At 43.3% G+C, this 229,521-nt stretch carries 181 protein-coding genes, 4 tRNA genes and 1 pseudogene (1 of these 186 cut by a window edge); 165 read left to right on the forward strand and 21 right to left on the reverse strand.

The annotated features are described in order from the left end of the window. The 45 genes from mtaB to BLV86_RS00675 form a co-directional block, all read left to right on the forward strand. Window positions 1-1,183, forward strand: the 3' portion of a protein-coding gene (gene mtaB / locus BLV86_RS00455; RefSeq protein ID WP_090814731.1) for a tRNA (N(6)-L-threonylcarbamoyladenosine(37)-C(2))-methylthiotransferase MtaB. The gene continues 380 nt to the left of window position 1, outside the view; 1,183 of the gene's 1,563 nt are visible here — the last part of the coding sequence; the start codon falls outside the window, past its left edge; its stop codon occupies window positions 1,181-1,183. 41 nt (window positions 1,184-1,224) lie between these two features. Beyond that, window positions 1,225-1,488, forward strand: a complete 264-nt coding sequence (locus BLV86_RS00460; RefSeq protein ID WP_090814732.1) for an IreB family regulatory phosphoprotein — start codon at window positions 1,225-1,227, stop codon at window positions 1,486-1,488. A 183-nt stretch (window positions 1,489-1,671) separates the two neighbouring features. Further along, window positions 1,672-2,085: a Holliday junction resolvase RuvX gene (ruvX, locus tag BLV86_RS00465; protein ID WP_242873200.1), complete on the forward strand. Its 414-nt coding sequence runs from the start codon at window positions 1,672-1,674 to the stop codon at window positions 2,083-2,085. 39 nt (window positions 2,086-2,124) lie between these two features. Next, complete coding sequence (locus tag BLV86_RS00470) at window positions 2,125-2,388, forward strand: DUF1292 domain-containing protein (RefSeq protein ID WP_029200620.1); 264 nt, start codon at window positions 2,125-2,127, stop codon at window positions 2,386-2,388. Between the two features lie 286 nt (window positions 2,389-2,674). Beyond that, complete coding sequence (locus tag BLV86_RS00475; protein ID WP_442950754.1) at window positions 2,675-4,288, forward strand: ribonuclease J; 1,614 nt, start codon at window positions 2,675-2,677, stop codon at window positions 4,286-4,288. 3 nt (window positions 4,289-4,291) lie between these two features. Then, window positions 4,292-4,858, forward strand: a complete 567-nt coding sequence (locus BLV86_RS00480) for an endolytic transglycosylase MltG (protein ID WP_049962227.1) — start codon at window positions 4,292-4,294, stop codon at window positions 4,856-4,858. A 107-nt stretch (window positions 4,859-4,965) separates the two neighbouring features. Then, window positions 4,966-5,616, forward strand: a complete 651-nt coding sequence (locus BLV86_RS00485; RefSeq protein WP_031548386.1) for an O-methyltransferase — start codon at window positions 4,966-4,968, stop codon at window positions 5,614-5,616. A gap of 31 nt (window positions 5,617-5,647) precedes the next feature. Further along, window positions 5,648-6,901, forward strand: a complete 1,254-nt coding sequence (locus BLV86_RS00490; RefSeq protein WP_090814734.1) for a peptidase U32 family protein — start codon at window positions 5,648-5,650, stop codon at window positions 6,899-6,901. A gap of 74 nt (window positions 6,902-6,975) precedes the next feature. Next, window positions 6,976-7,827, forward strand: a complete 852-nt coding sequence (locus tag BLV86_RS00495) for a YdcF family protein (protein WP_049962228.1) — start codon at window positions 6,976-6,978, stop codon at window positions 7,825-7,827. Window positions 7,828-7,920: 93 nt separating this feature from the next. After that, complete coding sequence (locus BLV86_RS00500; RefSeq protein WP_090814735.1) at window positions 7,921-10,890, forward strand: insulinase family protein; 2,970 nt, start codon at window positions 7,921-7,923, stop codon at window positions 10,888-10,890. 15 nt (window positions 10,891-10,905) lie between these two features. After that, complete coding sequence (gene era, locus BLV86_RS00505) at window positions 10,906-11,814, forward strand: GTPase Era (RefSeq protein ID WP_031548394.1); 909 nt, start codon at window positions 10,906-10,908, stop codon at window positions 11,812-11,814. A 32-nt stretch (window positions 11,815-11,846) separates the two neighbouring features. Then, window positions 11,847-12,494, forward strand: coding sequence for a DNA repair protein RecO (recO, locus tag BLV86_RS00510; RefSeq protein WP_090814736.1), 648 nt, complete (start codon window positions 11,847-11,849; stop codon window positions 12,492-12,494). A 188-nt stretch (window positions 12,495-12,682) separates the two neighbouring features. Further along, window positions 12,683-14,077: a glycine--tRNA ligase gene (locus tag BLV86_RS00515; RefSeq protein ID WP_031548398.1), complete on the forward strand. Its 1,395-nt coding sequence runs from the start codon at window positions 12,683-12,685 to the stop codon at window positions 14,075-14,077. A gap of 174 nt (window positions 14,078-14,251) precedes the next feature. Further along, complete coding sequence (locus BLV86_RS00520) at window positions 14,252-15,301, forward strand: sensor histidine kinase (protein WP_031548400.1); 1,050 nt, start codon at window positions 14,252-14,254, stop codon at window positions 15,299-15,301. After that, the gene (locus tag BLV86_RS00525) at window positions 15,302-16,003 is read left to right on the forward strand and encodes a response regulator transcription factor (protein ID WP_031548402.1); all 702 of its coding nucleotides are present in this window, start codon (window positions 15,302-15,304) and stop codon (window positions 16,001-16,003) included. Between the two features lie 333 nt (window positions 16,004-16,336). Continuing rightward, window positions 16,337-18,979, forward strand: a complete 2,643-nt coding sequence (gene ppdK / locus BLV86_RS00530; protein WP_090814737.1) for a pyruvate, phosphate dikinase — start codon at window positions 16,337-16,339, stop codon at window positions 18,977-18,979. A gap of 164 nt (window positions 18,980-19,143) precedes the next feature. Next, the gene (locus tag BLV86_RS00535; RefSeq protein WP_031550091.1) at window positions 19,144-19,881 is read left to right on the forward strand and encodes a hypothetical protein; all 738 of its coding nucleotides are present in this window, start codon (window positions 19,144-19,146) and stop codon (window positions 19,879-19,881) included. A gap of 496 nt (window positions 19,882-20,377) precedes the next feature. Beyond that, complete coding sequence (locus BLV86_RS00540; RefSeq protein WP_278308761.1) at window positions 20,378-21,109, forward strand: Rpn family recombination-promoting nuclease/putative transposase; 732 nt, start codon at window positions 20,378-20,380, stop codon at window positions 21,107-21,109. A 274-nt stretch (window positions 21,110-21,383) separates the two neighbouring features. Next, a complete protein-coding gene (locus BLV86_RS00545; RefSeq protein WP_090814866.1) occupies window positions 21,384-22,766 on the forward strand; it encodes a TrkH family potassium uptake protein in 1,383 nt (460 codons plus the stop codon). Between the two features lie 205 nt (window positions 22,767-22,971). After that, window positions 22,972-23,391, forward strand: coding sequence for a potassium channel family protein (locus BLV86_RS00550; RefSeq protein ID WP_090814739.1), 420 nt, complete (start codon window positions 22,972-22,974; stop codon window positions 23,389-23,391). Between the two features lie 477 nt (window positions 23,392-23,868). Continuing rightward, window positions 23,869-25,188, forward strand: coding sequence for a M18 family aminopeptidase (locus BLV86_RS00555; RefSeq protein WP_090814740.1), 1,320 nt, complete (start codon window positions 23,869-23,871; stop codon window positions 25,186-25,188). A gap of 280 nt (window positions 25,189-25,468) precedes the next feature. After that, window positions 25,469-26,896 carry an amino acid permease gene (locus tag BLV86_RS00560; protein ID WP_090814741.1) on the forward strand — a complete coding sequence of 476 codons (1,428 nt, stop codon included), beginning with the start codon at window positions 25,469-25,471 and terminating at the stop codon, window positions 26,894-26,896. 326 nt (window positions 26,897-27,222) lie between these two features. Then, the gene (locus tag BLV86_RS00565) at window positions 27,223-28,608 is read left to right on the forward strand and encodes an ABC transporter substrate-binding protein (protein WP_031550074.1); all 1,386 of its coding nucleotides are present in this window, start codon (window positions 27,223-27,225) and stop codon (window positions 28,606-28,608) included. A 66-nt stretch (window positions 28,609-28,674) separates the two neighbouring features. Beyond that, window positions 28,675-29,577, forward strand: a complete 903-nt coding sequence (locus BLV86_RS00570; RefSeq protein ID WP_031550071.1) for a carbohydrate ABC transporter permease — start codon at window positions 28,675-28,677, stop codon at window positions 29,575-29,577. Beyond that, window positions 29,570-30,415 carry a carbohydrate ABC transporter permease gene (locus BLV86_RS00575; RefSeq protein ID WP_330386183.1) on the forward strand — a complete coding sequence of 282 codons (846 nt, stop codon included), beginning with the start codon at window positions 29,570-29,572 and terminating at the stop codon, window positions 30,413-30,415. The genes BLV86_RS00570 and BLV86_RS00575 overlap by 8 nt, the downstream gene beginning before the upstream one ends. Before the next feature lie 129 nt (window positions 30,416-30,544). Next, the gene (locus BLV86_RS00580; protein ID WP_090814742.1) at window positions 30,545-33,640 is read left to right on the forward strand and encodes a beta-galactosidase, LacZ type; all 3,096 of its coding nucleotides are present in this window, start codon (window positions 30,545-30,547) and stop codon (window positions 33,638-33,640) included. A gap of 165 nt (window positions 33,641-33,805) precedes the next feature. Continuing rightward, window positions 33,806-34,756 (forward strand): helix-turn-helix domain-containing protein, encoded by a 951-nt coding sequence (locus tag BLV86_RS00585; RefSeq protein ID WP_090814743.1) that lies wholly within the window; start codon window positions 33,806-33,808, stop codon window positions 34,754-34,756. A 500-nt stretch (window positions 34,757-35,256) separates the two neighbouring features. Next, a complete protein-coding gene (locus BLV86_RS00590) occupies window positions 35,257-36,318 on the forward strand; it encodes a TAXI family TRAP transporter solute-binding subunit (RefSeq protein ID WP_090814744.1) in 1,062 nt (353 codons plus the stop codon). Continuing rightward, complete coding sequence (locus tag BLV86_RS00595; RefSeq protein ID WP_090814745.1) at window positions 36,318-36,827, forward strand: DUF1850 domain-containing protein; 510 nt, start codon at window positions 36,318-36,320, stop codon at window positions 36,825-36,827. Before BLV86_RS00590 ends, BLV86_RS00595 begins: the two co-directional genes overlap by 1 nt. Window positions 36,828-36,852: 25 nt before the next feature. Then, window positions 36,853-38,826 carry a TRAP transporter permease gene (locus BLV86_RS00600; RefSeq protein ID WP_242840071.1) on the forward strand — a complete coding sequence of 658 codons (1,974 nt, stop codon included), beginning with the start codon at window positions 36,853-36,855 and terminating at the stop codon, window positions 38,824-38,826. Window positions 38,827-39,088: 262 nt separating this feature from the next. Further along, window positions 39,089-39,895 (forward strand): indole-3-glycerol phosphate synthase TrpC, encoded by an 807-nt coding sequence (gene trpC, locus BLV86_RS00605; protein ID WP_090814746.1) that lies wholly within the window; start codon window positions 39,089-39,091, stop codon window positions 39,893-39,895. A 536-nt stretch (window positions 39,896-40,431) separates the two neighbouring features. Next, window positions 40,432-41,457: an anthranilate phosphoribosyltransferase gene (gene trpD, locus BLV86_RS00610; RefSeq protein ID WP_090814747.1), complete on the forward strand. Its 1,026-nt coding sequence runs from the start codon at window positions 40,432-40,434 to the stop codon at window positions 41,455-41,457. A 32-nt stretch (window positions 41,458-41,489) separates the two neighbouring features. Continuing rightward, window positions 41,490-42,164, forward strand: a complete 675-nt coding sequence (locus BLV86_RS00615; protein ID WP_090814748.1) for a phosphoribosylanthranilate isomerase — start codon at window positions 41,490-41,492, stop codon at window positions 42,162-42,164. Between the two features lie 143 nt (window positions 42,165-42,307). Next, entirely contained in the window at window positions 42,308-43,498 is a 1,191-nt protein-coding gene (trpB, locus tag BLV86_RS00620) for a tryptophan synthase subunit beta (RefSeq protein ID WP_090814749.1), read from the forward strand. Further along, window positions 43,495-44,271 (forward strand): tryptophan synthase subunit alpha, encoded by a 777-nt coding sequence (trpA, locus tag BLV86_RS00625; RefSeq protein ID WP_090814750.1) that lies wholly within the window; start codon window positions 43,495-43,497, stop codon window positions 44,269-44,271. Before trpB ends, trpA begins: the two co-directional genes overlap by 4 nt. 198 nt (window positions 44,272-44,469) lie before the next feature. Then, a complete protein-coding gene (locus BLV86_RS00630) occupies window positions 44,470-44,862 on the forward strand; it encodes a pyridoxamine 5'-phosphate oxidase family protein (RefSeq protein WP_031550035.1) in 393 nt (130 codons plus the stop codon). Between the two features lie 274 nt (window positions 44,863-45,136). Next, entirely contained in the window at window positions 45,137-45,901 is a 765-nt protein-coding gene (locus BLV86_RS00635) for an enhanced serine sensitivity protein SseB C-terminal domain-containing protein (protein WP_031550029.1), read from the forward strand. A gap of 102 nt (window positions 45,902-46,003) precedes the next feature. After that, window positions 46,004-46,150, forward strand: coding sequence for a six-cysteine ranthipeptide SCIFF (gene scfA / locus BLV86_RS00640; protein ID WP_081828078.1), 147 nt, complete (start codon window positions 46,004-46,006; stop codon window positions 46,148-46,150). Between the two features lie 221 nt (window positions 46,151-46,371). Beyond that, entirely contained in the window at window positions 46,372-47,781 is a 1,410-nt protein-coding gene (scfB, locus tag BLV86_RS00645) for a thioether cross-link-forming SCIFF peptide maturase (protein ID WP_090814751.1), read from the forward strand. Further along, window positions 47,756-49,654 (forward strand): aminotransferase class I/II-fold pyridoxal phosphate-dependent enzyme, encoded by a 1,899-nt coding sequence (locus BLV86_RS18425; protein ID WP_090814752.1) that lies wholly within the window; start codon window positions 47,756-47,758, stop codon window positions 49,652-49,654. Before scfB ends, BLV86_RS18425 begins: the two co-directional genes overlap by 26 nt. A 693-nt stretch (window positions 49,655-50,347) precedes the next feature. After that, the gene (locus tag BLV86_RS00655; protein ID WP_031550019.1) at window positions 50,348-51,571 is read left to right on the forward strand and encodes an NAD(P)-dependent oxidoreductase; all 1,224 of its coding nucleotides are present in this window, start codon (window positions 50,348-50,350) and stop codon (window positions 51,569-51,571) included. A gap of 409 nt (window positions 51,572-51,980) precedes the next feature. After that, entirely contained in the window at window positions 51,981-52,721 is a 741-nt protein-coding gene (locus BLV86_RS00660; protein ID WP_090814753.1) for a DeoR/GlpR family DNA-binding transcription regulator, read from the forward strand. Window positions 52,722-52,724: 3 nt separating this feature from the next. Further along, window positions 52,725-53,648: a 1-phosphofructokinase gene (pfkB, locus tag BLV86_RS00665; RefSeq protein WP_029201975.1), complete on the forward strand. Its 924-nt coding sequence runs from the start codon at window positions 52,725-52,727 to the stop codon at window positions 53,646-53,648. A 19-nt stretch (window positions 53,649-53,667) separates the two neighbouring features. After that, a complete protein-coding gene (locus BLV86_RS00670) occupies window positions 53,668-55,704 on the forward strand; it encodes a PTS fructose transporter subunit IIABC (protein WP_090814754.1) in 2,037 nt (678 codons plus the stop codon). Window positions 55,705-56,285: 581 nt separating this feature from the next. Beyond that, the gene (locus BLV86_RS00675) at window positions 56,286-56,513 is read left to right on the forward strand and encodes a hypothetical protein (protein ID WP_029201977.1); all 228 of its coding nucleotides are present in this window, start codon (window positions 56,286-56,288) and stop codon (window positions 56,511-56,513) included. A gap of 65 nt (window positions 56,514-56,578) precedes the next feature. Here the strand turns inward: BLV86_RS00675 and BLV86_RS00680 are convergent, their stop codons facing one another. After that, entirely contained in the window at window positions 56,579-57,199 is a 621-nt protein-coding gene (locus BLV86_RS00680) for a nucleoside/nucleotide kinase family protein (RefSeq protein ID WP_090814756.1), read from the reverse strand. An 89-nt stretch (window positions 57,200-57,288) separates the two neighbouring features. Between BLV86_RS00680 and BLV86_RS00685 the strand changes: the two genes are divergently transcribed. The 3 genes from BLV86_RS00685 (at window position 57,289) to BLV86_RS00695 (ending at window position 61,793) form a co-directional block, all read left to right on the forward strand. Beyond that, window positions 57,289-59,463, forward strand: coding sequence for a Tex family protein (locus tag BLV86_RS00685; protein ID WP_090814757.1), 2,175 nt, complete (start codon window positions 57,289-57,291; stop codon window positions 59,461-59,463). 1 nt (window position 59,464) lies between these two features. Next, window positions 59,465-61,204, forward strand: a complete 1,740-nt coding sequence (locus BLV86_RS00690; protein ID WP_090814758.1) for an ABC-F family ATP-binding cassette domain-containing protein — start codon at window positions 59,465-59,467, stop codon at window positions 61,202-61,204. A gap of 160 nt (window positions 61,205-61,364) precedes the next feature. Continuing rightward, entirely contained in the window at window positions 61,365-61,793 is a 429-nt protein-coding gene (locus BLV86_RS00695; RefSeq protein WP_090814759.1) for a DUF3237 family protein, read from the forward strand. 133 nt (window positions 61,794-61,926) lie between these two features. Here BLV86_RS00695 and BLV86_RS00700 read toward each other — a convergent pair whose 3' ends face one another. After that, on the reverse strand, window positions 61,927-62,835 hold the full coding sequence (locus BLV86_RS00700) for a LysR family transcriptional regulator (protein ID WP_090814760.1): 909 nt from the start codon (window positions 62,833-62,835) through the stop codon (window positions 61,927-61,929). 192 nt (window positions 62,836-63,027) lie between these two features. Here BLV86_RS00700 and BLV86_RS00705 point away from each other — a divergent pair, with 192 nt between their 5' ends. Beyond that, entirely contained in the window at window positions 63,028-64,551 is a 1,524-nt protein-coding gene (locus BLV86_RS00705) for a UxaA family hydrolase (protein ID WP_090814761.1), read from the forward strand. A gap of 190 nt (window positions 64,552-64,741) precedes the next feature. On the opposite strand, the gene BLV86_RS00710 is transcribed toward BLV86_RS00705, so the two are convergent. Then, window positions 64,742-65,671 carry a LysR family transcriptional regulator gene (locus tag BLV86_RS00710; RefSeq protein ID WP_031549987.1) on the reverse strand — a complete coding sequence of 310 codons (930 nt, stop codon included), beginning with the start codon at window positions 65,669-65,671 and terminating at the stop codon, window positions 64,742-64,744. 457 nt (window positions 65,672-66,128) lie between these two features. Here BLV86_RS00710 and BLV86_RS00715 point away from each other — a divergent pair, with 457 nt between their 5' ends. The 6 genes from BLV86_RS00715 to BLV86_RS00740 all read left to right on the forward strand — a co-directional run bounded on the left by BLV86_RS00715 (window position 66,129) and on the right by BLV86_RS00740 (window position 73,674). Then, on the forward strand, window positions 66,129-67,460 hold the full coding sequence (locus tag BLV86_RS00715) for an enolase C-terminal domain-like protein (RefSeq protein WP_090814762.1): 1,332 nt from the start codon (window positions 66,129-66,131) through the stop codon (window positions 67,458-67,460). A 130-nt stretch (window positions 67,461-67,590) separates the two neighbouring features. After that, window positions 67,591-68,736, forward strand: a complete 1,146-nt coding sequence (locus BLV86_RS00720) for a type 2 periplasmic-binding domain-containing protein (protein ID WP_090814763.1) — start codon at window positions 67,591-67,593, stop codon at window positions 68,734-68,736. A gap of 117 nt (window positions 68,737-68,853) precedes the next feature. Then, window positions 68,854-69,291: a tripartite tricarboxylate transporter TctB family protein gene (locus BLV86_RS00725; RefSeq protein ID WP_031549982.1), complete on the forward strand. Its 438-nt coding sequence runs from the start codon at window positions 68,854-68,856 to the stop codon at window positions 69,289-69,291. Between the two features lie 14 nt (window positions 69,292-69,305). Next, window positions 69,306-70,781, forward strand: coding sequence for a tripartite tricarboxylate transporter permease (locus BLV86_RS00730; protein WP_090814764.1), 1,476 nt, complete (start codon window positions 69,306-69,308; stop codon window positions 70,779-70,781). A 339-nt stretch (window positions 70,782-71,120) separates the two neighbouring features. After that, window positions 71,121-72,104: a hypothetical protein gene (locus tag BLV86_RS00735; RefSeq protein WP_090814765.1), complete on the forward strand. Its 984-nt coding sequence runs from the start codon at window positions 71,121-71,123 to the stop codon at window positions 72,102-72,104. A gap of 220 nt (window positions 72,105-72,324) precedes the next feature. Further along, complete coding sequence (locus tag BLV86_RS00740; protein WP_090814766.1) at window positions 72,325-73,674, forward strand: enolase C-terminal domain-like protein; 1,350 nt, start codon at window positions 72,325-72,327, stop codon at window positions 73,672-73,674. Between the two features lie 177 nt (window positions 73,675-73,851). Here BLV86_RS00740 and BLV86_RS00745 read toward each other — a convergent pair whose 3' ends face one another. Then, the gene (locus tag BLV86_RS00745; protein ID WP_090814767.1) at window positions 73,852-74,424 is read right to left on the reverse strand and encodes a hypothetical protein; all 573 of its coding nucleotides are present in this window, start codon (window positions 74,422-74,424) and stop codon (window positions 73,852-73,854) included. Between the two features lie 190 nt (window positions 74,425-74,614). Here BLV86_RS00745 and BLV86_RS00750 point away from each other — a divergent pair, with 190 nt between their 5' ends. Next, window positions 74,615-75,550: a phosphatase PAP2 family protein gene (locus BLV86_RS00750; RefSeq protein WP_090814768.1), complete on the forward strand. Its 936-nt coding sequence runs from the start codon at window positions 74,615-74,617 to the stop codon at window positions 75,548-75,550. Window positions 75,551-75,788: 238 nt separating this feature from the next. Next, entirely contained in the window at window positions 75,789-77,048 is a 1,260-nt protein-coding gene (locus tag BLV86_RS00755) for a 6-phosphofructokinase (protein WP_031549974.1), read from the forward strand. A gap of 163 nt (window positions 77,049-77,211) precedes the next feature. Here the strand turns inward: BLV86_RS00755 and BLV86_RS00760 are convergent, their stop codons facing one another. After that, window positions 77,212-78,141 (reverse strand): LysR family transcriptional regulator, encoded by a 930-nt coding sequence (locus BLV86_RS00760; protein ID WP_090814769.1) that lies wholly within the window; start codon window positions 78,139-78,141, stop codon window positions 77,212-77,214. Between the two features lie 411 nt (window positions 78,142-78,552). Between BLV86_RS00760 and BLV86_RS00765 the strand changes: the two genes are divergently transcribed. The 7 genes from BLV86_RS00765 (at window position 78,553) to BLV86_RS00795 (ending at window position 86,243) form a co-directional block, all read left to right on the forward strand. Continuing rightward, the gene (locus BLV86_RS00765; protein ID WP_031549972.1) at window positions 78,553-79,548 is read left to right on the forward strand and encodes a Bug family tripartite tricarboxylate transporter substrate binding protein; all 996 of its coding nucleotides are present in this window, start codon (window positions 78,553-78,555) and stop codon (window positions 79,546-79,548) included. 144 nt (window positions 79,549-79,692) lie between these two features. After that, window positions 79,693-80,151: a tripartite tricarboxylate transporter TctB family protein gene (locus tag BLV86_RS00770; protein WP_090814770.1), complete on the forward strand. Its 459-nt coding sequence runs from the start codon at window positions 79,693-79,695 to the stop codon at window positions 80,149-80,151. 13 nt (window positions 80,152-80,164) lie between these two features. Beyond that, the gene (locus tag BLV86_RS00775; RefSeq protein WP_090814771.1) at window positions 80,165-81,655 is read left to right on the forward strand and encodes a tripartite tricarboxylate transporter permease; all 1,491 of its coding nucleotides are present in this window, start codon (window positions 80,165-80,167) and stop codon (window positions 81,653-81,655) included. Window positions 81,656-81,679: 24 nt separating this feature from the next. Further along, entirely contained in the window at window positions 81,680-82,516 is an 837-nt protein-coding gene (locus BLV86_RS00780) for an MBL fold metallo-hydrolase (protein ID WP_090814772.1), read from the forward strand. Between the two features lie 738 nt (window positions 82,517-83,254). After that, window positions 83,255-84,142, forward strand: coding sequence for a 2-hydroxy-3-oxopropionate reductase (garR, locus tag BLV86_RS00785; protein WP_090814773.1), 888 nt, complete (start codon window positions 83,255-83,257; stop codon window positions 84,140-84,142). A gap of 67 nt (window positions 84,143-84,209) precedes the next feature. Further along, the gene (locus tag BLV86_RS00790) at window positions 84,210-85,109 is read left to right on the forward strand and encodes a dihydrodipicolinate synthase family protein (RefSeq protein WP_090814774.1); all 900 of its coding nucleotides are present in this window, start codon (window positions 84,210-84,212) and stop codon (window positions 85,107-85,109) included. Window positions 85,110-85,388: 279 nt separating this feature from the next. Next, window positions 85,389-86,243, forward strand: coding sequence for an aldo/keto reductase (locus BLV86_RS00795; protein WP_090814775.1), 855 nt, complete (start codon window positions 85,389-85,391; stop codon window positions 86,241-86,243). A 79-nt stretch (window positions 86,244-86,322) separates the two neighbouring features. Here BLV86_RS00795 and BLV86_RS00800 read toward each other — a convergent pair whose 3' ends face one another. The 3 genes from BLV86_RS00800 to BLV86_RS00810 all read right to left on the reverse strand — a co-directional run bounded on the left by BLV86_RS00800 (window position 86,323) and on the right by BLV86_RS00810 (window position 89,343). Then, window positions 86,323-87,045: a hypothetical protein gene (locus BLV86_RS00800; RefSeq protein ID WP_049962317.1), complete on the reverse strand. Its 723-nt coding sequence runs from the start codon at window positions 87,043-87,045 to the stop codon at window positions 86,323-86,325. 320 nt (window positions 87,046-87,365) lie between these two features. Continuing rightward, complete coding sequence (locus BLV86_RS00805) at window positions 87,366-88,496, reverse strand: transglutaminase domain-containing protein (protein WP_031549954.1); 1,131 nt, start codon at window positions 88,494-88,496, stop codon at window positions 87,366-87,368. Window positions 88,497-88,620: 124 nt separating this feature from the next. Then, on the reverse strand, window positions 88,621-89,343 hold the full coding sequence (locus BLV86_RS00810; RefSeq protein ID WP_090814776.1) for a hypothetical protein: 723 nt from the start codon (window positions 89,341-89,343) through the stop codon (window positions 88,621-88,623). Between the two features lie 168 nt (window positions 89,344-89,511). Here BLV86_RS00810 and BLV86_RS00815 point away from each other — a divergent pair, with 168 nt between their 5' ends. The 11 genes from BLV86_RS00815 (at window position 89,512) to BLV86_RS00860 (ending at window position 99,410) form a co-directional block, all read left to right on the forward strand. Continuing rightward, window positions 89,512-89,892, forward strand: a complete 381-nt coding sequence (locus BLV86_RS00815; RefSeq protein WP_090814777.1) for a hypothetical protein — start codon at window positions 89,512-89,514, stop codon at window positions 89,890-89,892. 347 nt (window positions 89,893-90,239) lie between these two features. Continuing rightward, on the forward strand, window positions 90,240-90,443 hold the full coding sequence (locus BLV86_RS00820; protein ID WP_090814778.1) for a helix-turn-helix domain-containing protein: 204 nt from the start codon (window positions 90,240-90,242) through the stop codon (window positions 90,441-90,443). Between the two features lie 102 nt (window positions 90,444-90,545). Continuing rightward, complete coding sequence (locus BLV86_RS00825; RefSeq protein WP_090814779.1) at window positions 90,546-91,151, forward strand: hypothetical protein; 606 nt, start codon at window positions 90,546-90,548, stop codon at window positions 91,149-91,151. An 83-nt stretch (window positions 91,152-91,234) separates the two neighbouring features. Next, entirely contained in the window at window positions 91,235-94,042 is a 2,808-nt protein-coding gene (locus BLV86_RS00830) for a DUF4268 domain-containing protein (RefSeq protein WP_090814780.1), read from the forward strand. Window positions 94,043-94,120: 78 nt separating this feature from the next. Beyond that, window positions 94,121-94,285: a KOW domain-containing RNA-binding protein gene (locus tag BLV86_RS17695; protein ID WP_175456406.1), complete on the forward strand. Its 165-nt coding sequence runs from the start codon at window positions 94,121-94,123 to the stop codon at window positions 94,283-94,285. 16 nt (window positions 94,286-94,301) lie between these two features. Further along, complete coding sequence (locus tag BLV86_RS00835) at window positions 94,302-95,048, forward strand: MmcQ/YjbR family DNA-binding protein (RefSeq protein ID WP_090814781.1); 747 nt, start codon at window positions 94,302-94,304, stop codon at window positions 95,046-95,048. Between the two features lie 22 nt (window positions 95,049-95,070). After that, the gene (locus tag BLV86_RS00840; RefSeq protein WP_090814867.1) at window positions 95,071-95,667 is read left to right on the forward strand and encodes a DUF1349 domain-containing protein; all 597 of its coding nucleotides are present in this window, start codon (window positions 95,071-95,073) and stop codon (window positions 95,665-95,667) included. Between the two features lie 22 nt (window positions 95,668-95,689). Then, entirely contained in the window at window positions 95,690-96,238 is a 549-nt protein-coding gene (locus tag BLV86_RS18185; protein ID WP_242873202.1) for a DUF4298 domain-containing protein, read from the forward strand. Further along, a complete protein-coding gene (locus tag BLV86_RS00850) occupies window positions 96,222-96,680 on the forward strand; it encodes a GNAT family N-acetyltransferase (RefSeq protein WP_090814782.1) in 459 nt (152 codons plus the stop codon). The genes BLV86_RS18185 and BLV86_RS00850 overlap by 17 nt, the downstream gene beginning before the upstream one ends. Before the next feature lie 3 nt (window positions 96,681-96,683). After that, the gene (locus BLV86_RS00855; protein ID WP_090814783.1) at window positions 96,684-98,138 is read left to right on the forward strand and encodes an ATP-binding protein; all 1,455 of its coding nucleotides are present in this window, start codon (window positions 96,684-96,686) and stop codon (window positions 98,136-98,138) included. 306 nt (window positions 98,139-98,444) lie between these two features. Next, window positions 98,445-99,410: a LysR family transcriptional regulator gene (locus tag BLV86_RS00860; RefSeq protein WP_175456407.1), complete on the forward strand. Its 966-nt coding sequence runs from the start codon at window positions 98,445-98,447 to the stop codon at window positions 99,408-99,410. 151 nt (window positions 99,411-99,561) lie between these two features. On the opposite strand, the gene BLV86_RS00865 is transcribed toward BLV86_RS00860, so the two are convergent. After that, the gene (locus BLV86_RS00865; RefSeq protein WP_090814785.1) at window positions 99,562-100,545 is read right to left on the reverse strand and encodes a LysR family transcriptional regulator; all 984 of its coding nucleotides are present in this window, start codon (window positions 100,543-100,545) and stop codon (window positions 99,562-99,564) included. A 329-nt stretch (window positions 100,546-100,874) separates the two neighbouring features. On the opposite strand from BLV86_RS00865, the gene BLV86_RS00870 reads away from it, so the two are divergent. The 8 genes from BLV86_RS00870 to BLV86_RS00905 all read left to right on the forward strand — a co-directional run bounded on the left by BLV86_RS00870 (window position 100,875) and on the right by BLV86_RS00905 (window position 110,261). After that, window positions 100,875-102,008: a Bug family tripartite tricarboxylate transporter substrate binding protein gene (locus BLV86_RS00870; RefSeq protein WP_090814786.1), complete on the forward strand. Its 1,134-nt coding sequence runs from the start codon at window positions 100,875-100,877 to the stop codon at window positions 102,006-102,008. Between the two features lie 102 nt (window positions 102,009-102,110). Further along, window positions 102,111-102,596 (forward strand): tripartite tricarboxylate transporter TctB family protein, encoded by a 486-nt coding sequence (locus BLV86_RS00875; RefSeq protein WP_031549938.1) that lies wholly within the window; start codon window positions 102,111-102,113, stop codon window positions 102,594-102,596. Between the two features lie 99 nt (window positions 102,597-102,695). After that, window positions 102,696-104,216: a tripartite tricarboxylate transporter permease gene (locus tag BLV86_RS00880; protein WP_090814787.1), complete on the forward strand. Its 1,521-nt coding sequence runs from the start codon at window positions 102,696-102,698 to the stop codon at window positions 104,214-104,216. A 77-nt stretch (window positions 104,217-104,293) separates the two neighbouring features. Then, the gene (locus BLV86_RS00885) at window positions 104,294-105,226 is read left to right on the forward strand and encodes an alpha/beta hydrolase (RefSeq protein ID WP_090814788.1); all 933 of its coding nucleotides are present in this window, start codon (window positions 104,294-104,296) and stop codon (window positions 105,224-105,226) included. Window positions 105,227-105,377: 151 nt separating this feature from the next. Beyond that, window positions 105,378-107,024, forward strand: a complete 1,647-nt coding sequence (locus BLV86_RS00890) for a PrpR N-terminal domain-containing protein (RefSeq protein WP_090814789.1) — start codon at window positions 105,378-105,380, stop codon at window positions 107,022-107,024. A 401-nt stretch (window positions 107,025-107,425) separates the two neighbouring features. Next, window positions 107,426-108,316, forward strand: coding sequence for a 2-hydroxy-3-oxopropionate reductase (garR, locus tag BLV86_RS00895; protein ID WP_090814790.1), 891 nt, complete (start codon window positions 107,426-107,428; stop codon window positions 108,314-108,316). A gap of 251 nt (window positions 108,317-108,567) precedes the next feature. Further along, window positions 108,568-108,996 carry a PPC domain-containing DNA-binding protein gene (locus BLV86_RS00900; RefSeq protein WP_090814791.1) on the forward strand — a complete coding sequence of 143 codons (429 nt, stop codon included), beginning with the start codon at window positions 108,568-108,570 and terminating at the stop codon, window positions 108,994-108,996. 119 nt (window positions 108,997-109,115) lie between these two features. Beyond that, window positions 109,116-110,261, forward strand: a complete 1,146-nt coding sequence (locus tag BLV86_RS00905; RefSeq protein ID WP_090814792.1) for a glycerate kinase family protein — start codon at window positions 109,116-109,118, stop codon at window positions 110,259-110,261. Window positions 110,262-110,480: 219 nt separating this feature from the next. Here BLV86_RS00905 and BLV86_RS00910 read toward each other — a convergent pair whose 3' ends face one another. Beyond that, on the reverse strand, window positions 110,481-111,545 hold the full coding sequence (locus BLV86_RS00910; protein WP_090814793.1) for an ATP-binding protein: 1,065 nt from the start codon (window positions 111,543-111,545) through the stop codon (window positions 110,481-110,483). Window positions 111,546-111,744: 199 nt separating this feature from the next. On the opposite strand from BLV86_RS00910, the pseudogene BLV86_RS00915 reads away from it, so the two are divergent. The 4 genes and pseudogenes from BLV86_RS00915 to BLV86_RS00930 all read left to right on the forward strand — a co-directional run. Continuing rightward, window positions 111,745-112,095, forward strand: a pseudogene (locus BLV86_RS00915) (L-rhamnose isomerase); the annotation flags it as partial. Between the two features lie 141 nt (window positions 112,096-112,236). Continuing rightward, window positions 112,237-112,539: a nucleotidyltransferase family protein gene (locus BLV86_RS00920; RefSeq protein ID WP_090814794.1), complete on the forward strand. Its 303-nt coding sequence runs from the start codon at window positions 112,237-112,239 to the stop codon at window positions 112,537-112,539. After that, window positions 112,536-112,874 (forward strand): HepT-like ribonuclease domain-containing protein, encoded by a 339-nt coding sequence (locus BLV86_RS00925; protein ID WP_090814795.1) that lies wholly within the window; start codon window positions 112,536-112,538, stop codon window positions 112,872-112,874. The genes BLV86_RS00920 and BLV86_RS00925 overlap by 4 nt, the downstream gene beginning before the upstream one ends. 417 nt (window positions 112,875-113,291) lie before the next feature. Continuing rightward, on the forward strand, window positions 113,292-114,953 hold the full coding sequence (locus BLV86_RS00930; protein WP_090814796.1) for a tetratricopeptide repeat protein: 1,662 nt from the start codon (window positions 113,292-113,294) through the stop codon (window positions 114,951-114,953). A gap of 144 nt (window positions 114,954-115,097) precedes the next feature. Here the strand turns inward: BLV86_RS00930 and BLV86_RS18190 are convergent, their stop codons facing one another. Continuing rightward, entirely contained in the window at window positions 115,098-115,604 is a 507-nt protein-coding gene (locus BLV86_RS18190; protein ID WP_090814797.1) for a hypothetical protein, read from the reverse strand. Window positions 115,605-115,896: 292 nt separating this feature from the next. On the opposite strand from BLV86_RS18190, the gene BLV86_RS00940 reads away from it, so the two are divergent. The 6 genes from BLV86_RS00940 (at window position 115,897) to BLV86_RS00965 (ending at window position 123,094) form a co-directional block, all read left to right on the forward strand. Next, window positions 115,897-116,925: a hypothetical protein gene (locus tag BLV86_RS00940; protein ID WP_090814798.1), complete on the forward strand. Its 1,029-nt coding sequence runs from the start codon at window positions 115,897-115,899 to the stop codon at window positions 116,923-116,925. A gap of 358 nt (window positions 116,926-117,283) precedes the next feature. Continuing rightward, a complete protein-coding gene (locus BLV86_RS00945; protein WP_090814869.1) occupies window positions 117,284-118,648 on the forward strand; it encodes an ABC transporter substrate-binding protein in 1,365 nt (454 codons plus the stop codon). 131 nt (window positions 118,649-118,779) lie between these two features. Continuing rightward, on the forward strand, window positions 118,780-119,631 hold the full coding sequence (locus tag BLV86_RS00950; RefSeq protein ID WP_090814799.1) for a carbohydrate ABC transporter permease: 852 nt from the start codon (window positions 118,780-118,782) through the stop codon (window positions 119,629-119,631). Further along, the gene (locus tag BLV86_RS00955) at window positions 119,631-120,503 is read left to right on the forward strand and encodes a carbohydrate ABC transporter permease (RefSeq protein ID WP_090814800.1); all 873 of its coding nucleotides are present in this window, start codon (window positions 119,631-119,633) and stop codon (window positions 120,501-120,503) included. The genes BLV86_RS00950 and BLV86_RS00955 overlap by 1 nt, the downstream gene beginning before the upstream one ends. Before the next feature lie 23 nt (window positions 120,504-120,526). Then, window positions 120,527-122,047 (forward strand): 4-alpha-glucanotransferase, encoded by a 1,521-nt coding sequence (gene malQ / locus BLV86_RS00960; protein WP_090814801.1) that lies wholly within the window; start codon window positions 120,527-120,529, stop codon window positions 122,045-122,047. Window positions 122,048-122,053: 6 nt separating this feature from the next. Next, window positions 122,054-123,094, forward strand: coding sequence for a LacI family DNA-binding transcriptional regulator (locus BLV86_RS00965; RefSeq protein WP_090814802.1), 1,041 nt, complete (start codon window positions 122,054-122,056; stop codon window positions 123,092-123,094). A gap of 79 nt (window positions 123,095-123,173) precedes the next feature. Here BLV86_RS00965 and BLV86_RS00970 read toward each other — a convergent pair whose 3' ends face one another. Further along, window positions 123,174-123,755, reverse strand: coding sequence for an ECF transporter S component (locus BLV86_RS00970; RefSeq protein WP_090814803.1), 582 nt, complete (start codon window positions 123,753-123,755; stop codon window positions 123,174-123,176). 348 nt (window positions 123,756-124,103) lie between these two features. Here BLV86_RS00970 and BLV86_RS00975 point away from each other — a divergent pair, with 348 nt between their 5' ends. Together BLV86_RS00975 and addA are read left to right on the forward strand one after the other, a co-directional pair. Then, window positions 124,104-127,595 carry a PD-(D/E)XK nuclease family protein gene (locus BLV86_RS00975; protein ID WP_090814804.1) on the forward strand — a complete coding sequence of 1,164 codons (3,492 nt, stop codon included), beginning with the start codon at window positions 124,104-124,106 and terminating at the stop codon, window positions 127,593-127,595. Further along, complete coding sequence (gene addA / locus BLV86_RS00980; protein WP_090814805.1) at window positions 127,579-131,478, forward strand: helicase-exonuclease AddAB subunit AddA; 3,900 nt, start codon at window positions 127,579-127,581, stop codon at window positions 131,476-131,478. Before BLV86_RS00975 ends, addA begins: the two co-directional genes overlap by 17 nt. 188 nt (window positions 131,479-131,666) lie before the next feature. Here the strand turns inward: addA and BLV86_RS00985 are convergent, their stop codons facing one another. Continuing rightward, complete coding sequence (locus BLV86_RS00985; protein WP_090814806.1) at window positions 131,667-132,311, reverse strand: hypothetical protein; 645 nt, start codon at window positions 132,309-132,311, stop codon at window positions 131,667-131,669. A gap of 332 nt (window positions 132,312-132,643) precedes the next feature. On the opposite strand from BLV86_RS00985, the gene BLV86_RS00990 reads away from it, so the two are divergent. Further along, a complete protein-coding gene (locus tag BLV86_RS00990) occupies window positions 132,644-133,861 on the forward strand; it encodes an iron-containing alcohol dehydrogenase (RefSeq protein ID WP_031549900.1) in 1,218 nt (405 codons plus the stop codon). 159 nt (window positions 133,862-134,020) lie between these two features. Here BLV86_RS00990 and mgtE read toward each other — a convergent pair whose 3' ends face one another. After that, on the reverse strand, window positions 134,021-135,649 hold the full coding sequence (gene mgtE, locus BLV86_RS00995; protein ID WP_242873203.1) for a magnesium transporter: 1,629 nt from the start codon (window positions 135,647-135,649) through the stop codon (window positions 134,021-134,023). A gap of 534 nt (window positions 135,650-136,183) precedes the next feature. Here mgtE and BLV86_RS01000 point away from each other — a divergent pair. From BLV86_RS01000 to tgt, 9 genes are all read left to right on the forward strand, one after another. Continuing rightward, the gene (locus tag BLV86_RS01000) at window positions 136,184-137,065 is read left to right on the forward strand and encodes a sulfide/dihydroorotate dehydrogenase-like FAD/NAD-binding protein (RefSeq protein WP_031549896.1); all 882 of its coding nucleotides are present in this window, start codon (window positions 136,184-136,186) and stop codon (window positions 137,063-137,065) included. A gap of 15 nt (window positions 137,066-137,080) precedes the next feature. Continuing rightward, window positions 137,081-138,472: an NADPH-dependent glutamate synthase gene (gene gltA, locus BLV86_RS01005; RefSeq protein ID WP_090814807.1), complete on the forward strand. Its 1,392-nt coding sequence runs from the start codon at window positions 137,081-137,083 to the stop codon at window positions 138,470-138,472. Window positions 138,473-138,733: 261 nt separating this feature from the next. Beyond that, window positions 138,734-140,506, forward strand: coding sequence for a methyl-accepting chemotaxis protein (locus tag BLV86_RS01010; protein WP_031549885.1), 1,773 nt, complete (start codon window positions 138,734-138,736; stop codon window positions 140,504-140,506). Window positions 140,507-140,640: 134 nt separating this feature from the next. Continuing rightward, window positions 140,641-141,246: a manganese efflux pump MntP gene (locus tag BLV86_RS01015; RefSeq protein WP_090814808.1), complete on the forward strand. Its 606-nt coding sequence runs from the start codon at window positions 140,641-140,643 to the stop codon at window positions 141,244-141,246. Between the two features lie 88 nt (window positions 141,247-141,334). Then, window positions 141,335-142,240, forward strand: coding sequence for an AraC family transcriptional regulator (locus BLV86_RS01020; RefSeq protein ID WP_090814809.1), 906 nt, complete (start codon window positions 141,335-141,337; stop codon window positions 142,238-142,240). A gap of 6 nt (window positions 142,241-142,246) precedes the next feature. Continuing rightward, entirely contained in the window at window positions 142,247-143,332 is a 1,086-nt protein-coding gene (gene pdxR, locus BLV86_RS01025; RefSeq protein ID WP_090814810.1) for a MocR-like pyridoxine biosynthesis transcription factor PdxR, read from the forward strand. Window positions 143,333-143,355: 23 nt separating this feature from the next. Further along, a complete protein-coding gene (locus BLV86_RS01030; RefSeq protein WP_090814811.1) occupies window positions 143,356-143,880 on the forward strand; it encodes a signal peptidase II in 525 nt (174 codons plus the stop codon). Window positions 143,881-144,121: 241 nt separating this feature from the next. Further along, window positions 144,122-146,311, forward strand: coding sequence for a protein translocase subunit SecD (gene secD / locus BLV86_RS01035; protein ID WP_090814812.1), 2,190 nt, complete (start codon window positions 144,122-144,124; stop codon window positions 146,309-146,311). Window positions 146,312-146,531: 220 nt separating this feature from the next. Then, a complete protein-coding gene (gene tgt, locus BLV86_RS01040; protein WP_029200838.1) occupies window positions 146,532-147,713 on the forward strand; it encodes a tRNA guanosine(34) transglycosylase Tgt in 1,182 nt (393 codons plus the stop codon). A gap of 351 nt (window positions 147,714-148,064) precedes the next feature. Here tgt and BLV86_RS01045 read toward each other — a convergent pair whose 3' ends face one another. Continuing rightward, a complete protein-coding gene (locus BLV86_RS01045) occupies window positions 148,065-148,850 on the reverse strand; it encodes a type III pantothenate kinase (protein WP_090814813.1) in 786 nt (261 codons plus the stop codon). A gap of 341 nt (window positions 148,851-149,191) precedes the next feature. On the opposite strand from BLV86_RS01045, the gene BLV86_RS01050 reads away from it, so the two are divergent. From BLV86_RS01050 to BLV86_RS01140, 18 genes are all read left to right on the forward strand, one after another. Continuing rightward, entirely contained in the window at window positions 149,192-150,079 is an 888-nt protein-coding gene (locus BLV86_RS01050) for a helix-turn-helix transcriptional regulator (RefSeq protein ID WP_031549862.1), read from the forward strand. A gap of 7 nt (window positions 150,080-150,086) precedes the next feature. Beyond that, window positions 150,087-150,359: a type II toxin-antitoxin system HicB family antitoxin gene (locus BLV86_RS01055; RefSeq protein ID WP_029200835.1), complete on the forward strand. Its 273-nt coding sequence runs from the start codon at window positions 150,087-150,089 to the stop codon at window positions 150,357-150,359. Window positions 150,360-150,939: 580 nt separating this feature from the next. Further along, window positions 150,940-151,662 carry a dihydroorotate dehydrogenase electron transfer subunit gene (locus BLV86_RS01065; RefSeq protein ID WP_090814815.1) on the forward strand — a complete coding sequence of 241 codons (723 nt, stop codon included), beginning with the start codon at window positions 150,940-150,942 and terminating at the stop codon, window positions 151,660-151,662. Continuing rightward, entirely contained in the window at window positions 151,656-152,567 is a 912-nt protein-coding gene (locus tag BLV86_RS01070; protein ID WP_090814816.1) for a dihydroorotate dehydrogenase, read from the forward strand. Before BLV86_RS01065 ends, BLV86_RS01070 begins: the two co-directional genes overlap by 7 nt. A gap of 13 nt (window positions 152,568-152,580) precedes the next feature. Beyond that, on the forward strand, window positions 152,581-153,279 hold the full coding sequence (gene pyrF, locus BLV86_RS01075) for an orotidine-5'-phosphate decarboxylase (RefSeq protein ID WP_090814817.1): 699 nt from the start codon (window positions 152,581-152,583) through the stop codon (window positions 153,277-153,279). A gap of 61 nt (window positions 153,280-153,340) precedes the next feature. Then, a complete protein-coding gene (gene pyrE, locus BLV86_RS01080; RefSeq protein WP_090814818.1) occupies window positions 153,341-153,976 on the forward strand; it encodes an orotate phosphoribosyltransferase in 636 nt (211 codons plus the stop codon). Between the two features lie 210 nt (window positions 153,977-154,186). Next, on the forward strand, window positions 154,187-155,113 hold the full coding sequence (gene pyrB / locus BLV86_RS01085; protein ID WP_031549850.1) for an aspartate carbamoyltransferase: 927 nt from the start codon (window positions 154,187-154,189) through the stop codon (window positions 155,111-155,113). An 11-nt stretch (window positions 155,114-155,124) separates the two neighbouring features. After that, a complete protein-coding gene (locus BLV86_RS01090; RefSeq protein WP_090814819.1) occupies window positions 155,125-155,556 on the forward strand; it encodes an aspartate carbamoyltransferase regulatory subunit in 432 nt (143 codons plus the stop codon). Window positions 155,557-155,714: 158 nt separating this feature from the next. After that, entirely contained in the window at window positions 155,715-156,380 is a 666-nt protein-coding gene (locus BLV86_RS01095; RefSeq protein WP_090814820.1) for an HAD family hydrolase, read from the forward strand. 171 nt (window positions 156,381-156,551) lie between these two features. Beyond that, on the forward strand, window positions 156,552-157,355 hold the full coding sequence (locus tag BLV86_RS01100; RefSeq protein ID WP_090814821.1) for a Cof-type HAD-IIB family hydrolase: 804 nt from the start codon (window positions 156,552-156,554) through the stop codon (window positions 157,353-157,355). A gap of 156 nt (window positions 157,356-157,511) precedes the next feature. After that, complete coding sequence (locus BLV86_RS01105; RefSeq protein WP_090814822.1) at window positions 157,512-159,335, forward strand: aminopeptidase P family protein; 1,824 nt, start codon at window positions 157,512-157,514, stop codon at window positions 159,333-159,335. A 150-nt stretch (window positions 159,336-159,485) separates the two neighbouring features. Further along, window positions 159,486-160,724 carry an alanyl-tRNA editing protein gene (locus BLV86_RS01110; RefSeq protein ID WP_090814823.1) on the forward strand — a complete coding sequence of 413 codons (1,239 nt, stop codon included), beginning with the start codon at window positions 159,486-159,488 and terminating at the stop codon, window positions 160,722-160,724. 393 nt (window positions 160,725-161,117) lie between these two features. Then, window positions 161,118-162,104 carry a diaminopimelate dehydrogenase gene (locus BLV86_RS01115; RefSeq protein WP_031549838.1) on the forward strand — a complete coding sequence of 329 codons (987 nt, stop codon included), beginning with the start codon at window positions 161,118-161,120 and terminating at the stop codon, window positions 162,102-162,104. Between the two features lie 73 nt (window positions 162,105-162,177). Continuing rightward, window positions 162,178-163,296: a hypothetical protein gene (locus tag BLV86_RS01120; RefSeq protein WP_090814824.1), complete on the forward strand. Its 1,119-nt coding sequence runs from the start codon at window positions 162,178-162,180 to the stop codon at window positions 163,294-163,296. 83 nt (window positions 163,297-163,379) lie between these two features. Then, a complete protein-coding gene (locus BLV86_RS01125; RefSeq protein WP_090814871.1) occupies window positions 163,380-164,288 on the forward strand; it encodes a LysR family transcriptional regulator in 909 nt (302 codons plus the stop codon). A 73-nt stretch (window positions 164,289-164,361) separates the two neighbouring features. After that, a complete protein-coding gene (locus BLV86_RS01130; protein WP_090814825.1) occupies window positions 164,362-164,781 on the forward strand; it encodes a PTS sugar transporter subunit IIB in 420 nt (139 codons plus the stop codon). A gap of 250 nt (window positions 164,782-165,031) precedes the next feature. Next, on the forward strand, window positions 165,032-168,283 hold the full coding sequence (ileS, locus tag BLV86_RS01135) for an isoleucine--tRNA ligase (protein ID WP_031549831.1): 3,252 nt from the start codon (window positions 165,032-165,034) through the stop codon (window positions 168,281-168,283). A 94-nt stretch (window positions 168,284-168,377) separates the two neighbouring features. Next, window positions 168,378-170,834, forward strand: coding sequence for a glycogen/starch/alpha-glucan phosphorylase (locus BLV86_RS01140; RefSeq protein WP_090814826.1), 2,457 nt, complete (start codon window positions 168,378-168,380; stop codon window positions 170,832-170,834). A 48-nt stretch (window positions 170,835-170,882) separates the two neighbouring features. Here the strand turns inward: BLV86_RS01140 and BLV86_RS01145 are convergent, their stop codons facing one another. Then, complete coding sequence (locus BLV86_RS01145) at window positions 170,883-171,788, reverse strand: GNAT family N-acetyltransferase (protein ID WP_090814827.1); 906 nt, start codon at window positions 171,786-171,788, stop codon at window positions 170,883-170,885. An 89-nt stretch (window positions 171,789-171,877) separates the two neighbouring features. Here BLV86_RS01145 and BLV86_RS17700 point away from each other — a divergent pair, with 89 nt between their 5' ends. The 24 genes from BLV86_RS17700 to BLV86_RS01265 all read left to right on the forward strand — a co-directional run bounded on the left by BLV86_RS17700 (window position 171,878) and on the right by BLV86_RS01265 (window position 198,786). Beyond that, window positions 171,878-172,027 (forward strand): hypothetical protein, encoded by a 150-nt coding sequence (locus BLV86_RS17700; RefSeq protein WP_029199935.1) that lies wholly within the window; start codon window positions 171,878-171,880, stop codon window positions 172,025-172,027. Window positions 172,028-172,029: 2 nt separating this feature from the next. Then, window positions 172,030-172,533, forward strand: a complete 504-nt coding sequence (locus BLV86_RS01150; RefSeq protein ID WP_031549825.1) for a VanZ family protein — start codon at window positions 172,030-172,032, stop codon at window positions 172,531-172,533. Further along, entirely contained in the window at window positions 172,533-172,853 is a 321-nt protein-coding gene (locus BLV86_RS01155) for a hypothetical protein (protein ID WP_031549823.1), read from the forward strand. Before BLV86_RS01150 ends, BLV86_RS01155 begins: the two co-directional genes overlap by 1 nt. 6 nt (window positions 172,854-172,859) lie before the next feature. After that, window positions 172,860-174,947, forward strand: a complete 2,088-nt coding sequence (locus tag BLV86_RS01160) for an aminopeptidase (protein WP_090814828.1) — start codon at window positions 172,860-172,862, stop codon at window positions 174,945-174,947. After that, entirely contained in the window at window positions 174,928-175,836 is a 909-nt protein-coding gene (locus tag BLV86_RS01165) for a DNA glycosylase (RefSeq protein WP_090814829.1), read from the forward strand. Before BLV86_RS01160 ends, BLV86_RS01165 begins: the two co-directional genes overlap by 20 nt. Then, the gene (locus tag BLV86_RS01170) at window positions 175,833-177,380 is read left to right on the forward strand and encodes a D-alanyl-D-alanine carboxypeptidase family protein (RefSeq protein WP_090814830.1); all 1,548 of its coding nucleotides are present in this window, start codon (window positions 175,833-175,835) and stop codon (window positions 177,378-177,380) included. The genes BLV86_RS01165 and BLV86_RS01170 overlap by 4 nt, the downstream gene beginning before the upstream one ends. Window positions 177,381-178,022: 642 nt before the next feature. Continuing rightward, a complete protein-coding gene (locus tag BLV86_RS01175; protein ID WP_090814831.1) occupies window positions 178,023-179,216 on the forward strand; it encodes an ABC transporter substrate-binding protein in 1,194 nt (397 codons plus the stop codon). A gap of 256 nt (window positions 179,217-179,472) precedes the next feature. Beyond that, window positions 179,473-180,354 carry a branched-chain amino acid ABC transporter permease gene (locus BLV86_RS01180; RefSeq protein WP_090814832.1) on the forward strand — a complete coding sequence of 294 codons (882 nt, stop codon included), beginning with the start codon at window positions 179,473-179,475 and terminating at the stop codon, window positions 180,352-180,354. Between the two features lie 25 nt (window positions 180,355-180,379). After that, a complete protein-coding gene (locus BLV86_RS01185; RefSeq protein WP_090814872.1) occupies window positions 180,380-181,471 on the forward strand; it encodes a branched-chain amino acid ABC transporter permease in 1,092 nt (363 codons plus the stop codon). Continuing rightward, window positions 181,471-182,250 (forward strand): ABC transporter ATP-binding protein, encoded by a 780-nt coding sequence (locus BLV86_RS01190; RefSeq protein ID WP_090814833.1) that lies wholly within the window; start codon window positions 181,471-181,473, stop codon window positions 182,248-182,250. Before BLV86_RS01185 ends, BLV86_RS01190 begins: the two co-directional genes overlap by 1 nt. After that, window positions 182,243-182,950 carry an ABC transporter ATP-binding protein gene (locus BLV86_RS01195; RefSeq protein ID WP_090814834.1) on the forward strand — a complete coding sequence of 236 codons (708 nt, stop codon included), beginning with the start codon at window positions 182,243-182,245 and terminating at the stop codon, window positions 182,948-182,950. Before BLV86_RS01190 ends, BLV86_RS01195 begins: the two co-directional genes overlap by 8 nt. 294 nt (window positions 182,951-183,244) lie before the next feature. Then, entirely contained in the window at window positions 183,245-184,708 is a 1,464-nt protein-coding gene (locus BLV86_RS01200; protein WP_242873206.1) for a GGDEF domain-containing protein, read from the forward strand. Window positions 184,709-184,883: 175 nt separating this feature from the next. Continuing rightward, window positions 184,884-185,720, forward strand: a complete 837-nt coding sequence (dapF, locus tag BLV86_RS01205) for a diaminopimelate epimerase (protein WP_090814836.1) — start codon at window positions 184,884-184,886, stop codon at window positions 185,718-185,720. 354 nt (window positions 185,721-186,074) lie between these two features. Next, complete coding sequence (locus BLV86_RS01215) at window positions 186,075-187,184, forward strand: carbamoyl phosphate synthase small subunit (protein WP_090814838.1); 1,110 nt, start codon at window positions 186,075-186,077, stop codon at window positions 187,182-187,184. Between the two features lie 4 nt (window positions 187,185-187,188). Beyond that, on the forward strand, window positions 187,189-190,404 hold the full coding sequence (carB, locus tag BLV86_RS01220) for a carbamoyl-phosphate synthase large subunit (protein ID WP_090814839.1): 3,216 nt from the start codon (window positions 187,189-187,191) through the stop codon (window positions 190,402-190,404). Window positions 190,405-190,480: 76 nt separating this feature from the next. Next, window positions 190,481-191,416, forward strand: coding sequence for a carbamate kinase (gene arcC, locus BLV86_RS01225; RefSeq protein ID WP_090814840.1), 936 nt, complete (start codon window positions 190,481-190,483; stop codon window positions 191,414-191,416). Window positions 191,417-191,565: 149 nt separating this feature from the next. Further along, window positions 191,566-192,585: a glycosyltransferase family 2 protein gene (locus BLV86_RS01230; protein WP_090814841.1), complete on the forward strand. Its 1,020-nt coding sequence runs from the start codon at window positions 191,566-191,568 to the stop codon at window positions 192,583-192,585. Between the two features lie 243 nt (window positions 192,586-192,828). Further along, window positions 192,829-192,901 (forward strand) — tRNA-Val (locus BLV86_RS01235). A 55-nt stretch (window positions 192,902-192,956) separates the two neighbouring features. Further along, window positions 192,957-193,030 (forward strand) — tRNA-Met (locus BLV86_RS01240). Window positions 193,031-193,188: 158 nt separating this feature from the next. Then, window positions 193,189-193,274, forward strand: a tRNA-Ser gene (locus BLV86_RS01245). Between the two features lie 153 nt (window positions 193,275-193,427). Continuing rightward, complete coding sequence (locus tag BLV86_RS01250; RefSeq protein WP_090814842.1) at window positions 193,428-197,156, forward strand: EAL domain-containing protein; 3,729 nt, start codon at window positions 193,428-193,430, stop codon at window positions 197,154-197,156. Between the two features lie 229 nt (window positions 197,157-197,385). After that, entirely contained in the window at window positions 197,386-197,583 is a 198-nt protein-coding gene (locus tag BLV86_RS01255; protein ID WP_090814843.1) for a hypothetical protein, read from the forward strand. 231 nt (window positions 197,584-197,814) lie between these two features. Continuing rightward, window positions 197,815-198,138: a hypothetical protein gene (locus BLV86_RS01260; RefSeq protein WP_029199951.1), complete on the forward strand. Its 324-nt coding sequence runs from the start codon at window positions 197,815-197,817 to the stop codon at window positions 198,136-198,138. Between the two features lie 84 nt (window positions 198,139-198,222). Then, window positions 198,223-198,786, forward strand: coding sequence for a DUF5662 family protein (locus tag BLV86_RS01265; RefSeq protein WP_090814844.1), 564 nt, complete (start codon window positions 198,223-198,225; stop codon window positions 198,784-198,786). A 122-nt stretch (window positions 198,787-198,908) separates the two neighbouring features. On the opposite strand, the gene BLV86_RS01270 is transcribed toward BLV86_RS01265, so the two are convergent. After that, a tRNA-Arg gene (locus BLV86_RS01270) sits at window positions 198,909-198,982 on the reverse strand. Between the two features lie 227 nt (window positions 198,983-199,209). Continuing rightward, window positions 199,210-199,620 (reverse strand): RrF2 family transcriptional regulator, encoded by a 411-nt coding sequence (locus BLV86_RS01275; RefSeq protein WP_090814845.1) that lies wholly within the window; start codon window positions 199,618-199,620, stop codon window positions 199,210-199,212. A 390-nt stretch (window positions 199,621-200,010) separates the two neighbouring features. Here BLV86_RS01275 and pflB point away from each other — a divergent pair, with 390 nt between their 5' ends. The 3 genes from pflB to BLV86_RS01290 all read left to right on the forward strand — a co-directional run bounded on the left by pflB (window position 200,011) and on the right by BLV86_RS01290 (window position 205,166). After that, on the forward strand, window positions 200,011-202,257 hold the full coding sequence (gene pflB, locus BLV86_RS01280; protein ID WP_090814846.1) for a formate C-acetyltransferase: 2,247 nt from the start codon (window positions 200,011-200,013) through the stop codon (window positions 202,255-202,257). A gap of 164 nt (window positions 202,258-202,421) precedes the next feature. After that, window positions 202,422-203,159, forward strand: a complete 738-nt coding sequence (pflA, locus tag BLV86_RS01285) for a pyruvate formate-lyase-activating protein (protein WP_090814847.1) — start codon at window positions 202,422-202,424, stop codon at window positions 203,157-203,159. A gap of 447 nt (window positions 203,160-203,606) precedes the next feature. Then, window positions 203,607-205,166 (forward strand): helicase HerA-like domain-containing protein, encoded by a 1,560-nt coding sequence (locus BLV86_RS01290; RefSeq protein WP_242873204.1) that lies wholly within the window; start codon window positions 203,607-203,609, stop codon window positions 205,164-205,166. Between the two features lie 67 nt (window positions 205,167-205,233). On the opposite strand, the gene BLV86_RS01295 is transcribed toward BLV86_RS01290, so the two are convergent. Beyond that, window positions 205,234-206,100, reverse strand: a complete 867-nt coding sequence (locus BLV86_RS01295) for a CPBP family intramembrane glutamic endopeptidase (RefSeq protein WP_031549778.1) — start codon at window positions 206,098-206,100, stop codon at window positions 205,234-205,236. A 118-nt stretch (window positions 206,101-206,218) separates the two neighbouring features. Between BLV86_RS01295 and recJ the strand changes: the two genes are divergently transcribed. Together recJ and glyA are read left to right on the forward strand one after the other, a co-directional pair. Further along, window positions 206,219-207,970: a single-stranded-DNA-specific exonuclease RecJ gene (recJ, locus tag BLV86_RS01300; RefSeq protein WP_090814848.1), complete on the forward strand. Its 1,752-nt coding sequence runs from the start codon at window positions 206,219-206,221 to the stop codon at window positions 207,968-207,970. 25 nt (window positions 207,971-207,995) lie between these two features. Beyond that, entirely contained in the window at window positions 207,996-209,249 is a 1,254-nt protein-coding gene (gene glyA, locus BLV86_RS01305; RefSeq protein WP_090814849.1) for a serine hydroxymethyltransferase, read from the forward strand. A 316-nt stretch (window positions 209,250-209,565) separates the two neighbouring features. Here glyA and BLV86_RS01310 read toward each other — a convergent pair whose 3' ends face one another. Continuing rightward, window positions 209,566-213,948, reverse strand: a complete 4,383-nt coding sequence (locus BLV86_RS01310) for a 2-hydroxyacyl-CoA dehydratase (protein ID WP_090814850.1) — start codon at window positions 213,946-213,948, stop codon at window positions 209,566-209,568. A gap of 387 nt (window positions 213,949-214,335) precedes the next feature. Here BLV86_RS01310 and BLV86_RS01315 point away from each other — a divergent pair, with 387 nt between their 5' ends. The 12 genes from BLV86_RS01315 to BLV86_RS01380 all read left to right on the forward strand — a co-directional run bounded on the left by BLV86_RS01315 (window position 214,336) and on the right by BLV86_RS01380 (window position 228,063). Next, window positions 214,336-214,986: a rhomboid family intramembrane serine protease gene (locus tag BLV86_RS01315; RefSeq protein ID WP_031549771.1), complete on the forward strand. Its 651-nt coding sequence runs from the start codon at window positions 214,336-214,338 to the stop codon at window positions 214,984-214,986. 19 nt (window positions 214,987-215,005) lie between these two features. Then, window positions 215,006-216,436 carry a pyruvate kinase gene (gene pyk / locus BLV86_RS01320; RefSeq protein ID WP_090814851.1) on the forward strand — a complete coding sequence of 477 codons (1,431 nt, stop codon included), beginning with the start codon at window positions 215,006-215,008 and terminating at the stop codon, window positions 216,434-216,436. 118 nt (window positions 216,437-216,554) lie between these two features. Beyond that, a complete protein-coding gene (locus BLV86_RS01325; RefSeq protein WP_090814852.1) occupies window positions 216,555-217,820 on the forward strand; it encodes a diaminopimelate decarboxylase in 1,266 nt (421 codons plus the stop codon). A gap of 362 nt (window positions 217,821-218,182) precedes the next feature. Then, on the forward strand, window positions 218,183-219,454 hold the full coding sequence (gene hisS / locus BLV86_RS01330; RefSeq protein ID WP_090814853.1) for a histidine--tRNA ligase: 1,272 nt from the start codon (window positions 218,183-218,185) through the stop codon (window positions 219,452-219,454). Window positions 219,455-219,671: 217 nt separating this feature from the next. Then, on the forward strand, window positions 219,672-221,492 hold the full coding sequence (gene aspS / locus BLV86_RS01335) for an aspartate--tRNA ligase (protein ID WP_090814854.1): 1,821 nt from the start codon (window positions 219,672-219,674) through the stop codon (window positions 221,490-221,492). Between the two features lie 215 nt (window positions 221,493-221,707). Further along, complete coding sequence (locus BLV86_RS01340; RefSeq protein WP_090814855.1) at window positions 221,708-222,346, forward strand: HAAS signaling domain-containing protein; 639 nt, start codon at window positions 221,708-221,710, stop codon at window positions 222,344-222,346. A 78-nt stretch (window positions 222,347-222,424) separates the two neighbouring features. Then, window positions 222,425-223,621 (forward strand): THUMP domain-containing class I SAM-dependent RNA methyltransferase, encoded by a 1,197-nt coding sequence (locus BLV86_RS01345; RefSeq protein WP_090814856.1) that lies wholly within the window; start codon window positions 222,425-222,427, stop codon window positions 223,619-223,621. A gap of 322 nt (window positions 223,622-223,943) precedes the next feature. Continuing rightward, on the forward strand, window positions 223,944-224,882 hold the full coding sequence (locus tag BLV86_RS01355) for an aldo/keto reductase (RefSeq protein WP_090814857.1): 939 nt from the start codon (window positions 223,944-223,946) through the stop codon (window positions 224,880-224,882). 505 nt (window positions 224,883-225,387) lie between these two features. Continuing rightward, window positions 225,388-226,002, forward strand: coding sequence for a TetR/AcrR family transcriptional regulator (locus tag BLV86_RS01365; RefSeq protein ID WP_036613090.1), 615 nt, complete (start codon window positions 225,388-225,390; stop codon window positions 226,000-226,002). Between the two features lie 123 nt (window positions 226,003-226,125). Next, window positions 226,126-226,455: a putative quinol monooxygenase gene (locus BLV86_RS01370; RefSeq protein WP_031549754.1), complete on the forward strand. Its 330-nt coding sequence runs from the start codon at window positions 226,126-226,128 to the stop codon at window positions 226,453-226,455. A gap of 104 nt (window positions 226,456-226,559) precedes the next feature. Then, entirely contained in the window at window positions 226,560-227,276 is a 717-nt protein-coding gene (locus BLV86_RS01375; RefSeq protein WP_175456409.1) for a flavodoxin, read from the forward strand. Between the two features lie 22 nt (window positions 227,277-227,298). Further along, window positions 227,299-228,063 carry a carboxymuconolactone decarboxylase family protein gene (locus tag BLV86_RS01380; protein WP_090814859.1) on the forward strand — a complete coding sequence of 255 codons (765 nt, stop codon included), beginning with the start codon at window positions 227,299-227,301 and terminating at the stop codon, window positions 228,061-228,063. 77 nt (window positions 228,064-228,140) lie between these two features. Here the strand turns inward: BLV86_RS01380 and BLV86_RS01385 are convergent, their stop codons facing one another. Beyond that, window positions 228,141-228,899 carry a nucleoside/nucleotide kinase family protein gene (locus BLV86_RS01385; RefSeq protein WP_090814860.1) on the reverse strand — a complete coding sequence of 253 codons (759 nt, stop codon included), beginning with the start codon at window positions 228,897-228,899 and terminating at the stop codon, window positions 228,141-228,143. Window positions 228,900-228,999: 100 nt separating this feature from the next. Between BLV86_RS01385 and BLV86_RS01390 the strand changes: the two genes are divergently transcribed. Next, the coding region (locus BLV86_RS01390; RefSeq protein WP_090814861.1) for a GDSL-type esterase/lipase family protein at window positions 229,000-229,521 on the forward strand (522 nt) is incomplete at its 3' end.

Below are 229,521 nucleotides of genomic sequence, written 5' to 3' on the forward strand. Positions count from 1 at the left end.
AGCAGATGAAGAAGGTTCATTTAACAACGGACAGGAAGATGAGTCTGTGACAATTGAAACGACAGGAAATAACATTGGCGGAAGTGAAGAGAGTTTTTCTAAAGGAGGGTTCACAGAAACAGTTTCTGTGGAGACTGCAGAAAGTAATTCAGAAAGGCGGAATTTTAAAAGCAGAACCTCCTGCTATGTAAAAGATATTTTAAAGGATCAAAGCTACGAGGATCTGAGAGCCGGTGAGATAGAGGATAACGGCAGAGTATTTTTGAAGGTTCAGGATGGCTGCAACCAGTATTGTTCCTATTGCATCATCCCATATGTACGTGGACGCATAAGATCCAGGTCTGTCGAAAGCACAGTGAAGGAAGTTGCGGATTTTGCAAAAAGAGGCTATCACGAGATAGTACTTACGGGTATCCATCTTTCTTCTTATGGTCTTGATTTTGATAATGCCAATTATGAATTTGCCATGGAAAACGATGTGCCTTCGGAACACCTTTTGGAGCTTATAAGAAGTGTGGCCAATGTTCCCGGCATCAACAGGGTGAGACTCGGAAGTCTTGAGCCACGCATAATTACCGAAGCTTTTATTGAAGAACTGAAAAAAATCCCTGAGGTATGTCCTCATTTTCATCTGTCTCTTCAAAGCGGCTGTGACCGTACACTTAAGGCTATGAACAGACATTATGACACTGCTGCCTTCAGACATTCTGTTGAGCTTATAAGAAAGGCATGGGATGATGCGGCTGTAACGACAGATGTGATCGTGGGATTTCCCGGAGAGACGGAAGAAGATTTCAGAGAGTCCTATGATTTCATAGATGAAACAGGATTTTATGAGCTGCATGTTTTTAAGTACAGTAGACGTCAGGGAACTGTTGCTGACAAAATGAAGGATCAGGTTCCCGATAAGATAAAGTCGGAACGCTCCGAAAAGCTTATCAGACTGGATGAGACAAAATCCGAAGTCTTCAGACGAAGCTTTTTAGACAAAGAATCCGAAATCATACCGGAGGATATCATTACCTTTGGCGGAAAAAAATATCTGAGGGGTTACAACAAAAGTTATGTTAGATTCATGGTACCGCTTACAAGTAATGCTGAAGGAACGGGTAAAATAGGACAAATAATCAGGGTGCAGGGCCAAGAATTATGTGAGACATGCGTACTTGCATTGATTTTGTAAATGGTATAGAATTAACTAAGTTATTAAAAGGACGTGACAATATGAACGATTTAGGCAGTACACAGATTATCAGACCGATGCAGGAATACGATTTGGATGTTACGGAGGTTCTGGCCCGTGTCTATGAGGCGCTTACGGAAAAGGGCTATAATCCCATAAATCAGATTGTAGGTTACATTATGTCCGGTGATCCTACTTATATCACAAGCCACAAGGGCGCAAGAAGCCTTATCATGAAGGTCGAGCGTGATGAGATCCTTGAAGAGCTTATGAAGACATATGTTGAGGCAAAGCTCAGCAAGTAATTTTGTGTGTCTATGAAGAGTCTGTCCGTGCCGGCAGACTCTTTTATATTTCTGCCCACGGTTTTGATCGTGGGAGTTTCATGTAAGCAATTTTAAACATTAGTGATATAGGAGCCAATTAGATCTGCGTCTGTATGTCAGAGATAAACGGCGGAAAAAATGCGTTTATATAGGAGATTTTCATTGAGAATTCTGGGACTGGATTACGGATCAAAAACAGTTGGTGTTGCCATGACCGACCCTATGGGTATAACGGTACAGCCTTTTAAGACTATACTTAGAGACAGGGAATCGAAACTCAGGAAAACCCTGTCGGAGATACAAAAAATCGTTTCGGACTATGATGTGGAAAAAATCGTAGTCGGTCTTCCGCTGAATATGGATGATACTGAGGGAGAGCGAGCTCTCCGGACCAGGGACTTTGTGGAAATGCTTAAGCTGAGGGTCACGGTTCCGGTGGAGTTCACCGATGAACGTCTCACCACTATGGAGGCAGCGGAGATACTCGATGAAAGCGGCATAAAGAGATCCGAACAGAAAAGGGTTATCGACCAGGTTGCCGCACAGTTGATTCTGGAACAATATCTGAGAGGTTAAAAGCCTCTCTGTGTAATATACAGAAGTTAGGAGTACAACATGGAAAATACTATCCGGTTAAAATCCGAGGATGGAACACTCGAACTTGAAATCCTTGAGGAGACTACTGTACAGGGGGTTAATTATATCCTTGTGACGGATGCTCCCGAAGGTGAAGATGGTGAGTGCTATGTCATGAAAGATGTATCAGGACCCGAGGATGCAGAAGCAGATTATGAGTTTGTCGATGACAAGGAGTCTGAGGCAGTGATGCAGATTTTTTCTGCACTTCTGGAAGGAGAAGGTATAACTATTGAGAAGTAATAAAAACAAAGAGGATATGGATATGCTCGAAACAGCAGTTAAGGAAAACGATGAACAGGCTGTTACATTGGAAAAGGGCGAAAAGCGTAAAAGAAAGCCGGCAAGCCACACCAAAAAAACTGAAAAAATTGAAAAAATAGAAAAAACAGAAAAAACAGCTGAAACAGAGGCTGCTGTAAAGGAACACAAAACAACAAACCACAGGAGAAAAAAGCAGAAATCTGACAGCTCAGTTCCGAATGGCAAGATCAGAATCATCCCTCTCGGAGGTCTTGACCAGATCGGCATGAATATCACAGCATTTGAAACGGAAGACAGCATCATGATCGTTGACTGCGGTCTTGCTTTCCCTTCAGGTGATATGCTGGGTATCGATCTTGTTATTCCTGATATCACTTATCTGAAGAATAATATTTCAAAGGTAAAGGGTTTTGTTATCACTCACGGACATGAAGACCATATCGGAGCACTTCCCTATGTTCTTCAGCAGATCAAAGTTCCCGTGTTCGGTACAAGACTTACCATGGCTCTCATTGAGAATAAGCTTAAAGAAAACGGTCTTGACCAGATCATAGAAATGAATGTTGTTCCCTTCGGAGGAATCATTGATTTCGGAGACATAAAAGTTGAGTTTGTAAAAACCAATCACTCTATACAGGATGCGGCAGCATTGGCCATCTTCACACCTGCGGGAACCATAGTTCATACGGGAGATTTTAAGGTGGATTATACGCCGGTTTTCGGTGATCCTATCGACCTTCAGCGTTTTGCCGAGCTTGGAAGATCCGGAGTTCTTGCAATGATGTCCGACTCCACCAATGCCGTAAAGCCGGGTTCCACCATGTCGGAACGTTCGGTAGGAGTTACTCTGGACAGGATATTCGCAGAGCACAGAGAGAACCGTATAATCGTTGCAACATTTGCATCTAATGTTGACCGTGTACAGCAGATCATAAACATGGCTTCCAAGTATGGAAGAAAGGTAGTGGTTGAGGGACGATCCATGGTTAATGTCATTACCGTGGCATCAGAGCTTAATTACATCGATATCCCAGAGGGAACTCTCATTGATATCGATCAGCTCAGAAACTATCCCGATGAACAGACTGTGCTTATCACTACAGGTTCACAGGGCGAGTCCATGGCGGCATTAAGCCGTATGGCCAGCGGAATGCACCGGAAGGTACGCATTAAGCCCAATGATGTTGTTGTGCTTTCTTCACATCCTATTCCTGGTAATGAGAAGGCAGTAGACAAGGTGGTCAATGAGTTATGCATGCTTCATGCCAAGGTCATCCTTCAGGATACCCACGTTTCGGGACATGCCTGCGCAGATGATCTGAAGCTTCTGTTCTCACTTGTAAGACCTGAATATTCCATACCTGTTCATGGTGAGTATCATCACCGTATGGCTGCGGCCAGAATAGCGGAACAGATCGGTGTTCAAAAGGAAAAGTGCCTCCTTATAGAAAACGGAGACGTGCTTGAGCTTTCCATGAAGGATGGCAAGAGCAAATCAGAGATAAAAGAGCATGTTCAGGCCGGAGGAGTTTTCGTTGACGGACTCGGAGTCGGAGATGTAGGTAATATCGTTTTGAGAGATCGTCAGAATCTTGCCCAGAACGGTATCATCGTAGTTGTTCTTACTCTAGAAAAGTATTCCGGACATCTTCTTGCAGGACCGGATCTTGTGTCACGAGGCTTTGTTTATGTCCGTGAATCAGAGGATCTTATGGAAGAGGCAAGGGTACATGTTCAGGATGCGGTTGATGACTGTCTCGTACGTCATGTCAATGACTGGGGCAAGATCAAGAACATTATCAAGGATTCCCTCAGCGATTTTCTTTGGAAGCGCATCAAGAGAAATCCTGTTATCCTTCCCATCATAATGGAGGTTTGATAAATGGGTCACAGAGATACCTTGGAGCGGGTAACAAGCTTTGTGGTTGGGCTCGCCTGGCGTGTCATATTGATAGCACTTTTAGTATATGGTCTGACCAACGGCATAAGAATGGCCTACAGCTATGGCCATGGTCTCATGTATGACCATGCAATGGCAGTTGATGGAGCTCCTGAGGAAGAGTTTGTTATAAGTGAAGGTCAGAGTTCTGAGGAAATCGCAGAAGCACTTTTGAAAAAGAAGTTTATTGATAATGCTGATGCTTTTAAGGTTCAGTCGCTCCTTTATGAGGCTAAGTACGTACCCGGCACCTATAGCATCTCAAGGTCTATGACCACATCGGAGATTATCCGGCATCTGACTCAGGAAGGTGCAAAGTATCAGGAATTGCAGGATAAGAATCTTATGGATCTGGAAGCCACTACGGCTGCCGAAGAGATAGAGACGGATGCCAACGGAGTTGAAGTTATCGGAGGTTCCGATGATGAAAACATGATAGCTCAGGATGCTGCCAATGCAGCCTTCGAGTCACAGCTGGCTGAAAGCGCTGCTGCAGCTGCAGGACAATAAGGCGGATAATGATGCTATTATGAATTAAACCTGATTTAAGTCCTGCGGATTGCGGGTTTTACGCTTTTACGCCGGACCAGTAAAGAATTACCAGAGGAAGTGAAGCTTTGATCGTAAACGAAAAACTTGTGAATTATATACATTCACTTGAACCTGATCGGAGTGAGCTTCTGGAAAATGTGAGAAAAGAAGCGCTTGCGGCGGAAATCCCCATCATAAGGGATGAAACGGCGGCGCTTCTTAAATGTTTCATAACTATGCTCCGGCCGAAAAAAATCCTTGAGATAGGCACGGCTGTCGGCTATTCTGCCCTGACCATGGCAGAGGTGCAGCCTTCGGACGGAAGCATTATCACAGTGGAAAACTATGAGCCGAGAGTTAAAGAAGCAGGTAAAAACATTTCCGGAAGCATATACAGAGACAGGATCAGACTTATCAATGATGACGCCGGCAAAGTAATCAAAAGTTTTGCGGAAAACGGCGAAAAATTTGATTTTATATTTATGGATGCCGCAAAAGCCCAGTACATAATATGGCTTCCGGATATCATAAAGATGCTGCCAAAGGGCGCGGTTCTTTTCAGCGACAACATCCTTCAGGATGGCCGTATCATAGAAAGCCGGTATCAGGTGGAAAGGCGGGACCGTACCATCCACAGCCGGATGAGAGAATATCTTTTTGAGCTGAAGCATAACGAACTGCTGGAAACTGCCATACTCACGGATGGAGATGGCATTTCCATAAGTGTAAGACGCTAAGGTTAATAAATGAGGAGAGGATTGAAAAATAATGTTAAAGGAAACTGAACTGCTGATCCCCGCAGGATCACTTGAGGTACTTAAAACTGCCGTGAACTATGGAGCAAATGCTGTATATCTCGGCGGAGAGGCTTTCGGACTTCGTGCCAATGCCAAGAACTTTACTCTTGATGAGATCCGTGAGGGTGTTGCATTTGCACACGAAAGAAATGTAAAAGTGTTTGTAACCGCAAACATCCTGGCGCATAATGGAGATATGGAAGGTGTCAGGGAGTACTTTGAGGAACTTGCCACAACAGGTATCGATGCAGTTCTTATTGCAGATCCCGGAGTATTTATGATCGCAAAGGAGGTTCTGCCGGATTCCATAGAGCTTCATATCTCAACTCAGGCAAACAATACCAATTATGAAACCTTCCTTTTCTGGTGGAAGCTTGGGGCAAAGCGTGTGGTATGTGCAAGAGAGCTGAGCCTTAAGGAGATCAAAGAGATAAGACAGCATATTCCTGAGGAGCTGGACATCGAGGCATTTATCCATGGTGCTATGTGTATGTCATATTCGGGAAGATGCATGCTCAGCAATTATTTCACGGGAAGAGACGCCAACAGAGGAGAGTGTACACATCCCTGCCGTTGGAAGTACAATATAGTTGAAGAGACTAGACCGGGACAGTATTTCCCGATTTATGAAAATGAGAGAGGCACATTCATTTTCAACTCAAAGGATCTCTGTATGATCGAGCATGTGCCTGAGCTTATAGATGCAGGCATTGATTCCCTTAAGATCGAGGGAAGAATGAAGACGGCTCTTTATGTCGCTACCGTTGCCAGAACCTATCGCAAGGCTCTTGACGATCTTAAGGAAAGCGAAGAGAAGTACAGAGCCAATATGGAGTGGTACAAGTCTGAAATAGCAAAGTGTACCTACCGCGAGTTCACTACAGGCTTCTATTACGGAAAACCTTCTGCCGATGACCATATCTATGATAACAATACTTATGTGACAGGTTCTGTTTATCTCGGAACCATAAAGCGCAGCGATGTGGAAGGCTGGAGCTATCTCGAGCAGAAGAACAAGTTCTCCGTGGGAGAGATGATAGAGATAATGAAGCCGAACGGTGAGGATATCCCTATCGAAGTACTTGAAATCCGTGACGCAGAGACCGACGTACCTCAGGATTCCTGCCCTCATGCATGCCAGCAGATCAAAGTGAGATTTTCGATAGCGCCTGAAGCCGGAGACATTATCAGAAAAACGACTCCGGAGAAACAGGACGTGGAGTAAAGCCTGATCCGGGGAAATCTGACTTCATATCTTGCGGAGGGGCTCCAAAACAGCCTTAAAAGGTAAAACATCTTATGGAACTAATCTTTGTAGCAATAGGAATAGCTTCGCTTGCATACGTATTCCTGATATTTGTTGAATACGGCCTGACCTCTTTTATGTGGTTCTGGCCGTTATTTGCGTTGCTGAATTTCATTATGTTTTTCATGGTGAGATATGTCAGAAAGAAGTTTAAGGAAAAAAAGGAAATTCCTTTGAGACCCTTTGTATTCTTCTTTGCTACTTACGGTTTCTCTGTTGCAATTCTCCTCACCATACTTACGGTGATTTTTTCAAATGCGCACACCAGGGCGCAGGGGAACCTTGATTACGTGATAGTCGTAGGAACAAATCTCGTCGATAACAAGATTTCCAAATCTCTGGAAAGAAGACTGGATAAGGCAATAGAATACGCCAGAGAAAATCCCAATACGGTTTTTGTATTGTCGGGAGGCAGAAGTGAGTATGGAAGAAATACGGAAGCTACTGTTATGTATCATTACATGATAAATGCAGGAATACCCGACAAAAACCTTCTGCTGGAATTCTATTCGGATTCCACTCAGGAAAAGATAGGGTTCTCATTAAGAACTATTTATCAGGATCATGATCAAAAACTCATTGCCGATAAGGCGAGTCATCATAATGAACCTTTTGTAAGACAAAACCAAAAAAGAGATGATATAATTGTTGGAGTGGATCGTCCTTTGTCCATAGGTATCATAACCTCGGATTTTAATTTGTTCCGTGCAAAGGAGATTGCTAAAAAATATGGCGTTATGGATGCCTGCCCTATGGCCGCAAAGACAGATGAAATGATGCTTGTTCATCTCGCGGTCAGGGAAGCAGTTGCTCTGTTTAAAGACAGACTGGTGGGTAATATTTAAACCGCTGAATAAGCCTAAGGTAATGCACAGGACTCATTACCCCCCCGGTATTCCGGGACAGATAGGTTTTATATAAGAGAGGAGAAAGGCTTGATGAAGAATTATGAGCTGATAGAGAAGAAAAGAATCGAAGAACTTTCGACGGACGCCTGCATATACAGACACAAAAAAAGTGGTGCGCGGATATTCACAATGAAAAACACTGATGATAACAAGGTATTCGGCATTGCATTCCGTACACCGGCAGAGGACAGCACAGGTGTAGCACACATCACGGAGCATTCTGTTCTTTGCGGATCTGATAAATTCCCGCTGAAGGATCCTTTTGTTGAGCTTGCCAAGGGTTCCCTCAATACATTTTTAAATGCCATGACCTATCCGGATAAAACGGTATATCCCATCGCTTCAAGAAATGATAAGGATTTCGATAATCTCATGGATGTTTACATGGATGCGGTATTCCATCCGAATTCTGTTAAGGACCCACGCATCATGATGCAGGAGGGATGGCATTATGAAATGCAGGATGAGAAAGATGACCTCATCTATAACGGTGTTGTTTACAACGAGATGAAGGGCGTTTTTTCTAATCCCGAATCTGTGCTTGAGCGTTATATCATGCATGCTCTTTTCCCGGATACAACTTATGGTAATGAATCCGGCGGAGATCCTGTGAATATCCCGGACCTTACCTTTGAGGATTTCAAAGCATTCCATGCCCGTTTCTATCATCCTTCCAATTCATACATTTTCCTGTATGGCGATATGGATATGGAGAAGAAGCTTGAGTGGCTTGATAAAGCATATCTTTCTGAGTACACAGCCATCGAGCCTAACTCAGACATTGCTGCACAGAAGCCATTCGACAAGATGCAGGAGGAAGAGATTTCCTATTCTGTGGGTGAAAATGAACCTCTTGAGAAAAATACATATCTTTCCTGGAATGTAGTAGTGGATGCTCTGGACAGCAAGTCAAACCTTGCTCTCGACATCCTGGATTATGCACTTCTTTCTTCTCCGGGAGCTCCCCTTAAACAGGCACTTATCGAAGCAGGTATAGGAGAAGACATCTTCGGAGGTTTCCAGGACGGAATCAAACAGCCATACTTCTCCGTGACTGCCAAGGGAACCGACAAGAAGGATAAGAAAAAATTCCTGGAGATAATAGAGAGGACTTTAAAGAAGCTTGTAAAAGAGGGCCTTGATAAGAAGACATTACTGGCTGCCATAAATCATGACGAATTCCAGTACAGAGAGGCTGATTACGGACGTACCCCAAAGGGACTTGTATACAGCCTTACATCACTTGATACCTGGCTCTATGGCGGAAAGCCCTGGGATTATCTTTTCTGTGAGAAGTACTATAAAGAGCTTAGAAAGGATGTTGAAGAAGGTTATTTCGAGAAACTTATCGAGAAGTATCTTCTTGGAAATAAACATTCGGCCCTGGTTATCTGTAAGCCTGAAAGAGGTCTTACGGAAAAACGTGAGGAGGAGTTAAAGAAAAAGCTGGCAGCCGTTAAGGCAAAGATGTCAAAGGAAGAGATCAAAAAGTGTGTTTCCGATACAAAGATGCTCAAGGAGTACCAGGAGGAGCCCACAAGTGAAGAGAATCTTGAGAAGCTACCGCTCTTAAGCATTAGCGATATCGATAAAAAGGCAGAAACCTTCAGCTGGAAGGAGACACGGCTTTCCGATACACTTCTTATCGGTACCGAGCTTGAAACAAGAGGTATTGCTTATCTCAGATTCAATTTCAATACAGCCTGCCTCACAGAAGAGGAGCTTCCATACGCAGGATTTTTGAAGACAGTTCTCGGCTATATGGATACCGAAAAACATACTTATCAGGATCTGACCTCTGATATCCTTTTAAACACCGGAGGCATCAACTTTGATGCAAGTGCTTATCCCAATATCAGTAAGTATGGCTACTACACAGGTATCTTCAGTATCGATGTGAAGCTTTTGTATGACGGTTTCCCGTTCGGCCTCGATATAGTTGATGAGATAGTTCATACAACAAAATTCGAAGATGATAAGAGGATGCAGGAGATCCTGAACGAGGCCCGTTCAAGAGAAAGAATGAAGGTTGAAGGCTCAAGCCACAGCTATGCCGTTAACAGGGCAACCTCATATTTTTCCGCAACCGGAAGATATGCGGACCTTACCGGAGGCATAAGCTACTACCGTTTCATCAACAGAATATCCGATGAGTTTAAGAAGGATAAAAAGGCGCTTCAGAAGAAGTTGAGAGATGTTGCCTGCAAGCTCTTCAGACCTGAAAATATGTTTATATCACTTGCCTGCGAGAAAGAGGGTAATGATGCCTTCGCAAAGGAATTCCCTAAGTTCAAAAAGAACTTTGAGCAGGGCATCCGGAAGCTGGAAGAGAAGGCAGGAAAGCTTGATAAAGGTTTCAAACCATACAAGGCTTCAGCCGGAAAGGCTTTGCCGCAGCTTACACTCAGCGGTAATCTCAATGAAGGCTTCAAGACTCCTTCACAGGTTAACTATGTCGGCAGATCAGGACTTTATGATACAAAGAAGCATCCTTATACAGGTGCCCTTAAGGTACTTAAGGTGATACTGAATTATCAGTATCTGTGGCTCAATCTTCGTGTCAAAGGCGGAGCCTACGGATGTATGTCAGGTTTCGGAAGATCAGGTGAAGGATACTTTGTATCCTACAGAGATCCTCATCTTAAGGAAACTCTGGATATTTATGAGGGCATACCTAAGTTCATTAAGGAGTTCAAAACTTCGGAAAGAGATATGACAAAGTACATCATAGGCGCTATTTCCGAGCTTGATACACCGAGGACAAATTCCGCAAAGGCTGCATTGACCTTAAGTGCCTTCCTGTCTCATGTAACCAATGACATGCTTCAGGAGGAGAGAGACCAGATCCTTGCAACAAGCGAGGCAAAGATCAATGCACTCTCAGATTACGCAAAGGAGATCCTTGAAAAGGGTGCGGCATGTACCGTTGGAAACAACAAGCTTATTGAGGACAATAAGGATAAGTTCTACACCACAGAGGAACTCTTTAAGCAAAACTAATTTAATGGGAAATATATGAAAGATAAAAAGATAAAAACCGGTTTCGTGGCCCTGGTTGGAAGACCGAATGTTGGCAAGTCTACACTTATGAATCATGTCATAGGTCAGAAGATCGCCATAGTCTCCAACAAGCCACAGACCACCAGAGGCAGGATACAGACGGTCTATGACGATGACCGCGGACAGATCATTTTCCTGGATACTCCGGGCATACATAAAGCAAAAAACAAGCTTGGGGAGTACATGGACAATGTTGCCGAAAATACACTTAAGGATGTGGATGTCATCGTCTGGCTGGTGGAACCGACAACCTATATTGGAGCAGGCGAACAGCATATAGCTGAGGTTATCAAAAACTCAGGGAAACCCAAGATACTTGTGGTGAACAAGATAGACACCATGAAGGACAAGCCTGAGGAGCTTGAAGCTGCCATAGAAAAATATAAAACTCTGATGGACTTTGCGGAGATAGTTCCCCTGTCTGCATCAAGAGCCGAAAACATTGACGGTTTTAAGAATGCAGTTTTCAAGTACCTGCCTGAGGGACCGAGATATTATGACAGGGATACTGTTACGGATCAGTCTATGCGTGAGATCGCAGCTGAGCTTATCCGGGAACAGGCGCTCCGCAAGTTAAATGATGAGGTGCCTCATGGCATAGCGGTTCTCATCGACCAGATGCATCAGAGACAGGACGGCCTCTGGGACATAAAAGCCACTATAGTATGCGAGAGAGATGCCCATAAAGGCATTATCATCGGAAAGGGCGGTTCAATGCTTAAACGTATAGGCACAGGCGCCCGTATCCAGATCGAAAAAATGGTGGACGACAAGGTCAACCTCCAGCTTTTTGTCAAAGTGCGAAAGGACTGGAGAGATTCGGACACATTCCTGAAAAACTACGGCTACAAGGATGAAACGTAATTCCGGACCGGAAACGGTTCTCAGGAGAAAATATGCGTGATGAATTAGAACTTCACGGGGTGGTGCTGAGCTCGGCACCATCCCGTGACTTTGATAAAAGACTATCTGTACTTACAAATGAACAGGGAAAGATCACTGTCTGGGCGGCGGGGGCAAAAAAACCGGGATCCAGGTTTATGGCAGCCACCAGAAACTTCGTTTTCGGGACATTTGCCCTGACTGAAGGGAAAAGCGGTTACAACCTTAGGGACATCAAAGTGAATAATTACTTTGAGGAGATAGCAACGGATCTCGTTAATGCCTGCTACGGCTCCTATGTGCTGGAATTTGCGGACTACCTTGCCCAGGAAAATCTGGAGGCCGCGGAAATGGTGAACCTTATCTTCCTATCGTTAAAGGCCATACTGAATCCAAACCTTGACAACGAACTGGTGAGAAGAATCTACGAACTCAGGCTCCTGTATATAAGCGGCGAGTACACCGAGGAACCGCCGTTCCCATGCTCCCAGGCCTGTGCCTTTGCCTGGCAGTATGTTCTGTCAACGCCCATCATGAAGCTTTATACCTTCACACTTAAGCCGGAAGTTTTCGAGGAGTTTGCTTCCAATGTTGACGCCCTTCTCGGTGATGTGATGCCTCATAACTTCAGGTCGTTGGAGATATTGAAGACACTCAGATGAGGATTGTATCGGTCGAGAAAGACAGGACAGGGCCAGATGCCCTCTGGCTCTGTCCGCCATTTCACAGCGGAACGGTTTCGATTTCGCTGGATTTTTTCGGTTCCAGGTTGTATAGTGAAAAACAGCGCAGAAGCGTGAAACTAAATACTTTATTCTTAGCCGCACTCCGGCGGCAGAAAGAGGAAAAAATGGCAAAAGAATACACAATGGACACTATCGTTTCCCTTGCAAAGTCAAGAGGATTTGTTTATCCGGGCTCCGAGATCTACGGCGGACTTGCCAACACATGGGATTATGGAAATCTCGGTGTTGAGTTAAAGAACAACGTTAAGAAAGCCTGGTGGAAGAAGTTCATTCAGGAGTCAAAGTACAATGTCGGAATCGACTGTGCTATCCTTATGAACCCTCAGACCTGGATCGCTTCAGGACATCTTGCATCCTTCTCTGATCCTCTTATGGATTGTAAGGAATGCCACGAGAGATTCCGTGCAGACAAGATCATCGAGGATTTCGCAGCTGAGAACGCACTTGAGCTTGAAGGCTCAGTTGACGGCTGGTCAAACGAAGAGATGGAGAAATTCATCGAGGATCACAAGGTAGCATGTCCTACATGTGGTAAGCATAACTTTACAGGTATCCGTCAGTTCAACCTCATGTTCAAGACCTTCCAGGGTGTAACAGAGGATGCAAAGAACGCAGTTTATCTCCGTCCCGAGACAGCACAGGGTATCTTCGTAAACTTTAAGAATGTACAGAGAACTTCACGTAAGAAGCTTCCTTTCGGTATCGGACAGATCGGTAAGTCATTCCGTAATGAGATCACACCGGGTAACTTCACATTCCGTACAAGAGAGTTTGAGCAGATGGAGCTTGAGTTCTTCTGTAAGCCTGACACAGATCTTGAGTGGTTTGCATACTGGAAACAGTTCTGCCAGGACTGGCTCCTGAGCCTTGGCATGCCTAAGGAAATGCTTCGCGCAAGAGACCATGAGAAGGAAGAGCTCAGCTTCTACTCAAAGGCAACAACAGACCTTGAGTTCCTTTTCCCGTTTGGATGGGGCGAGCTTTGGGGTATCGCTGACAGAACCGATTATGACCTTGGACGTCATCAGGAGGTTTCAGGTCAGGATATGACATATTTTGATGATGAGACAAATGAGCATTATGTTCCTTATGTTGTAGAGCCTTCACTTGGAGCTGACCGTGTAACTCTTGCATTCCTTTGCGCAGCATATGATGTAGAGGAGCTTGAGGGCGGTGATGAGAGAACAGTCCTTCACTTCCATCCGGCACTTGCACCTGTAAAGATCGGTATCCTTCCTCTTTCAAAGAAGCTTGCCGAGGGTGCACAGGCTATCAATGATGAGCTTAGTAAGTACTGGAATGTTGAGTACGATGACAGAGGAAACATTGGAAAGAGATACAGAAGACAGGATGAGATCGGTACACCTTACTGTGTAACCTATGATTTCGATTCAGAGAATGATCACTGTGTTACTATCCGTGAGAGAGATTCCATGAAGCAGGAGCGTATCGCCATCGATCAGCTTAAGAGCTATTTCGAAGAGAAGCTTGCATTCTGATAAAAAATTGATTATAGCCTAACAGTTCAGCCGGTGGATCGTGGTCCATCGGCTGAACTTCTGCATCAAAGTAAAAAACTTCCGACATTATTAATATGTTGGGAGTTTTTTTCTATATAATAGTTATGTTATAATTAGGTTAGATTTATAAATTATTGGGTAGAGGAATACAGCATGAAACATGTCGGACTGATGGGACGGGTGGCAGTAAGCTTTTGCATAAGTACTATCCTTCCTCTGATACTCATGTATCTTATGTTCAGAGGTTATACCACCATGAGCATGAACGTGATGATACTAATAATTGCCGGACTCTTTTTTATATGCTGGATCTATATGGGTATCGTAAAACCCGTGGATGAACTGAAGGCGGCAGCCAAAAAGATAGAATCAGGAGATTTGGATTTCACCCTTGAAGCTGAGACCAATGATGAATTTGGCGAGCTGATGCAAGCCTTTGATGAGATGCGCATGAGGCTCAAGGAAACACAGGAAGAGAAGATACGTAATGACAATGCCAACCGCGAGCTGATCTCAAACATTGCCCATGATCTGAAAACGCCGCTTACTGCTATAAAAGGTTATTCGGAAGGTATCCTGGACGGTGTTGCTCAAAGTCAGGAGATGCAAAGGAAGTATATTCAGACCATAAATATAAAAGCTAATGATATGGACCGCCTTATTGATGAGTTAAGGTACTACGTTAAGGTCGAGTCCAATAAAATACCATATGATTTCCAACATATGCCGGTTCAGGATTATTTTCAGGATTGTGCTGATGAAATAGGGCTTGACATGGAATCCCAGGAGATCAAATTTACTTTTGAGAACAAAGTATCCAGGGACGTCGAAATGATAGCTGATCCTGAGCAGCTCAGAAAGGTCATCAACAATATCGTTTCAAATTCCGTGAAATATATGGATAAGGATGAGAAAAAGATCGAACTGATACTTGAAGATGCCGGGGATTTTATACAGGTAAGTCTGAGCGATAACGGAAAGGGAATAGCAAAGACGGATTTGCCATATATATTCCAGAGATTTTTCAGAGCAGACAGCTCCAGAAATTCCATGAAAGGTGGATCCGGTATAGGATTATCCATTGTCAAAAAGATAGTTGAAGATAGCGGGGGACGCATATGGGCGACTTCTGTTGAGGGAGAAGGTACCACCATAAATTTTGTTTTAAGGAAATATATCCGCAGTATGCAGGAGGTTATTTAAATGGATGATGATAAAAGAAAGATTCTCATAGTTGAAGATGAACAGTCCATTGCCGAACTGGAGAGAGATTACCTTGAGCTTTCCGGCTTCACGGTAACCATTACAAATGACGGAGATATCGGCCTTGAAAAAGCGCTTGGCGAAGAATTCGATCTCATTATTCTCGACCTTATGCTGCCGGGAAAAGATGGATTTGAAGTCTGCAAAGAAGTCAGATCGGTTAAAGATATCCCCATAATCATCGTTTCCGCAAAAAAGGATGACATTGACAAGATACGTGGACTGGGGCTTGGTGCCGATGATTATATGACCAAGCCGTTTTCGGCATCAGAGCTTGTGGCCAGGGTCAAGGCGCATCTTGCAAGATATGAAAGACTTATAGGTAACGGAAAGGAAGGAAATGATCTCATCGAGATCCGTGGGCTTAAGATAGACCCTTCTGCAAGACGTGTATGGGTTGGCAATGAAGAAAAGACCTTTACCACTAAAGAGTTTGATCTTTTGTTTTTCCTTGCTTCACATCCCAATCATGTCTACACAAAGGCGGAGCTTTTTAAGGAAATATGGAAAATGGACTCAGTGGGAGACATTGCAACCGTAACAGTGCATATCAAAAAGATAAGGGAAAAGATCGAAATGGACTCCGCAAAACCTCAGTATATAGAAACCATATGGGGCGTTGGATACAGGTTTAAGGTGTAAACATTGCGCGTTAGTGTGATATAAGTTTCGGATGATTTTACGTTTTCCGGTTTGTAATAATGAAAAAGCCTTGGAAATTCTTTGATTTTTCTTAGAATTTCCAAGGCTTGTTTTATTTATAGAAAATTAATACAAAATGTAACCGTTTTCATTCAAATGTTTTCTTTACTAAGAAAAATTAGTCGAGTATAATCTCAATGGTGATTTTCCCGACTGTACGGGATAAATCAAGATAGCTTTTTGTAGAGGTTATCCTATACATACTGGCACTTAAAGGGTAACTCTTTATAAAAGACATATAAATACAAACAAGTAATATTAGGAGGATCAGTAATGGCTAAAAAATGGGTCTACACCTTCAAAGAAGGTAACATGTCCATGAGAAACTTACTTGGAGGTAAGGGTGCAAACCTTGCAGAGATGACAGAGATCGGACTTCCGGTTCCACAGGGTTTCACTATCACAACAGAGGCTTGTACTCAGTACTATGAGGATGGTCGTAAAATAAACGACGAAATCATGGGCCAGGCTATGGAAGGCGTAGCATGGATGGAGAAGGAGAACGGTAAGAAGTTTGGTGATCTCCAGAATCCTCTTTTAGTATCAGTTCGTTCAGGTGCTCGTGCATCTATGCCGGGTATGATGGATACAATCCTTAACCTTGGTCTTAATGACGAAGTAGTTGCAGCTATGATCAAGGGCAATCCTGATCCTGCATTCGAGCGTTTCGTATATGATTCATATCGTCGTTTCATCCAGATGTTCTCAGACGTTGTTATGGAAGTTGGTAAGAAGTATTTCGAGCAGCTTATCGACAAGATGAAAGAGCAGAAGGGTGTTAAGTTCGACGTTGACCTTACAGCAGCTGACCTTAAGGAGCTTGCAGAGCAGTTCAAGGCTGAGTATAAGAATCAGCTTGGAAAGGACTTCCCTTCAGATCCTGTAGAGCAGTTAAAGCTCGCTATCGAGGCTGTATTCCGTTCATGGGATAACCCACGTGCTAACGTATATCGTCGTGATAACGATATTCCTTATTCATGGGGAACAGCTGTAAACGTTATGCCGATGGTATTCGGTAACCTTAACAACCAGTCAGGTACAGGTGTTGCATTCACACGTGACCCGGCTACAGGTGAGAACAAGCTTATGGGTGAGTTCCTTATCAATGCTCAGGGCGAGGACGTAGTTGCCGGTGTTCGTACACCTATGCCTATCGCACAGATGGAGCAGGAGTTCCCTGAGGCTTATGCTGAGTTCATCAAGGTTTGTGAGACTCTTGAGAACCACTATCATGACATGCAGGATATGGAGTTCACTGTTGAGAACAAGAAGCTCTACATGCTCCAGTGCCGTAACGGTAAGAGAACAGCTCCTGCAGCTCTTAAGATCGCATGTGATCTTGTAGACGAGGGACATAAGACACCTGAAGAGGCTGTTGCTATGATCGATCCTCGTAACCTTGATACACTTCTTCACCCTCAGTTCGATGCTACTGCTCTTAAGGCTGCAACACCACTTGGAAAGGGACTTGGTGCTTCTCCGGGAGCTGCTTGCGGTAAGATCGTATTCACAGCTGATGATGCTGTAGAGTGGGCTGCAAGAGGAGAGAAGGTTGTACTTGTAAGACTTGAGACTTCACCTGAGGATATCACAGGTATGAAGGCTGCTCAGGGTATCCTTACAGTTCGTGGTGGTATGACATCACACGCTGCCGTTGTTGCCCGTGGTATGGGTGAGTGCTGCGTATCAGGATGTGGCGACATCGTTATGGATGAGGAGAACAAGAAGTTCACTCTCGGCGGCAAGGAGTTCCACGAGGGAGATTTCATTTCTATCGATGGTACAACAGGTAATATCTATGACGGACAGATCAAGACTGTAGATGCTCAGATCGCAGGCGAGTTCGGACGTATCATGGCTTGGGCTGATCAGTTCAGAAAGCTTAAGGTTCGTACAAATGCTGATACACCTGCTGACGCTAAGAAGGCCAGAGAGCTCGGTGCTGAGGGTATCGGTCTCTGCCGTACAGAGCACATGTTCTTTGAGGAGAGCAGAATTGCTGCATTCCGTGAGATGATCTGCTCAGATACAGAGGAAGAGAGAGAAGTTGCTCTTGATAAGATCCTTCCTTACCAGCAGGGAGATTTCAAGGCTCTTTATGAGGCTCTTGAGGGTTGCCCTGTAACAATCAGATTCCTTGATCCGCCTCTTCACGAGTTCGTTCCTACAGAGGCTGCTGATATCGAGAAGCTTGCAAAGGCTAAGAATAAGTCAGTAGAGGAAATCAGAAACATCTGCGAGTCACTCCATGAGTTCAACCCTATGATGGGTCACAGAGGATGCCGTCTCGCTGTTACATATCCTTCAATTGCAAAGATGCAGACAAAGGCTGTAATCCGTGCAGCTCTTGAGGTTCAGAAGGAGCATCCGGACTGGAATGTTAAGCCTGAGATCATGATCCCGCTTGTATGTGAGGTCAAGGAGCTTAAGTATGTTAAGGATATCGTTGTTGCTACTGCTGATGCTGAAATCGCAGCTGCAGGTGCTAAGCTCGAATATGAGGTTGGTACAATGATCGAGATTCCTAGAGCAGCTCTTACTGCTGATGAGATCGCTAAGGAAGCTGATTTCTTCTGCTTCGGTACAAACGACCTTACTCAGATGACATATGGATTCTCTCGTGATGATGCAGGTAAGTTCCTTAATGCTTACTATGATGCAAAGATCTTTGAGGCTGATCCGTTTGCTAAGCTTGACCAGACTGGTGTTGGTAAGCTTATGGAGATGTCTCTTAAGCTTGGAAAGCCGGTTAACCCTAAGCTTCACGTAGGTATCTGCGGTGAGCACGGCGGCGATCCTTCATCTGTTGAGTTCTGCCACAAGATCGGTCTTGATTATGTATCATGTTCACCGTTCCGTGTACCTGTTGCACGTCTTGCTGCAGCTCAGGCTCAGATAAGCAATCCAAGGGATTGATAGGAATTTAGCCGAAAAGGCTTTGTGTAAAGCCGGGAATCTAGGATTCCCGGCTTCTTTTATATCGCAGGGGTTTTGTGAGTGATATTTTTGAAGGATGCCGATAGAGTCCTGCATTGTGAGAGGAAAAATTAATCTTCCTGCTCAATTTATAGGAGTTTAGAATGGTTGGATTTTTATCTGATAAATATATAAGAACTGCAAAAACATTATTTTTCCTGTTTATGTTCATGCTGATGTTTGATTTTATAGCAAAAGCAGATACCATATATCAGGTTACACCAGAGTCGGATCTACAGGAGATTATCGATTCCTGTAATGACAGCGAACAAAATAAGGTGATCATATATATGCATTCCGGAATCTATAAACCTTTTTCGGCCATATCTTCAATGGGAATGCCGGAACGATACATAAGCTTTATAGGTCTTTCGGATGGCGTGGAGATTCTCAGTGAAAGCGGGCTTTATAAAAATCCTGCTGCAGATCTAAGGCTAAATGGTAGAGTGGAAAATATTCGATTTATAGCAAGCCATCCTGATGGAGAGCTTAATGTAGAGGACAAGGGTGCTTATGCCGTACATGCGGACTACGGCTCCCAGCATACTGTATTTTCTGACTGTACATTTATTTCTTATCAAGCTTCTGCCGTAGGTATGGGACTTACCTATGACAGTGAAATGATATTTAAAGACTGTCATTTTATCAACAGAGCAACGGCAAAGTTCGGCAGCTATTGGAGAATGGGAGCCATACTTGCCCATACACCTGAGTTGGAATCCGGCACATCAGGAGCGAAGCTGACTCTTGAACACTGTATATATGAGTATCCCGGGGAATCATACGCCGGAGTTATAGTTTCGGAACTGAATGGAAGTGAAGTGGATTTTAAGGAGATATAACAGCTATTTTGCTGCAGTTCAGGCTAGGATTAACAATCACAGACAGTAGTATATATAAAGTTACGCATTTTCGCGCCGGGGGTATGTCCCTGGCGCTTTTTGTGTTTCCCGGAAGAAAAAATGTGTCCTCATGTTAACGGAACATATTGGCTACCGGACGATAAAATGCGTCTTCATGCCAACGGCTCACGGCGTTGAAAGTACACTCCGAGAAAAATGTCCGACAGTGTCTGAACACTTACATTTTTGCAATAATAATCCAGTATGAATTTTTGCTATAGTATTGACAGAAATTAATATAACATGTATGATTTCACACGAATATTCAAAAGCCCCATATCTATGGGCGAAAAGATTTGAACTATCTTAGTTTCAATTATCTATATTTATATCTTTAAAGATATCCCTAATTTTATTTTTTGATCAGGAGTTTATTAAACAATCTTTTAATAAACGCTTTTGATTTTGATGCTATACTAAAACTATATGAAAGATCATAAAGGATAAAGAACTTCTTTCTGAACTCATCAGATGTATATTGCCGGAAATAAAGTTTACGGATCTAAAGATAGATGGTCAGAAGACGATTGAGATAGGCCCGGATTTACATGGTGTAAGGTTTGATGTCTTTGCAACTATGGAAGAAGGGAGGATAGTGGACATCGAGCTGCAGGTTCTTAATACCGGAAATCTTCCGAAAAGGATACGTTACTATGTGTCCATGGCAGACATGCAGATGCTGGAGAAAGGCGTAGTGTATGATGAACTTGTGGAGTCCTATGTAGTGATGATCTGTCTGTTTGACCTTTACGGTGAAAGCAGACATATGTATACATTTACCAACCGCTGCAAAGAAAATCCGGAACTGGAAATGGGCGATGGAACTACCAGGATAGTTCTAAATGCAACCGGAACAAAGGATGATATAAGTCCGAAGTTAAAGGCATTTCTCAGTTATGTTGCAGGAAATGCGGTAGAAGATGAATATGTGAAAAAACTTGATGAAGCAGTGCAAAGGGCAAGGAAAAACAAGAAATGGAGGAGAGAATATATGGTTATCAACATGAGAGATTTAGAACAACAGGCGATGGGGGCTAAGCGAAGAGATCGTGAGAAGATTGCAGAAATGCTTCAGGATGGCAAAACTCCGGAAGAGATAGCATCTTTCTGCAAGTATCCCATGAAGCTTATCAAGGAAGTACAGAATAGTATGATGTCAGTGAAATAATACTGGGAATTGAACATTCGAAAATTGCAGTATTATTATGAATCATTCAGTATATGTTCATAACAAGAGTAAAATAAAACGAAAAAGACAACCATGTTATTCTGTGACTGCACAGAGAATATGGTTGTCTCTTTGCGTTATATAGTTAAAACTGATCCTGACTGATGTTATAATTAATGAGTCAATGACTGATCAGCGCGAGTAATTTTATGATTGTGGGTATGTTGTGGGTATGAAGGAAATGAATGAGGGGAATAAAAGTGTAAGTGATTTTATGAAAAAGAAGGGAAAGAAGGGACGGAAACCGGAACTTAGTACGACGCAGATGATTTCGCTGAGTTTTTTGTCGGCGATTCTGGTGGGGGCGGCGCTTTTGATGCTTCCATGCTCAACGGTGCCGGGAGAAGAGACGGATTTTCTCACGGCGCTGTTTACTGCTACTACTTCTGTTTGTGTTACGGGGCTTGTTGTGGTTGATACATTTTCTCACTGGACACTGTTTGGGCAGATTGTGATCATGCTGCTGATACAGGTGGGTGGCATAGGTGTTGTGTGTCTTTCAGCAGTGCTTTTGATACTTATTCATAAGAGATTGTCTCTTAAAACCAGGGTGCTGATGATGGATTCCTTTAACCTTGACTCCATAAAAGGAGTTGCCGGTTTTTGCCAGAGAGTGGTTAGAGATATATTCATCGTTGAGGGCATCGGAGCGATTTTGTCGGCGTTTGTGTTTGTGCCGGAGTTTGGCAATACCAAGGGCATATATGTCTCGATTTTTCATTCGATTTCTGCCTTCTGTAATGCGGGTATCGATGTTATAGGGCCTGACAGTTTGTGCAGATATTCGGGGAATTATTTTATTTTGTTTGTCACCATGATGCTGATTGTTCTCGGTGGACTTGGCTTTGTGGTTTGGTTTGATGTAGCCAATGCTGTGGGTGCATTTTTCTCAAAGGCTGAGGGAAGGAAGCGATTCAGGCTTCATGAACAGACTAAGCTGGTGCTTGCATTGACGGCGGTGCTTATTGTGAGTGGGGCAATGCTTACATTTCTGGCAGAAATGGATAATCCGGCGACGATGCAGAGTATGAGCCTGGGAGCAAAGATATGGAACAGCTTCTTCCAGTCCGTGACTTTCAGAACTGCGGGTTTTATGACAGTGTCCCAGAAAGGTCTCAGAGAGGTTACGGCTCTTTTTGGACTGATGTATATGTTCATCGGAGGATCACCTATGGGAACCGCGGGCGGCGTAAAGACTGTGACATTCTTTGCACTTATGCTTTATGCCATCAGTTTCCTTAGGGATCGTGAAAAGCCGGTGGTTTTCAACAGATCATTTTCCATAGAAACCATTCGTAAAGCGGTTGCCATCATTCTTATCAGTTTTCTTGTGACGTCGCTTCTCAGTATCATGTTAATGTTTACGGATCACGGAATACTCATGACGGATGCGCTTTTTGAAACCTTCAGTGCGACGGCGACAGTGGGTCTTTCCAGAAATCTTACATCGACTCTCACTCCGGCAGGAAGAATGATCATTATCACTGCGATGTATCTCGGAAGGATCGGGCCTATATCTCTCGTGATGTTCTTCAGAGGACAAAAGGCTAAGAAGAATCTTCTGATCAGTGCAGAGGGCAAATACTACATGGGATGATAAAGTTTTGTAAGTAAAATGTTTAATGGAAATTCTATTTTCCGGATTCCTGACTGTGTTCTCTCGTTACATAAGGGAATGTCTAGAGCCGGCTAGATGTGAATCTGTCTGTCAGATTTTAAGCATCCAATAACAGCGCAAATAGATGAGGAGTTCATTAATCATTTTTTTAATCTAAGAATTTGATTACTAGGGGAGGAAAAATATGTCAGAGAAAAAAACACTTTCGATTGCGGTATTGGGACTTGGGAGATTCGGTAAATTTACAGCCAGGGAGCTTTTTGAAAATGGTGTGGAGCTTCTTATCGCCGATAAGAGTGAAGAGGTGGTTAACCAGCTGTCGGATATAGCTGAGGTCGCTGTTGCCTGTGATCTTTCGGATCCGGATGCAGTTGAGAAGCTGGGTCTCGGCAACATGGATGTTGTAATAGTGTGTATGGGAAGTAGTATGGATCCAAGCATAATGTGTATCATGGTGGCCAAAGAGCAGGGAGTACATAAGGTTATAGCAAAAGCAGGTTCCGAGCGCATGGGTAAGGTGCTTAAAAAAATAGGTGCGGATGAGATAGTATATCCGGAGAAGACCATGGCACAGCTCACTGTCACAAAAGTTCTTTCAAAATAGTTAAAAAAACCAAAGGACATTACAGACGTCTGATATTGTATACAGAAGGTTAAAAAAACACCCGTTAATCAATACTTTTTTGGTGATAATGTTTATCGCCGATTTAAAGCGTTGATTGACGGGTGTCTTTTTTACGCGGACAGATGTATTCTCTGAAAGAATAAAAGACATAATGAAAGGTTATCAAATGTATTAAAAAGGTTTATGAATTGCCGGAAACATTATGATTGCAATCGGTTGAGGAACATTTAACGAAATGGTATAATCTGCGGGCATGCTAAATATTGACATAAATTATATTAAATTAATATTTGAAATATCTTTATAGGTTCAATTTCAGAAGTCGCTCAGATTTGTATATCTGTTTTTCGGATAAAACGGCAAAGCGCATGTGTTTATATATGAGCTGATCAGATTGACATCAGTGTGTCAGATATAAACGGCTGAAAACCTACGTTAATAGATGGGGAGAAACAAATGAATTTTGATAATGTGAATAAAGAGCTCATAGCTTTCCTTGATAGCAGTCCAAATGCTTTTTATGCAGTAAGCAATATGTGTAAGACTCTTGAGGATGCCGGACTCATACGTTTATATGAAGGAAAACCATGGGAGCTTGAGGCAGGAAAAGGCTACTACGTAACAAGAAATGATTCAGCTGTAATTGCATTCCGCATTCCAAAGAAGGATTACACGGGTTTTCAGATGATGGCAAGTCACTGTGATTCACCGGTGTTTAAGATCAAGACCAATGCTGAGATTACCATAGATAAGCAGTATGTGAAGCTCAATGTCGAAAAGTACGGCGGAATGATATGCGCACCCTGGCTGGACAGACCGCTTTCTGTTGCGGGCCGCATAATTGTCCGCACAGAAGAGGGCATCGAGACCAGACTTGTAAACATTGATCGTGATCTCATGATCATTCCTAATCTTGCCATCCACATGAATCGCGAGGTAAATGATGGATACAAATTTAATGCTCAGGTTGATATGCTTCCGCTTTTCTGCGAGAAAGGCGAGGAGTCGGATGTATTCATTAAAATGATAGCAGAAGAGGCAGGGGTAAAAGCCGAAGATATTCTTGATACAGACCTTTTCCTTTACAACCGCATGAAGGGCACGATGCTGGGACTTAACAACGAGTTCGTGGCAAGCGGCAGACTTGATGATCTTCAGTGTGCTTACGCCTCACTTCAGGGCTTCCTTAAGGCAGAACCTAAAGATTCTGTTGCGGTTCACTGTGTATATGATAACGAAGAAGTTGGTTCAGGAACCAAACAGGGCGCAGCCGGAACCTTCCTTAAAGATACGCTTCGCCGCATTAACAGTTCATGCGGTAAATCAGAAGAGGAGTATCTCATGAGTATCGCTTCAAGCTTCCTTGTATCAGCTGATAATGCTCATGCCGTGCATCCCAACCACCCTGAAAAGTCAGATCCGACAAATCGTCCTTACCTCAATAATGGAATTGTTATTAAGTACAGCGCAAATCAGAAATACACAACAGATGCGGTTTCGGGTGCGGTAATGCGTGCTATCTGTAATGAGGCGAAGGTTCCTTTCCAGATATTTACAAACCGTTCCGACATGCTTGGGGGTTCCACCCTCGGAAACATTTCCCAGAGCCAGGTTGCATTAAATACAGTTGATATAGGACTTCCTCAGCTTGCCATGCATTCACCTTACGAGACTGCAGGCGCAAAGGATACAGCATATCTTATAGAAGCTGCAAGAGTTCTGTTTTCATCGACAATGGAAGGAACCGGTGACGGAAAGTACAGGCTTTTATTCTGACTAAAGCAGCCGAAGTTCTGTTCTCTTCGACCATGGAAGGAACGGGAGGCAGGGACTATAGGTTTGAATTCTGATTGGAGACACGGTTTTTCGTTGGGGGAATAGGTTACTTAATCGAAAAACCATGAATCAAGAGATGTTCATGTTTCGGTGAACTTACAGAAGGGGATGTGATCCGGAGTCAGGGCATCTTGATTTTCCAGACATATCATGTTTGGAAAAATAAAAATAAAAAGCAAAGTATGAATCAGCTTTGCGGCTATGAAAAGGAGAGTTTATTATGGATTCAAAACGTATCACTTGGACGACTCTCGCATTCATGGCGTTTTCAACAGTATGGGGATTTGGAAACGTTCTGAATGGTTTCGTCTACTTCAATGGTATCCAGGTTATTTTCAGCTGGATTCTCATGTTCGCACTTTACTTCATCCCTTATGCACTTATGGTTGGTGAACTTGGTTCAGCCTTCAAAGAGTCCGGCGGCGGAGTCAGCTCATGGATTCTCAAGACCACAGGTCCTAAGCTTGCTTACTATGCAGGCTGGACATACTGGGCATGCCACATCACATACATCGCCAGCAAGTCTTCAGGCGGACTTAAGGCTCTCAGCTGGGCAGTATTCCGTAATGCTGAGACCTACGATACATTCCCGACCATCGGTGTTCAGCTCATTACATTTGCAGTACTTCTTTTCTTCTGCTGGGTTGCCAGCCGTGGTCTTAACCCGTTAAAGAAGCTTGCAACCATCGCAGGAACAAGTATGTTTGTAATGTCTATCCTTTACATCATCATGATCTTCACTGCACGTGCAATCAATCCGGGTGCTGATTATGTATCTATGGATTTCAGCATGAAGAACCTTATTCCTCAGTTTGATGTAAAGTATTTCACATCACTTTCTATCCTTGTATTCGCAGTTGGCGGATGCGAGAAGATTTCTCCTTATGTAAATAAGGTTGAGAACCCAAGCAAGGGCTTCCCGAGAGCAATGATCACACTTGCCATCATGGTTGTGGTTTGTGCTATCCTTGGAACCATCGCTATGGGTATGATGTTTGATCCTGTAGCAATCAATGAGAACTTCAATGCATATGTTTCAAACGGTTCTTACTGGGCATTCCAGAAGCTTGGTGCTTACTATGGTATCGGTGATTCACTTCTCATCATCTATGCTGTATGTAACATGGTAGGCCAGCTTTCAACACTTGTTATCAGTATCGATGCACCGCTTCGTATGCTTCTTGATAATGAAGATGCTAAGGAGTTTATCCCTACAGCTCTTCTTAAGAAGAATGATGCAGGCGCATATATCAATGGTATCAAGATGGTAGCTGTTCTTTCAGGTGCTATCATTCTTATTCAGTCTTTCGTTCCGGGTGCTGCCGCAGTTCTTAAACAGCTTACAAAGCTTAATTCTGTATGTATGCCTATGAGATACCTTTGGGTATTTGCTGCATACATTGCCCTTCGCAAGGCGGGAGCAAAGTACAATCCTGAATATCGTTTTGTCAAGAACAACACTCTCGCACTTGTTGCGGGTGGATGGTGCTTCTTCGTAACAGCAGCCTGCTGCTTACTCGGTGTTTATGACACAGATCCATTTACAATGGCTCTTAATATCATCACACCTTGCGTACTTACAGCACTTGGCGTAATTCTTCCTATCATTAAGAAGAATGAAAAGGTTCATGCAGTAAAAACTGCATAAATAGTCAAAAACAACCACATAACATTCAAAAATGACTATAACCATAAGCTGTCCTGAAAAGGGCAGCTTTTTTAATGCTTTAAAGCGAGGAACCGGCTTAAAAATGCATCGTATTTTGTTAAAAATGCATCAATAACAACTTTCTGTTTATTAGTACAGACGTCAAAAAACAGCTTTTTCAACTATCACCTAAATCATGGTCGAAAATGAATATATTATAGGCAAAATCGTGAACATTTCTGCATTGTTTACTGTTAAAATACACATAGTTAAAGCAATCGACCCCAAAAAACAATAAAGATTGCACAAATTGGAGGAAAATATTTATGAAGAAGAGAATAGTATCTGCTATTATGGCCGGAACAATGGTTGCTTCACTTGCAGCCTGCAGTCCATCACCTGAGGCACCTGCAACATCTGCTGAGACAAAAGCTGCCGGTGAAACAAAAGCTGCCGCCGAGACACAGGCTGCCGCTGAAACACAGGCTACTGAAGCTGCATCAGAGGATGCCAATACACTTACAGTTTACGCATGGGACAAGAACTTCAACATCCCTGCACTTAAGGCAGCTGAGGCTGATTATCAGAAGAATGTAAATCCTGATTTCAAGCTTAACATCGTTGAGCAGTCACAGTCATCTGATGTTGAAAATGCAGTAACACTTGCAGGTTCAGCCGGAGACTACAGCACACTTCCTGATATCGTTCTTTTCCAGGATCACTACTTCAAGAAGTATGTAACTGATTTCCCTGAGGCATGGGCAAGCTTTGAAGGCGCAGATATTAACTGGGATGATTTCGGAGCAGAGAAGCTTTCATATTCAACCATCGACGGCGTTCATTACGGTATGCCTGTAGACAACGGAACAGTTATATTCGCTTACAGAACAGATCTTCTTGAGCAGGCAGGATATACAATCGATGATATGAAGGGCATCTCATGGGATGAGTGGATCGAGATTGGTAAGAAGGTTTACGACACAACAGGCAAGTATCTTCTTTCCATGGATGGTGACGGAAACGATCTCCCTTACATGATGCTCCAGGCTGAAGGTGTTTCACAGTTCAAGGATGGAGACATTAACCTTTCAGAGAATGAGACTTTCAAGAAGATAATAGATGTTATCGTGAGAGGTGCTAAGGAGAATGTCATCTACCTTGCAAACGACTGGTCAGATTACACAGATCAGACAATCGTTGGAGACATGGTTGCCGGTGTTATGAATGGTAACTGGATCATCCCTACAATTGAGCAGGTAGGCGATAACAGCGGAAAGTGGGAGATCACAAGCATGCCTACTCTTGAAGGAAACGGCAAAGAGGGCTTCGCTTCAAACGGTGGTTCTTCACTTTACATCACATCAAACTGCCAGAACCTCGAGCTTGCTCAGGACTTCCTTGGAAAGACCTTCGGTGCAGGATCTACAGAAACCTATGATGCAGCTCTTAAGAACGGTGGCGTTATCACATGTTCAGCTAAGGCCGGTCAGTCTGCAGTTTACAATGAAGGAATTGAGTACTTCAACAACACACCTGTTTATGCAGAGATCGTTAAGATGAGCGCTAATGTTCCTGTAGTAGAGCAGAGTGATTATCACTATCCTACACGTACACAGGTTGCAGCTGCTATCCAGAACATCATCAATGGTGCTGATGCAGATGCTTCAATAAAGGATGCTGAAGATCAGGTTAGATTTGCAATGCAGGGTTAATCCCTTATTGGGCGGGGAGAAATGATACCTCCCCGCCCTTATTTTATCAAAAAAAGGAGTACTTTTATGAACACAAACAGTAAAGAAACCAGTGTTCTTGCCAAGCAGCATAGAGCAGGATGGTTTTTCCTGCTTCCGGCAACGATACTGATCTTCGTATTAAATTTTTATCCGATGTTCCAGGCCTTCATCATTTCTTTAAAGAAGGGATCACCGGCCGCATTACAGTGGACGACACCGATTTTCAATAACTATACCCGTATGCTGCAGGATAAGCTGTTTATCCGTTCAGTAGGTAATACCTTCCTTTATCTTCTGATACAGGTCCCTATCATGCTGGTACTTGCAATACTGCTTGCACAGCTTCTGAATAATAAGGATTTAAAATTCCGTGGACTTTTCCGTACAATGGTATTCCTGCCTTGCGCAACATCACTTGTTTCATATGCATTGATTTTTAAATCTCTATTTGCCACTCAGGGACTTATCAATTCAGTTCTTGTAAATTTAGGTATCTTCAAGGAGAACTTCAACTTCCTGGGAACTCCCTGGTCAGCAAAGATGGTTATCATCATCGCGCTTATCTGGAGATGGACCGGATACAACATGGTTTTCTATCTGGCAGGTCTTCAGAATATCGAGTATTCGGTTTATGAAGCCGCGAAGATTGACGGCGCCAACGGATGGGAAACCTTCTGGGGTATCACAGTTCCTCTTTTAAGACCTGTCATCGTAATGACATTTATCATGTCCATCAACGGTACACTGCAGCTCTTTGACGAGTCTATGAACCTTACCGGCGGCGGACCTGCAAACTCCACAATTACCATGTCTCATTATATTTACAACAACTCCTTTGGACAGGGTGTAGGTAACTTCGGTTATTCCTCAGCATTAAGCTTCATCGTATTTATAATGGTTGCTGTTCTTGCATTTATCAATCTGAAAGTAGGTGACAAACGTGACTGATACTAAAATAATAAAAGCAAATTCTTCTGCTATACAGAAACGTCTGATACCAACATATATCTTTCTTGTCTTTTGGTGCCTTTTCTCAGTGTTTCCTCTTTACTGGATGATCACTGCTGCCACCAATGCCTCCATCGAGGTTGCAAGAGGTAAGATTGTGTTCGGAACATACGCGGCAACAAACTTTAAGAATCTTCTTGCTGCAGAGCCGCTCTTTAAGTCCCTTGCCAATTCCTTTAAATATTCTATAGTTCAGACAGTACTCTGCCTCTTTATCTGTTCACTGGCAGGCTATGGTTTTGAGCTTTACCACGACAAGGCAAAGGATAAGCTTTTCGGAATACTGCTTCTTGCGATGATGGTACCTCAGGTAGCAACCATGATACCTCTTTTCCGTATGGTATCTGATGCTCACCTCCTTAACACAGTATGGGCTTTCATACTTCCTTCTATCTCAACACCGTTTATGATCATGATGTTCAGACAGAACTCAAGAAACTTCCCGGTAGATATCATGGAGGCTGCAAGACTGGATGGATTGTCAGAGTTTGCTATTTTCTTCCGCATGTATCTTCCGGTAATGAAATCAACCTATGCCGCAGCTGCAGTTATCAGCTTTATGAATGCATGGAACTCATATATGTGGCCAAAGGTTGTAATGAATACCGATACAAGTGCCATGAATATGCCGATGCTTATAGCTAACCTTGCAGCCGGTTATACAGTTGATTACGGTACACTTATGATGGGCGTTCTTTTCTGTTCAGTACCGACTATGATCATTTTCTTCATTCTGCAGAAGCAGTTTGCAGAGGGTATCACAGGATCTGTTAAATAAGTATTAAGTAAGAAAGAACTTATATGTAAGACCATGCACAAGGATGCAGTCTTTGAGTATGGAACTTATAAATTAAATGTCAGGGTTCTCCGGTAGGAGGACTCAGACATATAAAGAGGACAGAAGTATATGGAAAAATTCAATTACGACATTGTAAAGGATCCAAAGATATTTAAGATAAATGTTCTTCCCGCTGCTTCAGATCATGTAGCTTACAGAACAGAAGAGGAGCTTTTGAGAAAAGAGTCCGGGTTCAGACATTCCCTTAACGGATTATGGAAGTTTTCCTACGCCAAAAATTACGGAAGTGCCATTCCGGGATTTTTCGAGGAGGATTATGATGCAAAAAGCTGGGACGATATACGCGTTCCCGCACATATCCAGATGGAAGGATATGATATCCCGGCTTATGTAAATACCCAGTATCCCTGGGACGGAAGAGAAGAAATTGATCCCGGAGAAATTCCTGAGGCATTCAATCCTGTAGGAAGTTATGTAAAGTACTTTACAGTGCCTAATGGTTTTAAAGGAAAGCCTCTCTACATATCATTTCAGGGAGTAGAATCAGGCTTTGCCCTTTGGCTTAATGGAAAATTCGTTGGCTACAGTGAAGACAGTTTTACTGCAAGTGATTTTGAACTTACACCTTTTATAAAGGAAGGTGAAAACAAGCTTTCTGTTCAGGTGTTTAAATGGACTGCTTCAAGCTGGCTGGAGGATCAGGATTTTTATCGCTTCTCCGGAATTTACAGGGATGTTTATCTTTATACAGTGCCTGAAGTTCATGTATATGATCTTAAGGTAAGGGCACTTTTGGACGATACCTTCACCAGAGGAACACTGGAGATTACATTAGACCTTGGTAAAGCAGGAGGTTCAACAGAATATGTGCTTACCTATAAGGGTGAGGATGTACTTAAAGGAGCAGTGAAAAATGCTGCCGGAAATCTTCAGATCAACGGAAATGTTTCGAAGCCGGCATTATGGTCAGCCGAGAATCCTGCACTTTACAGGCTTAAGCTGATACTTAAGGATGACAACGGAGACGTTAAGGAAGTTGTCGAACAGGCAGTGGGATTCCGGCGTTTTGAAATGGTTGACGGCATCATGATGCTGAACGGAAAGCGCATCGTATTTAACGGCGTCAACAGGCATGAGTTCTACACAGATAAGGGCAGAGCCGGTGTCACTCTTGAAGATGTAAGAGAAGATGTTATCGCCATGAAGCGTAACAATATCAATGCCGTAAGAACTTCTCATTATCAGAATGCTTCATATATTTACAGCCTTTGTGATGAGTATGGTCTTTATATGATCGCTGAGAACAATATGGAGACTCACGGTGTATGGGATATGATCGCAAGAGGCCAGAAGCCTTTGGACTACGCACTTCCAGGCAACAGAGAAGAGTATGTTCCCATGCTTACAGACCGTATAAACAGTACCTACCAGCTTGACAAGAACCATCCGTCGGTTCTTATCTGGTCCATCGGTAATGAATCCTTTGGTGGAAGAGTACCGTTAAAGATGGCTGATCAGTTCAGGGCACTGGATCATGAAAGACTTGTGCATTATGAAGGCGTGGATCATGACCCGAGATATCCGGAAACTACGGATATGTACAGTCAGATGTATACATCGGCAGAAAACATTGAAAAGTTCCTGAAGACTCATACAGACAAGCCGTTCATTCTTTGCGAGTATACACATTCCATGGGTAATTCCAACGGAGACATGTTTAAGTATATCGAGCTTTCCGACAGGGAGCCGAGGTATCAGGGCGGTTTTATCTGGGATTATGTTGACCAGTCTCTGAGACGCAAAAACCGCTTTGGTGAAGAGTATCAGGCATATGGCGGTGACTGCGGCGAAAGACCTAATGACTATGAGTTCAGCGGCAACGGTATCATGGACGGAACCCGTCATGAATATAAGGGCAAGATGCAGGAAGTGCGTTTCAACTTCCAGACTCTGAGAATCAAGATTCAGGATGGAAAGATCAATGTCTTCAACAGAAATCTTTTCACTGACGCAGATGCATTTGACTGTCATGTGACTTTGAGTAAATACGGCGAAGAGCTTATAAGAAAAGATATGGCAGTGACTGTTCAGCCGCTTACCGAAAAGAGCTTTGATCTGCCTTTTGCTATTCCGGAAGAAGCCGGAGAGTACACAGTGGATGTTTCATTTACTCTGAAGGACGATACACTTTATGCAAAGAGGGGGCATGAAGTTGCTTATGGTCAGGGAGTAGTAAGGATTAATGCTGAGGAAATTGAAAAACAGCATGAGCTGTCGCTTAAGAAACCATTTAAGGTTATCAGAGGATCGGTGAATGTAGGAGTAAAGGGTGAGAACTTTGACATTCTTATCTCAACTCTTAAAGGTGGTATCACTTCCTATCGTTACGGCGGGAAGGAAATGATAGGTGTTGTTCCGAGACCAAATTTCTGGAGAGCACCAACTGCCAATGATGAGGGTAATCAGATGCCTGGTAGATATGGAGTATGGAAGCTGGCAAGTCTTTATCAGACCACAACACCGAAGAAATTATGTGAAGACAAAGAAATGCTTTCTGAGGTTATGGCATATCCTGTGGTTGAAGAGCTTGAGGACCGTGTCAATGTGACATTTAAACATTGGCTGTTCCCGTTGGAGAAGGATTGTTTTGTGACTGTAACCTACAGTGTATTCGGAGACGGAACCTGCAGAGTAACAATGAGCTATGAGCCTTCAGCTGCGAAGGAGCTTCCACCGATGCCTGAGTTCGGTTTCATGATGAAACTTGATGCAGATTATGATAGAATCTGTTTCTATGGAAACGGTCCGGAAGAAAACTACTGTGACAGAAATGCAGGCTCAAGACTGGGAGTGTACAGAACTACTGCCGGGGATTCCATGGCACCATATCTTGTTCCTCAGGAAACCGGAAATCATACAGCCGTGAGATGGGCTGCAGTGACTGACAGATCAGGTAGAGGAATGAGCTTCCGTTCAATGGACCTTGATGGTATGGAGTTTTCTGCAATTCCATTCACACCGGAGCAGTTGGAGGAGGCAAGACATCCCTATGAGCTCCCGAGAGTTATGAATACTGTAGTAAGATGCTCAATGAAGCAGATGGGTATCGCAGGAGATGATTCATGGGGAGCAATGACCCATGAGGAGTTCCTGCTTGACAATAAGAATCCATTGACATTCAGCTTCGAATTCAAAGGTATTTGACGGATATCATCCGGGTTTTAAGGGCAGGTTTCTTTAGTGGAAACCTGCCCTTTTTCTGGATTTGATTCGATTAATAATGATCAGAGATTTTTCAGGTATGGACTCCGGTAATTTACAAAGTTTAAATATCCTGAATTATATGATTACAGAAAGGAAATATCCTGTATGTCAAAGAAGAAACAGGAAATGCAATACAGATATTATGAAATGCCTGAGGACTCCTATGTACTTGCGCTTACGGGTCAGTCCTGGGTGAGAAAATACGGAGACGGAATTCCTTATCTCCACTTTCATAATTACCTTGAGATCGGAGTATGCCATAAGGGAACGGGAGAGATGGTTTATGAAAATACCGTTTACCGTTTTGAACCCGGGTGTTTTACGCTGATACCTCCAAATTATCCGCATACCACCAATTCCGATCCCGGAACCTTTGGCTTTTGGGAATATCTTTTTGTTGACTGTGAAGGACTGATCAAGCTTATGTTTTCAAAAAATGAAGATAAAGCACGGGCAGCCCTGGACGAACTTTACAGGAGACCCTACTTTTTCAAGTCCGGTGATGGGGAAGCTCTCATGAAGGATATATCTTCTATATTTGAAGAGCAGAATGAGAGAAAGAATCTTTATAAGCAAAAGAGTGATGCTTATCTGGTGGATCTGCTTATCAATATCATACGTATGAATGAGACCTCGGCTGAATCCGAGCAGGTTGAGAATGATGCCTTTAAGGATGAACCCGGAGATATGGAGAGACTGACTCCGGCCATAGATTACATTAAGGCTCATTTTATGGAGGAGATATACATAGGAAAGCTTGCTGAGCTTTGCGCATTATCTGAAACACACTTCAGACGCCTGTTTAATGATAACCTGCACCTTTCTCCTCTGGAATATGTCAATTCCATACGTATCCACGAGGCCTGCAAGGAACTGAGAACCTCGGACAAACCTATACGTACCGTGGCCTATGAGACAGGCTTTACATCGATGTCGACTTTCCAGAGAAACTTCATGAAATTTGTGGGAATGACTACACATGAATGGAGAAATCATCCCGAGAATTATGAGTATAAGCTGCAGAAGTATAAGATCAGCACATATGAGGGATGGTGAAACACAGGGAATATCAGACATAACCAAACCGAAAGACTTAAATCAAAAAAAGTTCTTGTATTACGTTTCTGTAGTATAAGAACTTTTTATTTTACCCATAATTTTGAATGTAATAAGCCTGAAAATATGATAAAATGTATCAATATAGCGGTTAATCACGGTTTTGATTTCCGGATGGTATTAACTGTTTAGGGGAACATCAATATAGTTTGTACCCAGAGATAAACAAAGGGGTTGAATGAGGGAATTAAAGGACATATGGACATGCGTCCTTTAATTAAAATGCTCATAAACATGCATATATTCACGATTAGTGCATAGAAATACGATTTATGCAAGAAATGCGTGAAATATATGCATTTTTTATGCAAATAAAAACAGGTTGACAAAACACATTGCGGGTTTTATCATTTTAATCAATACCTAAGGCAAAGGTTATGAAAAATCTGTATTTCATAACACACAATATATAGTTTGCCTTCAGAGAGGGAGAAATTATTATGAAGAAGTTATTATCTTTAGTAATGACAGGTGTTCTCGCAGTCAGTGCTTTAACAGCATGTGGTTCTTCAGGTTCTACAGCAGGAACTCAGGCTGCAGGTGGTGAGACTACTGCTGCAGCTGCTGCAGCTTCTGCAGAGACCGCTGCTGCCGGCGCAGCTTCAACCGGAAACTCCGGAGAAGAGGTTGTATTCGGTACAGGTGGAACAACCGGTACCTACTATGCAGTAGGTGGTGTGATGGCAACAGTTCTGAATCCTCTTATGCAGAATTCTCATCTCACTGTTACATCAACCGGTGCTTCAAAGGCAAACATCCAGCTTATCGATGACGGTGATGCAAACCTCGCAATCGTTCAGAACGACGTTATGTCTTATGCTCACGAAGGAACAGACCTTTTCGCTGACGAAGGCGCTTATGAGACATTCGCACCTGTTGCTGGTCTTTATGATGAAACAGTTCAGATCATCACATGTACCGACGATATCAAGACAGTAGCAGATCTTAAGGGCAAGACAGTATCCGTTGGTGATGCAGGTTCAGGTGTTGAGTTCAACGCACGCCAGATCCTCGATGCTTACGGCATTAGCTTTGATGACATCAAGGTTGTTAATGCTTCCTTCGGTGATTCAGCAGATTCCCTTAAGGATGAGAAGATCGATGCAGCATTTATCGTTGCAGGTGCTCCTACAACAGCAGTTGTTGATCTTTCAACAACAAAGGCAGTACACCTTGTAGAGCTTGATGACGATCATATCAAGACACTTCAGGACAAGTACAGCTTCTATACACCGACTACAATTCCCGGCGGCACATACACAGGTGTTGATGCAGATGCCAAGACAGTTTCCGTAAGAGCAACAATCATTGCTTCAACAAAGCTTTCTGAGGATGTTGTTTACGAGATGCTCAAGACTATGTTCGACAATAAGGATGCTCTTGCTGCAGGTCATGCAAAGTTCGAGCTTCTTAATCTTGAAGATGCAACAAAGGGAATCACAATCCCATTCCATCCGGGTGCTAAGAAGTATTATGAAGAGCAGGGTATCACAGTTGACTGATGAAAAATCAGTTTATAAATCATAAGAAGATCTTAGTGGCGGTGATTGCTTTATTAGCGGTTACCGCTACCGTTGTTATTTATATTCAATTGGTGGGAATCGGAGTTCTGGCTGTTTCCGATGCATCGGATGGCAAAGTTTACGGAATGTATCCGGTAAGGGTTGGAGATACCTTCAGCATTGGATTTATCCATTCTGTAAACAAGAGCCCGCTCATTGATTATTATGAAATAAAGGCTGACGGGATATATGTGGAGAAAACTGTTTATTACGGTTTTGGTGCCGGAGTCCAGACGGAACTTTCAGAGGGTGAGAAACTAGAGTACGGGCAGGATGGAAGTATGATAGTTTCAGGTTTCGATAAGAAGATACCGGATCTCACTTATTTTGTGGGAACGGTTTCGGATCATACATTAAAGATCAATGACGGAAAAGACATTAGCCTCAGAGATCTTTGCGGCAGAAATTCACGGGTCAGATTTTCATATATGAAGTGGAAGTTTTTTTAAACCGATGGGAATGGAGGACACAACTTTGGAAGAAAAAACAAACAACACAACAAAAGATGCGGGTGTGAACAGTATCCCGCAGGGCGGACAATCTGCCGAGGCGCAGGCAGTTGTCGATGAGATCATGAAAAAGTATGACCGTGAGTCAAATGTAAGACCCTGGAAGGGCGTTTACGACAAGGTCATCAAGGGGCTTCTTGCAGCATTCTCTCTTTTTATGATCTACATGAATCTTTTTGCGGTGTGGGATGAGCGTATCAGACGTCCTTTATTCGTTGGTATAGTTATCTTATTCATTTTCATACTGTATCCTTCAGGTAAAAACCATCTGAAGCCACAGAAGCAGAACCACATACCGTTTTATGATCTGATCCTTGCGGTGGCAGGTTCCTTCAGCTTTTTCTATTTTGTAATTAACAATCGCGAGATTATCAATCATGCGACCCGTATCAACCAGACAGAAATCATCCTCGGTGTTATCGGAATCATAGTTCTTGCCGAGTGCTGTCGAAGAGTTACAGGTATTCCTATCGTTGTTGTAGCCGCGCTTTTTGTGGTTTATGCATTCAGTACAGGAGCTTCCTTACGTAAGATAGTTTACAACCTGTTCTACACTACTACAGGTGTTATAGGAACTCCTATAGGAGTATGCAGTACCTACATCGTACTGTTTATCATATTCGGTGCATTCCTTGAAGCAACAGGTATTTCCGAGTTCTTTATCCAGTGTGCCAATGCTTTGGCCGGTTCAGCAACCGGCGGTCCCGCAAAGGTATCCGTTATTTCAAGTGCTCTTTGTGGTATGGTTTCAGGATCTTCTGTTGGTAATACAGTTACCACAGGTTCAGTTACCATCCCTATGATGAAAGAAACCGGATTCCCGGGAGAGTTCGCAGGTGCGGTTGAGGCAGCTTCCTCAACAGGAGGACAGATCATGCCGCCTATCATGGGTGCAGCTGCATTCCTTATGGCAGAGATGATCGGTGTGCCGTATTCCAATATCGTTGTGAGAGCCATTCTTCCTGCGATACTTTACTTCACCGGTATCTTCCTTATGGTTCATCTCCGTGCCAAGAGACTTGGTCTCAAGGGAATTCCAAAGGAAGATCTTCCTAAGTGGAAGGTGCTTCTCCCAAGAATTTACCTTCTGATACCTATCATTGCGCTGATCTATCTTATCTGTGCCGGATATACCATGAGCCGTGCAGCCATCATTGCCACCATACTTTGCGTTGTTGTAAGTATGTTTGACAAGGATCATCGTATGTCTCCGAAGGATATGTTCAATGCTCTTGTAACAGGTGCGAAGAATACATTGTCAATTGCGGCAGCCTGCGGTATCGCCGGAATCATTGCCGGAGTTGTTACCATGACAGGACTTGGTCAGGTATTCATCACAGCCATAGTGGGAGTATCACACGGAAACCTTCTGATAGCCCTTTTCCTTACCATGATCTGCTGTATCATTCTGGGAATGGGTGTACCTACAACAGCAACCTACATCATCATGGCAACAACATGTGCGCCGATCCTTACAACAGGTATGGGACTTAATGCATTAAGTGCAAACATGTTCGTATTCTACTTTGGTATCGTTGCGGATATCACACCGCCTGTTGCACTTGCAGCTTATGCGGGTTCCGCTATCGCAAAGGCTGATCCTATGAAGACAGCTATCAATGCGACGAGACTTGCAATTGGAGCATTCCTTGTTCCGTATATCTTTTCACTTAACCCGGCAATGCTGCTTATCGACACAGATGCCATAGGAGTTGTGATGATCGTTATCACCAGCTTCCTCGGAATGTTCGCGATTTCTGCATCGCTTGAGGGTTACACTGTTAAGCCTATCAACATGGTAGTACGTATATTGCTTGCCGTTGCAGGTCTTATGATGCTTTATCCCGGAACCCTGACCGATGTTATCGGTATCGGAACCATCGCTGTTATCATGGCTGTTGATGTGATGCAGACCAAAAAGCAGAAGGCACAAGCATAAGAAGAAATCGACTGATGTCATATGAACCGATCGACACACGAGTGTCGGTCGGTTTTTTTGATTCTGTTTTCTGATAAAAAACTATCCCTTTTTTAGATACCGACTAAAGAAGCAGTCATTCTGCTCCCTTTTTTGTGCCTGAATGAGGATTTTTTGTTATATCTGCTAGTCATTTTTGATAGATTACAAGCATAACTCCCTGTGATACGATGTGAGTAGTGGAATTATGTATAGTTATGACTATATAGGGGAGAGAACGAAAATGACTAATATTCTGGAGGATATTGCTGCCTACACTTATAAGCGAGTGGATAAGGCAAAAAGGTTAGTGTCGTTGGAGGAAATGAAAAGAAGAGCGGAGGCTATGGATCCCAATACCGGTTTTCCTTTTGAAAAGATATTAAGGGAACCCGGAATGAGTTTCATATGTGAATGCAAAAAAGCGTCACCTTCAAAAGGAATCATTGCAATGGATTTTCCGTATCTCAAGATCGCATACGAGTATGAAAAGGCAGGAGCTGCTGCAATCTCGGTACTTACGGAGCCCAAATGGTTTAAGGGCAGCAATGAGTATCTCAGACAGATTGCAGAGACCGTGAAGCTTCCTTGTCTCAGGAAGGATTTTGTGATCGATCCTTACATGATTTATGAGGCGAAAGTTCTGGGGGCAAAGGTTGTTCTTCTCATATGTGCATTGCTTGATGAGGAGAAACTAAAATCCTACATTGAGATTGCTGACAGCCTGGGATTATCTGCTATCGTTGAAGCTCATGATGAGCAGGAGATCCGGAAGGCTGTGAATGCCGGAGCAAGAATAATCGGAGTTAATAACAGAAACCTGAAGGACTTCACAGTAGACATCCACAACAGCATTAACCTTAGAAAATGTGTGCCGGAGGATATACTTTTTATTGCCGAGAGCGGTATAACCTGTCATGAAGATATCCTTGAGCTGGAAGCGGGTAATGTTAACGGCGTGCTTATCGGCGAAACACTCATGAGGGCGGCCGACAAGAAGGCTATGCTGGACGAACTCAGATTCGGTATACTTCGGGAGCAGGCAGTCTGATTAGTCTGTTAAGTGCTAAAATGTGTTGTATATGGCTGGATATCTTTTTGAAGTAATACTGAAGATTTGAAAACTGATATTTAAGTTATTTTAGTTATAATTTTTCGGTATTTTTAAGTTGCCTGATAAGAATTGACATTTAGTGTCAAAAGATTTATCGTAAATCTAAAGTTAATAAATTAAACCGTTGAGGCGGAGATTAAACTATGTATGCTCCCACAGAGAGTCGGCGATGGTGAGAATCCGGCGAAAAACAGCATGGCAAATGGACCGCTAAGGGCACAATGAAAAGCATCGATGTTAAGATGCTGAGTATCCTGTGACGTGAGACATACGTTAGTTGTCGGAGATATGAAGGTATCTCGCAAAGCGCACGAGTCATGTCGTGAAACAGGGTGGCACCGCGAATTATTCGTCCCTGGCAGAACCATATTTTATTATGGTTCTGCCAGGGACTTTTTATATTTACGGAAGACATAAAGCGCAGCGTGAGATCAGGATTTTCAAAAGAGGAAGAACCTCGGAGGGAGAACAAAATGATCAGAAATGCAATCGACAAAATAGCAACATTAAAGGGTGACCTGACCTATGAAGAGGCTTACACAGTTATGACTGAGATCATGACAGGTCAGACAACACCTACGCAGAACGCGGCATTTTTAGCTGCACTTTCAACCAAGTCCACTAAGGCTGAGACTATAGATGAGATTTCAGGCTGTGCGGCTGCTATGAGAGAGCAGGCAACCAAGGTTCCACATCCGGGCATGGAGGTTCTTGAAATAGTGGGAACCGGAGGAGACGGAGCTCATAGTTTTAATATTTCCACCACAGCTGCTATGGTCATAGCCGCAGCGGGAATAAAAGTTGCAAAGCATGGTAACAGAGCGGCATCTTCACTTTCCGGTACAGCTGACTGCCAGGAGGCTTTGGGAGTAAATATCCAGCAGGATGTGGAAAAGGCACAGGAGCTTCTGAAGGATGTAGGCATTTGCTTCCTCTTCGCACAGAAGTATCACTCAGCTATGAAATATGTGGGACCTATCAGAAAAGAGCTTGGCTTCCGTACAGTTTTCAATATTCTGGGACCCCTCACAAATCCTGCAAATCCGGATATGTTCCTCCTTGGAGTATATGACGAATACCTGGTTGAACCGGTGGCAAAGGTTCTTGATAAGCTTGGGGTAAAGAGAGCATTTGTGGTTTACGGTCAGGACAAGATGGATGAGATTTCCGCTTCGGCACCCACCACACTTTGCGAGCTTAAGAACGGTTACTACAGAACCACTGTTATCAAGCCGGAGGACTTTGGACTTGTAAGAGGTACCAAGGATGAACTTGTGGGAGGAACTCCTGCGGAGAATGCATTGATCACAAGAAAGATTTTAAGCGGAGACATTCAGGGCACCAAGAGAAATGCAGTACTGCTCAATGCCGGAGCTTCAATATATCTTGGCGGTAAGGCAGACAGCATTGAAGAGGGCGTAAAGAAGGCAGCGGAGCTTATCGACAGTGGAGCAGCTTTAAAGAAACTGGAAGAGTATATCATCGCAAGTAATGCTTAATTTATCCCCGTTTCGAAGAATTTGGAGTTGTTATGACAAAGATCAAGATCTGCGGTCTGAGAAGACCTGAGGATATCGAAACAGTAAATAAATATCATCCCGAATATGTGGGCTTCGTATTTTATAAAAAGAGCAAACGCTATGTGACGGAAGAAGAGGCTGAGAAGCTCAGAGCCCTTCTTGATGAAAAGATAATTTCTGTAGGAGTTTTCGTTAATGCTGATAAAGCTGAAATATTGAGGCTGATGCGAAAGGGAATCATCACAGTGGCACAGCTTCACGGAAATGAATCCGAGGATTATATAAGAGAGCTAAAGGAAGAACTTAGTAAGCCAGGAAAATTTCCTGAAGAAAAAGAATATAGGACCGATGGTGAAATCATCAAGGCATTTGTATTTAAATGTCCTGAGGCTGTATCAGAGATTATAAGTCGTACCTCTGAAATCCTGAAGGAAGCTGAAATGAGTTCCGCGGATTATATTCTGTTTGATAACGGATATGGCTCGGGGGAAGCATTTGACTGGAGTATACTCAGGGATTTTAAAAAACCGTATTTCCTGGCCGGAGGACTTAATCCGGAAAATGTTTCGGAAGCCATAGAAAAGCTGAAGCCCTATGCAGTGGATGTCAGCTCCGGAGTGGAAACTGATGGCTTTAAGGATGCTGAAAAGATCAGGGCATTTATAGATAATGTCAGGAAGCATTGAGTTTAAGCAAACCAAAAGATGACCTATAAGAAAACAGGAAGCCAAATCATGTTGATTATATAGAAAACTCAAATTGAGTATTGAAGAATCAATCAGAAATAATTGGGCATGTACCGGTTGATAAAGAAAAAAGAGGAGAAAAAATGAATCAGAGCAATGGAAGATTTGGTGTTCATGGTGGGCAGTACATACCTGAAACACTTATGAACGCAGTAATAGAACTTGAGGAAGCCTACAACAAATATAAGGACGACCCTGAGTTTAACAGGGAGCTTATCGAGCTTTACAATGAGTATGCAAACCGTCCGTCGAGACTTTACTACGCAAAGCGAATGACCGAGGATCTTGGCGGTGCGAAGATTTACTTAAAGAGAGAGGATCTCAACCATACCGGTGCCCACAAGATCAACAACTGTCTCGGACAGGCGCTGCTTGCAAAGAAGATGGGAAAGACCCGCCTTATCGCTGAAACCGGTGCAGGCCAGCACGGAGTGGCAACGGCAACTGTTGCGGCACTTCTTGACATGGAGTGTGTGGTTTTTATGGGTAAAGAGGATATGGAGCGCCAGGCTCTCAATGTCTACAAAATGCGCCTTCTAGGTTCAGAGGTTGTGCCGGTGACAACAGGTACCGGTACTCTCAAGGATGCAGTTTCACAGGCCATGCGTGAATGGACTTCAAGAATTGAGGATACACACTATTGTCTCGGATCCGTAATGGGACCTCATCCCTTCCCGACTATAGTACGTGATTTTCAGGCGGTTATCTCAAGAGAGATAAAGGAGCAGATGCTTGAAAAGGAGGGCAGGCTTCCGGATGTGGTTGTAGCCTGCGTAGGAGGCGGCTCCAATGCCATCGGTACTTTCTATCATTTTATCGATGACAAAGATGTAAAGCTTATAGGCTGTGAAGCTGCGGGCAGAGGCATTGACACCTTTGAAACGGCAGCTACCATCAATACCGGACGTCTCGGCATTTTCCACGGTATGAAGTCCTATTTCTGCCAGAATGAGTACGGTCAGATCGCACCGGTTTATTCTATTTCCGCAGGACTTGATTATCCGGGAATAGGACCTGAGCACGCTTATCTTCATGACATCGGAAGAGCACAGTATGTAGCGATTACGGATGATGAGGCGGTGGAGGCATTTGAATATCTTTCAAAGCTGGAGGGAATCATTCCTGCCATTGAGTCATCACATGCCCTGGCTTATGTTAAGAAGCTGGCGCCAACCATGTCAAAGGATCAGATCATAGTTGTAACTGTTTCCGGAAGAGGAGACAAGGACTGTGCAGCCATCGCACGTTACAGAGGGGAGGTAATTTCAGAATGAGCAGGATCACAGATGCATTTAAAGAGCATAAGGCATTTATACCGTTTATTACATGTGGGGATCCGGATCTGGAGACCACAAGAAGATGCGTACTTGAGATGGTGAAAAACGGAGCAGATATCATCGAGCTTGGAATACCTTTTTCAGATCCTACTGCTGAGGGACCGGTTATTATGGAGGCGGACAACAGAGCGCTCTCAGGCGGCGCCACCACAGACCGTATCTTTGAATTCACGAAAGAACTTCGCAAGGAAACGGAAGTTCCCTTCATCTATATGACTTATGCTAATGTTGTTTTCTCCTACGGAATCGAAAAATTCATAAAGGAAGCTTCCGATTCAGGTGTCAGCGGCATTATCCTTCCGGATGTGCCCTATGAGGAGAGGGGAGAATTTGAGGAGGTCTGCGATAAATATGAGGTGGAGTTTATTTCCATGATCGCACCTACTTCCCAGGACAGAATCAAGATGATTGCTAAGGATGCAAAGGGATATATATACGTGGTTTCCTCCCTTGGAGTTACAGGTTCAAGATCAAGCATTACCACAGATATAGGATCCATGGTGAAGCTTGTAAAGGAATGTACAGACATCCCTTGCGCTGTGGGCTTCGGTATTTCCAATGCCGACCAGGCGGAGGCAATGGCAAAGGTAAGTGACGGCGCCATCGTGGGATCCGCTATTGTAAAGATAATTGCTGAACACGGCAAGGATGCGCCGGAGAAGGTGGGAGCATTTGTGAAGGAACTGGCTCAGGCGGTGCACGAGGCGTGATAATGTAAATAACCTATAAGGTGAAAAGCAATGGGATTATGGAAAAATACTGATTCCGTTGCTTTTTTTTGACCAAAGAGTTGTATAATGGAGTAAGTTAATGAACAAAGAATAAAGGTTGACTGACCGGTTGAGAGTTCTTCGTTCAAATGTGAAAAAGTATGTTATGGAAAAACGTGACTAATGGAAAGGAAAAATATGCAGAGAGCAGAAAAGTTTTTAAAGGAAGCGGGAACCTATTATCTTGCAACAGTTGAGGGAGATCAGCCAAGAGTAAGACCCTTCGGAACAGCAAACATTTTCGATGGAAAGCTGTACATCCAGACAGGAAAGAAGAAGGACGTTTCAAAGCAGATTCACATCAATCCAAAGGTTGAGCTTTGCGCTTTCAAGGATGGCACCTGGCTTAGAATAGCCGGCGAGCTTGTTTCTGATGACAGACGTGAGGCAAAGCAGGCAATGCTTGATGCATATCCCTCACTTCAGGGCATGTATTCAGCTGATGATGACAACACAGAGGTACTCTACCTCAAGGATGCAACAGCAACCTACTGCTCATTTACAGCTGCACCGGAAGTTGAAAAGTTTTGATTTTATAAAGCAATGAAAAGCCGTTTGCGGTCGAGAGGTCGTCAGCCGGCTTTTTTTTAAGAGGCTGAATAACTATTTAAGTTCAGCCGGGAACTGCCCTATTTATGTCCCGGCTGAATTGCTATGAATGACCACTTGTGGGTTTCTCTTTGCAGAATAATCCCTTATCGACAGCAAAGTCAATCTATGGTAAAATACCTCGGTATCTTATGCAAAAACTAGCGGATGCGGAGTGCAGGATGTAAGCATTCGCCTAAACCAGGAGGTTTTATATATGGCAGATTATGCAGAGAGAGCCAATGAAAAGTTCGTTGAGGCTATCACTAAGATCAAAGAATCACAGGGCGAAGATAAAGAAGCAAATCAGGCTGTAACAGACATGCTTTTGGATGGGACAGCGCAGTTCCTTATGCCGGTAATGATCACAGATGAGCCGGAGAAGGAAAGAAAGCTTCTTTACGGAGTTGTTTCCATGAAGGACAAGCAGCCTTACTACATGATGTTCACAAGCAGACAGAAGCTTAAAGAGTGGAACAAAGAAGGCAGAAAGATAAAGACAGTTACCCATAACTTTGAGGAAGCTGCAAACAAGGCTTTTGGGGATCCAAGAATTTTCGGATTTGTAGTAAATCCCGGCAGCGATAATTTCATCATTGCACGTTCGGTTATTTCAGAGCTTCTTTCAAAGCTGAACGGCAAGGCATTCGACCTTGAGGGCGAGAAGTCCAGGGAAGACGAGGATGTAACATTCCAGGATGTTCGTGAGGATGAGGTAACAGCGGAACTTAAGGCTGCACTTACAGAAGCCTGCAAGAAAAACCATAATATCATAAAGGTTTTCTTCAGAGATATGATCAGAAAGGGACATCTTGATTATGTTCTTATCATTGACCATATCGGACCTATGGATGTAACCTTCCCTCAGATAATGGAGGTTTGCAAGGCACATTCACATGGAAGAAGTGTGGCACTCCTTTCAGCAAAAGCACCTATCGCACCTAAGGCAATCAAGGGAGTAGAACCATTTTTCATGAAATAATACATTGATGAAATGTGTTTTCCTTGACAAAGGTATAGTTTGACTAGTAATATTTTTCTATATACTTTATTATAAGTAATCACTTAAGAAAGAGGTGTTAATATGAAGCATATCATGACATTAGATACCAGAGACATGAAGAGATCAGAAGAGAAGGGCGGATGCGGTGAGTGCCAGACATCTTGCCAGTCAGCTTGCAAGACAAGCTGCGGTATTGCTAACCAGCAGTGCGAGAACGAGAACGCTTAATTTTCAGATTCGCAAAGCCGAGGCGATTGAAGCCCCGGCTCTTTTGATGTATAAAGCCCGGATAAAAGCATTTGCAAACTGAACACTTGCAGATTCTGACAATGCTATGCATTGAATAAGCCGGTGTTTGTAGTCTTATGATGAAGGAACTATATAGATCTGAGCCTGAATGTCAGATGATATTGTTCCAAACACAGTATTTATAGGAGATTTAGAATTTAATGATTCACCAGTATAAAATGAACGGTTACAACATTGTCCTTGATATTTACAGCGCAAGCGTACATGTAACCGATGATCTTGCATATGATGCCATCAAGCTTTTGGATGAAGGTAAGTCTGAAGATGAAGCCAGAGCTTTGCTTAAGACCATGCATCCTTTAGCTTCTGAGGAAGACATCGATGATACTTTTTCAGATATCCGGGAGTTAAAGGACAACGGCAAGCTTTTCACTGAGGATGTTTATGAAAAGGCTGCCGGCTATTTGAAAAAGCAGACAACGGTTGTAAAAGCACTTTGTCTTCTGGTGGCACATACCTGTAACCTTAACTGCAGCTATTGCTTCGCTTCCCAGGGAAAGTTTAAGGGCGATGAAGGGCTTATGAGTTTCGAGACAGCCAAGAGGGCGATTGATTTCCTTGTTGAGAATTCAGGAAAGCGTCGTAACCTTGAGGTTGACTTCTTCGGCGGAGAGCCTCTTGTGAACTTCGAAGTCTGCAAGAAGACTGTTGAGTATGCGAGATCCATCGAGAAGCAGCACAACAAGAATTTCCGTTTCACTCTTACAACCAACGGTGTCAATGTTACTGACGAGGTTATCGAGTGGGCCAACAAGGAGTGCTACAACGTGGTACTTTCTCTCGACGGCCGCAAGGAGGTTAATGACAGATTCCGCGTGAACCTTGCCGGAAAGGGCTCCTATGACCGCATCGTTCCGAACTTCCAGAAGTTTGTTAAGGCAAGAGGCGACAAGAACTACTACATGAGAGGCACCTTCTCCCACTTCAATACCGATTTCACCAATGACATCTTCCACATGGCAGATGACCTTGGTTTCACTGAGCTTTCCATGGAGCCTGTTGTTACGGATCCTTCAAGCCCAAGTGCTCTTACAGAGGAAGATCTTCCGGTTCTTTACGAGCAGTACGAGCTTCTTGCAAAGGATATGATCCGCAGAGAGAAGGATGGCAAGCCGATAACATTCTACCACTACATGATAGACCTTGAGCATGGCCCGTGTATCTACAAGAGAGTATCCGGCTGCGGTTCAGGAACAGAGTACATGGCTGTAACTGCCTGGGGCGATCTTTATCCATGCCACCAGTTTGTAAACGATCCTGAGTACAAGCTTGGTAATGTCTTCGACGGCGTAGATCGTCAGGACCTTGTAAGTGTATTTAAGGAGTGCAATGTTTATTCCCGCCCCGAGTGCAGAAAGTGCTGGGCAAGAATGTACTGTGCAGGCGGATGTTCCGCAAATGCGCTCCACGCAACAGGAGATATTAAGGGTGTATACGAGTACGGCTGCAAGCTGTTCCGTAAGCGTATGGAATGTGCACTTATGCTGAAGATTGCTGAAGCAGAGATGATGCAGGAGCAGAAGAATGGAGAAGAGACAGAATCTGTATAAGGATCTATGTCAATATCTTGAAAAGGGGTTGTATCCCTTTCATATGCCCGGGCACAAGAGGAATGTGGAGATACCCGGGGTTTCCGTGAAGGATACGGAGCTTGACCGGGTCGTCAAGGTGTCTGATCAGGAAACCTTTAATTCTCGTGTTCGAACAGAGAATAATACAGTTTCAGACATCCTGGGAATCACATCGGGTAAGCGTAAAGAAGAACTATCGGATTTCGGAAGAAATCCGATTTCTTTTGATCTGACCGAAGTGCAGGGGACTGATGATCTCCATCATCCTGAAGGCATCCTGAAGGCATCCATGGAGCGTACAGCCCGGGTTTTCGGTGCAGACAGAACCTGGTATATGGTTAACGGCAGTACCTGCGGAAATCTTACGGGTATAAGCAGCATCTGCCCTTTGAACGGAGAACTGATCGTGGCGAGAAATTGCCATAGGTCAGTTTTTCATGCATTAGAGCTTAGAAACATAACGCCACATTGGCTTTATCCCGGATATGATGAGGAATTCGGTATACTTACTGATATATCACCGGAGTCTGTGAAGGAGCTTTTGGATAAATATCCCGAAAGTCGGGGAGTAGTCATTACCAGTCCCACCTACGAGGGTGTAGTGTCAGACATTAAAGCTATAGCTGATATTTGTCATAGCCACGGAGTTCCTCTTTTTGTGGACGAAGCCCACGGAGCACATTTTGGACTTGTGGAGTCTGCAGGCTTCCCAAACAGCGCCATAAGGAGTGGCGCAGACCTGGTGGTCCAGTCAGCTCATAAAACACTCATAGGACTTAATCAGACAGCGTTTCTGCACATGAAAAGTGAGCTTGTAAATCCGAAACTGATCGAACGAAACCTGGATATTTTCGAAACTTCTTCGCCCTCATATATACTGATGCTGTCCCTGGATGCCTGCACGGAAATGATCATGGAAAAAGGTGAAGAAGTATTCGACCGATGGTCACGAATGCTTGATGATTTTGATGAAAAAATAAAGGGACTAAAACATTTCAAAGTCCTTTGTCACGAAGATGAAAAACTCAGACATATCGAAGCTCTTTGTCACAGAGATGACCGGTTGAACGATCATGATTTCTTTTCTTTCGATAAAAGCAAGATACTCATAAATTTTAGTGACACACATTTTTCCGGAGATAGTCTTACAGAACTTTTTCGTGAGAAGTATCATTTTGAATTCGAAATGCAGCAAGGTAAAAACCTTCTCGCCATGACCGGCCCCGGCGACGAAGAAGCTGCCATTATTCGACTTGCGAAAGCATTAAAAGAACTGGATAGGGAAGAAGACGATTTCAGGCAGAAATTTCATGGTTTAAAACATGAACGCGGAAAAAGGATCGAAAATGAATGTAAGCAGAAACATTATGAATTAAACCAAAAAGGCGGAATAGAAAATGAATATAGTTATAAACATGGTAGTATATCGGATTCTGAAGCAAATTCTTCAACCTGTTTGCTGACGGGGTCTCATGAGGATTCTTCTACCTGTTTACCGACATGTTCACATGAAGATCCTTCTACCTTTTGTCCGACAGTTTCTGAATCGAACTCAGAATTTTCCTGGCTTACAGTATCAGAACAGGTCATCACCCTGCAACAAGCAACTGAGGTAGAATCTGAGGAGATTTCATTTCCAAACGCCGTAAACAGAATTTCAGCGGAATATGTTTATTGCTACCCGCCGGGTATACCCATTATAGTTCCGGGGGAAAGATTGACAGCAGAGAAGATAGATAGAATTAAAAATTTTAGCCGGAAAGGATATGAACTGCATCACACAGGATCATCAAAGAGCCAAGGTGTTATTTATTGCACAAAAGATCAACAGGATAAGAGTTTTTCTTCATAAGTCAAAAATATCGAGCTCCGGGCTTGACTTCATATCCGATAATATCCGATATGGGTCAAGCCCGGAGCTTAATATTGTTGACTTTAAATCCAGTAATGACCGATATGGGTCAAGCCCGGATGGTAATGTTTTTGACTTCAAACCCAGTAATGACCGATATGGGTCAAGCCCGGATGGTAATGTTTTTGACTTCAAACCCGGTAATGACCGATATGGGTCAAGCCCGGATGGTAATGTTTTTGACTTCAAACCCAGTAATAACTTATAAGAGTCAAACTCGGAGCTAGATATTGTTGACCTCATTTCAAGATATCCTCTGTGGAGTCATACGTCGAGTTTATCAGAATGATTCATGATTTTAAAATCAATAATCTGGGTCAAATTTGCAGACTAAAATAGAAAACCCAGAGCCTTTTAGGGGTTAAGATGTGATTTTTTCGCCATGGTGTCTCTTTTCAAAATGAATGCCTGCCGGCTTGTTCTAGTCTGATTTTGATCCATCACAGATTTATTTCAAATATGAATAGATCATCATCTACTCTGCCGCCTGCTTGTCCCGCCTTGTATTAAAACCAAAAATCAATGTCAATAAATTAACTTTTGTTGACTATGACTCCCTTTGTGATTAAGGTTATCTACGAACATAAAAAAGTAGAAAAGATTTAACGTTTAATGTAAAGGGAGGAGATATTTATGGCTGTACATGTTTTAGACGAAGCTAAGCGTTGCCTTCAGTGCAAGAACCCACGTTGTCGTACCGGTTGCCCTATCAACACAAATATTCCGGAGATGATCAGACTTCTCAAGGAAGAGCAGATGATGGACGCTGCGGTAATGCTTTTCAATAACAACCCGCTTTCAATCGTATGTTCACTGGTATGCGATCATGAGAAACAGTGCGAAGGTCACTGTGTTCGCGGAATCAAGGAAACTCCGGTTCATATCTCCGCTATAGAGAATTACATTTCAGACTCCTGCTTCGAGCGCATCAAGCTTGAGAAGAAGCCATACAACGGCAAGAAGGTTGCAGTTATCGGTGGAGGCCCTGCAGGAATCACCATCGCAGTTCTTCTGGCACAGAAGGGTTATAAGATCACTATCTTCGAGGGTCGTGAGAAGCTCGGTGGTGTCATGAGATACGGTATTCCTGAGTTCCGTCTTCCTAGAACAATACTTGACAGATATGCAAAGAGACTTCATGAGCTCGGAATTCTGTTCCGTCCCAACTACAACATCGGTGGCTCAACCAGCATAAAGGATCTTTTTGCTGATGGATATAAGTCGGTATTTATCGGAACCGGTGCATGGCGTCCCAAGCACCTTCGTATTCCCGGTGAGTCCTTTGGTAATGTAGCCTACGCTATCAATTACCTCAACAATCCTGATGTTTACTACATCGGAGAGACTGTTGCCATCATCGGTGCCGGTAATGCAGCTATGGATGCAGCCCGCACAGCTATCCGTAAGGGCGCAAGAAATGTTACTGTTTATGTAAGAAGAGATACAGCTTCTGCATCACCCAAGGAGCTTGAGTATGCAAAGCTTGACGGAGTTAAGTTTGAGTACTGCCAGTCACCTCTCGAGATAAAGGATGATTGCATTGTCATGGCTCCTGTTACCTATGATGAGGAGGGCAAGGGTACCGTACATGAAGATCAGGCTGTTGAAGTTCCCTGTGATTTCGTTATCATCTCTGTTTCCCAGGTTCCGAAGGATCGCCTGGTAACAAGAGATCAGGAACTCAAGCTTAATGATAAGGGAACTCTTCAGACCGATGAGAACGGTGAGACAACGATGCCCGGTGTATTTGCTTCAGGTGATGTTGTTACCGGTGCAAAGACAGTAGTTGCAGCTGTAAATGTATCAAAGCAGATTGCAGAGGACATGGATAAATATATGCAGGGACTTCCTGACTGAGGAAAGAAATAATTTGGTCGGTACCGTGCATGACAGAAACAAAGGGTGTTGATTTGAAATACCTTTAGTCAACTGTCTTTATTTCAAAATATATCAGTTGAATTTAATTCCTGCGAGGAGGGGCAAATGCCTCTCCTTTTTCAATGCAATAAAAACAAATTGTGAATGTACAAACACCCATTAAATCCACTTTGTTAATCTTTCGTCAAATTGCACAAAAACACGTACAATTTTTCGTTAGCGGAACTGAGCGAAAATGATTGATGATGACCGAGTGCGTGATTTATAATAACCTCAGTTGAACGAAGTTGAACGAAAATCAATCAAACAGTATAGAGTCGGATGACCTGAAATCCATATAACATAAATAAAGATTTACAGGTTTTCAGATAAGAATGGAGGTGAAAAAATGCTGGCCGAGGAAAGATTTGTGAGGATTCTTTCCGTGGTGGATTCGGCGGGAACAGCTACTATTGCTGAACTGATGGAACAATTGAACGTGTCAGAATCGACCATCAAAAGAGATCTGTCACTGCTTGACAAGGACGGACTTTTGAAACGCGTTCGTGGAGGTGCAACCAGTCTTAAGGGTTCACTTTTTACCCATGACGACAGCGTAAGCAACAGAATGGAGCTTAATGTTGACGCCAAACAAAAGGTGGGAGCCTATGCTGCATCACTAATCACCGACAATGATTTCGTCTACATTGACGCAGGAACAACTACTGCAAGAATGCTTCCTTATCTTACTAACCGGAGCAGCATTTATGTAACGAATTCACTTCCTCTTGCGATGCAGCTTTCGGCAAATGGTTTCAGAGTCTCTATCTTAGGAGGAGAGTTCAAGAACCTGACTGAAGCGATAGTTGGCGAGGAAGCCATCGAATCACTTCTTAAGTACAACTTTACAAAAGGTTTTTTCGGAGCCAATGGCGTAAGCCTTGACAAGGGCTTTACAACACCGGAACTGAAAGAAGCAATGGTCAAACGTGCTGCCATGCGCCAGTGCAGAACTTCTTATGTACTGTGTGACAAAAGCAAATTTGACAACATTGCATCCATCACCTTCGGAACCTTTGAAAGTGCAACGGTAATAACCGATCATGCACCGAAAAAATATAAAGACAAAAAGAATGTTATGGAGGTATAAGCAGTGATCTATACGGTTACTTTTAATCCGTCTCTGGACTACATAGTTTCGGTAGAGGACTTCAAGGTTGGAATGACCAACCGGACCAACACCGAGTTAATGTTCCCGGGCGGCAAGGGCATCAATGTTTCCATGGTTCTTCAGAATCTGGGACTTGAGAGTATGGCCCTGGGATTTATGGCAGGCTTTACAGGTCGTGAGATCGAGAGACTTCTGGCAGTTAAAAATGTCAAGTCCGATTTCATTGAGGTAGCAAGCGGTATTTCCAGAATCAATGTTAAGCTCCGCAGCAACGAAGAGTCGGAGATAAACGGTATGGGACCGGCCATCGGAAAGGATGAGATCGACAAACTTTACAAGCAGCTGGATAAGCTTACAGAGGGAGACATCCTTGTACTCGCCGGAAGCATTCCTTCGGTAATGCCGGAGTCAATGTACAGCGATATCATGGATTACTTAAAGGAAAAGAACCTGAAGATAGTTGTTGATGCAACTAGAGATCTTCTTGTTAATGTTCTTAAGTATCATCCGTTCCTCATCAAACCCAATAATCATGAGCTTGGTGAGATATTTGGAGTAACTCTCAGCAAGAAGGAAGAAGTCATTCCTTATGCTAAGAAGATACAGGAAATGGGAGCAAGAAATGTTCTTATTTCCATGGCGGGAGAGGGCGCAGTTCTCGTTACCGAAACAGGCGAGATTTACCAAAGCAACCCGCCAAAGGGCAAAGTTAAAAATTCCGTTGGAGCAGGAGATTCAATGGTTGCGGGATTCCTGGCAGGATATCTCCACAGCGGAAACTATGAAGAGGCATTCTACATGGGTGTCTGCACCGGAAGTGCTTCTGCTTTTTCCGACAATCTGGCAACAAAGGAAGAAGTAAGAGAGCTATTAAAGCAATTCAACAAAGAGTCATATATAAGTTGAAGGAGAAGGAGTGTAAAAAATGAGAGTAAGAGATTTATTGTCCCCGTCATGCATTGATCTTAACGGAATAGCATCAAGCAAGACAAATGCCATCGAGAAGATGGTTGACCTTATGGAGAAGCGCGGAAACCTCACAGACAAAGAGGTTTACAAGAAGGGCGTTTTCGCACGTGAAGAGGAGTCAACAACAGGAATCGGCGAAGGAATCGCTATTCCTCACTGCAAGTCTGATTCTGTTAAGGAGCCCGGTCTTGCTGCAATGGTTCTTCCTGAGGGAGTTGAATATGATGCCCTTGACGGAGAACCTGTTAATCTGATTTTCCTTATCGCTGCACCAAACACTAAGGATAATGTTCACCTCGATGTTCTTTCACGTCTTTCTACACTACTTATGGATGAGAAATTCGTAAGCGATCTTCGTGCTGCAAAGAGCCCTGAGGAGTTCCTCAATATTATTGAAAAGGCTGAGGATGCCAAGGATGCAGAGGAAGCTGCAAAGGCTTCCGCAGCTGCACCAAGCGATGGTTATGAGGTTCTTGCAGTTACTTCCTGTCCTACAGGTATAGCTCATACATATATGGCAGCTGAGGCTCTTGAAAAGGCCGGCAAGGAAATGGGTGTTAAGATCAAGGTTGAGACACGAGGCAGCGGCGGAGCTAAGAATGTGGTCACAGCTGATGAGATAAAGGCAGCAAAGGCTATCATCATTGCGGCTGACGCTAAGGTTCCGGTTGACCGTTTTGCAGGAAAGCCTGTTCTTGAAGCTCACGTTGCAGAGGGAATCAATAAGCCTAAGGAGCTTATCAATAAGGCTCTCAGTGGAACAGTTCCTGTATTCTCGGGTTCAGGCGCATCAGAGAACGAGGCTTCAGATAAGGCACAGGGTAATGCAGGACATCAGGCTTATAAGCATCTTATGAGCGGTGTTTCACACATGCTTCCGTTCGTTATCGGCGGCGGTATCCTTGTGGCTATCGCATTCCTTGTGGATACTCTTGCAGGATATGGAGCAACAGCAGGCGGAAGCTTCGGTTCGGCTACACCTCTTGCAGCATTCCTGAAGTATGTCGGCGGACAGGCAATGGGTCTCATGATCCCTGTTCTTGCAGGTTACATAGCTTACTCTATCGCTGATCGTCCTGGTCTTGCGGTTGGTTTCACAGGTGGTATGCTTGCCGCTTCCGGTAATGCAGCCATCGGCGGATATATGGATACCTGGACAAATCTCGGAAGCAATGGTGACGGATTCAGTCAGTTTATTTCAAAGTTTGCATTTTCAGCAGACGGTGTAAATACTGTATCAGGTTTCCTTGGTGCTATCGTAATCGGTTTCATTTCAGGTTATGTTGTAAACTGGCTTAAGAAGTCAACAGAGAAACTTCCTCAGTCACTTGCTGGTATCCGTCCGATCCTCATCTATCCACTTTGCGGTGTATTTATCGTAGGTGTACTGATGTGCTTCATTTTCAACCCTATCATTGGTTTCATCAATACAGCTCTTTCAGCAGCTCTTAATGGTATCTATGCAAGCGGTCAGATCTGGCTTTTAGGTCTTCTCCTTGGTGCGATGATGGCTATCGATATGGGTGGTCCTATCAACAAGGCAGCATATGTTTTCGGTTCAGGTATGCTTGCTCAGGCAGCTGTTGATCCTTCACTTGAGAGCGCAGCATTTATCTCCATGGCAGCAGTTATGGCCGGTGGTATGGTTCCTCCTGTAGGTATCGCACTTGCATGTAAGCTTTTCCCTAAGAAGTTCACAGCAGCAGAAAAGTCATCATGGATCTCAAATATCATCATGGGTGCTTCATTCATTACAGAGGGTGCTATCCCGTTTGCAGCTGCTGATCCGGGACATGTTATCCCTGCAACTATGGCAGGCGCAGGTGTTGCCGGACTTCTTTCAGCTCTTTTCGGATGCACACTCAGAGCTCCTCACGGCGGAATCTTCGTTTTCGCAACAGTAGGTAATCCTGTAATGTACATCGTTGCATGGCTTGCTGGTTCTGCAGTGACATGTGCACTTCTTGGAATCCTTAAGAAGGATGCAGAATAATAACAATCTGAATTTACATATTGGCCCCGGGAGTTTTGGCTCTCGGGGCTTTTGAAATGGGACAGAAAATGCAAGGGATGCGTGACGGCCCACGAGATTGAAAGTACAGCCTCACAGACATGTTCGCCCAGTATGCACAGGTGTGTGCATACTGATCGGACATGTCCGCGAGTCTGTTCTTTCAACTCGCAAGCCTAGTCACACATCCCTTGCATTTTCTTCACGTTTCGATAGCCCATGAAGAATGTGCAAGAGTAACTTCTACATTTGTTGATTGTTGGTCAAAATAAGTACCCACCGGGGGCGGTTCTCGCCGGCGAAAACCGTCCCCGGTGAAATTTCTATGTACATTTTTTTGTTTGGGTGATTGGTTATTATTCTTTTGTAAGTAAAAACAAACAGGAATTTGCGGAACGGGTATTCACGGAACAAATATTTCGGGAACGAATGTTTACAAAACGTTTGTACAGTGTTATACTGTGGATGTTGTCAGAGGGATGGCATCGGGTTTTGCAGATTGGAGGCTTTCGGGAGTGGGTACTGAAGGCGGATGTTTAAAAAAACATAAGGGGGATCATGACATGAGAATCAATATCAGAACATTTCAGTTTGTAGTTGGATTTTTATTAGTGCTGGGCCTTATAGCATCTCTTTGTGAGTTCAGGGAAGTCAGATATCTTGGATATGGGATAAGTCTTGGAAGTGTTTATCTTTTTTATCAGATTGACAGGGAGATAGAACGTCAGCGTCACAGGGCTAGATATTACAGACGCATTTATAAGCTGGTGGAGCAGAAGCTTTATTCATAAGAGACATTAAAAAAGTGATGCGCTTGGTGTAGGAAACAATACACTTTGCGCATCACTTATTAATTTCAATTATTCCAGTCTATATAGACATCGGAGTTTTCGGAGGTTTTGTTTTTCTCGAAGTATTCATTTTCTCTTGGGATCCAGAGATCTCTGAATTTGGACATCATTTCGGGGTCATCGCCTATACGGGTTGTAATATTGGTCATCTGACTCTCGGGATCGATGTCGCAGAAGATTTTTAACTGGTAGGGTTCTCCAAAGTAGGGATGCAGGCTGTAGGAACCTTCTACGATATTGATGCGTTTATGTTTTATGACCTGTTCTTTTTCTTTTTCGATTTTCATAGTCTTGCAGTTAAAAGGACGGTAGACCACATCATCGCCGTACCACAAGGGGATAAGTACTTCTTCACGGAATCTTTCGTAATCTACATTTCCGCCGATTTCAGACATGCGCTCCGGTGTGCGCTGAGATTCCTGCAGGAAGAAATCATCCATGTGGAAGACATTGGCATCATACTTTCCGGCCAGGAAGGCAGATAGTCTTGTTTTTCCACTGCCGGAACGGCCGTCGATGGCGATAAGGATCACTTCTTCATCCATATATTCTTCATCATTCAGAAGATCATCTATGGCTTCAATAGCGGGGGCAAAGCGGCGTTCTTTTATATCGATAGTATTCATATGTTCTCCTTACTCTTATGTTTCTTTTATGCCTTCTATCATGATATAATATACGGGATTTTTTAAAAAGCTTTTATATGGAGATTTATATGGATATTGTTGAAATCATTACTAAAGAACTTGGAATCAAAAAGACACAGACTGAAGCTGTGATCAAGCTTATAGACGAGGGGAATACCATCCCTTTCATTGCACGTTATCGTAAGGAAGCAACCGGTGCAATGCACGATGATGTTCTCCGTACTTTTGATGAACGTTTAAAATATCTCCGTAATCTTGAAGATAGAAAAAATACTATTCTGGCTTCCATTGAGGAGCAGGGAAAGCTCACTGATGAATTAAGAAAGCAGATCGACGAAGCTGAGACTGCTGTTAAACTGGAGGATATTTATCGTCCTTACAAGCCGAAGCGTCGTACAAGAGCAATGATTGCAAAGGAAAGAGGTCTTGAGCCTCTGGCTGTATTCATATTCTCAGGTAAATCATCTGTTCCTGTTACGGAAGAAGCCCTTAAGTATGTGAATGAGGAAAAGGAAGTTCCGGATGCTAAGGCAGCAATTGCCGGGGCTGAAGACATTATCGCAGAAACTCTGGCGGACAGTGCCAGCCTCAGAGAGTGGATACGTAAAAAGACCTATGCCGAAGGCCTCATAGTGTCTGCTGCAAAGACCAAGGCTCAGGCTGAAGAAAAAACTGTATATGACAACTATTATGATTATCAGGAACCCATTAAAAAGATTCCGGGCCATCGTATCCTTGCTCTTAACAGAGGTGAAAGTGAAAAGATTCTTACAGTCAAGATCGAGGCTCCGGAGGAGGAGATAATCAGTTTCATGAAGCGCCATATAGGTGCCGGAAGGAATAAGGAAACAACACCTTATCTTGAAGAGACAGCAATAGATGCATATAAGAGACTGATCAGTCCGTCAATTGAAACAGAGATACGAAATGATCTTACCGAAAAGGCTGAGGACGGAGCTATAAAGGTATTCGGTGAGAACCTTGGCCAGCTTCTCATGCAGCCGCCTATAATCGGAAAGACTGTTCTCGGATGGGATCCTGCTTTCAGAACCGGCTGTAAGATTTCGGTTGTTGATCCCACCGGAAAGGTGCTTGATACAACAGTTATATTCCCTACAGCACCTCAGAATAAGGTAGCTGAGGCTATGCACGTTATCGAAGGACTTATCCGTAAGTATAATGTTGATATCATTTCTCTCGGAAACGGAACAGCCTCCAGAGAATCAGAGCAGATCATAGCTGATTTCATAAAGAAGAGTAAGCTGCCTGTGAAGTATGTGATCGTAAACGAAGCCGGAGCTTCAGTTTATTCCGCATCAAAGCTTGCTACAGAAGAGTTCCCGAATTTTGACGTTGGACAGAGATCCGCAACCTCCATGGCGAGACGTTTACAGGATCCTCTGGCAGAGCTTGTTAAGATCGATCCCAAGTCCATCGGTGTCGGCCAGTATCAGCATGATATGAACCAGTCAAAGCTTGGAGAGCAGCTCGGAAACGTTGTGGAAGACTGTGTTAACAAGGTAGGTGTAGATGTCAATACAGCTTCATTCTCACTCCTTGAGTATGTTTCAGGTGTAAACAAGAATATCGCAAAGAATATCGTTGCATATCGTGAAGAGAACGGTGCTTTCACCTCCAGAAAAGATCTTCTGAAGGTTCCCAAGCTTGGACCAAAAGCCTATGAGCAGTGTGCAGGTTTCCTCCGCATCCGTGACGGAGAGGATGTCCTGGATATGACTTCGGTTCATCCGGAGAGTTACGAAGCAGCAAAAGAGCTTTTGAAGCTTTTGGGATTTACTGCCGAAGACGTTAAGAATGGTAATACCAGAGACATTGAGAAAAAACTCAAAGAGGCAAAGGCATCCATACCCGAGCTTGCAAAGAAAATGAGCGTCGGAGAATATACACTTCAGGATATAGTAAAGGAACTTGCAAAACCCGGACGTGATCCCCGTGAGGATGTACCGGCTCCTGTATTAAGATCCGATGTCCTTGATTTTGATGACCTCACCCCCGGAATGGTACTTGCCGGAACAGTCCGTAACGTCATCGACTTCGGTGCCTTTGTAGATATCGGAGTTCACCAGGACGGCCTCGTACATATCTCCCAGATCGCCGACAAATTCGTCAAGCACCCCCTTGACGTAGTGAAGGTTGGAGACATCGTAAATGTAAAAGTCCTTTCCGTTGACAAGGATCGGAAAAAGATATCCCTTTCCATGAAAGGCGTGCCGCAGAAATAATATGATACTTAATATTGCCAATTTAAATAAAACCTATATAGGAAAACAGATCCTCAAAGGCGTAACCTTCCATCTTGAGGACAAAGAAAAAGCGGCGATTGTCGGAATCAACGGTTCCGGCAAGACGACGCTTATTCGTTGTATATTGGGAGTGGAGGAACCTGACGATTCCGAAACTGTCATTGCGTTTTCGAAAGACAAGAAAATAGGATATCTCGCTCAGCAGCATGCCGACATCGAAACCGGCGTTGACGATTTTGACACTCTCTCCGGTGGGCAGAAAACAAGAAAAAGACTGGAAGAGATACTTCAGGATAAGCCGGATCTTTTGATCCTGGATGAGCCCACAAACCATCTTGATATAGAATCCATCCAGTGGCTGGAGAAGGTACTTAAGCGTTATGACGGGGCTGTTCTTCTGGTTTCCCACGACAGATATTTCCTTGACCATGTGGTGACCAAGATCATTGACCTGGATAACGGAAAAGCCCGCATGTATAAGGGAAATTATTCAGAGTATGCTGTTAAGAAAAAGCAGATCCGTGATTCGGAACTTAAGGCTTATCTCAATCAGCAGCAGGAGATACAGCATCAGCAGGCGGTAATAGACAAGCTTAAACAGTTCAACAGAGAAAAGTCTATTAAGAGAGCAGAGTCCAGGGAGAAGGCATTGGCCAAGGTAGAGCTTCTTGATAAGCCGGTAGAGCTTGACAATGAAATGAGGCTCGCCCTTACACCAAGTGTTCAGTCAGGAAATGATGTTCTTTCAGTTAAGGATCTCAGCAAGGCATTTGATGATAAGACATTGTTCTCCAATATTTCTTTTGAAATAAAGCGTGGTGAACATGTTGCTGTGATCGGTGCAAACGGAACCGGAAAAACAACGCTGCTTAAAATTCTAAACCAGCAGGTGGATGCAGATACAGGCTCCTTTAAGCTGGGCGCCAATGTTGAGATCGGTTACTACGATCAGGAACATGCAGTACTTCATATGGATAAGACCATCTTTGATGAAATTCAGGATGAGTATCCGTATCTCAATAACACAAAGGTTCGTAATGTTCTTGCAGCTTTTCTGTTCCGTGGGGATGACGTATATAAGCGTATAGGGGATCTCAGCGGTGGTGAGCAGGGACGTGTATCACTTGCAAAGCTTATGCTGAGTAATGCCAATTTCTTGATCCTGGATGAGCCTACGAACCACCTGGATATTCAGGGTAGAGAGGTTCTGGAGGACGCCATAAACAATTACGAGGGAACTGTACTTTACGTATCGCATGACCGATATTTCATAAACAAAACTTCAAGCCGTATACTGGAGCTTTTCGAGAACCGCTTTGACAATTACATCGGAAACTATGACTACTACCTCGAAAAGAAAGAGGATGTGAGAAGATACGGAGCTGCAGGAACTGACAATGCCGACAATAAGGGTGCAGTCCCGGTTCAGCCTGTGACCGTTCAGGAATCCGAGCAGAAAACAGACTGGCTTCAGCAGAAGGAGCTCAAAAAGAATCTTCAGAGACTTGAGAGAACACTCAAATCTACAGAGGATGAGATACAGAAGCTTGAAGCAAGAAATCAGGTGCTGGATGATGAATACCAGAATCCGGATATCGCAGCGGATGTAGGAAAACTCATGGAACTCCACAAGGAGCACGAGAAGAACGATGCGAGACTGGAAGAGCTGTACGAAATCTGGGAAACAACATCGGAAGAGATTTCGGAAATAAAAGATTGATAGAAAAGAAGGCATGGGCGAAATTGAGCCCATGCCTTTGGTATAAGAAAAAATAATTGATGCAGTAGTTTCGTGACTTTTACTTTGTCTTAAGTTTGGGAGTAAAATAGCCGGGTAAAATGTAGTTCGAAGTAAAAAGATAAATAGAGAGAGGAACAAAATGGAAAAAGGCAAACTCGTGATGGAGCTTATGGTTGAAACATTCCCTGATAAAACCGTGGAGCTTGACAGTGAAATAGGCCATGTTAAGATGATACCTTTTGGAGGCACGGTCAAGAGTGATATCTTTAACGGAATCATCGAGCCCTGCGGTGTAGACACTCAGGTTACTAATCAGGCAGGTGTCAGACATATGTCCGCAAGATACATGCTTACAGGAAAAGATGCTGATGGCAATGACTGCCACATTTATCTTGAAAACAACGCATGGTTCACAAACGGAGAAAGACCAAAGCCGTGGATCAGCACTCCTAAATTCATTACAGACTCTAAAAAGCTTGCAACATATCTTCATACTAACCAGTTTATCGGAGAAGGAATGAGAGTGGAGGAAGGCCTTCGTATCCGCTATTACGAAGTGGCAAGATAAAAAATCGTAAGCGGTTCTGAAAATAGCTAAAATGATATCTGCTGTCTGCCGGAGTTGTAGAAAATCCAGGTAAAATTTAAGCCGGAGCGCATCATTATAAAATGGATGCGTTCCGGCTTAAGTTTTATGGCGTTTATTCCTTCGTCCAGAACTCCGTTACCAGATCGATGAAATCCTTTGCGGCCTTGCTAAGGTAAGCATTCTTCTGATAAGTCACGCATACTTTCCAGGTTGGCCTGAAGGGAAGTCTGAAGAACATTATACCATCAGGCTTCTGTTTCACATAATGATAAGGCAGGAGGCCGCAGGCAAGTCGTGCTTTTATCATCGAAAGAATAGTCATATTACTTGAGGTTTCGAAAAGGACGGTAGGAGCGAAACCTGCATCACGGAATATCTGATCCACCATCTTACGAATGGTGGATTCTTTGTACATCATAACAAAGGGCTCATATTGTAAAGCAGTAAGCGGAACCGTAGGATACTTGTCATCTGACTGAAGATATTCTTTACTGAGTGGATAATCCGCAGGTAAGGCGAGATATATTTCTTCCTTGAAAAGATCGATATATTCGTCAGCGGTCTTTTGCGCGTCTGTCAGAGTAACGAAGCCTATGTCCAGTTCTCCCTTATGAACGGCATCCTGCTGCTGTTTAACACTTAATTCACGAGGCTCCACGGTGAATTCAGGATACTTATCATGGAATATGGGATAAACATAGGAAAACATATCGAAGCCTCTTCCCGGAGTCATACCTACGGAGAGATAGCCATTGTGTTTATTAACCATATCGGCAATGATGGTGTAGGTCTTTTGCTTGATCCTAAGCATTTCCCTTGCATTATCCAAATATATCTGACCTTCAGGGGTTGGTGCCCAGGCAGCTTTGCTTCTGACAAAAAGGGGAGTGCCGACTTCCTTCTCCAGCTTCTGAAGCTGCTGCGATAATGCTGACTGAGTGATGAAAAGCTTCTCAGCCGCTTTTGTTATGGAGCCTTCATCGGCTATCTTGATTATATACTCAATTAATTTAGTATCCATTATCTCCTCGATGAGAGCCGTTATATCCTGATATCAGGTAAACAGATTTCAGGTAGAGCGGCCACTGATTGCAAATTAGCAAAACTTATAGAAGATTCACATTAATTAATTTTACTTATCTTATCGATGAAATTATACTTATTCTACACGGAACGAAAAGTTTTGTAAATGATAATAGATACGGAGGTTCATATGGCCAAAAGATTATGTATCCAGATAACAGAAAAGGATAATGTTGCCATTGTAATTAATGACCTGCCTAAGGGAACAGAGGTTATGCCGGGTGTTGTAACTGCGGTTGATATTCCTCAGGCACATAAAATAGCATTAAAGGAATTAAAGAAAGGTACAGAGGTTATTAGATACGGTGTCTGCCTCGGAACCACCTCAGAGGATATCCCTGTAGGCGGCTGGGTAAATGAGAAAAATCTCATTATGGCGCCGGCTCCCGATCTTGACAGCATGAAGTTTGCCACAAATATCAGGACAGATCTTCCGAAGCCCAAGCGAACTACCTGGATGGGATATAAAAATCCAAACGGTTTCTATGCAGGCACCAGAAACATTCTCGGCATTAACACCACAGTACAGTGCGTTGCCGGTGTTCTCAATGTTGCCATAAAGAAGATAAAGGCAGAAATCCTTCCCAAGTATCCTAATGTTGACGACGTTGTGGCTATCAATCATCCTTACGGCTGCGGCGTTGCCATTGATGCACCGGATGCTTACATTCCGCAGAAGATCATCAGAAATATTGCAATGCACCCGAATTTCGGCGGCGTATTCATGCTTGTGGGTCTTGGTTGTGAGAAGTTCACGGTAGACCGTTTCTGCGAGTGGTGGCCCGAGCTTAACAATAAGGATAATGTTATAGTTCTTCAGGAACACAAGGGATACCAGGCTATGATGGATGCCATCATTGAAATGGCAGAAAAGAAGCTTAAGATCCTTAACGAAAGAAAGAGAGAGGAGCTCCCGCTTTCAGACCTGCTGGTTGGTATGCAGTGCGGAGGCTCAGATGCATTCTCAGGAATCACAGCTAATCCTACAGCCGGATATGCTGCGGATCTTATAGTTTCCGGTGGCGGAACAGTTATGTTCTCCGAGGTTACCGAAGTAAGAGACGGCGTTCAGTTCATAGCTGAGAGATGTATAAACGAAGAAGTCGGTAAGAGACTTGTAGAGGAGATGAAGTGGTATGACAGCTACTTGAGAAACGGCGGTGTTGACCGTGGCGCCAATACCACACCCGGAAACAAGAAGGGTGGTCTTTCCAATATCATCGAGAAGTCCATGGGCTCCATCGCAAAGTCCGGTTCATCACCTATAGTTGAGGTGCTTTCACCCGGAGACCGTCCCACAAAGCATGGTGAGATTTTTGCCGCAACACCTGCGTCAGATCTTGTATGCGGACCTTCACAGCTTGCATCCGGAATGGGGCTTGAAGTATTCATGACAGGCCGCGGCACACCTTACGGTCTTGCTGCTGCACCTGTAATCAAGCTTTGCTCCAGAAACGAGATGAAGGATCAGTGGTTCGATATCATTGATTTCAATGCAGGCCCCGCTGCAGTTGGTGACAAGACCATCGCAGAGCAGGGCGAAGAACTTCTGGATTTCATCCTGGATGTTGCATCAGGAATCAAGAAGCCTTACACCGAGCAGTATGGTTTTGCTAATGACCTCTGCGTATTCAATCCGGCTCCAATAACCTGATTATAAAATATATAAGCCCATCGATGCTTATGTGCCGACCTCCAATTGTTAGATTTTGGTCTGACATTTTGGGGTAGGTACTAAGCATTGATGGGCTATTTTAGTATTGAAATCGATACTCGGGTAAAGTATTTGCTTAAACGGAGCCGAGACAGGTATTGTAAAATCGAGTATAGTTAACTATATTAAATTAATTCGACTGAATCGGTATAAGATGTTCTTTCCAATATTGCTTCGATAGTTTAATGAATTCTTTCTCAGCATCTGTAAGGTAGGAACCCTTACGGGTGGCTATACACAAATCCCAGGAGGGGTGGCTTGGGAGAGCGAAGCATTTATATTTATCACTCTCAGTATCTGCATAATACCTTGGAATGATAGCACAGCATAGTGAAGTCTCAACGAGGGAAGTAATGCTGGCTGTATTGTTGGTTTCCATCATTATGGAAGGTATAAATCCGCTGCGACTGAAAATGTCATCCACTATCTGACGGTTACTGGATTTAGAAGACATAAGAGTAAAAGGTTCGTACTCAAGGGATTTTAGATTAATGATAGGAAGTTGCCCGTCAACGCATATGTAATCGTAACATATAGGATGCACAGAAGGGACCAAAACAACCATTTCTTCTTTACCAATTAATGTATAATCAAAATTACCACGCTGATCGTATCTGAGTGTCACGAAGCCTATGTCGATGTCACCGTTCTTTAGTGCTTCTCTTTGTTTATATACTCCCATTTCTATTGGTGTAAAAATAAGATTTGAAAATTTTGAGTGAAGTTCAGGATAAATGGAGGTAAACATACGGATACCTCTTCCTGTTGTGAGTCCTATTTTCAGGTCGGATTCACCGGCATTTGTGATATCATGGATTTTTTTGTAGGTTTCCCGCTTTATCAGTAAAGCCTTTTTGGCTCCCTCCAGATAAATCTTCCCGGCTTCTGTAGGATGCCAGTCAGTCCTTGAACGGAAGAAAAGCTGGGTTCCAAGGTCCTTTTCTAACTTTAGTAATTGCTGATTAAGTGCTGACTGTGAAATGAACAAATTCTTGGCAGCTCTTGTAATATTCTCTTCTTTTTCGATTTCCACAATATATTCGCAAATTCTGAAATCCATACTATTCTCCTCTATTAATGCTGCTTTTGGGAGCTTTAATATCTGACATAAAGTTGCAGAGCTAATTGGCTTCTATACTGATGCAAGTTTTTCGCTGTTTATAGCCGTCATTCAGATGTCAATCTGTACGATAAAAACCCGGTTACGTTTATTGATTTGACAGACCGGGATCCTTTAAATGAGTTTATCATTTAAGCATTATATGGTCAAAATCAAATCGGCTTTAAATAATACATAAGTAATAATAATGTCATCGAGTTAAATTTAAGTTTTTCTAATATTGTTATTAGATTAACTAATAGCAAAACTTATTGAACAAACACTATCCATAAGTATAGCTTATTGAACTATCAGTTTTTCCCGTTTTACTTAGACTTATCCATAAGTTAAACTTCAATCATAAATAAGAAAGCGCGAAACAAACGCAGAGTTTTATAGATAAACAAGGAGAGTAAAAATGATTCCAACAATTACAAAAATGGAAGTATTTCCAGTAGCAGGACACGATTGTATGGAGCTTAATCTTTCAGGAGCTCACGCACCATACTTTACAAGAAACATTGTTATCCTTACAGATTCAAATGGTGTTGAAGGTGTTGGTGAGGTTCCCGGTGGACAGAAGATCACAAATGCTCTTGAGGCAGTTAAGGATCTGGTAATCGGAACAAAGATTTCTGATTACAAAAACACTCTTAACAAGGTAAGAGCATGGCTTGATGAAAACATCAAGGATGACGTAAGAGGTCTTCAGACCTTCGATCTTCGTACAGGAGTACATGTTGTTACTGCTATCGAAGCTCCTTTCCTTGATCTTATGGGTAAATTCCTTGAGGTTCCTGCAGCATCACTTATGGGTGACGGACTTCAGAGAACATCAGTAAGATTCCTTTCTTACCTTTTCTATGTAGGAGACAGAAAAAAGACAGATCTTCCATATGAGGAAGAGCCTGATTCAGACTGTGACTGGTACAGACTCCGCCATGAGGAGGCTATGGATCCTGAGCACATTGTAGCTCTTGCAAAAGCAACTCATGAGAAATACGGTTTTGAAGATTTCAAGCTTAAGGGTGGTGTTCTTCAGCCGGATGAGGAAGTTAAGGCTGTAACAGCTATTAAAGAAGCATTCCCGAATGCAAGAGTAGACCTTGATCCTAACGGCTGCTGGAGCCTTGCAGAAGCTATCCGCGTAGCGCCTGCTCTTAAGAAGGTTCTTGCTTATGTTGAGGATCCATGTGGCGCAGAGAATGGTTTCTCAGGACGTGAGATCATGGCTGAGTTCAAGCAGGAGACAGGAATGCCGACAGCCACAAACATGATCGACACAGACTGGAGACAGATGAGACACTGCATCCAGCTTAAGAGTGTAGACATTCCTCTTGCAGATCCACACTTCTGGACAATGGAAGGTTCTGTACGTGTCGGACAGCTTTGCAATGACTTCGGTCTTATGTGGGGCTGCCACTCAAACAACCACTTCGATATCTCACTTGCAATGGTGGCACAGTGTGCAGCTGCAGTTCCCGGCAAGCTTAACGGAATCGACACACACTGGATCTGGCAGGAAGGCAGAGAGCGCCTTACAAAGAACCCTATGCAGATCGTAGGCGGATGCATTAACGATATCGACAAGACTGTGGGACTTGGAGTTGAGGTTGACCGTGATCAGATCATGAAGGCAAACAAGCTTTACATTGATAACTGTCTCGGAGCACGTGACGATGCTATCGGAATGCAGTATCTCATCCCGGGATGGAAGTTCGATAACAAGCGTCCCTGCATGGTTAGATAATCGGGGATTTAAATATTCATAATGAAATAGCTCAGATGCTGGATTGGGAAATCTGTTTCGTTGAAGACAAATGGAAACAAAGTATATTTTGACCTGAGTACAAGGTCTTGTTTATAAGGAGGATTAAACAATGAAAAAATTATTATCAGTAGTATTGGCCGGTGCTATGGCTATGAGTATTCTTGCCGGTTGCGGATCATCCGGTGGAATCCAGGTTGGTGGAGGATCTTCATCAACAGAAACCACTGCAGCCGCAGCAGCAACACAGGCAGCAGGATCCGGTGAGTCAGCAGCTCCTGCAGCGAGTGCAGATGGAGAATCATCATTAAAGGGACAGAATGTAAGAGTAGTTATCGGTTCAACATCTACATCCGGTGATTCATACATGATGGCTGATGTTGTTACAAGATATCTTTCAAAGTATATGGGCTTCAACGGTAAAGTTGATGCCATAGGAAATGCAGCAGCTCTTGAGGAGATGCAGACAGCAAAGGGCGATGGAAAGACTGTTATGATGTTCCATGATATGACATATATGTCAGTTCTTTTCGGAGCAGTTGATGAGAAATATTCTCTTGAGAATATGACAATCGGACCACGTTTCGGTCGTAACCCGGGAGCTTGTTTCGGTGCAGCAAAGGAAAGCGGATGGACATCACTTAAGGATGTAACAGAGTATCTTAAGGCAAATCCTGACAAGACTGTTTCTTTCAATATTGAAGCAGGTGGAACATCACACATTGCATTTGCAGCTTACTACCTTGATGTTAAGGCAAAAGAGGGAGATGAGGTTGCAAGCAGAATCAAGGCAATCGTTGGTGGTACAACAGCTGAGAAGCTTCAGAGACTTTGGGACAGAAATGCAGACGTAATCTATGGCGATACATCAGCATTTGAGCAGTATACACTTGACGGTGTTGAAGCACAGCTTGCTATGAATATGTTTGATTCAGGTTCAACTGTAGAAGGCGTTGATATTCAGTCTATGGCAGATGACGGTGTTGAATTTAACGGAAAGCCATTTGACTTCCCTAAGGATTTTGCAATGTACTTCCCTAAGGATACAGATGCAAACGTACTTGCTGAGTACGAAGCAGCTATGAAGAAGGTTGTAAATGATCCTGATTTCCAGGCTGATATGAAGAAGCTTTACTACACAGTTCTTTCTGAGGATGAGGTAGGCTTAGAGGCTTCACAGCAGTTCATCCTTGATAAGCGTGACATGTGTGCAGAGATCATCGCGCAGGCTCCAAACCTTGACGAAATCACAGCTTAATTGAAATTTGGGTAATGCTATAGTCGCGGTTACCTATGAGATAAAATATTGCAGAGTTGCCTTTTCACCAGCAAATAAAATATGTGAAAAGGCAACTTACATATAAGGGGAAAATATATGATAAATGTAGTTTATTCTACCGAGCACTGGATAGTTCCAAGGATCGTCATAGGTATTCTGATCGTTCTTCTTGCAGCTATCATTATAACTGAAGGACGTGCGCGGCTGGCAAAGGGTGAAGCATTTTTCACAATGCCGAAGAAGTTCTTTAAAGAAAATCCTGATTTTATAAAACTATTTGGTACACTGATCCTTTTTGCAGGTTATATCATTACTCTTGATATCATCGGATTTACACTTACCAGTATAATTTTTGTATTTCTTTTCAATATTCTTTATGCCGGAACAAGTCCTAAATCAATAGGAATCAGCCTTTTGATCGCGGTAGTGGCTTCTTTGATAGTCAGCATTGCGTTCGGTGTATTTTTCAAGATAACTCTTCCAAACGGTATGTTCACGATAACATTCGTGGATTATGGATTCACTATTTACTAAAGGAGTGGCAAACAATGATTACTAATATTTTACTTGCAGTACTTGGTGTCATTGCCGGAATCATTTTTGGTGCCATTCCGGGTATGACAGCAACTATGGCGGTAGCGGTATTCCTGCCTATGACTTATGCTTATGACCTTGTACCTGCCTTATATCTTCTTTTAGGTCTTTATGTAGGCGGTATCTCAGGCGGACTTGTACCTGCTATCCTTATCAATATTCCGGGAACTCCGTCATCAATTACAACTACATTTGACGGATATCCTATGGCGAAACGTGGCGAAGGTGAGAGAGCCCTTAAAGTAGGTATCGTTTCATCCTTCTTCGGAGGAATCATTTCTCTTCTTGCTCTTGCTCTTTTCACACCGCTTCTTTCTGCCGCTGCTTTGAAGTTTTCTGCAGTTGAAAAGTTCCTTATCATCCTTTTTGCACTTACAGTTATCGCAGCTCTTTCAAACGGACAGATGCTGAGAGGTGTATTTTCGGGATTTTTGGGAGTACTTGTTTCCCTCATTGGAATGTTCAGTGTAAACAACAATTATCGTATGGTTCCTCTTTCACTAAAGCCATACCTGTCAGACGGTTTTCAGCTCCTGCCCGTTCTTATCGGACTCTTTGCTATATCTCAGATATTTGAGGAAGCCGAAGAGGGCATGAGGTTTAAGATTGAGAAGGTTGACGGAAACAATTCCGGAACAAAGTTCTCAATGGCTGACTTTAAGGGTCAGGGTGTAAATGTTGTTCGTTCTGCATTGATCGGAACCTTTATGGGAGTACTTCCCGGTGTAGGCGGATCCGCAGCATCAATTCTTGCATATTCACAGGCCAAGAGCTGGTCAAAGCATCCGGAGCTTCTGGGTACAGGTGTTGCTGAGGGACTTGTAGCATCTGAGAGTTCAAACAATGGTCTTACAGGTGGAGCCATGATCCCGCTTCTTTCACTTGGTATCCCCGGTGACTCAACAACAGCTGTCCTTATTTCAGCATTTATGCTACAGGGTATTCAGGTTGGACCTCTGTTTATCACACAGAATACAGAAACATGGCATCAGATCCTTATTGCAATGCTTCTCTGCAACATCATAATGTTCCTTTGCATGTTCTATCCTATCAAGTGGATATCAAAGATTATTTATATCCCGAGACAGAGACTGTATCCTGTTATCATCATGATCTGTGTTGTTGGTGCTTATGCTGCAAAGAACGGAAGAATGTTTGATGTATGGTCACTTCTCTTTGCCGGTGTTGTAGGATATCTTTTCGGAAAGATCCGTATTCCAAAGACCTGCTTCCTTATCGGATTTATCCTTGGTAAGGACCTTGAGAACTATTTCATCCAGGCAGTATCCGCATCAAAGGGATCACTTCTTGTATTCTTCTCAAGACCTATCGGCTGGGTTATCTGGGTACTTATAATCGCATCCATCGTTTATGCAGTTATGGATGACCGTAAGCAGAAGGCTAGGAAAAAGGCTGAAGCAGCAGGCTGATAATGCGGACTGCAGGCTATTTGAAATAATGCCTTAGTGCATACAATTATTTAAAAATTGCTTTTGATTAATTAGGGGATGCGCTTAGGGCGTATCCCCGATTTTTTATAGACATACATGAGACCCTGCCCCGTCTTACCTTTACCAACACACCAATGTACCACTGGTTGAATTGTCACGAATCTGTTATATCAATAATCGTACAAGAAACAAAAAGTTGTTTTATTGCAGACTTTAATGAGTATAATTGATAAGTGACTGTCAGATAAGTTGATATATTCAAAAGTATGTCATTCAAAGTAGAAAAGACCGTTTTTCGGTGGGATATCAGGAGAAATAATGAAAAGAGTAAAGTTTGAAACATTAACTGATACAGTAAAAGATCTTCAGGAACAGCATAAGAGTTTTAAGTTCAGAGCCTTCGGACTTATCGGAATTCTCATTATCGCTGTAATAGCCATAATAGTAAAGAAATACTACGTGAGCTTCGGACTTCTTGTTGCTGCCGTTGCTTATCACCTTTTTTATTTGAGACCCTTTGAAAAACAGTATATATCCAACGTAAATGAAGCCAATATTCTTTTAACTGTCGGGAGGTTTCTGGGAACCGAAGAGGTAAAGAATAAAGGGACTGAACATCTGACAAGAAAGGAGCTTGAAGAGGCACAGCTTGTTCCTGTACTTCAGAGAGAGGACGGAGTATCATTCTATGAATCGGTACATGGAGAATATCATGGAATGAAGGTTACTGTTTCAGATGTAGTCATTAGCGAAGATTTTAAACTAAAGGATAACGGTACAAAGGGCAGGAACAGAGTATTCCAGAATTGCGGATGCTGGACACATATTGAGCTTCCGAAGGATACCGGTTACAATTTCAGATTATTTGAAGACAATGCCGTACCAACTGTTATGCAGCAGAAATTCTATGAAGAACAGAATAATCTGAATAAGATACCTTCCGGGGATGTTGGTCTTGCAGGAAACTATTATCTGTATGTCGGAAGCTGTGATAAAGCTGTGGGAGATACCGATGAAGATAATGCTGACAATAAAAATAATGCTATAGAAGATGAAACAACATTGACAAAATCGGAAAAAATGCCTCCTGAAAAATTTATCGTGAGATATGAAGATCTTGACAAATATACTCCCGGTAATACAGCTGTAAGTGTACGAGGTAATGTTATGGACGTTTACATTCGCAGCAGATTCCTTGCGATGGCAGTATCTACAAGTGCCGCACCTACAGAAAAGAGCATAACTTTTGATCCGTATCCGGAACTTAAAATGATTCTGGAACTTGCCGGGATTCTGAGTTAAATCATTTAAAACAAAACCCGTATATAAGAACTGCTTAATCATGTATTAGTATTAAGAGTTTTACATCGGGTTTTGTTTTTTTTATTCTAAAACTGCACAGGTATTCAGATTAGTATATTCAAAGGAATCGATGATCTCAATACATGGAGCCGACCATTTCTGCATATGTTATTCAGAAATAAACGACGATAATAATGCGTTTATAGAGGGGGTTATTACAATGACTGATTCACCAATTATTACCAAAATGCAGGTGATTCCTGTTGCGGGATATGACAGCATGATGATGACATTATCAGGTTGTCATGCGCCATGTTTTACTAGAAACTTAGTTATACTTGAGGATAATGCCGGCCATCAGGGTATCGGCGAGATTCACGGTGGCGACTACACCTGTGACTGCTTAAATGCTGTAAGACCTCTTGTAGAGGGACAGCCCATATCAAAGTATCGACAGATCCTTCAGAAAATACATAAGGCTGCAAATCCTTCTGCCGCAGATGACGGAGAGGGCATACAGACACTGGATATTTCAAAGCTTAAGTTTGTAGTAAAGAGTGAGTGGGCCATCGAGTGTGCCATGCTTGACCTTATGGGACAGTATCTCAATGTTCCCATGTGTGACCTTCTCGGAGAGGGCCAGCAGCGTAAAGAGGTTGAGATGCTTGGATATCTTTTCTATGTTTCCGACAAGAAGAAGGTTCCTGCAGGAGATATGCAGTATCTTGATGAGAGCAGCAGTCTGGATCCCTGGTTCCGTTTAAGAAGAGAAGAGATACTTACTCCCGAAAGAATCGTTGAAGAGGCAGAAGCTCTTACAGAGAAGTATGGCTTCAAGAACTTCAAGCTTAAGGGCGGAGTTCTGGCAGGCGCTGATGAAATGGAGGCCTGCAGAGCACTTAAGAAGCGTTTTCCGAATGCACGTATAAACATTGACCCGAATGGTGCATGGAGCCTTAAGGAGGCCATCGACCTTTGCAAGGATATGCATAATGTCATCACCTATATGGAGGACCCTTGCGGTCCTGAGGCAGGTTATTCAAGCCGTGAGATCATGCGTGAGTTTAAGAATGCAACACAATTCCAGGTGGCTACGAACATGATTGCTACCGACTGGCGTCAGTTCTATCACACTGTAAGTCTCAATGCCTGCGACATCATCCTTGCGGATCCTCATTTCTGGGGTTTTGACGGTGCTATCCGTATGTCACAGCTTCTGGATTCCTGGGGACTTACATGGGGTGTTCATTCAAACAATCACTTTGATATCACCCTTGCTGCATTTGCACAGGTTGGTGCTGCAGCGGTTGGTGCACCTGCTCCTCTGGATACTCACTGGATCTGGCAGGATGGCCAGAATCTCCTGTATGATACACCGCAGATCGTTGACGGTAAGCTTCAGGTTCCTGAGGCACCGGGTCTCGGAGTTCATCTCAACATGGAGAGGGTTATGGAGGCTAACAAGCTGTACAACAGTCTTCCAAGCCATGACAGAGATGATGCGAAGTCAATGCAGTATTTGATTCCCGGATGGAAATACGATCATAAGAAGCCTTGTCTTGTGAGATGATTTAGGCTTTCTAAGACGGACGAAAAAATGAGTCTTCATGATGACGGGAGTCTGTGGCTTTCCGGACGAAAAAAATGAGTCTTCATGTCAACGCCCCACTGCGTTGAAAGTACATTACGTTCAAAAATTCCGTCAGGGATGTACACTTACGTGTTCATCCCTGACGGAATTTTTTAATCAAAATGTTTTGAAAATTTCAATTTTAACTTTTTTATCTTTTACTCCGACTTTGATGTCATCTACGATGTTGGCGATTACGGACTTTGACAATTCCTCAAGGGATGCGTCAAGGTTCTTGTTTTTTATTGTGGATTTGTAGTCTTTGAGGGACCAGGAAATATCACCGGAGGATTCGTTGTAGCCGCAGTCGAAGGTTTTGACATTATCTGCATTGCCGCCTTTTGCAAAGAAACAAAAGAGGGAACCGATCTTGTCCATGATGCCGGAGTCTTCGGAGTTCTCACCGGTGGAAGAAATAGACAGGAGGTCTTTTTTTGCTTCATCCGGGAGCTCTTTTGCATCAGCCTCAAGTACTATACGGAAATTCCTGTTTTGGTTTTCTGCCCAGAACTTGGCGGTAAAATCGCCGGCATTTGCACTTACTATACCAAAGAGTTCTTCTGCCATGAGTCTCAGGTAATGACCGTTTTTATCTGATTTGGTAACGGCATTTGCAAGACCTTCAATCCTGTTCAGTGCAAGTTGAAGAGAATCACCTTTGTTGTCTACTGTGATCACGTCGGTTTTCATGGAAGCCCTCCTTTATTTAAACAATAACTTAATAACTGAATTAGATTATACCATATTGTAGTGCCAATGGTGACGGTTCTCGCCGATGAGAACCGTCACCGATGGTTTTCCAATGATTAAATGTTTATAATCTTTTGGAAATTTGTCGAAGTAAGCACATAGAATAGACCATCTATAAGGAGGGAAATCAATGGATATTCAGTATCTGTTATGGCTTCAGGAACTAAGAAATGCTTCCGGCGGAGTGTTTGATGAGTTTTTTAACGGTATTTCAAAGGTGGCGGTAGATCTGATGCCATTTTTGCCGTTTTTTATTTTCTGGTGTGTTGACAAGAAATGGGGATATAGGTTTATCACTACCTTCGGTTTGGCGGGACTTTTGAATGGAATCATCAAACTGACTGTATGTGCGTACCGTCCCTGGATACGTTCCGATCTCATAGAACCGGCGGGAGATTCCAAGGTTGCCGCCACGGGATACTCCTTTCCCAGTGGACATACTACTGAGGCGACGGCTGTATACGGAACCATTACTTTATGGCAAAAAGACGTACGCAGGTGGCTTGCCATATTGGGCGGTGTTCTTATAGCATTGACCGGTTTTTCGCGAAATTTTCTCGGTGTACATACTCCGCAGGATGTTGTTGTTGGATTTGCTTCTACATTGATCATTATTATTGCAGTTGATAAAGCTAATGAGAAAATAGATGGTGATGAAAAGAAGCTTGACGGGTTGTCCTTTATTGGTCTTTTGGTGGTTATAGCTGCATTGATTTATATCATGGTGAAGCCGTACCCCATGGATTATGTAGACGGGAAGCTTCTGGTGGATCCGGCCAAGATGATGAATGATACATTTAAGGCCTGCGGCGCATTTACCGGCTTTTTGGCAGGCAGCTATTTTGAAAGACATTTTATAAAATACGAAATACCGGAAGGGTCAAAGAATCTGCCGATTTTAGGATTCGTTGGATTCCTGATTACATATTCCTGGAAAGAGTTCTTTGCACCGGCTACAATCGTAGCTGCCCTTGGCGGTCATTGGGGACACTTTATTGCACGATTTCTAATGTGGTTTTTCGTTGTGGCTGTCTGGCCAATTGTTATAACAAAGAATGCAGATTAATGCAATTTACTGATCATAAAAGCTCAGGGACAGGTTGGCATTTGGCTGACCTGTCTTTCTGTTTGAGAAAAAAGACCGGAGTTCATGTATTGGCCTGTCAGGGCCGGGCTGATCTGTCTCTTTATCGGAGAAAATTGGAAAAAATATCCTATTATTTTTCGAAATCGATAAATTTTATGGTATAATGTACCAATAATAAGTTGCACCAGGGGAGTGCAGGAAAGGTTGGGGATACCATATGAGCAAAAAAGTAAAGAGAAATGTTATAGTTGGACAGTCCGGAGGCCCAACAGCGGCCATCAATTCATCTCTGGCAGGCGTTTTCAGAACAGCTAAGGACAGAGGTTACAATAAGGTATACGGAATGCTTCACGGTGTTCAGGGACTTTTGGAAGGAAGATACATTGATCTCTCAGATCATATCCGTACAGGTCTTGATGCAGAGCTTTTGAAAAGAACTCCATCAGCATATCTCGGATCCTGCAGATATAAGCTTCCTGATATCTATGAGAACAAGGAAGTATATGAGAAGATCTTCAAGATTCTCGAAGACCTTGAGATCGACTGCTTCATCTATATCGGTGGTAATGACTCTATGGATACCATCAAGAAACTTTCCGATTATGCAATCGTAACAGGTTCAGACGTTCGCTTTGTCGGATGTCCAAAGACTATTGATAATGATCTTGCTTTGACAGATCATACTCCGGGTTATGGTTCAGCAGCCAAGTACATCGGAACCTCTGTAAAGGAAATCATCCGTGACGGATGGAGCCTTGAGACCAGCAAGGGACAGGTAATCGTTGTTGAGATCATGGGAAGAAATGCAGGCTGGCTCACCGGTGCGGCAGCACTTTCAAAGGGTGAGGACTGTGACGGACCTGATGCTATCTATCTTCCTGAGTTACCGTTTGATGTGCCTACATTTGTTCAGAAGTGTAAAGATCTGCTTGCAAAGAAACGTTCTGTTGTAATTGCAGTATCTGAAGGAATTCATACAGCAGACGGAACCTATATCAGTGAGCTTGGAAATGCTACAGAGTATGTAGATGCATTCGGACACAAGCAGCTTACAGGAACAGCAAGATACCTCTGCAACGTTCTTTCACAGGAAATCGGCTGCAAGACACGTTCTATCGAGCTTTCAACACTTCAGAGAGCAGCAAGCCACTGCGCTTCCAGAGTTGATATTCTTGAAGCTTATGAGGTTGGCGGTGCCGCAATGAAGGCAGCAGACGAAGGCGACAGCGGAAAGATGGTTGTTATCCAGAGACTTTCCGATGATCCATATCAGGCAGGAACAGAAGTTAAGGATGTTCACAAGATCGCTAATGACGAGCGTCTCGTTCCTAGAAACTGGATCACTGCAGACGGAACATACGTAACCAATGAGTTCATCACTTATGTTCGTCCTCTTATCCAGGGTGATGTGGGAGCCGTAATGGTAGACGGAATTCCAAGACACCTTTATGTGCCTGGATATCAGGAGCTTCTGTAATAGTTTAACAAGCATTTTGACACGGTACTTGATAGTGAATATCAAGTACCGTTTTTTGACCATCGAAGCCATCAGGGACGGTTCTCGCCGGCAGGGACGATTCTCTCCGGCGAGAACCGTCCCCGATGGCTGACTGGCAGCCGCTTTCGGACTCCGCACCATTTTATACCATGATTATAGACGGACTGGAAATTACCTGCTTCCAAAGCTCGAAGAGCCGCCTTTCAGGTGTGGTGATATACGTTCCCTTCAGATAGGCCACACACCTCATCCAATTGAGATCCTCTTTTATCCGGAAGTAGACAAGAGGAAAATTCTCATTCACATAGGACTGAGGAAAGAAAGCAGGTCCCATCTGATTTATTGCCATCTTAAGCACCGTGACAGAACTGCTGGACTCAAAAAGGATTTTCGGATGGATGTTATATTCGTTGAAAACCTTATCAAGCATTCCCCGGAGCATGGTTTCATTGGAAGGCATGATGAAATTTTCATCTTTAATAAGGTTAAGGTCTATAAGAGGCAGAGTTTTCCAGCTTTCGTTTCCTGCAAGATGAGCCAGGGGATGTGAAGATGGAAGACCCAATACCACATGTTCGGGAGCTAAGTCTATATGTTCAAATGAGGAATTTAAGGGACGTTCCTTGGAATAACTCAGAAAAGCATATTCTGTTTCACGGTGAAGGAGCATCTGCTCCATTTTTGGAACTCTTGCACAGGAAAGATTTATAGTGAATTCAGGATATTCCTGATGAAACTGAGGATATATATCTGAAAATGTAGACGCACCCCTCTCCGGTGTACATGCAATTGAAATCTCTCCCACAGAGTTTTTTGCACTGTCTCGAATTATTTTATATGTATCACTTTTTATCTTTAAAACATTTTTGGCAGCATTCACATATATACGTCCTGCAAAAGTCGGAATCAGCTTATGATAGCGCCTTTCAAAAAGAGGAGTGCCCAGTTCTGCCTCCAGTTTCAGAAGCTGCTGGTTAAGTGCCGACTGTGTCATATACATTTTTTCAGCCGCTTTTGCGATACTTTCTTCGTTATAAATTGCAATGATGTTTTCTAAAGGTTTCAGATCCATTCAATTCATTTCCTTATCTTTTTAGTTTGCTTTGACATTACAAATTACATAAAAAGGTTTATGCAATTAGCTGATTCATGTCATAAGAGACATGAAAAAGAAGCAATAAATAAACATCTTGCACAAAGGCATTGATATTAATTTGTCATTAAAAACAATACATTCCCCAGGATTTTTAATACTGAATGTAAACTTAATATAATTAAGTCTTACAACCAATCCTGGTTAAGTTTTACTAAGTTTAATTTCGAAATATACTGATGTCAATAAACAAATGAAGCAGCAAGTTGTTAAAAATAACTAATCTCAGCATTACCCTAAATGCATGAGGATTCAGGGTGGTCATACAAAATGATCATCTTGAAAAGTGAAATAAATTGTTAAAGGCTTCATGGATTTCAGGAGGAGAAAATGAATAAGAAAACATTATTAACCGGCATCGTAATCGCAGCAATGTCAGCAGCACTTATGGGCTGCGGCGCTTCAGGCGGAGCTAAGGCTTCAAGCGAACTTCCAAAGAGCATCGAAGTTCAGGTACCTGCAAAGGCCGGCGGCGGAACCGATGTTATGGCAAGAACCCTTGGTCAGGAGGTTGCCGCAAAGACAGGTTCCAATGTTACTATCGTAAACAATACTGATGGTGGCGGAGTTGTTGCCATGGAGACAGTTCGTACAGCAAAGGGCGACGGAGCCAAGATCCTTCAGTATCACACATCAATGCTTATCAAGTCAGCTACAAAGGTTTATGACAAGACAGCAAATGACGACTTCAAGGTATGGGGCGTAAGCCAGGGTACAGAGAAGGGACAGTACGTTCTTGTTACTTCAGCTGATTCAGATATGAAGACAATTGAGGATTTCGTAAACAAGGGTAAGTCAGCAGAGATCAAGATGGGTATCGAGACCGGCGGAACAACACACGTTATCACAGGTCTTATGGCTAAGGCTTCAGGCGTTCAGGTTAAGTATGTTGAAGCTGGTTCAGATACAGAGAAGCTTACAGCTCTTGTCGGAAACACAATCGATGCCTGCATCGTAAACGTTAACCAGGCTAAGCAGTATGTTGAGTCAGGCAAGGCTAATGCACTCGCAGTTATCACAAACGGCGAAGAGGGCGCAAGATCTTCAGTTCTTCCTGATGTTCCTTCAATGACCGAGTCCGGAATTGACTGCTCATGGGCTTCCTACAACATTTTCGCAGGTCCTAAAGACATGAACGAGGACATTGCCAAGAAGCTTTATGATGCATATGCAGAGGCTGCAAAGGCAGATGCTGTTAACGAAGTACTCGAACCTGCAGGTATGGCAATGGAATTCCTTTCATATGAGGAAGGCCCCAAAAAGCTTGCAGAACAGCAGGCAGACATCAACTCTGTAGTTGAAGAGCTTGGACTTGTTCAGAAATAATCAAGTCACGTTATAAAGGTTCAGGCCCTGACCGGATACAGGACAAAGGTTTTGAATCGAAACATTAGCCCGCATTGCTCATATGAACCATGAGACGATGTGGGCTCTATTTATGGATAAATCGGCAATAATCAGGAGACAAAAATGAAAGTTTCAAGAGATCAGATCACAGGTGCAGTGATCGTTACATTGGGAATATTTGTGTTTGCAATGATAAGCACTTTTAAAGTTCCGTTTACAGCAAGTTATCCCGGACCGAAGGCATTACCGGGTCTGGCAGCCGTTGGTTTCGTTATCTGCGGTGCAGGCATTTTCCTGGAGGGCTGCAAGAATAAAGAGCAGAAGACCTTCCTTGTAAAAGAGGGCTGGATCAAGCTTATCATCAATATCGCTGCCATCGCTTTATACATTCTTGCGATGCAGTTTATCGGATTCTTTATTTCAACACCGATTTACCTTTACTGCCTGTCCACATGGTATGCAAAGGGTTATGTAACAAAACCGGTTTCCAGGATCATATTTTCTGCAGCCATGACACTTGTTATCTTCCTGGCTTATCAGGTTGCCTTTGGATACCAGCTGCCTATGGGCATATTCGGATAAGGAGGGATGAGAAATGGTTGAGAATGCAGGATTTATAATCACACAGGTCACAAACCCGTTTAATCTTTTGCTTTTACTTGTGGGTAATGTCATCGGCATCATCTTCGGTGCCATCCCGGGACTTAACGGAACCATGGCGGTAATGCTTTTCATGCCGCTTACCTATGGTATGGAAACAGGCCCGGCCATCATGTTCCTTCTTTCCCTCTGGATCGGCGGATGCTCCGGCGGATTCATCGGATCCGTTCTTCTGGGTATTCCGGGTTCACCTTCATCGGTTGCCACATGTTTCGACGGCCATCCCATGGCTAAGAAGGGTCAGGCAGGAAGAGCTCTTGCCATCGGTATGACAGCTTCCTTTATCGGAACCTTCTTCAGTGCCATTGCCGGTGCTTTTCTTGCGCAGTCAGTTGCAAACATTGCCTTCGCCATCGGTCCATGGGAATATTTCGGTCTCTGCTTCATGGCTATCACCATGGTGCTTGCCATCTCAAAGGGCAATATGCTGAAGGGTCTTACCAGCGCGTGTATCGGACTTCTCCTTGCATCTGTGGGTTACTCACCTATCGATGCCCAGGCAAGATTCACATTTGACAATATGTACCTTATGGGCGGTCTGGGAATGACAGTCGTACTTATCGGTATCTTCGGTGTAAGTATGATGATCCTTGCCCACGCCAAAGGCTTTGATCCGCTTCCTGAAGTAGACACAAATATGATAAAGGGAATCGGAATCAAGTTCTCTGATATTCGGGAAAATCTCGTAAACATTTGCCGTTCCTTCCTTATCGGTCTCGGAATCGGTTTCCTTCCGGGCATGGGAGCAGGTCTCTCAAACCTTGTGGCATATTCTGTTGCCAAGAACAATTCAAAGCATCCTGAAACCTTCGGAACAGGTAATCCTGAGGGCGTATGGGCATCTGAGGCTTCCAACAATGCTTCCATCGGCGGTGCCATGATTCCGATGGCAGCTCTCGGTATCCCGGGAGATTCAAGTACTGCGCTTCTTATCGGTGCACTTACTATTCACGGTCTTGAGATGGGTCCGATGGTATTTAAGAACAGTGGTCACATCGTTTACCTCATGTTCGTTGTAGTTGCGATTTGTGCGGCAGTTTGTTTCGTACTTCAGGCAATCGGAATGAGAGTATTCCCTCAGATTCTGAAGGTGCCATATCACTACATGTATCCTGCTCTTATCGTGGTTTCTCTTATCAGCGCTTACGTTGATTCTTCAAGCCTTTATAAGTGCGGAATGATGCTTTTCTTCGCAGTTATAGGATGCCTCATGGCATACGGCGGACTTCCACAGTCACCGCTTATCCTTGCATTTATCCTTGGACCTACCATGGAAAGTAACATGCTTAAGGCCTTCCAGAACACAGAGACAGTAACAACCTTCTTTACACGTCCTATTTCCTGTGTATTTAACCTTATTGCCATAGCATGTATTTTCTCACCGATACTGAAGGCGCTTTATGCGAAGTATGTGAAGAAGAATTAATAATAATGAAAGGTGGAAAGAATAATGCCATTTAGAGTTTCAAAATCTATACCTCATCCTGTGGAAACACTATGTGCGGAACCCTGGAAGCTTGCCATTGATCCCTTCCAGGTGTCACCCAGAACCTGGTATGTTGCAGGCCAGACCTGGGTTGGTGCATATATCATAGATACAGGAGCAGGCCTAATACTTCTTGATACAGGAATCGCAGAGAGCGCTTATATGTTGGTGGATTCCATTTATAAGCTTGGTCACAAGCCGACAGATATCAAGATGATACTTGTAAGTCACGCACACCTTGATCACTTTGGGGGAGCGGCTATCATGCATGCTCTTGCAGGAGCACCTATCTACATGTCAAAGGAAGACGATGAATTCATGCAGAAGGATCCGGAGGAAACTGAGCTGCCACATGATATCTGGCACGTTCAGCATATAAAGGTGGATCGACATTATGATGATAATGTTGCCATCACTCTTGGTGACATTTCCATCAGAACTCTGCTTACACCGGGTCACACCCTGGGTTGCACCAGCTTCTTCTGGGATGAGAAGAATCCTGTGACAGGTGAAACTTATACCGTAGCCATGCATGGAGGCGTTGGTGCCAATACCATGAACGATGAGTACTATAAGACAAGCAAGATGCTTACTCCGGCACACAGGGAGAGGTTCCTGAATGATGCGGAGAAGATAAAGAAGATTCATGTGGATATCGCACTTCCGTCTCATCCGAATCAGATTGAGATTCTGGATAAGGCCGGGACCTATACTCACGAGAGCCAGCCATATCTTGACGATACGGTTTGGACGGATTTCATTGATGAGAGAGTGAGACAGGTTAAGGTGCTCATGAAGTGATATGTAAGCCTTTCACACGGAGCCGGTGGATTCCACCGGCTTCTTTACGTTTCCTGGGTATCACAAAAAACCAGTCAATATGACTCAAAACATGTGATTTCCATATGGAGTCAACGACCTCAGAGCATTATCATGACCGCGCTTCAATATATTATTAATTGAGTCCATGGTATTAGGGGAGTTTCAGGACTGCAATCCAATTATATTAAAAATTGGGTCAATGATATTTGAACAGAGCCATGACCGCACTTCAATAATATTAAAAATTGAGTCAATGATATTAGGGAAGTTTCATGACCGCAATACTTATAATCCTTGGATTGAGTCAACAATGGAGAAGTGAATTTGTTGACTGCAAATTCGGCAATATCAGATGTGAGTCAATTTATGAACCTATAATTGTTGACTTCAATTTCAAATATCTTTTAGGGAGTCAAACATAGAGCTTTATAAAATCCGAACTATCAGCTGATATATAAAAAAAGTATAAACTTAGAGTATTGGGTACGATTATGAGTAATATAAATGAAATGTCATGAATACTAATGAAATGAAATGGAATGGAATGAGTTGGGATTTTTGCAATTGACGAAAGCGATATAATTGAAGATTATTTTGGCCATTTTACAAATTGAGAATAATTCGTCAATTTAATATCATGACTTTGCGAGTTGAAAATAACTCGGTTGAAAAGGGTATTAATTAAACAATCATACATTATACGAGGAGGATTTAGTAATGAAAGTTGGTTTTCTTGGACTTGGTATCATGGGACGTCCTATGGCAAAGAATCTTGTAAAGGCCGGTCACGAGCTTATGGTTTATGACTTCAACCAGGAGGCAGTAAATGATGTTGTTGCCTGTGGTGCTAAGGCCGGTACATGCGGTAAGGATCTTGCTGAGTTTGCTGACGTAGTTATCACTATGGTTCCTAACTCACCTCATGTTCGTGCAGCTGTATTTAACGAGAAGGGTCTTGCTGAGGGCTTCCGTAAGGGTGAGTCAGTTCTTATCGATATGTCATCTATCGACCCGGTTGAGTCAAAGAAGATTTCTGCTGATCTTGAGAAGATCGGTGTAGATATGCTTGATGCTCCTGTATCAGGTGGAGAGCCAAAGGCTATCGACGGAACACTTTCTGTAATGGTTGGTGGCAAGAAGGAGACATTTGACAAGTACTATGACATGCTCATGGTTATGGCAGGTTCAGTAGTTTATGTTGGACCTATCGGTTCCGGAAACGTTGCTAAGCTTGCTAACCAGATGGTTGTAGCTGCAAACATCGGTATCGTGGCAGAGGCTCTTACATTTGCAAAGAAGGCAGGAACAGATCCTGAGCTCGTATATCAGGCTATCCGCGGCGGTCTTGCAGGTTCAACAGTTCTCGATGCAAAGGCTCCTATGATGCTTGCAGGAAACTACAAGCCAGGTTTCAGAATCGATCTTCACATCAAGGATCTTACCAATGCTCTTAACGCTGCACACGCTATCAACATGCCTGTTCCTATGACAGCTCAGATGATGGAAGTTATGCAGGAGCTTAAGAACCACGATGAGGGTTCATGCGATCATGATGATATCGTTAAGTATTATGAGAGAATCTCAGGAACATCAATCGTTAAGTAAATAAATATCTAATGTCAGCCCTTTTGAAAAAACATGGGCTGACATTCTTTTAAGGAAAGGTCTATAGATGAATACAGATTTTATAAAGGGCGTAGTGGTGCCTATCATCACAGTAATCGATAAGGATGAAAAGATCGATGAGGCAGGAATGCGTAAGCAGGTTGATTATGTTATCAACGGTGGAATGCATGGAATTCTTGCTTTCGGTTCAAACGGTGAGTTCTATCAGCTCGAGGAAGACGAGATGGAGAGAGGCCTTAAGATCATGGTTGATCAGGCCGCAGGAAGAGTTCCTGTTTACTTCGGTATCGGCGCCATCAATACAAAGAAGTGCATCCGTCTTGCAAAGATGGCAGCAGCAAACGGTGCTGCATGTGTATCAATTCTTCAGCCAATGTTTCTGAAGCCTACACATGACGAGCTTTTCAATCATTTTAAGGCTATAGCTGAGGCTATTCCTGAGACTCCGGTACTCCTTTACAATAACCCGGGCCGTGTTGGCTACGGTATGACTGCTGATTTCGTAACAGAGATTGCTCATGCAGTTCCTAACATCGTTGGTATGAAGGATACTTCAGGAGATATCACTCTTACAGAGGAATGCATTCGCAGAAACCGTGATGTAAACTTCAAGGTATTCGGCGGCAAGGACACACTTCTTTTTGCATCAATGTGCGTTGGTGCAGTCGGCGGTGTATGTACAGCAGGAAACTTTATGCCTGAGCTTATCGGTGCAGTTTATGAGAAGTATGTTGCGGGCGATTTCGAGGGTTCTCGTGAGGCTCAGTTCAAGCTTAATCCTGTAAGACTTGCGATGGATAAGGCTTCATTCCCGGTTGCTGCAAAGGATATGGCTAATATCCGCGGCGAGAATGTGGGGGATCCTTACCTGCCGTCACTTCCGACAACTAATGCGGCGACACTTGATCTTTTCAAGAAGGTTATGAAGGAAGCTGGACTTATTTAAATAATACGAAAAATCAAGGGATGGGCGCCGGCCCACTCGATTGAAAAGACAGACGGTCAGTTCTGTTCGCCCACTACACACTGACGTGTGCTGTGGTCGGACAGAACTGACCGTCTGTCTTTTCAACTCGCAAGCCTTGGCACCCGTCCCTTGAATTTTCTCACGTTATGGTAAAATTTACTTGCAGATTCTGTAGTAAAAATCAATGGGTCGATTAGACATGTATCAGTATATCGGAAATTAACGGCAAAAAATATTCGTCTTTAGTGGAGGTTTGATATGAAGCACGAAGTGAAGTTAGCGAATGGGGTGACGGTGCCGGCTCTTGGGCAGGGAACCTGGTATCTGGGGGAGAACCGTTTTCAGAGAAAAAGAGAGATAGAGGGTATAAGACAGGGTGTTGAAGCGGGAATGACTCTGATTGATACTGCTGAGATGTACGGAAGCGGTGCGGCAGAGGATATGCTGGGAGAGGCTATCAGCACTCTTGACAGAAGTAAGCTGTATCTGGTTTCAAAGGTACTTCCCAATAATGCGGGCGGAAGCCGGATGCGTCAGGCTCTGAAGGGCAGTCTTTCACGTATTGGAGTCGATTATCTTGACCTTTATCTTTATCACTGGAGAGGTTCATATCCTTTGTATGAGACTGTTTCAAGACTTGAAGAGTTAAAGGCTGAGGGCCTCATTAAGGCATGGGGCGTTTCCAATTTTGATATCGATGATATGGAGGAGCTTTGGAGGATTCCTGAGGGAAGAAACTGTCTTGTAAATCAGGTTCTTTATCACACAGGTTCCAGAGGTATTGAGTTTTCACTTCTGCCCTGGATGGTAGAGCATGATGTTGCGCTTATGTCATACTGTCCGCTTGCTCAGGCGGGTTCTCTGAGACGCGGTCTTTTCCAGAACAAGACTCTTCAGGAGCTGGCAGCCAAGCATGGAGTTACTGTTCCTGAGATCATGCTTGCATGGAACATAAGAAACGGTCATACTATCGCGATTCCAAGAAGCTCAAAGCCTGAGCACACTTTATCCAATGCCAACGCTGATAGCATTGAATTAACTGCGGAAGAACTTGCTATGATCGATATGGCTTATCCGAAGCCAACACGTAAGGAATATCTGGATATGCAGTAAAAGTCATAAAGGGCCGGTATGCATCTGTGTTGAAAAAGATGCATGCCGGCACTTTGCTGCTTGTGTTAAAGTTAATTGCTTACATTAAAAAGAACAACATATAACCAGGTAATTCAGAAATGGTAATTCCAATTACACCCGTCTCGGTTCCATCGATATTAAAATATCTTTGTGTCATTATGGCGTCTTCGGAAATCCCTACCCATGCAACCTGCTTGCCATCAGATAACAATTCACCATTTGGATTGAAATAATGAGTCGCTAAAAGCTCTCCCCCTGAAGAATATAAAGATGCACAATTCCCGCTGATATCGAGCCATGCGGATATAGCTTTCTGGCTTCCGTCAGTAATACCCATGACAAATACACCTTGGTGCCTTCCCTGATAATCCCCCAAGTTAGTACTTGACGCCCGGTCTGAAGTGCTATATGCAAACGATCCGGTGCTGCTTCCGGTGTTAGCTGCTGATGCACCGTTATCAGAATAGATATCTCCTGTGCTCAGATTCTTGTGCATCACAGCACCGTTTTGTACCCAGGCGCCTGCGCTATTGATAGTATATCCGTCCGGTGTTGTGCCTCCGCCTGTCTGACAGATGCCAGCCGCATTAAAATAATAGCTCTCTGCGATTCCGTCACCGTCACTGTCTGCCCAGGCCCAGCCGTTTGTCTTGGCTGTGCCATCGTCTTGGATCCACATCCATCCTGTCTCATTGCTACCCTGCCAATTACCGGCAAATGCCGCTGTGCACATGCCGATACTCATTACTGCTGCGGCTGCGATCATAGTAAGTTTTTTCATGATTATTCCTCTTTTCTTTAATGTCAGAATCGAAAATCCCGATTCTGCCTTTTTTGAACCAAATCCCGTATGCTGCGAGGTATCAATTAATCATAAGTATACTCTTTATACGGTTTTCTTACAACGTTTGCCGTACACTTACTCAAAGATTTTTTCTGCCAGAAACTGATCATCTTTTATTGGAGATACAATATGAAACATGAAAGGGAATGCCTTATTACAAATCAAATCTGGATACTGTCTTTTATATTATGAATAGACAGTTTGGGCTGTCCGTGTAAGGGGGTCAGACCCACGTACAAAAACCTTACGGAATTTCATTAGTCATAATCATAATCGTAGTCATCATATTCAGATTCACTTTTATATGTCGCATCATATCCGCTGTACCAGCTTTTTTCCTCTATGTAATCATTGGTATAATAAACATCATACATATCACCGTCTGCTGTAGGAATATCGGCTGTTCCATGTATATCATAGCAGCTTCCTGACCAGGTATGATGAGACTCAATATTTGAGACCTGATCATCTGTGAGATTGATATAGCCTTTGTCAAGACCTTTGTAACCCTTTGTGTCATCATCAGCCCAGGTTATATCTACGTGATACCATTGTCCGTCCAGTTTAACAAGATTCCAAGCATGATTGGAATTTGATACTATGCGGGTTGAAAGACCTGCAGATTCGCATAGCTCCTGAAATGCCTCTGCATAGCCCTGACAGACGGCTTTGCCATTAACAAGAGCATTGTAAGAGCAGTAGGACAGTTTATGATTCTCGAACTTTCCTCTGTAAGCGGAATAATCATACTTACATTTCTTCTGAAGATATCTTGCGACAGCCATTTCTTTTTCGAAATCATTCATATCTGCCTTGATATTCTTTTTAAGAAAATTCTTCACAACCAGTTCTTCCTGGGCTTTCTGCTCATCTGTTACTGCAAACCTATATGAACCGGAAAAATTTGTATTCTCAGGCTGATACCATGTGTTCTTTTTCAACTGGTCGTTGTCAACGCCATCCAGATCTTCAGCAGAGTCACCGGTATATTCCTGTCTGACACCTCTGTCGTCTACATAATATCCATCAGGGGTAGTAGTGGAGGTTAACATTTTTCCGTCAGCACCCAGATAATACCAGTCACTGCCCGACTGAACCCATCCGCCAATGGCAGCGCTGCCACCGGCGTTCGGGTTAAGATAATACCATCCGTCATCTACATAGGTCCATCCGGTTTGCATGAGCCCGGTAGCGGGATCAAGATAGTACCACTTTTCATCGTCCTTAATCCAACCGGTTGCGTTTGTCAGAGTATCAGGGCTTATATAGTACCAACCGCCGTTAACATTCTGCCATCCTGTTCCTTCTGCGTGTGCAGGACAGGCAGAAATACCGGTTATGATACATAACGCAACAGATGCTGCAATTAATTTTATATTCTTTTTCATACCCTCTGTTTGAAATCTCCTTTATAAAATCTGACATTTATCTTTAATTGCTATGAATGCAAATGGAAATGTATCAAAGCAGTCATTGTGTCAAAGCTTTGCAATTAAGGATTGGGGCATATACCTATTTCATAAAACACAGCAAATGATCAATGTCTGAATCTAACAAGAGTCCTATCACTTCATATTCGGTTCCGCCTATTTCAACATATCTTTTTATCAAATAAACGTTTTTTAAGCCGGATTTCCATACGATCTGTTTACCTTTGGATGCTAAAGAGCCATCAGGATTGAAAGATACTGTTCTTACTACCTCTCCATCATAGTTGATCAGAGTTACACGATTCCCATCGATTTCGAGCCAGCCGTATAAATAGTCTATGCTTGAGTCATACAGACCATAGGAAAATTTTGCCTCGTACGTTCCCTGATAATCCTCCAGGTTCATGCTTTGCGTTAGGCCGGAATTGGCAGGAACAGGCGCTCCGGTGCTGCTTCCGGTTTTGGCTGCCGATGCACTGTTATCCGAATAGACCTCACCGGTGCCCAGATTCTTGTGCATCACCGCACCGTTTTGCACCCAGGCGCCTGTTTCATTGATCGTATATCCGTCCGGTGTCGTGCCTCCGCCTGTCAGGCAGATACCTGCCGCATCGAAATAATAACTCTCGGCAACTCCGTCACCGTCCCCATCTGCCCATGTCCAGCCGTTTGTCATGGCTGTGCCGTCGTCCCGGATCCACATCCATCCTGTCTCATTACTGCCCTGCCAGCTTCCGGCAAATGCTGATGCGCAAATGTTGATGCTCATAACTGCTGCGGCTATGATTAGTGTAAGCTTTTTCATTTTTTCTCCTTTTTCAATTGTCCGGACCAAAAATCTCGATTCATTTTTTATTATCGAAACCAAATTTCATATGCTCTAGAATAAACTATAATATTGATTGTATTCTTTATACGATTTTTTTCAACCTTTGCTGTGCAACTTCCGGCTGTAATGGGGTCAGACCCCAATGTGGAGGCAAGGCTTGTTGAGATAGCTGCGCTGAAAAAGCATATCATAAACTATTCCAAAACTAAGGACACTTATGCCGAATATCGCAAGAGCGGTTATAGCAAAAAGTTCTTTGAAGAGCACAGGAAAGCTATCACTCTTTGCAAAGCTGCAAAAGAAGCCTTTTCCAAAAACGAGGGTAAACTTCCTAAGATCAAAGAACTGAATCAGGAATACAGCGAAGTCCTTCAGGAAAAGAAAAAGACCTATGTCGAGTACCGGCAGGCAAAGCAGGATATGAAAGATATACAGATGGCAAAATACAATGTAGATCTGTTCCTCAAATTTGAGGAGCAGAAAGATCAGGCTGAAAAGCAGAAGACAACTGAACAGACTCGATAAAAATTTGGGAGATTTCATTGTGATGACACAGTGGAGTCTACCTCTTTTTTCGTTATAGACAAATGCACTCAGCGTCAGTTTATCTGATGCGTAGCTCCGAGTGATAACGAGGTTCAGGGGGATTGGGGGAATGACCACCAACAAGCAAAGACGCGCCGAGGGTCCTCGGTGCCCTGCTTGCGAAAATGAAAAAACTTAGTTGCTATAGGTCATTTTGCTGCTAAATGGAATTGTCAGAAATTAACAAGAACGTGTGAATTTTTATTTAAAACGAAGTAGTAATAGGGTATACTTATTTCAACTGTTGTTATTGATTTCGTTAGGAAACAAGCGGATAGGAGCGATGCATGGCAGTTTCATACAAAAAAATGTTTAAGCTAATGATTGACCACGACATGAAGAGGAAGGATCTCAAGGAGAAGACCGGACTTAGCTATGGTACTATTGCCAAACTTGAAAAAGGTGAAAATGTGCAGATGGAAGTGTTGGAAAAAATCTGTAAGGAGTTCAATTGTCAGCTTAGCGATATAGCAGAAATTATAAATGAATAGGTGTATTAAAGTCCGTTTTTTAGGACAACTCATAATATAGAATATTAAACATCCATAGTGAATGATATTAATGAAAATGCAACAAAATTGGTGGGATAAGCAATGGTACAGAGGATTGTTGATGATATCAGGGTGGCACTTAATCATGATTTATATTTTGTGGCACTTAGCACAGCATTAACCTTGCCGGACATATGTGGTAAGGCTGAATATCCAAACGAAACAAGTAGTAAAAAGCGTTATATAGACTGGTATAACAAAGAAATTGGTTATTACGAAAAGAACCCGAACCAGACAAACGAGGAGGAAATGCCGTATTTATCAGGAAATGTCATATATAGTCTTCGTTGCTCATTGCTCCATGAGGGAAATCCAAATGTAGATAATGTGCAGTTAACTCGAAAAAATGATTCTTTACTGATTGATCATTTTGTTCTTAAGGTAGAGAAGAAAAAAGACTTTGACATTTACTCTGATTCTAGCGGCATTTCTGATATTTTTGGTCAGCATAGACGCGAGTATACGATGAGTATTAGACGTGTATGCTTAATTATGTGTTGTGTTGCAGAAAAATACTATAAGGATAATAAAGAGAAGTTTCAATTTAATTATGAAATCCTTGATTGGGATAAGGCGACAGAACACTTGCCAAGGATTGATATGGAAGCATTTATGAGAGCTCTAGCAGATCCGGATTTAAGTAAATAGATTCCTTGCAAAGGATTCTGTTTCATTGATAGAAATAAGAAAAATATGTGATAAGTAATACTTTAAAAGGGTAAAAATGAACTATGAAGGCAGAAGACAAATCATTTTATTTTTTAGCAATTCCTAGCTATTATGATATTCCTTTTTTTCAAAGGGCTTACGTTTGGAGTGAGGATAACTGGAGTGAGCTTTTTAATAATCTTACAAGCAAGAATCAGAATCATTTTTTAGGTTCGATCATATTGAAGAATGAATTAGCAGCTGCAGGAAGTGTGGCAAGATTCTCTGTTATTGATGGACAGCAGAGGTTGACTACTTTAAGCATTTTGCTTAGAGCCTGCTATGATCATATTGTAAAGAATGCTGAAAGCTACAATTATGATGAATCTGATGTTAAGACATGTCAGGTTCAGATGGAAAGTATTCTGTTTGTGCCAGAAGGTGGTATAAAGAAAAAACTTCATGTCAAAATAAATCATTCCCACTTAGATAAAAAGGCTTTTGAAAGTGTTATTACTGGTGAGCTTGATACTGATGATAGATGGGAAAAATACATTAGTCTTGACGATGATGACACTACAAGCTCCATTATCAAAGCATATGCCTATTTTAGGGACGCGTTGGAAGATGTAAGTCAGGAGACAATTGATTATTTATGGGAGCTTCTTACCGTTGATAAAATTAAGTTCCTGGTAAATATTGATCTTGATGTAAATGATAATGAACAGGCGATATTTGATACTGTTAATTCTGCTGGGGTAAGACTTTCAAGTGCTGATACAATAAAGAACCTTTTGTACCAGAGATATGTCGAGTTATTAAGGGCAGAAGATCCCACTACAGTGGACAAAAGAGCTGTTTCCGAATATGAAGAAACATGGGTAGATGCATTTGTTTCAGATGAATCAATAAATGCCTATTGGGAAACACAACGCCAATATGGTCGTATGAAGCGAAGCAATATTGAGACTTTTCTTCATGCGTTTGCCGTTGTACAGGGATTCTTTAATCCGGCAGAAAACAATATGGCGGATTTGCCTCAGGAATACAGAAAAAAGATCTCTAAGATGGATATATCTTCGGTAGAGGCTTTTTTGAAAGAATTGCATGATTATGCGGATGTGTTTAGAGAATATTTCTCCAATGAAGATAGCTTACTCACATATGATGATTATGTAGGCCGTATTTTCAACATCTCTAATGTGCTGGAAGTATCTACATTTCATCCTTATTTATTACAGCAGTTATATTATCTTAAGAACGGAAGCATTGAAGAAGAGGATATTAGAAGTCGCTTCTTTGTTTTAGAAAAATATATTGTTTTAAATGCTATCTGCAAAGGTAGTACAAAGAACTATAACAATGAATGTTTACAGTTGGTAGATGAGAAAAAAACACCACAAGATGTATTGGAAAGCTGTCAGTACATTTCTGAAGGAAACTTTGTAAATGGATTGCGTCGTATGACCACCAACAAATTACCAACATTGCTTCTGTTCTGGGTAGAGTTGTATCAGAGAAATCTGCTTAATGTTGATATTAAGATTCTCAAGTACGAGTACACTCTTGAGCATATTATGCCGCAGAAATGGGCTCAGAATTGGTATGATGTTCCGGTTTACGATACAGATGAAAACGAAGTAGAAGATGCTGATGAGATGGAGCGTGTAAGAAGCCATGCTATTTATGAAATCGGTAATATGACTCTTCTTAATTCAAAGCTTAATACGTCTATTAGTAATGGAAACTTTACAGATAAAATTAATGGTAAGAATGGACGTAAGGGTATCAAAGATCTTGCAGATATTAGGCTTACAAGGAAGGTTATTGATAATAATACTGAATGGAATGAGCTTAAAATCTATGCCAGAACAGCAGAGCTAGAGGCAGATATTCGTAAGATATGGGATGCAGGTGAGCTTCCGGTAGAAACTATTAAAGTAGCTGCTGAGTCTGGTGGACGAAAGAAGATTCGATTTGCCTTCTGGGAAAAAGCTTTACCTGTAATACGGGAAAAGAATCAATATGAAATGTTCACCAATGTGAACCCTTCAACATCTAATACTATTTCAGGTTATTTTGGAATTGGTGGTTTTCATGTTTCGTGTACAGCCAATTACGATAAGACAAGAGTTGAGTTTATTTTAGATAAATCAGAGGCAGGACAGAATAAAAAGGCTTTTGATATGCTCCATGCAAATAAGCAGACAATTGAGGATTCATTAGGTGTCAAGCTGTCTTGGGACAGATTAGATGAGTATAAGATGTCCTGGATTTATTATTCGCTTGATGATGTTAGCATAACCAATAAAGAAGACTGGGATAAGATGGCTGCATTTTTGGGTGAATGGAGTAATAAGTTCCGCAAGGTTATTGTTCCTTATCTTGTTGATGAATTCTCGCAGGATTCTTCGGAAATAAGAAGTCCTGAAGAAATTGCCAGATTACAGAAGATTGCTGAAATACTTAGGACATGGACTGTTAAAACGGAGGCTGTAATAGACAATATTGATAAATGCAATAGAACGTGCACGAGATTTACGACAAAGACAATGTCAGAGCTATTGCCAGATATTCCAAATGCACCAAGTGGATGGAATACCGATAACCATTACTTCTATGAAATAATTAATCGTAATGGAAAAGACATTATGATTCAGCTTAGCTTAAGCTCTAGAAATGCTACAAAGGAGTTTATGGAAAAGGCTGATCGTATCAATGAAATTGTTACTATGAAGCAAGCAAAAAAAGATTGGCAATGGTGGAAAATTTTTAAAACTAAAAAGATACAGATACCAGAAGATATGGATGAAGAGACAATATTTGTAAAATTGGATGATGCGTTAAAACAAGTATTTGATTTTGAAAACAGCTTGGCAAGAAGACTATGAAAAAAGTGATGATTCAAAGAGTTTTATGAGTGAGGACTTATTATAGGCGTCGGTATTCATCAGGGAATCAATGATGCAGTGGGAAGACCTGCTCGTAAGTTCAGAATGGGTGATCATGTAAGAGTCAGATATCGTGGTCAGGAAGGAACTGTTATTGATATCAATGGGGATTTGTACATGGTGTCGTTAAGTAGTGGTGGTATCGATTCATATTCTGAAAGTCAATTGGAAATAGTCTGGTAATTAGTGGAGGTGCTGTATGGCTTCTATAAGAGCTGATGTGGAAAAATATATAAAGAAAAAATATAAAGCATCTCCGGAATATCTTTGGAATAAATATCCAAGCTTTGCGATATTCAGACATGAAGATAATCGTAAATGGTTTGCGCTTACAGCCACTATAAGCATGGATAAGTTAGGCATGGCATCATCTGAGGAAGCTGATGTTATAAATGTTAAAATTGATGATTTGATGCTGAGGGATATACTTTTGCAGCAACCGGGATTTTTTCCTGGATATCATATGAATAAGACCAGCTGGATCACAATTTTGATTGATGGCACAGTTAGTCTGGATGAAATCTGCAATATGATTGATGCCAGTTTTTTAGACACAGCATCTAAGAAGAAAAAGGATAAGTTCCGTCAGCCCAAGGAATGGTTAGTGCCTGCAAATCCCAAGTATTATGACATTGAACATGCCTTTGATGATGTGGATGAAATAGGCTGGAAGCAGGGCGCAGGGATTATAAAAGGCGATACAGTGTTTATGTATGTAGGCGCACCTGTATCTGCAATTCTCTATAAGTGTAAGGTTACAGAGGTTGATATTCCTTATGAGTATGAGGATAAGAATCTTAAGATTACGGCGCTTATGAAGATAAAACTGCAAAAGAGATACAAGCCTGAAAAGTTTACCTTTGACAGGCTGAAATCTGAGTATGGAATATATGCAGTGAGAGGTCCGAGGGGGATACCAAATAGTCTGAGCGCAGCATTGAAATAGAATGAAGCTGGAGGTTATTGAGATGATAGAGAACATGAAATGGCTCAGGGAGCCTGAGAAATATCATATAGCAGAAGACAGAATAGAGATAACTACCATGCCACATACAGACCTGTGGCAGAGAACTTATTATCATTTCAGAAATGACAATTCTCCTGTGTTTCAGATGGATTCCGATGAAAAATACTTTTCCTTTATAGTAAAAACAGATTTTAACGACAGTCATCATCGTTTTGATCAGTGTGGAATTGTCATGTATCTTGATTCAGAGAACTGGCTCAAGGCTTCCGTAGAATATGAAAACGATAAGTTCCAGCATCTTGGATCTGTTGTGACTAATCATGGGTATTCGGATTGGGCAACAACAGCCATTTCAGCTGATGTAAAAGAAATGTGGTATCGCTTTAGCAGGAGAGAGGACGACTATTGCATAGAGTGTTCTACGGATGGAGTGACTTTTTCACAGATGAGAGTATGCCATATGTGGGAAGGCGGCGGAAAGATTTCTTTTGGCATTTATGCATGCAGTCCGGAAGATTCGAGCTTCAAAGCTGTGTTTACAGATATGCAAATAACAGAGTGTGCATGGAAGGCGCATGACGGTCAGCAGCCGGATTAATATATAAAGGATTTTACGGTTTATGAGTAAGCATAAAATGGTAAATGGTAAGCTTCTTCAGATGAACAAGACCTATAAGGATCTGAAGAACCGCCAGAAGGACAAGATTGCAGGCTGGATGTATGAGGCTTACAAGAGGCAGATTAATGAAGGGCTTGGTAATGATGAAGCTTTTGCACTTGTCATGGATAAGATAAATGAGGCTCAGATCTGGGTGCCTGAATATGAAGTGGAGCAGAAGTACAACGCCATGAAGAGCCGCTTCAAGAACAGGCTGGCTGCTGAAAGTATTCCTCAGCACATCTATCAGATGGAAGCAATACTTGATACAGCGCAACAGAAAATGGATGCTCTTGAACAGAGGATTGCAGATTATAAGGAGTATCAGACAAAGATTCAGGAGCTGGAAGCCTATTATACAAGCCAGCAGTGGAAGGAGGACTTTGATCTGGACGAAGAGGGTAAGTTTCCTAAGAGACTTAAAAGAGGTGTGCTTTCAGAGGATGGCATTTACAATATGCTTGAAAGAAACAAGGAGATAATGAAGATACTGGATGGATTTGATAGTTAAGCATTTTGATGAGCTCAGTACCACGGAGCTTTATGAGATATTAAAGACAAGGTTCGAGATATTTGTCACAGAGCAGGAATGCATTTATCAGGATCTGGATGATAAGGATCAGGATGCGATTCATGTATTTTGCTGGAGCGATTCCGGGAGAGTCACAGGATGCCTTCGAGTATTTTGGAAAGATCATGATGAAGCATCCGGCATAGCTCAGATTGGAAGAGTTGTTACACTGGAGCATGGTAAAGGTATCGGAGGAAAGATTCTTCATGAAGGCATAAGGGTAGCAACTGAGCAGCTTAAGGCTAAGAAGATCTATCTGGAAGCCCAGGAATATGCCATAGGCTATTATGCGAAAGAAGGCTTTGAAGTGGTATCAGAGCCATTTATGGAAGATGGAATTCCTCATGTGAAGATGGAGAAACAAATAGAAAAGAGGATGTAGTCAATGACATTTGATTTGAAAAAGTATCTTGGTGAAGCTACTGAATATGATAAAAAAGAGAGACTTGAAGAGAAAGAACCGCTCAGCTGGCTTAAAAGTGTTGTTGCTTTTGCAAATACTGATGGTGGAGCTTTAATCTATGGTATTGCCGATGATGATACCGTAGTTGGTTTAGATGATCCGAAATATGTATCAGATAAACTAAGTGAGTTTATAAGGAATAGAGTTGATCCAAGTCCCGAAATACAGCTTTCGTTTGAAACAGTAAAGGATGAGGAAAATGCAGAGAAAGTGCTGATAATTCTGTATGTTCATGCCGGTTCTGAGACTCCGTATTTTTACAGGTATAAGGGAGAAATGTTGGCATTTACCCGTGTCGGAAATTCGAGCGTAAAAGCAGATGCAGTAACAATCCGTAGATTATCTCTTAAAGGAAGCAATAAGTCATGGGATTCACTTGTTTCGGAATACAATATGAAAGATTTTAGTTTCTCAAGGCTAAAATCTATGTATCATTCCAGAGCAGGGAAAAGTTTTGAAGATGATATGTTTCAGTCTTGGGAGATATGTAATGCCGATGGCCAGATTACGAATGCGGGACTTCTTTTATCAGATGATTGCCCAATTAAGTATAGTCGCCTTTTCTGTACTAGATGGACAGGCAATAACATGTCAGGAGGCTCGTTTAACGCAGTAGACAGTGCAGAATATCAGGGAAATGTATTAGCGCTTCTTGAAGCTGCAGAGGCATTTGTCAAGAAACACAACAACTTGAGATGGAAGAAACTTCCTAATTCTCGGATAGATTTGCCTGATTATATTGAAAGACCTATACATGAGGCATTAGTGAATGCTTTTGTACACCGTGATTATATGGAAATTGGAAGTGAGGTACATCTTGATATTTTCGATAACAGGATAGAGATTACTTCTCCTGGAGGAATGGTGGAAGGTCTTCCTATTCAGAAAAGGGATCTTTATCATATTGCTTCCAGAAGACGTAATCCTTATTTGGCTGATATTTTCCACAGGCTTCAGCTCATGGAGCGTTCTGGTAGCGGAATAAAGGAAATTATGAACGATTACAAAGCATCCGCTAACATTACTGAGGATCGTTTACCGACATTTTTCTCAGATGAGTCAGACTTTAATGTAACTTTCTGGAACCTGAATTATGGTGTTGAACAGAGTGAAAGTAAAGGAAGTAATAGAGAAGTATCGGATAAAGTATCGGATAAAGTATCGGATAAAAGTATCGGTAACGCTAATCTTAGCGATACAGAAAAACAAATACTTAGTTATATTAGTAAAAACAGTAATATTACGCAAAAAGAATTGGCTTCTCAGCTTGGAATATCAGAAATAGGAATTAGAAAGGCTATGGCACAGCTTAAGAAAAATGGAATTATTATACGTGAGGGTTCGCCTAAAAAAGGAAGTTGGAAAGTGATGAATTAATTTGACGAATGGCTAAAAGCCGGTATGCCAAAAAAAGCACGAGATGGACCTACATCCACTCGTGCTTTTTGTATTTGTAAATTCAATTTCCCACAAATATAATCAATATTGTTTTTATCAATTTTGTAAATTCAGTGGTAAGGGGGGTCAGACCCCATTGCAAAATCATTACAGATTGCGATGACATGATGGACTTTACAGAGGTCAACTTCTGTAGAGTCCTTATTTTCACAGCATAATAATTCTTGCTGTAAAATGTATTCGGCTATATGATGTATGAGATATTTACCAGTAGGGGGATTCGTTATGGATCTGAAACAGCTTGAATACATTGTTGCCATTGCGGAGACCGGGAATCTGTCTCTTGCGGCGGAGAAGATGTATATCACCCAGTCGGCACTTTCCCAGCAGCTTGCGAAGCTGAAGCAGGAGGGGGTTCCGCCTCTTTTCCGGGAAGAGAAGAAAAAGATGGTGCTGACGGATGCGGGAAAGATTTATCTTAACGGGGCACGTGCGATACTTCGTGAGGAAGCATTGGCACAGAAGAAGCTTAACAGTCTGAATGATGAAGATAAGGTGGTTTTTGATTTTTCCGTAGCCCCATATCTTCAATCGGTGGTTTATATAAATATACTTCCTAAGCTGAAAAAACAGTTTCCGAAGGTTTCTGTCAGGGTTCATACCAACAATACCATGAATACCCGTGAGGCTCTTGAGAACGGAAGCATTGACATGGCATTTATTCCGGATATATACCAGCAGAGGGATTTTTTTGACTACATTCACATCTTTAAGGATGAGCTTGTTATGATTTCCCCGGGCGGGAATGATCAGACAACGGATTTAAGTACTGATTCAGATATGGATTTTTCCGAGGCTTTTGATAAAACAGAAGCAGATGTTCGTTCAACTGCTTTTGATAAGCGTCCGTTCACTGTCCCTGCAGAGAATTCATATTTAAGAGAGCTCCCGGTCACCATCCCTGCAGAGGATTCATATTTAAGAGAAATTCTGGATAGGATATTTTCAGAGGAAAACAATATTCCGGAGATATACACAGAAACAAATGACTTTAACATTTCCCTGTCTCTGGTGAAAAACGGTGAGTGTAAGGCTGTCATTCCCAGATCTCTGGTAAATGAGGATGGACTTCGTATAGAGTCTTTCAGAGATCCCTGCTATTTTTATCTCACCGCCATACATAAAAAAACAACTGCCTCTCCGATCATTGATGCGGCAGTAAAAGAACTGAAACGTTATTTTATTGCCTGATTAAATCGAACCCGGTTTTTTAAAAGCAAGGCATATAGTTCAGGGCCGACGTACATCCATTTTGATACATTCAGCTGTTATGGATTTCAAAGATACAGCGATTTGTATTTGAAGGTATGCATGCCGGCCCTGAACTGTTTATGTACTGAACTTACATCTCAAACCCACCAAATTCATTTATTATGGCTCGTGATGTTTTGTTGAAGTAAACATTGGTGCCGGTAAGGATTTCAGACCTGACAGAATTTCTGATCATGAGATAAACAAAATAGCGTTCTGCTTCTGATAGCTGTTTTTCTTTAAGATAGAAAACTCCGTTAAATGTCTGGACAGGAGGCCAGGTGGAGAAGTAAACTCTGCCCTGTTTAGCCTTGCAGAAAGAGCGTGGCAGGAAGCCGACACCTACACCGGTCTTCAGCATTTCGTTCATCATGAGAGCATTGTTACTTCTTTGAACCACCGTAGGAGTAAAGTTGTTGCGCGCCATATATTCTTCTATATTCTTTGCATTGGTTGTGCTGGAACCCCACATAACAAACGGAGCATCTGAAAATTCTTTAATGTCTATGGTCGGAAAGTAGTTTCCTGAATCATCACTTTTTGAAGCCGCAGGATGAGAGAGGGGAACTGCCAGACACAATTGTTCGTAGCTTACGGATGCAAAAGTAAAGTCTTTTTCATCGGAGGGAGTGACAGTGCCTATAACTACATCTACCTCGGATTTCTTAGCAGCTTCTTTGAGTTCAGACATATATCCTTCTTTGGTTTTGACCTGTATGACCGGAAACCGTTCGGAAAAGGCAGGATAAATATCACTGAAAAACTGTGCGCCTCTGTAGGGCGTAAGACCGATGGTTATGGTACTTGAAGGCGCCTGGGAAAGCTGCAAAATGGAAGCATAGGTTCGCTGTTTAATGTTTATGATGTTTCTACAGGATTCGAGGTATACTTCTCCGGCATCCGTAGGTATCAGTGATTTCTGACTTTTAATGAAAAGCCGGTGTCCCAAGGTGCTTTCCATATTTGCCAGAAATTTGGAAAGCGCAGGCTGTGAGATGCCAAGCTGCGATGCTGCCTTTGAAAGGGATTTACATTCTTCTATTGTTACTAGGTAGGTACACGCCTTTATATTCATGACTATTTCTCCCTGCTGTTATACATCAGGATAATGCTTTTTCATTGTCTAATACGAATAAGATAATTAAACCAACATATCTATTATATATAACTTTTACTAATAAATCGGATAACTATTTCAAGATTGATACAAAACTTAAAAATCCCTATAATCGAACCATATTAAGAAAGGTCGCAAGACAAATCAATAAGATTTATGTATTTCTGCATAAGTATATCCTGATTTTTGAAAATTATAAACCCGCAAAATTTAAATTTAATTAAGAGGGACGGGTCTGCTCAAAAATAACCTGTACTAATGAGAAATACAGTCTGTTAGGAGGATTTATGAGAAAGAAGTTTATGGCAACAGTAATCACAGCAGCAATGGCACTTAGCTTGCTCACAGGCTGCGGATCTTCATCAAACACAGCTGCAACAACTGCAGCAAAGGCAGCCGAAACAACCGCCGCAGCAAAGCAGGAAGCAGGTAGCGAAACAACTGCCGCAGCTGCCGATACAGGATCAGCAGGAGCAGTAGATGTAAGCTCAGTTTGGCCTGATGGAACCACAGTTTATGTAGATGTTCCTGCAAAGGCAGGCGGCGGAACCGACCTTTACACACGTTATCTTACCCAGGCACTTACAGAGGTTTGTCCTAATGTTAATTTCGTAGTTACAAACTACGACACAGAAGAAGTCGGAATGCAGCATGCCAAGAACGCTCAGGCAGACGGAACAACACTTCTTACCTGCCACGGCGGTGCTGTTATCAAGTTCCTGACAGGTGCATCAGGCGTTTCCGTAAAGGATGATATGAGAGCGGTAGGTCTTCTCAATCAGGGCGGTCCACAGGCTATCATCACAAATCCCGGAGCACCTTACACAAACTTCACAGAGCTTGCTGAGTATATCAAGGCTCATCCGGGCGAGCTTACTGTAGGATGCTCACTTGGCGGAACAACACAGATCCTTTTCACTTCATTTATGGATGCACTTGTGGGTGATGCTTCACTTGTAAACTACGTACAGTGCTCATCAGAGGCTGACAAGCTTACAAACGTAGCTTCAAATGCAATCAACATTGCAAACTGCTCAATTCCTAATGCTCAGGATTATGACGCTGACGGAAAGCTTACAGTTCTCGGAACTCTCGGACCAAAAGCATCTACTCTTGAGTCTATGGGCAAGCTTCTCGGTTCAGAGCTTGATCAGAAGTTTGCTTCAACTTTAGAGCAGGGCGTAGAAACCACATGGGATTCAAACTACTATGTACTTGCTCCTGCAGGTGTTTCAGATGAAGCTGCTGAGGCTATCAACCAGGCTATCGTAAAGGCAGAAGAGCAGACTTCCTATGTTGACGGCATGAACAAGATGGCAACCTTTGCAGAGCCTGCAAATCTTGCTGATTCTCAGAAGGGTCTCGATGATGAGTGGTCAAATCTTGATGCTCTTGTAACATCAATGGGTCTCAAAAAATAATAATATTTTTTCATAGTTTTCAGTGCCCGGTATGTTGACTCTGCCGGGCACAACCTCTCTGAAAATCATCTCTAAATAAAACATTTAAAGGAGCAACCTTTTATGAAAAAACTTAACCGTACATATGTTATGGGGATTTTCATGGTGCTGTTTTCCGCATGGATCGCATTTGAGAGTGCCCACATCCCTGAATTGCTTGTTTCCAACGAGCCGGGTCCCAGACTCTTTCCGTTTATCTCTGCAATAGGCATAGCGGTATTCGCTATCCTTTCTATGGTGTTTGACGGAAAAAAGGATGAAAACAAAGAGTATCTGGATAAGGCAGGTTACACACGTCTTGCCATCATCATAGCTGAATGTCTTCTGTTCGCATTCCTTATGAACTTCATAGGTTTCTGGATCACTTCCATGGCAGGACTTTTCCTGTTCATATTCACACTAAAGGGTGAGAAGAAGTTCAATGTAATATTTTGCATCATTTTCTGCATGCTGCTGGGAAGCATTTGCTACTTTGGATTTACAAAGGGCTTCAATATCCCCCTTCCGAAGGGAACACTTTGGAGCAGCCTCGGAATCAAGATGATCTGATGCAAAAGATACAGTCTGATTACATTAGACAGAAAAACAACTCAAGTCCCGAAGAGAATTATAAAAGGGACTTAGTATTGAAATAAGGAGACATTAAAAATGGCAGATTATATGACAGCGCTTTTGACACTGCTCCAGCCCATGAACTTCATAATGATGTACTTATGTACACTGGTGGGTGCAGTTCTCGGTGCCATACCCGGACTTTCCGGAGGACTTGGTATCACACTTATACTTCCTTTGACATTTGCAATGAGCACTGAGCTCAGCTTCTCAATGCTTGTCGGTATGTATGTCGGTGGTGTTTCGGGTTCCTTTATCGCAGCGGTTCTCGTTGGAATTCCCGGTTCGGCTGCATCCATCGCAACCTGCTACGACGGTTATCCCATGACTAAAAAAGGAAAGGCTGCAAAGGCACTTTCCATCGGCATCACAGGTTCCTTCATAGGAACTTTCATTTCCATCATCGTTGCAACTCTCTGCTCCACCTACATTGCGGAGATAGCATTAAAACTGGGACCATGGGAGTATTTCAGCCTCTGCCTCATGGCCATCACCATGGTTGTAGGACTTTCAAACGGTTCGGTTTTCAAGGGTATGACAGCAGCTTTCCTTGGCCTCTGGCTTGCCTGCGTCGGGACTGATTCCGTTACAAACCAGATGAGATTTACATTCAATAACTATAACCTTTTCGGCGGTATCAATGTTGTCTGCCTCCTCATGGGAACCTTCGCTCTTCAGCAGGTGGCTACAAGTTATGCAAAGGGCAATCAGGAGATGCCAAAGGTTGACGAGGGCGCTCTCGGCGGAATCGGACTTACACTTAAGGACTTTACAGATAACATTAAGGTAATTGTGGTTTCATTGTTCATCGGTCTCTGGATCGGATTTCTTCCGGGCATGGGTTCAGGTATTTCGAACATCCTTGCATACGGTCAGGCTAAGAAAATGTCAAAGCATCCGGAGCTTTTCGGAACCGGTGTGGATGAGGGCGTATGGGCCACAGAGGTATCCAACAATGCCGGTGTCGGCGGTGCCATCATTCCGATGATATCACTTGGTATCCCCGGAGATGCCACAACCGTACTTCTTATGTCAGCCATGACCATCCATGGTCTTCAGCCGGGACCTATGTTCATAAGAACAAATCCTGTACTGGCTGATCTTATATTTGCAACTGTACTTGTTTCTGCAATCCTTATTTTTGTAACTGAGCTCCTTACAAAGAAGTATTTCCCATTGCTCCTTAAAGCACCATACCACTACCTTTACAGTGCGATCCTTATGATTGCGTTTATGGGTGCCTTTTCATCAACAACCTCCATGTTCTCGGTTTACCTTGTACTTTTCTTCGGACTGGTTGGTATAGTGATGGATTACTTTGGACTTCCCATGACTCCGCTTATGCTTGCATTTATCCTGGGCGGAAAGATAGAGAGCTACTTCAGAATGGGTGTTTCATACGGAAAGGGAGACTATTCACTTTTCTTCACAAGACCTATTTCACTTATCTTTATTCTTATAACTGTTTACAGCTTGTTTGGACCTATGATCCGGAAAGCGTTAAAAAAAAAACAGCGCAGAGAAATTAGCGAAGGCAGCATAAATTCAGAAAAATAGTATTGAGATAAAATCGATGAGACTTAGAAAGTACAGCCGGACATCGGTGACAATTTTGAAATGAAAGCAGGTATAGTATGAGAACAGTTATAGAACCGGGAAAGAAAAGAAAGAGTATCAATTTCCTGGATAGTATAGTTTATAGTGAAGTAAAGGATCTGAACGGAAATCCCATGAAGCTGGAGATGTCTGTAATGCTTCAGAACGGAAACAGTGAGATGAGATTTGCGGCAGGTATCGTAGATGAAGAGGACAAGACCCCGAAGCCCTGCATAGTTTGGGTTCCCGGCGGCGGCTACAGAGGCTGCGACAAAAATCTCATGGTGGCAGAAATGACATTTCTTGCAGACCGGGGATATGTGGTTGCATCCATTTACTACAGAAGCTCTGCAGAAGGACATATGCCGGATCAGATCATCGACGTCAAAACGGCAATAAGATTTTTAAGAGCTCATGCAGCAGAATATGAGATTGACCCGAACCGTATTGGAATCATCGGCCGCTCAGCAGGCGGACATCTGGCATCCCTTGCAGGAATGAATGTTGATGATTTCCACGGAAGCGAGTGGGCATCAGAGTCTGACGAAGTGCAGGCATGCGTTGATATGTTCGGTCCGGTAGACATTCCCTGGCTCCTTAAATTCGAGGAAAGCCTTTATAAAGCTGATCCAGCAAACTATCGTTGGGAAAATGTTGCAGCCTCCCATGGCGGAGCAGTAATGGGCGGCGAGTACAATGAAGATATGATAAAGAGAGCTGAAAAAGTGAGTTCTCCATATCTCATCAGTGATAAGATGTGTCCTATGATGATAATGCACGGAGACATTGACAAGCTGGTACCGGTAGATGTAAGTGAAGATTTTTACCAGAAGATAATTGATGCCGGTCAGGGTGACAAGGCAGACCTATATATCCTCCATAACGCCGGTCACGGAACAAAAGATTTCTTCCAGGATTCCGTCAAGGAATTGATCGCAGAGTTTTTTGATAGAAACCTGAAGAATCAATAAAACTAAAAAATTCTTTCTGCGAACAGTTTCCGGTCGGTGGACTAGGGGGACAGCCCGCAGAAAGAATTTTGTCCCGGGATTGAAACATTTCGGTATGATTGCTAAAATAGCGGAAGTGAAACATATTGAAACGAAATGAACCGGAGGAAATATGGCAAACATAACCCTGCTTGTACCAAATGATGAACTGTTCCGTCTTGCCCACGACGCTCTACAGGAAATGAAAAAGCGCCTTTTTATGATGAAGGTCATCGAAACCGAAAGCGCGGTTTCGGAAGCAAGACAGGCCATAAATCAGGGAACGGATATCATTATCGCCAGAGGTCTCCAGGCTACCATCATTAAACAGTATACGGATATTCCGGTTGTGGAGATCGTTATGACCCGGCAGGGACTCATCAACATGATCGAGAAAGCGAAGAGGGTACTTGGAAAAGAGAATCCCAATATCGCTTTAGTTATGTTCAAGAACATGACCTGTGATATGACGGGTATAGGTGAGCAATGTCATGTTCAGCTGAAGGAATATCTGGTGCAGAACCCGGAACTTCTGAAAGCAGCCGCACTTCAGGCAGTGGAAGATAAAGCTGATCTCATCATAGGCGGAAAGACCGTTCTCACCATTGCTGATAATGCAGGAATCCCGGCACTTTTTATGGCCAACACCGAGGATGCCATGAAGAATGCCATCAAAGAAGCATTCCTTCTTGCAGACACCTTTGAAAACAGCGACATACCGGCCCATGCTGTCCTTGAAAAAGGAAAATCCTCCGGTAAACGCAAAGAGCAGTTTGTGAACTTCCCCTATAAGAGCGAAAAAATGCAGGCGGCCGTGGATCTTGCAGAAAAGCTGTCAAAAACCGACTGCCCGAAGCTTATTCTTGAGCCTATAGGAAATCTACACAAGGCCTTTGTGAACGCCATGCACAACCACTCAAAACATTCACAGGAAAAGCTTGTGAGCTACGAATGCATAAAAGGACAGTCCTCATACGATGATCTTTACGGTCGTCAGGGCAGGGTTAATGATTCCCTCCGGGGCACTCTCGTCATAGACAATTTCCAATACATGGATGTTCGTTCTCAGAAGAAGCTTCTGGAGATACTTATGTTCAGGAATGTCATTCTGATAGCGAAAACCAGGAACATAAAAGCCTATCTGATACCGGAGCTTTACGCCAGACTTTCCGCCTTTTCCATAAGGATACCTTCCCTTATGGAAACCTCGGAGGACATTCCGTATCTTTCCAATATTTATATGCAGAACTGCACCGAACGTTACGGAATGTATCATGTGATGACAAAGGATGCCGAGAAAAAACTTCAGGGCTTTTACTGGCCCGGCGGCAGGATACAGCTTGAAAGTTTCATCGAAAGACTGGTGATCACCTCGGACCATAGAAGCCTGAAGGTTACCGATGTATGTGAACTTTATGAGGAACTTTATGGCGGAGACATTGGCCCTGAGGCTAATGCTGAGTCCGGAAAAATCCCGGATACGGATTACGGCCCGAGAGCGGTTCCTGATTTCAATCGTGGCATCAATTCTGAGGAGGATAAGCCATTCCGGTCATCCTCTGAAAACATGATGGAATCAGAGAACCCTTCCATGAGTTTTGGAATAGATCAGAAGGAAGCTGCGTCCGGAAACCGTACAATTACAGTCGGGGATCTGGAGAAAAACAGACTGATTAAATCCCTTAGTGACAACATGGGAAACCGTGAAAAAACAGCCGCAGAACTCGGTATCAGCAAAACCACTCTTTGGAGGAAACTCAGGAAATACGGATTACTTTAAAAAATACTAATGATCTCAGAGAGTCATCGATTTGATATGTTCCTCCCAGCTGGGACATATCGATCGATGGCTTCTTTTTAAATATAAAAACTGTATAAAGAAATGGAATGATATTTTTGTAACAGCTAAATCTATGCAAACATCTGAACTGAAATGAATCATAATAAAATATATAGAAACGCAACCTGTGCCGATTAACATTTAGCATATTTACGAAGCTTTCCTTTGTGCTAAATGCAGATTGTTTAAAAATTTCAATTCTAATAAGATATAAATCGTGCAGGGGAGAAGTTCCCGAAAGCATGGATAAATAAAACTTAAAACAGGTTTTATCAGTAGTTTAGCTATTGAAAATAATAGTTTTTTAAGCATTGAACCATATGTCGGAAAAGGAGTTTCATATGAAGATCGGATTTGTCGGACTCGGAATCATGGGTAAGCCAATGGCTAAGAATCTTGTTAAGGCAGGATACGAGGTTGTTGTTACAACACATAAGCAGGCTGTTATAGATGAATTTGTTGCAATGGGTGCTGCAGGAGCAAAGAATGCCGCAGATATCGTTAAGCAGGGATGTGAAGTTATCATCACAATGCTTCCCAACAGCCCGCAGGTACGCGAGGTTGCACTTGGCGAGGGCGGAATCGTTGAAGGCGGAAAGAGCGGAATCACAGTTCTCGATATGTCTTCCATCGATCCGGTTGAGTCACAGAAGATCTCAGCTGAGCTTGCAAAGAATGGTATCGAGCTTCTTGACTGTCCTGTTTCAGGCGGAGAGCCAAAGGCCATCGACGGAACACTTTCAGTAATGGCAGGCGGAAACAAGGAGACATTTGACAAGTATCTCCCAGTACTTAAGGCTATGGCAGCATCAGTTGTTTATGTAGGACCTATCGGTTCAGGTAATGTTGCAAAGCTTGCTAACCAGATGATCGTTGCTGCAAATATCGGTATCGTTGCAGAGGCATTAACATTTGCAAAGAAGGCCGGCACAGATCCACAGCTTGTATATCAGGCAATCCGCGGCGGTCTCGCAGGTTCAACAGTTATGGATGCAAAGGCTCCGATGATGCTTTCAGGAAACTATGAGCCGGGCTTCCGTATCAACCTTCACATCAAGGATCTGACTAATGCCTTAAACGCAGCTCATGCAATCAACATGCCGGTTCCTATGACCGCTCAGATGATGGAAGTAATGCAGGAGCTCATGAACCATGATGAAGGTGCCTGCGACCATGACGATATCGTAAGATATTATGAGCGTATGTCAGGAACTTCAATCGTAGAGAAGTAATCTCCTTTATCCTCAGTTTCATATAAAAGGATACCGTCTTTCTCCGGAAATCCGGTATCCTGCCTATAAGTCCTGCGTTGATCGTGGGACTTATAAGCGATTAAGGTATTAATCTATATTGGTCTATAGAAAATGATACATCGGAGATGAGATCGTGAGAGGTACTTGCGGTCTCTTTCTCCATATATGAAAATATTATCTAACAACTAAAAATCATTGTCGGTGATCAGATTTCAGTTAGGAGATTAAATATGGACTACAGAAAATTCGGAAGCAAGATAGTTCTCAGGATTGACCGTGGCGAAGAGGTAATGTCATCCATTATGGAGCTGTGTGAAAAAGAAAAGATATTACTGGCTTCCATAGAAGGCTTAGGTGCTGCGGACCATTTGGTCATGGGACTCTATGATGTGGGCAGGCAGGAATTTAATGAAACAAGGCTGGACATTCCGCTGGAGCTTACTTCCATAGTCGGAAGCGTTACCGAAATGGATGGGAAACCTTATCTTCATGTACATATTACAGCTGCGGATTCACAGGGACATGCCTACGGCGGTCACCTTAAGGAAGTACGTATCAGCGGAACCGCGGAGCTTTTTATCACGGTTATAGAAGGTCATGTGGGAAGAGAAAAAGACAGGATCACAGATACCGGATTGAATCTTTTCAGTTTTGACTGAACATTTAAACATCAGGGTAAAAACCGACTACAAGAGGTTTGAAATAAAAACGAAACTATCATCAGTCCTTAAAACCAACTTGAAAGAGACTGATGTTCCAATACAGGAGGACAGAACCAATGAAATTACTTTTTGCATCAGACTCATTCAAGGGAACACTTTCAAGTGACCGGACCATAGAACTTCTTACAAAGGCAGCTTACGAGGTTTTCGGAGACTGCGAAACCAGCGGCGTTCCTGTTGCTGACGGCGGTGAAGGCACCACAGAAGCTGTGGTTAAAGCCCGTAACGGAGAGATTGTTAATGTTGACGTCCACGGCCCATTAATGGAGATTGAACACGGCTTCTACGGAAGACTTTCCGATACAGAAGCTATCCTTGAAATGGCAGCAGCATCAGGACTTCCCATGGTTCCGGAAGAGAAGAGAAATCCTTTAAACACCACAACCTACGGAACCGGTGAGCTTCTCAAGGCTGCTCTCGATGCAGGCTACAAGGAGATTGCCATCGCAATAGGCGGATCAGCTACAAATGATGGCGGAATGGGATTTGCTTCAGCCCTCGGCATTAAGTTCTTCGATAAGGACGGCAACGTTCTGGAAGGAAAGGGAAGCGATCTCATAAAGGTAGAGCATATAGACATTAGCGGCCTTGATCCTAAGGTTAAGGATGCTCACTTTACAGTAATGTGTGATGTTACAAATCCTCTTTGCGGACCTGACGGTGCAACCTATACCTTCGGAAAGCAGAAGGGCGGTACTCCTGAAATTCTTGATGAACTTGAAAAGGGAATGCAGAACTACCGCGATGTGATAAAGAAGGAGTTCGGCATCGATGTAGATACCATCCAGGGATCCGGTGCAGCCGGCGGACTGGGTGCAGCTCTGAAAGTCTTCCTCAATGCAGAGATGAAGTCAGGTATTGAAACTGTTCTCGATCTTATCGACTTTGAGAATCGTCTTCAGGGAGTTGATATGGTAGTAACAGGTGAAGGACGTACAGACTGGCAGTCCTGTTTCGGTAAGGTAATGCAGGGTATCGGTGACCGTTCACAGAAGCACAATGTTCCTGTTGCTGCACTTTGCGGAAGCCTCGGACGTGACTATGACAAGATCTATGCTCACGGAATCAGTTCCATCATGACAACCGTCGACGGACCTATGCCTCTTAAGGATGCTCTTGACAATGCTGAAGACCTTTACTATAAAGGCGCGATCCGCATGTTCAGATTTATCAAAGCGGGAATGGGGATAAAAATCTCTTAGTGAAAATGCTACACCGGAGTCAATCGAGCTACAGAAACGCGGACTCCTGTATAATGAGTGGTATGCCGGTGGACCAAGGGACGGAGTTAGTGGTCCACCGGCTGAACTATTTGCTATCTGTCTTACATACAGTTTGGATTGTGAGCTTTAAACAGTTTACAAAGCTGCGGGAAAAAAACCAGAACATAAGAAAATATTCAGGTAGTTTTTCATAGAAAATTACATATCGTCATCAAAATCGTTATCGAAAGTGTTGATGATATAATCATTGAATAGAGGTAGTGTGATCTTGAGATAACCATAATCATCTCCGTTTAGGATCATTTTCTTGATTAGTCGGTCTCTATAAGGGGTGTACTTATTGTTGGTCCAACCGATACTATCCTTTATTTCTTTGGCTTTCCCGGTTTTTGAGCTTGCGACAGCGTAAAGGAACTTTTTATCCATATACGATAGTTCTGACCAGATTTTCTCATAAACATAATCTTCAAGGTACTGTCTGAATTCTGAAAGTGCCTCCTTATAATTCCCGTTATGCCTAAAAGTGAAGTAACCTAAGACCTGAAAAGCGAAAGAATATCCCAGAGTTAATTTTGCCATTTCTTTCGCCTGATCAAGGGAAACATCGAGATTGGTTTTATAGTTTTCAGCCATGGTAGCCATATTGAGAGCTTTCATTTTAATTTCAGGCGCCCTATATAAAAATGTTAAATTCTTTTCATTTCTGAGGTCATTGATATTATCAAACAGACCTGTCATCAAAAGATAAATAGGGTAATCTTCTCTGACCAGTATCTGAAAAATACTTGCAAATTCTTTCACATAATCATTGGAAATAATTTCATCAATACAGATCAATAGCTTTTTATCATGCTTTTTTAGTGCATCAAGGGTGTTTTTGATGGTTATCTGAGGGCTTGTGATTTCTTTCTGAGCATCAAGTTGTACTCCAAATCCGGCTACGGATACACCGATTCCTCGTTTCAGGAATTGAGTAAATCTGCTTTCTTTGGATAATGCATCTGCCATACTGTTAAGTAAATTTTGACTTGTACTCAGTTCCAGTACTTCCCATTCTTTTCGTGACTTAAGTTCGTTAGCTACCTCGGTCATAAACACGGTCTTACCGCATCCTCGTACACCGGTTATCATATATATCTGCTGGTTTGCCGGTTCATTGAGAAATGAGTCCAATACTTCATTTAACTCTACTAATCTAGGGATGTTTTGCGCCGGTTGTTTACCAAACATAAGAGTATAGGGGTTGTTCTTTTTGTTTATCACTTTTTATCACCTCGACTGCCGTTTATTACTTTTTATCACTTTTTGATATTTTATCACTTTTTATCACTTTTGGGAATAAGGTATGACCGTCCTTAAATCGCAAATCAGAACAGAATATAATGCTCTCATAAACGAGATTCCGATATGTATCGATCATCAGGCATCGTACTACAACTATGGAAGTAAAAGGAGATATGAGATGACAGTGGCAGAGAGATCGGAAGCAGCGAAAGAGCGATACAGCGCAGTGGGAATCGATGTAGAGAAGGCAATATAGGAAGTTTCGGAGATAACATTATCCATGCACTGCTGGCAAGGTGATGATGTAGTAGGTTTTGATTAGAAGGGACCTCTTTCAGGAGGCATTCAGACAACAGGAAACTATCCTGACAGAGCAAGAATACCGGAAGAGCTGTTCATGGATATCGAGAAGGTTCTAAGTTACGTTCCTGGAAAACATCACAAGTTAAATCTTCATGCGAGCTACGCGATTTTTGAAGAGGGTGAGTGGGCTGACAGAAACAAGATCGAGCCAAAGCATTTTGCAAAATGATAACAGTTCAGCCGGTGAACCAAGGGGAATTTTGATTTTGTAGTAGCTTTTCTTACGATTGAAAGAATCTGATTATAAACGTATAATCAAATCATAGTTATATGTGTTGTGTGGTGATTAATAATATCGGGAGAGGATATGAAAAGAGAAATATTAACATTTCAGGATATTATACGTGTCGTTGCTCCTATAGCACAAAAGTACGGAATTAGTGAGGTGTATTTGTTTGGTTCATATGCCAGAGAAGAGGCGAATTCCGAAAGCGATTTGGATTTTCTTGTTTATGGTGGAGCCGGTTTTAAATTGACTAAAATTTTTGCGTTTGCTGAAGAATTACGTAAAGCCTTGGATAAAGATGTGGATGTATTTGAAATAAATGAAGTTAATCAGGATAGTGAGTTTTATAAAACCATAATGAAAGAGAAGGTTCTTGTTGCATGAAGTATTCAGATGAACAACGCATTAAAAAGATTTATGAAAATGCTTCAAAACTAAACGAATACATTAAGAGCAATAAAGTCACCAAAGATAGATTAATGGATGATTATGCCCTACAGTGGCTTGTAACAACCCCTTTATATAATATTGGCGAACATGCATACCATATCAGTGATGATTTCAAAAATCTTCATGCGGACATAGAGTGGAATATGATAGCCGGGTTGAGACATAGACTTGTCCATGATTATGATGGAACGAATTGGAATATCATTGCAGATGTTGTTTTGGATGAAATTCCATTATTGATAGAAAAGATAAAAGAATTATCTGAATAATAATTTTAGGTTCCGGATGTAAGGTATGAAACTGTCTTATATAGATTTATTGATGGAAATATTGGGGTAAGCGAAGATAGAATCATTACTTTGCTACTTTATATGGCTACGTTTATTTGATAAATCTGTGGTTGGAGATGTTCCTGACGTAATAAGATTCACCGGAGACGGTCCACGCATGTGAGAACCGTCTCCGGTGGTCTTTTAATCCGGACAAGTTGATGCTCGTTACAATCCATCAGCGAATAATGCATTATGTCAGATTAAAAACGAAATTTTAGATGCAAATGTTAATATACATGCATACAAAAGAAAACATTCAAAATATCTCGATAGAATTTATTTGGGCGTTTTTCTTTGCGGAAATATGTATTATATTTGGAAGGTATTAACCATAAAGAGCGATCAGGGGTATGTATGGAAAAGAAATCACATTTAGTTTTAATTATTTCTATAGTGACAGTAATTCTTCTGGCAATGCTTGTCGGGATACTGGTGTATTTCAATCTTCCGGCGCAGCGCATCAGGCGAATGCTTAAGTCCGCCAATAAATACATAGCGGAAGAGAACTATGACGAAGCGATTTTGACATTGCAGAAGATGCTGGAGATAGATCCGAAGAACGAAGATCTGTACGTTCTTCTTGCAGACACATATGAAAAAAACGGCGATATCGATAAAGAGATTGAATTCCTTCAGGAAGCTGTGATTCTGATGCCGGAAAATCAGAAGATAGCGGATGTTTTGTCAGATGTAAACCCGGAGGTCACCATCTCTGAAGCTGAGGGAACATATAATAATCCGGTAAGACTGACTCTGGACGCAACGGAGAACAGTAAGATTTTTTACATAGTTTCCGGGACCGGTGTAAATGATACAAATTCTGATGAAGGTTCAGTAACCGGTAACAAAGAGAACGAATATAGTGAACCCATAACCCTTGGAAAAAACGGAAAGTACAGCATCGAGTATTATGCTGTAAGTAAAACCGGATACGAAGGTGAACACAAAACTGCTACCTATGTGATAAAGCTTGATGAAAGCAAATATCATTTCAATGAGTGGGTGGATGAGGCCGACGGAAGACATTACTATGAAGCCGATGGGTCATCTGTTACAGGATGGCAGAAGATAGGTGGATTGTGGTATCTCTTTGATAAATCAGGAGTGATGCTCACCGGCCTTCAGGAATACGAAGAAAATACCTATTATCTCGGAACTGATGGCATCATGCGTACCGGATGGCAGGAAATAAACGGAAAGAAATATTACTTCAACGATAGCGGTGCCATGCTCAGGAACCAGTGGATTGATGGCACCTATTACGTCGGTGCAGATGGCGCCATGCTGACAAATGCATACACGCCTGACGGATACTATGTAGGCGCCGACGGAAAATACATATCTGAGTCAGGGTCCGTGGCGGGGCAGACAGTGCAGTATACGCTCATTGGATATGAAGTCAATGGGTTTCCGGATTCAGTGGATAGAGCAGAAGTGAATAAAAATATCAGTGTTCATTATCTGTCTGATACGCTCTTAGAGGTGGAAATATGGGATAATGGAAATATTTCAACATTTGAATACAGTGATACGGGCTATTGGAATATTGTCCAGATAGCTGAATGTTCACTGTATTTTGAAGGAGATAAGCTTTATATTGGTGCAGACGAATCAGACTATGTATATGCCAGGGTTGGCAGTACTGCAAGCCAGGAGGGTATAAAGGAAGATGTATGGAGTGGGGAATATCATGTAGTCATACAAACCCCTGCAGACTATTCATATAATGTAGGAAGTGGTGCAGATATCATTTATGCAGATAATGAATCAGTTCATATCAAAGGGTACTTTAGAAAAACAGATTATGATGGTGGTTGGCCACCTATAGGATACCACGATAAAACATTTAAGTTTTCTGATAACTGTACTTTCTGGGTAGATGAAGGAGGAGAAGACGGACCACATCAATCAAGTAAGAGTGCTTTCATTCAAACTCTAAACAGCATTAATGGTGGTCTTGGTGCCGACATTACTGTTGAAAATGATGTTATTGTTCGAACAGAAGTCTCACCATAAGAGATATTCTTTCCGGTAAAAGTTTTCGCCTAAAATCTTTTAGTCTTAATTTATTAAATTTGTTACCATGAACCATAGTATACGAAATTAAAAAAGGCGTTTGGCACTGTGCCAAACGCCTTTTAATATCTTATTTCAGGGGGATCATTTAAAGCATTTTTTACAAGCTGTCATTCCCAAACTTTGAGCTTCATCCAGAGATACTTCTCTGGCTTTAGCCGGGTTCATGGTTCCACAGTTATTGCGTGAATGATACTTGGATCCGGTTGCGGAGAGCCATACTGTTCCGATGTTACTTTGCTCCGATTTTGACGTTGATGCAGAAGCCGAAGCATTCTGCGTTATAGATAGCTGTGCAGATAATGCCTGCGTCTGAACTGCATCGTTTACAACCCATGCACCATTAGCATCAACTAAACATCCATCCGGTGTGACAGTATTTATGAGGCAATAACCGGATTCATTGAAATAGTATCGTTCAGCTATTCCATCATTGTTGCGATCAATCCATTCCCAACCGATAGCATTGGAACCATCATCCTTCAGATAACGACTTCCAAGAGCATCTTGCTGCCACTGTCCGGCAAATGCAGATATCATCATTAGGATTGAAACCATCAATGTAACAAAAAATAATTTAAAATATTTCAAGCTTATTACCCTCCTGATCCTTATATGTAATTCAAAAAACATGACTCATTTAGTTTAATTTTACAAGTATAAATTTTTCGTGCAATAGTAGCACCATTAAAAGATTATAAACAGACCATAAAGCGCTTTGAGGTTTTAATGAGCATAGAAATGTTTACCGAGGCGGTAATATTGCTCAAGTTAATGCTCAAGTAGAAGCGTAATTAAACAAAAAAACGAAACATATGTACTCGTTTATATTGATATACAAGAACGACTGTTCTATAATATTGGCGTAGAAAGGAGTACTTATATGTCAGAAAAAAAGAGAACAGTGAGTTACACTGCATATGATAAAGCTGTAAGAATTCTTGAAACAGAATGTGATGATGCATTGCTACAGCTTGTGAATTATGTTTTTCATGAGAATTACGACAATTCAGCAAAAATCATCAGATTACGCAATCAACACTTTGCTGAGCATACAGATGGTGAAACTGAAGAACAGATTACAGATTCACACTTTAGCATCACTTTCCGCGGAATAACCAAAAAGTATCATATGGAGTGTCAGAGTAATGGATATTCCGGGAGTATGTTGATACGGATAATTCAATATGCTTTCCAAACGGCTATTGACAATGGCACCTACGAATATGATGAAATCATAATCGAGATACCACATAGTGCATTATTTGTGCTAAGAGACAAGGGTAATCCTCCTGAAAGAGTCAGATTTAGGATTATAACACCAGGCGGTGAAGTATCTTATGAGGCACCGGTTATATGTGAGGCATGGTTCGGTATTGAAGAGATGTTTGAAAACAAATTGCATTTCTTGTTACCATTCTTTGCATTTAATCTCGAAAGTCAAATGGATATCTATGAACACGACAAAGAGAAATTAAAGGAGTTTGAGGATATATATTTCGAGGTGATTGAGCGTATACATCAGCTCCCGGAGGCTGTATTGTCGCTAAGAACCAAGGGTGTTATAATCAAGGAAATGGAGAAAGTGACTCGGAGACTGAATGAAAAGAGAGAAAATGTCAGCAGGAAGGTAGGTGATATAATGAAGGACAGTACTTTGGAATGGCTTAGAGAATATGATGCGGCAGTTGCTGATGCAAAAGCTAAGATAAAGGACGAGGGAAAAGAAGAGAAACTTATTTCTCAAATATGTCGCAAACTTCGTAGGGAAAAAAGTGTAACTCAGATAGCTGATGAGCTTGAAGAGGATGAAATAAGAGTCCAGTCCATTTGTGACACTGCAGCAGAATTCGCACCTGACTATGACGAAGACAAGGTGATAAAAGCAGTGCTTAATCCTGTGGAGGATTAACACTGTATCAGACAATTCTATAGCTTATTAATTTGAATAGTACGAAGACGTTTATCACTTGTGATAGACGTCTTCGTTTCATTTGTAGGTCGTGACCACGTGCCGCACCCGGCCAGCGACGCACCCGGCCCGGGCCCGTAAGAATAGTTCACAAACCGCCCAAGGTAAATTTGTAGAAAAGTGCCGAAAATGAAAAAAGATATGGATAAATGTTGAATAAATACAACAATCGGTGTACATTGGTAACAGTGCCGGAAACGTTACCGAAACCGATTCCGGACTGAACGGCAGTCCGGCAGCAGATCTATTCCGGAGTTGGAGTTACATTGTATTCAATCAGAACAGAAAGGGAAAGCATATGAAGAAGAAATTAGTAAGTGTCCTTTTAACAGCTTCCATGGCGGCGACAGTCCTCGCCGGCTGCGGCGGCGCAAGCGCACCCACGGCTGCACCTGCAGCTCAGGAAGAAGTCAAGGAAGAGGCTTCTGCGGAAGAGAAGGAAGAAGCAGCTGCTCCTGCGGTAGAGGCAGGTGCCGGCAAGGTTTATTACCTGAACTTCAAGCCGGAAGCAGATCCGCAGTGGCAGGAACTTGCCAAAGCATATACGGAAGAGACAGGTGTTCCGGTAACCGTCGTTACGGCAGCATCCGGCGAGTATGAGACAACACTGCAGGCTGAAATGGCAAAAAGCGATGCTCCTACACTGTTCCAGGTCAATGGTCCGGTAGGTCTCAAGAACTGGGCTGATTACTGCTATGATCTTACGGGTTCCGATATCGTGAACAACCTGACAAGTGACGCTTTCGAGCTTAAGAACGAAGACGGCAGCATCGCAGGTGTCGGATATGTTATCGAGTCTTACGGCATCATCACCAACAAGACCCTTCTGGAGAAGGCCGGCTACACAGTTGACGATATCAAGAGCTTTGACGATCTGAAGAAGATCGCGGACGATATCCAGGCCCGCAAGGATGAGATCGGCGTCAAGGGCGCATTCGCTTCCACCGGTATGGATGGTTCCTCCGACTGGAGATTCAAGACCCACCTTGCAAACCTTCCCATCTATTATGAGTATCAGGCAGACGGCATTGACCAGACCGATGCCATCAAGGGCGATTTCCTTGACAACTACAAGAACGTATTCGATCTGTACATCACAGATTCCACCTGCGATCCCAAGGAACTTTCCGCAAAGACCGGCGATGACGCCCGCAATGAGTTCCTGAACGGCGAAGCGGTATTCTATCAGAATGGTTCCTGGGAGTATTCCAGCCTTGCTGAGAAGTTCACGGATGATGAGATCGCGATGATTCCGATCTACTTCGGTGTTGACGATGCGAACCAGGGCCTCTGCACAGGTACAGAGAACTACTGGTGTGTAAATGCGGAAGCATCTGATGATGACATCCAGGCAACACTTGATTTCATCAACTGGTGCACATCCTCCGAGACCGGTGCTGCATGCATGGCGAACGACATGGGCTTTGTTATTCCTTTCAAGACAGCAGTCGAGTCCCCCAACGTATTCGTAAAGCAGGACAACGAGATGACAGCCGGCGGCAAGACTCCTGTTTCATGGAACTTCACGACCATGCCTTCCGAGAACTGGAAGAACGGCGTAGGCTCTGCCCTTACTGCATATGCAGCAGGCACAGGCGACTGGGATGCAGTTGTAACGGCATTTGTTGACGGCTGGGCAACAGAGTATGCTCTGAATGAGTGATCGGAAAAACATTCGTACCATCGAATGATCTGAACTGCCCAAATAAGATCTGAACAACACGGGCGGGCAATTCTCATGGCTTGATTGCCCGCCTCTTGCCTTAAATCACGATTCATTGCGGGAGTTACAAAATGGAAAAATCAATCAGAAAATACTGGCCGGTCTTCGTGCTTCCCACCATGGCCGCCTTTACGATCGGCTTTATCTGGCCGTTTATCTGGGGCCTGTACCTGTCGCTCTGCAAGTTCCAGACCCTGAAAAAGGTCACGTTCATCGGCCTTTCCAACTATACGAAGGTCTTTGAAGATGCGACCTTCGTGCATGCATTCGGCTTCACGGCGCTTTTTACGATCGTTTCCACCCTGACCATCAATATCCTTGCATTCTTCCTGGCTATGCTCCTGACGCGCAAGGCCAGGGGAACCAACGTATTCCGTACGATCTTCTTCATGCCGAACCTGATCGGCGGTATCGTCCTGGGCTATATCTGGCAGAGTCTTCTGAACGGACTTCTGAGCAAATGGGGAATGCCCCTTCTGGCTCTTTCCGCAAAAGAAGGTTTCTGGGGCCTGGTCATTCTGATGGGATGGCAGCAGATCGGTTATATGATGATCATTTATATCGCAGGTCTTCAGAATGTCTCACCGGATCTGATTGAAGCGGCCGAGATCGACGGCGCGACCTCCTGGCAGGTACTTAAGAGCGTCAAGATCCCCATGGTCATGCCCAGTATCACGATCTGTACGTTCCTTACACTGACGAATTCCTTCAAGCTCTTCGATCAGAACCTTTCCCTTACGAATGGTGAACCGGCCAAGAACACGCAGATGCTGGCACTGAATATCTATGAGACCTATTACGCAAGAAGCGGCGCTTCCTGGAAGGGTATCGGACAGGCAAAGGCTGTTGTCTTCTTCCTGATCGTGGTCGTCATATCACTGGTACAGCTCCGCTTTACCAGATCTAAGGAGGTGCAGGTATAATGGCACAGCAAATGACGAGAGAAGAGAGCGTAAGAAGAAAACAGCAGAGCATCAACTCTGTAATCACGGTCATCCTGTCGATTGTCTGCGTGATCTGGATGTACCCAATCCTTTTGATCGTATTCAATTCTCTGAAGGTCGAATCCGCAATCAGTACGAACCGGATCTTTGAGATGCCCATAGGGAACGCGTTCAACGGATTCCAGAATTTCATATACGGCGTAACAAAGATGGACTTTATGTCCTCCTTCTGGTACAGTCTTTTTATTACAGTCTCCAGTGTTGCACTGATCATCCTGTGCTGCTCCATGTGCGCATGGTACATCTCCCGGGTGACATCAAAGTTTTCAAGCGCCGTTTACTATTTATGTGTGTTCTCCATGGTCGTACCTTTCCAGATGGTCATGTTCACGCTTTCCAAAACGGCGGATACACTGAAACTGAATACTCCTTATAATATCTGTGTGATCTATCTTGGATTCGGAGCGGGTCTTGCGGTGTTCATGTTCACCGGTTTCATGAAGTCCATGCCCCTGGAGATCGAAGAGGCGGCCATGATCGATGGCTGCAGCCCTCTGCAGATCTTCTTTAGGATCGTCATGCCGATCACCAAGCCCACGACGATTTCTACCGCTATTCTGGAGACCATGTGGGTATGGAACGACTATCTGCTGCCGACCCTGGTCCTGGATATCAAGAAATATCGTACGATCCCCATGGACATCCAGTATTTCCGCGGAAGTTACGGAAGCGTCCAGATGGGACCCATGATGGCGTGTATCGTCATCACTATCATTCCGGTCATCGTCCTGTACCTGGTCTGCCAGAAGCACATCATCGAAGGCGTCGTGGCAGGCGCAGTCAAGGGCTGATCTATTGTAAGATTGGAGTCGAAATGGAACGTAAATGCGGCGTACTGCTTCCCGTAACATCACTTCCTTCAGCGTACGGGATCGGTAGCTTTTCAAAAGAGGCATATGAATTCGTGGATTTCCTGGCAGAGGCCGGACAGACCTACTGGCAGATCCTGCCCCTCGGACAGACCGGGTACGGAGATTCTCCGTACCAGTCTTTCTCCACCTTTGCCGGCAATCCGTATTTTATCGATCCGGAGAAGCTGATCGCAGCCGGATACATTACGAAAGAAGAAGCTGATGCCGGGGACTTCGGAGACAACGACCGGTATATCGACTATGACAAGGTGTATGCGGCGAGATATCCGCTTCTTCGGAAGGCGTATCATAACAGTCCTTTTGCTCTGGAGCCGCTTCCTGTATGGCGCGGCGGAGCGTATGACGCAGACAGGGAGGCTTTTGCCGCTTTCCTTCGGGAGAACGGAGAATGGCTTTCGGATTATGCACTCTACTGTGCCGTCAAGGATCATTTCGGCTCCGTCAGCTTCATGGAATGGGACGAGGACATCCGTCTTCGAAAGCCCGAAGCCATGGAGCGATATACAGGGGAACTGGCGGATGAGATCCGTTTCTATGAGTTCCTGCAGTTTCTTTTTGTGCGTCACTGGAAGGAACTGAAAAACTATGCCAACGGCAAAGGCATCAAAATCATCGGGGATATCCCGATCTATGTTGCCTTTGATTCGGCGGATACCTGGAGTCATCCGGAACTTTTCTGCCTGGATGAAAAAGGATTTCCCACAAAGGTCGCGGGCTGCCCGCCGGATGGTTTTTCCGCGACAGGCCAGCTGTGGGGGAACCCGATCTATCGCTGGGACTACCATAAGAAGACCGGGTATGAGTGGTGGATCAAAAGGATTGAATACTGCTTCCGGCTCTATGACGTTCTGCGGATCGACCATTTCCGAGGCTTTGATGAATATTACGCCATTCCCTACGGCCATACGACGGCAGAATTGGGAAGATGGGAAAAGGGCCCCGGCTATGATCTTTTTGTAAAGATCCGGGAGGCACTGGGAGAACGGAAGATCATTGCCGAGGATCTCGGATATATGACAGAATCCGTGAGCGAGCTGGTGAAAAAGACCGGGTATCCCGGCATGAAGGTGCTGCAGTTCGCCTTTGATTCCAGAGAGGAGAGCGATTACCTGCCGCATAATTACCAGCGCAACTGCGTGGTCTATACGGGGACCCATGACAATGAGACCATGAAGGGCTGGTATGAGAATGTAAATGAAACAGACCGGCTCTTTGCAAAACGCTACATCGGAATCACCGACGAAAGGAATGTATCCTGGGATTTCATCCGTGCGGCCTTTGTGTCCGTAGCGGATACGGCGATCATTCCCATGCAGGATTACCTGAAGCTGGGAGATGAAGCCCGCATCAATACGCCTTCCACCCTGGGCGGAAACTGGGAGTGGAGGATGGACCGCGGCTCCCTGACGGAGGAACTGGCCGGGCAGATGTGCATCTTGGCGAAGACTTATGGGAGAATTTGATAAACGATGTCAGTGACGATCAAGGATATAGCAAAACAGTGCGGTGTCGGTGTTTCCACAGTATCGCGGGCACTGAACAATCATCCGGATATCAATCCGCAGACCCGGGAGATGATTATGAAGGTCATCAGGGAAACGGGCTTTGTTCCGAATGATTCCGCCAGATATTTAAAGCGCAGTGAATCCAATTCCCTGGCGCTTCTTGTAAAGGGGATCAGCAATCCATTCTTTTCCGAAATGATCCGGATCATGGAGATGGAGACGGAGAAGAGAGGATATTCCGTGATCCTCCGGCATGTATCCGCCAACGAGGATGAGGTCGCGGTCGCCTATTCCCTCGTCCGGGAAAGACGCCTTAAGGGGATCATTTTCCTGGGCGGGAATTTCACCCATGACGGAGAAGCCCTGAAGAAGCTGGGCGTTCCGTACATCTTCAGTACGATCGGTAATGTTAACGAGAACACGAATGACGATGATCTGATCGCCAATATCGCGGTCGATGATGTGGAAGCATCCAGGGAAGCCGTAGATTACCTGATCCAGCAGGGGCACCGGAATATTGCCATCGTAACAGATGCACTTCATGTCCCTTCGGTGGGACAGCTCCGTTTCCGGGGATACCGGAAGGCGCTGGAAGCCCACGGGATCCCTTACCGGGAAGAACTTGTCTACGAAGTGAACGACGGGACCGAGCATTATACCAGGCCGAACGGATACAAGGCCGCCCGCAGCCTTCTTTCGGCGCATCCCGAGATCACCGCGTTCTTCTGTATTTCGGACGTTCTGGCCTTCGGTGTCTGCCGCGCGGTAGTGGAAAGAGGCAAAAGGATCCCGCTGGATGTTTCCGTTGTCGGTTTCGACGGGATCGAGGAAGGGGATTATTACATCCCGAAGCTTACGACGGTCCGGCAGCCTGTGGAGCAGATGGCGGAGGAAACGGTAAATCTTCTGTTTGACATGATCCAGAAAAAGGCAAAGCCGAAGAACATCATTATGCCGGCGCAGCTGCTCATCAAGGAATCCAGCGGTACGGGATACCGCGGATGATCCGGACGATGTTTGCTCATATTGCGTAAAAGGGCGTGTGAAAAATGAGAAATCGTTTTTCACACGCCTTTTATTAGCTTTAATTTGCAAGCTTCAGGAAGAATCCTGACTGCTTAAGTGCCGGGCGAAGCGCCATATAAACAACTACAGAGACGATCAAAGAAATAACAGCATTGATACCGGATGAAACAAAATTGATAGTCAGTGAAAGGTCTGCGGCAGGCTTGCCGAGAATCAGGATCTTGTACCAGTAGCCGATGATGGGATCGGCGATGACATTGAACAAAAGTCCTGCTGCGGCTGCAATAGCAGAAACCCGAAGCACATATTGCTGATCGTTGCTGGAAGTGATCTTTCCAATCTTGTGAGCGATTAATCCGGTAATGAGACCGATGCATAACTTGCAGATGAGAGTCTTCGGAACAAGCGGAGCATAAACAGGATCAAAGAAATCTCCGATGCTCATACCGATTGCTCCTGCAAGACCGCCAAGGGGCCCGCCAATGATGAGCGAAGCAAGAACTACAACAGCATTTCCAAGATGAATGGAAGTCATATCTCCGCCAACCGGAATCTTGATCTGTAAAAAGGTAAATACCACATAGGATAGAGCCGCAAAAAGCGCTGCTAACGAAAGCTTGTAAGTGTTGTTCTGAATCATGACAATTTCCTCCCCATAACTTCAAATTTTGGTTCCCCTAAGTTGATATGAATTATAGAACCTGACTGACCACATTGTAATCACCAGTTTCTAAAATTATTATATAACCAGATTCCCGATTTCTTAAAACGTAATTTCTATTGTATAATGTAATCCAAAAAAATAGATCTTATAAATAGCGTGATTAGCACCCTCGCCAAGTCAGAGTTTTCATAAAGAAAATCTCTGACATTGGCGAGGGCCTAGAGCCTCTTAGGGGTCCGATTTTAGAGTTTTCCGCCGCAAGCGACTCGGCTCTGAAAGCAGTCCCCTTATGAACCCGCCCCATTTAATAAATAGGAGATCCACATGAGCCTTACCTTTGTCTTCGGTGCCACCGGCGCCGGTAAAACAGAATATATCCTGCAGTATTTCCTGAAGCACGCCCCAGAGAACCTGAAAAAGAACTGGTTCCTCATTGTGCCGGAGCAGGACACACTTGCCATGCAGAAAAACATCACGGGACACGTTCTGAATAAAGGAAACGGAATCCTGAACATAGACGTTCTAAGCTTTAACAGACTGGCTTACCGCGTATTCGAAGAGCAGAATATCCGTCTCAGCGATATGACCGTGATCGACGACATGGGAAAAGTTATGATCCTGAGAGCAGTCACGGAAGATATAAAGGACAAGCTGAAGCTCTATCAGAGAGAACTTGATAAACCGGGATTCCTGAATGAACTCAAATCCCAGATATCCGAATTCTACCAGTATCGCGTCACTCCGGATATGATCGATTCGGCAGCCGAACACACGGACTCATCCTATACAAGAAACAAGCTTCATGATCTTTCTCTTATCTATCAGGGATTCCAGGATTATATGACAGATCACGGTTACCTTACTCAGGAAGAAATCCTTGATAAGCTGTACAGAGTCATGCCGGATTCAAAGCTTTTAAAGGATTCTGTGGTTGCCTTCGACGGCTTCACAGGTTTCACTCCCATTCAGCTTAACATCCTTGAGGAGGTTCTTCCTGTAACCAAAGAGACCCTGGTGACTTGCGATGTTAGCATTGACCCCGATGACTCCATATATGACGAAAGAGGTCCGGAGGATCTTTTCTATCTTTCCCGCCAGACTGTAAAAAAACTGACAACTATAGCAAAGAAGCTTGAAGTAGAGGTCGCTCCGGCTATAGACGTGAACCGATACGACGCAAGAACCGGAGAGCCAAGATATGACGCGAGAACCGGAGAACCAAGAGACACCCAAAAACCTGCATACAGGTTTGATACAGACCACGGTCATGCCTTTGATGTTATAGAGAGAAAACTGTACAGATACGGAAACCTGGACGAAGAAAAAACAATGGCAGGTGATGCCCTTCTGATCCGTGAAGCCGCAGATGAGAGACAGGAAATTGAGGCCATAGCCACAGAAATCGAGTCCCTCATAAGAAACGGAAAAATGCGCTATCAGGATATCGGAATCATTCTGACGGAACCGGAAAGCTACAGGGATATCATTTATAAGGTGTTTTCAGAAGCAGATATCCCATACTTTTTCGATGACCCCATAAGTCTCAAGGACTCACCTTACGCGGAGATTCTCTGTTCCGCGCTTCTCGTCATCGACCAAAATTTCAGCTTTGATTCAGTCACCAGATATCTCAAGTCCCTGCCAAAGGATGACCCCGATGAAGAGCATGAAGTAGATGCCATGGACAATTTCCTTAGAAAGACCGGCAAGCGTGGCATCGGTAAATACAGTGAAACTTGGCTTGATAAAGAGGGTAATGCTGACGACATGGAACCCCTCCGTGAAAAACTTATGAGCCCGCTCATTAACCTTCATAAAAATATAAGAGGTAAAGATTCCAATGTTTCAGAGAAGATCATTTCCCTTAAAGAATTTATGGAGGAAATACATAGCAGGGATAAAGTACTTTTTCTTACCGATAAACTCAGGGCTCTCGGTGACCAGAACAGAGCGGAAGCCATTCGCGAAAGCATCGGCGCTATAGATACAGTGCTTGATCAGATGTCAAAGCTTCTTGGTGATACTTTTATGTCTTCCGGAGACTTCAAAGATATCCTGGATGCCGGCTTAAATCAGGCATCAGTTCGTGTGATTCCGGCCACTTCCGACCAGGTTGTAATCGGAGACCTTACCCGCTCCAGGTTCTCAAATCCTCTGGTATTCTTCATTGCCGGAATCACCGCGGACAGGATCCCCAAGTCGGAGAGCGACCATAAGATAATCTCCGACAGAGACCGGAAGCTGTTTGAAGAATTGGGAATCGAGCTTGCTCCCGGAAGATTGGAGGATGCTCTGATACAGCGATTTTATATATACAGGGCACTTCTTAATCCATCTGAGAGACTGATTCTCAGTTACCCCACAAAAGGCAGAGACGGAAAGGGCGTAAAACCATCAGGCCTTATCGGTGAGATCAGGAACATGTTCGCGGATTTTCGCATAGAAAAACTGAGGGGAAAGAAGAACCATATATACACAAAAAAGGAAGCCGAAAGATATGCATCAAGAGAGCTCGCGGAAACAGTTGATGCCGCAATCTCCTCCGGTAAAGATTATGAAAGGATGCTTAATTACCTAAGCATTCTTAAAAATGATGAGAATTTCCGGGAGAAGGTGGCGAAGCTCATATCGGGAGCATTTACACGATATGAAGAAACCGGACTAAAGGAAGAAGTGGCGAGGGAACTGTATGGCGATATGATTACGGATTCCTCCATCACCCGTCTTGAAGAGTACAGCCGCTGCGCCTATGCGCATTTCCTTCAGTATGGCTTAAAACTTGAAGAAAGAGAGACCTTTGAGGTACAGATGGTTGACATAGGAACTCTCTATCATGCTGCAATAGAGAAATGTTTCAGGGATGTAGAGGCTCAAAACAGAAGCATTTCCGACCTAAGTACAGAAGAACTTTACAGTCTGACTTCCGATAATGTTGAAAAGGTGGCTGAGACCTATAAATACAGCATGCTTCTCGGTACCGCAAGAAACAGATACATCATCCATAAAGCCCAAAGCATCGCCGGCACCACCATGTGGGCTCTCAGAGAGCAGCTGAGACGCGGAGATTTTTATGTAGCCGATATGGAGAAAAAATTTGAGTACGTACGTAACGGGCTTAAGCTCAGGGGACGTATCGACCGCATCGATATAGCTCAGGATGAGAGTCACGTGTATGTGAAGATAATTGATTATAAAACCGGAAGAACCGCTTTTGATCTTACAAAGGTTTATAACGGTCTTCAGCTGCAGCTTGTGACCTACCTGAGTTTCGCAATGACTGATTATAAAAACCGCTTTCCCAAAAAAGAGGTTCTGCCGGCAGCCATGCTTTACTACAGGATCCAGGATCCGGTCCTTGATTATGATCCCGGAAGAACTCCTGAAGAAAAGGAAAGACAATGGCTTAAGGAGCTTAAGCTGGACGGACTTGTCAATACAAATCCGGAGATTGTAAAGCTTCTTGACAAGGACATAGTGAAGGACTCAGAAGTTATTCCGGTCAGTATGAAACAAGGCGCTGTTGATGCCGGGAAAAAGAAAAACATCGCTTCGACAAAGCAGTTTGAGGCTTTGGAAACCTATGTTGACGAGCTTATGAAAAAGTATGCTCAGGAGATCATCTGCGGAAGGGTAGCCATCGATCCCCTGGATCTCGGTCAGGATCAGAATGCCTGCGACTGGTGCCCTTATCACAGCATTTGCAAATTTGACAAGCGTATAAACGGATTTAAATACAGAAAACAGATAGTTAAAAAACCGGAGGAAATATGGCAGGAAATAATGCCGGAGGAACAGCAGGATGAAGTGGACGAGTGATCAGCAAAAGGTTATAGATCATAAAGAAGGAAATCTGCTTGTGGCAGCGGCTGCGGGGTCCGGAAAGACCGCAGTTCTGGTTCAGCATGTCATAAACCGGATCACGGATAAGGAGGATCCGGTTTCTCTTGATGAGATGGTCATCATGACTTTTACCGATGCCGCAGCCCAGGAAATGCGGGAGCGTATAAAGCTTGCAATAGAAGCCAGGCTTCAGTTGAACCCTCATGACCCGGGTCTTATCCGCGAGGCCGGAAATATCCAGAATGCCAATATCTCCACCATTGATTCCTTCTGTAAAAAGCTGATAACCGAAAACTATGCAGCCATAAGTCTGGATCCCGGTTTCCGCATCGGGGATACCGGCGAGCTGAAGCTTTTGAAAAGTGATGTGATAGCAGAGATTCTGGAGGAGCATTATGCCATGGAGGATAATGCTGACTTCCTTAACTTCGTGGATTCCTTCGCGACGGGTAAAGGAGATTCAGGAATCGAAGACATTATCCTGAAACTCTATGAGTTTGCGGAGGCCAATCCCTGGCCTATGGAGTATCTGGATAAGTGTCTTAATGAGGAGTCCCGGGAAGACGGTGACAAGGGCTGGGAGAAGTATTATTTTAACCGGCTAAAGCAAAGAATAAAGGATGATATCGAGGCCATGGAGGATGCACTTTCAATATGCGAGGACCCGGATGGACCGGAGAGCTATATTGAGGAATTCACCTCTGAACTTAATGGCCTGGACAGATTAATGGAGGCTTCCGATATCAAGTCCCTTTATGAGGCGCTGCCTTCAGTTAACTTTGGACGACTTAAGACATCAAAAGCGGCATTGAAGGATGCGGCAAAGGGGTTGAGAGACGAAGTTAAAGAAGACATCAAAGATATGCAGAAGGAGATAGTGATACCCGATCCGGAGACCCTTACACGGATGAAAAAGGACTGCTTAAGTCATGTGACTGTTCTTATCGGAATTACGAAAGAATTCATCGAAAGATTTCAGGCAGAAAAGCTTAAGAGGCACATGCTGGATTTCGGAGATCTCGAGCATAAGGCATTGGAAATTCTATATACATGGGACGAGGAAGGAAACCGTAAGTATTCCGACATTGCCGATGATCTTGCAAAGCGATACCGGGAGATACTTGTGGATGAGTACCAGGATTCGAACTTCGTTCAGGAAACTCTTATAGAAGCTCTGTCGGCGGAACGCTTTGGAAGACCGGATGTTTTTCAGGTAGGGGATGTGAAGCAGTCCATCTACAGCTTCAGGCAGGCAAAGCCGGAGCTGTTCCTTCAGAAATATAATGATGTGAATTATCCCACCATTGAGCTAAGTCAAAACTTCCGAAGCAGAAATGAAGTTATCAGTGCCTCCAATGATGTCTTTAAGTGCGTTATGAAGGCACCTGTAGGAGGAATTGATTATACGGATAATGCTGCGCTCCACTATGGTTTTCCCAATGCAGAGTACAGTGATGAACTGAAGCCGGAGTATGAAACTGAGCTCCTAATCATGGAGAATAACAGTAAAGATGCGGAATCATCTTCTACGGAATCATCGGGTATAGAAAATTCTATGAATATGGCTGAAGCTGAGAACAAGGAAGAACTGGGAAACAAGGAAGATCCAATGAGCAAGGAAGAAGCAGAAGCGCGGATGATAGCTCACAGGATACATGAGCTTCATTTCGGTGCAGAAGAAATTCCCTACAGAGACATTGTTATCCTTACAAGGTCCCCGGGATCATGGGCGGATACCATTGTGGATGTGCTTAATGAAGAAGGCATCCCGGCATACTGCACCAGCAATGAGGGCTACTTCAATACAGTGGAAGTTGAGACTGTTCTTTCCATACTTAATGTCATAGATAATCCTGAACAGGATATAGCTCTTGCTGCTATTATGCATTCGGCTATCTATGATTTCACAAATGATGAAATGGCAGAGATAGTGGCTTCCAGAGGAACATTGCAGCCCATATACAGAGGACTTCTTGCGGAGAAAGATGAGTCGGAAAGATCGCTCCCGGAGAAGGAAATGAACCCGGAAGAACTGTGGGAGAGGGATGCGGAAATCTATGGTATATATGCTGTTTTGGACGAAAAGAAGATTTCTTCATCCGAACCCATAAGGGATGAGCTGGCCAGAAAACTCCTTTCATTTTATAAGGACATAGAAAGATACAGGCAGATGTCCGGATATCTTTCGATACATGAGATTCTTTACAGAATCTACGATGAGACCGGTTACTATAATTACGTTACAGCCATGCCCTCCGGAAACAGACGAAAGGCTAATCTTGATGCCCTTGTGGATATGGCTCTGGCCTTCGAGAAAACATCATATAAGGGTTTGTTCGATTACATCAGGTATATCGAGAAACTAAAGAAGTATGATAATGACCAGGGTGAGTCTTCGATCTATTCTGATCAGGATGACCTTGTAAGGATCATGTCTATACATAAATCAAAGGGATTACAGTTTCCGGTTGTATTTTTGTCAGGACTGGGACGAAAGTTTAATAAACAGGATCTCTATAAAAAGATTCTTGTGGATTCAGAATACGGAATAGGCTTTGATTACGTGGACCTTCAGGAAAAGGTGAAAATACCTGCATTAAAAAAGCAGGCACTGAAGCTGAAGCTTGAAACAGAACAGCTGGGAGAGGAGCTCAGAGTACTTTATGTAGGTATGACCCGTGCGGTTGATAAACTGATACTTACAGCTTGCACACTGGATTTGCAAAAACTGTTGGACAAGCATGCTGAGGCTGGAAAAAGCCTCAGTATCTCAACCATAAGCAGTGCCTCTGATTTCCTCGACTGGATCATGATGGCGGAAGGTGCAGAAAAGCTTTGTGATGATTCGGGCGCCAGAAGCATTAACGATCCTGTAAAGCTGAAGAAATACGACACAGAAATGCTTAAGAAGATAAGGGCCGAAAAGGATCAAAGCTTCACGGAGCAGCAGAAAGCCCTTATCGAGCAGATCAATAAGGTGGATCAGGAAAGCTGCGATGTAAAAGAAATACTTAAGGATTTTTCATATGTTTATCCATATAAAGAATCCACTACACTTTATCCGAAACATTCCGTTTCTGAACTTAAAGAAGTGGAGATTGAGAAGTTTGAAGAGGAGAGACAGGCTCAGGGGCTGGAGCATTGGCATATAAAAGCTGATAATTCCGACACGGAAGTGAAATACAACATTACTGATAATCATAGGTCTCCTGCTATAGATATGCAGAATGTCTACTTGGCAGATAGTCAGAATGATTTAGTTGGCAGTGCAGAGTCTGCAGGTATGCGTGAAATTTCAGATACCCCGTTGGAAACATCTGTCACTGAGGGAAAACTTTCCGCGGCAGAGAAACACTATCGGGAAAAAGCCGGAGCAGACGTTGGTGATGCCTACCACCATGCCTTTGAGAAATATGATTACAGCGATGACCCGGCTATGTTTATGGAACAGCTAAAAGAAAAGCTTCCTGAAAACGAAATCGAACTGATAAAAGAATCCCGTTTCGAAACTTTTCTTCAGTCGGAACTTGCGGAAAGATTCCGGGAGGCACAGAAAACAGATGACCTGTTCAGGGAACAACACTTCATGCTGAGACTTCCTCATAACGAACTCTTTGAAGGTAGCACAATCCCGGAAGATGTTCTGCTGCAGGGAATCATCGATGCCTTCTTCCTGGAAGAAAATGAAATCGTACTGGTGGATTATAAAACCGATCATGTCCGTGACGAAGAAACACTCATCGGACGATATAAAAAACAGCTTGACCTCTACGCCCGGGCTTTGGAATCCATCACGGGGAAAACAGTAAAGGAAAAGCTGATCTACTCAGTGATACTAGGTAAAACCATAGCGGTCTAAGCATAGCCAAGGGGAAGTGGACACGTAAAAGAGCAGAAAAAACAATTTGCGTGTCTAAACAAACCTGTTTTGAAAGAATTTGACACGTAAAAGAGCAAACAAATTGCGTGTCTAAAAAAGCTTGATTTGAAAGAAAATGACACGCAGAATAACCGGAATTGAGTTAACTGCGTGTCATATTCACTTTATCAATCAATGGGTTCCGCCTCATCATTCTTCGCGATGATGATCTCCTTTGCATAAGGCAGAGTTTCAATCCACTCGCAGAATGTGTGCCACTCATCAAGCTTGTGAGTACGGCGTGCGAAATAAATATTGATAAGAGTTTCATAATTCAGAGTAACTGTTCTCATCTGATTATAGGATGACGGAATCATCTGGATAAGATCATACCAGTCCTCTTTGTTTTTGCCCTCTTCCATATAACGGATACGGATTTTTTCGATCTCAGCGATATAATCCTTCATGATCTTTTCGGCATCAGGAGTGAGATGATCATGAGAAAAATCATCATACTCAATTGGCTTACTGTGAATCTTATGCATGGTCGAAGTTGAGTTTGCGACTGTTGCAACCTTGTATGTGTCATACTCTTTCCACCAGTAAAGAGGAGCTGTGATATCGCAGCAAACCATGATCATACGGACATATTTACGGTGATCTGAACCTGCAACACGAAGACGTTTTGCAAGTGAAAGATCGTTAGGCCCGAGAATGTAGTCGCCATTTTCGTCATAGGAGCTGTCGGAACGAGCCCATGAATTCAACGGATTACGTGCACCACGCATGGCATTCTCGAGATTCATCACAGAAGTTCTCTCAATCTTAATCATAATTACCTCTTTTCCGCATCAGAATCAAAAAATCCACAATTCTGATATATCTATTCACTATTTCTATATATTCTAACAAATTTTGAAAGAAAATGATAGGATAGTGATTTATATAACAATGATTTAAAACTAAACCTCATGTGCAATATCTTTAAATTATGACACAATTAAGATATTTTTATATGTGATTATGCACAAACTTTTGCGTGAAATTTCGTATAACAGTAAATTGTTAATTAATAGTCAACCGATAATTTCAGTGATATAATATCTGAGAACGTTAAAAAATTAACATTCGATTCTATTTATGAATTAAAAAAGGAGATAACGTCATGGCAAGATTTTGTTTACCAAGAGATTTGTATCATGGAAAAGGATCATTAGCAGAGCTCAAGAACTTCAAAGGTAAGAGAGCTATGATCTGCGTTGGTGGTGGATCAATGAAGAAGTTTGGTTTCCTTCAGAGAGCAGAAGATTATTTAAAGGAAGCAGGCTTTGAGGTTGAGATCTTCGAAGGCATCGAATCAGATCCTTCTGTTGAGACTGTTATGAGAGGTGCTGAGGCCATGGCTAAGTTCCAGCCTGACTGGATCGTTGCTATCGGTGGCGGATCACCTATTGATGCTGCAAAGGCTATGTGGATCAAGTATGAGTACCCTGACTGCACATTTGAAGATATGTGTAAGGTATTCGGCATCCCTGAGCTTCGTCACAAGGCTCATTTCTGTGCTGTATCTTCAACTTCAGGAACAGCTACAGAGGTTACAGCATTCTCTATCATCACAAACTATGCTAACGGTGTTAAGTATCCTATCGCTGATTTTGAGATCACACCTGATGTTGCCATCGTTGATCCTGATCTTGCTGAGACTATGCCTAAGAAGCTTGTTGCTCACACAGGTATGGATGCCATGACACATGCAGTTGAGGCTTATGTATCAACAGCTAACTGCGACTATACAGATCCTCTTGCTATTCATGCAATCGAGATGATTCAGGAGCATCTTGTTAAGTCTTACAATGATGATATGGCTTCACGTGATGCTATGCACAATGCTCAGTGCCTTGCAGGTATGGCATTCTCCAATGCTCTTCTCGGAATCGTACATTCCATGGCTCACAAGACAGGTGCTGCATTCGCTGATTACGGCGCACACATCATCCATGGTGCCGCAAATGCTATGTACCTTCCAAAGGTTATCGCTTTCAATGCAAAGGATGAGACTGCAAAGAAGAGATATGGCGTTATCGCTGATTATATGCATCTCGGCGGTTCCAACGATGACGAGAAGGTTGAGCTTCTTATCAAGTATCTCCGCAAGATGAATGATGATATGAACATTCCTCACTGCATCAAGAATTACGGTAAGGATTCATATCCTACAGAGCAGGGCTTTGTTCCTGAGGAAGTATTCCTTGAGAGACTTCCTAAGATCGCTGAACTTGCCATCGGCGATGCATGTACAGGATCAAATCCTCGTCAGCCGTCTCAGGAAGAGATGGAGAAGCTGCTTAAGTGCTGCTACTATGACACAGAAGTAGATTTTTAATTTTGCAGATTACTCCTAGATATTACATATTATGCAAAAATGAGTCATCCCATGGGACGGCTCATTTTTATATTTTAAAAAAAGATTATTCAGAACCGTCCCCGGTGGATAAAAAACACCGATTGAAGATCAAATAAATCCTCAATCGGTGTATGTTTTTTATGTCAAAAACGGAAGAAACAGATCCGCAAGTCCAAGGAAAATAAAGAACCCCAACACATCTGTTGCCGTTGTGACAAATATACTTGAAGCCAAAGCCGGATCCGCGTGAAGCTTATCCAGAATAAGCGGAACCAGGAATCCAAATATGCCCGAAACCATGAGGTTTCCTATCATTGCAAGGAAAATGATGACTCCGAGGAAAGCATTGCCATAAACCAGGGAAACGATGATTCCTGTAACGAGTCCTGTGGCAGCTCCGTCCACAATTCCGAGAAAAATCTCTTTGACAAAAGACTTCCAGTTTTCCTTAAAATCCACATCTCCATTTGAAAGCTCCCTGACCATTACGGACATGGTCTGGGTGCCTGCATTACCGCCCATACCTGAAACGATGGTCATGGTTGCGGAGAGGGCGACCACCTGAGCTATGGTGGATTCAAAAACTTTAACTGTAAAGGATGCAAGGAATGCTGTAAGAAGGTTTACCAAAAGCCAGGGAAGACGTAAACGCGCCGATTCCCAAAGAGTGGTATCGAGGCCTTCCTCTGCTGAAGTTCCTCCCAGGTGAGCGATATCCTCATCGTGCTCCTCATTGATGACATCGATGATATCGTCTACGGTGATGATGCCAAGAATCGATCCTTTACTTGAAACCACAGGGATTGCCTGCAGGTCGTACTTGGAAACAACCTGAGCAACCTCCTCCTGATCAACTTCCGGCTCAACTGAAACTACCTGGTCATCCATGATATCGCAAAGCTTTGTGTTTCTCGGTGAACTCAGAAGATCCCGTAAGTCAACTGTTCCCACCAGCTTTTTCAGACGATCCTCATCTGTTACATATATGGTTTCGATAACTTCTGTCTTTGGACCGATATCTCTGATGGTGTCCAAAGCCTCTGCACAGGTTCTGTCCTCACGAAGAGCGATATACTCTGTGGTCATGATACCGCCTGCACTGTCATCAGGATACTGAAGGAGAGTATGAATGATCTTTCGGTCGCCGGACTTCATACGGTTAAGAAGTCTCTTACGACGGGCGATCTCCATTTCTCCAAGGATATCAACGATATCGTCCTTTGACATGTCCTCGAACATTTCAAGGAGGGTATCATCAGGAAGGTGATCTCCGATACGCTGACGTGTATCATCGTCAGCTTCCTCCATGATCTCGGTCAGCTGTTCGGTATTAAGGAGTTCCGGGAGCTTTTCAATGTCTTCGTCATCGAGATCATCAATCTCTTCAACGAAGTCTGCCGGCTGCATGTCTTCGTAGTACTCACTGATGTCCTGTTTGTTACCTTCATCAATGAGATCTTCGAGCTCATCCTCGTCCTCATCTTCAGCAGCTGTTTCATCGAAATCGTCGGAATCAGTATGGATAAGATTACGGTCTTCATTATCCTTTTTGTTTTCGTCGGGAATGGATTCAATAAGATCAGTGAGGTTTGGCTTTGACTCTTCTGGAAACTCCGGTTCCTGATCCTCCTCCATAGCTTCTGCTTGAGCTTTCAGAAAGGCCCTTCTGCTTGCTATAGCTGCTTCATCATTTGCTACAGGAATCTCTGCATCTTTGGTTTTTCGGTCCTGAACAAGCTCTGTATCCTGGTTTTTCAGTTTGTCCATAATGCACCTCCTGTAGTTTTAGAATCATATCCGCGAAATTTAATTTTAGTTTAAAAAACCGATTTGAGCAACTTGTTTTAATTAAAAAAACTAATTGTAAATCATTGCAATACGTAGACCAGAGCCGGAGGGCATCCATTTATATGCGTTGAGCTACGGCGCTGATAAATCATAATAGGCCCCCTTAGAACCACTTGGATTCCTTTTTCCTTAGCCCCCTCGCCAAGTCAGAGTTTTCATAAGAGAAAATCTCTGACATTGGCGAGGGCCTAGTGGTTCTTAGGGGGCCTGTTATAGATTTATCCGCCGTAGCGACTCGCATATAAATGGATGCCCTCCGGCTCTTTGTTAGATACGTCCATTGTATACAGCATTTTTTTGTATTTTTTGTTAAAATCGTCACAATATTGTTAAAAATTTATTGTTAACTCGATGCAAAATGATTATAATTAGGACGTTGTGATAGGGAATTAAGTATGGAGGCTTAAAGACCATAAACTATTGCAAATTCGATAAAAACGTGTGGAGGAGATCATGTACGAAATAACCAAAGTTGAGCACTTAGTTGATAAGGACTGGCTCATGGTCGTAAAGGCACCTTTTGTTGCAAAGAAATGCGAACCCGGTCAGTTTTTGATTGTTAAGCTCGGTGAGCTTGGCGAGAGAATTCCATTAACCATTGCAGACTACGATAGAAAAGAAGGAACAATCACTATCGTATTCCAGGTAGTTGGTGCATCTACAGAGAAGATGAGCCATCTTAAGGCTGGTGACTGCTTCACAGACGTTGTGGGACCTCTCGGAAAGCCATCAGAGATGATAGATACCCCGATAGACGAGCTTAAGAAGAAGTCTATCATATTCATAGCCGGCGGTGTTGGAGCAGCTCCTGTATATCCTCAGGTTAAGTGGCTTCATGAGCATGGCGTAGAGGCAGATGTAATCCTCGGTGCAAGAAATAAGGACCTTCTTATCATGGAGGATGATCTTCGCAAGGTAGCTGCCAATGTTTACGTATGTACAGATGATGGTTCATACGGTGATAAGGGTGTCGTTACCGATATTCTTAAGAAGCTTGTTAATGAGCAGGGCAAGAAGTACACACAGTGTATCGCTATCGGACCTGTTATCATGATGAAGTTTGCGTGCCTTACAACAAAGGATCTTGGAATCCCGACTATCGTTTCCATGAACCCTATCATGATCGATGGTACCGGCATGTGCGGTGCCTGCAGACTTATCGTAGGTGATGAAGTTAAGTTCGCATGTGTTGACGGACCTGAGTTTGACGGTCATCTTGTTAACTTTGACCTTGCTATGAAGCGTCAGAGACAGTACATGGATGAAGAAGGCAGAGCTATGCTGGCATTACAGGAGGGTTCAACACACTCCGGCGGCTGCGAAGCAGATAAATAATCGGGGAGGCACAAAATGAACAATTCTATGACAAGAGTTCCTGTTCGTGAGCAGGAGCCAAAGGTAAGAGCAACAAACTTTGACGAAGTATGTCTTGGATATAATGATGAGGAAGCTAAGCTTGAGGCTGAAAGATGCTTAAATTGTAAGAATCCTCTTTGCATGAAGGGATGCCCTGTTTCTATCCATATTCCTGATTTTATCACTAAGGTTAAAGAGGGAGATATCGCAGGTGCTGCCGATGTTATCGCATTATCTTCTGCACTTCCTGCAGTTTGCGGACGTGTATGTCCTCAGGAAACACAGTGCGAGGGCAAGTGCGTAAGAGGTATCAAGGGTGAGCCGGTTTCCATCGGTAAGCTTGAGAGATATGTTGCCGACTGGGCAAGAGAGCATGATTATGTAGCTGCAAAACCGGGTGAGCCAAACGGCAAGAAGGTTGCAGTTATCGGTTCAGGTCCTGCAGGTCTTACCTGTGCGGGAGACCTTGCTAAGCTTGGATATGATGTTACTATCTTTGAGGCATTCCATCAGGCCGGAGGAGTTCTGGTTTACGGTATCCCTGAGTTCCGTCTTCCAAAGGATCGTGTAGTTCGTCCTGAAATCGAGAACGTTAAGAAACTCGGTGTTAAGATCGATACCAATGTTATCGTTGGACGTTCTCTCACAATTGATGAGCTTCTTAATGAGGAAGGCTTCGATGCAGTATTTATCGGATCAGGTGCCGGACTTCCTAAGTTCATGAACATTCCGGGTGAGACTGCAAACGGAGTATATTCAGCAAACGAGTTCCTTACACGTAACAACCTTATGAAGGCATTCCTTAAGGAAGCTGATACACCTATCAAGGTTGGCAAGAAGGTTGTAGTTGTAGGTGGCGGAAACGTAGCAATGGACGCTGCAAGAACAGCACTTCGTCTCGGAGCTGAGGTTCATGTAGTTTACAGACGTTCAGAAGAAGAGCTTCCTGCAAGAGTGGAAGAGGTTCATCACGCTAAGGAAGAGGGAATCATCTTTGATCTTCTCCAGAATCCTGTTGAGATCTATGCTGATGAGAATGACTGGGTTAAGGGCGTAAAGATCCAGAGAATGCAGCTTGGAGAGCCAGATGCATCAGGACGTAGAAGACCTGAGGCTATTCCGGGTGATGTATATGATCTTGATTGTGATATGGTTATCATGTCCCTCGGAACATCACCTAACCCTCTTATCAAGCAGACAACAGAGGGTCTTGATACAAACAAGCATGGTTGTATCATAGCTAAGGAAGAGAACGGTGAGACTTCCAAGAAGGCTGTATTTGCCGGCGGTGACGCAGTTACCGGTGCCGCAACAGTTATCCTCGCAATGGGCGCAGGAAAGGCTGCTGCAAAGGGAATTGATGATTTCCTTAACGGTAGAAGTTAAAAATCAAAAATAATTCTATAACTAATGAAGAGTGTTATCCGAAGGATAGCACTCTTTTTTGCACTACTGTAAGGAAGTACTTCCTTAAATGCAAGTATCCCCTTTTGCCATGATAAGGCAAAATTTAACAACTATTTTAATATAATGTTATTTTTATTTATATAGTGTCGATGAAGTAAATGTAATAGGTTTGAAATCCCTGTTTAACAGGGTATCAATAAGTGAATCTCAGACCAAAAATAATTTTGAAAGGAATTGATCATGGACACAAAAGGAAAGAATCTCGGCATTCACGGATTAAAATTCACAGTAATTTTATCTCTTTTTATTTCATGTCTGCTGACTGCATTAGGCGTTGCTTTATTCTCTATAATGGGAACTATAAACAATAACTCTGAACAGTCTGCGGCGTATCGCAATCGTCTTGAGGCGGACGTGATGGAAAAATTAAAGCAGGAGACTGAAATTGCCATCAGTGTCGTAGATCAGATTCACCAAAGAGAGCTTGCAGGTGCGTTTACTGAAGAAGAAGCAAAGGAATATGCTGCGGATCTGGTTCGTAATATGAAGTATGATGATGGCAGCGGCTATTTCTGGGTAGATACTTATGAAGGCGTTAACGTAGTTTTATTAGGAAGAGACACAGAAGGTCAGTCCAGATGGAATTCTGTGGATCCTAACGGAAACTATTTCATTCAGGAAATGATCGCCAATGGTAAAAAGGAAGGCGGCGGATATACAAACCTTATGTTTGCAAAGCCTAACGAGACAGAACCTCTTCCGAAAATCAACTATACCTGTGCTTATGAGCCTTATCAGTGGGTTATAGGAACCGGTGTATGGGTAGATGATCTTGATGAAGCCAGTGCAACATATATGAAGAAGTCTGCAGAGGCTATATCAAGTACCATAAGAAATATGATTATCTTTATCCTTATCTGGTTTGTGATACTTTTCGTTGCTGCCATGGCAATTGGAGGCCAGGTAGTAGGACCTATCCAAAAGGTTACAGCAGTAGCTGAAAGAATAGCTGTTGGCGACCTTGATGTTAAACTTGATATAAAATCCAAGAATGAAGTAGGTGTGCTTGCTGATTCTTTCGGGAAAACCATTGAACAGATTCAGAATTATCAGGGCTATATAGATGAAATATCCAATGCTCTTTCGGAAATTTCCGATGGCAATCTGAGAGTACAGCTTACAAAGCAGTATGTAGGTCAGTTTGCAAAAATCAAGACCAACATGGATAAGCTTATAGACCACCTTAATGCCACATTGGGAGAGATCAATTCAGCAGCGGATAATGTTAATCGTGGTGCAGAGCAGGTATCTTCCGGTGCACAGGCATTGGCACAGGGTGCTACAGAGCAGGCTTCTTCAATCCAGGAGCTTTCGGCTACCATGAATGATATATCCACTAAGGTAAAAGATACAGCAGATATGTCAAAAGCCGCTTTGGATCTTACAAGCTCTGTAAGTGACGACATGAAGACAAGCAATTCCAAGATGGAAGAGATGTCACATGCAATGGAAGAGATCGTTGAAAGATCAAATGAAATTTCAAAGATCATCAAGACTATCGATGACATCGCATTCCAGACAAATATCCTTTCTCTTAATGCTGCTATCGAGGCTGCAAGAGCCGGCCAGGCAGGAAAGGGATTTGCGGTTGTTGCTGATGAGGTAGGAAACCTTGCCAAGAAATCACAGGAGGCAGCCCAGAATACAGCAGCTCTGATCGAACAGACTATTGAGGCTGTACAGAAGGGTGGAGAGATTACTGCACAGACTGCTGATTCAATCACCTCAGTATCCAAGGGTGCAAAGAAGATTACAGATCTTGTTGATCAGATTTCTGTTGCGTCGGAAGAGCAGGCTGATGGCATCAGACAGATCACACTTGGAATCGATCAGATTTCATCAGTTGTTCAGACCAATGCAGCAACTGCCGAACAGAGTGCTGCTGCAAGTGAAGAAATGACCAGAATGGCTAAGAGCCTTAGTAATGAGGTTAACAAGTTTACGCTTGCATAATAATGAAGTAATAATTCAGCCGGGACCTGTGTCCCGGCTGTTTTTGTAGTTAATATTGACTAACATATAATAACAGTAAGATAATTTCATGACTAAAGCATTAACGAGAGTTAATAACGATCTAAGGAGTAATAATGTTTTTAACACCGGGATTTATTATAAATGGAATTATTTTGGGAATAGGACTTGCCATGGATGCATTTTCTGTTTCCATGGCCAATGGTCTTAAAGATCCACACATGAAGATCAATAAAATGTGCCGTATAGCAGGCTGTTTTGCTTTTTTTCAATGGTTCATGCCAATGATCGGATGGATCTGTGTTCATACAGTTGTATTATATTTTAAATCATTTCAGGCTTTCATACCATGGATTGCTCTTATTCTTCTTTCCTACATCGGGGGAAACATGATCTATGAAAGTATCCTGGAAGGTAAAATGTCTTCTGAAGAAGAAAATACAACTGAAGAAGATTCGATACTATCTTCAAGTACGCTTGTCATGCAAGGCATAGCCACCTCCATCGATGCTCTGTCGGTTGGCTTCACAATTTCAGAGTACCATCTTCTTGAAGCATTTATCACTGCTGTCATTATTGCCGTAACAACTTTTATCATTTGTATCATTGGTCTCAAGATAGGAAGAACAGCCGGAAGATTTCTTAAAAACAAAGCAGGTATTTTCGGAGGAGTGATACTTATAGGTATCGGATTAGAGATTTTCATAACTAATTTCTTTTAGTTTGTAATATAGCCGTTAAATTGATATGATAATATTGTCATAAAAAACAGAGTTTCTGACTTTTTTATTTCGTTGATCGGAGAACATTATGGCAATATCAGAAAATTTTGCAACAAACGATAAAAGCAGAGTGCCCATAAAAGAAGGCACAGACAGTCTTCCTATTCTTTGTTATGAAGATAACCTTGAACAGATAGAGATACCCTGGCATTGGCAGAATGCTTTTGAAATAGGCGTAGTGATGTCCGGAGAGGCTGTAATCGGTGTGGAGGCTGAAAGGTTTCTTTTAAATAAAGGCCATGGCTATTTCATTAATGCCGGAACATTAAACACCTGCATCAATAATCCGGATCACACGGGTGAATGCAGCATTCGTTCGATTGTGTTTTCACCGACACTTGTGGGGGATCCGAATGATGGCTTGTTCTATGACAACTATGCAGCGCCCATCATAACAAACAATGCGTTAAAGGGTTTTGCCCTTAATAAGGATGAGGCCTGGCAGAAGGAGATATTACGTCTCGCAGATAATTGCTGGACCAGCTGCCTTGAATGTGATGAGGCCATCGAATCCGGAGTCAGAGACATTGTGTCCCAGATGATCTTTCTTCTGTCATCACACTGTGATTCCGAGACGAGAGCGGTGTCCCCTAAAGATATGAGAGACTCGGATCGCATAAAAATGATGCTTGACTATATCGATCACCATTACAAAGAGGATATTAATATTTCTGTATTATCAGAAAATGCTGAGATCAGTGAATCTGAGACCATGAGATGTTTTCACAATATGCTCGGAACCACTCCCATTCAGTACCTGAAGAACTATAGAATTAGAAAAGCCGCTGAACTTCTCAGAATTTCAGAAGAGAAAATAGTAGACATTGCGATAGACTGTGGTTTTCAGGATATGAGTTATTTTGCAAAAACCTTTAGGGAGGCAAAGGGAATAACACCTACTGACTTCAGGGATAAGTATAAAACGAAGGTTTGATCAGTCATGGAATCAAAGACAGCTGCGTATCTAACTATATATACAAATCTAAGGCAACAGATCATAAATGGTGATTTCAAGAACGGAGACAAGCTTCCTTCAAAAAGGGTGTTTGCAGAAGCTGCCGGGACCAGTGTCATAACCGTGGAGCACGCCTATGATCTCCTTCAGGATGAAGGCTACATTGAAGCAATTCAAAGGCGTGGTTATTTTGTTACCTATACTTCAGAAGATTCTTTTCCTGTCGGTGAAGAAGCGGATATAGGTATTTTCGAAGATGGCGCTGTTACAGACAAGTATGAGGAAAGCATTGAAACCTTTTCCTTTCCTGGATTTGCAAGAACAGTCAGACATGTTTTATCAGCCTACGCAGAAAGAATTCTGGAAAAGTCTCCTAATGAAGGTTCTTTGCTGCTGAGAGAAAGCATTAGCCGATATATAAAAAGAAGCAGAGGGATACATGTAGACAGCGATCAGGTTATAGTCGGAGCAGGAGCCGAATATCTTTATGGGTTGATCGTTCAAATGCTGGGCAGGGATAAGCTCTATGGAGTGGAAGATCCTTCTTACGAAAAGATCAGAAGGATTTATGAAGCAAATGGAGCCGCTTATGATCTTTTGAAGCTGGGTTCAAGAGGGATACATACCAGTGAACTAAAGAGAACTTCAGCTCAGGTGCTCCATGTCACTCCCTTTGACAGCTACCCAAGCGGAGTTACAGCTGCGGCCGGAAAAAGACAGGAGTACATAGCCTGGGCAAAAAACAGAGGTGCCATCATAGTGGAAGACGACTATGCGTCGGAATTCTCAACTTCCACAAAATCCGAGGATACGCTGTTTTCCCTGGAGCCACTTCGTACAGTCATCTATATAAACACCTTTACCAAAACCATTTCACCATCTATCCGAATAGGCTACATGCTGCTCCCAAAGGAGCTTTCCTCGGAACTGAAAAGCAGAATCTCTTTTTATTCCTGCACAGTGCCAACCTTCGATCAGTATGTCCTTGCGGAATTCCTGAACAGCGGTGACTTCGAACGCCACATAAATCGCGTCAGAAGAAAGCGCAGACAGGCGAATAAAGTGATATAATATTAGAAAAAGGGAGGGAAATCATGGGATTATTTAAGAATTTAAAGGCGACGCACTTCTTCTGGACCGTAAGCAGCGAATTCATACATTTACTGACCATCGCCGGTCTCATCTGTGCAGTAGACCAGATGGTAAAAAGCGCCATCGATACAGAACCTGAGAGCAATTTTCCCCGGGAAATGCCACACACCAAGGGCTTCGTTAAAATCATGCGTGCCCATAATCCGGGATTTTCAAGAGGACACCTTGGAAAATATCCGGAACTTGTAAAGACGCTTTCTGTAGCAGCCGTAGGATTCCTTGCAGGTGGTCTGCAATACCTTACAAATTATTATCCTGGAAAATATAAATTAAGAAAGCTTGGCATGGCCGTCGTGATCGGAGGCGCCTTGTCCAATGTCCTCGACCGCATAGTAAACGGCAAAGTCACAGATTATTTAAACATCAGAGTTAAGGGACTGAAGTCTCTGATCGTTAACATCGGCGACATCGCCATTTACGTGGGAGGAATAATTTATACAATAGCGGCTCTCTTCGGAGAAGAATAGTAATCTTTGAGCACTTAAAGGCAGGAGCCGGAGCGCATCTGTTGAAAGTCGTTGAGCCGTGTCGTGAAAAATCAAAATTCAAGTGCCATCGGGGACGGTTCTCGCCTATGAGAACCGTCCCCGATGGCACTTGTCAGTTTCTCCCTTGTTTGCTATAATATCGTTTGCTGTTTAAAAGGTCATGGGGCATACTATGCCTATTTGACCCCAGTAAATTTTTTATAAAAAGGAAGATATTCCAATGAACAACAAGCTTAAAGCAGCTCTTGGTCTGCTCCTGATACTGGCTATAACAGCCGGTTTCTGTTTCCTGGGAGTGAATGGCGCAAGAGACATTAAACTCGGTCTCGATCTGAACGGTGGTGTATCCATAACCTATCAGACCGTTGAACCAAACCCAACTGCGGAACAGATGTCCGACACTATTTACAAGCTTCAGCTGAAGGCCCAGGGCTATTCAACAGAGGCCCAGGTTTATCAGGAAGGATCAAACCGTATAAACATTGACATTCCCGGTGCAACAGATGCCAATGAGATCCTCGCTGAGCTCGGTGAGCCGGGTACACTTCAGTTCGCTGACAATCAGGGCAATGTACTTCTTACAGGTGATGATGTTAAGAATGCTTCAGCCGGAATGACAAACAACAATGGTACAAATGAGTATATCATTCAGCTCACATTTACTGATGAAGGTGCAAAGAAGTTTGCTGATGCCACAGCCAACAATGTAGGCAATCCGCTGTTTATCATTTATAACGACAATGTAATTTCAGCTCCTACGGTTCAAGAGGCAATCTCCGGAGGACAGGCTTCAATCACCGGTATTTCCGACTATGATGAGGCAACAAGGATCGCATCCACCATCCGTATCGGTGCTCTTCCTTTACAGCTTACAGAGCTCCGTTCCAATGTTATCGGTGCTACTCTCGGACAGGAAGCTATTTCAACATCCATAAAGGCAGGTATCATAGGACTTGGTCTTGTAATGCTTTTCATGATCATTTTCTATCTCCTTCCGGGCTTTACTGCTTCTCTTGCTCTTATTATGTATACAGGCCTTGAGCTTGTTATATTACAGGCATTTGAAGTAACCCTTACCCTTCCGGGTATCGCAGGTATCATCCTTTCCATAGGTATGGCGGTTGATGCCAATGTCATCATTTTTACACGTATCAAGGAAGAACTTGGTCTCGGAAACAGCGTAGAGAATTCCATCAAGGCCGGTTACAGCAAGGCACTTTCTGCCATCCTTGACGGAAATATCACAACACTTATCGCAGCTGCAGTGCTTTACTTAAGAGGTTCAGGTACCGTTAAGGGCTTTGCTTCAACACTGGCCATCGGTATCGTTATCTCACTTATCACAGCACTTTTTGTAACACGAAGCCTTCTTTGGACTTTTGTACAGTTCGGAGCTACAGATCCTAAGCTTTATGGTGTACGTAAGGATATCAAGATTTTTGATTTCATCAAGTTCCGTAAGAAAGCTTATACAGCTTCAGCAGTTGTGATCCTTGCAGGATTCATATTCCTTGGCATGAACAAGGCATCTATCGGAAATCTTTTCAATTATGATCTTGATTTCCAGGGTGGTTCTTCAACAAACGTAACCTTTAACGAGGATCTTTCACTTGAAGATGTGGATGCAAAGGTTTCACCTATATTCAAGGAAGTAACCGGTGGTGATGCTTCTGTTCAGGCTTCTAAGGTAGCCGGCACAAACGAGGTTATCATCAAGACAAGAACTCTCACTACAGAAGAGAGAAAAGACCTTTACCAGAAGCTGGTTGACGAATTCGCTGTTGATGAATCAAAGATCACAACAGAAAACATTTCAGGTGCTGTTTCAAATGAAATGAAGGCTGACGCAGTTTGGGCATTTATCATTGCCATCATCTGCATGCTCATCTATATCTGGATCAGATTCAAGGATATCAGATTTGCTTCAGCTTCCGTTCTTGCCCTTACACATGACGTACTTGTGACAGTTGCATTCTATGCAGGTCTTAAGTGGGCAGTAGGATCAACCTTTATTGCATGTATTCTTACTATCGTTGGTTACTCAATCAATGCGACCATCGTTGTATTTGACCGTATACGTGAGAATCTTGCAGATCCTGAAAAGAGAAAGAATAAGGCAGACTGTGTAAATACAGCTATTTCACAGACACTTACACGTTCCATCAATACTTCACTCACAACCTTCATCATGGTAATTGTGCTTTATATCTTCGGAGTTTCTTCAATCCGTGATTTTACAATGCCTCTTATGGTTGGTATCGTAGCCGGTGCATGGTCTTCAATAACAATTGCAGGTCCGCTCTGGTTTGACCTTACAAATCGCGCCATGAAGAAGCAGGCTGAAAAGACTGCCGCAGAGAAGGCTGCAAAGCTTGAAGCAAAAGCAGCAAAGAAGATTGCTAAGAAATAATCTCTTAATGCACAAGTCTTGACGGAATTGGAATATTCTTATAAATTAGAGACCGACTCATGCGAGTCGGTCTTTTTCTGTATCGAAAGGGGTAGGGATGTCTGCATTGCATACCGATGTTCACCGGTAAAATGGTATTGCCCCGGACGATATGATCAAAGTGGCGCCGGGCTGCTTTCCCGGAGTGCTCTTTCAGGAACTAAGAAATTGAGGTTCAAAAATGAAATACGAAATCATCAAAACCAGCGGCCGTGCAAAGTCGGCGCATATGGAAACCGTACATGGCTCTATCGAGACACCGGTTTTCATGAATGTAGGTACTGTTGCTGCAATAAAGGGCGGAGTATCAACAGACGATCTTCGAACCATAGGTACACAGGTAGAGCTGTCCAATACTTATCACCTGCATGTACGCACCGGAGATCAGCTTATAAAGAAATTTGGCGGTCTTCACAAATTCATGAAGTGGGATCGTCCCATACTTACAGACTCCGGCGGATTCCAGGTATTTTCACTTGCCGGAACCGGCAGAAAGATCAAGGAAGAGGGCGTTTATTTCCAAAGTCATATAGACGGACGGAAGATCTTTATGGGACCTGAAGAATCCATGCAGATCCAGTCAAATCTCGGATCAACCATAGCCATGGCATTTGACGAGTGTCCGCCTGCTCTTGCAGACAGAGAATATATCCTTCCTTCAGTTGAAAGAACCACCAGATGGCTGGAAAGATGTAAGAAGGAGATGGCAAGACTGAATTCGCTGCCTGATACTGTTAATAAGGATCAGCTGCTTTTCGGTATCAATCAGGGCGGTATAATCGATGACATTCGCATACAGCACGCAGACATCATCAGCAAGATGGACATGGACGGCTATGCTGTGGGCGGTCTTGCAGTCGGTGAGACACATGAGCAGATGTATCATATACTTGATATTGTTGTCCCACATCTTCCGAAGGAGAAGCCTACATATCTTATGGGAGTAGGAACCCCTGCCAATATCATTGAATCTGTGGACAGAGGCATTGACTTCTTTGACTGTGTGTATCCATCAAGAAACGGACGTCACGGTCATGTATATACACATAAGGGAAAGATGAATCTTTTCAATCAGAAATATGAGCTTGATGAAAGACCTATAGAGGAGGGCTGCAAATGTCCTGTCTGCGCAGGTCTTAAGAGGGAGGACGGTTCTTATACAGGCGGCTACAGCAGAGCTTACATCCGCCATCTTCTGAAGGCTAAAGAGATGCTTGGTATGCGTATGTGCGTACTTCATAATCTGTATTTCTACAATCATCTCACTGAAGAGATCCGCGGCGCCATCAGAGGTGACAACTGGACAGAGTGGAAAGAGGATGCTATCCATAAGCTCGGAACCTACGACAGAGGGGAAGAGTAATAAATGATACGGAGCCTGAGGGCATCCATTTTAAACCTAGGCGCTTCGTCGGAAAAATCTAAAATCAGACCCCTAAGATAAAGAAAGAATCCTTACGGATTCTTTTGAACCGCTCAAAGCCGCGCGGCTCCCACGATTAAAAAACAAATCGTGGGCAGATCCACTAGGCCCTCGCCAATGTCAGATATTTTCTTTATGAAAAATCTGACTTGGCGAGGGGGCTAAGGAAAATGGAACCAAGTGGTTCTAAGGGGTCTGATTTTGATTTTTCTCAACTCAGCTCAACGGTTTAAAATGAATGACCTAAGGCTCCTGATAGTACGTTTATTCCTCTTTTGAAGAGGACGCAAATTATTTTGATTTTGAACTCTGGTTGGCGAGCCAGATGTACCAAAGGCCTTCCAAAAGCAGGTTTTCGTCGAGTATCATTTTATGTCTTGTGTATTTGATGATTTTTGGGGCTATTCCTCCGGTTGCAATGATGGTTGGCGAAGAATCACCGATCTCTTCTATGAATCTGTCAATGATTCCGTCGATAGCTCCTGCTGTGCCGTAGATTATACCTGCCTTCATGGCATCGTTTGTCTGTGTGCAGATCAGTTTCTTTGGCGGTGTCAGGTCGATGGAGGGTAAAAGAGAGGTTTCTCTGGAAAGAGCATTCATTGATAATGTCACTCCCGGCATGAATACACCTCCTGTATATGTCCCTTCTTTATCGATGACAGTTACGGTGGTTGCTGTTCCCAGGTTAACTATAATTGCAGGAAGCTTGTAGAGATTTTTGGCAGCTGAAGCCGCAGAAACCAGATCTGAGCCTATGGTTCCGGGATCATCTATCTTTAAACGTACTCCCGATTTTACTCCGGCACCAACTATCACGGCATTTTTCCCCGTCACTACTTTAAGTGCATCCGAAAGCACCTCTCTCAATGGAGGGACTACGCAGGAAATGATGACTCCGTCTATTTTTTTCTCTTTCAGGTTGGTAAGACATAATATGCGGTCAATGTCCGAAGCATATTCAAAAAGTGTTTTGTTTTGATTTGTTTCCAGTCGAACCACAGGATCCAGAACTTTTCCGTTATCTACGCAACCTATTTTTGTATGGGAATTCCCACAATCCACAGCCAGAATCATAATTCCTCCTAAGAGCTAAAGACAACACTTGTAAAACTTAATGTCTTTGCTTTGAAACACCATTTCGGGCAGGGTCGGATATTTCTTTACCTGACAGGATAACTTATGGTGTTATAAAGTAATATACATCATTACCTGTATCATTGCAAAAAATAAAAATTATACAATAAAATGATTTTTGTAAGATTTAAAGGGCATAATATCCTTTGATTGCGTCAAAAAATTATGTTATCATGACATTAGCACTATATCGAAAAGGTTTTAATATCCTTTTTCGATGATTTTGAACGTAAACATTAACCGAAGCTGCATCTGTATAGCAGCTTTGAATCGAGGATATAATGGCAGCATTACTTTATGAGTCCATAAACAGTCAGGAGGAAAAGCTTGACGTTGGTCTGGACTGGCATGACGAACCGGAAATAATATATTTTAAAAACGGGCATTATAAGCTTATGCTCAACCTGAAGGAGTATGACATCACTGATGAATGCTTCTGCATCGTGAATTCAGGGGTTATCCGTAAGCTTGAATCACTTGATGAAAAGGGCGTGGAATATTCGATCCGTATAAAGCTTGAGGACCTATGCTTTAAAAATGACAGTGACCCTGTTAATCAGGCTCTTATATATCCGCTTCTAAAGGGCAGCATCAGGTTCAATGAATTCATTACCGTATCCGATTTTGGTTTTCTTCAGGTGCTTAGATCCTTTAATGATATGGTGAGAAGGTATCGTGAGTTCGGAAAAAAGAGCAATACCAACAGTGTGAGTGTACGTAAATATGAGCTTGATTCTGTGGCAGATCAGCTTATGATAAAGGCAGATCTTTTGCATGTGATAGCCCTTATTTATTCTTTCGGTATGATAGAAGACAAAGAAGTTACCGATACCGAAAAGCAGGTTAAGGCCATTAAGGATTCAATCATATTCATAAGAGAACACTATAAAGAGAAGCTATATATACGTAATTTATCGGAACTTACGGGACTTAACGAACAGTACTTTATAAGATTTTTTGGAAGTGTTACAGGAGTTTCACCTCTTGATTATATCAACAGATATCGTGTTGAGCAGGCAGCCAGACTTCTCAAAGACACAGATACTCATGTCTATGAGATTGCCGAAGAGTGCGGCTTCCATAATATCGGTAATTTTATAAAGATATTCCGATCCGTAACCGGAGAAACACCGCATAAATTCCGTAAACGGTTTGGCAAGGAGGATTGACCATAACATGACATTTTATTACCCGGCTAAATTATATAAAAAACCGGAAGGAGGATATCGCGTAGAGTACTTTGATCTCGACCAGTGCTTCGGCGACGGAGCCACAGAAGATGAAGCCCTTGCAGATGCCAGAGCCAATGCCATCGACTGGATCCAGCTCGAGCTCGCCGACACCAACGACCTCCCGGAAGTCACACACAAAGACGATGTAAACCTTACTCCCGAAGAACGATTCGTTGAGATGATGATCATCATGCCACGTGAGGGTTGGGATGAGTGAGGAGTTTTTCATCAGAAAAACTCCGAGCGATATGGCCAGAGCGAAGCTCTGGTCCCGAAGGGATCAGAACCGGTTTTTCTTAAACCGGTTCTGACCTGGCGGAGCGCAGCGGGTACGGTCAGGTAAATGGTTTTTCATCAGAAAAACTCCGAGCGATATGGCCAGAGCGGAGCTCTGGTCCCGAAGGGATCAGGTGAAGGCCTTTCCTGGGCCGAACCTGACCGGCGGAGCGCCAGCGGGTACGGCCAACTAAATTACCCTTGCCATACCCTATTCCTTATGTTATATTATCTCAGAACTTGGAAACCACTTTTGGGAGGAATTATGACAACTCTTCTTAAGACCCAAAATATAGATAGAAAAGGCCCACAGGTCCTCGATATTTATATTTTTGATTTTCCGGTTCTTTTATTTATTTTCAAGAAGTTCATAGATTCGTTTCACAGAAGTGCCGTTTATGACATGAACGGTTTGTTTAATATTCCAGACTCGACAAATGTTATTTCATTTGTTTGAGGCTGGTATTTTTTTACCTTAAAAACCATATTTCTATGAACATGATAAAAGTCAGGAGATGCAAATGAAGGATGTTGAGTTCAAAATACTGACCAATGAAGCTCTTACTGCGGACATCTTTAAGATGACATTGGACGGTGACACAAGTGATATCACGAGGCCCGGACAATTTGTAGACATTAAAATACCGGGACGTTTTCTCAGAAGACCTATATCGGTATGCGACTGGTCGGAGAACAGACTTACCCTGATCTATAAAGTTGTGGGTGAAGGAACCGAAGATATGAGCTACATGGAACCTGGAGACTACATTAATGTCCTCACGGGTCTGGGAAACGGCTATGACCTCCGGAAGATTCCGAAGAATCCTGTTATCGCAGGCGGCGGAGTCGGAGTTCCGCCAATGTACGCTCTGGCTAAATGTCTTAAACAGACGGGCATCACCCCCTATGTGGCTCTCGGCTTCAACACAAAGTCCGATGTCTTCTATGAGGCCGAATTCAAGGCATTGGGCGTACCTGTAAATATAGCAACAGTAGACGGCAGTTATGGCGCCAAAGGCTTCGTCACAGACATCATTGGAGACCATGACTATGCGCTTTGCTGCGGACCTGAGCCAATGCTGAAGGCAGTTTACAGCGTAGTTAAGGACGGACAGTTCAGCTTTGAGTCCAGGATGGGCTGCGGCTTCGGAGCCTGCATGGGCTGCAGCAAAAAGACAAAGAACGGATATAAGCGTGTCTGCAAGGACGGTCCGATATTCATGATGGAGGAGATCGCATGGTAGATTTAACGACGGAACTTTCCGGAATCAAACTCAGTAACCCCGTGATCCCGGCATCCGGAACCTTCGGGTTCGGAAAAGAGTATTGGGATCTTTACGACCTTGACATATTGGGATCCATTTCCTTCAAGGGCACAACAGTTGACGAACGATACGGCAACGAGCTCCCCCGTATAGCCGAGTGCTACCAGGGCATGATCAACTCCGTAGGGCTTCAGAATCCGGGCATGGAGGAAGTCATCAAGTATGAAATCCCCGAGCTTGCGAAGCATTTCCATAAACCCCTCATAGCCAACATTTCCGGCTTCAGCGTGCCTGAATACGTAAAGCTTGCAGAGGCCATGAGCGAGGTGCCTGAGGTAGGTATCCTTGAGGTTAATGTTTCCTGCCCCAATGTTCACGGCGGAGGAATGGCCTTCGGAACCAGCAGTGATAATGTTGCGGAAGTCACAAGAGAAGTTAAAAAGGTATCAAAAAAGCCCGTCTACATTAAGCTTAGTCCCAATGTTACGGATATAGTATCCATCGCTAAAGCGGCAGAGGATGCCGGAGCGGACGGACTTGCACTTATCAATACACTTCTTGGCATGAGAATAGATATCAAACGCCGTCAGCCCGTAATACACAATAAGATGGGAGGCTTCTCGGGACCGGCTATCTTCCCTGTGGCAGTAAGAATGGTTTACCAGGTAAGTAAGGCCGTAAACATTCCCGTTATCGGAATGGGAGGCGTTTCAAACGCAAAGGATGTTGTTGAAATGATGATGGCCGGAGCCAGTGCGGTAGAAGTTGGTGCCGCAAATCTGGTGGATCCCTTTGCATGTCAGAAGATCATCGAGGAGCTTCCGGAGCTACTGGAGGAACTGAAGATAGAGAAATTAAGTGACATCATCGGATGCGTAGAATAGAAAAGGAGAAAAAATGGGAAAAGATGTGATCATCGCGCTGGATTTTCCAAGTGCAGAAAAGACTTATGAGTTTCTTGATAAATTCACAGAAAGAAAGCCCTTTGTAAAGATCGGAATGGAGCTTTTTTACGCAGAGGGACCAAGTATAGTAAAAGAAATCAAAAACAGAGGCCACAAGATATTCCTGGATCTGAAGCTTCACGACATTCCAAATACAGTAAAGGGCGGCATGCAGTCACTTCGCGACCTTGGCGTAGACATGACCAATGTTCATGCAAGCGGAGGCATCAAAATGATGCAGGCTGCGGTTGAAGGACTTACCAGAGAGGATGGCACAAGACCTCTTCTCATTGCTGTTACACAGCTTACATCAACCTCCCAGGAGACTATGACAAACGAGCTTCTCATCGATCAGCCCATAAAGGATGTTGTTGTAAAGTATGCCGAAAATGCAAAAACCGCAGGACTGGACGGCGTTGTATGTTCCCCTCTCGAGGCAGGAAGCATTCACGAAACATTAGGCGACAGCTTCATGACAGTAACTCCGGGCATCAGATTTGCAGGAGACGCTGTAGGTGACCAGTCAAGAGTTACAACACCCGCGAAGGCAAAGGAGATCGGTTCCGATTATATCGTAGTTGGAAGATCCATTACCGCAGCTGCTGATCCAGTTGAAGCATACGAGAGAGCAATAAAGGATTTCGTCGGCTGAAACATCAAAGATACTCATCTGACAGTGAGAATTGTCAGAAGTTCATAAAGGAGAGAATAACATGGCAACTAAAGAAGAAATCGCAAAGGGACTTTTATCCATCAAGGCTGTATTTTTAAAACCGGATGATCCCTTCACCTGGGCATCAGGAATTAAATCCCCAATATACTGTGACAACAGACTGGTACTCAGCTACCCGGAAGTTCGCACACTCATCGAGCACGCCATCGCAGACAAGGTAAAGGAGCTCTATCCTGAGGCAGAAGCCCTTGAGGGAACCAGCACAGCCGGCATCGCACATGCTGCCATTGCCGCAGACATCCTGGGACTTCCCATGGGCTATGTAAGAGGCTCCGCAAAAGACCACGGCCGCAAGAATCAGATCGAAGGCCGTCTCGAAAAAGGAGAAAAAGTAGTCGTTATCGAAGACCTCATTTCCACCGGCGGCTCTGTGCTTGACTGCGTAAATCCCCTTCGTGAAGCAGGAGCCGACGTCCTCGGAATCATCTCCATCTTCACCTACGGAATGCAGAAAGGCATCGACCGCCTCAAAGAAGCAAACATTGAAAACACCTCCCTCTGCGACCTCGATACCCTGGTAAAGGTTGCTGTTCAGGAGAATTATATAAAGCCTGAAGACGAAGCAAAACTTCTCAAATTCCGCGACAACCCCTCAGACGAGTCATGGAGAAATTGATTTTGAAATAAAAGTAGGAAAATGCAAGGGATGGGTGCCTAGGCTTGCGGGTTGAAAGAACAGACTGAGAGCTATGTCCGTACCAGACACACGTGAGTGTGATCGGGTACGGACATAGCGAACAGGCTGTACTTTCAATCCCGTGGGCCGGCGCACATGCCTTGCATTTTCCGGACGGTTTAATAACACATGTCAGGAGGAGATAAAATCATGCAACCAACCCCCAGAAGCATTATAAACATTCTGGACCTCACCGTTGAGGAAATCGATCATCTCATGGACCTTGCCGATGATATCGAAAAGAATCCCGAAAAATATCAGGACAAATGCGCCCACAAACAGTTAGCAACACTTTTCTACGAGCCCTCCACCAGAACGAGACTCAGCTTTGAGTCCGCCATGCTGGCCCTAGGCGGACAGATCCTGGGCTTTGCGGGAGCCTCAAGCTCCAGCGCTGCAAAAGGCGAATCCGTAGCCGATACAATCTCCGTAATGTCAAACTATGTAGACATTATGGTAATGCGTCATCCCAAGGAGGGTGCCCCTGTGGTTGCCTCCATGCATACCACAGTGCCCTTCATAAATGCCGGTGACGGTGGACATTTCCATCCGACACAGACTCTTGCGGATGTACTTACCATCAGGAGGACCAGAGGCTCCCTCAGCGGCATTACCCTGGGACTCTGTGGTGACCTAAAGTTCGGCCGTACCGTACACTCACTTATCGATGCAATGCTCCGCTATCCAAACAACAAGTACATCCTCATCTCACCGGAAGAGCTTAGAATTCCTGAGTATGAGCTTGATAAACTGAAGGAAGCGGGCGTGGAGTTTGAGGAAACCACCTCACTTGAGGATGCCATACCTAAGCTTGACATACTTTACATGACTCGAGTTCAGAAGGAGCGTTTCTTTAACGAAGAGGATTACCTCCGTTTGAAGGATATATACATTCTGACCCCGGAAAAGCTCAAGAACGCAAAGCCTGACATGGCTATACTTCATCCGCTCCCAAGAGTAAACGAAATTTCAGTGGCTGTGGACAAAGATGAAAGAGCTAAATATTTCTACCAGACCTTATGCGGAAAGCAGATGCGCATGGCTCTGATTTTATTCCTTTTAGGTCTTGATAAGTAAGGAGGCACAGGATGACAGTAGATGGAATTGAAAATGGAATAGTACTTGACCATATCGAAGCCGGTAAGGCAATGATGGTATATAAATACCTGAACCTCGATAAGCTGGATTCACAGGTGGCTCTTATACAGAACTGCTCATCCCGTAAAATGGGCAAAAAGGATATCGTGAAAATCTCAGAGGATTTGGACATTGACTTGGATGTACTTGGATATATCGATCCGGGTATAACCGTAAACTACATTAAGAACGGAATAAGGGTAGACAAGAAGACACTTCAGCTTCCCGAAACCCTTACAAATGTTCTAAAGTGCAAGAACCCGAGATGCATCATCTCCGTCGAGCAGGAGCTTCCCCAGGTCTTCAAGATCGTTGACCGCACAAAGGCGCTTTACAGATGTATGTATTGCGATACCATTGTAAGAAGTGAAGAACTGAGTTGAATAATTCAAAAATGCTAAAACTCGGCTTTTTTGCCGGGTTTTTTTGAATTTGTTTTGTAGTCGGATTTTATGCAAGTTATAATATGATTCATAAGCTTGATTTCAATATGCCGGAACAGAATCCGGAATGACAATGATGAAATAATCAGGAGAAACTTATGATAAAAGCAGTGGCCTTTGACATTGATAACACAATTTATGATTACAGCGGATGTGAAAAAACCGCACTTACGGAGCTTTGCAGTTTTGCATGTGACAAGTATTCATTAAGCCCTGAAGAATTTAAACAGAGGTTTGATGCAGCAAGAGCTGCCGTAAAAAAATCCTTAGGTGAATATGTTGCGGCCTCACATAACAGAATTCTATATATGCAGAAATTCCTGGAGGATATGGGACTGAATCCCGCAAAAGGGGCTCTTGAGCTTTATGATGTTTACTGGAACTCCATACTTGATAATATGGAGCTTTTTCCATACGTTCTTCCTCTTATGAAATATCTGAAAGATCATGATATCAGAATCGGCATGCTGACAGATCTCACTGCCCATATACAGCACAGAAAGATAGCACGTTTAGGACTTGAAGATTATATAGAGGTTCTGGTGACCAGCGAGGAAGCCGGGGCTGAAAAACCTTCACGGTCAGCTTATGATTTGCTTGTGCGTAAATTCAATGTGGACAGGGAAAACATACTTATGATAGGCGACAGCCTGAAGAAGGATGTGGAAGGGGCCTTAAATGCAGGAATCAGGGCAATTCATTACAAAAAGGAATACTCTGATTCCATGGATAAAATGGTGATAGAAATTATAGAAGATGAGTAGTTTCTTTCTCAATCATAAACCCGGAATTTGAAAATAGAATAAGCTTTTACCGTAAAAGGGGTACCGCTGAACTGCGGTACCCCTTTTATATGCTCACATCATTTCTATATAACCGCAATCTTGTGCTACAATAAGAGCGTTCCTGTTTTACAGCCTTTAGAAAGAGGTTTTATGTCAAATAACAAAAAATACAAAGGTCTCGTTGCCTTTGATCTGGATCATACATTACTGGATCACAATACCTGGAAGATCACACCTTCCACACTGGAAAGCATTGAGAAACTTAAGGATAATGATTATCTCGTGATCATCGCCTCGGGCCGTGACATGAAGAACAACATGTCCATCGGATATCTCAGGGAAGTCGACCCCGATGCCTTGGTGCATATGAATGGTACCATGGTTGAGGTAAAGGATAATGTCCTCATGGATCGTATCATGGATAAGGACCTGCTTAAGAGGCTCCTCACCTATTGTGACCATGAGAACTTCCCAATAGGATGCAGAATAAACGAAAAGGATTACTTCATAAATCATGAAGAAGTTCTGTGGTTTGACAAAAATTACTACGGCATATATCAGGGGAGAGATTTCCGGGATCCCTGGGAGCTTTTGAATCTTCCCGTAAGGTCACTCGCTTTCTATGGAAGTAGAGAAAAAAGCTTTGTCCTTCAGGATGCATTCCCGGAGCTTAGTGTCATGCTCTTCTCGAAGAATTTCGGCGCCGATGTTGTGGAAGCCGAATACAGTAAGGCCAGAGGCATTGACCGCTTATGCGAGCACTTCGGCATCGACAAAAAAGATACCTACGCCTTTGGAGACAGCCTGAACGACATCGAAATGTTAAAGATGGTGAATGTCGGTGTTGCCATGGGAAATGCTCAGGATGAAGCAAAAGCCGTTGCGGATTACATCACGGACAGAATCGATGAAGACGGAATAAAAAATGCATTGCTACATTTTGGGTTGATATAAAGATATGAATGCCATTGAGTTCATGACTGGTTTTTATGCAATTCACTTGTGGCAGTCAGACTTATGATGATTCAATTGCATCTAAAAATTCATCGGCAGGAGGACACAATACCTCCTGCTGAATCTTTGAAACTTATATAAAGAACGGAGTATTAAATGAACGAACAACTTGAAAACCTTAGATCGGAAATGAAGAAAGCCGGTGTGGATGTATATCTGATCCCAACCGATGACTTTCATCAAAGTGAATATGTAGGAGACCACTTCCGTGCCATCCACTACCTCTCAGGCTTCACAGGTGAAGGAAATATGGTGGTAACAAAGGACAGCGCTGCCTTATTCACTGACGGAAGATATTTTATACAGGCAGAGAAGGAGATGGAGGGCAGAGACATTGAGCTAATGAAGATGGGTCAGCCCGGAGTTCCCGCTCTTGATGATTATCTCCTTGAGAAAACCCCCGAGGGCGGTGTGCTGGGCTTTGACGGAAGATGCGTGGATTTCAAACATGGCGATTCACTTAAGAAAAAGCTTTTCGCAAAAAATGCTTCCCTCTCCACAGGAGCCGATCTGGTGGGTAATGTCTGGGCAGGAAGACCTGCTCTTGCCGCATCAAAGGTATGGATACTTGAAGAAAAATATACAGGAAAAAGTGCCGGTGAAAAGCTTAAGGATCTAAGAGAGTGCATGAAGGAGCATGGTGCCGATCTCCATATAATCACAAGCCTCGATGACATAGCGTGGCTCCTTAACCTGAGAGCTGATGATATCCCCTGCAATCCGGTATTCCTTTCTTACATTATCGTTTATATGGACAATGCTGTCCTTTATGCAAACAAAGCTGACTTTGATGATACTGTAATCAGATATCTTTCAGAGATCAATGTGAGTCTCAAGGACTATGACAGCTTCTATGAGGATGTAAAGACTCTCAGAGACATGACCGTTCTTCTCGAGAAAGGAAAAACCAATTTCGAGACCATTTCGGATCTTCACGACAGCATAAAGATCGCAGAGGAAATGCTGCCTACCTCAAAATGGAAAGCCTGCAAAAATCCGACTGAGATTGAAAATATGAAGAAGGCCCACATCAAGGATGGCGTGGCTATCACAAAGTATCTTTACTTTATGAAGCATGCCTTTGATGAGTCCGGTGCCCTTACAGAGGATACCCGTGAGATTCTCGGATCCGACGAACTCAATGAGTGGAACAGCGCACTGGTGCTTGAAAACTTTCGTAAAGAACAGGAGGGCTATATCGAGCCAAGCTTCACCACCATTTCAGCCTATGGTCCCAATGCTGCCCTCCCTCATTATGCGCCAACCGAAACAAACTTTTCTAAGGTTGAACCAAAGGGACTTTATCTCGTTGATTCCGGCGGACAGTACTATGAAGGAACCACAGATATTACGAGAACCATAGCCATGGGTCCTTTGACGGATGAGGAGCGGAAACATTATACCATGGTGCTTATGGCGCATCTGAGACTCGGTGATGTGAAATTCCTTGAAGGTTCTTCGGGAATAACATTGGACCTTGCCGCAAGAGAGGTATTCTGGAAGGAAGGTCTCAACTATAACCACGGAACAGGTCACGGAGTGGGTTTCTGCCTTAACGTCCACGAAAGACCAAACGCCATCCGCTACCGCAAGGCTCCGGGAAGAATGGAGGATGTGGCACTCTCAGAGGGAAACATCACTTCCGATGAACCGGGACTTTACATCGAGGGAAGTCACGGAATAAGAACAGAAAATCTTACCATGGTAGAAAAATGGAAAACCACGGAGTTCGGTAATTTCTTTAAGTTCAGTTTTATCACCATGGCGCCATATGACCTTGAAGCCATAGATTTTTCCATGATGGAAAAGCACGATATCGAGCTGCTTAATGACTACCACAGAACAGTATATGAAAAGCTTTCGCCTTATTTCGAAGGCAAAGAGCTTAAGTGGCTTAAAGAAGCGACCAGAGAAATCTGAAATAAATGGGTCTGCCCGGTTGTCATAAAATATGACTGACATGATACCCGACTCATTGATCATGGAGCTTCTCTGAATGATGATTTTTAAATATATGTAGGTATTAATGCTGTTGAGTATAACTATGGATTTGTGAGGAAATAAAACAATATGGAAAAAGAATCATTATACTATCAGATTCCTTATGTGAAGGAGTTTGATGCAAAGGTTTTGTCCTGCGTAAAAAGTGAAGATAAATATCTGGTTGAACTGGACGCCCATGGTTTCTATCCTGAAGGCGGAGGTCAGCCTGCAGATAAAGGCGCCATAGGAGATGCAGTTCTGTCGGATGTTCAGGAAGTTACACTAAAGGATCCGTCCACCGGCGAAAAGCTCAAAGACGACAGAGGAAACATTAAAGTAAAAATAATCCATACCGTTGACAGACCCCTGACAGAAGGTGAGACCTTTCACTGCGTCATCGACTGGGAAAACCGTATGAGAAATTCCCGTAACCATAGCGGTGAACACATCGTTTCGGGTCTTGTTCATAAGCATTTCGGCTACAACAATGTAGGTTTCCATATGAGCGATGTCATGACCATCGATTTCGACGGCCCTCTCACTTTTAAACAGCTTATGGAGATTGAAAAGGAGGCCAATGCCGTTGTCCTTTCAAATGTGCCTGTGAATACACTTTGGCCAACACCTGAGGAGCTTGAAAAAACAGATTTTCGTTCCAAAAAGGAACTTAAAGGAGACGTAAGACTTGTGGATCTGGGCGGTGCCGACCTTTGCGCCTGCTGTGGTACTCACGTCATGACCACCGGTGAAATAGGACCTATCAAGATCCTCTCCGTCCTTGGTCACAAGGGTGGCGTCCGGGTAGAGCTCTTTTGTGGAAACGACGCCCTGTCAGATTACAGAAAAAAACATGAGCAGCTCCTTCAGATGTCCCACATGCTTTCCGTATCCATAGATGAACTTGTGGAAGGCGTACAGATGGTTCTGGATCAGAGCCGCCAAAAGGACTGGCGAATCGGAGCCATCAATCAGAGATACTACGAAATGAAAGCAGAAACCCTGAAGGATTTTGACGGTGTTCTCACGGATATAGAAGACGGCATGAACAATGTCGAGCTCCGGAAATGCTGCGATCATTTCATGAAGCATACTGCATCCAAAGTTGTAGGTGTCTTCGGAAGAAAAGACGATTCCATAGACGCTCAGGATGACAATTGCCAATGGAATTATGTCATAGGCTCAGCAACCGTAGACGTCAGAAGCAAAGCCAAAGATTTCAACGCACTTACAAACGGCCGCGGCGGCGGACAAAAAGAAATGATCCAGGGCAGCGCCACCTGTTCTGAATCTATCCTTCATAAATCGATGGAAGAATTGTTTTCTTGATAATTCGGTCAAGAATAAACAGGCAGGAGCCAGAGGTCATCCATTTAAACCCGTAAAGCTGAGTCGTGAGAAATCAAAATCTGACCCCTTAGAACCACTTGGTCCCATTTTCCTTAGCACCCTCGCCAAGTCAGATTTTTCATAAAGAAAATATCTGACATTGGCGAGGGCCTAGTGGTTCTTAGGGGTCAGATTTTAGATTTCTCCGACGAAGCGCCTCGGGTTTAAATGGATGACCTCTGGCTCCGTACCAATTATTCCCGCCGGTAATACACACTTCACAAATTTTTCATATATCTGCAACGCTCTCACTCTATTGCGATGCGATTTCAGTGTGTTATAATATCTCCGTATTTTGTAACGTATTGTTATAGTTTCACTCAATAGGAGATAATTATGATCAGAATAGGTTTACTTGGATACGGAAATCTTTCACGTGGAATTGAAAGCGCAATAAAGCGCAATGAGGATGAAGAGCTTGTGGCAGTTTTTACAAGACGTGACCCATCCACTGTAAAAATCAATACACCCGGTGTTAAGGTAGACACCGTTGACAATGTTTTAAATTATAAAGATGAGATCGATGTACTCATGATCTGCGGAGGTTCAGCAACCGATCTTCCTAAGCAGACACCGGAATATGCAAAGTATTTCAATGTCATCGACAGCTTTGATACACACCCGAAGGTTCCCCAGCATTTTGCTGCTGTTGACGAAGCTGCTAAAAAGGCAGGAAAGCTTGCTATGATTTCCTGCGGATGGGATCCGGGAATGTTCTCGATCGCAAGAATCTATGCGGAGTCAATACTTCCGGAAGGTAAGCATTATACTTTCTGGGGCAAGGGCGTTTCCCAGGGACACAGTGATGCAGCACGCCGCGTAGAAGGTGTTAAGGATGCAAGATCCTACACGCTTCCTGTAGAAGATGCCATGAATGCTGTAAGAAACGGAGAGCATCCTACATTCACAGCGAGACAGATGCATAAGAGAGAAGTATTTGTAGTTCTTGAAGAGGGTGCAGATAAGGCAAAGGTAGAAGAGACAATTAAGACCATGCCGGATTACTATGCAGATTATGACGTTACCATCCACTTCATCTCAGAGGATGAAATGAAGAAAAATCATGCAGAGCTTCCTCACGGCGGATTTGTTATGAGATCAGGTGTGACAGGTGATGAGGGTCAGCACCACGAGTTCATCGAGTACAGTTTGAAGCTTGATTCAAACCCTGAGTTCACAGGTTCTGTACTTGCAGCTTATGCAAGAGCTGTTGACCGTATGGCAAAGAAGGGTGAGACAGGCTGTATCACAGTATTTGATGTTGCTCCTGCTTATCTCAATCCAAAGACACCTGAAGAGCAGAGACATACCTTGCTCTGATGAGTTTTAGTGTGAAAAATATTTTTCGTCACTAATTGTGCCACCGGTTAAAAGCGGTGGAATGGAGATTTATATGAAATATACAAGAAAAATGTTTTTGATATCTGCCGCTTTAACAGCGGCAGTTTCACTATCTCAGGCTCCTTTGAGTCTGGCTGAAGAAGCTGCAGGTCCATCAGTTTCTTATAACACTGAAACAACCGATACATCTTCATCCTCAGCTTCAAATGGATCCGAGACAGCTTCCGGAAGTGATTCTGTTCAGGCCGCCCTGGAAATTATGAATGAGTCTCAGAGGGCTGCATATTACAAGACTGTTGCTGATTTTTATACAAGTAATGGTTTGGATATACCTGCTGATATTAAGGCAGGACTTGAGCAGTACAGCAGTTTCCTTTCGGATCAGAATACAGCATCGGAAGGAACAGGATCAACGACAGAGACATTTGCATCATCCGCCGGAACCGGAGCTTCTGCCTCTGTAAATGGCACTTCTGTTGTCTGTAAAACTGACGAGAAAGGTTCTACTCTTTTATATAAGGCAGATCCTGCAACCGGAGAAGCTGCTGAACTGTATAACGGATGGTATGAAGACTCTGCAGGAGAGAAATACTATTATGAGAAGGGCAAGCTTACTGTTGGCTGGATCATAGATGACGGAAAGTTTTATTATTTCGATCCATCTACCTGCACTCTTACAAAATCTTCCTACGTTGGCAATTTTTATGTCGGCGAGGATGGTGCGGCACTCATGGATACAGTTACTCCCGACGGTACAAAGCTCGCTTATAACGGTTCTGTATACAAATCAAAGGAACCTGCGGAAAAACTTAATGACCTGACATATATTTACAGGAATTATCTTGTGGAATATCCTGACCTTTATGCCGAGTTTTCCGAAAGATCTTCAGGCAGTTACCAGATCATGCCGGAAAAGGAGAATGGTTTTTCCTGGTATACTTACGCCAGCATGAAACTATACAAGCGTAATGCAAACGGCTCTCTTGGAGAAAGAGTATATGTAGGTGACGGCTGCCTCAGAACAGATGCGGTGATAGAGGTTGTAGAGTCAGACGGAAGTATCAGTACTATAAGGCCGTCAGATCTCATTGGATCCGGTCATGAGGTATGGCAGGCAGACCATATCCATATTGATCCTGCCGGATTCATTACCTATACTGTCGCAAAATAATATGTTCCAAGAGGAGATAGTGAAATAATTACTTTTTATCACTATTTGTGCTGCTGACCAAAGGCAGCGGAATGGAGATTAAAATGACATTACAGCAGTTAAAGCAGGTGATCGCTGTTGCTGACTGCGGTTCCATGAATGAAGCCGCAAAGCATCTTTTCATTACTCAGCCGTCACTTTCCGCCGCCATAAAAGAGCTCGAAAAAGAAATCGGTCTCGACATTTTTCTCCGGTCTAATCGTGGAATAGTCATCACTGCGGAAGGTGAGGAATTCCTTGGGTACGCGAGACAGATCGTTGAGCAGTACCAGCTCATGGAAGATAAGTATGTTAATGCAGGCACCCGGAAAAAGAAGTTTGCCGTATCAATGCAACACTATACCTTTGCTGTAGAAGCTTTCATACAGCTTGCAAGGGAATTTGGCATGGATACTTATGAGTTCGCAGTCAAGGAAACCAAGACCATCGAAGTTATAAATGATGTAAAGAACCAGACTTCGGAGGTCGGGGTCATTTACATGAATGATTTCAACAATAAGGTCATCGGTAAGATTCTGAGAGAAGATTCCCTGGAGTTTATACCTCTTTTTGACTGTGACATTTATGTATTTATGAGCAAGCAGAATCCTATGGCAAAAAAGAAGCTTATTACGCTTGAGGATCTGAAAAATTATCCATGTCTCAGTTTCTATCAGGGAGAGCATAACTCCTTCTATTTTGCAGAGGAGGTTCTAAGCACCTATGACTATAAGCAGATCATAAAATGTGATGACAGAGCTACAGCACTGAATCTTATGGTAGGACTTAATGGTTATACAATGTGCTCCGGCATCATCTGTCAGGAACTGAACGGGGATGAGTACACCACTGTAAAGCTTGATACCACTGAAAAAATGACGATAGGATACATCAAGAAGAAAAAGATCCCTTTAAGTGAACTCGGAGAGCGTTATGTGGCAGAATTGAAAAAATATTCAAAGCAGCAGCTCTGATATATTTGGCTGATAATAATACTTTTCATCACTATTTATGCCGTCGGCTGAAGACGGTGGAATGGAGAATGATATGGAAAATAATAATAACATTTTGATCATTGCTTTGGTGGTGGCAGCTGTTATTGCTGTCATAATTGCCTACAATGTATATAAAAACATTAAACGTAAAAATGCAGATAAGCTTTCCATGAAGATAGCAGAGGATGAAAAGCTGCATATAACCTTGGATAACAAGGCCGATATGTCAGAAGTTGCGAGGATCATTCTTGAGGGTCTCGGTGGCAGCGAAAATGTACGTGAAGTCGACCATGACGGCGGAAGACTAAAGGTACAGATAAATGAGTATGGTGCCGTGGACGAGAAGAAGATCAGATCCGCTAAAGTGGGAGGAGTTCTCCGCCCCAGTAAGACAGCTGTACATATCATCATAGGTTCCGCAGCGGAATCTCTGGAAAATGAACTTAAAAAACATGTTACCCCGGTAGCATGACAAATTGGCCGATGTTCCGTTTAGGAACATCGGCTGTTTTATATCATCCATAAAATTTGGTTATACCTGCCTCTTATGCAAAGCTTTTAACCCCACCCTTGCTTGATTTTGTAAGGTGAGTCCGATATAATTAGTACGCTAAAGGCCGAAGTATACCCATTTTTCAAAACATTGAAAAATCACGGTTCCAAACAGCAAAGGATGCTGCGAAAATTCGGTTTAATATATGATTTAAGGAGATAAGGCGCTGATGTTTAAAAAAGTTGATACAAACATGAACTTCGTAGAGCGCGAGAATGAGGTTGAGGAGTTCTGGAAACAGAATCATATCTTTGAGGATTCCATCAAAGAGCATGAGGGAGATCCTTCTTACGTATTCTACGACGGTCCTCCTACCGCAAATGGAAAACCTCATATCGGACATGTTGAGACCAGAGCATTTAAGGACATGATCCCAAGATACCGTGCCATGAAGGGTTCTATGGTTCCCAGAAAGGCAGGATGGGATACCCACGGACTTCCTGTAGAGCTGGAAGTTGAAAAGTCCATCGGCATCAACGGAAAAGAGCAGATTGAGAAGTATGGAGTTGCGCCTTTTATAGATTTATGTAAGGAAAATGTCTGGAAGTATAAGGGCATGTGGGAGGATTTCTCCTACAAGGTAGGCTTCTGGGCAGATATGGACAATCCATATGTTACTTATCACGATGATTTTATCGAGTCCGAGTGGTGGGCTCTTAAAGAGATCTGGAAGAAGGGTCTACTCTATGAAGGCTTCAAGGTAGTTCCTTACTGCCCGCGCTGCGGAACCCCTCTTTCCAGCCACGAAGTAGCTCAGGGCTATAAGGAGTTAAATGAGCGTTCAGCCATCGTTCGTTTCAAGGCAAAGGATCAGGATTTCTACTTCCTTGCATGGACAACCACACCATGGACACTTCCTTCCAATACCGGACTTTGCGTAAACCCGGATCTTGAGTATTCAAAGGTTAAGGCTGCTGACGGATATACATATGTCATGGCTTCATCACTTCTTGACAAGGTTCTTTCACCTCTTGCAAAGGAAGGCGAGAAGGCTTATGAGGTTCTTGAGACCTATAAGGGAACAGATCTTGTGGGAATTGATTACGAGCCCCTTTATCAGTGCGCGGCAGATGTGGCAGCGAAGCAGCACAAGAGAGCTCATTATGTAGTATGTGATCCTTACGTTACAGCTGAGGACGGTACAGGTATCGTTCACCAGGCTCCTGCATTCGGTGAAGATGATGCCCGTGTAGGCCGTGAGAATGATATGCCTCTCGTTAAGTTCGTTGATGAGAGCGGATGCATGACTGCCGAGACTCCTTTCGCAGGCATGAGATGTAAGCCTACAGAAAAGGAAATCGCAGAGGGTGCTATCAGCTGTGATCCTGAGGTATTGAAGGATCTTTCATCAAGAAAGCTTCTTTACGATGCTCCAAAGTTCACACACTCATATCCTCACTGCTGGAGATGTGATACTCCGCTTATCTACTACGCAAGAGAATCCTGGTTCATTAAGATGAGCGCTGTAAAGGATGACCTTGTTAAGAATAATGCTACCGTTAAGTGGTATCCCGAGACCATCGGTTCAGGCCGTTTCGGTGCATGGATCGAGAATGTTCAGGACTGGGGTCTTTCACGTAACCGTTATTGGGGAACTCCTCTCAATATCTGGGTATGTAAGGACTGCGGCGAAAAGGATGCCATCGGTTCCATTCAGGAACTCAAAGAAAGAGCATATAACTATGAAGATGTTCTTTCAGAGCTTAAGGCTTCCGGCAAGGAGGGTTACAGCTCAGATTACGTAGGTTACGAGCATATCGAGCTCCACAAGCCTTACGTTGACAAGCTTACCTGCAAGTGTCCTAAGTGCGGCGGCGACATGAAGAGAGTACCTGAGGTTATCGACTGCTGGTTCGATTCGGGCGCTATGCCATACGCACAGCATCATTATCCATTTGAGAACAAGGAGCTTTTCGAGGCACAGTTCCCTGCACAGTTTATCTGTGAGGCCGTTGACCAGACCAGAGGCTGGTTCTACTCACTTCTTGCAGAGAGCACAATCCTCTTTAACAAGGCACCTTATGAGAACGTTCTCGTACTCGGACACGTTCAGGACGAGAACGGTCAGAAGATGAGTAAGTCCAAGGGTAATGCTGTTGACCCTATGGATGCATTAAAGAAGCACGGCGCGGACGCTATCCGCTGGTTCTTCTACACAAACTCAGCACCATGGCTTCCAAACAGATTCCATGACAAGGCTGTAGTTGAAGGACAGCGTAAGTTCCTTTCCACACTTTGGAACACCTATGCATTCTTCGTGCTTTATGCAAATATTGATGATTTTGACCCAACTAAGTATTCACTTGAGTACGATAAGCTCGGGGTTATGGATAAATGGCTTCTCAGCAAGCTCAATTCCGTAGTCAAGTCAGTAGATGACAATCTTACAAACTTCAGAATCCCTGAGGCCGCAAATGCCCTTCAGGAATTTGCGGATGATATGTCCAACTGGTATGTTCGCCGTTCAAGAGAACGTTTCTGGGCAAAGGGTATGGAGCAGGACAAGATCAATGCTTACATGACTCTTTACACCACACTGGTTACCTTCTCAAAGATTGCGGCACCTATGGTTCCGTTCATCACAGAGTCCATCTACAGAAATCTTGTCTGCACAGTGGATTCTCAGGCAAAGAAGTCAGTTCACCTCTGCTCTTTCCCTGAGGCGGATGAGTCTATGATTGATGCAGCTCTTGAAGAGAGCATGGATAAGGTACTCCGTATAGTAATCCTCGGACGTGCTGCAAGAAATACAGCTGCTGTTAAGAACCGTCAGCCTATCGGCAACATGTATGTGAAGTCAGAATCCGGTCTTGACCAGTATTACATTGATATCATCGAGGATGAGCTTAATGTAAAGAATGTCATTTTCCAGGATGACTTAAGGGCATTTACTTCCTACACCTTCAAGCCGCAGCTTAAGACAGTAGGTCCAAAATATGGAAAGCATCTGAATTCGATTCGTACATATCTTTCAGAGATCGATGGATCAAAGGCCATGGACGATCTCGAGACTAACGGCGAAATCAAGTTCACAGTTGATGGAGATGCAGAAGTTTCACTTACAAAGGATGACCTTCTTATAGATGTATCCGAGAAGGGTGGATTTGTCACAGAAGAGGGCAATAATCTCACCGTTGTTCTCGATACAAATCTCACACCGGAGCTCATCGAAGAGGGCTTTGTAAGAGAAATCATTTCAAAGATTCAGACAATGCGTAAAGAGGCCGGCTTCGAGGTAATGGATCATATCAAGGTATATGTGAAGGACAACGATAAGATGGCTAATCTTATGCGTAAGAACGAAAGCGAGATCATAAGAGTAGTTATGGCGGACACAATCGTGTATAATCTTACTCAGGGATACGAGAAGGAATGGGATATCAATGGAGAGACCATGACTCTTGCTGTCGAAAAGATCTAAAAATATACTGATCAGATCAGAACCCCTTATGGAAACAATCTGAATGTGTTTCCATAAGGATTCGAAATTTATATTTCGAGAAAGGAATAGGATAGTGGAGAAGTTCGATAAGGAATTATTCAAAAAAGAAATTAAGAGCAGTGCCCGCAAGCTTTATCGCAGATCACTTGAGGATCTCAATACAAAGGAGGCTTTTTTTGCAGTTTCTTATGCTGTTCAGAACACCATCATTGATGACTGGATGGCAACTCAGAAGGTAACTGAGAAAAAGGACGCCAAGAGAGTTTATTATCTTTCAATGGAATTCCTCATGGGAAGAGCTCTCGGCAACAATATCATAAATCTCACTTGTCGTGATGAAATCAAGGAAGCCCTTGAGGAGCTGCATCTTGATCTCAATGCCATTGAGGATGAGGAACCTGACTGGGCTCTCGGAAACGGTGGTCTCGGAAGACTTGCAGCATGTTTCCTGGATTCCCTTGCAACTCTCGGATATTGGGCATGCGGATGTGGAATACGCTATAAATACGGTATGTTCAAGCAGCAGATCGTTAACGGATATCAGAAGGAAGTACCTGACGACTGGCTTAAGGACGGAAATCCTTTTGAGCTTCGTCGTGCAGAGCTTTCAAAGGAAGTAAAGTTCGGAGGATGGGTAGAAGCTGTAAACCACAACGGAAAGCTTAAATTCGAACAAAAGGGATACCAGTCAGTTATCGCGATTCCATATGATACACCTGTAGTAGGTTACAACAATCACGTTGTTGATACTCTTCGTGTATGGGATGCACAGGCAAAGGAAACCTTCCGTCTTGATGAGTTTGATAAAGGTAATTACGAGGCAGCTGTTGAAAATGAGAACATGGCCCGTAACATAGTTGAAGTTCTTTATCCCAATGATAATCACTATGCAGGTAAGGAGCTTCGTCTTCGCCAGCAGTATTTCTTTATTTCAGCTTCCGTACAGACAGCTGTAAAGGATTATGTTGACAGACACGACGGAGACATTAAGCACCTCTATGAGAAGGTTGCCTTCCAGTTAAATGATACACACCCTACAGTTGCGGTAGCAGAGCTTATGAGGGTTCTTATGGATGATTATGAGCTTTCATGGGATGAGGCATGGGAAATAACCAAAAAGACCTGTGCATATACAAACCACACCATCATGGCTGAGGCCCTTGAGAAGTGGCCTATCGAGCTTTTCTCAAAGCTTCTTCCACGTATCTATCAGATCGTTGAGGAGATCAACCGCCGCTTCTGTGAGTATATCCGTGACAAGTATCCTGAGAATGCCGAGCATAAGATTGCAAAGATGGCTATCATTTATGACGGACAGGTTAAGATGGCTCACCTTGCCATCGTTGGCGGACATGCCGTAAACGGTGTTGCACAGCTTCATACAGAGATCCTCAAAAAGGAAACTCTTAAGGATTTCTATGAACTGTATCCTGAGAAGTTCTCAAGCAAGACAAACGGTATCACACAGCGCAGATGGCTTCTTCATGCAAATCCTGAGCTTGCCGAATGGATTTCTGACAAGATCGGTGATGGCTGGATAACAGATCTCTCCAAGATCAGCAAGCTGGCAGTTTATGCTGATGATGAAAAGTGTCAGGCAGAGTTCATGGCTATCAAGCGCCATAACAAAGAACGTCTTGCCAAGTATATACTTGAGCACAACGGAATTCAGGTTTCTACCGATGCCATCTTCGATGTCATGGTAAAGAGACTTCACGAGTACAAGAGACAGCTTCTCAACATACTTCATGTAATGTATGTATACAACCAGCTTAAAGATCATCCCGAGATGAAGTTCCATCCTCATGTTTATATCTTTGGTGCAAAGGCAGCTGCAGGTTACAAGACAGCAAAGCTTACAATCAAGCTTATCAATAATGTTGCCAATGTTATAAACAACGATGAGTCCATAAACGGAAAGATCAAGGTTGTTTTCATCGAGGATTACAGAGTATCCAATGCCGAGCTTATCATCCCGGCTGCAGATATTTCAGAGCAGATTTCAACAGCTTCAAAGGAAGCTTCCGGAACCTCAAACATGAAGCTTATGCTTAACGGTGCCCTTACACTTGGAACTATGGATGGTGCCAATGTTGAGATCGTTAAGGAAGTTGGTCATGAATATGCATTCACCTTTGGATTGTCCTCTGATGAGGTTATCGCTCTTGAGCATAATCATCAGTACAACCCTATGGAGATCTTCAACCACAATCAGGAGATCAGAAGAGTACTTATGCAGCTTGTAAACGGATATTACAGCCCTGAGAATCCTGAGCTGTTCCGTCCGCTTTACAACTCACTTCTCAATACACAGGAATCAGATGTGGCTGACCGTTACTTCATACTTAAGGATTTCGCTTCCTATGACGAAGCTCAGAGAAGAGCCTGCGAGCAGTACGAGGATGAGTCCTGGTGGGCTAAGGCAGGAATTCTCAATACTTCACATGCCGGAAAGTTCTCATCTGACAGAACTATCGAAGAGTATGTTGATGAGATTTGGAAGCTTGACAGAATCAAGGTTAAAGTTTAATGACTATTCAATGAAAAAGCGAGCCGGTGTCGATACCGGCTCGCTTTTTTATACCATCATATATACAATTCTTTCGGTCTCGACATATCCGAGGCCTTCATAAAGATTAAGTGCTATTACATTGTTACTTGAAACCTGTAAAAGTATTTTTTTGTACTTCCCGGGTTTTTCGTAGTTTTCCACGGCTTTCATAAGGGCTTTCCCATGGCCTTTTCCCAGATACTTGTCATACACCAGAAGTCCGTACAGATAAAGCGTTTCTTTATCATAACCTGTGAGATGCACTTCTCCGTATTTATTGCAAAGATCATCGCCGGGGTCTGATATGGGATGCTCCAGAACCTTTTCCATAAGCAGCTCATCATAAAGGTGTACTGCCCCTATAGATCTTAAAGTCTCATAGGTATCCGGTGCCACAAATGGGACAGGAGCCTTTAGCCTGAAGGTCTGATCCCCTGATTCATCATGGAAATCACCCTTACAGAGGAAATCATCTGTATCTGATCCACCATGCAAATCACTTTCAGGGAAGTAACCATCTGGTTCTGATTCATCATCGGATTCAAAACAGATACGCTCATATGCGGCGCAATCAGAACCTGTCAGCGGTTTCTTTATCATGAATTTTATCTTTACATCTCTGAAATCATCCCGAAGACTGTTGTAACACATGGAAAAAAAGCCGATTCCTCTCATGGACGGGTGGGTAAAGGCTTCTACCTCGATAACTTTTTTCCCTTCCACAGTCTCACCGAGAAAATAGCCTGACAGAACCGCAAAAAGTTCTGAATCAAGACCACTTTCCTCTTTATCATCGTTTCTGACAATATAATAAAAATCCCCGTCAAGATCGCTGTCATAGTTCGTATGATCTGCGAGATTACATTCATTGACAAGCTCACATACAGCGGCTCTGTCCATATCTTCCAATTCTTTAAATAATTCAGCTTCCATAGCAAGGATTATAGCACATTTTTTGACACCTACAGCCCATTATGATAAAATACATTAGCCTTTATAGAAATCAGTTAAAAGGAGATATCATGGAGAAGATTTATAAAACAATGAGAGATACCGGAGCCGGCTCAATCGCCCTCGGAATAGTGATCCTTGTTGCAGGAATAACAGTTGGCATTATTTCCATCATAAACGGAACCGTACTTTTAAAGCGTAAGAACGAACTTACTTTCTAAAAATGGCAAAGCATTCAACCAGAAACCAGAAGATTGGTTGGATCCTTTTCGTACTTTATCTTGCGGCTCTTCTTTATCTCATGTTTTTTTCAGAGATGGAACAGAGAGGAGTAGGCGCAAAAACAGAATACACCTACAATCTTACACCCTTTGTTGAGATCAGCAGATACCTGTTTTCCGGTAAGCAGATAGGCCTGAGAGGGGTTTTGCTCAATCTATACGGAAATATTCTGGGATTTATGCCCTTCGGTTTTATCCTGGGTGTTATCAGCTCAAGATGCAGGGAGCATTGGTATAATGCTGTGATATGCACATATCTTTTGAGCTTCAGTATCGAGATGATTCAGCTGGTGCTGCGTGCGGGAAGCTGTGATGTGGACGATATCATACTTAACACGTTGGGAGGCACTTTAGGTTATGCTGTTTTCTGTTTTGTGCAGCACAGAAGGAAAGTTAATTATTTTAAACGTCATCCGCAAAGACGTCATGGATCCAGAGGCATTTAGTGGCTAATAAAAAGAGATATAATTATATACGTAAAAAAATCGCACCGGGCACCTGGTTCAAAGTTATGACTGCAATACTATCCTTTGTTTTACTTGTGTCCTGTATCGTCATTTCCACCTACATGGAGGGGAAAGGACCGTTATTCATAGGTGCCATGGGCATAAGTTCAATCATCATGGCTATTTATACAGTTTTTAATTCCATGGTTTTTGAAAAGGATCCCGAGTGCAATTACATACCTGTACATGCTGCAGGTATCGTTGCAGGAATCATAGTGATTCTATGGCTCATCCTGCTTCTTTTAGGTTTGTTTTTTTGAGGTAATATGGAACGATATAACGATGCTGTAGAGCGCATCAGAGAAATCCCGGAAGAAAAGGCTGTGCCGGAAACTTTCCGGGATTATTTCATTACATGTGCTGAATTCATTATAAAAATAGATGATTTTATAAAAGAAACTGAAAATATAGATCTGTCCGGATATTCCTTTACTGAAGATAATGACGCCATTCCCGGCAGAAGCATTGACCTTCGCAAATGGAATCAGGTGCTGTATGAGGATATGGTAAGAGATTATGATCACTCATACCTTAATCCTGCATACGCTGAAAAGAAGCTTTCTCCTTATGGCAGTATCCTTTCTGTTCTCCTTTTGGAAATAGAAAACCTCATTCAAAGTGCCTATGAGAAGGACCTTTATGATATAACAAATGTCCTGGAAACATTCATTCAGGTATATTGTCTTTTCACTTCTGATTACAGGGATTTTTCGGATAATGCTGACGCACAGTCACTTCCCGAGGTTAAGACATTAAAAGATGTCCTTTATTCCTATGCTTATGACTATTCCATGGATTTTCTTAAGAAGCAGATGGACAGACAGTATCTTTGTTCCGATACCTATACGAAAAAAGTCCTGTCATCACATGATTTTAAAAATGTTGATGACATATATCTTTATGGAGCTTATATATCAGAAACAGCCTACAAAACCGCAGAGTTTGCAGCTTCTCTTTCAGATGAAGAGGTGGACCGTATGGCATACACCTGGTATAAAGGATTTAAAGACGGTTTTTTGATCCAGGGAAAGCCATATGATAAAAAATCCCTGATTGAGTTTAGATTCCATATTGGTTTTGAAAGAGTTGTAAAACGTGCAGCGGAGTACTTTAAGGAAGATGGTTATGATTTCACTGTTCCGGTGAGATCAGCTCATTTCCTAACCAGATCACCGCAGGGAGCTGCTTTACTTTATGAGAGCCCTAACCGGCAGATGGACTATGATCACTGCTATGACCTTTCTCTTGTAATGGGTGACCGTATAGCATCACGTATGCTGGAGGAAACAGATCAGATATTCCGTACCTATGATTCGGAAATAAAGCGCTATGCAGGTCCTGTTGTTATGGAAACATTTGGAGAACCTGAGTTTGAACCTGTAGAAAAGTTCGAGAAGCTAAGCTTCAACGATCATCAGAAAGAAGTTTACGGAAGATACAGAAGCGAACTTCAAAATACCGTATATAAATATATCGATGCCGAGGAACGTTCCTTCACCATCATTGCATGGCCTCTGCCAACTATAGGACACGATTTTAAAGAAATCTTCCGGGAGACAATTGCCATCAATACTCTGTCTTCGGAAGCCTATATGCCTGTACAGGCAAGGATTATAGATGCTCTCGATAAAGCTGATTACGTGATTGTGAAAGGCCGTGGAAATGATACCGACATGAAGGTGATGCTTCATCCTCTTACTGATCCGGATAAACAGTCAAATTTTGAAAACTGTCTTTCCGATGTAAACATTCCACTTGGGGAAGTATTCACCTCTCCTTTACTTACAGGCACAGAAGGTGTGCTGAACGTTAAATCAGTATTTATCGATGGTATACAGTTCCATGACTTAAGGATAGTTTTTGAAAACGGAAGAGTGACAGATTACAGCTGTAAAAACTTTGAAGATCCTGATGCCTCAAAAGCACTGATCCGCCGTGTGATATTCGGAGAAAAGGAAAATCTCCCCATAGGAGAATTTGCCATCGGAACCAATACTCTTGCATACAAAATGATCGAGAAGTATAAAATCGGTGCAAGGATGCCCATCCTCATTGCAGAGAAAACAGGTCCTCATTTTGCAGTAGGCGATACCTGTTACTCCTTTATGGAGGAAATGCATCTCTTCAACCCTGACGGAAAAGAACTCATTGCCAAAGATAATGAATGTTCCATCCTCAGAAAAACTGATCCGGATAAAGCTTATTTTGCGGTTCATACGGATATTACAATTCCTTATCATGAACTTGACTCCATTGAGGCTGTAACAAGTCATGGCGAACATATCTCCATCATATCCGGCGGCAGATTTGTTCTTGAAGGTACGGAGGTACTGAATGCTCCACTTGACGATTAAAGATTTTGATCTTACTGCCATAGCAGAGTCCGGCCAATGTTTCCGCATGACTTCGGTGGGAACCATTGAAAAAGAATATCCGGTATATAAAATTGTGGCCTTAGGCAAATGTCTCCTTATCTCGAGAGATCCGAAGGGGGATACAGATACATATCTGGCAAGCTGTACGGAATCCGAGTGGGAGGAATATTATAAACATTATTTCGATCTGACAACGGACTACGAATGCTACAGAAGCTATGCAGATCCTTCGGATGAATTCCTGAAAACCTGCATGGAATATGGTACCGGCATCCGTATACTTAATCAGGAGCCATGGGAAATGCTTATAAGCTTCATCATTTCTCAGAGAAAATCAGTTCCTGCCATACGTACAACAGTTGAAAAGCTTTGTGCACTTTCCGGAGAAGAATGCTTCATAGACAGTTCTGAGTGGCATACATTAGCTCCGGAAATACCGGAAAGAATCTATTTTTATCCGTTTCCCGATGCCGGAACTCTTGCAGGATTTGATGTCGAAGAGATCGGATCCACCGGAACAGGATATCGTACAGGGTACATTATGGAAGCTGCAAGAAAAGTCACTACCGGAGAGATCGATCTTTCTGCCCTTGCCGAAACTCCTGATGAGGCGCTTTTGGAAGAACTTCTGAAGATCCACGGAGTCGGCATAAAAGTGGCCTCCTGTACAGCACTTTTTGGTTTTCACAGACTTTCTCTTTGTCCGGAAGATGTATGGATGAAGAGAGTAAAGGAACAGTTTTACTCCGGCAGCTGGCCGGAAAGCTATAAGCCGGTCCTCGGTGTACTCCAGCAATACATGTTTTACTATGCACGACTTGAACACGAAAAAGACAAAATTAAAAGAACCGGAAGAGAGAATCAATGACTAGAAAAAAGCATGGTGGAATACGGTTTTTAACCGTACTCGCCACACTGACAATTTTAATATGTAACCTCATAACACCTCTTAGTACCATCAAGGCGTATGCAGCATGGAATTTTCCGTATGTGGAGATCAATGCTGAGGCCGGCATTGTTATGGACGCAGATACGGGAGCTGTACTATTTCAGAAGAATGCCCATACAAAGGAATATCCTGCATCCATCACAAAGGTATTGACCGCACTGGTAGTGCTTGATAATTGCAAGCTTGATGATATGGTCACCTTTTCCCATGATGATGTTTACAATGTTGATGCAGGATCTTCCAATGCTCAGATAGAAGAGGGGGATACGCTTTCGGTTGAAGACTGCCTCCACGCACTTCTCCTGAAATCCGCCAATGAGGCCGCCAATGCCCTCGCCTGTCATGTGGCAGGATCCAGGGAAGCATTTGCGGAAATGATGAATCAAAAGGCTGCAAAGCTTGGATGCACAGACAGCCACTTCACAAATCCTTCAGGTCTTTTTAATGAGAATCACTATACCAGCGCCTATGACATGGGTCTTATAGGCATAGCTGCCATGAAAAATGAAGCCTTCATGGAGATCGATTCACACCTTTCCTATAAGCTGGCAAGCACCATCCGTAATCCGAATGGACATACAGTTTATATGGAGCACAAAATGCACCTTGATGATACAAAGTACTCTGACAGCAGAGTAGTCGCAGGAAAAACCGGCTATACCATGGATTCCGGCAATACTCTCATCACTATGGCAAGCGAAAACGGCAGAAATCTTGTAGCAGTTGTTCTGAAGGATAAGAACCCAGCCCATTATACAGACACTAAAGCCATGCTGGACCTTGGTTTCTACAGCACGGAAAACCAGGTTCTGGATCCTTCACTCTTCAACACAGAGGATATAAAGAACCGTCTGATCGCAGATACCATTGCGGATTCCGGATGCACCGCCTCAGACCTTTCCGTAAAGGAAACCATGTATGTGTCATTACCCGTTGGTTCCTCTCAGGAAGGACTGACTTACAGACTGAACTATAACCTGCCGGATTATGTTTCCGCACACACCATAGCAGAAATAGAATATCTTGCAGACGGACTCCCTGTAGGAAGGTATTTTATTGAAAAAGAACCGACAGTCGCCATAGAAACCAGCTCTCAGGAATCCTCCGCTGCGGACGAACAGACTAAGGAAGCCCTGACCTCCATAAGCGTGACCGCAATTGCCGGCGTTGTCGGTGTTGCCATTTTAGCCACATTCGCCGCTCTCGGCATCAAACGTGTAAGAGATTCCCGAAAGATGGCCAGATACATGCATGACCGCCGAACCGAACGCCTCAAAGACCTGGACATGTCCGAAGAGGAATTCATGGAGGTCCTTCAAATCCGCCGATCTCAAAAGAACCAAAACCAGAACAACAATAATTATAATTCCAATTACAACAACAACCGTTACGACCACTACGACCACAACAATTCAGCTAACCGCAAAAACATCAGCCGTGGCCGCAAAGACCATAGGATGTAATAATCATATCGTTTCAGCCGGGCCACATGCGAAGCCATCGCCCGGCTGAATTTTTTCTATTGTTCTCCCCTCTCTAAAAATCACGTTAAAGTTTCACGCCCTTTATGTCTTCATTGCTATGTAACAGTTCAATCTAAATGTCGAACAACCAAGCTCAGAAAATGCAAGGGATGTGCGGCTAGGGCTGCGGACTGAAAGCACATTTGGCGCAGATATGTACGAACAGGATGCACGTCAGTGCAGCCTGGGCGAACATATCTGCGCCAAATGTACTTTCAACTCCGTGGCCCGTCGCGCATCCCTTGCATTTTCGTCCTGCTTGATATAATATACAAAGGACAGCAACGGAGCTGCCGCGCATGCGGTAGCTCCGTTTTTTTGCGCCAAGTCATAACCCGCAGTTGTCATAAATATTCTATCATTAACATTGAGTAATATTTTAGCCTTATATATGTTGAAATAATCCTTAAAAGTGATAGAATAATCACAAATGTGTGTACATGGAATACACTTGTTTTTCCACCACGGACAAAACAGTGAAAATGTACTAAAAAACACTACAGATATAAGCCGACAGAATACCAGATAAAAAAACTGCTTATATCGACTTTTGACTGATATGTCATTACTAAGGAGGGAAGTATGAAACTGAAGAAAATCTTAGCATTAGGTCTTGCTGCAGCTATGACTGCATCACTTGCTGCCTGTGGCGGAGCATCATCCGGCGGAAATACAGGAAGCGGTGCAAGTGCAGGCGGAGACGTTATCAAGATCGGTGTATTTGAGCCTACAACCGGTGAGAACGGCGGTGGCGGATTCCAGGAGGTACTTGGTATTCGTTATGCAAATGAAACTCACAAGACAGTTAAGATCGGTGACAAGGAATACACCATCGAGCTTGTAGAGGTAGATAACAAGTCAGATAAGACTGAGGCAGTAAATGCTGCTAACAAGCTTATGGGTGAGAAGGTTTCTGTAGTTATCGGTTCCTACGGTTCAGGTGTTTCTATCGCAGCCGGACAGATCTTTGCAGATGCCAAGGTTCCTGCCATCGGATGCTCATGTACAAACCCTCAGGTTACACAGGGCAATGAATACTACTTCAGAACATGTTTCCTTGATCCGTTCCAGGGAACTGTAATGGCTAACTACGCTATGCAGAACGGATATAAGAGCGCAGCTATCCTCACACAGCTTGGTGATGACTATTCATCAGGTCTTGGTTCCTATTTCAAGACTGCTTTCACAGAGCTTGGCGGAACAGTAGTAGACGAAGAGCAGTTCCAGACAAACCAGACAGATTTCAAGGCTGTTCTTACAAACATTAAGGCAGCAAATCCTGACGTTATCTTTGCTCCTTCATCCATCACAACAGCACCGCTTATCATCAAGCAGGCAAGAGAACTTGGAATCACATCTCTTATCGCTGCAGGTGATACATGGGAGAACTCAACCATCATTGAAAACGCAGGCAGCGATGCAGAGGGCGTAGTACTTTCAACCTTCTTCGATGAGGCTGAACCTGCCAATGCAGAGGCCGAGTCATTCATCAAGGGCTTCAAGGATTACTTAAAGGCAAATGATCAGTCAGATATCATCCCTGCAGTATCAGCTCTCGGATATGACGCTTACCTTGCAGCATACAATGCTATCGAGAAGGCACAGTCAACTGACGGCGAGGCTATAAAGGAAGCTCTCAAGACTGTTTCATTTGACGGTGTTACAGGAGCTGTTTCCTTCAACGAAGAGGGCGACGCAAATAAGGATATGGCATTCATCAAGACCATCCAGGATGGTGCGTTTAAGTTCCTTACAACTACAACCATCAACGGCTAATCATCACTTTCTGTTTTATCGTAACTATTCAGGATCATCGATCAGGAACTGACCGATATGATAGCCTTACGAAACATTAGCGGTATTGTAAGAGGGGCATCCTTTAAAGATGTCCCTTTATACTTTTCAGATCAACCTATGAGGTGAATGTCTAAAGTATTTGTCATTCACTGACAGCGCCTTGGCACACATCCGTATGCAAGGTGCTGAATCATATCAATATCAAATCTATTCTTTTTATAAGGGGAATCATCTTATGTCTCTTACAACGTTCCTGCAGCAGTGTCTGACAGGTATTTCACTGGGTGGTGCTTATGCACTTATCGCCATCGGTTACACCATGGTATACGGTATACTCAGACTTATCAACTTCGCACATGGTGATATCTTCATGATGGCAGGATACTTCATGATATTTGCCATGGCATCTTTCCCATGGTTTATCGCCCTTCCGATCGTTCTCATAGTGACAACGGTTCTCGGCGTGAGCATCGAGAGAGTAGCTTACAAACCACTCCGTTCGGCACCCAGAATGTCAGTTATGATCTCTGCCATCGGTGTATCATACCTGCTCCAGAATCTTGCAACCTATCTTTTCACAGCGTTGCCGATGGGTTATCCGGAGATCCCGGTGCTTAAAAAAGTTTACCAGCTGGGAGGTCTTTCAGCTTCCTTCGTAACCTTCCTGACACCGGTGCTTACCATCATACTTGTATATCTTCTCATGACACTTATCCAGCATACAAAGATGGGTATGGCCATGAGAGCGGTATCAAAGGACTATGAGACAGCTTCTCTTATGGGTATAGACATCAACCGTACTATTTCCATTACCTTCGCCATAGGTTCTATTCTTGCGGCTGTAGGTTCTATTCTTTACTTTACAGACCGAATGACAGTATTCCCATTCTCAGGCTCACTTCCCGGAATGAAATGCTTTGTAGCCGCCGTTTTCGGAGGTATCGGTTCTATACCGGGAGCAGTTGTGGGAGGATTCCTCATCGGAATAGGTGAAACTGCGTTGGTCGCTGCGGGACAGTCCACCTTCTCAGATGCATTTACCTTTGTAATCCTGATAGTTATTCTTCTTGTCCGTCCTACCGGAATTTTTGGTGAGAAGACTACCAATAAGGTCTAAGGAGGAAAGGATGGGTCCAAACAGAATGATAAACAAAGAAAAACGAAGAAACTGCATATGTACACTTATCCTTATAGCCGCTGTGCTCGGAATATGTGGTTTTCTTGAGGCAAATAAATACAGCTACAGTTATGCAATTTCCATCATTGAAAGATCCATGGTTTACGCAGTAGTTGCGGTTTCCATGAATCTGGTTAATGGTTTCACCGGTCTGTTCTCACTTGGTCAGGCAGGTTTCATGGCACTTGGTGCTTATGTGACAGCTATTTTTACAATCCCTGTGGGACAGAGACCTTCCGTTTATTACATTTCCGGTATAAATCCTGCCATTGCAAATGTTCAGCTCCCCATCATCGTGGCGCTGATTCTTGGAGGACTTGTTGCCGCAGGTGTTGCAGCTCTTATCGGTTTCCCGGTTCTCAGACTCAAGTCTGACTACCTTGCAATTGCAACTCTTGGATTTGCCGAGATCATCCGTGCATGTATCGCTGCCCCTCAGTTCGATACCATCACGAACGGATCATACGGTCTCAAGTCCATTCCGGGATTTACCAATATATTCCAGCCTTTGGCATTATCCGTGGTTTGTATCGGACTTATGATACTTCTCATCAATTCCTCCTACGGAAGGATGTTTAAGGCAGTACGTGAGGATGAGATAGCAGCCGAGGCAATGGGTATCAACCTTTTCAAAACCAAGGAGCTTTCCTTCGTTATCTCTTCATTCTTTGCCGGAATAAGTGGCGGAATGCTTGCCATGTTCATGAGATCAATTGACAGTAAGACCTTCCAGGTTGCCCTTACCTACGATATCCTTCTCATCGTTGTTATCGGTGGTATCGGTTCTGTTACAGGTTCTGTTATCGGTGCTTTCATCGTTACCGCAGGAAGAGAGCTTCTGAGATTCTTTGATGAGCCCCTTATGATTGGAGGAGTTCAGGTTCCTCTCTTCAGACCGGGATTCCGTATGGTCATCTTCTCCATACTTCTCATGGTTGTAGTTCTTTTCTACAGAAAGGGACTCATGGGAACAAATGAATTCAGCTGGAACGGAATCTTTGACTTTTTTAAGCATCCGTTCAAAAAGAAAAGTAAAAAGATGGAGGGCAAGGCATAATGAACGATAACACACAGAATGTCCTCAGCATGCAGAATGTCATCATGCAGTTCGGAGGCGTAAGAGCCATAGACAATCTTTCTCTTGATGTAAATAAGGGAGAAATCGTTGCTCTCATCGGTCCTAACGGTGCAGGTAAAACAACTGCATTTAACTGTATCACAGGAATCTATACACCCACTTCCGGAATGGTCAGCTTTAACGGAAAAAACCTTAAAGGAACCTCTCCGGACGAGATTACAAAACTCGGAATCGCAAGAACCTTCCAGAACATAAGACTTTTCTCAAATCTTACTGTTTTTGATAATGTTCTCATCGCAAAGCATCTCCGTGCAAAGGATAATGTTTTCACCGCGACGCTGAGACTTAACCGTGCGGAAGAGAAGCGCATGAGAGAAGAGACCGCGCTGCTTCTTAAAGAGCAGGGTCTCTATGAGCTTAAGGATGAGATCGCATCTTCACTTCCTTACGGTCTCCAGAGACATCTTGAGATTGCAAGAGCACTTGCGACACAGCCTGAGCTTCTGCTTCTGGATGAGCCGGCTGCCGGCATGAACCCTCAGGAGACTCAGGAGCTTACTGACTTCATCGTAAAGATCCGTGATCAGTACAAGCTCAGTATCTTCATGATAGAGCATCATATGGATCTGGTAATGCAGATTTCAGAACGTATCTATGTTCTTAATTTCGGAAAGCTCATCGCTCAGGGAACTCCTGATGAGATTCAGAGCAATCCTGAAGTAATCGAAGCTTATCTGGGAGGTTCTGAGGATGCTTAAAGTAGATAATCTTAAAATACACTATGGTGGAATCGAAGCTGTTAAGGGCATCAGCTTTGAGGTTCCGGATCATTCCATCGTAACTCTCATAGGAGCAAACGGTGCAGGAAAGTCTTCAACACTCCGTACAATTGCAGGTCTTGTTAAGGCCAGCGAGGGAACCATCAATCTTGACGGCGAAGACATTACCAACATGCCATCAGCAAAAAGAGTGGGAAAGGGCATCGTGCTCTGCCCCGAGGGAAGAAGAGTATTCCCCGACATGACCGTTCTTGAGAACATAAAGATCGGTGCATATTTAAGAAATGATGATCTCACAGCAGACATAGAGAATGTTTATAATCTGTTCCCGAGACTTAAGGAACGTAACTGGCAGCTTGCCGGAACACTTTCCGGCGGTGAGCAGCAGATGCTTGCGGTAGCGAGATCCCTTATGTCCAATCCGGAAATCATGATGCTGGATGAGCCCTCCCTCGGTCTTGCCCCCATAGTTGTGCAGGAAATCTTCTCCATCATCAAGAAGATCAACAAGGAGCGCGGTACAACCATCCTCCTCATCGAGCAGAATGCCAACATGGCACTGAAAGTAGCTGATAAAGCCTATGTTATGGAAACAGGCCGCATCACTCTGTCAGGCACAGGTGCTGAGCTTCTCGCCAATGATGACATAAAGGCAGCTTATCTTGGTAAGAAAAAGTAAGACGATAAATTTAGAGTAACATTGACCCGGCTGAACACAGACTCTGTGTCCAGCCGGGTTTTTATATCAACTCCGAGTGACAAAAGTGGGTATCGAAGTCATTTTGCACTTTGCGTTGCCAGAAATATCACTCCCTATGGTTTACTGAAATTGAATACTAATATAATTATCCTTTTAATAATTATGTTAAATAGTTTTTTTGCCGATGTATGCTTATGGCAGCGATTGTATTCGCTGAATAGTGTGTAAAATATTTCCATGAACAGGAAAGTATATGAGGTTGTCTTGGTTGATATGATGGATAAAGATAATTATGTAGATAGTATAGATAACAGCATAGGTCAGTTTACTGCAGAAGATAGTGCCGGGTTTGATGATACGGTACCTTTGTTTAATGTGTGTGATTATCCAAAGGAACAGCAGGCGCTCATCATAGAGTGTAACAAAAGGATCGAAGAAGCAAACGCCAAATGTCGAATCGCAAAAATCAGAGAGGATATGTTCGCCAAAGGACTTAAAGCCGGAATGTATTTCTGTACTTTTGATCGTGATGAAAACATGCTGAGCTTTGAGTTCAATGAAGAAGCCCGGCAGCTGTTGGGATATAACGGACTTGATGACCTTCCTAATGAGTTTGACAGCTGGGTAAAAACCCTTATTCCTGAAGAACGGGATGGTCTGGTCAAGCTTTTCTGGGATACAGTTCGCATTCACCGCAGGTTACCTGATATAACACATGCCACTTATCGTATGCGCAGAAAGGATGGCAGCATTATATGGGTCACCGGAGCAGGAAGATTTGTAAGACGTCCTGATGACGGCTCCTTAGAGATATATATGGGCTGTTATCGTGACATCACGGCGCAGCAGGAGCTGGAGGAGCACCTGAAAATCATTGAGGCTATGGGGCAGATCTTCAATTTCTCCTTATTCATCGATGTGAGCGATATGAGCTACCGCATAATCAGCACCAATGAATACGTGGAAATGGTTCCGAAAGATCCTGATGCTTTTAGATTTCTTATGAATAATGTGAAAACCACTGTAGCGGAGAGCTTCCGTAAAAACTTTGAAAACTGGCTGCAAAAAGACAAAATACTTTCAGCTATCGAAGAACATGGATCCACTAGTCTTGAGTTTTACAGCGAAAGTGCAAAGCGTTGGTTCAGCGGAGTGTTTTTGGTGGGTGACCGGGATAAGGAGGGAAAAATCACCCACATAGTTTATGGTTGTTTTGACATTACGGAAACCAAGCTGCAGCATCTTGCACAACAGAAAAAAATATCTGATTTTGAAACGGAAATCTATATTGATTCTCTTTCCAAAATAAAAAACAGAAAGTTTCTTGATGAAAAGATCGTGTATCTCCCTTGCGAAGCTGTGGTAATGGCTGATATCGATTTCTTTAAAATGATCAATGATAAGTACGGTCACCAATGCGGTGATGAAGCCATCAAGAAAGTTGCGGAAATCCTTGAACAGTCTGTCCGAAAGGATGATGTAGTCATTCGCTATGGCGGAGACGAATTTACCATAGTTTTCTTTGATATCAAAAAAGCGGACCTGGAAAGCAAGCTTACATACCTTGAGTCAGAGCTTGAGGGAATCACTCTTGTGGATTACCCGGAGGTTCACATCACTATGAGCTTTGGTGCAGCATTAGGCACGGAGCTTGTGAGCAATCTCATAGGAATTGCGGATAAGGCACTGTATGAAGCCAAAAAGAGTAGAGCTACATACACTTTGATAGAAATATAAATCAATTACCTATTGTTTACATAAAAATTCATTTTATGTATATTATTTATATTGTGCCCGGACACGATTTTTGATATTATATTGAAAATTTGAACAAACGGGGCTCTGAAGTAAAGCTCGTGAAGCACTTCATGTTTCAAACTTCTGACCTCGTGACACTAAAAAAGGAAAGCCTATGAAATTTACAAAGATGCAGGGTTGCGGAAACGACTATGTGTATGTAAATTGCTTTTCGGAGAAGGTCAAGGATCCATCATCACTTGCGGTGAAGATCGCCGACAGACACTACGGTGTAGGCGGCGACGGTCTCATCCTCATCGAGCCCTCCGATAAAGCAGATGCTTATATGCATATGTTCAATCTGGACGGATCCGAAGGTAATATGTGCGGCAACGGCATACGTTGCGTAGCGAAATACATATATGATCACGGCATTATTCCAAGTGACCGTGATGAAGCAGTCATCGATACCAAATCGGGACTTAAGAAAATTAAGCTTTATACAGACAACGGTAAAATGACCCACGCAACAGTTGATATGGGTATTGCGAAACTCACTTCCGAGCTTCCTGAAGATATCACTGTTCATGGGATGCATTTACGTTTTATCGGCATAGACGTCGGTAATCCTCATGCGATTTATTTCCTGTCCGATAATCCTGAGCTTAATGTTTCTAAGGTCTCTGATTTGGATTTTCTTTTATATGGACATGATTTCGAGACTCATGAAAGGTTCCCCGAGAAGGTAAATTCGGAGTTCATCAGGATCATTTCCCCTACTGAGATTGATTTCAGGGTATGGGAGAGAGGCTCGGGTGAAACATTAGCCTGCGGAACAGGAGCAACAGCATCTGTTGCCGCCGGATGTATGGCAAAGAAGCTTCAGCCTGACACAGAGGTTACGGTTCACCTTATAGGTGGCGATTTAAAAATTAAATATGAATCCGCCACTGGCCGTTGCTTCATGACAGGTCCTGCGGTGGAGGTCTTCAGCGGAGATTTCCCGGTTTGATACGGTGAAGATACTGCTACTCGAACATGTTCAGAATAGCCTGTTCCGGAATATAAGATTTACATATACATTTTTTATGTATTGTATTTTTCAGACAGACGGTATCTATAACAAGATGCAGCTTTTTGATTTCACAGATTTTGTATCTGTGAAATCAGGATATATGTCATGCTGTTCCCGTTTATTCGGTAGCGTATTTTACAGTAACAGCTACATGGAGCTTTGGTAAAAGACAAAAAACAGAGATGCTTTTATAACATCTCTATTTTTTTGAAAGGACTTCCGCATTTGACTTTGGGGACAGTCCATATCAATAAACATGGCAACAATTATTTTACGTCAAAAGGAGAAACAATGGACGCATTTCTGATTCTTGAAGATGGAACTGTATTCAAAGGTACGTCGATCGGCGCTGTGAAGGAGGTCATTTCCGAAGTGGTATTCAACACTTCCATGACAGGTTATCTTGAGGTTTTAACCGACCCTTCGTATGCGGGACAGGCAACTGTCATGACGTATCCGCTGATCGGTAATTATGGTATCTGTTACGACGATATGGAGTCGGATCGCCCATGGCTGGACGCATTTATAGTTCGTGAGCTCTCACGCATGCCGTCCAATTTCAGATCTGAAAACACAATCCAGAACTTTTTAAAGAAAAATGATATCCCGGGAATAGCCGGAATAGATACCAGAGCACTGACAAAGATCCTTCGTGACAAGGGAACCATGAACGGTATGGTTACCACTAAGCGTTACAAAGGAGAGGAGTTTTCCTCCATCCTTGAGAAGATCAAGGCTTACTCGGTTACAGGTGTTGTTGCGAAGACCACCACAAAGGGAGTTTATGTGGCTCAGGCCCAGAACCCGGACGGCAGCCGCTACACAGGCGATAAGGAGCCGAAGAGAGTAGCATTCATCGATGTTGGTGCCAAGAGAAACATTATACGTTCTCTTCAGAGACAGGGCTGTGATGTCACCGTTTATCCTGCGGATACAACAGCAGAGACCATCCTGAGCCAGAATCCCGACGGAATAATGATCTCAAACGGTCCCGGAGACCCTAAGGAAAATGTTTCCATCATAAAGGAAATCAAAAAGCTTTACGATTCGGAGGTTCCGATCTTCGCAATCTGCCTCGGACACCAGCTTATGGCTCTTGCCACAGGCGCAGATACCTTCAAGCTTAAGTACGGTCACCGCGGAGGAAACCATCCGGTAAAGGACCTTTCAAACGGTCGCGTATACATCACCTCACAGAACCACGGATATGCAGTTGACCCTAAATCACTGGATCCAAAGGTTTGCGAGGAAGCCTTTGTCAATGTTAATGACGGCACCAACGAAGGCCTTAAGTATGTGGGCAAGAACATCGTTACGGTGCAGTATCATCCGGAGGCTTGTCCCGGACCTAAGGACAGTGCATATCTGTTCGAGCGTTTTATGAAGATGATGGAGGCATGAGAGAATGAAGGATAACAGCATTAAAAAAGTATTGATGATCGGTTCGGGCCCTATAGTTATAGGCCAGGCCGCAGAGTTTGACTATGCAGGAACCCAGGCCTGCCGTTCTCTTAAGGAGGAAGGTATCGAGGTAGTACTTCTCAACTCAAATCCTGCAACCATCATGACGGATAAGGATATCGCGGATCATGTATACATTGAGCCGCTGACCATAGAGGTTCTTGAGAGACTTATCGAGAAGGAGAAGCCGGATTCTATCCTTCCCACTCTCGGCGGACAGGCAGGTCTCAACCTTGCCATGGCTCTCGACGAGTCAGGCTTCCTTAAGTCCCATAACGTAAGACTTATCGGAACCACAGCTCTCACCATCAAGAAGGCTGAGGACCGTCTCATGTTCAAGGAGACCATGGAGAAGATTCATGAGCCGGTGGCACCATCAGAGGTTGTTCATTCGGTTGAGGATGGTCTCAGGGTCGCAGAGGAGATCGGCTACCCTGTAGTTCTCCGTCCTGCTTACACCCTTGGAGGCTCCGGCGGCGGAATTGCCGAGAACCGCGAGCAGTGCACCGAGATTCTTGAGAACGGTCTCAGACTTTCAAGAGTTCACGAGGTACTGGTTGAGAAGTGTATCGCCGGCTGGAAGGAAGTCGAGTACGAGGTTATCCGTGATTCTGCGGGTAATGTTATCACCGTATGTAATATGGAGAACATTGACCCTGTAGGCGTACACACAGGTGACTCCATCGTAGTTGCTCCTTCACAGACTCTCGGTGACAAGGAATACCAGATGCTGAGAACCTCAGCCTTAAACATTATCACGGAACTGGGAATCACCGGCGGATGTAATGTTCAGTATGCACTTCACCCGGAGAGCATGGAGTACTGCGTTATCGAGGTTAACCCGAGAGTTTCCCGTTCCTCAGCCCTTGCTTCAAAGGCAACCGGATACCCCATCGCAAAGGTGGCTGCAAAGATCGCTCTCGGCTACACTCTGGATGAGATAAAGAATGCCGTAACCGGAAAGACCTACGCTTCCTTCGAACCCATGCTTGACTATGTGGTAGTTAAGATGCCGCGTCTTCCTTTCGACAAATTCATTACCGCCGAGCACACTCTGGGAACCCAGATGAAGGCTACCGGTGAGGTTATGGCCATCGCCAACAACTTCGAGGGAGGTCTCATGAAGGCCATCCGTTCCCTGGAGCAGCATGTGGATTCACTTATGTCCTATGACTTCTCAGACCTTGATGATCACGACCTCCAGAAGCTTCTTCACAGAGTTGATGACCGTCGTATCTGGGTTATCGCCGAGGCACTACGCCGCGGCTACAGCTACCGGGAGATTCACGATATCACAAAGATTGACGAGTGGTTTATAGATAAGATCAAGATACTCATTGACATGGAGAACCGTTTAAAGAGCGAGTCCATGAACGAGACTTTACTTCGTGAAGCCAAGAGGATCGAGTTCCCGGATAATGTTATCGCCCGTCTCACAGGCTACGAGGAATCAGAGATTGCCGAGATGCGTGACAAGTGGGATATAAAGGCAGCCTTCAAGATGGTTGATACCTGTGCTGCTGAGTTTGAGGCTGAGACACCTTACTACTACAGCGTTTTCGGTTCCGAAAATGAATCCACCGGTGCCTTCCGTGATCCCGAAAAGAAGAAAAAGGTTCTGGTTCTGGGATCGGGTCCCATCCGTATCGGACAGGGTATCGAGTTCGATTTCTGCTCGGTTCACTGTACATGGCAGTTTAAAAAAGAGGGCTATGAAACTATAATTATAAATAACAACCCTGAGACGGTTTCAACCGACTTCGATATAGCAGACAAGCTTTACTTCGAGCCTCTGACACCGGAGGATGTGAAGAATGTGGTTGATATAGAAAAGCCGGACGGAGCAGTGGTCCAGTTCGGTGGTCAGACCGCCATCAAGCTTGCTGATGCCCTTGAGAAAATGGGCGTACCTATCCTCGGAACCCAGCAGGATGACGTGGATGCAGCAGAGGACCGTGAGAGATTCGATGCCATCCTTCAGGAAACCGGCTGCCAGCGTGCCGCAGGTAAGACCGTATTTACTGCTGAGGAAGCAAAGGAAGCTGCTAACGAGCTTGGATATCCTGTACTTGTACGTCCATCCTACGTGCTTGGTGGCGCGGGAATGCGTATCGCCATCTGTGATGAGGATATCGATGAGTACATAGGAGAGATCAACCAGATCGCCCAGGAGCACCCGATCCTTGTAGATAAGTACATCCGCGGAACTGAGCTTGAAGTAGATGCAATTTGTGACGGCAAAGACATTCTCATCCCGGGAATCATGGAGCATATAGAGCGTACCGGTATCCATTCCGGAGACTCCATTTCCATCTACCCGCAGAGAAGCCTTACAGCAACAGCAAAGCAGAGAGTCATCGATTACACTGAGCGCCTTGCCAAGGCTCTTCACGTTATCGGTATGGTTAATGTTCAGTTCATTGCAGACGGTGACGAGGTTTACATTATCGAAGTTAACCCGCGTTCCTCAAGAACAGTGCCTTACATCAGCAAGGTTACGGGAATTCCTATTGTTCCTCTTGCCACAAAGATCATCTGCGGACATACCATAAGAGAGCTTGGCTACGAGCCGGGTCTTCAGAAGGAAGCCGCATACTACGCTATAAAGATGCCTGTATTCTCCTTCGAGAAGATAAAGGGCGCCGACATTAGCCTCGGACCTGAAATGAAGTCAACAGGCGAATGTCTCGGTATCGCAAAATCCTTTAACGAGGCTCTTTACAAAGCCTTCCAGGGTGCGGGAATCCAGCTTCCGAAGTATAAGAATATGGTTATCACCGTTAAGGATGAGGATAAGGCAGAAATCGTTCCTATCGCAAAGCGTTTTGAAGCTCTCGGATACCGTATCTTCGCAACCCTCGGAACCCAGAAGGCTCTTTCTGAGGGCGGCGTAAAGTGCTTCCAGGTACGTAAGGTGGAGCAGGAATCTCCTAACATCCTCGACCTGGTTCTGGGACATGAGCTTGATATCGTCATCGACATACCTAAGGAAGGTGCAGAGGCAGGAAAGGACGGTTTCGTCATCAGAAGAAACGCGGTTGAGACCGGTGTTAATGTTCTTACCGCCATTGATACCGCAAAGGCTCTTGCAACTTCACTTGAAAACAAGTCATCGGAGCTTACCCTTGTGGATATAGCTAAGCTTGATGAGGAAAACTGACATAAAGGATATATACTGACTTCAGCCCCTGAGACACGTTTTTCGGGCTGAAGACTCTCGAAAAGGAGACAATTATATGAGTAAAAAGCGTATGGTTATCGCTCTCGGTCACAAGGACCTGGGCTTTACACTTCCGGAGCTTAAGGCTGCAACAGAAAAGACAGCCGTTATGATCGCGGATTTTGTTGAAAACGGATATCAGGTGGCATTGGTCTTTTCCAATGCTCCTCAGGTAGGTATGATCCATACTGCCATGAAAAACCTTGCAGATGAGTACCCGGATCAGTATGTAAATACTCCTTTAAGCGTATGTTCGGCCATGAGCCAAGGCTTGATTGGTTATGACCTTCAGAACTCGGTAAGGGCAGAGCTCGTGAAGAGAGGAATCTATAAAACAGCTTCTACCATCCTCACCCAGGTACTTGTGGATCCTTATGACGAAAGCTTTTACAACCCTATAAAGAAGGTTGGAAAGATAATGAACGCCACCGAGGCAAAGAGGGAAGAGGACAACGGAAATCATGTAACCATGATATCCGAAGGAAAGTTCCAGCGTATAGTTTCAGCTCCGGTTCCCAAGTCCATCGTTGAGATCGATGCCATCAAGGCCCTTCTTGATGCGGACCAGGTAGTCATCGCCTGCGGCGGAGGCGGAATCCCGGTTCTCAGACAGGGAAATAACCTTAAAGGCGCGGCAGCGGTTATTGAGAAGGACAGAACAGCAGGACTTCTTGCAAAGGAGATAGACGCTGACATTCTCCTCATCACAACGGCTGTAGATCATGTATCACTTAATTTCGGGCAGCCGGATGAAAAAGCGTTGGATAAAATGTCCATTGATGAAGCAAAGCAGTACATAAAGGACGGTCACTTCGAGTTTAAGTCCATGCAGCCGAAGGTCGAAGCGGGAATAGACTTCGTAGAGGCAGGAAACGGCCGTCGTGCTATCATAACTTCCATGGAACTTGCTGAGAAAGCAGTTGCAGGACTTGCCGGAACAACTATTGCTTGATAATCCGTTCAGGATATGTGAATGCTGCACATACTGATCCCGATTTGACTAAAAAGCATTTTTGTAAGTATATATTAACTTGAAAATAAAGCTACGTGGGGTTAAAATTTCCACGTAGCTTTTTAAAATATTTATAATAAGGAAATATCATGAAATTAGTTAGTTTTGCTATCCCATGTTACAACTCAGCAGCTTATATGGGAAAGTGTATCGAGTCTATCCTGGTTGGAGGAGACGAAGTTGAAATCATAGTAGTTGATGACGGATCACAAAAGGACAACACCTTTGAAATTGCAAAGGAATATGAAGCAAAGTACCCCGGTATCGTAAAGGCTGTTCATCAGGAAAACGGCGGCCACGGAGAGGCTGTTAATACAGGACTTAAAAATGCAACAGGACTATATTTTAAGGTTGTGGATTCCGATGACTGGCTTGATAATGAGGCTCTTCCAAAGGTGATGACCCAGCTTCGTGAACTGGTAATGTCCGGAACACCTGTGGATATGTTTGTCTGCAATTTCATTTATGATAAAGTAGGGCAGACCCATAAAAAGGTAATGAAATATACTACCGCTCTTCCTCAGGATAAGATATTTACCTGGAATGATGTAAGACATTTCCACATAGGACAGTATATACTTATGCATTCAGTAATCTATCGTACTCAGATGCTCAGGGATTGTAACCTGGTTCTTCCCAAACATACTTTCTATGTAGATAACATTTTTGTTTATCAGCCGCTGCCTTCAGTTAAGTCAATTTATTACATGAACATAAACCTGTACCATTATTTTATAGGAAGAGATGACCAGTCGGTAAATGAAACTGTAATGATAGGACGTATAGACCAGCAGCTGAAGGTGAACAGGATAATGCTGGAATGCTGTGATATCACTAAATTACCAAGCCGTAAATTAAGAAATTATATGTTCAGCTATCTTCAGATCATAACAACCGTTTCTTCTGTTCTTGCCATAAAATCAGGCACTGAAGAGAATATGGAAAAAAAGAAGGAGCTTTGGAAATATATAAAGGAATACAACTTCCCTATATGGCTCCGTATGAGAGCGTCCTTCCTTGGACAGGGCATGAACTTCAACAGCAAAGCAGGAAACAAATTTACTATTCTCAGCTACAAGCTGGCAAGGAAGTTTTATGGCTTCAATTAAAGAAAAACAATCTTATATGGCTTCATAGATTATTTTTTATACGTCAGATTGGATTTATCAAAACGAAAGGAGTAAGCACACCGGATCATAAATATTCGGTGTGCTTTACTGTAATTACAAAAGTATTGTTTTAATTTATAAATATTATTTCGATTTTTTTCTCAAAGTTTGTTGACAACAAAAGATTGATTTAGTAATATATACGAGTCGCCGAAAGAAAGAATTTTCTAAAAGGTGATAGACGGGGTCTTAGCTCAGCTGGGAGAGCATCTGCCTTACAAGCAGGGGGTCACAGGTTCGAGCCCTGTAGGCCCCACGTCTTCGGTCTGGACTGCGCTTTATGCGCGGCCTGGGTCGAGAATCATAAATATGGCGAGATAGCTCAGTTGGCTAGAGCACACGGTTCATACCCGTGGTGTCGAGGGTTCAAATCCCCCTCTCGCTATTAAGGGCTCAGAGCGTTGGATCAGATCCAACGCTTTTTTTTTGCAAATCCAATACCGGTAGGGATCGAACTGTTAAGGTATTGTGATTTTTCTCTTGACTCGTGTATCAAAATATTATATTATATGCGAGTCGTAAGAAAGCGACACAATTAAATATGCAGAGGTATCGAAGTGGTCATAACGAGGCGGTCTTGAAAACCGTTTGTCCGCAAGGGCACGTGGGTTCGAACCCCACCCTCTGCGCTTTAGAACAGGCAGGAAAGCTTTTATGCTTTCCTGTTCTTTTTTTCTCCAATAATCTTTCTTAAATTCACCTCTTTTATCAAATAATATTATCTTTAGCTCAAAGTATGTCGATAACTGCCTTGGAAGTATATTTAATGAGGTATCATTAGTATGAAATCAATCCATAAGATAACAAATATATCTAACGTAGGAAAGTTTATCCTTAACATATTTAAAAAGCAGTCAGGCTGCGTCCTGATGTTCACGGCTGACTGGGACAGTGAAGAACTGCTTTATGCAAATGAATCCTTAATTAAATTTTTAGGCTATGAGGACGAAAATGATTTTCTGACATTGACAGGAAACTCTTTCAAGGGAATCGCTTATCCGGATGATTATGAAGCGGTAAAAAACAATCTTCGTTTGCGTTTATCTTCCCCAAACGAACTCATCGTACAGAAGAATTTCAGAATGAACACAAAAAGCGGCAAGCCGGTTTATGTAGTTTGTCACTGTGCTTATCTGAAAATGTCACGTGAAGATGAAACTCCTGCCATAATTATGTTCGTTACTCAATATCAGTATTCAACCGAGTCTCTTACAGGTCTTCCAAGGAGACGAAGCTTTTTCAAGCTTGCCAATGATTACGCCGCAGAGCGCCTGCAGAAGAACATGACGCCTGTGATCATAGCTTTTAACCTGATCGCCATGAAACGTTTCAACAAGCATTATGGGATGGAGGAAGGTGACAAGCTGCTGATTATGTTCAGCCAGCTTCTGACAAATTGTTTTGGTCTGAGGCATTGCTCCCGTTTTGGCGAAGACCGTTTTTATGTATACACCGATAAAGAGGATCTTCAGGAGAAGCTCAATCTCGTCATAAACGAATTAAAGAAGCTTAACGACGGAAAAACTCTGGAAGCAAGGATAGGCATTTCTCTTTACGGAAACGAGATAAGCGCGGAAGCCGCCTGCGATAATGCAAAAGTCGCTGCCGATACATTATCCTCGACAGTAACCTCCACCTATGTCTGGTATGATAATAATATTGAACATGCGATTTCCAAAAAGAACTATATTTTGACAAATATTGACAAGGCAATATCAGAAGGATGGATCGAACCCTTTTATCAGCCAGTAATAAGAACCTATACAGAGAACATCTGCGGATTTGAAGCATTGGCAAGATGGACAGACCCTGTACGAGGGTTCCTGTCTCCGGGAGATTTTATCCCCATTCTTGAGGATAATGGTTTTTCCTATAAGCTGGATATGTATATTGCCAGAAGAGTTATTTCCATGTTTCAGCAGAGATTGAAGGCGGGTCTTTCTACTGTACCCGTTTCTGTTAATATCTCAAGATCTGATTTTGATTACTGTGACCCTGTAGAGATCATTTCCTCTGAATGTGATAAGCGCGGAGTTGGAAGAAATCTTATCTGCATAGAAATAACAGAAACCGCAATTATGACAAACCGTGAGCAGATACGTGAAGCCATAAATAAATTCCATTCCGCCGGTTTTGAAGTTTATATGGATGATTTCGGAAGCGGTTATTCTTCATTGAACATTTTGAAGGACTTTGATTTTGACGAGATCAAGATCGATATGGGTTTCCTCAGAAATTTTAATGAAAAATCCAAAAACATAGTTGCCATGGCAGTTAAAATGGCAAAAAAACTGGGTATGCATACACTTGCAGAAGGTGTGGAGACAAAAGAACATGCCGATTTCCTGAGAGATATCGGCTGCGAACGCATACAGGGTTACTTTTACGGTAAGCCTCTGCCTTATTCCGAAACTGTAAAGTATCTTGAAGATAATGATTTACACACGGAAACCAGAGAGCTTTATTCACTATACCAAAAAGCAGGTCTGATCGATGTTGTTTCGTCCCATCCTTTAGCCTTATACTTTTATGACGGACAGGATTTTTCCGTTGTATATAAGAACACAGCATATATTGAACATGTATCCGATATTTCTTTCACCTCTTCGGGAAGCATTGACAAAGGCTCCGGCACTGTGAAGGATACAGTATATCACATATTTCAGAATCTGGCTGACAAAGTAATCAGGCTCGGAAAAAAAGATACGGCAACTTTTGTTTCCAACGGCCGGTATTTCTTATTAACCTTGGAGGCTGTGGCCGCATCCCGTGAAGGACATATTTTGTCCGCCGCCATCAGCAGCGAAATATACGAAAAGCTCGAAGAGGCCAGCCGGTCTGACAAATATCTCAGAAATCTGGCTGCCTTATATGATAATATCTATCTGCTGGATATGACAAACAACAGTATCAATGTACTAGTCTCCTGCATACCCGGAGAGTCAACAGGTGACCGTTACAGCTCTTTAGATGCACTCAAAACGCTTTTCGATAAGCTTAATGTCTACACTGATGATCACGAAAAATGGAATCAATTTTCCGATAAGGATTATCTGTTAAGCAGAATCAATAATTCAGGCAGAGGTTTCTTCTCTGAAACCTTTTTAATAAAAGATGCTGACGGTAACTATTCCTGGATAGAGGCACTTGTGGAAAAAATCAGCGATTCCCAGTGCGAAAAGCTCCTTCTCTGCATTAAACCAGCTTATATAAATCAGCTGGATCCCCCGGAGAAAAAGGATTATATCCGACGTATTCTTGATTACGGATATCTGAAGCTTGATGACAAGGATAATTTCAACTCGGACATCTGGTCTTCTCTTATAGACGAGGGAAATCTCAAGCTGTTCTGGAAGGATACGGAAAGAAGATTTATGGGTGCAAGCAAAGCCTTTTATAATTACTACGGATTCCGCTCAAAGGACGATATTTTAGGAAAAACCGACGAAGAAATCGGTTGGCATCTTGACGATACCCCCTTTGAGTCCGACGAACGTGAAATCCTTTTAAAGGGTAATGCTGTATATAACAAATCAACCATTACCATCATCAACGGCAGAGCCCACAACATAGTCGCAACCAAGATACCTATATATCATGACAACAGGATCACAGGTCTGGTGGGATATTTTGTTGATGCAGACGAAGATATCATCGCCAATGGAGCAGCCAGAGATGACAGATACCTGGATCCCATAACCGGTGTAATGAATGCCCAGGGTATGCAGGCTACCATAAATGAGTTTGAAAATAATTATAAGACAAACGAAGAAGAATACTGTTATTCATCATTATATGTGGAGGGCTACAATACAGTATTACATGATTACGGAGAAGCAGTAGCACATAAATTACTCCGAATAATCGCAGACACCATCAAATCCACCTTCGGAAAAGCCACAGTTATTTCAAGGAATGAAGGCTCTACCTTCGGAATTTGTGAGAAAAATCTGTCTATCAACGAGGTTTTGGATTATGTTTCCGATTGTGTGACCGAGATCAATGCAATCAAGGAAATAGAAGGCCGCAGCTGTCGGCTTGTTGCTCATTACGGAACTACTTCATCCTCTGAAAAAGCTGATTTCGAAAATATAATCGAACTGACTAACCAAAAATTACATACGGGACAGAAGGGAAGAGACTCCAACGCTAAAATAAAGACGGAAATAGTTCCTGATCCCTACAGTGATATACCACTCCCGGTATTCCTGACGACTCCCAAATACGTCAAAGGAAGTACCGAACCAACCGATATCATCTACCTGTTTGTTAACAAAGCCTATTGCGAACTGACAGGAAAAACGAAGGAACAGTTATTGGGAAAAGGCTATAATGAGCTGTTTCCCAATACGGACAGAAAATGCATAAACATTATTTCCAGAGCCGCAAAAGGTGAACACATCAAGACCAAGCTTTTTGACGGAGCCTCCTACCAGTGGATAAACTTTACAGCTTCACCCACAGATATACCCAATACCTGTTTTGTACATTGCGAGGTTGTAAATAAGTAAAACTATTAAGGGCAGGGATTTTCCCCGCCCTTAATTCTATGCTTGAAATTCTTCTCCGGTTTTTTATTTCAACTAATTGAATTAATAATTTTTATAGGAATATGGGATTTTATCTAGAATTTTTATATATTTGATTTTTAGTTGATTAATAAAATTTTAATGTTATAATCGTGAATGTTTTTTGGGGAAAAACAGAGATAACGTGTGTGTATAAGGAGAGAATAGCGTAATGACAAGATTATTGTATAGAGGCGCAAGCTTTGCTAACGGACTTACTAACGGAAAGACATATGAAGTTGAGGACATGAATCAGTTCTGTGTATCAGTTATTGATGACAGCGGAAAGCAGCATTTTTATTCAAAGGTTAATCCTTGTAAATTTGGTGCCATCGGCATGAAGGGCTCATGGTCAGAGGTTACCAAGTAATACTTATATTATAGTATGTAAAGAGGTTTATGTTTATCTTAGTAAAATCAGGAAGATAAACATAAGCTTCTTTTTTTACATGTGTGATATACGTCTAAATCGAAATCACACCCCATCAAAAAACGTGTCATCTTAATATTTTTCACAAATTTTCCAATATATCTGATATGATGGAAATATCTAAAAACTCTTCTCAAACATATCTTATATCTGACCAAAGGAGGTCAAGTTATGTATGATTCCAAAGCTGTTCTCGGATGGGTTTCACCTGATGGCACCTTTACCCAATACGATTGGGGCGAGCACACTACCGGTGCCGAAGAAATAATCCGGTCAAAGGGCTGGTATCATGAATTCTGCGAAAGATACTGCGCAAATGAGCGTGACTTTCTTTGTGATAAAGGGTATTGCCTCATACATGACCCCGGAAAGCAGGAAATCTCTGCAACCCATATCAGACCGTTAACGAATCGTCAAAGAGACTTCCTATATGATTATTTCATACAACTTGGAGATCATAAAAAAGCCAATCGTATGCTTACCGAAGAGTTTTAACTTATGAATTCGCAATAGGCGCCTGCAGAAATACTGTTAATTACTATCTGTGCGCCGAATTAAAAAGCGGAATGGGGCGTTTATATGAATTATTTCAGAAATGCGTTAAAACACTTCAAAACCATAAACAAACATAAACTGGAAGTAATGAAAAACTGTTTCAGAGTTGGGCTTTATAAACAGGGACTGCTTCATGACCTTTCCAAATATACCTGGACAGAATTTAAAACGGGCATCTTTTATTATCAGGGTAACAGAAGTCCGAATACTGCAGAAAGACTTGCAACCGGAGTTTGTGAAGCCTGGCTTCATCATAAGGGCCGTAACAAACACCATTTTGAATACTGGTGCGATTATGACATAGAAAAAAAGGGGTTCATGGTAGGCTGCCGCATGCCCTACAGATACGTGGCGGAAATGTTCTGTGACCGTGTGGCGGCTGCAAAGGTCTACAAAGGAAAAGACTATAACGACGGTTACCCATGGGAATACTTCCTTCCTACAAAGGACTCCCTCCTTTTAGAAAACGAAACCAGAAAAGAGATCAGTGAGCTTCTGTGGATGCTCAAAACAGAAGGAGAAGAGAAGACCTTTTCCTATCTAAAAAAAGAAATACAACGTAGAAAAAAGGCACATGATCACTTTTGATCAGGTGCCTTTATCCAATGGGTAAGGTTGTCGCCGGCGAAAACCTTACCCGTTGGAATAAATGTAGATATCCGCATAACGACTTACAAAAAACCCGAACCGCAAAAGCGATTCGGGTTTTATGCGTGCGACAGGATTCGAACCCACGACCTTCTGGTCCGTAGCCAGACGCTCTATCCAGCTGAGCTACGCACGCATCTCATTGTCTCTCAGAAGTCTTTCCTAGAGACGTGTGTAATAATACTCAATTAAAAGATGAAAGTCAAGGATAAAATGAATTTTGTTTCGATAAACGTGAAAAATTTTTTAATCTATAGGATTAATCAATCTAAAAACAGCAATAATGAAAGACCATGGGACGGTGTTAGTGGTCATGCTGCAAAAAAATGAACCACTAACACCGTCCATATGGTAATTCAGGTATCAAATCCTGTCATTAACCAGATCATACAGGGTATATTTGTTCACAACCTCATAAATCGCCTCGTCTATCTTCTTATATAAAGGGAATTTAAGACAATTTGCAGACTTGGAACAGGAGGAGGTACCGCTGACACACTCCACCGGGGCGAGACTTCCCTCGGCTGCATCAAGGATCTCACCAATCTTTATCTCATCTGTCGGACGTGTAAAAAGATATCCGCCTTTAGCCCCACGGATTGATTTCAAAAAGCCTCCCTTTACCATAAGAGAAATGATCTGCTCCAGATATTTTATGGAAATCCCCTGACGTTCTGAAATCTCCTTGATGCTGACCGGAGTTACTCCGTCGTAGTTCTGGGCAATGTCTATCAGAGTCGAAAGAGCATAACGACCCTTTGTGGAAATCATCATATAAAAAATCCTCCATAGTTACTAAAAGCATAGCTGATGCCTATACTCTGAATAATCCTAGCATATCACTAGGCATTATTCAAGGCATGGGAAATGTACGTTTTTAAGTAAATACAATAACAGTAATTCCTATTGTTTTTATAGGAAAACATCTGCGATATGAACTTTTACTATATTGACTAAACATTATCAAGATAATATACTTTCGATGCTTGAAGCAGTAATTCCCTTGTATACAAAATTCAGTATTTGTTGCTTGGACAACATTATTGTTTCAGGTAAGGGGTTAATATTGATGTGTCAGATAGAGGAGGAGTCCGGAGGCAGAACACAGCCAACGGAAAAAGGGTCTGATGATCAAAAAACAATTATTATATTGGAGGAAAAGACATGAGAGAGGAATGGAGAGGTTTTAACGCCGGACACTGGACAAGCGATGTTAACGTTCGTTCTTTTATCCAGAACAACTATACACCATATGATGGTGATGCAAGCTTCCTGCAGGGACCAACAGAGGCAACAAAGGATCTCTGGAATGAGGTTCAGGGATTACAGAAGGAAGAAAGAGTAAAGGGCGGTGTTCTCGATATGGAAACAAAGGTGGTTTCCGGTATCACAGCTTATGACGCTGCTTATATTACCGCTGATTCAAAAGACAAAGAGAAGGTAGTAGGTCTCCAGACAGACAAACCTCTTAAGAGAGCATTTATGCCATACGGCGGTATCAAGATGGCAGAGCAGGCTTGTACAACTTATGGTTACACTCCCGATCCTCTTCTTCATAAAATATTTACAGAGTACCATAAGACACACAATCAGGGCGTATTTGATGCCTATACACCTGAGATGAAAAAGGTTCGTCATGCCCATATCCTCACCGGTCTTCCCGATACATACGGCCGTGGACGTATCGTCGGCGACTACAGAAGAATCGCTCTTTACGGTATAGACTTCCTTATCGAAGAGAAAAAGAAGGACTTTGATAACTGCGGTGACGGAACCATGACAGACAATGTTGTCCGCCAGAGAGAAGAGATCGCAGATCAGATGAGAGCTCTCCGTCAGATGAAGGAGATGGCTGCATCCTATGGTTATGACATTTCCCTTCCCGCAAAGAATGCAAAGGAAGCTGTACAGTGGCTTTACTTCGGTTACCTTGCTGCCATCAAGACACAGAACGGTGCCGCAATGTCAGTAGGACGTGTGTCAACCTTCCTTGATATATACATTAACAGAGATCTTACAGAAGGAACTCTCACAGAGCAGGAAGCTCAGGAGCTCATCGATCACTTCGTAATGAAGCTTCGTATGGTTAAATTCGCCAGAATTCCTTCATACAATCAGCTTTTCTCAGGTGACCCTGTCTGGGCTACACTTGAGGTTGCAGGTATGGGACAGGACGGCCGTTCAATGGTTACAAAGAATGATTTCCGTTTCCTTCACACTCTTGAGAACATGGGACCTGCACCGGAGCCGAACCTTACAGTACTTTACACAAAGAGACTTCCTGAGACCTTCAAGAAGTATGCCGCAAAGATCTCTGTAACAACATCTTCCATCCAGTACGAGAACGATGATGTTATGAGACCTGTATGGGGCGATGATTACTCAATCTGCTGCTGTGTATCAGCTACACAGACCGGTAAGGAAATGCAGTTCTTCGGAGCCCGTGCAAACCTTGCAAAGTGTCTTCTTTACGCTATCAACGGCGGTGTTGATGAGAAGTTAAAGGAGCAGGTAGGACCTGAGTACAAGCCTATCACTTCAGAGTATCTTGACTATGATGAGGTTTGCCGTAAGTATGATCAGATGATGGACTGGCTTGCAGGCGTTTACGTTAACGTTCTCAACCTTATCCAGTACATGCACGACAAGTACTTCTATGAGGCTGCGGAGATGGCTCTCATTGATACAGATGTACGCCGTACCTTTGCAACAGGCATCGCCGGTTTCTCACATGTAGTTGATTCACTTTCAGCTATCAAGTACGCACGTGTTAAGACAGTACGTGACGAGGATGGTATCGTAATTGATTACGAAGTAGAAGGTGACTTCCCTAAGTATGGTAATGATGACGACCGTGCAGATGATATCGCAGTTAACCTTTTGAAGACCTTCCTTACAAAGATAAAGAAGCACCACACCTACAGGGATTCAGAGCCTACAACCTCTATCCTTACCATCACTTCAAACGTAGTTTATGGAAAGGCCACAGGTGCTATGCCTGACGGACGTCCTGCCGGCGCTCCGCTTTCACCGGGAGCAAACCCAAGCTACGGTGCAGAGAACTCAGGTCTTCTTGCATCCCTTAATTCTGTAGCAAAGCTGCCATACGAGTACGCACTTGATGGTATTTCCAATACCCAGACCATCAACCCTTCAGCACTTGGACACAGCGAGGATGAGCAGGCTACGACACTTGTAAGAGTTATGGATGGCTACTTCGCAAAGGGCGCTCACCATGTTAATGTCAATGTCTTCGGCGTTGAGAAGCTCAAGGATGCCATGGAGCATCCGGAGAAGCCTGAATATGCTAACTTCACTATCCGCGTATCAGGTTATGCCGTTAAGTTCATTGACCTTACAAGAGAGCAGCAACTTGACGTAATTTCAAGAACAGAGCACAAGGCACTTTAATTCACATATAACCTTGAAAACAAACCGCCGCTTTCTTTGGAAGTGGCGGCTTTTTGTTTTCACAATAAAGCCTTCATATGTACGCCTTTACAAAGTCACATGTGGAAGTTAACTCAGAATCAATCAGGCTACTCGCTTTACACATTCATTCAGGAGGTAAAATCATGTCTGAAGCAATCAAAGGCGCGATCCACAGCATTGAAACCTTCGGATCTGTTGATGGTCCGGGAGTAAGATATATAGTATTCCTAAAAGGCTGCAATATGCGTTGCCGCTATTGCCATAATCCTGATACCTGGGATTTCACAAGCGCTGATATGCGTACCGCAGACGAAATCCTTCAGAATGCAGTACGCTACCGTGAATACTGGGGAGAAGATGGCGGCATCACAGTAAGCGGCGGAGATCCGCTGGTACAGATAGACTTTGTCATCGACCTGTTCGAAAAAGCCAAAGCCATGGGTATATCCACCTGCCTTGACACCTCCGCCCAGCCCTTTACAAGAGAAGAACCCTTCTTCAGTAAATTCAACCGCCTCATAAAAGTCACCGACACAGTCCTTTTCGATATCAAAGAAATCGATGACGAAAAACACAAAAAGCTCACCGGTCATACCAACAAAAACATACTTGACTGCTGTACCTATCTTAGCGATCAGGGAGTCGACCTTTGGATCCGCCACGTCCTCGTCCCCGGCCTCACCGATTCCGACGAAGAACTCATTGCCACCAAAGCCTTTATCGACACCCTGAAAACCGTAAAGAAAGTCGAAATCCTCCCTTACCACACCCTTGCACTCTACAAATACGAAAAGCTCGGCCTGAAATACACCCTTACCGACACCCCCACTCCGACCCCAGAACTTGTAAAACACGCCGAAGAATTACTTGGCATAAGATAAATTATTAGTTCGTCAAATGGGTTGGGAGTTGGCATAAGACACGCAAATAATCCACTTTACCAACTCATATTCAAACAAACACTTACGATGAATATCTAAGGTACTTCACATTTACTTCCGGTAGCGAATACGGAAGAAAATGCAAGGGATGCGTGGCACAGTTAGAAAAGTAAAGAAAATGCAGGGGACGGGTGGCAAGGCTTGCGAGTTGAAAGAACAGACGACTATACATGTACGGCACAGATGCACGCCAGTGCAGCTGGGACGAACATGTATAGTTGGATGTTCTTTCAATCTCGTGGGCCGTCACCCGTCCCCTGCATTTTCTGTACCATTTCAATATCGTGAACTGCCACGCATCCCTTGCATTTTCTGTACCATTTCAACCCCCTCCGTGATAAAATATTGATAGTTATTTCAGTGAATTCAAAGCATGGGGAGGAACATATGCTATATAACAACACCATTTGGGCCGGCCTGGACATGGACACCAACGAAAAAGTATGCATACTGCCGCGTATGGCCAACAGACACGGACTCATCGCCGGAGCTACCGGCACTGGTAAGACGATCACATTAAAAGTACTTGCCGAATCATTCAGTAACATGGGAGTTCCGGTTTTTCTTTCAGATATAAAAGGCGATCTTTCCGGAATGATAAAGCCCGGAGTTGACAGCGAAAACATGCAGGAACGCATTAAATATTTCGGACTTGATAAAGAAGGCTTTACTTATCAGAACTTCCCTACACAATTCTGGGATATAAGCGGCAAAAAAGGTCTGCCCCTGAGAACCACCGTAAGTGAATTCGGACCCACTTTACTTTCCCGTATTCTTGGCCTCACAGACCTTCAGGCCAATATCCTCACAATCATTTTCCGCATTGCAGATGAAGAAAATCTTCTTTTGCTGGACACCAAGGACCTTCGCTCCATGGTTCAGTATGTAGCACAGAACAACAAAAAATACAGCTCACAATACGGCAACATGACCACCGCTTCACTCAATGCTATTCTCAGATCCATCGTGGCTCTGGAAACAGCAGGAGCAGATAAATTCTTCGGTGAGCCCGCTATCGATATACATGATTTTTTCAGACAGGACAGCGACGGAAGAGGAATGATCAACATACTTGAAGCAGAAAGCACCGTGCAGAATCCTGTTATTTACGCAACATTTATGCTCTATATGTTATCCGAGCTATTTGAGCAGCTTCCCGAGGTAGGCGATCGGGAAAAGCCTAAGATGGTTTATTTCTTTGACGAGGCTCATTTACTGTTTAATGGTGCCCCCAAGGCTCTTGTGGATAAGATCGAGCAGGTGGTTAAGCTCATACGTTCCAAAGGCGTAGGCATTTTCTTTATAACCCAGAATCCCAGCGATGTACCGGATTCTGTTCTGGCACAGCTTGGAAATAAGATCCAGCATGCACTTCATGCCTATACTCCTTCAGAGGAAAAGAAGGTAAAGGCTGCTGCTGATTCATTCAGAGTGAATAAAAATTTCAGTACAGTCGAAGTTCTCCAGAACCTTGGAACCGGAGAGGCGCTAATCTCCTTCCTTGATGAAGAAGGAAAACCTGATAATGTAAGACGCTGCCGTGTATTACCTCCTCAGTCATTGATGGGTCCGGCTGATGATTCATCAAGGCTCATGGTCATTAATTCTTCTGATTTTGCAGAAAAGTACAGCGAAGAAGTTGACAGAGATTCTGCTTATGAATTCTTCAAGAGGCTCACTGACGAAGCAACTGCTGAAGCTGCCAGAATTGAAACAGAGAAACAGGCTGAAAAGGATGCAGAAGCCCTTGCAAAGGCTCAGGAAAAGGCAAACAGAGGAAGAATGACCGCTGTTAAGTCAGTAGGTCGTTCAACAGCAGGAACACTGGGAAGAGAAGCCGGTGGTGCAATCGGAAAAACCTTCTTGGGTACTTTCGGTAAGAGAGTAGGCGGTAATATCGGAGCCGCTCTCGGAAGAGGTCTTCTGGATACTTTCTTCAGGAGTTAAAAATCCCGTATAGTCTTATAAAATAAACGCTTCTACCGATCGGATAATCGGCAGAAGCGTTTGTTGTTTAAATCATTACACTATAGAACGTCATTGCGAGACAAAGCAGCGTTACGATGATTACTGAAAAAGTTGTAAACCACAGCGCATACATTCGCCCTAAAGAAGACTCATTACCAAGGTCATCGAGAAACACCTTAAAGTTCTTAATAACAGATATCACAAGGATTAAGGCACCGCCATACAGAAGTATAAAATATGCTACATTAACTGCCATTGATTCACTAAAAAGCAAAACCGGTAAAAGGGCAACCGTATTGTTGGCGATATGCATCAGAATGGAATATTTCAAACCGTAATTCTCTCTTATCCAGGCAAATACAATTCCAATAAAAACAGCAGCTATAAACTGAACAATATTAAAGTGCATGAGGCCAAATAACAATGAAGTTATGGTTATGGCAAATATTTTTCCATGCTTTCTGAAATGTCCATACAAAATCCCTCGAAAGAAACACTCTTCCAAAAGGGGAGCCGCAAGAAAGGCGTAAATCATGGACCAGAAATCCTGAATATCGGAACCGGTGGCGATTTCTTTGGCATTATCCAAAGAATAACCGAAGTTTTTCAGCAAATCCTCAAGGGGATCGATAAGATAGTTGGTTAAGCATTGGATACCAAAGATGATAAACAGTAAATAAATAAAAGTGAATATATTGAACTTTTTGTATCTTACGTGAATGTTTTCGGTCCCCAGCATCAAAAGTGAAACTGTCAGTGCCACAAAACCTGCAATCATCATGGAGAAATTAGGATCCCTGTATAAATTGGAACCAACTTCCATCATGAAGGATCCACCTATCTGAAATATGATCTCATATACCAGAATGGTAATGGCAATTTTCGAAAACAACCTTTTAACCGGATAAGTCATACACTGTCGTCTCCAACTCTTTAGTCTAAATTTAGCCTCTGATTTACCACAACTTTCAATTTATTGTGGTATACTTTACAAGGTTTTCGCTAAACATTATACCATAAAAGGAAATAATATGAAAAAATGGTTTCTTTACAATAAAAAGGCTGATTTCAAAGCCATTGCAGATAAATTCGGCATCGATCAGGTTACCGCAAGAATACTGAGAAACAGAGACATTAACTCGGAAAAGCAGATCGAACAGTACCTTCACGGTTCCCTTGAGGAGGATCTTCATTCACCTCTTTTTCTTCCTGATGCGATTAAATGTATGAATCATCTCAACAGGGCAATAAAGGAAGGAAAACATATCCGGGTTGTTGGAGACTATGATGTTGACGGCGTATGTGCAACATATATTCTGGTCAAAGGTCTGAAAAGACTCGGGGCCAGGGTGGATTATGTTCTTCCGGATCGTATAAAGGACGGCTACGGAATTAATGTAAATATCATTGATAAAGCAAAAGAAGACGGAGTTGATGTTATTCTCACCTGCGACAACGGCATAGCTGCCATAGAGGAACTGAAACATGCAAGAGATCTGGGACTTACCGTCCTCGTTACAGATCACCATGATGTGAGACAAAAACAGGATGAGGACTATGGCTGCGAATCCAGAGACATTCTTCCTCCTGCAAGTGCTGTGGTGGATGCCAAAAGAGAAGACAGCCGTTATCCTTTTCCGGACATCTGCGGAGCTGTTGTAGCCTGGAAGATCATCATCATGCTATACCAGAATCACACTATTCCTGAGGAAGAGTACTATGACTTTCTGGAGTTCGCCGCCATTGCAACGGTCTGTGATGTTATGGATCTCCGGGACGAGAACAGAACCATAGTGAAATTTGGACTCCAGCAGATCAAACAGACAGGAAATAAAGGGTTGAGGGCTCTCCTTAAAGTTCAGGATCTTCTGGAGCAGGAGCACCTTAATACATATCATATCGGATTTATTATTGGTCCCTGTATCAATGCCGGCGGCCGACTCAGATCTGCAGAACTTGCTTTGGATCTCTTCTTTACCACGGATGAAGAGAAGGCTCTTATGAAAGCCGTAAAGCTAAAAGAGCTGAATGAATCCCGCAAAGCCATGACTATAGAGGCAACCAACAAAGCTATTGAAATGGTGGAAAAGAACTATTTAAATCAGTCTGTGCTGGTAATATATCTGCCGGAGCTCCACGAAAGTCTGGCCGGTATCGTGGCAGGAAGATTAAGGGAAAGATTCTCAAGACCGGCATTTGTCATAACAAAGGCTGAAGGTACCGAAGCCGGTGAAGCTCTTTCAAAGGGCTCCGGCAGAAGCATTGACGGTTATAACATGTCCGAGCATCTCCAGGAAGTAAGCGATCTTCTGGTCAAATGGGGCGGACACCCGATGGCCGCCGGATTCACTCTTTTGGAAAAAGATATCGACGAATTCAGAACCAGGCTTAACACTCTATGCAATCTGAGTCCGGACCAGCTCATTGATAAAATCTGGATCGATGTCCCTATGCCGATTGATTATATTTCAAATAACCTTATCCGCGACTTCGAAAAACTGGAGCCCTTTGGAAAAGGAAACGAAAAACCCTGTTTTGCCACAAAAAACCTTAGAATTACGGACTGTCGGGTCTTTGGAAAAAACAGAAATGTTGTAAAAATGAGACTTCAGTCAGAAACCGGTTCATTAATGGACGGGCTGATATTTACAAATGGTGATGAATTTTTAAGAGAGAAGAGAGCCTGCACAAAAATAGATGTGGTTTACTATCCACAGATTAATGAATATAATGGAACACAGAGTCTTCAGATAGTCATAGATGATTATCAATTGAAGCCTTAGTAAATCATGTCTTATGGAGGTAACTATGATCAAGGAAGTGATGAACTATATAACCCAGGCTGATCCTGAGGTTGGAAAGTTGATTGCTACGGAGTATGACCGTCAGCAGAACAACATCGAGCTTATAGCGTCTGAAAACATTCTGTCAGACACATCCATGCTGGCTATGGGCACGATCCTTACAAACAAATATGCTGAAGGATACCCCGGAAAACGTTATTACGGCGGCTGCGTACACGTAGATGACATCGAGACCATCGCCATCGAAAGAGCCAAGAAGCTTTTTAACTGCGAGTATGCCAATGTTCAGCCCCATTCAGGTGCTCAGGCAAATATGGCCGTAACCATGGCAATCTGTAAACCGGGAGACAAGATCCTCGGAATGTCACTGGATGCCGGCGGACACCTTACTCATGGTTCACCTGCAAACTTCTCAGGCAGTTTTTTCAATATCATTCCTTATGGTGTTAATGCTGACGGCTTTATAGATTACGATGAATTAGAGGCAACAGCTCTTCGCGAGAAGCCTAAGATGATCATTGCCGGAGCTTCTGCTTATCCAAGAATCATTGACTTCAAGAGATTCCGTGAGATCGCAGATAAGTGCGGCGCTGTTTTATGGGTTGATATGGCTCATATCGCAGGTCTTGTGGCAGCCGGAGTTCATCCGTCACCTATCCCTTACGCTCATGTAGTTACCACTACAACCCACAAGACTCTCCGCGGACCAAGAGGAGGTCTCATCCTTTCAAGTGAAGAGATCGCAAAGCAGTACAACTTCAACAAGGCTGTTTTCCCGGGATGCCAGGGCGGTCCTCTTGAGCATGTTATAGCTGCCAAGGCTATCTGTTTTGGAGAGGCTTTAAAGCCTGAATTCAAGGCTTACCAGGAGCAGATCGTCAAGAACTGTAAGGCTCTTTCCGAGGCTATGGTTGCCCAGGGCTTCAAGCTTGTTTCAGGCGGCACAGACAACCATTTAATGCTTGTTGACCTCACAAATATCCCTGAGCTCACGGGTAAGGTTCTTCAGAACAACTGCGACGAGGTTCACATTACTCTTAACCGTAATGCTATCCCTAACGATCCACGTTCACCTTTCGTTACTTCCGGTGTTCGTATCGGTACAGCTGCCGTAACCACCAGAGGTTTCAAGGAGGAGGACATGAAGCCTATCGCCGAGTGTATCTGGAAGGTTGCCACCGATTTCGAGAACTCCCGCGAAGAAGTCATCGCCAAGGTTGCCGAGCTCACTCGCAAGTATCCGATTTACGAAGGCTAAAAGTTATTACAACCCGGACGTGAAAACGGCGGTTCATGGCGACGGCTCACGGCGTTGAAAGTACATTCCGCAAAAGTAAGAATTCGGCTTTCAATGGTGACTAGGCTTGCGGCTTGAAAGAACATCGAATAGAAAAATCCGTGCAGAGCGAACGCGTAAGCGTACGATCTGCACGGATTTTTCGTATGAGATGTACTTTCAACGCCGTGGGCCGTCGCCATGAAAGCCGAATTCTGGACGGCTGCCAATAACCACAGGCGCCATTGGAGACCGGATTCACGTCCGTGCACCGAATTCTGACCGGGGAGCCAAAGTGTTACGCCTGCTCCTTCAGCTTATTCTGCGCAACAGTGAGCATCAGCTTGATACGGTTCAGCTGGTTGACTTCGGAAGCACCTGCGTCGTAGTCTACGGCGATGATGTTGGCATCAGGGTTATGCTTCTTCAGCTCCTTGATGACGCCCTTGCCGACGATGTGGTTAGGCAGACATCCGAAAGGCTGAGTGCAGACTATATTGTTCACACCCTCCTCCATGAGCTCCAGCATCTCGCCGGTCAGGAACCAGCCCTCACCTGTCTGATTACCGATGGAAACATATTCTCTGGCCATCTTTGCAAGCTCCTTGATTTCTCCCGGTGGAGTAAATCTCCTGGACTTGGTAAATTCCTTACGGGCCGTCTTTCTAAAGTACTCAAGGAAGTTTATGGCACAGTTGCATAATGCCTTTCCCTTCCATCCGGCACCCAGATTCTCATATTTGAAATTCTGGTTATAGAAGCAGTAAAGCAGGAAATCCATAAGATCCGGCATTACAGCTTCGGCACCTTCATTTTCAAGAAGTTCAACTATATGGTTGTTGGCAAGAGGAGAGAACTTAACAAGGATCTCACCTACTATACCGACTTTAGGTTTAACCAAACCTTCCTTCAAAGGAAGATTATCAAAGTCTCTTATGATTCCCTTTACATTTTTTTTGAAAAGGGACATGGAGGTTGTCTTCTTTGAGACAGCCATCTTGCAGACCTTAAGCCACTTCTGGTGTAATGCTTCAGCAGATCCCGGAACCGCTTCATACGGTCTTGTAGCGTAAAGGACCCTCATAAATACATCGCCGTAAACCACTGCCTGCATAGCTCTTGTCAAAAGCGGGAGAGTAAGCTTAAATCCGGGAGTTGACTCCATGCTGTTGGTATTGAGGGAAATAACAGGTATCTGTGACATTCCCGCATGTTCCAGGGCACGGCGTATAAATCCGATGTAATTTGATGCACGGCAGCCTCCTCCTGTCTGGGTCATGATAACGGCAGTCTCATTGGGATCATACTTACCTGAATTGAGGGCTTCCATGATCTGTCCTACAACTATGATCGATGGGTAGCAGGCATCATTGTTAACATATTTTAAACCGGTATCAATGGCTGAACGGTTTGCATTGTTCAGTACTATAAGGTTATAGCCTGCGGCACGGAAGGCAGCTTCAACTATCTCAAAATGTATGGGAGACATCTGAGGACAAAGGATGGTATAGTTCTTTGCCTTCATCTCCTTGGTGAAAAGTTTTCGCTCATAATTAGCCGGACGGATATTACGTACATAGTTCTTTTCATCCCTGACTCTTATGGCTGCAATGAGAGATCTCACTCTTATACGTGCGGCACCGAGGTTATTAACCTCATCAATCTTAAGAACAGTGTAGATCTTATCAGATCCGGTAAGAATGTCTCTGACCTGATCCACAGTCACAGCATCAAGTCCGCATCCGAAGGAATTGAGCTGTATAAGGTCAACGTCTTCTCTGTGTTTTACAAACTCAGCAGCTCTATATAGTCTTGTGTGATACATCCACTGGTCTGTAACGATGATGGGACGCTCCACCTCTGCGAGATGAGATACAGAATCTTCCGTAAGTACCGCAAAATCGTAGCTTGTGATAAGTTCAGGAATTCCGTGATGTATCTCAGGGTCCACATGATAAGGTCTTCCCGCAAGAACTATTCCACGGTGACCGGTTTCCTTCATCCAGTGAAGAGTTTCCTCTCCCTTTTTCTGCATATCGGTATGAGCACGTTCCAGTTCAAGCCATGCTTCGTGAGCGGCCGCCCTGACCTCATCCTCAGTAATATTCCATGCTTTAAACTGTTCTTCAATCTTACTATCGGTGAGTTCACCTACAGGGCGGATGGAACGCTCGATTTCGCCGCCATGTATAAATATCCTTACAAGCTGATCCGTACAGATTTTCTCATCAGTAAATGCAAGGAACGGCTTCATAAACATAACCGAATTATCTTCCAGGCCTTCAACATTATTCTTAATGTTTTCTGCATAGGAAGTAACCATAGGGCAGTTGTAATGGTTGCCCGCATCGGGTGTTTCATTACGCTCGTAAGGTATGCATGGATAGAATATGAATTTCTGTCCGTTTCTAATGAGCCATTCGATATGTCCGTGAACGATCTTTGCAGGATAGCACTCGGATTCTGAAGGTATACTTTCTATTCCAAGCTCGTAAATCTTTCTGGTACTTGCAGGAGAGAGTACAGTCCTGAACTTTAATTCTCTGAAGAAGGTAGCCCAGAATGGATAGTTCTCATACATATTGAGAACCCTCGGTATACCTACTTCACCGCGAACCGCGATGTCCTGAGGCAGCGGTTCATAGTCGAACATTCTCTTAAGCTTATACTCAAAGAGGTTTGGAATATCCCTCTTTATCTTGGTTTTTCCTAAGCCCCTTTCACAGCGGTTTCCGGAAATGTAATTACGTCCGGCACCGAACTGATTAACTGTCAGAACGCAGTGGTTATTGCAGCCCTGGCAGCGGGTCATCTTTGTTGTATATTTAAGGTTAATGATTTCACTAAGAGGAAGCATTGTAGTCTGAACACGGCCATAAGCTGTGAGTGGAACTTTTATTTCCTCTGTAGGCTTCATGTTTTTGATCTTTTCATTTGCCATATGGTATCTCTCACGGGCTATGAGAGCAGCACCAAAGGCGCCCATGATTCCGGCTATGTCAGGTCTTACAACATTAGCTCCCAGAAGATTCTCAAAAGCACGGAGCACGGCATCATTGTAGAAGGTTCCGCCCTGGACAACGATATGTTCGCCCAGATCCTTGGCTTCGGTAACCTTTATAACCTTAAAAAGTGCATTCTTGATAACAGAGTATGCAAGACCTGCGGAGATGTCATTAACAGTTGCTCCTTCCTTCTGTGCCTGTTTTACATTTGAATTCATGAAAACAGTGCATCTGGAACCGAGGTCCGTAGGATTGTCGGCATAAAGCGCCGCATGAGCAAAATCTATAACCGAATAGTCAAGGGATTTTGCAAATGTCTCCAGGAAGGAACCGCAGCCACTGGAGCAGGCCTCATTAAGCTGCACGGAATCAACTGTACCATCCTTTATACGGATGCACTTCATATCCTGTCCGCCGATATCCAGTATGCAATCTACCTTAGGGTCAAAGAATGAAGCTGCATAGTAGTGGGAAATGGTCTCAACCTCACCCTCATCCAGCTGGAAAGCAGACTTAAGCAGAGCTTCCCCATATCCTGTGGAACAGCTGTAGGCAATCCGGGCATCTTCCGGAAGAAGATCCCGTATCTCTTTCATTGATTCTATCGCTGTGGCGATAGGGGATCCGTTGTTGTTTCTGTAAAATCTGTAAAGAAGTTCGCCTTCCTCGGATACCAGGGCAAGCTTTGTAGTGGTGGAGCCCGCATCTATACCGAGATAAACATTACCATGGTACTGTGAAAGATCGGCAGTCTTAACCTTTGCTTTATCATGACGGGCACTGAACTCCTTATATTCTTTCTCATTCCCGAAAAGAGGATCCATTCTCTTTATCTCTGCATCCATCTTGATGCCGTTACGAAGCATATTGATAAGCTGGGTGACAGATTCTTCCTTTGCCTCCTCCGGACAGTTAAGGCAGGAGCCGATAGCCGCAAAAAGATGGCTGTTTTCAGGCTCGATTATTTCATCACCCTGCAGATTCAGAGTGCGTATAAAGGCTTTTCTTAATTCGGGCATGAAGTGAAGAGGACCGCCCAAAAATGCAACGTGTCCTCTGATGGGCTTACCCTGGGCAAGACCCGATATAGTCTGATTAACCACCGCCTGGAAAATAGAAGCTGCAAGATCCTCACGGGCTGCACCTTCATTTATAAGCGGCTGAATGTCAGTCTTTGCGAAAACGCCACATCTTGCAGCGATAGGATATATCATCTGATAGTCTTTTGCGAGAACATTAAGTCCTGCGGCATCAGTATGAAGAAGTGATGCCATCTGGTCAATGAAAGATCCCGTTCCTCCGGCGCAGATACCGTTCATTCGCTGATCGATACCGCCTTTGAAATATATGATCTTGGCGTCTTCTCCACCAAGCTCTATGGCTACATCAGTATCCGGACGATATGCTTTTAATGCTGTCGCAACGGCAACAACCTCCTGACAGAAGGCTGCGTCCATGTGTTTACTCAGGGTAAGACCTCCTGACCCTGTAATCACTGTAGAAAGACTGATCTCCCCCAACTGTTTCTTTGCTTCCTCAAGAATATCCGCAAGTGTTCCCTGAATATCTGCATGGTGACGTCGATAATCGGAAAACAGAAGCTTATCCTCCTGATCCATAATCGCAATCTTAACAGTTGTAGAACCTATATCTATTCCAAGTCTGTTTCTCTGCATATATAAAACCCCATTTATAACATCCCTTGAACCGGTAATTCATTTCCGGCTTGTATCTTAATAAGACTTTCAGAGATAACCCCGTCTCCTTTTCAGCCAAATCAGATACTTTGTTTTCTACCTATTAGAAGGCACAAACTAAAGACCTATATTAACATTTAGAAAAGAGCCATTCAACTGTGATAATGTAAAACTTTTGTGAATAAATGTCTTTTTTGTCTTGAAAAACACCCAAAGTGTTTATATACTGTATTGAAATTTTTTTGCAATAAAGCGTGTGTTCTTCTTATAAAAATAGTAAACTTGTAAGAGATATAAATGAGGATGCACAGAAAATGCAAGTGTTTCCAAAAAAGAAACAAAATACAATATTAAGGAGAATGAGAATTGACATTTTATCAAAGGCTTGAACGAAAATTCGGGAAATATGCAATCCCCGATCTCATGAAATACATCTGCGTGATCTACGTGGTAGGTTACATTATCATGATGTTTAATCCGTATTATTACGATTACTGGCTGGCTCTTGACCCTGATAAAATACTTCACGGACAAATCTGGCGTATAATAACTTTTCTGTTTTTTCCGCCGTCCTTCCAACCTATATGGATGGTCATAGCTGTATTTGTTTATTACAGTCTCGGTACAACCCTGGAGCGAATGTGGGGAACAGTTAAGTACAACTTCTTTTATTTTTCCGGAGTCCTGCTGCTGGTAGTGGCATCTCTGTTATTTTACATTGTTACAGGCGTATCAATGCGGCTTTATCCCACTTATATGACCTTCAGTATATTCCTGGCATATGCGCTTACTTTTCCGGACAGTGTTTTCTATCTGTATTTTTTCATACCGATAAAAGCACAGTGGCTTGCCATAGCAGAAGTGGTGCTCTACTTGTACATGTTTATTTCTGCACCTTTTTTAAGCAGCACCCAGGTTGAAATAGCCGTATCCCTTTTGAATGTGGCATTGTTTTTCTTTCTTACCAATCAGAAGCAAAAGAAGAGCAATGTTTTCCATATAAATGATTTTAGATAATATTCCAGGAGGATTTTTAATGAGAAAGACTAAAATTGTATGTACACTTGGACCTAACGAGAATGATTATAATATTCTTAAAAAGCTTGCCGAAAACATGGACGTAGCACGTTTCAACTTCTCACACGGCAGCCATCAGGAGCACCTCGAGAGACTTACTCTCCTTAAGGAAGCAAGAAAAGACAGCGGACGCGAGATAGCAGCTCTCCTTGATACAAAGGGACCTGAAATCCGTACCGGTGAGCTGGAGAATCACCAGAAGGTTACTCTTGAGACAGGAGCACAGATAATCCTTACAACAGAAGAGTGCATCGGAAACAAGGACAAAGTTTATATCAACTATGACGGTCTCAATGAAGACGTTAAAGAGGGTAATGTAATCCTTATTGATGATGGTCTCATCGGTCTTGTTGTAAAGAAGGTTGAAGGAGCTGATATCCTTTGTGAAATCACAAATGGTGGTGAGCTTGGTGAGAAGAAGGGCGTGAATGTCCCGAACGTAAGCATTAAGCTTCCGGGCCTTACAGATAAGGATATCGCTGATATCAAGTTTGGTCTCGAGGTAGGATTCGATTTCGTTGCAGCGTCTTTTGTTCGTAATGCTGAGACTATTCACCAGATCCGTGAGATCATTGACAATGCCGGTTCAAACATGAAGATCATCGCAAAGATCGAGTCACAGGAAGGTCTCGACAATCTTGATGAAATCATTGAAGCCGCTGACGGTATCATGGTTGCCCGTGGTGACCTTGGTGTTGAGGTAGAAGCAAAGCGTCTTCCACAGCTTCAGAAGGAAATGATCAAAAAGTGCAACTATGCAGGCAAGCTTGTAATCACTGCAACCCAGATGCTGGATTCCATGATCCGTAATCCGCGTCCTACAAGAGCCGAGGTTACAGACGTTGCCAATGCTGTATATAACGGCACAGACGCAGTTATGCTTTCAGGCGAAACAGCTGCAGGTAAGTATCCTGTGGAAGCTCTTGAGATGATGGCTTCCATCGTTGAGTACACAGAGCAGTTCCTTGACTACAGCGCTTATAAGAACCGTAAGGTTGATAAGAGCACTTATGAGAATATTTCAAACGCTGTTTGTGCGGCTTCCGTTACAACTGCTTCAGAGCTTCATGCAAAGGCGCTTATCGTACCTTCACTTACAGGTTCAACCGCAAGACTTATTTCAAAGTATCGTCCTGCAACACCTATATATGCAATGTCTCCAAGCCAGGCAACTGTACGCCAGATGATGCTCCTCTGGGGTGTTACTCCTATCTGGGCAAAGAGATCCGATACAACAGATGAGCTCTTCGAGAACTCCATGGACGAACTTCGCAGCCGCGGAATCGTTGAGAAGGGCGATATCTGCGTAATCACAGCAGGTATCCTTTCAAGACTTACACGTAATCAGCCGGTTACTCCTACAAACATCATGCGAGTAATGGGAGCATAAACCAAAAATTATTTCATATTTTACGCAATATAGGTTATTATTATTTTTATTGCGGGGACAAGCCTCACAGATAGTATGTTTGTGAGGCTTTTTTTAATAATATACGAGGAGAAACCTTATGAAGACACCATATGCAACACTTGAACAGGTACAGAAGATAGCCGAAACCTATGACACACCTTTTTATCTTTACGACGAAAAGGGCATCCGTGAGAATGCCCGTAAAGTACAGAAGGCCTTCAGTTGGAACAAGGGCTTTAAGGAATACTTTGCGGTAAAGGCATGTCCCAATCCGACTATCCTTAAGATTCTTAAGGAAGAGGGCTGCGGAACCGACTGCAGTTCACTTACAGAGCTTCAGATGTCAGATGTCTGCGGTTTTTCCGGTCATGATATAATGTTTTCTTCCAACGAAACTCCTCTTTCTGAGTATGTTTTCGCCCACAAGCTTGGTGGCATCATAAATCTTGATGACTTCACAAATATCGCAGAACTGGAAGAGACTCTGGGTTCTTTCCCTGAGACCATGTCACTTCGTTACAATCCGGGCGGATACTTCCAGATCGCCAATACCATCATGGACAATCCACAGGACGCCAAGTACGGAATGACCACAGACCAGATCATCGAAGGCTTTAAGATCCTTAAATCAAAGGGTGTAAAGCGTTTTGGAATGCATTCCTTCCTTGCCTCCAATACCGTAACCAATGATTATTATCCTACACTTGCGAAGCAGCTTTTCGAGCTTGCGGTAAAGATCAAAAACGAGACCGGAGTTGAGCTTAACTTCATCAATCTTTCCGGCGGCGTAGGCATCCCTTATAAGCCTGATCAGGAAGGCAATGACATTGAGATCATCGGTGCCGGCGTACATAAGGTTTTTGACGAGGTACTGGTTTCAAACGGCCTGGGAAACATCAGCATCTTTACAGAGATGGGAAGATTCATGACAGGTCCTTACGGAGCCCTTATCACAAAGGTCGTCCACTTCAAGCACACCTACAAGGAGTACGCAGGAGTTGATGCCTGTGCGGTTAACCTTATGAGACCTGCCATGTACGGTGCATACCATCACATAACCGTTCTCGGAAAAGAGAATGCACCTGCAGACAAAGTTTACGATGTGGTAGGTTCCCTTTGCGAGAACAATGACAAGTTTGCCATCGACCGCGAACTTCCGGAGCTCGAGAAGGGAGATTACCTCTTTATCCACGATGCCGGTGCACACGGTTTCGCCATGGGCTACAACTACAACGGAAAGCTCTGGTCCGCCGAGCTCCTCCTGAGAGAAGACGGCTCAGTGAAGCTTATCCGCCGTGCACAGACCCCTGCCGACTACTTCGCAACTCTGGACATAGACGACACAATGAAGAAATATCTCTGATAGTAACAGTTCAGCCGGGGCACATGTAGGACCGAGCAGTCGGGTGTCCATTTGAATGCGTTGAGCTGAGTCGAGAAAAATCAAGACAGCCCCCCTTAGAACCACTTGGATCCATTTTTCCTTAGCCCCCTCGCCAAGTCAGATTTTTCATAAAGAAAATATCTGACATTGGCGAGGGCCTAGTGGTTCTTAGGGGGGCTGCCTTAGATTTTTCCGACGAAGCGACTCGCATTCAAATGGATGCCCGACTGCTCGGCCCTGCTTGTGCCCCGGCTGAACTGTTACTTCGTTTTACTCTTGCGGTACTTATGGAATATTGATATAATAATTGACCGTAAATTTATTGATATTGAGGTATGAAAATGGCATTAAAGAAAAAGCCTGTTACAGGCATGAAGGATATCCTTCCCCGTGAGATGGAACTCCGCCAGTATGTTCTCTCAGAGATCAGAAGAACATATAAGGAATTTGGTTTTACAGAGATCGAAACCCCGGTTGTGGAGCATATAGAAAACCTCCTCAGCAAGCAGGGCGGTGACAACGAAAAGCTCATATTTAAGGTAATGAAGCGCGGCGACAAACTTGAGTCAGCCTACCGGAACGGCAGCCTCGACGATCTCAGCGATTCAGGTCTCAGATATGATCTCACACTTCCTTTAAGCCGTTTTTATTCCCAGAATCAGGCACAGCTCCCAAGCCCCTTCAAGGCGCTTCAGATCGGACCTGTATTCAGAGCAGACCGTCCTCAGAAGGGACGTTTCCGTGAGTTCGTACAGTGCGATATAGACATTTTCGGTGATGGTTCCAATGTCTCCGAAATCGAGCTTATCCTTGCGATCTCAACTCTTCTTAACCGCATAGGTTTCGGCGAGAAGTACAACTTCAAGATCGTTATCAACGACCGTGAGATCCTTCGCGGCATGCAGGCCTACGCAGGATTCCCTGAGGAAGATTTCGAAAAGGTATGTATCAGTCTTGATAAGGCAGACAAGATCGGAAATGAGGGTGTTAAGGAAGAGCTTCTTTCACTCGGATATGCAGAGGAAGTCATTGACAAGTATCAGACTCTCCTTGGAAGCATCGGCACAGAGGCTCAGGACATCCGTTCACTTGGTGAAAAGCTAAAAGAGGTTCTTCCCGAAAGCGTAACAAAGAACCTTGCCGAGATAGTAGAAGCTGTTGCCAAAGTAAAGAGTGTTAAGGTTAATGTTGAATTCGATCCTACTCTCGTTCGAGGCATGGGCTACTACACCGGACCTATCTTTGAGATCCGCGCTGAAGGCTTCGGCGGTTCAGTAGGCGGCGGCGGAAGATATGACAAGATGGTAGGAAAGTTCACAGGACAGGATACACCGGCTGTAGGATTCTCCATCGGTTTCGAGCGTATCATCACCATCATGCTGGATGCTGACGAACACGTTCCGGGAGAGAACAAGAAGACAGCATTCCTCCTTGATAAGAACCTTGATGCAGAGAAGACTGCTGAGGCTCTCAATGAAGCCATGGAACTTCGTGCAAAGGGTGAAACAGTTCTGGTTTCCCGCATGAACAAGAACAAGAAGTTCCAGAAGGAGCAGCTCACACAGGAAGGCTATACAGAGTTCAAAGAGTTTTACCAGGATGCTTTTAATTAAAAGCACCTATTAAATCGCTTTTTACTTTAATGTTTAATGTCATCCCGCACATCGTTTTATGCGAGGTGAATGTTCAATAGATTATCCCGCATATAGTTTTATGCGAGGCAACAATTTAACAGATAGTACTGTCGTCTAAACCTGGCGGCATTTACATAGATGAGAAGCCTAAACATTGGACAACTCATCATCAATTAATAATATAGAGGTAATACTTATGGCAGAGTCAATGAAAGGTCTGCACAGAACGTGCAGATGTACAGAGCTTGATGAATCATTTATCGGAAAAGAAGTAACCATGATGGGCTGGGTTCAGAAATCCAGAAACAAGGGTGGTCTTATCTTCACAGATCTTCGTGATCGTTCCGGAATCTTACAGATCATTTTTGAGGAAGCAGACTGCGGATCAGAGGTATTTGAGAAGGCAGCAAAGCTTCGTTCAGAGTTCGTAATTGCAGTAACCGGTATCGTTCGTTCCCGTGGCAAGGACGCCAACAAGGACATGAAGACCGGTTCCATCGAAATCTCAGCAAGATCACTTCGTATCCTTTCCGAATCAGAGACTCCGCCATTCCCTATCGAGGACGGAATCGCAACAAATGAGAATGTTCGTCTCAAATACAGATATCTTGATCTCAGAAGACCTGAGCTTGCACAGCGCATCATGACCCGTGCAAAGCTTGCCTTCTACATCCGTAAGTTCATGATGGACAACGGTTTCCTTGAGATCGAGACTCCGACACTTATCAAGTCAACACCTGAGGGAGCAAGAGATTTCCTTGTACCTTCACGTATGCACCACGGTTCTTTCTATGCTCTGCCGCAGTCACCTCAGCTTCTTAAGCAGCTTCTCATGGTATCCGGCTTTGACCGTTACTTCCAGCTTGCAAGATGCTATCGTGACGAGGATCTCCGTGCAGACCGTCAGCCGGAGTTCACACAGGTAGATATGGAGCTTTCCTTCGTAGACGTTGATGACGTTATCGGAGTAAATGAGAGACTCCTTCAGTACATCTTTAAGGAGATCTGCAATGTAGACATTGAGCTTCCTATCCGCCGCATGAAGTGGATAGATGCAATGAACAACTACGGTTCAGACAAGCCTGATATGCGTTTCGAGATGCTTCTTCAGGATGTTACCGAGGCTGTTAAGGATTGCGGTTTCGCCGTATTCGCAAATTGCGCTAAGGACGGCGGCGTCATCAAGGGTCTCAATGTCAAGAGCCAGGCAAAGATGCCTCGTAAGCAGATTGACAAGTACACCGAGTTCGTTAAGGGCTATGGCGCAAAGGGTCTTGCTTACCTTGCCATCAATGAAGACGGCACTTATAAATCTTCCTTCGCAAAGTTCATGACAGAAGAGGAGCTTAAGGCACTCGTTGATGCTATGGGCGGTCAGCCGGGCGATATGCTCATGATCGTTTCAGATACAAAGAAGACAACTGTATGGAATTCCCTCGGAGCACTTCGTCTACAGCTTGGTGCAGACCTCGAGCTTATCGACAGAAGCGCATGGAAGTTCCTTTGGGTTACAGAGTTCCCTATGTTCGAGTGGTCAGAGGAGCTTGACAGATTCCAGGCTATGCATCATCCGTTCACAATGCCTATGGATGAGGATCTTCCTCTGGTTGACACAGATCAGGGCGCAGTTCGTGCAAAGGCTTACGATATCGTTCTTAACGGTACAGAGCTTGGCGGTGGTTCAGTTCGTATCCACCAGGCAGACGTGCAGGAGAAGATGCTCGAGAAGCTTGGCTTCACACCTGAAAAGGCTAATGAGCAGTTCGGATTCCTTATGCAGGCCTTCAAGTACGGCGTTCCGCCTCACGCAGGTCTTGCTTACGGTCTTGACCGTCTTGCCATGTGGATGGTTGGATCAGACACTATCCGTGATGTTATCGCCTTCCCGAAGGTTAAGGACGGCTCAGACCCTATGATGGAAGCTCCGGCTCCTGTATTTGATGAGCAGCAGCTTGTTGACCTCGGAATCGCTGTTGTTCCTGATGAGAAGCCTGAAGAATCCGTTGAAGAAAACTGATTTTTCGTTCGAACGGGATTTTTTCTCCCGCTCGGCTATAAGAGTCATGGATAATAAAGAATTGCCCGTAATCAGCCGGCAGACTATGCTTTGTTTTAACATGAACTGCTTAGAATAGAAGTGAATTTTATATGAACTTTACGGCCGAGACTTGCATCATATGCCAGTCTCGGTTTATTCTATTAATGACTAAACTCGAGAGAGAGGACATACTAGTGACAAAAGAACAATTCCTCCATGATTTAACGGTACAGCTAAATCTCAGCGTATCCGATCAGATCATACGTGAACAGCTGGCTTACTATGACAACTACATCAGCGGCGAAGTAAGCAAAGGAAGATCAGAATCGGAAGTAGTTGAGGAATTAGGCTCCCCAAGACTCCTTGCAAAAACCATCATCGATACTGCAGAGGCAGCGGGAGATCCTGTTGCAAATCAGGATGAAGAAATCAGAGGAACCATAGATACAGAACCTTATTCTGATGCCTTTGAGTTCGAAAGAGACAAATCCTACAGGAACTCTCAGAGTTCATCCTACTCAGAGTCCGAAAACGATGATCCTCAGCAGGGTTACCAGGATGAGAACCGTCGTGAACAGAAGAGTTATTCGGAAGACGGCACCAGAAACGATAATGGACGGCCGCGTTTCGGAGGAGGTTTCTCCGGAAACAATAATGGTAATTACGGACATGTATTCAGCACCAGCGGATGGGGTTGTCTTATAGCGTTTATCATCTTCTTATTCATACTTGTATACTTTATAGGCGGTATTGTGTGGTTGCTGTCACCGTTGTTCCCATCTTTGATAGCAGCTTTCTGTGTTGTTTGGCTGATAAACAGATTTTTTCGGTAATCATGGATGACGGATTTGTTATGCTGAGATTAAAATCCACGCATTCAGATCCGTCTTTTTAAATAGAAAAGGAAAAATATGAAAACATTTGAATTAGTAGCTCCTTGCCATTTTGGTCTTGAAGCGGTAACAAAAAAAGAAGTCATCGACCTCGGTTATGATATCACTACCGTAACCGACGGACGTGTAGGCTTCATAGGCGATGCCGATGCCATCTGCCGTGCCAATATTTTCATGCGTACTCCTGAGAGAATCCTTCTTAAGGTTGGTTCTTTCAAGGCTGAAACCTGGGAAGAACTGTTCCAGGCCACAAAGAAGCTTCCATGGGAAGAGTACATCCCTGTAGACGGCAGCTTCTGGGTAACGAAAGCAAGCTCCGTTAAGTCAAAGCTTTTCTCTACCAGAGACATTCAGTCCATCATGAAAAAAGCTATGGTTGCCAGACTTGGCGAGCACTTCGGCATTTCACAGTTTGAAGAGCACGGTGCAAAGTATCCGGTGAGAGTATTTGCCTATAAGGACGAGTTCACAGTTTGCCTGGACACATCAGGAGAGTCACTTCACAAGAGAGGCTATCGTCTGAAACAGGGTCTTGCTCCTATCACTGAGACTCTTGCAGCAGCCCTCCTTATGCAGTCCGGCTGGAACAGAGACCATGCACTGGTTGACCCTATGTGCGGTTCCGGAACCTTCGTTATCGAGGCAGCCATGATGGCCGCAAACATTGCCCCCGGTATGGACAGAGCCTTCATCTCCGAGACCTGGACCAACTTCATCGATAAGAAGCTTTGGTACAATGCTTTCGACGAAGCAAATGAGATGGTTGACAATCAGCTTCTTGAAACCGGCATGACAGCTGAAGGAAAGAAGATTGACATCCAGGGCTATGACATTAACCCTGATGTTATTCCGGTAGCAAGAGAGAATGCGGAACGCGCCGGAGTTGACAAGATCATTCACCTTCAGGTACGCGATCTTGCGGACTTCTCACACAGCGGAAAAGCCGGCTACATCATCACAAACCCGCCTTACGGCGAGCGTATCGAGGACAAGAGAAACCTTCCAATGCTTTACACAGAGCTTAAAGAAGCATACCAGAGCCTCGACAGCTGGGCTATGCATGTCATCACCGCCTGGGAGGATTCCGAGAAGTACCTCGGCAAGGCTGACAAGAACCGTAAGATCTACAACGGTATGATGAAAACATACTTCTACTCATATACAGGCAGGATGACAAACCAGAATAAACCTCATGATTTCGGGAAAAAAGCTTGAAATTACGTGGGTTTTTAGACCCTAGGGTTAACTAAAAGTACTTCAAAAGTATCTATCAGGTACCGGAGAAGTACTATTTTTTTGGCCGGATATGGAAAGGTGAACAGTTCAAAGTTCAAGGCTGTATTCCATACCAAACCGCACATGATACCAAGGGAACAGGTAGAAAGTCTTACAGGTTTTCAACCTGGTGGAGTTTGTCCTTTTTTTTATAAAAAATAAAATAATTATAAACTATAAAATATATGTTGACACGAAGTCAACACGGTGTTATCATCCAATCATCAAATGACACGATGTCAACCGAAAGGAGATAATAATTATGACAAAGACATTACCAAAGATAGCACTCGGCGCATGGGCATGGGGAAATGATGGAACATTTGGAGACAACTGGACTGCAGATTCTTTAAGACCTATATTCGATGCCGCAATGAAGGCAGGACTTAACCTCTGGGATACAGCGTATGTATACGGCATGGGAACCTCAGAAAAGACTCTGGGAAGCTTCCTGAAAGACTTACCAAGAGATTCATACATCGTATCTGATAAATTCACACCGCAGTGTGCAGATTACTCTTCAGCAACACCGGTTGAGGATATGCTTAAGACAGAGTATGAGATGCTCGGAATCGACAGCATGGATATCTACTGGGTACATAATCCTGTGGATGCACCGAAGTGGATCACAGAGGTTGCAAAGTACTTTGAAGGAAAGGACAATGTTCCGGTAATCGGCGTATCAAATCATAACCTTGCTGAGATCAAGGAAGCCGACAGGATCCTTCGTGAGCACGGACTTCAGCTTGGAGCCGTACAGAACCACTACAGCCTTCTTAACAGATCTTCAGAAGACTCAGGAATCGTTGATTACTGTAAGGAAAACGACATTCAGTTCTGGGCATATATGGTACTTGAGCAGGGGGCTCTTTCAGGAAAGTATGATACTAAGAACCCAATGCCGGAGGGTTCAGGAAGAGCACAAACTTATAACCCTGTACTTGATAAGCTTGAGATAATGAATGCCAAGCTCAAGGAAGTGGCAGACAAGTATAATGTGGCACCTGCACAGATTCCTGTAGCATGGGCAATCGCTAAGGGAGCACTTCCTATCATCGGTGTTACAAAGGTTAATCATGTAGAAGACGCAGTTAAGGCAAGCAATATCGCTCTTACCGCAGACGAGATAGCTGATCTTGAAAAGACTGCAGACAGCCTTAATCTCAACCTTATCCGTATGTGGGAAAAGAAGATGGATTAATGTTTTATGCCTTGTAATTGACTACGTGTCAACATTATAGTATTATAAGCTATATTTGACACAAGAAATTAAAGGAGCCAACTAGATAGAGGGCATCTGTAAGTCAGATATAAAAGTGGGGTTACGGAATGATGTGACAACACAAAAAGACGAAGGTGTTCTTCGTAAAGACTCGTATCTGATATGAAGATGAATGGTACTGATGAAATGTACTTGTGGCAGCATACAATGGGGTGGCGCATTACACGCAGTGTTATCGCCGAATGCTTCGTAACGAAGCGGTACGGTGTAGACAAATCTCCTCTAGGTGCTTTCAAGGCTACACGACAAATCACGCAGGTACCGCAAGACCCAGGCTCCTTTAGAGCGTTCGTGGACGCTAGTGAAAAAGACGGGTTCGTACAATTATTGTAAAGCATCGTCACCACGGATTCAATTGTAAATGATAGTTGTCATGATCACATGAAACTATCGAAAAAACCACTTTTATAGAGGAGAATTTATCATGGCAGTAGAACTTAAGGAGACAATTGACAGAAGAAGAGAGGAGATAATGGATGCCTGTGAAAAGCTTTATGAAACCATGGGCTTTCACAGTATCACTATCAAAAATATAAGTACTGAAACAAGCTTCTCCAGACCTTCGATCTACAATTATTTCCAGACAAAGGAAGAGATATTTTTAGGACTACTGACCCGGGAATACATGAAATGGAATGATGCTTTAAGGAGCATCATAAACAGAAATTCGGATATGGACAAGGATGCCCTGGCAAGAGCCATCGCAAAATCAATGGAAGAAAGAAAAACGCTTCTCAAGATTTCGGCTATGAATCTTTACGAGATAGAAGACAACAGCAGGGATGAACTACTGGTTGAATTTAAAAGAGCCTTTAAAGAATCGGTTGAGCTGTTTGGTGAATGCCTTAAAAAGCACCTTGATATAACAGCACAAAAGAGTGAGCAGATAAGATACGCATTCTTCCCTTATATGTACGGCATATATCCCTATTCGTATCCGACAGAAAAACAGATAGCAGCAATGGATGAGGTAAAACTCTCCCATGTTGATGTAACTATATATGAAATGACATATCAGTTTTTGAAACTGATTCTTTAATATCACAAGACCGCCGAAAAGAAGATTTTACTTATATAACGGCGGTTCGAGGCCAGTAAAGGAAAAGGATTCCCTTACTTAATTTTAAGGAAGAAGGAATGTTTAAAAGCAGAGGTAAATGAGATGAGCATTACAGTTAATCTTAGATATAAAGGCGAGAATGGATCTGCAAAAAAGTTTGCAGGTGAAATGATCAGCAGCGGTACAGTCGATGCGATAAGAAATGAAGCAGGGAATCTCCGATATGAATACTATCAGTCACTGGATGATCCTGAGACGATACTTCTTATAGACAGCTGGAAAGATCAGGGATCAATTGATGTACATCATGCATCACCGATGATGAAAACAATCATGGAACTTCGTGAGAAGTATGATCTACATATGACTGTAGAAAGATATATATCTGATGATGGTATGCCTGAGAAGGATGCTGATTTTATAAGGAAATAGATGGAGGAATGAACTAATGGGCAAAGCATTGGTAACCAGTGGAAAAAGATTAACAGCAAACATGTCTATTGAAGAACTTAAAAGATGGATTGATGAGGTTGTAGATGAATAAAAAGAAAATAATACCTGTAATACTCTCTACCATGCTGCTTATCACAAGTTTAACAGGGTGTGGAGGTAATGATAAAAACATAGTTCCTGAAAGTACAGTGAAAGAAGATTCAGTAATAGAATCCACTATCAGTGAATCCGTAACAGAGTCTGGCAGCGATGAAGCTGTTTCTAAGACACCTGAATCTCCGACTACAGAAACTACTGAAAACATTTCTGAAAAAGATACTGCCAGGACTCTCGTGATCTATTTTTCTGCAACCGGAACAACTAAGGGAGTAGCAGAAAAAATCGCTTCAGTAACAGGCGCTGATCTTTATGAGATAGTTCCTAAAGAAACATATACGGATGCAGACCTTAACTATAATGATTCCGGTACCAGAGCTACCAGGGAGCAGAATGACCCTGATGCAAGACCGAAATTTGAAACCATTGATCTGGACATAGAGAATAACTACTCTACAGTCTTCTTAGGCTACCCTATCTGGTGGGGCCAGGAGCCAAGGATAATGGATACATTCGTTGAAAGCTATGATCTCTCAGATATCACGGTGATACCCTTCTGCACTTCCGGGAGTAGCGGTATAGGAAGCAGCGGAAAAAGTCTTTCAGAAAAGGCCGGTAGTGGCAGATGGCTTGAAGGTAACAGATTTAGTGGCACCGTCACTGAAGATGAAATAAGAAATTGGATAGCTGGACTTGATATATAGGAAAAGTACGGAGGAAAAAGAAATGCAGGAAAAGATAGTACAGACAGCAGGAAGACAACAGCTTGGCGATTTCGCACCGGAATTTGCGCACTTTAACGATGATGTTCTCTTTGGTGAGAACTGGAACAATCAGGATATTGATGTAAAGACCAGAAGCATCATTACGGTGGTTGCGCTAATGTCTCAGGGAATAACAGACAGCAGCCTGAAATATCATCTAATGAATGCTAAGAACCATGGCGTGTCGCAAAAGGAAATGGCTGCTGTGATCACACACGTGGCTTTCTATGCCGGATGGCCAAAGGCCTGGGCTGTGTTTAACCTTGCTAGGGAAGTTTATTCAGAGAAGATCGAAGAACTTACGGAGAAGGATGAATACCAGAATACGATTTTCTTCCCTATAGGCGCTCCAAATGATGGATTTGCCCAGTATTTTGACGGTCAAAGCTATCTGTCTCCGATTTCCACAGAACAAATCCCAATCTATAATGTCACATTTGAGCCAGGATGCAGAAATCACTGGCACATCCATCATGCGAAATCCGGTGGTGGACAGATGCTCATATGTGTCGGCGGAAGAGGATATTATCAGGAATGGGGAAAAGAAGCTGTTCCTATGACTCCGGGTACAGTCATAAATATTCCTGCAGAAGTAAAACACTGGCATGGAGCAGCGCCTGATTCATGGTTCTCACATCTTGCAATCGAGATAGAAGGTGAAGATACAAGCAATGAATGGTGTGAATCTATATCTAAAGAAGATTACTTGAAAGCGATCAGTGATTAAAACATCACATAACAAAGTTGAAAGACAACCAATACATAAGCCCGAAATACCTTGATTTTAAGGTATTCCGGGCTGATTTACATAAACTGCGGGTGTTTAACGAGCCTATAGCTGTTGTCACTAAGGATATCAAGCACTATATCGGCTTCCACAGAGTACTTTAGGCAGGTATGCGCATTATATAAATCACTTAGATCAACGAATTTCTCTGCTTTTTCGTGTGATATATTCCCGGTTTTCATCTTCCTTTGTATTAGCCTGTCTCTGAGCATTCCTTCATCAGCCCTGATGCTTATTGTAAGATCTGACAATCCATTAAGTTCCTTCCATCCGGGTTTATCAAGAAGAAGATAATTGCCCTCCAGAAATACGATGTCACCGCTTACCATTGTGACATCCTCAACAGGATTGTGAGTAAGTCTGTCGTATTCCGGCCATCCAACGGTCTCACCGTTTGCGACCTTCATTGTTCTTTCCAACAATTTTTCGAGATCGAAGGTCTCCGGACAGCCTTTCAGTTCAACCATCTTGTAGGTTTTACCGTCACGCTCCATGTCATGAGTCAGGAGATAGTCCTGATACCTGTGGAAACCGTCCATTCCTATTGTTGTGATGGGCATAAGTTCATTATTATTTTCCGACAGATATTTGAAAAAGCTAAGCAAGGTGCTTTTTCCTGCCCCGGGAGGTGCAGCCAACATTACCAATACCCGTTTCTTCTTTTCTTCGTATAGCTTCTTTGCGTATTTAAGTATAGGGATGAAAATATTCTCAATGTTATCATTAGTATAATCGACATTGACCTCTATACCGTTTATCTCAGTTTTGTAGTTCATGAAATACTTCCTAACCTTTGCGTGTTTTTAAAGATAGATGAGTTCTGCATGATATAATATTTTAAATCGTACTTCTTTAAAAATAAATGGAGGCTTTTAAATGAAGACAGTATTATGCTACGGAGATTCAAATACATATGGATTTGACCCTCGCAATGGGCTAAGATATCCTTCCGATATCCGATGGACCGGAAGATTACAGCAATTATTAGGACAGGATTTCATGGTGATAGAAGAGGGATGCAACGGAAGAACAACTGCTTTCGATGATCCAACAGAGCCTTGGAAAAACGGGCTTCCATACCTTAAGCCCTGCCTTAACACCCATAAGCCGATAGACATAGTAATACTTTTGCTTGGGACTAATGATCTTAAAAATTGTTTCAATGTTTCAGTTAAAGAGATAGCAGAGGGTGCCGGAAAGCTTGTTGATGTCATCAAGGAATTTACCGCTGATAAACAAGGGTTTATCCCAAAAATCATTTTGGTATCTCCACCGGAAATAGGTGAAGGAATAAAATCATCTCCATTCAGCGAAAAGTACGATGAAGATGCAATAGAAAGTTCCCGCAGCTTCCCTGAGTATTACAAAAAGATAGCCGAAGATAAGGATTGTATTTTC

The sequence above is a fragment of the Oribacterium sp. KHPX15 genome (assembly GCF_900107835.1).
Lineage (GTDB): Bacteria > Bacillota > Clostridia > Lachnospirales > Lachnospiraceae > Oribacterium.

Coding starts and splice junctions, on each gene's coding strand:
- BLV86_RS00460 (WP_090814732.1), top strand. CDS start 1,225: ATGAACGATTTAGGCAGTACACAGATTATCAGACCGATGCAGGAATAC.
- BLV86_RS00470 (WP_029200620.1), top strand. CDS start 2,125: ATGGAAAATACTATCCGGTTAAAATCCGAGGATGGAACACTCGAACTT.
- BLV86_RS00475 (WP_442950754.1), top strand. CDS start 2,675: ATGAATATCACAGCATTTGAAACGGAAGACAGCATCATGATCGTTGAC.
- BLV86_RS00480 (WP_049962227.1), top strand. CDS start 4,292: ATGGGTCACAGAGATACCTTGGAGCGGGTAACAAGCTTTGTGGTTGGG.
- BLV86_RS00490 (WP_090814734.1), top strand. CDS start 5,648: ATGTTAAAGGAAACTGAACTGCTGATCCCCGCAGGATCACTTGAGGTA.
- BLV86_RS00495 (WP_049962228.1), top strand. CDS start 6,976: ATGGAACTAATCTTTGTAGCAATAGGAATAGCTTCGCTTGCATACGTA.
- BLV86_RS00500 (WP_090814735.1), top strand. CDS start 7,921: ATGAAGAATTATGAGCTGATAGAGAAGAAAAGAATCGAAGAACTTTCG.
- era (WP_031548394.1), top strand. CDS start 10,906: ATGAAAGATAAAAAGATAAAAACCGGTTTCGTGGCCCTGGTTGGAAGA.
- recO (WP_090814736.1), top strand. CDS start 11,847: ATGCGTGATGAATTAGAACTTCACGGGGTGGTGCTGAGCTCGGCACCA.
- BLV86_RS00515 (WP_031548398.1), top strand. CDS start 12,683: ATGGCAAAAGAATACACAATGGACACTATCGTTTCCCTTGCAAAGTCA.
- BLV86_RS00520 (WP_031548400.1), top strand. CDS start 14,252: ATGAAACATGTCGGACTGATGGGACGGGTGGCAGTAAGCTTTTGCATA.
- BLV86_RS00525 (WP_031548402.1), top strand. CDS start 15,302: ATGGATGATGATAAAAGAAAGATTCTCATAGTTGAAGATGAACAGTCC.
- ppdK (WP_090814737.1), top strand. CDS start 16,337: ATGGCTAAAAAATGGGTCTACACCTTCAAAGAAGGTAACATGTCCATG.
- BLV86_RS00535 (WP_031550091.1), top strand. CDS start 19,144: ATGGTTGGATTTTTATCTGATAAATATATAAGAACTGCAAAAACATTA.
- BLV86_RS00545 (WP_090814866.1), top strand. CDS start 21,384: ATGAAAAAGAAGGGAAAGAAGGGACGGAAACCGGAACTTAGTACGACG.
- BLV86_RS00550 (WP_090814739.1), top strand. CDS start 22,972: ATGTCAGAGAAAAAAACACTTTCGATTGCGGTATTGGGACTTGGGAGA.
- BLV86_RS00555 (WP_090814740.1), top strand. CDS start 23,869: ATGAATTTTGATAATGTGAATAAAGAGCTCATAGCTTTCCTTGATAGC.
- BLV86_RS00560 (WP_090814741.1), top strand. CDS start 25,469: ATGGATTCAAAACGTATCACTTGGACGACTCTCGCATTCATGGCGTTT.
- BLV86_RS00565 (WP_031550074.1), top strand. CDS start 27,223: ATGAAGAAGAGAATAGTATCTGCTATTATGGCCGGAACAATGGTTGCT.
- BLV86_RS00570 (WP_031550071.1), top strand. CDS start 28,675: ATGAACACAAACAGTAAAGAAACCAGTGTTCTTGCCAAGCAGCATAGA.
- BLV86_RS00580 (WP_090814742.1), top strand. CDS start 30,545: ATGGAAAAATTCAATTACGACATTGTAAAGGATCCAAAGATATTTAAG.
- BLV86_RS00585 (WP_090814743.1), top strand. CDS start 33,806: ATGTCAAAGAAGAAACAGGAAATGCAATACAGATATTATGAAATGCCT.
- BLV86_RS00590 (WP_090814744.1), top strand. CDS start 35,257: ATGAAGAAGTTATTATCTTTAGTAATGACAGGTGTTCTCGCAGTCAGT.
- BLV86_RS00595 (WP_090814745.1), top strand. CDS start 36,318: ATGAAAAATCAGTTTATAAATCATAAGAAGATCTTAGTGGCGGTGATT.
- trpC (WP_090814746.1), top strand. CDS start 39,089: ATGACTAATATTCTGGAGGATATTGCTGCCTACACTTATAAGCGAGTG.
- trpD (WP_090814747.1), top strand. CDS start 40,432: ATGATCAGAAATGCAATCGACAAAATAGCAACATTAAAGGGTGACCTG.
- BLV86_RS00615 (WP_090814748.1), top strand. CDS start 41,490: ATGACAAAGATCAAGATCTGCGGTCTGAGAAGACCTGAGGATATCGAA.
- trpB (WP_090814749.1), top strand. CDS start 42,308: ATGAATCAGAGCAATGGAAGATTTGGTGTTCATGGTGGGCAGTACATA.
- trpA (WP_090814750.1), top strand. CDS start 43,495: ATGAGCAGGATCACAGATGCATTTAAAGAGCATAAGGCATTTATACCG.
- BLV86_RS00630 (WP_031550035.1), top strand. CDS start 44,470: ATGCAGAGAGCAGAAAAGTTTTTAAAGGAAGCGGGAACCTATTATCTT.
- BLV86_RS00635 (WP_031550029.1), top strand. CDS start 45,137: ATGGCAGATTATGCAGAGAGAGCCAATGAAAAGTTCGTTGAGGCTATC.
- scfA (WP_081828078.1), top strand. CDS start 46,004: ATGAAGCATATCATGACATTAGATACCAGAGACATGAAGAGATCAGAA.
- scfB (WP_090814751.1), top strand. CDS start 46,372: ATGATTCACCAGTATAAAATGAACGGTTACAACATTGTCCTTGATATT.
- BLV86_RS18425 (WP_090814752.1), top strand. CDS start 47,756: ATGGAGAAGAGACAGAATCTGTATAAGGATCTATGTCAATATCTTGAA.
- BLV86_RS00655 (WP_031550019.1), top strand. CDS start 50,348: ATGGCTGTACATGTTTTAGACGAAGCTAAGCGTTGCCTTCAGTGCAAG.
- BLV86_RS00660 (WP_090814753.1), top strand. CDS start 51,981: ATGCTGGCCGAGGAAAGATTTGTGAGGATTCTTTCCGTGGTGGATTCG.
- BLV86_RS00670 (WP_090814754.1), top strand. CDS start 53,668: ATGAGAGTAAGAGATTTATTGTCCCCGTCATGCATTGATCTTAACGGA.
- BLV86_RS00675 (WP_029201977.1), top strand. CDS start 56,286: ATGAGAATCAATATCAGAACATTTCAGTTTGTAGTTGGATTTTTATTA.
- BLV86_RS00680 (WP_090814756.1), bottom strand. CDS start 57,199: ATGAATACTATCGATATAAAAGAACGCCGCTTTGCCCCCGCTATTGAA.
- BLV86_RS00685 (WP_090814757.1), top strand. CDS start 57,289: ATGGATATTGTTGAAATCATTACTAAAGAACTTGGAATCAAAAAGACA.
- BLV86_RS00690 (WP_090814758.1), top strand. CDS start 59,465: ATGATACTTAATATTGCCAATTTAAATAAAACCTATATAGGAAAACAG.
- BLV86_RS00695 (WP_090814759.1), top strand. CDS start 61,365: ATGGAAAAAGGCAAACTCGTGATGGAGCTTATGGTTGAAACATTCCCT.
- BLV86_RS00700 (WP_090814760.1), bottom strand. CDS start 62,835: ATGGATACTAAATTAATTGAGTATATAATCAAGATAGCCGATGAAGGC.
- BLV86_RS00705 (WP_090814761.1), top strand. CDS start 63,028: ATGGCCAAAAGATTATGTATCCAGATAACAGAAAAGGATAATGTTGCC.
- BLV86_RS00710 (WP_031549987.1), bottom strand. CDS start 65,671: ATGGATTTCAGAATTTGCGAATATATTGTGGAAATCGAAAAAGAAGAG.
- BLV86_RS00715 (WP_090814762.1), top strand. CDS start 66,129: ATGATTCCAACAATTACAAAAATGGAAGTATTTCCAGTAGCAGGACAC.
- BLV86_RS00720 (WP_090814763.1), top strand. CDS start 67,591: ATGAAAAAATTATTATCAGTAGTATTGGCCGGTGCTATGGCTATGAGT.
- BLV86_RS00725 (WP_031549982.1), top strand. CDS start 68,854: ATGATAAATGTAGTTTATTCTACCGAGCACTGGATAGTTCCAAGGATC.
- BLV86_RS00730 (WP_090814764.1), top strand. CDS start 69,306: ATGATTACTAATATTTTACTTGCAGTACTTGGTGTCATTGCCGGAATC.
- BLV86_RS00735 (WP_090814765.1), top strand. CDS start 71,121: ATGAAAAGAGTAAAGTTTGAAACATTAACTGATACAGTAAAAGATCTT.
- BLV86_RS00740 (WP_090814766.1), top strand. CDS start 72,325: ATGACTGATTCACCAATTATTACCAAAATGCAGGTGATTCCTGTTGCG.
- BLV86_RS00745 (WP_090814767.1), bottom strand. CDS start 74,424: ATGAAAACCGACGTGATCACAGTAGACAACAAAGGTGATTCTCTTCAA.
- BLV86_RS00750 (WP_090814768.1), top strand. CDS start 74,615: ATGGATATTCAGTATCTGTTATGGCTTCAGGAACTAAGAAATGCTTCC.
- BLV86_RS00755 (WP_031549974.1), top strand. CDS start 75,789: ATGAGCAAAAAAGTAAAGAGAAATGTTATAGTTGGACAGTCCGGAGGC.
- BLV86_RS00760 (WP_090814769.1), bottom strand. CDS start 78,141: ATGGATCTGAAACCTTTAGAAAACATCATTGCAATTTATAACGAAGAA.
- BLV86_RS00765 (WP_031549972.1), top strand. CDS start 78,553: ATGAATAAGAAAACATTATTAACCGGCATCGTAATCGCAGCAATGTCA.
- BLV86_RS00770 (WP_090814770.1), top strand. CDS start 79,693: ATGAAAGTTTCAAGAGATCAGATCACAGGTGCAGTGATCGTTACATTG.
- BLV86_RS00775 (WP_090814771.1), top strand. CDS start 80,165: ATGGTTGAGAATGCAGGATTTATAATCACACAGGTCACAAACCCGTTT.
- BLV86_RS00780 (WP_090814772.1), top strand. CDS start 81,680: ATGCCATTTAGAGTTTCAAAATCTATACCTCATCCTGTGGAAACACTA.
- garR (WP_090814773.1), top strand. CDS start 83,255: ATGAAAGTTGGTTTTCTTGGACTTGGTATCATGGGACGTCCTATGGCA.
- BLV86_RS00790 (WP_090814774.1), top strand. CDS start 84,210: ATGAATACAGATTTTATAAAGGGCGTAGTGGTGCCTATCATCACAGTA.
- BLV86_RS00795 (WP_090814775.1), top strand. CDS start 85,389: ATGAAGCACGAAGTGAAGTTAGCGAATGGGGTGACGGTGCCGGCTCTT.
- BLV86_RS00800 (WP_049962317.1), bottom strand. CDS start 87,045: ATGAAAAAACTTACTATGATCGCAGCCGCAGCAGTAATGAGTATCGGC.
- BLV86_RS00805 (WP_031549954.1), bottom strand. CDS start 88,496: ATGAAAAAGAATATAAAATTAATTGCAGCATCTGTTGCGTTATGTATC.
- BLV86_RS00810 (WP_090814776.1), bottom strand. CDS start 89,343: ATGAAAAAGCTTACACTAATCATAGCCGCAGCAGTTATGAGCATCAAC.
- BLV86_RS00820 (WP_090814778.1), top strand. CDS start 90,240: ATGGCAGTTTCATACAAAAAAATGTTTAAGCTAATGATTGACCACGAC.
- BLV86_RS00825 (WP_090814779.1), top strand. CDS start 90,546: ATGGTACAGAGGATTGTTGATGATATCAGGGTGGCACTTAATCATGAT.
- BLV86_RS00830 (WP_090814780.1), top strand. CDS start 91,235: ATGAAGGCAGAAGACAAATCATTTTATTTTTTAGCAATTCCTAGCTAT.
- BLV86_RS00835 (WP_090814781.1), top strand. CDS start 94,302: ATGGCTTCTATAAGAGCTGATGTGGAAAAATATATAAAGAAAAAATAT.
- BLV86_RS00840 (WP_090814867.1), top strand. CDS start 95,071: ATGATAGAGAACATGAAATGGCTCAGGGAGCCTGAGAAATATCATATA.
- BLV86_RS18185 (WP_242873202.1), top strand. CDS start 95,690: ATGAGTAAGCATAAAATGGTAAATGGTAAGCTTCTTCAGATGAACAAG.
- BLV86_RS00850 (WP_090814782.1), top strand. CDS start 96,222: ATGGATTTGATAGTTAAGCATTTTGATGAGCTCAGTACCACGGAGCTT.
- BLV86_RS00855 (WP_090814783.1), top strand. CDS start 96,684: ATGACATTTGATTTGAAAAAGTATCTTGGTGAAGCTACTGAATATGAT.
- BLV86_RS00860 (WP_175456407.1), top strand. CDS start 98,445: ATGGATCTGAAACAGCTTGAATACATTGTTGCCATTGCGGAGACCGGG.
- BLV86_RS00865 (WP_090814785.1), bottom strand. CDS start 100,545: ATGAATATAAAGGCGTGTACCTACCTAGTAACAATAGAAGAATGTAAA.
- BLV86_RS00870 (WP_090814786.1), top strand. CDS start 100,875: ATGAGAAAGAAGTTTATGGCAACAGTAATCACAGCAGCAATGGCACTT.
- BLV86_RS00875 (WP_031549938.1), top strand. CDS start 102,111: ATGAAAAAACTTAACCGTACATATGTTATGGGGATTTTCATGGTGCTG.
- BLV86_RS00880 (WP_090814787.1), top strand. CDS start 102,696: ATGGCAGATTATATGACAGCGCTTTTGACACTGCTCCAGCCCATGAAC.
- BLV86_RS00885 (WP_090814788.1), top strand. CDS start 104,294: ATGAGAACAGTTATAGAACCGGGAAAGAAAAGAAAGAGTATCAATTTC.
- BLV86_RS00890 (WP_090814789.1), top strand. CDS start 105,378: ATGGCAAACATAACCCTGCTTGTACCAAATGATGAACTGTTCCGTCTT.
- garR (WP_090814790.1), top strand. CDS start 107,426: ATGAAGATCGGATTTGTCGGACTCGGAATCATGGGTAAGCCAATGGCT.
- BLV86_RS00900 (WP_090814791.1), top strand. CDS start 108,568: ATGGACTACAGAAAATTCGGAAGCAAGATAGTTCTCAGGATTGACCGT.
- BLV86_RS00905 (WP_090814792.1), top strand. CDS start 109,116: ATGAAATTACTTTTTGCATCAGACTCATTCAAGGGAACACTTTCAAGT.
- BLV86_RS00920 (WP_090814794.1), top strand. CDS start 112,237: ATGAAAAGAGAAATATTAACATTTCAGGATATTATACGTGTCGTTGCT.
- BLV86_RS00925 (WP_090814795.1), top strand. CDS start 112,536: ATGAAGTATTCAGATGAACAACGCATTAAAAAGATTTATGAAAATGCT.
- BLV86_RS00930 (WP_090814796.1), top strand. CDS start 113,292: ATGGAAAAGAAATCACATTTAGTTTTAATTATTTCTATAGTGACAGTA.
- BLV86_RS00940 (WP_090814798.1), top strand. CDS start 115,897: ATGTCAGAAAAAAAGAGAACAGTGAGTTACACTGCATATGATAAAGCT.
- BLV86_RS00945 (WP_090814869.1), top strand. CDS start 117,284: ATGAAGAAGAAATTAGTAAGTGTCCTTTTAACAGCTTCCATGGCGGCG.
- BLV86_RS00950 (WP_090814799.1), top strand. CDS start 118,780: ATGGAAAAATCAATCAGAAAATACTGGCCGGTCTTCGTGCTTCCCACC.
- BLV86_RS00955 (WP_090814800.1), top strand. CDS start 119,631: ATGGCACAGCAAATGACGAGAGAAGAGAGCGTAAGAAGAAAACAGCAG.
- malQ (WP_090814801.1), top strand. CDS start 120,527: ATGGAACGTAAATGCGGCGTACTGCTTCCCGTAACATCACTTCCTTCA.
- BLV86_RS00965 (WP_090814802.1), top strand. CDS start 122,054: ATGTCAGTGACGATCAAGGATATAGCAAAACAGTGCGGTGTCGGTGTT.
- BLV86_RS00970 (WP_090814803.1), bottom strand. CDS start 123,755: ATGATTCAGAACAACACTTACAAGCTTTCGTTAGCAGCGCTTTTTGCG.
- BLV86_RS00975 (WP_090814804.1), top strand. CDS start 124,104: ATGAGCCTTACCTTTGTCTTCGGTGCCACCGGCGCCGGTAAAACAGAA.
- addA (WP_090814805.1), top strand. CDS start 127,579: ATGAAGTGGACGAGTGATCAGCAAAAGGTTATAGATCATAAAGAAGGA.
- BLV86_RS00985 (WP_090814806.1), bottom strand. CDS start 132,311: ATGATTAAGATTGAGAGAACTTCTGTGATGAATCTCGAGAATGCCATG.
- BLV86_RS00990 (WP_031549900.1), top strand. CDS start 132,644: ATGGCAAGATTTTGTTTACCAAGAGATTTGTATCATGGAAAAGGATCA.
- mgtE (WP_242873203.1), bottom strand. CDS start 135,649: ATGGACAAACTGAAAAACCAGGATACAGAGCTTGTTCAGGACCGAAAA.
- BLV86_RS01000 (WP_031549896.1), top strand. CDS start 136,184: ATGTACGAAATAACCAAAGTTGAGCACTTAGTTGATAAGGACTGGCTC.
- gltA (WP_090814807.1), top strand. CDS start 137,081: ATGAACAATTCTATGACAAGAGTTCCTGTTCGTGAGCAGGAGCCAAAG.
- BLV86_RS01010 (WP_031549885.1), top strand. CDS start 138,734: ATGGACACAAAAGGAAAGAATCTCGGCATTCACGGATTAAAATTCACA.
- BLV86_RS01015 (WP_090814808.1), top strand. CDS start 140,641: ATGTTTTTAACACCGGGATTTATTATAAATGGAATTATTTTGGGAATA.
- BLV86_RS01020 (WP_090814809.1), top strand. CDS start 141,335: ATGGCAATATCAGAAAATTTTGCAACAAACGATAAAAGCAGAGTGCCC.
- pdxR (WP_090814810.1), top strand. CDS start 142,247: ATGGAATCAAAGACAGCTGCGTATCTAACTATATATACAAATCTAAGG.
- BLV86_RS01030 (WP_090814811.1), top strand. CDS start 143,356: ATGGGATTATTTAAGAATTTAAAGGCGACGCACTTCTTCTGGACCGTA.
- secD (WP_090814812.1), top strand. CDS start 144,122: ATGAACAACAAGCTTAAAGCAGCTCTTGGTCTGCTCCTGATACTGGCT.
- tgt (WP_029200838.1), top strand. CDS start 146,532: ATGAAATACGAAATCATCAAAACCAGCGGCCGTGCAAAGTCGGCGCAT.
- BLV86_RS01045 (WP_090814813.1), bottom strand. CDS start 148,850: ATGATTCTGGCTGTGGATTGTGGGAATTCCCATACAAAAATAGGTTGC.
- BLV86_RS01050 (WP_031549862.1), top strand. CDS start 149,192: ATGGCAGCATTACTTTATGAGTCCATAAACAGTCAGGAGGAAAAGCTT.
- BLV86_RS01055 (WP_029200835.1), top strand. CDS start 150,087: ATGACATTTTATTACCCGGCTAAATTATATAAAAAACCGGAAGGAGGA.
- BLV86_RS01065 (WP_090814815.1), top strand. CDS start 150,940: ATGAAGGATGTTGAGTTCAAAATACTGACCAATGAAGCTCTTACTGCG.
- BLV86_RS01070 (WP_090814816.1), top strand. CDS start 151,656: ATGGTAGATTTAACGACGGAACTTTCCGGAATCAAACTCAGTAACCCC.
- pyrF (WP_090814817.1), top strand. CDS start 152,581: ATGGGAAAAGATGTGATCATCGCGCTGGATTTTCCAAGTGCAGAAAAG.
- pyrE (WP_090814818.1), top strand. CDS start 153,341: ATGGCAACTAAAGAAGAAATCGCAAAGGGACTTTTATCCATCAAGGCT.
- pyrB (WP_031549850.1), top strand. CDS start 154,187: ATGCAACCAACCCCCAGAAGCATTATAAACATTCTGGACCTCACCGTT.
- BLV86_RS01090 (WP_090814819.1), top strand. CDS start 155,125: ATGACAGTAGATGGAATTGAAAATGGAATAGTACTTGACCATATCGAA.
- BLV86_RS01095 (WP_090814820.1), top strand. CDS start 155,715: ATGATAAAAGCAGTGGCCTTTGACATTGATAACACAATTTATGATTAC.
- BLV86_RS01100 (WP_090814821.1), top strand. CDS start 156,552: ATGTCAAATAACAAAAAATACAAAGGTCTCGTTGCCTTTGATCTGGAT.
- BLV86_RS01105 (WP_090814822.1), top strand. CDS start 157,512: ATGAACGAACAACTTGAAAACCTTAGATCGGAAATGAAGAAAGCCGGT.
- BLV86_RS01110 (WP_090814823.1), top strand. CDS start 159,486: ATGGAAAAAGAATCATTATACTATCAGATTCCTTATGTGAAGGAGTTT.
- BLV86_RS01120 (WP_090814824.1), top strand. CDS start 162,178: ATGAAATATACAAGAAAAATGTTTTTGATATCTGCCGCTTTAACAGCG.
- BLV86_RS01125 (WP_090814871.1), top strand. CDS start 163,380: ATGACATTACAGCAGTTAAAGCAGGTGATCGCTGTTGCTGACTGCGGT.
- BLV86_RS01130 (WP_090814825.1), top strand. CDS start 164,362: ATGGAAAATAATAATAACATTTTGATCATTGCTTTGGTGGTGGCAGCT.
- ileS (WP_031549831.1), top strand. CDS start 165,032: ATGTTTAAAAAAGTTGATACAAACATGAACTTCGTAGAGCGCGAGAAT.
- BLV86_RS01145 (WP_090814827.1), bottom strand. CDS start 171,788: ATGGAAGCTGAATTATTTAAAGAATTGGAAGATATGGACAGAGCCGCT.
- BLV86_RS17700 (WP_029199935.1), top strand. CDS start 171,878: ATGGAGAAGATTTATAAAACAATGAGAGATACCGGAGCCGGCTCAATC.
- BLV86_RS01150 (WP_031549825.1), top strand. CDS start 172,030: ATGGCAAAGCATTCAACCAGAAACCAGAAGATTGGTTGGATCCTTTTC.
- BLV86_RS01160 (WP_090814828.1), top strand. CDS start 172,860: ATGGAACGATATAACGATGCTGTAGAGCGCATCAGAGAAATCCCGGAA.
- BLV86_RS01165 (WP_090814829.1), top strand. CDS start 174,928: ATGCTCCACTTGACGATTAAAGATTTTGATCTTACTGCCATAGCAGAG.
- BLV86_RS01170 (WP_090814830.1), top strand. CDS start 175,833: ATGACTAGAAAAAAGCATGGTGGAATACGGTTTTTAACCGTACTCGCC.
- BLV86_RS01175 (WP_090814831.1), top strand. CDS start 178,023: ATGAAACTGAAGAAAATCTTAGCATTAGGTCTTGCTGCAGCTATGACT.
- BLV86_RS01180 (WP_090814832.1), top strand. CDS start 179,473: ATGTCTCTTACAACGTTCCTGCAGCAGTGTCTGACAGGTATTTCACTG.
- BLV86_RS01185 (WP_090814872.1), top strand. CDS start 180,380: ATGATAAACAAAGAAAAACGAAGAAACTGCATATGTACACTTATCCTT.
- BLV86_RS01190 (WP_090814833.1), top strand. CDS start 181,471: ATGAACGATAACACACAGAATGTCCTCAGCATGCAGAATGTCATCATG.
- BLV86_RS01195 (WP_090814834.1), top strand. CDS start 182,243: ATGCTTAAAGTAGATAATCTTAAAATACACTATGGTGGAATCGAAGCT.
- BLV86_RS01200 (WP_242873206.1), top strand. CDS start 183,245: ATGATGGATAAAGATAATTATGTAGATAGTATAGATAACAGCATAGGT.
- dapF (WP_090814836.1), top strand. CDS start 184,884: ATGAAATTTACAAAGATGCAGGGTTGCGGAAACGACTATGTGTATGTA.
- BLV86_RS01215 (WP_090814838.1), top strand. CDS start 186,075: ATGGACGCATTTCTGATTCTTGAAGATGGAACTGTATTCAAAGGTACG.
- carB (WP_090814839.1), top strand. CDS start 187,189: ATGAAGGATAACAGCATTAAAAAAGTATTGATGATCGGTTCGGGCCCT.
- arcC (WP_090814840.1), top strand. CDS start 190,481: ATGAGTAAAAAGCGTATGGTTATCGCTCTCGGTCACAAGGACCTGGGC.
- BLV86_RS01230 (WP_090814841.1), top strand. CDS start 191,566: ATGAAATTAGTTAGTTTTGCTATCCCATGTTACAACTCAGCAGCTTAT.
- BLV86_RS01250 (WP_090814842.1), top strand. CDS start 193,428: ATGAAATCAATCCATAAGATAACAAATATATCTAACGTAGGAAAGTTT.
- BLV86_RS01255 (WP_090814843.1), top strand. CDS start 197,386: ATGACAAGATTATTGTATAGAGGCGCAAGCTTTGCTAACGGACTTACT.
- BLV86_RS01260 (WP_029199951.1), top strand. CDS start 197,815: ATGTATGATTCCAAAGCTGTTCTCGGATGGGTTTCACCTGATGGCACC.
- BLV86_RS01265 (WP_090814844.1), top strand. CDS start 198,223: ATGAATTATTTCAGAAATGCGTTAAAACACTTCAAAACCATAAACAAA.
- BLV86_RS01275 (WP_090814845.1), bottom strand. CDS start 199,620: ATGATGATTTCCACAAAGGGTCGTTATGCTCTTTCGACTCTGATAGAC.
- pflB (WP_090814846.1), top strand. CDS start 200,011: ATGAGAGAGGAATGGAGAGGTTTTAACGCCGGACACTGGACAAGCGAT.
- pflA (WP_090814847.1), top strand. CDS start 202,422: ATGTCTGAAGCAATCAAAGGCGCGATCCACAGCATTGAAACCTTCGGA.
- BLV86_RS01290 (WP_242873204.1), top strand. CDS start 203,607: ATGCTATATAACAACACCATTTGGGCCGGCCTGGACATGGACACCAAC.
- BLV86_RS01295 (WP_031549778.1), bottom strand. CDS start 206,100: ATGACTTATCCGGTTAAAAGGTTGTTTTCGAAAATTGCCATTACCATT.
- recJ (WP_090814848.1), top strand. CDS start 206,219: ATGAAAAAATGGTTTCTTTACAATAAAAAGGCTGATTTCAAAGCCATT.
- glyA (WP_090814849.1), top strand. CDS start 207,996: ATGATCAAGGAAGTGATGAACTATATAACCCAGGCTGATCCTGAGGTT.
- BLV86_RS01310 (WP_090814850.1), bottom strand. CDS start 213,948: ATGCAGAGAAACAGACTTGGAATAGATATAGGTTCTACAACTGTTAAG.
- pyk (WP_090814851.1), top strand. CDS start 215,006: ATGAGAAAGACTAAAATTGTATGTACACTTGGACCTAACGAGAATGAT.
- BLV86_RS01325 (WP_090814852.1), top strand. CDS start 216,555: ATGAAGACACCATATGCAACACTTGAACAGGTACAGAAGATAGCCGAA.
- hisS (WP_090814853.1), top strand. CDS start 218,183: ATGGCATTAAAGAAAAAGCCTGTTACAGGCATGAAGGATATCCTTCCC.
- aspS (WP_090814854.1), top strand. CDS start 219,672: ATGGCAGAGTCAATGAAAGGTCTGCACAGAACGTGCAGATGTACAGAG.
- BLV86_RS01345 (WP_090814856.1), top strand. CDS start 222,425: ATGAAAACATTTGAATTAGTAGCTCCTTGCCATTTTGGTCTTGAAGCG.
- BLV86_RS01355 (WP_090814857.1), top strand. CDS start 223,944: ATGACAAAGACATTACCAAAGATAGCACTCGGCGCATGGGCATGGGGA.
- BLV86_RS01365 (WP_036613090.1), top strand. CDS start 225,388: ATGGCAGTAGAACTTAAGGAGACAATTGACAGAAGAAGAGAGGAGATA.
- BLV86_RS01370 (WP_031549754.1), top strand. CDS start 226,126: ATGAGCATTACAGTTAATCTTAGATATAAAGGCGAGAATGGATCTGCA.
- BLV86_RS01375 (WP_175456409.1), top strand. CDS start 226,560: ATGAATAAAAAGAAAATAATACCTGTAATACTCTCTACCATGCTGCTT.
- BLV86_RS01380 (WP_090814859.1), top strand. CDS start 227,299: ATGCAGGAAAAGATAGTACAGACAGCAGGAAGACAACAGCTTGGCGAT.
- BLV86_RS01385 (WP_090814860.1), bottom strand. CDS start 228,899: ATGAACTACAAAACTGAGATAAACGGTATAGAGGTCAATGTCGATTAT.